A 230,686-nucleotide genomic window follows, 5' to 3' on the forward strand; every position below is an offset into this window, starting at 1 on the left:
TTATATAAATTACTCTTAACACCTTTCAAGTTTTTATAATTACACGTCGCAGCTAGATAGCTCTGAATAGAAACTGATGAAACATATTCATTTAAATACAACGATTCTAAACTCTTATTCTTTTCAAAAAGTTCTTCCCTTTGTAAAGTCGCATCTTTAGCCGATATTTTTCTTAATTTTAAAAGAGGTGAAAAGTCGCCTAAAATACCGCCTTCTTCCCAAGTAACTTTTAACCAAGGGGGGTTACCCAAAATAAGGTCAAAACCACCATTGTCGACAAAAAGATCAGCAAACTCCAATTCCCAATGGAAAAACTTATAACATGTTGCAAGCTCATCAACTTTACGCAAACGGGGAAACACACCATACAAAAAGTCCTTATTGACTACCCCACCACGGCTGGTCGAGAACAGATCTTGTGTTTGTTGACTGCCTTCGGAGAACATCGCCATTTGGCCTGAACTTTCCTCGGTGACTACAGTTTCTGTCACTGTGTAGCCTTCCAGCACCTGCTCGATTTCACCCAGGTATTCCGCACGGCTTGGTAGATCATTGGCGTTGTCGATTGGCCAAAACCACAGCGCACACCAGTAATCCATCACCATTTTTAAGCGCGGGTAAACGGCTGAACCTGACTGCTGTGATTGGCTCAGTAACTTATCTTTATCGTTGGTACTTGAACGCTGCGCTGAGCGCGCGGAGTTTGGCCAAATTTGCAGGTTATCGGTGGTGATATTGCGCTCTTTTCGCCGCTGCTCAACATGAGCTTGCCATAGCTCATCAATTTTTTGGCAGATACGTTTTAGCTGATCTTTTTCTTCCATGCTAAACGAGCGAACAAAGGTTTTGCGCCATGCATTGATGGTGGTAATTTCTGTTGGCTTAAGCGCTTTTACCACTTTATCACTGTAGTTAGCCATACCGTTATCGGGCAGCAGGTAGTGATAAACCTCATGCGGACTGCGCGCTTCATTATGGCCTAAACGTTTTGGTTCACGGTTTAACCAGCTTGGGTCTTTGGCTTTTTTGTAAGTGAGGTCGCCAGTCGAAAACACCTGGCGGCGTGCGCCAATTAATGAGTTACCATTGTAAAGCTGGTAACCAAACCAAGGCACAAAGGCTTCATCGCTAATGGCGTTAAGCCACAGCGAGACTTCCGCCAGCTCGACGGCGACGGGGTTTAAATCAACGCCGTAAACGTTGTTATCGGCGATGTACATTTTTACCCGTTGCAGCTCTCGGGTGTATTGCTCTTGCGGTATACGGGTATCTTCTGCCAGTTGTTTTAACTCAAGGTACTTTTCAGCCAGCTGATTTATCGCTTCGTTCAAGAACGCCGCGCTGCCCATGGCTGGCTCACACACTTTGATGGTGAGGATTTTATCGGCCTGTTCCGCAACGGTTGCGAGGGGTTCGAGCTGCTCTTTATATAGCTCTTTCAGTGCATATTTCACCAATGACTGAGTGAGTACTTCTGGGGTGTAGTACGAGGCCGATTTTTCACGATCTCGCCCCGCCATGCGGTAAATAAAGCTGCCTTTCGGGTGGCTGAGTAAGGTGCCATCTTTGCGAAATACCTTTTCATCGTCTTGGTATTCGGCCAACTGCTCGGCACTGACAAAGTAGCCTGTTTCCAGCTCATTGAGCTCTTCCCCAGCTTTTTTCACTTCATACAAGTCAGTTTGAGCAAAGAAGCCACGGTAGGAAAGCAAGGCTTCATACACGGCGCCCAACTGGTTAATCCCCAACTGCGCGTAAGAGATGCGGCCACGACGCTTGCCTTTGCCTTTTCCTGGGCGGCTTAACGACATTAATTTGATCACGCGCTGTAAGGTTTCGTTACGAAATACCACACGCGCCAAATACGGCATACGCGCGTCATCAAATAAGTGACTTTCAAGTTTGCGGATGGCAAAACTTTTCTGAATATCATCAAATAAGCTGCTCTCGCTATCGCTCTGTTTGCTGTTGCCAGCAAAGCCTTTGGCCACGAGACGAAATAGCATTTGCAAGCTGTCGTGAATATAGCGACCATTGCGCGATTCTTCGGTAGAGAGATCCACCATTTCCAAATCGCGTAGTGCTTCTAAACTATACCCTTTGAGGTAGACATCGGAGTTTGTCGGTGCGTATTTTAGCTCTGGCCTTGCTTCGATATAGAACAAAAACAGCATGCGATACATGTACCGTAAGCATTCAAGGCTTAGTTGGCTGGCATCAATGTTGTTTTTGCCGTCGTAGGTAAACCCTTTTTCTATCAGCTGTTTTGCGGCTTCATCCCCCAACAGCTCGATGGATTCACGCAGCGCGTACTTGAGATCTTCGGATACTGAAAACGCATGCTTGTGTGAGCTTTCATCTAAATTATCCAGTAGGTTCTGACCTTGCTGTGGGCAGATGGAGTCTTTATGCAAAAGAGCAGCCATCGCTTTGAGAGTATCGCTCTCTTTACGACCAAGGATCTCTTCTAAATCAAAACGTAACAAACGGTTTTGCGCCCATTTGGTACGATCTAGCAACAAGCATTGGCGATTGCCCAATAACAGCAACCAGCGAGGTGGCTCCGGGGCGCTAAAGATTTTTTTCGAGATTAAGTCCTGCCAACTCAGCTCATCACTTTGCTGTGTTTTTAATAGAACCTTACGCTGCTCTGGTTCGAGTGCTTCTAACTGTTGTGATAACAGGGGCAATGACAGTGGGTCAGCGCAGTCGTCCATGGATGGGTCATGGGCTTCGAGGATCCATAACAGAGGCAAACCTTGATGGTCTTGATAAGCCGACAAAACCGGTAGCTGACCGTTTTCTAGCAACACTTGTGTTGGTTTTATCTCAAACCCGAGCGCATGCAAGATGGGGCTCCAACGCGCACGCTGATTGCTAAGGCGTTTGTTGACGTCTTTAACACTGAGATGCTGATTTAACTCGCGAAAGTACTCACCGCTATAACTTGCCAGCTGAGTGTGAGGTGCACGATAGCCACGCTGCGGTTTACCACCTTGCTCTTTTTCTGCACGTTCAATTTCGCGGGCTTGGTTTTCTTTTTCTAACCACTGTTCTAATACACCACGAATATCACCGATAAACACTTCGCTCAGATAATGGTGTGAGTAAAAGTCGTTTTCGTTGTAAATACCAACCAATGCCATGGTTATAGCCCTTCCGATCCGGTTAATACTGCCACCAGTTGAATGTATGGTGAGGTTTCTGTGGTCATGGTGTCCTCGATCCAGCGTAAATATTCATCGAAGATCTGTTCAATTTCCCGTTGACGCTGTGCTTTTTTGTCATTAACGATTTTTCCTGCTTGCTTGCTATCGCCAAAGTCCAGCTCCAATTGCTTCATTTGCTTATCGCGTAACTTATCGAGTTTTTCCATCTGCTGATTGAGCTTTTGATTTAACTCGGCTTCTTTTTCATTACGAAGTTGTAGCAAGTATGGGCGTACTGCATCGATCGCTTGGCTTAAAAGCGCTTCTTGGCGCTCGTGGCTGCGTTCACCGCCTTTGTTAGACAGCACTTGCTGGTGGAATGGGTAACGCTGAATAAAGTCTTCAAAGCGCTCAATGCCCGTGAGTTCACCGTCCTCAAAACTGACCACCAACCATGGGTTGACTACCGGGTGTGATTTACGGTTCGGAAACAAGCCAGAAAGCACAAAGTGATCTTCATAGCTTTCGAAAAGTGCAGGCATGCGCAGCACTGGCGCTTGGTGACGACCAAACGCGCCCATCATTTTATCGCCCAGCCACTGTGAAACCGGGTTTATCGGCCAGAGATATTGGATTTTCGGCCAAGCCGTTTGCTCACTGCGACAACGTATAATTTCCTGGTTAATCACATCAAGCCGGTTACTCAAATAGAGGGTATGGTTGTTCTCTTCTTTGGGCTGTATTTCCGTAGGTAAGAATTTAAAACGCTGACGCAGGTCTTTAGGGGCAAATAACGAAACAACACCTTTGTTGTCCACTTCGTATTTGAGCTTTTGTCCCTGCTGGTTAAGATACTTCAGCGCGTGCTCACAGTAATCGACATCGTCTTTAAACAAGGAAACAGCTTGGGCCGTATCATCGCCTTCTTGCGCATTGGACACGTCGTTTGCGAAGCCTGCAAACAGGTCTTCTTCTTGCTGCTCACTATTTTGGCTGTAGAAGTTGTCAATCCAGTCCGCAGGGTCAAAGCTGATGTCATCGCTCATCATCTGATCAGCAATTTGCGCTTCTTCTTCTTCTTGAGAATACGCACGAGTAAACTCCGAACTATCACCAATGTTTTTCTGTGCCTGATCATCTTTATTGATCAGCACTTCCAGTACGCGGGTATCTCCGCTAATTCGGGGATTGTCGCTTTGCGTTAGCAGGTAGCGGATTTCTGGCTGGTGTTTCTGTCCATAGCGATCGATACGGCCATTACGCTGCTGGAAAACCATCAACGACCAAGGCACATCAAAGTGGACCATTTTGTGGCTGAGGTGATGTAAGTTGATACCTTCTGATGCCACATCAGAACAGACTAATAGGCGCAATTTCGAGTTTTCTTTACCAAACTCTTCCACGACGCTCATGATATCCGTGTCTGACATGCCACCATGTAACTGGGCAATAGCTCCCTCAGCTAAACCAAAATCTTGCTGCAGATTTTGATACAAAAACTCTAGCGTTTTGATGCTTTCGGTAAAGATCACTAAGCGGTCATCGGTTTGGCTTTTCTTCCACTGAAGATCTTTTTGCATCGTCGTAAGTAACTGTTGGTACTTGCTAAAACTGGTTTTATCGACGTTGCGCAAAGCGGATGCGAGATGTTCAAGCTCATTAATGTCTTCTTGATAATCGACATCACTAGTGTTCTTAAGCTTCTGTTCTAATTTTTTTATGCGGTTTTCAACCGTAGACAAACAAGCCATTGGGCTGGAAAACAGTGCCTTTTCAAGCGTTACTTTAAATAGTTTGGTGCCTTTGTTATCCGACTCTAAGCTGCGCAGCGACATCTCGACTAAGCGACGATAAACCTCTTCTTCTTGTGCGCTGGCTTTGGCATAGACTCGGTCAATGTGCCGTTCTGGAAACTCACCCACCATTTGGTCTTTGACGTCTTTCTTAAAACGGCGCACCACTAGATTTTTGTCTTTAAAATCGTCGTAACTGTAATCACTAGGGTTGGCAATGGCGGTTGCGTCCAGCATGTTCATCAAGCTAGCGAAACTTTCAGCCTTGCCATCGTGTGGTGTTGCAGAAAGCATCACTAAGGTATCGCTACGACGAGCCAGTAATTTGGCTAACTTACTGCGCTGCGAGTGTGAACCACGTTCTGCTACGTTGTGCGCTTCATCAATGACTATGATGTCCCAGTATGCACTTTCTAGGTAATGGCGATACTCGACATCTTGCTTGAGCGTATCTATCGAGATAATGGCTTTATCGTAGTAGTAAAACGGGTTGTGATTAGTGGGGATGCGATTGCGTACCTGCTGAATCCCGGTTGAATCAAGACGTGTTAATGGAATAGAAAAACGGCTCCAAAATTCTTTTTGGAACTGCGTCAACATTGATTTCACCGCTAAGACAAGAATACGCTTACCTTTACCACGACGAATAAGCTCTGACACTAAAATGCCAGCTTCAAGGGTCTTACCCAAACCCACGGCATCAGCAATCAAGATACGTTGACGAGGCTGCTTTAACACCATTTTGATCGGGTCGAGCTGGAAAGGTAATGGGTCCATCGCCGCTTTGTGACCAAGATGTACTTTCTCATCTGTTGGCACCCGTTGGCGCAGCATACTTTCGATGTATAACTTGGAAGCGCTATAGCCCGAGGAGTCATCCTCTACCAATAGGGTATTTTTGGGGTCTAGTATTTCAATTTTGTTTTCCAAACTCGTCAAGAATCGCCCTTCTCGACCGCGTACTAACTCGGAAATCCCTTCACAGGTTATCAGCAGACCACCATCTGAACTGCTGTCGACTTTTTGAATTACCCATTCAGCATCGCGTATCACAATGCGCATGCCGGGAGCATAATTGACTTGTTGGTTTGCCATTGGTGTTCTCTTTTTGGCCTAGCGCTAACTAATTGAAACTATGATATGAAATTTTAAGAATTCGCTCTATGACTTAGCGCTTGTTAATGAATCTATCGGTTAAAAATAGAACGATTAGGTTCTAATTTTCATCGTACTCGCTCAGTTTTCGAAACTCCGACAAATACTTGAAAGGAAAAGGCCTAACTGTCGCCAGTTTATTGCGAATAAAATAGCTTTTAGTCAGTTCCAAACAGACTTGCTTTAACTGTTCCGGACCTTCGAGATACCTAAGATGATTGAAGTGGCCTCGACTGAACTTGAAACCACCCTTTTCACTGCCAACAAAATAGGCGGAGTGCTCTGCATCGTAAAAGTGCCCAGTTAAGGCTTCGAGGTACTCATTGTGTTCTCCTTTTAACGAGTAATTGAGCATGACTCCGGTTTCCTCAAAATAGCCATCAACAAGCGCTTGCTCGGCATTGGAGCGATAACCGATATTGACGCTTTTAAGATCTTCTTTATAAAACTCTTGCTGTAGCGGGTGTATTTCCAACATGGATAGGAGTTTGTCACGGATGGGATCATGCAAGTAGGCAGAATTTGAGAGAAACTGCTCGATGAATTGACGACTTATGCCTTGTTGGTTACTTCTTTTTAAGTGTTCAAGCACTTCAAATAGTTTCGTGGCATGCGGAATCGCGGCAATTTCTTCATGAACAATGGTACAGACTTGAGGGACAGGCTGCGCCATGTCGATTACATAGTTTAATGTTTCAAAATAGCGCTGTTTTTCAGGTAACTCGATGCCCAACTCATCAAAATAAAATTCATCCTGTTGTTCATAACCAAATATTCCATCTTTACATTTCAGAATGTGGTATATCGGTCCTTGACCGCCACGCTTTGGCTCCTCTCTCTCAACAAACCAATAGTGCCCCTGTAACTCTTGAATAAGAAACTGACGCTGTAGACACTCTTGTTTAATGGCGATTTCTTTCACTAAAGCATCAATAATCGGGCTCAGCTCGTTCCCTTTAGCTTTGGGCCGTAAAGAAGTAATCGTCGAATTGTAGACACTTTGTGTAACTCGATCTGACGAATAAAACCCTAACTTGGGATCGGACAGGCCCGCTTTTTGATACTCTTCGGCACTGTCTACTACCACAAGTAACGGCTTTTTCACATTGATATCAGCGTGTTCAATAAACTCAACGTGTACCGGCCATCGCTGAAGTTTCAGCTTCTCGAAACCTTCCTCTTTCAATGCGGCATTCACAATTTGTAGGCCACCTGCATCATCAAGCACTTGATAGATACGCTGATACACTTTTTCCACATCGCGTTTTTTGTAATGCTCACGCCAACTGGCATTAATAGGTTTTAATTGCAGCGATAAGCAACCTGAGAAATGCTGGTTGATCAGTTTAACGAACTGATAAATGGCACCAGTTTTGGTTTTTTGCAGCGATATCGGCTCTTGACCTGAGATATCAATAGCATTGGTCGTAAACTTTCCTTTTCCTGGACTATGCTCGATAAGTTTGCCCTTAGGATTGCGTCGCAATAGCCCACTTTGTATATCAAACTCAAATTTGGACTGTCTTTCAATGACACCCTCTGGCTTATAGGCGGCTTCTATCGGCGAAAATGTTGTTCCATCAATGGAAATGAATAAAGAGTTGAAGCGCACACTCTCTTTAAGATCAAACTTCAAACATTTGTATACGGTATGCTCAAAAAACTTATCTGACTCGACAAAAAGAAATGTCTCACCAAGTCCGGAAAAAAACTGGCTCGGCGCCACTTTACCTAGTGCACGCACAAAAAGGCGCCCTAACAAAAGTGGTTCACAATCTTCAAACTTTACACGTTCAAAGGCGATATCTGGCGATGTTGGTTTGGCTTTATCTTCGTTGTCTCGCAACACCCAGTAATAGCCAGAGTGTTTGATAAGCGCTTTTGGTGTCGATGCCTGATCTACTAAACTCAGTTGCTGCGCATAACCTGCATCACCTTTACTCTTGTCTAGTGACGCTTTGTAAATAACGTACCTTTGGCTTAACACATCAAAATTAAAGGTTAGGTCAATGAGAGTGGTTAAACTTTGGCTCATCTGCTTCACTCCGCAAACTGGTTCAATAATTCAAGTAATTGGATCATGGGAGGGACGCTATTTGTACCCGACTCACTGTCAATGATCCCCGGAATTTCAATGACATCTGCTAAATCTGGATTAGCATGCACAACGATTTTTTGATGATTACTCAAGTATTTGCGCGAACTTATCCCTTCGGCACCACTCCAAATGGTGTTGATGTACAAAGCTTGCACGCATTTATTTGTAAACTCAGCGGGAGGATTTACCCTAATTTGTTCCAACTTGGCTTGGCATTTATCCAAAGTGTTGTCGTGCTCCAAACAACCCAGTTCTAAATCCCAGTGTTTGACGTCAACCATCAGAACTCGATTACCAAGCTCAATATACCCATCGAACCACTCCACACATCCTTTTGGCATAGGCTGAATTTCGTAGCCAAACGCCTTCAAGATTGATCTAACCGCTTCTTCGCCAAGCGCTCCCATATAGAGATCAAACATAGCCGGCGCTAATACAAACTGAGCGCTGCAAAATGTGGTTGCAAAACCGTTCTCTTTAAAATGCTCTGAAACGAATGGATTCTTCATAAGCAAATGAAGACGTGCTGACTGCTCAGAGACTACGCGCAAACCAGACACATCCGCTGGGTTAATGAAAATTTCAGTAATTCCTCTAGCTTCAGAGTAATCGATTTGGTACTGATACTGGCCCAGCGGGGCCTGAACATCGATATAGTAGCGAACCTCTTCACCTGCTGGTGGCAGCAGCATGGTTGGTTTTTTCAACATCCAAGTCCGCAATCGCTCGTACTGACCGATCGCGTCTTCATTCTGGTGTTCATACACACTGGTCACTAGTCTCTGAATATGCGCGTAATTTCGAGAAGCTCTTGGGTGATAGGCTATGCGTTGCTTTTCATTCTCCTGGACTTTGTAGCGCTGCTTGATATCCGTTATTAATGCACGGTACTCGTGAGAAAGATACGAAAGGTTGCGGCTGTCTTTAGCCAATGTTTCCACAAAGTCAGTAACTGCATCATACATGATGGTGATTTCACCCTGCTTCCACTCGGTGCGACACATTCGACCCAATGCTTGTTCGATGAAACGATAAACAGCATAACGGTAATCTTCGCTTCCTTTATAGGTGCGAATTAGTGAGCCTACGGAAAAGCTGTTCACATTGGGAGCAATAAGGGACTTGAGTTTTGTTTTGACCTCGTTAGCTACCACAATGCCTTTTTCGTGAAGCATTAAGGCATCGTGAATGTTCTTTTTGATAGCAAGATCTCGCTCTTTCTCCATCAAATCATCACCAATCCTACTCCCAATTAGGCTCATTGGTTGTTCTAAGTAAATTGAATCTATATCCGTTTTGTTTTGAAATGGTGAAACACCCTCTGGGCCAACGTAAATTAGGGAATGGTTATTGTTGATGGAATAGGAAGGTGATAGCCCAGCTCCTGTTGCCTGATAGTTGGTAATCACCACAACTTTTCTTGAGCTGCTCTCTAAGAGATCCAATATGGCTTGGAACTGCTCATTCCTGAACGAAGCGGCATTGATGTTTTCAAAGATAGTGACATTGTACTTTTGCCCAACGCTAGCCATGAAATCCATGAATTCACTGTTTTTATAGCTTTTATTGAGCATACAAAAATGGTATCGATTAGTGGGATGTTTAGAAAACTGCAAGATTGAATCTATCAGTTTGTTCGCTCTCTTAACCGCAAAGCTAAGATTCTTAGCACTTACGTTGAGCAGCTTGCACAACTCAATTTCGAGTGCCGCTGGATAAAGCCTGTTGCCTTTGAACTCTTGATAGAGCACCTCCACACCACCCCAGTCTACACGCTCAGAAATTCCTTTCACCTTGATGTAAACCTGATTTTCAACGTATCTTCGTTTCTCACAATACTCTGCCTGTATCGCCGCTTTTTGCGCAGGATTCAGCAGGATCAACCGCTCTCCTAGAACATTGCTCAAGTACTCTAGATCAAAATTGTGAATAGCCGTCTGGCTAGTTGCGGTTGCACTTATGCCGAGAACTTTTGCTCCACCAAGAACCCAATGAGCGAGCAATCCTGTTGATGTCAAAGCTAAATCAAACGTTGCCGCCTTAGCCGTATTATCTGTATCGCTATATTTCGCAATGTTGGCGATTTCAAAGCCACTATCATGGAAACTGTACGCTTTGTGTGCGTTTTGGACTTTAAAACTTAGTCGCGCAGAGATTAAAGACATGATGCTTGGTGCGAGTTCTACTAATCCCAAGTTATTGAGAATTTTTTCTACTAGGTTTTCTGTGGTATAGACTCTTGGGTCGTCCAGTTTCTCTAAGTTCATTTTTAACTTAAGAATGGCACTTAACATGCCATTACAGAATGTTCTGACAAGCTGGGCACCATTATTAACAAACTGTATCGCACTCTCAGCACCATCAGGACCAATCTCGTGACTGCCTAACGTATGGTCTATTTGTGATTTTAATTCTTCGTGTTTAAAGTTGATGGCATGGATCGACATCCTGTCTGAGAGAAGCGTGAATATACGGTGTTGATTTTCACTCCCCCTCTGAACTGTTTCTGCCGTGATGAACGGACGATATTGCACATGCCACTTACCTTTGTAATCTGCGAGTGAGTTACGAAAACGGTCAAAACATTTATCCACCCCATCAAACTCAGACGAACCATGAATTTTGAAGCTGTCAAAACTTGAATAGAATTTACGTGTCAGGGCAATGATGTCGTAGTCAGAGACTGTATTGATTAAGTGGGTGAGAAACTCACTTTGCTGACGATCGAACTCGTCTAGGATCAACAATGAGTTATCAAGAAAATCACTAATTCTGTATGTCTTCTCAATATCATGCCAAGGGTAAAGCAACTTTGACGTAGTCAAAAACAACACCTGTGTTTGACCTTGAACAATCCTTCTTGCGGAAAAGATTCGATGGAGGATGGAATCCAAAACAGGGTTATTGATTTCTTTGTTCTTGAAATAGCTCCGCAACAAATTAAACGCATGGCCGTACTCAGTGCGCAATTCTTCATCGAATACCGTCGTGTTATTGATACTTTTAGCTTGCTGCAGTAATGCAGCTTTGTCCAATATCGCCTTTATCTCTTTTTTTTGTGGGAGCTCAAGAGCTTCAAATATGAAGGGCCAATCTTCACTTGATAGTTCAGCGATCGAGGTATCCTGCGCGGGAATAAGAATGACATTGCGCTTATACAGTGCTTTTTGTGATTCATTAAGCAGAGGATGGCCATCGATTCGGTCAAGTAGAGCCTGATAAGCCTCTTTAACATTCACTCTTAAATTCGTCGAATAAATAAGAGTTTTCTTTGAGTCAGCAATCAAGTGCTCAAGTTGAAGCCCAGTAGCCTGATATGTTTTTCCAAGGCCTGTTTGTGCATCAATGATGGCTAAAAAGCCTTCCTTGGACTGACAAACACTCGGCCCTGCCATATCTAGATATGTTTCAAGTAGTGCACTCATGCTGTTCTCCCGAACAAAACCCACCAATAAAACAGCCAACCGACCAATAACTTGACGATAAAACATACAAGAAATACTATGACGTCATTAGCGACAGGTAAATACTGAATACATGAACATGTCGAATAACTAGACAGGAATCTAACAATGAGTGCGTGGCCAATTCGATGGGATCTGCTGTTTCGATACCGAATGATTGAGATTATTGCTTTGTGGGAAGGGCGTTTGACCACCAACCATCTGATCCAGAGCTTTGGTATCGGGCGTCAACAAGCGTCCAAAGATATCAATACTTATCTTGTAGAGATTGCACCTGGCAACTTGGTTTACGACAAGTACCTCAAAGGCTATAAACCCAGTGATAGTTTTAGCCCTAAACTCACCTCCGGCCATGCCGATGAATACCTTCATATTCTTTCTCGTAGTGAAGATATGGCTGTAACGTTTGCCGACCTCAACATGGGATTCGAGAACACTACAATGATTCGCCCGGTGACACGCAATATATCACCAGAAATTTTGCGCCCATTAGTGCAAGCAATCCGAGAGAAAAAACGTGTCGACATATGCTACACATCACTCAAAGATGGTGAGCCATCTGAGCGTATTATTTCCCCGCATACTCTTGTTTGCACACCATTACGCTGGCACGTTCGCGCTTATTGTGAACAAGCTGGTGGCTATCGTGATTTTGTCTTAAGCCGTATACAAGGTATTCCCGATATCAACAATAATGCGACGCATGGTAAAGATGACGATGAGCTTTGGAATACCAAACTGAACGTGGAGTTAAGCCCCGATCTACGCCTAAATGAGAAACAACGCGCGGTAATAGAAAAAGATTATGCGATGAATGACGGTGTTCTGCGAATTGCCACCAATGCATCACTCGTACGCTATGTGCTTGATACCTATAACATTGATATTCACACACAAAAATCCAACCCTCAAGGGCAGCAGATTACCCTAAAGAACCGGGATGAGCTCTTTGACCTCATCATTACAATCAACTGAACATTAACTTAATAACGAAGCCCATTCATCCAGCAAAATACAAAACCAAACACAAACAACTTTACTCATCGAAAAAACTGCTTATATTCAATGAATTGCCTTATATATTAGTTCTAACATAACGAGAATAATGATGAGTAAAAATGTCGCACTTTTAGTTGCTGAGGCCCCTTGGTTTTCCTTTAAAAGTAACCACGACCAAGCAAGTTGCCTGCCTTTCTTCGAAGGCGTAAAAAGGTTGGTTAACGATGGTACAGACAAACCACAGTTGAACATTTATAACTGCCATTATTACGACAACAACTCTCTCAACTACGCTCTTAAACAGCTTGTTGATACACGAGAAGATATCCAGATTTTGTATGTTGGTGGCCATGGAGATGGTAAGCGTATCGCAGATGCCACTATTACTAAAACGACCAAGCTTATCCGAGCGCATGGCAAAAAGATTAAGGGGCTTATCATCAGCTCATGTATGGCTGGTTCGACCGATAAACTGGCAATAGCAACCGAAGGTGCCTTTTCAGTTGGCGAGAAGACCATCAGTTGGGTTAATGGCCCAAATTGGGTTATCTCATACAAGCATGCAGTTGACTGGTTCCCATCTGCGCTGGTTGAAACCTCGGTTATCAAAGCGTTTACATCGCACTATCACCAAGAAGGTAAGCTCAATTCAAAAGCGGATATTCTCGATTGCTTCGCTGAAGCGTTCGCACCTTTTGATCTTAACAAAGAGTTTGCGACCGACAAACATGACAATCGCGTAAGTTTGGGAGAAACACTTCGTGTGTGGGTTCGACCGCAAGGGTCTAGTTATCCAAGCGATGTAACTAAAGAGCTTCTTGAACGGCTTCGCAGTTCAGAATCAGTGATTTGATAACCTTAGTTATCGTCAAAATCGTAGGATTCTCGTCCCGATTTTGGGTATAACACATGGGATTATTAATCCCTTCCCAGTTATAGGGCGGTCTTTTGCTTACTACAAAACCAAATAGGAACCCACATGCCAATTACTCGAAGAAGCACACCACAACAATCGCTTACAATGAAACAAGTTGCTAAGCTTATCCTAGTCATCCATGGCAATTCACCTGACTATCAAGATGCATGCAGATCTCAAGGTGATCCGAAGTTCAAATTGCAAGAAACGGTCATTCAGCAAATTGTGGGTATGCCGTTGTCTGACCAAAATAGAAAACACATTGTTCGAGAACTCAATATCCTCGGTTGGGAAGTCGCGATTAATTCACGCTATTGGCTTATCTTTAGTGTTAGAAATCTTCATCATTGGCATGACGCAGGCACACTCGTTAACCATTCTCTATTAGAGACACTCCTTTCGAACCCGGAACCTCATCCTCTAGGGCAGACTTGTGGAATGGATGTTACGCCAAATGAAGTCGCCAAATTTAATGGCTATAGTGAAACAGACATTATTGATGAACTGGCGCAAAATCGTTATCACCGTTTATCAGATGAACAAATTGATGAGTTCGAAGCCACAGGTGATGCATCTATACTCGGTATTGAAGATGATGAACAGCTACCAATAGATACCTTCTCTTTTTGGCAGTATGTCGATTTCTATCTTGCAAAGAAGGCGTTAAACAGATTTGCGCCCCTTATTCGCTAACTTGTCCGAAGCCCCTAGTCAGGGGCTTTAAGGTCGATAACCATGAGCTTAACTACGGAATACAGACTCACTCCTCTAACAACACTGACAAACCAAATTTATCAATTACTTGAAAGACAAAATTGCACTGCATTGAGAAAAATAGAACAGTCTATATTGATAGATTTTCAGTTAGATTTGTACCACCTTGGAAAGCTGACTATCACCATTGACAATGGCGCTTCATCCCCAGAGACTGCCGTAAACACACGATACTGCCGTCGCCGAGTCTTATTATTCAGAAGGCGGCTCACCGATGTCGCCAACACCCCCGTACTTAGAAATAGGCTAAACATCGTAGAGATCGACTGGTTGCTTTCTCGTCTTATTAGAGCATTAAATGAGTTGACCGATGAACTCGAAAACTGTCAATGCTGACAGGTGAAAGACAACAATATTTACTTTGTTGGTGAATTAATGCCTGATAACCTCAGTTCATCTCCAGCAAAACAAGCACCTATAAAATTCCTCGCGACAAGGAGTGATTATGCCCGAACGTGATGCCAAAGGCCGCTTTGTAAAAGGTAATCGCGGTAATCCCAACCCAGTATGCCGATTTGCACATGGTAATCTCGCTGCTGCCAAACACTTGGGATACGCAGACAATTACATTCTGAGAAAGTTGTCTCTCTACTGCAAGCTCTCTGAAGAGTTCTACCAACAGCACCCTGAAGGCTCTGCACAAGAGCATGACAACTACGTTCGTGACAACTGGACTAGTGTGATACCAAACAGTTGGCAAGTGTACCGAAACAAACCGGATGAGAAGTGATGCACAGAGGCCGTTTGTGTCTCGCTGGTGGCTGAGCAGTATTCAATTACGATTAGGGAAAGGAAGTCAGTATGGACTCAACCGATTTCTTGGATTACTTGAAAAAAATTTTACATGAGTACCACCGGATGGATACTCAAGATGAACAAAGTAAAAACGAGCGTAAACAATACCTTAATGGATTGATGCATGGTGCTAGGTTGCTCGGTGTAAGCTATGAAGAGCTTGAAAGTGTTACCGACGGTGAGTTGCGGGAGTACCTGGATTTTCTTGCAGCCACAGACAGAGAGGCGTTACTCGCAGTACCTGCCTATATCCGCCTAAAGTTGCACATTTGATGAGACAAATCGCCAAGTGAATGCAGTAAATTAAACGTTCACTACCTCTTTGTTGGCCGAAAAGCTCCTGAAAATGGCCGATTTTTTGCAAACAAAGAAAGGCGATGGCTCCTAGTCAATTCTTGAAACGCAACGGTCAATGTGCGCAATTCTCATTAAGCCTCTGAATAGAAAGTAAATAAAACATGATCAGTAAAAGTGATCAGCACTTGTGATCACTTCTACTGATCACTTTTACTGATCACTTTTCATTTTTAATCGGCTGGTACCGTAGTCATTGGCGAACCCTTCTCGACTTTGTTTGCTATTCACTTTGGCGAGGTAAGACAAACGGTAAATTGCATCCCTTTTCACTCGCCCGTCGCTCTGACGACTGACTAGGTAATAACAATTCTCCGGTATATATAAATGACCACCTTCTGATACCGTCCCCCACCACTGTGTAAGCAGACTAAGCAGTTTATCTGGATATTGTATTTGAGAGCCGTTTAGCAAGAGAGCAACGTGATAGTGCTGAACTGAAGCTTGGTTCCGCTCTCGACACCACGCGTAGCCTAGACGCACCATTTTATATCTCTTCTTGACTCGATATCGAACGTGATTGAGAAACATCGACATCACCTGATTGTCTGTTGAGTGGCCGTAACTGGGGAGATGCAAATCAAATCGTACTACCAAGACTTTCCGATGATGACCCCGCATGATCTCGAGTTGTTCTATCATCTTGCCCATTTGATGAGTGAAGATTGGCTTACCTTCCCCTGCATTAACATGGTACACACTATCTATGTACCGATAGTATGGTGAAGTTGACTGGTTTTTTCTCATACGAGGATTCTTGATAAAGGTCTTAAGAATAGCGGGAGATAATATGAAATACCCAGTTCCTCTTACTTTACCTTCTATACCGAACCCCAAGCCCCATAAGGGATGGTCGATGCAATAAGGTCTAAATTTAGCGTAACAAAACTGGGTATTAACACTTCAAAAGTGGGCAGAATGACGCAAACAGCGTCATTTTGCGTCAAATTGACTCTCAAACCATGCTTTCACCTTATCGGAATCCCAACCGTAAGATCTCCCCTGAAACTGTAATGGTTTCGGGAAGCGCCCCTCTTTCCACCATCGGTTAATTGTCGATACCGAGCGATTGGTCATTGCACATACTTGCTTAGTAGTTAATATCTCGCGGCTTATATTCATAACTACCCCCGCTTGCGGTAAGCAGGTTGACTAAGACGTTCATCTCGCTCAGTCACTCGCTTTTCAATCCACGCATGTACTTCAGACTCCAACCAACCAACGGCGGAACCACCTAGACTCACACTAGGAGGAAACTCTCCCACCGATATACGCTCATAAATAGTCGAACGTGATAAGCCAGTAATAGCCATGACTTCTTTTAGACGAATAATCTTCATTCACTGATTTCCTTTTTCGTTGTTCTCAGGACGGAATGAGATTAATCCGGAAGGGATTGGAATGGTGCGCATTAGGCAAACATGCGCGCGCATCTGAACTAGATGCGCGCGAAGTGGTGCTCGAATGTTACTTCTTATTTACGCAGAATCGCTTTGTCGAAGTCCATCATTTGCTTCCATCTGCGCACGGTACTCGGATCTGGTTCGAACATACCAAGGGATATTCCCTCAGATGCAAAATGAGCAGAAAGTATTTCATGCAAGTTCATATTCTTGTCTAAACAACTAGGACCGAGCTTAGAGTGAGTAGCGATCACAGCACCTAATACCGCCATCATTTTTTGAGAAGGCCGAGCTGTTGGCTCTTGTACTTGTTGCTGCATTTTTTGCAATCCATATAATGTCTTTTGCTCAATAGGAACGCCTTTTTGATATGCATCTAATATTTTTTTTACATCCTTATAGCTAATAACAATATTCTTAGCACTCACTGTCACAGGAAAACCTAATATCGTTATTTGTGCTTTATCTATTGGTCTCTCTTGATACCAACAATCATCGATATACGGAACAACTTCAATATCAATTTCCTCCAGGGAGGATAATAGCCTAATAGCATCGTCAACGCTTTCGATTTGCCAAAAGCCCATTAAATATCCCTCGACACCTGCCTCCCCCTCAGAATAGGGTTCGAACTCAGTGACATTAAGCTGCGATGCAGAGCTGGAAAGATAGTCATCAATGTTTGATAGCCTAGGGCGGGTCAATGGAGAGTGCTGACGAGACAAGTCGGATTGAGACACTCCCGAAGTACAGTAGACTTCAGCACTTTCTAGTATTTTTTTATTCCCAGTTAAGATTGAAAACGACTTTTGTGGTTTAACATCATCAACTAGCACACATGGACGGACCAAAGCACATCTTACAGCCTCTTCAAAAAAACGAACCGGGACGTCAAATTGTTCAGCGGCCATATCCAATGAAAAATATGGAAGCGGGAACAATTTTATCTCTCTTCCCTCGCTAAGAATAGAATGCTTTCTTTTATTCACGACCTTATTCCTCCCTAATATAAAGTCGGGAATTAATCTACCTCATTCGACAACACAAGAAAAATAAAAATCACATCATCTCATTAACGTATTAACGTATTAACGTATTAACGTATTAACGTATTAACGTATTAACGTATTAACGTATTAACGTATTATAAGAGGAATTCTCCTTTGCATATATAATCTTATCTGACATTCACCATTCTCAAATAGTCATTACCTGTAACGCTGTAACTTCCATAACTCGATTTGTCGATATGTTCACTCCACCAGCTCATTAATCTACGACGTGAATCCAAGTAATCAGTGCGGTTGTAAGCTTTGCGTATTTGATTTTTGTCTGTGTGAGCAAGGGCTGCTTCAATAACATCTGCATCAAAGCCCTGTTCATTAAGTGTTGTACTGGCCAAAGCTCGAAGACCGTGAGCTGTCGTCCTATCTTTAAACCCCATTCGCCCTAGTGCTTTATTTGCAGTTTCTGAATCGGTTGGAACTTTCGGGTTACGGCTCGAAGGAAATATATAGTCTCGATGACCACTAATCGGTTTAATCGCTTCAAGAATTGCCAAAGTTTGCGTCGTAAGTGGAACTACATGTTCACGGTTCATTTTCATGCGCTCTTTCGGGATAATCCATAGCTGTTTTGCCATGTCTATTTCTTCCCAGCGAGCGCCTGACGCTTCATTAGGGCGAACCATGGTATGAAGCTGCCATTCAATCAAAAAGCGCGTTACATGTTGAATATTGGCTGTTGCTACCGTACGAATAAGCTCATGTATCTCATGAGGCTGTAGCGCTTTCATGTGCACTACTTTGTGCTTCTTGAACACATCACGGATACCAGATAATGGATTAGAATGAATCACTCCGCTGTTTACAGCATAATTCATGATCTCATTCATTAATTGCGCAGTACGTTTAACCGTTTCAAGTAGACCCTGTGACTCAGTTGGCCGTAAAGCAGCGATAGCAATTGGCGCCGTGATCTTACTTACTGGAATAGTGCCAAGCTTTGGAAAAGCGTAGAGTTCGAGCTTGCGCCAGTTCCCATTGAGAGTCTTCTCTTTTATCTGCCCTTCTTTCGTAGCCTTCCACTGCTCAGCAACAAACTTGAACGTCGCATTTTGCTCAACAATAACTTTGGCTTTTTGCTCTTCTTTGGCCAACTGAGGATCAATACCATCCGCAAGCATCTTTCTGGCCTCTAGCGCTTTCTCTCGCGCTTCTGCCAAAGACATGTCTGGATAAGTACCAAAGGAAAGATAAGTGATGTTGTCCTGGCCAGGTCGTTTATAACGAAACTGCCAAGAACGTGAATTGCTTGTACGCACACAGAAGTAGAGATTGCCACCATCAGATAAGCGGTAGAGCTTATCTTTGGGCTTTGCCGTTTGGACTTGCCTAGCCGTGAGATTATTCGCCATTTTGATCCCTCAAGTAATACCTGAACAAAGCTCAATTTTCGAAAAATCTAGGTATTACTTTTGGTAGATAACTGCTTAACTTACATAAAGTTAAAGATCGAATTGATAGAAAAAATGACAATAAAGTAATACCTGATTTAGTGCTCAAAAGTAATACTAGCATCAAGTAGGAATAGTGGGTATTACTTTAGGTATTACGAAAAGCAAGCGCTTTTATGACACATTATGAAACGTCACTGAATCGTAACTAATTGATTTTTATAATCTTCAGATAAGAAAAAAGACGTCCTAGGACGTCTTTTTTCAAGAATGTGGCGGTGAGTGAGAGATTCGAACTCTCGGTACGTTGCCGTACACACACTTTCCAGGCGTGCTCCTTCAGCCACTCGGACAACTCACCGAATCAAATTTTGTGTGGCAACTCGTGCCAACGAGGCGCTAATTTAATGATTATCTTGGGATTGGTCAAGCCCAGTTTTAAAAAAAAGCGCCATGAAGAGTTTAGTTGGCTAGTAATTGGCTAAATCGAACAATCTACCAGCAATTATGCTTGCTGACGGTAACCAGGGACCTTAAACCAACGGCGACACATATCTAGGAAGTAGCCGTACAGAACGCCCATACCGCAAGAGATAATCGCATTGCTGGTCACTGCCGTGATGATCTGCTCTGTCGATGCGCCTACCGCAAGCAAAATACCGGCGTAGACTGGCGATTGAAAAAGCACATATGCGATTAAATCGGATACGTTTTTCATCAATCCGCTGGTCGATACTCGCGCACCTTGGCGAAGAACCCAATCACGAAACACACCATAAGGCCACGCGATTGCGATGTTCACCGGAATTGACAACGTTCTTGATGCCAGAGATTGCTGGAAAGTCATCCCAGAAATCAGGATCTCGATAATCATCCCTGTAATAAAACAAAAAACCACCATAGCAAAAGTATCAGCTGCCGCATGGCGGATACAAAATGGCGCACGAGATTTCATTTCATTCCTCTATAAAACAATTAACTGCAAATTTAGCAAAATAACGACATCATGAACTAACAATCAAACCAGCATGCAGTTCATCGCGCTATTAGAGCAAATAATTTGTAGTTTTTGGCTCCGTTTTTAGAGTTGAGTTGTAAATTAATGACCAGTTTTAGTTCAAAATGTAGTTTAATCCGCCAGAAATGAATAAAGCCGCTTTTACAGCGGCTTTATATTGTAATTTAACTACATTAACTGGATGAGCTAGGGGTACTGACCAAGTAAAACGGTGATTTGGTTGACGGCATCTTGCTCTGGCGGAATGTCCTGCTCTAAGGACGCTTGAATGTGATCAAGTGTTGTCAAAAGCAGTTCGTTGTCACTTGCAGACAGCTGTTCTTTGATGCGTTGTAACGCTCTATTGGCTTGCTTTAAGTCAACGTTTTCAAGGGCGATGTGAAAACCTAGGAGCAATGATTCTAAAGAATCGTCTGCTGCCACAGGCTCTTCGTAATGTTGTCCAAGCGCTTCTGGACGAAATTGGTAAAGCAGCTTGGCATGTTGAAATAACGCATCATCCAACTCTGACTCAACAATCGGTTTGGCGATGATATGATCCGCCCCTACTCCCAGCATTCTTTCTCTGGTTTCTTTAAACACGTCTGCTGTACAGCCAAAGATCAAGCTACGTTTGCTTTTTGAGTCCATCGCTCGTATCGCGGTAATCGCTTCTATCCCATCCATGACGGGCATATGGTTATCCATCAGAATCAAATCAAATGCCTGCTCAGAGATGCGCGCAATGGCTTGTTCTCCATTTTCAACTTTCTCACAGCTAAAGCCTTTGTGACGTAAGAATGTCTCAATAATAATGGCATTGGTACGGTTGTCTTCGACGATCAGAGCGTGCAACCCTTGGTAGTTGAGCTTGTACCTCGGTTCATTACTCATGACACTGGGCGAGGTAGTGTCAAGCTGTAACTCGACGGTAAAGCAAGTACCAAGCCCAACCTGACTGGACACTTCGATATATCCCTTCATTTTTTCAGCAATTTGTTTAACGATGGCAAGTCCAAGCCCTGTCCCACCAAAGCGTCTTGTGGTGGTTGACTCTGCCTGTTCAAACGGTCTAAAGATACGTTTCTGTGCGCTTTCAGGGATACCAATGCCTGTATCTTTGACTTTCACGCTGAGATAATTTACGTCCTCACGTTGGTGCTCTTCTAAATAGACCTCGACTAAGCCACGGTCGGTGAATTTCACAGCGTTGTTCAGCAAATTAAACAAGACCTGACGCAACCTTGCTTTATCTGCGTTGTACCAACGACCATTCGGAACCTTCGAGTACACTTTAAATTGCAGCCCTTTTTCAGCACACAACGTAAAGTAAACACTGTTGATGCTGCCAATAATGGAATCAAACGGGAATGGGTTGTTATCGAATTCCATGTGTCCTTGCTCGATCTTGGAGTAATCAAGTATTTCATTGAGCAAGGTCATCATATGATCACCGGAATCGTACAAGGTTTTTAGGTGTTTGCGCTGTTCTTCATTGAGGGGCGTTTTCAGTAGAATCTGAGCCGTGCCTAGCACGCCATTCATTGGCGTACGAATTTCATGAGACAAGGTTGCAAGAAAAGCCGTTTTAGCGTTCGTTGATGCTTGCGCTTTGACTTTTTCCGCTTCGAGATAAATGGTTTTTTCATTGATCGTTTCAATAAGATGCTTTATTTCATCTTCACTTTCATAGTGAATGTCGATAATGCCCCCCGTTTTTGAAACATCAATTTTTTTCGCGATGGCAACGATCGGCGTGATCACGTATCGATTGAGCAAGTAGTAGCCTGCCAAAACGCAAATAAGAAGAAATGGCAAGATGCCAGCCTCAACTCGCATCACTTGCTGAAAAACCTCATCCGACACCAATAGTTTGGCATTGAGTACCCTAAGCTCCCAGTTGATCTCTGAGATGTTTATTTCACTGATATAGCGTCCACGCTGCAGTGTGTAAGCATGCTCTAAAAGCAATCTATCGGCAGAATCTGAGATGGAAACACCCAGTTGATACTCTTCGGTATAATTTTTTAGCAACTCAAACAAGCTTTCCAAAGAGATGTCTACCGTGGCTACGCCTGCAAACTCACCATCGATAAAATAGGGTTGCGAGGCGGTGATCATCTGCACTTGGGTATAGGCGTCGGTATAGACGTTAGACCAAACAATGCTGTTTGCGGTCAAGTGGCTCACCGAGCGGTACCAACTCTCTTTGTGGTATCCAATAGATTCTGGGTTGTTGTATGAATGGATGCGTTCTACCTCCCCGTTTTCACCTTTATTGAAGAACAGGCTGGTGTAACGCAGCTTGCCATCTTTTTGCTCCGGATGTGGCCATACGCCACCGCTGGCAATCACTGCATCACTGGTGGAGAGCACGCGCGCGATAAGCTGTGGCTGCAACGTTTCGTTTGATTGGCTTTGTGCAATACCGACTAAACTGTTTAGGACACCAATCGAACGGTTAAAAGGAGACTTAATTTGCGATGCGAGCAACTCGGCTCGAAGATCGAGGTTTTTTTGAACGCTGTCTCGCACTGGTGGTTCAACCACCCAGTAGGTGATGCTGCCCAAGGTAGCAATAAAGAAACACAAGTAAAGACTCAGTGCATAAATGCTTTTTTTCCGCAATGACGAGCGTATTTTCATAATCGTTCAGTACTTTCCCAGTTGTCTCACGTAAGTGTATATCCATTTTTCAACGAAATGCATATCAAACATGCTCGTTGTATTACGTGTTGCGCGCGATAGCCATTGTTCACTTTGTTCCAACTACCATAGCATGCTTTAACGGCCTGTTATCCTTTTGTCTCAACGTTTTGCTTGGTAAGATGTTCTTCCACGCGCTTTCAATGAATCAAACGGTATTCTATTTTGACTTTACAAAACATTATTTCTCTTCCTGAGCTCGAAGGAAAACTCCTCAATTTGGCCAACACACAAGGCTTTGTGACCGCGATGGCAGCCGCGCCAAATGTACTGACTCCTAACGAATGGCTGCCTTTTCTATGGGGTGGTGAAGAGACAGCGCCATTTACCGATGGCGAACAGCTCGAAAGTTATATTGATGCTATCGTCAATCTTTGGAATGAAACTCGCCCAGCTCTCCTAGAAGGAGCATGGCAATGGCCGAAAGAGTGTGCACTAGATGAGGCGGAAATTGTGAATGAATCCACTCGTGATTTTTGCGAAGGATTGCTCCAAGGTTGGCAGTTAGCGCGAGACGATTGGGAAACACTGATGCCTGAACACAGCGAAGAAAATAGCCTGCTAGGCGGTGTACTGCTTTCCCTTACTATGCTCTACGATCCAGAAACGACAATCGCGACGCTAAGTGAGCAAGGCTTTAGCGGGCTAGAACAGTTTGAAGAGATTTACAACGCGGTGCCTATGATGCTCTGCGGTCTGACTCAACGTGGCGTGATGTTGGCGGACGAGCAGTAAGTCACTTCGCGCTCGAAAACATAATGAACCCTGCCATAAGCAGGGTTCTTTTTTACCCAAACAAATTTTTCGGGCTCAAAGGGTGCGTGCTCTCTTCTCACATGGTTCAAAGCGAGATTAGTTTGCTTTTATTTTGTTCCATGCGAACGAATGAATACGTTCGTCGGCAATATAGAATAATTTGCTTCCTGCTGGAATCGTGCGCTCTAAATGAGGGTTAAGTTCGATACCAGTGCCAACATCAATGGCTATCAAGGTTGCTTCATACTGACGTTTTAAAAAAGTGAATAAGGCATCAACGCTGGTATCCGGTTGATCTTTGGGATACTGCACTGAATACTGTGTCATGCCGCGAGTTGAAGCTAATAACTCTTGGTGTAAAGCACTTGAGCCAGGATCCACGGCGGCTTTTGCGAGCATTTCAGCACCAACAGCCGGAATGCATTCGGCTTTCGGGCAATGTTGACTGAGCAGACGTCCCAAAGCTTCATCTTTGAAATAAGCCAGCAAATGCGCCTCGGGGTTCAAGTTTGCGCAATACAATGCGGCTGATAGCGTAATGTCGTCTTGCTGGTTGTCAACGATGATACAACTTGCCTCAGCGACATTCGCATTCGACATCTCTTGCGCATCGGTATAACTGGTGACTTTGACAAAACTAATCTCTCCCGGTAGTGGGTTTTCAATGTCTGAACGTGAGCAAAGCACGATTGGACGCTTGCCAATTTCTTCGTGTTGTAACATGCGAATTAAGTGAATAGTCCTTTGACCATTCCAACCAAGCAACAATATGTGATTACTCACACGAACTCTCCTTTTTCCTAATACACCAGCTCGCCAATAGTCAATGAGCGAGCTTGCCAGCCTACCTAGCAAAGCGGCAAACAAGCTAAGGCCTCCAGGAATGACGATAAGTACAACGATCCATCGTCCCATCGAACTGTGGGGCGATAAATCGCCATAGCCCACGGTGGAGGCCGTGACCATCAAGTAGTAAACAAACGTTGTAAAATCTTCAGTTAACGCGTTTTCACCGGCCCATTTAAAAAGCGCCCAACAAAGCCCTACGTAACAAAGTAGCAAGATAAAAAGGTTTCGGTTACTCAAACTAAACACGTGCGCTTGAAACCATTTTTTGACGAGAAACCAAACCGACATAAAGAAACACCGTTATTCATCCGATTTAGGAATATAAGCTCATTCATTGATACAAAAAAACCAGCCATGGTGGCTGGTTGGAAATTTTGTGACTAATCCAACAGAATTAGGCGTTACCTTTCACTTGCATGTTCAATTTTTCAGCAAAATCTAACATTCTGTTCAATGGAATCAATGATTTAATGCGAAGTTCTTCATCCACAAAGATTTCATGCTCTTCACCGCCTTCACGCAGCGCGGTTTCAATTGCTTTCAAGCCATTCATGGCCATCCAAGGGCAATGCGCACAGCTGCGACATGTCGCACCCGCACCTGCAGTTGGTGCTTCAATCAGCTCTTTTTCCGGAACCAATTGCTGCATTTTGAAGAAAATGCCTTTGTCCGTTGCAACAATCATTTTCTGCTGTGGTAACTCTTTTGCCGCTTTGATCAACTGACTTGTTGACCCTACCGCATCTGCGAGCTCAACAACGCTTGCTGGAGATTCCGGATGAACGAGGATAGCGGCATCTGGATACACGGCTTTCATTTTGCGTAACGCATCGGCAGAAAACTCATCGTGGACAACGCACTCCCCTTGCCAAAGCAACATGTCTGCGCCAGTTTTGTTGGCAATGTAAGAACCAAGGTGGCGATCTGGCCCCCAAATGATCGGCTTGTCTTCAGCATCCAAATGCTCAACGATTTCCAGTGCAATGCTTGAAGTTACTACCCAATCCGCTCTTGCTTTCACTGCCGCAGAAGTGTTGGCATACACCACCACTGTGTGGTCTGGGTGAGCATCACAAAATTCGGTAAATTTATCTGCGGGGCAACCTAAGTCAAGCGAACACTCCGCTTTCAAGGTTGGCATTAGAATGCGTTTTTCTGGCGTCAGAATTTTTGCCGACTCCCCCATAAAACGTACACCCGCAATGATCAACGTGCTCGCAGGGTGGCGATTACCAAACTTAGCCATTTCAAGAGAGTCACCAACAAAACCGCCAGTCTCTTCTGCCAGCGCTTGGATCTCTGGATCGGTATAGTAGTGGGCGATCAAAACAGCGTCTTTCTCTTTCAAAAGCTGTTTGATGCTCGCAATATAAGTAGCTTTTTCTTCTTGGCTTAGTGGAACGGGCTTAGGAGGAAAAGGGTAAACGGTATCAATTTTATCTAGTATGTGGCTCATTGCTCTTGCTCTACGCAACTTCCTTTAATCCGAGTATTTTAACCTTAAGAGTACTCAAGATGCAAAAGGCTCAATCGTGCTGAAGAAGCCATTGAGTTTGTGATGAGATAAAAAAGGAGCTAAACGCTCCTCTTAAGTTACAGTTTTGATTTTGCCACTTTGGCAGAGGCACTCTCTGGGTGCTCATCTATCGCTTGCTGATAATACTTTTTCGCTTGCTCGAGATTGTTGTTACGTGCAGCAATGTCGCCCAATTTGACTAACGCATCGGCACGCTTATTTGAATCCTTATAGGAGACCACACCAGCAAAACTTTCCGTGGCTTCTTTATCTTGCTTTTGTGCAAAATAGAGCTGGCCTAACCAATAGTGCGAGTTGGGTGCAAAATTGGATTCTGGAAAATCTTTCTGAAACTGTTTAAACGCAGCAATCGCTCCGGCATAATCTCGCTTTTTCAAAATGAGGTCGACAGCATTTTGGTAAGCCGTTTGCTCATCGACATTTGCGCTAAATACACCTTGCTCGCCCCCTCCTTCAAGATCGACTGTTTGGGCTGGTACACCAACTGTCTTGATTTCACTACGTACTCTATCAAGCTCGATGAAGAGCTCACGCTGCCTCTCTAGCATTTGTTTCATATCGTAGTTATTTCGTTCTAGTTGACCACGTAACTCTGCAATCTCTTGAGACATTTGGTCAATTTGCTGTTGCATTTGCAACTGCATACGATTGCGGTTTTGCAGTAGACGTTCAAGACGCTGAACTTCCGTTTCCGGAACAGAGGAAGACGTAGCGGTCGCTACAGAAGTGTTGGTTGAATTGCTGTTGAGATCGGATACTGGAGCTGGTGCAGCGAACGCTAGGTTCGCTGCACTTGCCAGTAACGTAAGCGTAACAGCTCGCTTAGTGTTACTGAACATGAGGCTATTCCTCAATTAGTAGACTAGAACTGCGCGACGGTTTTTCGCGTAAACTTCTTCAGTCTGGCCTAGTAGTAGAGGCTTCTCTTCACCGTAGCTAACGATAGCGATTTGATCTGCCTGTACACCTAGCGCTTGTAGGTATTTAGAAACGGCTTGAGCACGACGCTCACCTAGTGCGATGTTGTATTCCGGAGTACCACGCTCATCAGCATGACCTTCGATAGTCACTTTTAGGTTAACATTTTTGCTCAGGTAAGCAGCGTGAGCCGCTAGCATCTCTTCGTAATCGCTAGAGATAGTTGCATTATCGAACGCAAAGTAAATTGTCTGAGTTTCACGAAGAGCTTGCTCTTTCAGTTCTTGCTCAGAAAGTTGACCGTTTTGATCGATTGGCGTCACAACTGTTGTATCAGTTGTATTTGCAGAACCAGATGTGGTTTGGTTTGTTTCAGTACTTGAGCCTGCGTTAGACGCAGCGTCATCACTAGAGCTACAAGCGGTAACAGCCATCACTGGTAGTGCGATTAGAAGCCCTTTAAGAACCTTGTTAAGTTGCATCTTATTTTCCTTTGTTAATCAAACTTAGTTGCTACAAAAACGGAGACCATGCGGGTGCTCTTACACGCCCATTTGTTGCCGGTAATCTAGCTTTAAAGCGGCCATCGATAGAAACCATCGAAAGCACATTTTTCTTGTCATATATGGAGCTATAGATAACCATACCTCCATTCGGAGCGATACTTGGGGACTCGTCCAACAACGTTTTAGTCAATATCTGAACAGCACCAGTCTCGAGATCTTGCTTAGCCAGATTGAAACCTGAATCGCTCCGATTGACCATAATCAAGAATCGCCCATCAGGCGTTATCTGCCCACCTAGGTTTTGGCTGCCCTGCCAAGTAAGACGGCTAGTCGACCCGTCGCTCAAATTTACTCTATATATCTGAGGTTTACCACCCCGATCCGATGTAAAGATGAGTGATTTACCATCAGGATGCCAAAATGGCTCCGTATTATTTGATCTATCGCTCGTTATTTGTGTCAACTTGCGCGTTTTTAGATCAAGCGTGTAAATCTGTAGCGAGCCTGTTTTAGATAATACAATGGCAAGTTGACTGCCATCTGGAGAAAATCTTGGTGCGCCGTTGTGTCGAGGAAATGAGGTCAGTTTCTCATGTTCACCGGTATAAATGTTCAGTACAAATATTTCTGCCTGGCCATTTTGGAAACTCACATACGCAAGCTGGCGACCATCTGGTGACCACGCAGGTGACATCAAAGGCTGCTTAGAACGCAGCACTAAGCGCTCGTTAAAGCCGTCGTAGTCTGATATGCGTAACTGATAAGGGAACTTGTCTTGGTCGTTAACCACGACATACGCGATTCGAGTTAAAAATGCACCGCGCTCTCCCGTTAACTGTTCGTAGATAAGATCAGAAATACGATGCGCATACTCACGCATACGCGATTCTGCAATTGTCGCGACTTTATTAAACAAGACATGGTCTTTAGAAAGTACTAACTGTCCATCTTCCAGCGCTCGACTCTGACCACGAGTAAGCTGTCCACGGACCACATCAACTAACTGATAGTTGATGACATACTCACCTTTCTCATTTTGTGTCACGGAACCCGTTAGCAAGGTATCCACACCTAAGTTAGTCCAGGCATCAAAGTTGATTTCTGATTCGTTATAAGGTGTTTGTGGCATCTTGCTAGTAGGAACTGGGCTGAACTTACCACTGCGTTGAAGATCCGACGCAACAACAGACGAAATATCAACAGGCAGTGCTTTGGTTCCTTGCCATTTAAAAGGAACAATCGCAATTGGCCTTGCTGAATCGATACCATCGGTGATGATCAATTCCAAAGCCGCATTGGCTACATTCGTGACACTGCTGAGCAGCACTAATATTCCCATCAAAAGGCGTTTTTTCACGTCTTAGTCCTTTTATTCGAAATCAACGGTTAAATTGATGTTGCGTAGCTCTTGTCTCACTGCATCATCCGCTGGCATAGGGAAAGTTCCAACCTGTAAAATAGCACTTTTGGCCGCATTACAAACTCGGGTATCCCCTTCCAAAATACTTACTGAATTGACAATTCCATCGACACCCGTTGGTATCAATTTAATGTTTACCCTACACGACTTTCCCAACAGATATTCATCCTTGATCAAGCGTTGCTGTATCAGTTGCGTGTATATAGCACCGTATCGGTTTTTCTCATCGGCGACGTGCTGATTTCTCGCTGCACTATTTTGGCTAGATTCCGTTTCTAACCCAGCAAAAATATCATTTAATGCCGCTTCTTTTTCTTTACGCTCACGCTCAATACGCTCTAAACGTTCTTTTTCCTTACGCGCTTTATCTGCGGCCTCTTTGGCGGCTTTTTCCTTCGCTATGCGCTCTTGCTCTGCCTTAGCGGCGGCTTCTTTTTCACGGCGAGCTTTTTCTTCTGCTTCTTTTGCCGCTTTTTCCTTCGCGATGCGTTCTTGTTCCGCTTTCGCGATGGCCGCTTCTTTGGCTAAACGTTCTTGTTCTGCTTTTTTAATCGCTTCTTCTTTTGTTTTTCGCTCTGCTTCCAGCTTCGCTACACGCTCTTTTTCTTTTCGGGCATTTTCTTCTGCCACTCTCTTCTCTTGTTCTTTTTGTTTGCGAATCTCTTCAGCTTCCCTTGCGGCTTTCGCTTCTCGAGCTTGTTGCTCCTTTAACTTGCGCAACTGATCTTCTTCCGCTTTGCGGTTTTTTTCCAATTGTTCAGCTTCACGACGCAGTTTATCAAGTCGTTCTTGCTCTTTCCTTTCAGCGGACTCACGCTGTTGGCGAATTTGGTTGGCTTGCTGCTTCACTAAGTTGGGATCAATCACCACCGCTTGAACCATTTGCCCACTTTGCTGTGGTTTCGACATGGTGAAGTCGGTTCCCCAAAGAAGCGCGATAACCAAAATGACGTGCAAAGCTACCGATACTGCTATCGGGAGTATGTAGTCATTTTTCTTGTTCTTCTTTTCTCTCATCATGGAGTTTATTTACTTAATACCCGTAAGTAGACCGACTTTCTCAATGCCTGCTTTGCTTAACTCGTCGAGCAGTAGAACAATTTCAGCGTAAGGCGTTGCTGCATCACCACCCACTGCTACGGGAGAATTTGGCTTCAGTGAAAGTTCTGCTTTGACACGTACAATCACATCTTCAATAGAAAGACCACGTTGCACTTCATCGTTATTCACGCTCAGACCTAGGTTACCTTCGCTGTCAACCTCAATGATAATAAAGCTACTATCACTATCACCAGCCAGATCGGACATGGTTTTGGCATTACTGGTTTTCGGCAGTTCAACATCGACGCCCTGAGAAACAAAGGGAGCCGTCGCCATAAAGATGATCAACAGCACCAACATAACGTCGATATATGGCACGACGTTAATCTCTGCGGTCATCTTGCGTTTTTTTGGTTGGTACCCTGCCATTACTGACTACCTGCCATCGCTTGACGGTGCAGAATGCTATGGAACTCTTCCGAAAACGTTGAGTAGCTGTGTTCCAACTTGCCCACTTTGCTGGCAAATCGGTTGTAAGCCATAACAGCTGGAATCGCTGCAAATAGACCCATTGCTGTCGCAATCAGTGCTTCTGCGATGCCCGGAGCCACCATTGATAATGTCGCTTGCTTCACTTCGCCCAGCGCGACGAAAGCATGCATGATACCCCACACCGTACCAAAAAGACCGATATATGGCGTAATGGAACCCACGGTAGCAAGGAATGGTAAACTCGTTTCCAGTTCATCAACTTCACGAGACACCGCGACTCGCATGGCACGACCTGTTCCTTCCATCACGAAATCTGGCGATGTTGGGTTGGTTTTACGCAGCCTTGCAAACTCGGTAAAACCCGCATAGAAAATTTCTTCAGCACCAGAAAGATCATCTTTACGTGCTTTCACTTGCTGATAAAGCTGAGAAAGATCGATGCCTGACCAGAATTTATCCTCAAATGCTTCTGCGTCTTTTGCCGCTTTAGAGAGGACTTTGCTGCGCTTAATGATCATTGCCCAAGAGACCACTGACATACCAAGCAAAGTCAACATCACCAGTTTTACCAGTAGGCTTGCTTGTAAAAACAGATCAAGAATAGAAATATCAGCAGTCACTATTTGTCAGCTCCGAAATAATAGAAGTGGGAATTGCAATTGGCTTCATTTTTACATTGTCGATACATGCTACCTTAACGGTTGCTGTACACAATAACTTGCCCTCATCATTGACTAATTCCTGACAGAAAAGCAGCGAAGCGCGTTTAATTTCGCCAACTTTAGTCAATATGGTGAGGTGTTGGTCAAGGCGAGCACCCTGAATAAAATTGATATCCATGTGTCGGACAACAAAGCCAATGTTTTGTTCCAGCAACCGGTTTTGCGAAATCCCTACCGAACGTAACAACTCTGTTCTCGCTCGCTCAAAAAACTTCAGATAATTGGAGTGATAGACCACCCCACCTGCATCGGTGTCTTCGTAATAAACCGTAACTGGCCAAGTAAAAGGCTGACGTATTCCGTTCAAAATTCTACCAATTCATTCGTGTTTAAAGGCAATTACTATAACGTAAGCGGCACAAATTGGTACCGCAGTTCAGACTTTTTTTGAGTTGCGTGGGGAAAATAAAAAGCCAGGCAAGATGCCTGGCTCAATTATTCACCTTTTCGGTTACAAAATGTATAAAGCAGTGAGAAACAGCAATATAGATAAAGAGAAGTATGGGCTAAACAGAAGTTGCCACACCCATTTTCTCGGTTTAAATCCAACGCCGTAAACCATGCTGGAGCAAACCGCCCAGATTAGAGCAGGACCTTTTATCGCATTGAAGCCACCTATCGCAGTCGCGTAGGCTTCTGGGTCCCACATCACTAATCCCACGTGCATAAAACCAAGCAACAACGCAATCACTTTCAATAGTGTTTTGTCTAGCGGTTCATGCAACAAAGCGATTCGCGCGTCCAAGCTACTCACTGTCTTTATCCATCATTTCACTGTGCTCTAACCAAAGAGCGTTGATGATACCGAATGCACACGCAAGTAGCACACCTAGAATCCATGCGAAATACCACATAGTTTTTACTCCTTAGTAAGCAGAAACGTCGTTGTCTTCGATGTGTTTCTTATCTAGACGGCCGAACATTTTGTAGTAAGTCCAAGTTGTGTAAGCAAGAATCACAGGTACCATAACGGCAGCAACCGCCGTCATCAGGCCAAGTGTTAGCTCACTTGCTGTTGAGTCCCACATGGTCAAGCTGTGCGCAGGAACAAGGCTTGAAGGCATCACAAATGGGAACATTGCAAAGCCCGCTGTCAAAATCACACCAGCATTTGCCAAGCTTGAGAATAGGAAAGCAAACCCACCACGCTCAAAACGAGAGGCAATCACCGCTAGTAATGGCATGAACACGCCCAATACTGGTGCTGCCCATAGTGCAGGATGAGCTTCAAAATTCGCCATCCAAGCACCCGCTTGTTGCACGACTTCTTTATTCAGCGGGTTGGAGTCTGCGAATGTATCGATGGTGCTCGTAATCACGTAGCCTTCGATTGATTGAACCCAGAAACCACCAATCACGAACAATGCCACCACTACAAGACCTGCAATTTGTGCCACGTTACGTGCACGAGTATGCAGCGCTTCTGTTGTCTTCATTTGTAACCAAGTTGCGCCTTGGAGAACAAACAACATTAAGCTGAGAACACCGCAAAGCAATGCAAATGGATTCAATAGTGCAAAGAATGAACCTTTGTACTCTGACATCAGCAGGTTGTTTAGTTCAAATGGTACGCCTTGTAGTAAGTTACCAAAAGCAACGCCGAAGATCACTGGCGGCACTGCGCCACTAAAACAGATCGCGCCATCCCATGCACTACGCCATTTTGGGTTTTCGACTTTAGAACGGTAGTCTAAACCTAGTGGGCGTAGCCAAAGTGCCGCTAACGTGACATACATCGCGAGGTAGAAGCCTGAGAACGACGTTGCGTAGACTAACGGCCATGCCGCAAACAGAGCACCACCAGCAGTGATAAGCCAAACTTGGTTACCATCCCAGTGTGGCGCGATGGTGTTGATCATCACGCGGCGCTCTGTGTCGTTTTTGCCGATAACCGGTACGAGCGCACCCACACCCATATCGAAACCGTCGGTGACGGCGAAACCAACCAGTAGAACACCGATCAGAACCCACCAAATCAGTCGTAAGATTTCATAATCAAACATTTTCTGTCTCCTTGCCTTACGCTTCTACTTGGCGATTAACTTTGTCTTCTATCGACTCGCCATTTTGTTCGAAGTGGTAACGGCCTGTTTTAAGGCTACTTGGTCCTTTGCGAGCAAATTTCAGCATCAGGTAAACTTCCGCGATCAAGAACACGGTGTACAGAGCGATGATAGCGAATAGAGAGGTCCACAACTCGCCGATTGTCAGTGCAGATGCCGCAACGTGGGTTGGAAGGATTTCACCCACCGCCCATGGCTGACGACCATACTCAGCAACAAACCAGCCAGCTTCGATAGCGATCCAAGGAAGCGGGATGCTAAATAGAGCTGCTTTAAGTACCCATGGTTTCTGCTCGATTTTCTGGCGACATGTTTGAACAAATGCAGCACCAAACACGAACAGCATGATGAAGCCACAGCCCACCATGATACGGAACGACCAGAATAGCGGCCATACGGTTGGGATGGAGTCATCCGCAGCGGCTTGAATTTGCTCTTCCGTTGCATCAGTTACTTTGTCGGTATAACGCTTAAGCAGCAAGCCGTAACCAAGGTCACCTTTTACTTCATCAAACGCCGCTTTATTCGCTTCAGAGCGATCGCCAGCACGAAGTTTTTCTAGCAATTCGTAGGCATACATACCATTACGGATACGATCAACGTGCTGATCACGTAGATCACGAAGACCCGTTACTTGCTCGTCAAAAGAGCGCGTCGCAATGATACCCATAACGTAAGGGATCTTGATCGCGTAGTCGGTGTGCATGGTTTCTTGGTTCGGTAAACCAAACAGAGTAAACGCTGCTGGTGCAGGCTCTGTGTGCCATTCCGCTTCTACCGCTGCAAGTTTTACTTTTTGTACTTCACCCAGCTCGTAACCTGATTCGTCACCAAGAACGATAACGGACAGGATCGATGCCATACCGAACGAAGCCGCGATAGCGAATGAACGACGTGCAAATGCGATGTCACGGCCTTTCAGTAGATAGTATGAGCTAATACCCAGGATAAACATGGCCCCCGTGGTATAACCAGACGCAACGGTGTGAACAAATTTCACCTGAGCAACAGGGTTAAGCACCACTTCGGCAAAGCTCACCATTTCCATACGCATGGTTTCGAAGTTGAACTCTGCGCCCACTGGGTTTTGCATCCAGCCATTCGCCACAAGGATCCAAAGTGCTGAGAAATTGGAACCTAATGCCACTAACCAAGTAACCGCTAAGTGTTGACGTTTAGATAATCTTTCCCATCCGAAGAAGAACAGACCTACGAAGGTGGACTCTAAGAAGAATGCGACGAGTGCCTCGATGGCAAGTGGGGCACCAAAAATGTCACCTACATAGTGAGAATAGTAAGACCAGTTTGTTCCAAACTGGAATTCCATGGTTAGGCCGGTGGCCACACCAAGAGCAAAGTTAATACCGAAAAGCTTACCCCAGAACTTGGTCATGTCCTTGTAGATTTGCTTGTCGGTCATTACGTACAACGATTCCATGATGGCTAAAAGGAAAGCCATACCAAGAGTCAAAGGTACAAATAGGAAGTGATACATCGCTGTCAGTGCAAACTGCAACCGCGACAGATCAACTACGTCAATCATGGTAACTCCTATGTGTCGGCTGAATGACACTCTCTACATTTTACATTTCATCATCAAGAGTTGAACCTTCTTGATTAATGTTGAATTAAACCAACATATTGTTGCAAAAATGTACCGTATTGGTTAGTTAATTGTTAAGCTACAGCTAATATAGCTGCGGCTAATACTACTGCTAAAAAGGTAGCGTTACAAAAGTTTTATAAACGCAAAGCGCTTTGATTTGAATCAAGAAACACTCGGCATCTCTGCCTAAAAAACAATCAACTTGATCTAAATCAAGCGAATACGAGATAGTTTGTTAAGTCGAGGTAATCAGAAGGAAATGCACACCTCATTATGGCTACGAGATGTTTACAATGCGCGATTTTGCATTACCTATTTAGAGGTAGTTGGATTTTCTTTATTGTGACATTGGTCACAATAAAGAAAAGGCTAGGAAATTTCATACCTAGCCTTGCAAACTTACTTTTCAATTCCGAAATGAAGATACGCCCGATCGGTTGCGATTCGCCCCCGAGGCGTGCGTTGTAAATAACCTTGCTGAATCAAATATGGCTCTAACACATCTTCAATCGTGTCTTTCTCTTCACCGATCGCAGCTGCCATGTTATCTAAGCCAACCGGACCACCGCCAAATTTCTCCATGATGGCCAACAGCAACTTGCGGTCCATGTAATCAAAACCTTTCGAGTCCACATCGAGCATGTTGAGCGCTTTGTCTGCGGTGTCTGCACAGATGTGACCATTGCCTTTTACTTCAGCAAAATCGCGCACTCGGCGCAACAAGCGATTGGCAATACGCGGTGTACCACGCGCACGACGCGCCACCTCTAATGCCCCTTCCGCTTCCATGGAAAGCCCCAAGCAGTCAGCACTGCGTTGCACGATATTCTGCAGATCAGGAATTTTGTAATACTCCAAACGCTGGGTAATACCAAAACGATCACGCAGAGGGGAAGTCAGTGAGCCAGCACGAGTGGTCGCACCAATTAATGTAAAGGGCGGCAAATCGATTTTGATAGAACGTGCAGCAGGGCCTTCACCAATCATAATGTCCAATTGGTAATCTTCCATGGCTGGATACAGCACTTCTTCCACCATCGGGCTGAGTCGGTGTATCTCATCGATGAAGAGTACATCGTTTTCTTCAAGATTGGTCAGCAAGGCCGCCAAATCCCCCGCTTTTTCCAACACCGGTCCTGATGTGGTGCGAATGTTTACGCCCATCTCGTTTGCAACAATGTTCGCTAAGGTGGTTTTACCCAAACCTGGAGGGCCAAAAATCAATAAATGGTCGAGCGCTTCGTTACGCAATTGCGCTGCTTTAATAAAAATTTCCATTTGATCACGCACGTGATCTTGGCCTTGGTAATCGGCCAGTTTCTTTGGTCGTATCGCGCGGTCAATCACATCTTCATCACGAAAAGCGGGATTGTTCGGCGCAATTAAGCGATCGGCTTCAATCATATCAATACCTATTTTGCGCGATTAGACCATGGACTTGAGCGCTTCACGGATCAGCTGTTCGCTGGTCATATCCGGTTTAGCAATCTGCGACACTACTTTTGATGCCTGTACAGGCTTATATCCCAACGCCAAGAGCGCGCTGACCGCTTCTTCTTCTGCGCTGTTACTGCTTGTACTGCCTGAATCGATTGGCGCTGCATCGGTAAATGGCGTGAACAGATCACCAGCGCTCCAGCCTTTCAAACGATCTTTCATCTCAACTACAAGACGTTCTGCGGTCTTCTTACCAACACCCGGCAATTTGACCAACGTGGAAATGTCTTCTCTTTCTACCGACGCCACAAATTGGCTTGCTGTCATGCCCGATAAAATGGCCAAACCCAGTTTTGGTCCCACCCCGTTGGCTTTGATGACTTCTCTAAACAGCGCTCGTTCTTTAACGGTATTGAAGCCATAAAGCAGCTGAGCATCTTCACGCACCACAAAATGAGTATAGATAATGGCTTCTTCCCCGATATTCGGAAGCTCATAGAAACAACTCATTGGCATCTGAACTTCATAGCCAATGCCATTAACTTCAATCAACAATTCAGGGGGTTGTTTTTCCAGCAGAATGCCGCGAAGACGTCCGATCACGTTCAATACTCTTTAGAAATGAATTTGCGACAGGATAATAAAGAACTGGATAGACATCCAGTTCTTTATCTCATAAAACGGACACAAGACTAACGATAACGGCCTCGTTTAGCACTGGTCGCCTGCCCGGCTAAGGCAATGAGGGTTTTATTGGTATTGGCGTGACAAATGGCAACACCTAACGCATCGGCCGCGTCCGCCTGGGGTTTAGCGGGTAACTTGAGCATATGTTGCACCATGTGTTGCACCTGTGCTTTATCAGCCCCACCCGTGCCTACCACGGCTTGCTTAATCAAACGAGCTGCGTATTCGTAAACTGGCAAATCGTGATTCACGGCAGAAACGATCGCCGCACCACGCGCTTGGCCAAGTTTGAGTGCTGAGTCGGCATTTTTCGCCATGAAGACCTGTTCGATGGCAAACGCATCCGGCTGAAACTGAGTAATAATCTCCGTTACACCCGCATAAATTTGCTTTAAACGACCAGGTAAATCTTTTTCTGATGTACGAATACAACCACTGCCAAGATATTGCAGGTGTCGGCCATTTTGGCGAATCACACCATAGCCAGTAACGCGAGAGCCTGGGTCAATTCCTAGAATAATCGACATGACACTTCCTATCTGTTCCTTAAACAAAAACTCCCGCGTTTGCGGGAGTTTTTTAACGCTTATTGCTTATTCTGCGCTTTTTTCTTTTGCAACCGTCACGGCAATCGCAAGCTCTTCAAGTGCTGCTGGGTTAGCCACACTTGGTGCATCTGTCATCAGACACGCGGCTGCCGTTGTTTTCGGGAACGCGATAACGTCACGAATGTTCTCGGTACCACACAGTAGCATGACAAGGCGGTCTAGACCGAATGCAAGACCTGCGTGCGGAGGCGTACCGAATTTCAGTGCGTCCAATAGGAAGCCAAATTTCAGTTTTTGCTCGTCAGCATCGATACCAAGAATATCGAATACCGCTGCCTGCATTTCTGCGTTGTGAATACGTACAGAACCACCGCCCACTTCGTAGCCGTTGAGAACCATGTCGTACGCATTTGAAATCGCTGGCGCTGGGTTTGCTTTGAGCTCTTCAGCGGTCAGACCTAGAGGCGATGTGAATGGGTGGTGCATCGCGTGTAAGTTGCCTTCGTCGTCTTCTTCGAACATTGGGAAGTCAACAACCCACAGTGGAGCCCAAGAACCTTCTTTGGTTAGGCCAAGGTCTTTACCCAGTTTTAGACGAAGTGCGCCCAGCGCTTCAGAAACAACATTTGCGCGATCCGCACCAAATAGGATGATGTCACCCGATTCTGCTTGAGTGCGCTCTAGAATACCGTTGATTACGTCTTCGCTTAGGAATTTCGCGACTGGAGATTGGATACCTTCCATGCCAGCTGCACGGTCGTTAACCTTCATCCATGCTAGGCCTTTAGCACCGTAGATGCTTACAAAGGCAGTGTACTCATCGATTTGCTTACGAGTAAGCTCAGCACCACCAGGCACACGGATAACGGCCACACGACCTTTCTCATCGTTAGCAGGGCCAGAGAACACTTTGAAATCAACGTCTTTAACAAGGTCAGCAACGTCTACTAGCTCTAGTGGGTTACGTAGATCTGGTTTGTCAGAGCCGAAACGACGAATCGCTTCGCTAAACGGCATAACTGGGAATTCACCTAGGTCAACGTTCAGTAACTCTAGCCACATTTCGCGAACCATTTTTTCCGTCACTGCACGTACTTGATCAGACGTCATGAATGACGTTTCGATATCGATCTGCGTGAATTCTGGCTGACGGTCTGCACGTAGGTCTTCGTCACGGAAACACTTAACGATTTGGTAGTAACGGTCAAAGCCAGACATCATAAGCAGCTGTTTGAACAGCTGTGGAGATTGAGGAAGTGCGTAGAAGCTGCCTTTGTGAACACGGCTTGGTACTAGGTAGTCACGCGCGCCTTCTGGTGTCGCTTTGGTTAGTACTGGCGTTTCAATGTCTAGGAAACCGTTGTCATCGAGGAAACGACGAACAAAGCTAGACGCTTTTGCACGTAGCTTGATGCGGTCGCTCATTTCTGGACGACGTAAGTCTAGGTAGCGGTACTTCAGGCGTTGCTCTTCCGAGTTCTTCTGGTTGAAGTCGAGAGGCAGCACGTCAGAACGGTTGATGATTTCAAGACCTTTAGCCAAGATCTCTACTTCACCCGTTGCCATTTCTTTATTCACTTGGCTTTCAGGACGAGTGCGAACTTCACCCGTTAGCTTGATACAGAATTCATTCCGCAGTTGGCTTGCCACTGCATACGCATCAGCCATATCTGGATCAACAACTACCTGAACGATACCTTCACGATCTCGCATATCAATAAAAATAAGACCGCCTAAATCACGACGACGGTTAACCCAGCCGCAAAGTTCTACAGTTTGTCCTGCAAGGGACTTGTTCAGGTGACCACAGTAATGGGTACGCATAATGAAATTCCCAATCTCTCTAAAATTGTTAACTACTCTCTGTCGGTCATTTTCTCAACAGAGCAAAGGTCCATTTATACGCTGAATGTCGGTGAAAATCGACTAGTCAGAATACAATTTATTGCGTTTTATCATGCATTGATGCTTTTTGATACAGCAACTGCTCAAAAGCACATCAAATGTGAAAAATTGGTCGGGATTATAACGCGAAACTACCGATTTCAGCAAAACTCTCGTACAGTGAGGCTAGGAATAAATGCAGCGAGAAACCATGAACACGCTTCCTCTTCGATTGGGTCTGACCATGTGGTCACACAATCAGTGGCAACAAGACTTTTATGGCTCGGGGACCAAACCCGCAGAACGGCTGGAAAAGTACGCACAGGTCTTTCACACTGTCGAAGGCAACACGACCTTCTACGCAACGCCAAATACACCAACCGTACTCAACTGGCGCGCGGCCACGCATGACGATTTTCGTTTCACCTTTAAGTTGCCAAAGCAGATTACCCACCAGCAGATGCTTAAAGGCTCTCAGGGTTTGTTACGCGAGTTTTTGAGTGTCATGGAACCGCTGCACCCGCGTATTGGTCAATGGACAATCCAACTTCCCGCGGCTTTTTCACCAGAGCATTTACCGCTGCTACAACGTTTCTGCTCTTACTTTCCCGAAGGGTTTCCGCTGGGAATCGAAGTGCGTCATTTGGCTTTTTTTGCGAAAGGAGAGGATGAGAAACGCTTGAATCAATGGTTAATGGAAACAAAGATTGATCGCATCATCATGGATAGCCGTCCGGTTTTCGCTGCTCCAGCAACAACCGAGGCCGTTATCGATGCGCACCAGAAAAAACCAAAGGTGCCCGTTCACGCCATCGCGACGGCTGAGCATCCAATGATTCGCTTTATTGGTCATCCCGATCTAGAGAGCAACCTGCCCTTCTTTTCCCCTTGGCTCAGCAAATTACCCCTTTGGATTGCCGAGGGTAAGCAACCGTATTTGATGATCCACACACCAGATAACGTAGAAGGCCCCCAGTTAGCCAAACGACTTTACCAACAATTACAGCAACAAGTGAAACTGCCCAATCTGTCTGATTTTCCTGCCAATAGTGGCAATAGCCAAATACAGATGTTCTAAGCCGTGTCTTGCAATGCATGACAGCTTGAGGAAATTCCCCTAAAATACGCGCCTTTTTACCGCCTATGTGAAAATAGGCAGCTTGTTAGCAGAGAATGGTTATGAACCCAAAAAGCAATCCAGATACTATTTTTTCGGCTCCAATCGATAAAATTGGGGATTTCACCTTCGATGAACGCGTGGCGGAAGTCTTTCCAGACATGATTCAACGTTCGGTTCCGGGTTACAGCAACATCATTTCTGCTATTGGTATGTTGGCCGAACGTTTTGTCAAACCTCACAGTAATGTGTATGACTTGGGTTGCTCACTGGGCGCAGCCACACTCTCAATGCGTCGCCACATCAAACAAGAAGGCTGTCAGATCATTGCGGTCGATAATTCTAAAGCGATGGTCGAGCGCTGTAAGCTTCACGTCAATGCCTACCGCAGCGATACACCCGTGAACGTGATTGAAGCCGATATCCGCAACATAGATATCGAAAATGCTTCCGTGGTGGTTCTCAACTTTACTTTGCAGTTCTTATCACCGGAAGATCGTTACGCATTGCTGGAAAAAATCTACGCAGGTTTGCGTCCTGGCGGTATTTTGATCCTTTCCGAAAAGTACGTTTTTGAAGATCAAGTTTCTAATGAGCTGTTGATTGACCTTCACCATGACTTCAAACGAGCAAATGGGTACAGTGAACTAGAAATCAGCCAAAAACGCAGTGCCATTGAAAACGTGATGCGTCCAGATTCGAAGAAACAACACAAAGAGCGCTTCGCGCAAATTGGATTCAGCAGCTACGATGTTTGGTTCCAATGCTTTAACTTTGGATCGATGTTTGCGATTAAGTAGCGAGAAGCGAGAAGCGAGAAGCGAGAAGCGAGAAGCGAGAAGCGAGAAGCGAGAAGCGAGAAGCGAGAAGCGAGAAGCGAGAAGCGAGAAGCGAGAAGCGAGAAAGTCTTAACGTTTCGCATTTAGTGTCAATTTTTAATTTATTACTCAGTGAAAAACGATGTTTAATTTTGCTAATTTTTACCAGTTAATCGCTCAAGACACTCGTCTTCAGCCATGGCTAAACGTTCTACCTCAACAGCTAACAGATTGGCAAAATGCTGAGCATGGTGATTTCCCTCGCTGGTTAAAAGCACTCAATAAGATCCCAAAAGGCGCACCCGATCAGATAGACATTAAGCACTCTGTCACCATTAGCAATGACACCCCGTTCCATCAAGGCGAGTTGAAGAAGCTTGAAAGCTTGCTGCGTACTTTCCACCCTTGGCGCAAAGGCCCTTATACCGTTCACGGCATTCATATTGACACCGAATGGCGCAGTGACTGGAAATGGGACCGTGTTCTGCCTCATATTTCACCATTGAAAAATCGCAGCGTGCTGGATGTTGGCTGTGGCAATGGTTATCACATGTGGCGCATGTTGGGTGAAGGCGCACGTCTGTGCGTGGGTATTGATCCATCACACCTGTTTTTAATTCAGTTTGAAGCGATCCGTAAGTTAATGGGTGGCGATCAACGTGCACACCTGCTGCCATTGGGTATTGAACAGCTACCAAAACTTGAAGCGTTCGATACCGTTTTCAGCATGGGGGTGTTGTATCACCGTCGCTCTCCGCTTGATCACTTAATTCAACTGAAAGATCAGCTTGTCTCAGGCGGTGAATTGATTCTGGAAACCTTGGTGATTGAAGGGGATGAAACCGCCGTTTTGGTTCCCAAGGAGCGCTACGCTCAAATGCGCAATGTGTATTTCTTCCCTTCGGCTCGCGCTTTAAAAGTGTGGTTAGAATTGGTTGGCTTTGAAGACGTGCGCATCGTGGACGAAAACGTCACCTCTGTCGACGAGCAACGCACCACCAATTGGATGACTCACAATTCACTGCCTGATTATCTCGATCAGAATGACCCGAGCAAAACGGTGGAAGGTTATCCAGCACCTCGCCGCGCAATTTTGGTGGCGAAAAAGCCATAATTGACACGGTTTTGACTCAATAATTTGAGTATCACTAAACCCTAACAAGAGGATGCTTCACGCATCCTTTTTTATACGCTACACTCCTCTTTACAATAACTTATTCCCCTAATTCACTTTTTAAGGCATTCAATGTTTATAAGATTGACGCCAGTACTCGCTCTCGTTTTGTTATCTGGCTGTACTTTAACCAATGGTGAGCAATATCATCAGAAAACCCTGACCGCCCTCCAAGACTCTGAGGCTCGTATTACGAATAAGATAGAGAATCTCACTCTGCAATCCTCAAACCAAGTCGATTACATCGAGAGCCTTGAGACTCAAATTACCGAGTTACAAAAACAAGTTGAACATCTTCAATTGACTCAACAGCAAAGTTTGGCGTCGTCTGAAGAGAAAAAACCAGAACCTAAAGTCATTGCCGCGCCACCTGCACCAGCCAAAAATCAAATCATTCTTGGTGCGATAGAGAAAGTGACTATCGACTCTATTAATCAGTCATTTGATGCCCGTGTCGACACTGGTGCTACCACATCATCACTCAATGCCGTGGACATCGAAATGTTCGAGCGCAATGGTAAAGATTGGGTTCGCTTCCACCTCTCAGATCCCGAACAACCTGCTACAGAACAAAACTGGATTGAAGCCCCCGTTATTCGCTATGTGAAGATTCGTCAATCGACCAATGACGATACTGAACGACGCGCGGTGGTTGAACTGTGGGTCAAAGTAGGCGCAATCAAAGAGAAAGCACAATTTACATTGGCAGATCGCTCACAAATGAGTCATCCCGTTCTTCTAGGGCGTGAGTTTATTCGCGATATTGCTCTTGTAGACGTCAGTCGCAGTTACATTCAAACCGGACAAAAGAAAAAATAGGTAGGCTATGACTTCCCGAGTTCCTTTTTATCTCTCTATCATCCTGCTGATTGTCGCAGGAATAACACTCAGCGTGTTTCGCCATCAAACCTATGGCGTGCCATGGACGCCCGGCGAAAGCCGCCAGATCTGGGATATTGAAGCGCGTATCGAGTTCAATGCCAGTGGTCAAGAGGTCAAAGCCTCGTTGGCTGCGCCTCATACGCAAAATGGTTTTACGTTGATCAACGAAACGGCATCCTCTCCGGGTTATGGTGTTTCATACGTCAATACGGCTTCGGGCCGCCGCGCCGAGTGGTCGATCCGTCAGGCGAGTGGCCCACAAACGATTTACTACAAAACGCAGTTTCTCGTCGACCCACAGGCAAAAGTGACTGTACAACCGCCCACTGAGCCGATCAACAAACCGACCTATTCCAATCCGGAACAAACCGCCGCACAAGCTCTGATTGACCGCGCGATGGCTCGCTCATCTGATAACATCACGTTCACGCGCGAGTTGATCAAGACACTCAACGATCCCGAAAGCCAAAACGCAGCGCTACTGCTTAACAACGCTGACCGTGCCACCACTATTTACAAACTTCTGTCGACTGCCGATGTTCAAAGCAAGCTGGTTGGCGTGATTTCTTTGGAAGATGGCCGTCGTCGCCAAACGATTGAATCGATGATTCAAGTGTGGGATGGGCAATCTTGGGTTCTATTCTCGCCAAACTCTGAGCAACACGCTGACCAAGGCAACTTGCTGGTATGGGATGATTCTAACGTATCGCTGTTAGATTTGGTCGGTGGTCAAAATAGCCAAGTGCATTTCTCGATGATTGCGCAAGACATTTCACCGCAAGCGGCAACCAACAACAAAGTGGAAGCCGATGGCCTACTGAACCTCTCAATTCACAGCTTACCTCTCGAAGAACAAGCGATGTTTAAGACCATTATGTTGGTGCCGATTGGCGCACTCATTGTGGTGTTCTTGCGCGTCATCATTGGTTTGAAAACATCCGGCACCTTTATGCCCGTACTGATTGCCGTGGCGTTTGTACAGACGCAACTGGTGACGGGGATTGTCGGTTTCTTATTGATTGTGGGTACGGGTTTGATCATTCGTAGCTACCTCTCCAAACTGAACTTGCTGTTGGTTGCGCGGATATCTGCGGTCATTATTACCGTTATTCTGATTATTTCCATATTCACCGTTGTGGCATTCAAAATTGGTTTAACTGAAGGCCTTTCTATCACCTTCTTCCCGATGATCATCTTGTCATGGACCATCGAACGTATGTCCATCTTGTGGGAAGAAGAAGGCGCGAAAGAGGTGGTACTGCAAGGCGGTGGTTCACTGTTTACCGCAGTATTGGTTTACCTTGGCATGACTAACCCATACATCCAGCACCTGACCTTCAACTTTATTGGTCTGCAGCTTGTTGTACTGGCAGCGATTCTATTACTGGGTACTTACACCGGTTACCGCATCACCGAGTTGCGTCGCTTCAAACCACTGGCAGAGGATTAATCTATGTTCTCCTTTTTGTCTAAGTACACATCGCCGATGAAGCTGCGACGCAAAGGGATCATGGGAATGAATAAGCGTAATCACGCTTATATTGGTCGCTATAATGACCGTTCCAAATACCCTTTGGTGGATGACAAGCTCAAAACCAAGATCATCGCGCAACGAGCGGGCTGTACAGTGCCACAGTTGATTGGCGTGATCAGCAATCAGGCCGATGTGAAACGCATTCACGAAATGGTCAAAGATTGGCCCGGGTTTGTGATCAAACCCGCTCGTGGTAGTGGCGGTAAAGGCATTCTTGTGGTGACCTCGCACAAAGAGGGCGTTTACACCAAACCTTCGGGTTCCACCATCAACAAAGAAGAGATTGAACGTCATATTTCTAATGCGCTGGCGGGGCTATTCTCTCTTGGTGGTAAGAACGATGTCGCCGTGGTTGAGAACTTAATTAAGTTTGATAACTGCTTTGACGGCTTCAGCTTCGAAGGGGTGCCCGATGTGCGGATCATCGTATTCAAAGGCTACCCTGTGATGGCGATGATGCGTTGCTCAACGGCCGCGTCTGATGGAAAAGCCAACTTGCACCAAGGTGCGGTTGGGGTAGGTATTGATATTGCGACGGGGAAAGCGATTCGTGCCGTGCAGTTCAACCAACCTGTCACTCACCATCCAGATACAGGAAAAGATCTTGCCACTTTGCAAGTGCCTCATTGGCAACGTTTGTTGACCTTGGCAGCCAGTGCGTGGGAAATGACCGGACTGGGTTATCTCGGTACCGATATGGTGTTGGATAAAGAAGAAGGACCAATGGTATTGGAACTCAACGCTCGCCCTGGTCTAGCGATTCAAATTGCCAACGGTGCAGGGCTTTTACCACGCTTACACCATATTGAGAACTTGGGCGCACCACTGGTCTATCCCTCAGCGGAAGAGCGCGTCGCGTATTCAATGCGTCAATTTGGCGCAAAACAAGATTTTGATAGCAGCGCAAGCTAGATCAATTCTTGCGTCACTTATACGATACACGCCCGCGATGATTGCGGGCGTTTTCTTGTTGGCCATTTGAGCGCAGTGGCGTATTTTTATCCTAAAACGTCGACAACGACACTCTTAACAACGGTTAAACCACTGGCATAGTTTCCTTCTCCGCACAAACCAAACCCGCATAGTGCGCTTTAATCGCATCGGCGATTTTCTCCGCAATCATGATAGTTGGCGCGTTGGTGTTTGCGCCAATCAAGGTCGGCATAATGGAGGCATCCACCACTCTTAGCCCCGCCAAGCCATGAACTCTGAGCTGATGATCAACCACGGCCAGCGGATCACTTGCCACGCCCATTTTGCACGTGCCAACCGGATGATATTGTGTATCGGCTCGGTTGCGGATGTCCTGCTCTATCGCTTTGTCATCCGAGGCATCAACGGGATAAAAGCTCTCCCCTCGAATGTCATCAAACGCCGAGCTCTCCAACATTTGCTGCTGTTTTTTCCAGCCTTTGATCATGATTTCCATATCTTCTGGATGCGTAAAAAACGCCGGGTCAATGCGGGGCACATCGTAAGGGTTGGCGCTGTTCAGTTTGACGCGGCCAACACTTTTTGGGCGTAATAAAGTCACATGGCTACTAAAGCCGTGGCTTGCATGAATTTTCCGCGCATGATCGTCCACTACAGCCACGACAAAAACAAACTCCAGATCGGGGATCTCTACGCTGTCATCAGAGCATAAGAAGCCGATCCCCTCAGCAAAATTGCTGCTCATTTTACCCGTCCGTTGCGTGATCCATTGTGGTAATGCTTTGGTCAATTCCGACGCCATACGAAGTGAGACACCAAAGGTATCGCGCTTGGCACTGCAACGATAGGTATGAACTAAGTCAATGTGGTCTTGCAAGTTCTCCCCCACCCCGGGCAATGAGTGAACTTGCTGAATACCATATGGCTGTAAATCCTTCTTCGCCCCGACGCCCGAAAGCAAAAGCAGTTGTGGAGAGCCAAACGCGCCAGCAGATAAAATCACTTCTCGCTTACAGCGGATCTGAAACGTGTGGCCTTTTTGGCCATATTCGACGCCAACAGCTCTCTTGCCGTCAAAGAGAATTTTATGGGTGGTCGCTTGAGTTAACACCGTTAAATTTGGCCTGTCCAAATGAGGAGTAAGATACGCTTTGGCGGCACTGCACCTTTCACCATTGATTTGTGTTACTTGAGTGGCCATCGCTCCCAACTGCTGCGCGCCATTGATGTCGGGATTGCGTGGAACGCCTATCGACTCGCAAGCGGCTAAATAACGTTCCAACACGTCACTCGGTGAGCGTAAATTAGTGACATTCAAAGGGCCACCTTGGCCATGAAATTCATCACGATGAATCTCGTTGTTCTCCGCTTTTTTGAAATAGGGTAAGCAGTCGTCATAACTCCAACCGACGTTTCCCAAACTCGCCCATAAGTCGTAGTCGTATCGATGCCCTCTGGCGTACATCATGGCATTGATAGAACTGGAACCGCCTAACGTTTTGCCCCGCGGTTGATACCCTTTTCTACCATTCAAACCTGCTTGTGGGATGGTTTCAAACCCCCAATTGTTTATTTTGGTGGGCATCATCGCCACCATGCCAACAGGTGTATGAATGAGAGGGCTGCTATCTTTGCCCCCCGCTTCCAGCAAACAGACGGTGACGTCAGGATCTTCCGTCAATCGAGACGCCAACACACAACCGGCAGAGCCGCCACCGACAACAATAAAATCATATTCCTTCATGCTCTCTCCTCTACCTCGACTGGGTATTTCTGTTTTAAGACGTTTTCAACGCCATCAGTACGGTTGAAGCTGTTTTAAAAATCACTCTTTGAGTGTGGGATCGGGTTTGCCAGCAAACACGCGCACCACCAGTTTTTGCACCCAATTGCCATAGGGTGGCGCAAACAACTGAATCGGAAACCAATCACGCATTTTCAAGACGGTGCGTGCGTGGCTAAGTTCACGAAAGCCCTCTTCGCCATGGTAGTTGCCGATGCCGGAATTGCCGATGCCGCCAAACGGCACAGAATGGTTGAGCACATGCCAGCCCCAACCATTGATGGTGACACCGCCACTGTGGGTTTGAGTGAGCAAGGTTTCACGTTGTTTTGGATGATGGCTGAACAAGTAACACGCTAGAGGCCTTGGCCGTTGGTTGATATAGTCGATGACCTCTTCGATGGCCTGAAAGGTGTGAACCGGTAATAGAGGCCCAAAGATCTCTTCTTGGCAGATACGCATATCTGGCGTCAGGTTGGTCGCAATATACAGCGGCGTTTTTCGCCCTTCTCCAGGTTCAAGACATTGGGTAATCGTCGCTCCTTTGCTTCGCGCATCCTCAAGCAAGCTATGGAATCGCTGGTACTGCGCGTCATCGACTAGCGCGGTGTAATCTTGATTGGCCTTGATATCACCGTACATACTTTGATGGGCAGATTTCAACGCATCAACAAAGGCTTCTTGCTTACCTTCAGGCACAAACGCGTAATCGGGAGCGATACAGATTTGCCCAGAGTTGAACCCTTTACCATGCGCAATTCGCTGCGCTGCTTTTGCTATCTCATAATCATCAAACACCACCACTGGCGACTTGCCCCCCAGCTCTAACGTTACCGGCGTGAGATTGGCGGCAGCGTTTGCCATGATGATCTTTCCGCTCGCAGGGGACCCAGTAAACACCAAATGATCAAAAGGTAAATGTGAAATGTCCATCGCTTCTGGATGCGTACCTTCTACGATACGAACTAGATTTGTTGGGTAGATCTCGGCAAGCATGCGACGGAGCTGTCGCGTGGTTTGCGGGCAATTGGGTGGCATCTTGATCATACAGCGATTGCCTGCGGCTAACGCCGTGATCATCGGGCCTATCGAGAGATACAACGGGAAATTCCAAGGGCAGATAATACCTACCACGCCTTTCGGCTGATAACGAACCTCCAGTTGATTGCCTTTAAACAACCACTCTGTCGCTCTTCGGCTGGGCTTCATCCACCCCTTTAAATGTTTGAGTACATGGTTGATATCAAGAATTGGCGCAAGCACATCCGCCATGATGGACTCGGTATGACTTCGACCTCCAAAATCTTGACTCATTGCTTCTGCCAGTACGTCTTGATACCGAGAAAGTTGTTTTTTTAGCGCCAGTAATCGATGTTTTCTCACCAAGTAGCTCGCGCTAGGCTCTGCTTGATAAGCCGTTTGTAATTCGGAAAACCACGTTGCAAGTTCGCTTGCTGTGGCGTCATGGGTTGCCATCACTCCTTGATCGCGATGTACGTCCCTATCTTGCCTAGCCAGTACATTCATGTTTCTCTCCCACGGTGCAATGCAAATGATTACAACATTTTGATAACATGACGCACAGGTTACAAAAAGACAAAAAACGGTGATATTCGGACAAAATTATCTTAAGGTGACTGAATCGCACCTCAGTCCGCGCTAGGATGACGTTGAAATGGAGAGGGACAATGAAATACGTTGCCGTTTATGAACCGGATGCTCAAGCTTGTGGCATTTTAGATCTGCAGCTACTCAACCGCTATTTGGAATCAAAAGTCAGCATTGACTCACTGCTGCTCGGCAGTGGTCTCAGCGTTTCGCAACTCTATACTCCGGACACGCACATCACACTCGCACAAAAATTGGCGATTTTTAGCAATGCCTTAGCCCATTCAGAAGAGGGCGGATTAGGTCTACGCGTCGGTCAGCAAGCCCGATTTAGTGATTTTGGCGTGCTGGGTTACGCGATATTTAGCAGCAATACGCTCTTCGACGCGATGATGATTGGTTTTAAGTACCTGCGATTGGCCGGCCCTGTGCTCAAAAAGACCATGGGTATCGAAGGCCATACCGGCTATTTTCGCGCCGAACAATTGATTGATTTGCAATCTCTTTTGCCGTTTTGTTGTGAATATTGGTTTGCTGCAATACACAGCTTATGCGAAGAAGTGATGCAAAAGCCCTTCCCTTCCACGATTATCCGATTCCCCTATCCCGAACCGGAATACAGTGAACTCTATCGGCAAATATTTCACTGCCAAATCGAGTTTAACAGCCCACGTTTAGAGTGGCAGTTTGATGCTAGGAGTTTGCAAGAGCCTCTTCCCGCGGCCAATACCGCCACACTGCAACTGTGCCTTAAATCGTGCGACGAAATGTTGGAGAAAGTAAGCGGCAAAGCAAGCCTCAAGGAAAAAATCACCCAAATGTTTGTGGAAAGACCAGGGTATTATCCGTCTATTGAAACCTTGTCCGCCGAACTTGGCATGTCCTCAAGAACCCTTCGCCGTCGCTTGAAAACAGAAGAGAGTAGCTACCAACAAATCTTAGATCATGTGCGCTTCCATTTTGCCCGCCACTACCTTGCTTCCACGAAAATGAGCATTGAAGAGATTTCAGAGCGTGTTGGTTTTTCCGATAGCGCCAATTTCCGTCACGCATTTCGCAAATGGAGCGGCGCGTCACCGAAGCAATTTCGTCAGCAAGCGCTGACTCGCCCTGAGCTTCATCAACAATAAAAAAACGCCCGCGATGATCATCGCGGGCGTTTGGTTTTATCGCTATTGAGTTTACGCTTCAAACTCTTCGATCATCTGTTGCGCTTCACTCTTCGGTTTCTGCTCTTGGCCAAAGCCACGCAAACCGACGACATGCACGTGTTCGTGATCTTTAAACACTTTACGCACCAGTTTATAAGTGGTGCCTTTCTCTGGGCTGATGTTCTCTGGCGCAGCGATAAGAAGTTGCATATCGAGGCGATCACAGAGCTCAAACAGTGTTGAGATCGATTTCGCATCCAGACGCGCCGCCTCATCAAGGAATAGCAAACGACACGGTACGATGTCTTTACTACGCAGACGACGTGACTCTTCTTCCCAGCTTTGCACCACCATCAAGAGAATAGATTGGCCAGTACCAATCGCTTCACCAGTAGACAGTGCACCCGATTCCGCTTGTAGCCAACCATCAGAGCCACGGTTTACTTCAATGCTCAATTCAAGGTAGTTGCGGTAATCCAGCAGTTCTTCACCCAAAACTTGTGGTGAACGCTGCCCCATATCAATGTGCGGGTTAACGCGCTGGAACAGTTTCGCCATCGCTTCAGAGAAGGTGTAACGTGCCGTTTCAAACAGATCTTTATGCTGTTCTTGCTGCGTGGCGAGACCATTCAGTAACACTTCATGGCTTTCGCGCACTTTCACATTGAGTCGAACTCCCTTCACCTGGCCAAACGAGATATTGGACAAACCTTGGTTCAACATGCGAATACGGTTCTGTTCACGTTGGATGGTTTTCTTAATGATGCTCGCCACCGACTCAGAACTGATGGCCAAGCGGTTTTCACGCATGGTCAACTCTTCAGTCAGACGAGCCAGTTCCACTTCCATCTCTTCAATCGCTTCGACCGGATCATCGGTATGGATGATGTCTTGGCGAATACGCTCACGTAAGTGCTGGTAAACCGCAATGTAGAACAAGACTTTGCGTTCAGGACGCGCGTTATCTTCAGATAGTCGCAGTGCATCACGCAGATCATCATTGTTGGCAACCGCAAGACGCAGTGCACCCAGTGATTTATCCGACATGGAACGCAGTTCACCCGCCGACAAGTAAGCCAGCTCACGCTTGTGTAGGCGGCGCTCTACGTCATTTTCACGTGCTAAACGCAGTACTGAGCACCAGCCTGCTTTCGCTGCAACGACAAACGTACGCAGTTCAACGTACTCTTTTTGCACCTTCTTCAAGCGCTTGGCGAGTTCTTTCATGCCCAGCTCTGTTGAAGTAAGGGTACGTTCGTACTCGCTCTTACGGCTGCGTGAGGTGTGCAAACGCTCGTGAAGCTCATCACGACGACGAATCGCGCGCTCCAACGCCCCTTCATCGGCACTGACACCAAACTCTGCCAGCTCTTGCTTAAATTCTTGAACCGTTTCCAACTTCGCTTGGTATGAACTCTTTAGAGAGGCCAACACTTGGTTGTATTGGTTCATCTGATCTTGCTGCTGCCTGAGCTCATCACGGTAACGGCTACGTGCACGTTCCGCTTCCACCAATTTCGCTTTTAGCTGTTCACTCAGCTCGCTGCTCTTGCTAAGCAGATCAACCGAATCGGCGTAAGCAAAATAGTGGCGACGTTCAACCAAATCCGACAAGGCGAAGATTTGCTTCTTCAACGCTTGCAATTGGCTATCTGCACTTTGATATTGCGCTTCCAGTGCATCGAACTGCTCAGGATCAGCGTCAAGCACCGCTAATTGGCTTTCTAACTGCTCAACCGCTTTGGCGTGTGCGTTTAAGAACTGCTTCGCATCGGCCAACTGAGCAATTTTCTCTTCCAGTTCCGCGAAGCGCTCTCCGATGGTGTCATCGCTGATCACCGCCATCATCGGTGCCAATTTATCCAGCATGGTAAGCGCTTGCTTACTGTTTTGGATTTGGCTGCGCATCTGCTGCTCTTTCGCTTCCAACTCAGCCAGAGTACGCGTCAGTTGGTTGCGCTTATCGCGCGCAATCACAAGTGCTTGCTCAGGATCCGCAGCAAAGGCCACTTGGATGTGCTCAGCCACAAACTGGTTAAACACTTGGAATAAACGCTGCATTTTCTGCGCGTCAAATGCCGCTTTCGCGTGCTTTTCAACGACTTCTTCGCGCTCGCTACGCAGCAGCTCTAGACGTTGTTCACGTGCTGCGCGACCAAACAGCGGGATCACAGGGAAGCGAGAGTAACGCATTTGACGATCGTTCAAACGCACGCACACTGCGCCCTCTAGCTCTTCCGCTTTGATTGAGCTGTCATCAAAGGCATCCACATCGCCTTCAATGATGTAAAGATCCTCAGGGCAGTCATCGAGTTCCACCAGCTTTTCTTCGATGCCCGACAAATCGGACACCACAATCGCATGACGTGCAGGGCCGTACATCGCACTGAAGTAAGGCGCATCGTCAATGGTGATGTCGTCATAGATCTCAGAAAGCAAGACACCGCCTAGCGTATCCGCTAAACCTTTCAAACGTGGGTCATTAGAACCACCAGGAGAGGCCAGACGTTCAATTTCACTTTCCAGTTGGCTGCGACGCTCTGCCAGCTTGTCTTTGGCTTGAGAAAGCTGTTTCTCTTGCTCAAGAACTTGCTGCATTTGTGACATCACCGATTGGCTATCCGCCAGCTCTGCGCCACTTTGCTCACGCAGTTTTTCGAGTGCATCATTGGCCGCAATCCATTTTGGCGCGATCGCCTGAAGCTGCGTGATGTCACTTTGTAAATCTTGCTCCTGACGGCGCTGCTCGCTACGCAATTCGCGATTCTCTTCCAACGCAATCTCAAGAGAGTCAAGTTGGGCATGATGACGTTCACGCTCTTGCTCAAACATCACTTCATCATCAAGCGTAACTTGGTGTGCTTTTTGGTATTCCGCGACCAAGGCTTGCGCTTGGTTTTGCTGATTCAAGCTACGTTCTAAGTCACGATGCTGCGCGCGCCATTGGTTTTCGTTTTGCACCACTTGCTGAGCGGAGCGGGCTTGTTGAATGGCCGCTTTCGCATGGCGAGAAGCCTCTGCACGTTCAACTTGACCAGCAATGCTGTGCACCAATTTCAGCGCATTTTCAAACTGCTGTGCGGCCGCGGAGGACATGTCCAGTTTGTGCTTTAGCGCCAATAAGGCTTGAGTCTGTTCCGCTTCGCTTTGGGTTAACTGCGCCACCAAGGCTTGCGCAGATTCAGCGGTTAACGTGCTGTCAGACAAAAGCACTTTGGCTTTTTCTAGCGCTTGAACTGCCTGTTGATATTGAAGCGCGCGAGTTTGCTGCACATCCAACGCCTGTTGGTAATCGGCCAACTGCGTTTTCAAGCTGTCTACTTCGTTTTCTGCGACGGTAGACTGCTCTTCGGCCATTAAGACGCGCTCTTGCGCTTCTTCCACGACCATGGATTGCTCTTCAAGACGCTCATTCAGCTCTTCAAGATCTTCTTGGTAACGCTCGATTTTCTCTTGCTGACGCAAAGCATTTTGCACCAACTGCAAATGGTCAGAAGCGCCTTGGTAGTCTTGCTCCAATGCCGATTCTGATTCAATCAGCATTTCCAACTCTTGCTGAACTTGGTTCAGTAAGCGGTTTTGCTCAATCAGTGTCTCGCGCGAGCTAAAGAGTTCAGAGCGTAGTGACAAACTTTGCTCTAACTTCTTGTGACGCTCATTGGCGTGACGCATATAGTCTGCCGCCACATAATTGGTGGATTCCGTGATCAAATGCTTGAAAAGATCGCGGTCAGCTTGCGTCGTTTTGATCGCTTCCAGCGTCATACGGTTTTCACGCAATGCCGATTCCATATCTTGGAACGCTTTCTTAACCCCACCATTTTGTGGCAACAGGTAGTCACGCAGCGAACGAGTAATCGCACTCGAAATACCGCCATACAATGAAGCTTCAATCAGGCGGTAGAACTTCGAACGGTCGCTCGAGTTGCGTAATTTCTTCGGAATAACGCCAAACTCAAACATCTGTGCATGGTAATCGACAATCGAAGAGAAGCTCTTAAACTGAACGCCCTCATACTGAGCAACGCTCTCTTTCACTTCGTTGATTTGACGAACGCGCGCCTGAGTGGCCGAGACGGATTCAATCAGCACATCCGTTGGCTTCACATGACTTGGCAAGCCTTGAATCACAAACGGCTTGATGTCCACTTTTTTGTCACGGCCCGCCACTTGCTGTAGCTTCACCGCAAACAGTAAGCGTTGATTGCGTGAGTTCACCACATCCAATGCCGCGTAACAGGCACCCGGTTGTAGCTTACCGTAAAGCCCTTTATCGCGAGAGGCTTGGCTGCTGCCCGCTTCGGTTGTGTTACGGAAATGCAGCAAACTTTGGTCTGGAATCAACGCGGTAATGAACGCCGCCATCGTGGTTGATTTACCTGCACCATTGCCCCCTGACAGGGTGGTGACCAATCCATCAATATCAAAGGTACGAGCGAAAAAGCCGTTCCAGTTGACCATGGTCAGCGATTGATATTTACCTCTTTCAATCATGCTTCACCTTCTAATTCAGCTTGCTCGTTATAATCCTGTTCTTCTTCGTCAGCCAGTAGGCTTGCCTGAGTCGGCTCTTGAGTGTGAACCACCGCTTCACCATCGCGGATCAAACGCAATTGCGCTTCGCGAATATCATCTCCCGCGCGCACATCCGCACCAAAACGGAACACCGCTTCACTGATGCTGAATTTGCCGCTGTCTCCCACATTGATGATCATGCCTAAACGGCGTAAACGTCTTAATGAGGTGCGTACTTTTTCGAACAACTTTTCACGGTCGAGATCAGACCCCGATGCTCGGTTGGTCACCAATTTCATCAGTTTCTTTTCATCGGTCAGTGCGATCAGCTCTTCATACAACTCTTGATTGGTAAAGATACCCTCATGTGCCAAACGCTCTGGGCTCAAGTAAAGGAAACAGAGCACCTTACCCACCAACATGTCCAGCTCAGAGAGCACACTGCGGGCAATCAATGAGGTTGAACGCGGACGAAGGTAAAAGAAACCTTCTGGCGCTTTCACCAATTCGGTATTGTAACGTTGATAAAAAGCCGACAGCTCAACTTCGTAATCCGATAGCAGTGCGTGGTTATCTAAATCTTCACTCGAGATGTGACGACCTGCACGCAGCATGCTATCCAATGCTGGAAACAGCGGGTTGCAAATCGCTTTGGCCAGATTTTCTGGCATGTATTCATTAATATCGGTCGATGACATTTGCTTGTACCTTTGCGCCGTAGTCGTTAATTGCCTGCCAATCTGGCTGAATCGCTTGGTAATCCGATTCGGAATAACCCATGCGCACCGCTTGGTCGATAACGATACGAGCTAAATCGAAATGATGAGTGCGAGGGTGCTGCGCGAGATAATCTTTGAGAACGATGCCGAGATCGATCGGCTTGCCGTTATCTTTATGTAGGCGCAACATCTCGCCGATACGCTCGGCAAGCTCATCATTGACTTGTTGAAACTCTTCATATTCCACTTCAAGTGGCACTTGTCCGGTCACTTCGTCGTCACGCAGCACTAAGGCTTCATCACGCAAATCGCTCAAACGCTCAGCATCTGCGTAAGTGAGATACCATGGCATGTCGAAGTAATCTTTGACCGATTGGCGTAGACGAGTACTGAAGATTCGGTTTTTATCCATATCAATCGCGGTACGGATAAATTTGTGAACATGGCGGTCGTAACCGATCCACAGATCGATGGCTTGTTGACCCCAGCTGGTGATGCGATCGAGCTTCATCTGCAACCCAAACAGAGTTTCTTCGATAAACTCGAGTTCTTCATCCCCATAGACCAACTCTTGAATATCCAAGATCTGAGTTTGCAACTCATCCCCTGCCGCTTGCAGCGTATCTTGCAGCTCTTTGAGCGTGTTCGAGGTTTCTGAAAGCAGTGACTCACAGTTGTTGATCGCTTCACGCCAATCTTTGTTCAGCAGATCGGCAATTTGCTGTTTAACCGATTGTTGTTGCTCATCCATCACGCGTTGGTTGAGATCGATTTGATCAAAAATCTCACCCACAGAATATTTCAGCACCGCATAGACATTTTTTTTCCAATGCCCTGCCGTCCCGCCTTGCTTGGCTGCTTCAATGGCTTTCGCCATTTCGCCAGCCACCATGGAGAGCTGAATCGATAATCTAAGCTTGGAGAATTCTCGATGACGGACATAGTAGTCGGTAATGCCGATCGCCAACGGCGAAAGACGGTAGATACTGGCACCTTCCGTCATTTCGCTGGTAAAGCGGCTGATCAGGCGCTGCTTAACCAACTCATTGATGGCGTTGTTGGCGCGAAACGCTGAGGCTTCACCCGTTTCTTCAAACAGTCGAGTGACGATAGTAAACGCATCATGCAGCTCACCTTCACCCAACTCTTCATCAAACCTTTCGTTACTTAATACAGCGATGGCGATGAGAAACGCCAATCGCTCGGTGGTCAGGTTCAATGAGAAATCGTGCTGCTTAACCCAACTAACCAATTCATCGATTGGTTGCTCTGCAGCATTGAGAGTTGTCTCACTCATTGTTATTCCTGTTTATCTTTCTTCTTAGCCCACACATGAATGTATCGGCCCAGCGAGAGGTAAGGCTCTTGGCGACACAGACGTCGTTCCAACTCGAGCACATCCTCGTACTGGTAATCACCCATATTCTGTCTGTTCCCTATATAATCACTGAAACAGCGAATACCGGATTTTCCATAAATTTCAAAACCTGCGTCTTCAATCCACTGATAAACAGATTGAGGTTCTAGGCCTTTTTGCGGTTGCAGCTTAAAGCGTTTGCGATGAGGCATACCCTCAAGAATATGTGGGATATTGCCACAGACCACATTCTTATAAACCAAGCCATGGTGGTTGTAGAACATAATAGACGCGGCGCCACCCGGTGCGACTTGTTCTAATACCGTTTCCAACGCGGATTTTGGATCCGCCAACCATTCCATCACAGCATGAAACATCACCACATCGACGGGCTCTGCTAGGTGCTCACCAATCTTCTGCACCGGAGAATGGATCAGCCGATACTGCTCAAGCAAGCCATTTTTTGCAATATCCTGCTCTGCTAATTGCAGCATTTCAGAAGATAGATCACATAAGGCAATGCGATGTCCGAGTTTGGCAAGCTTTTGTGACATTTGTGCCAACCCGCCCCCCGCATCCAATACGGTTAGAGGCGGTTTGGCCTCGTCAAAGGTGGCTAACAATTGTTGAAGATCTTCCCAAACAATCACTTGGCGAATCTCGCCTTTGTCTGACCCGTAAATATTTTTTGCAAATTTGTGGGCAATATCGTCGAAATTACGGTCTTGGTTCACAGCAGCTTGAGTTATCATATCTAATCGTGCTGCTATTCTGTCATAAGGAAAGCAGATATAAAGAGGCATTCTCTTATTTTTATTATCAAGTGATGTTTTTTCGGACTATTTCTGTATGTTTGAGCTGAAAAAAGTGCTCTCGGCACTGTTAATGCCTTTGCCAGCACTACTTTTAATAGGCTTAGCTGGTCTGATGCTGATTATGTTTAGCACCAGACAAAAAACGGGGTGTTTCATCATATTATTCTCCTTTTTGGGGATATTCTTGGTTTCTTTCCAACCCGTTGCCAGCAAGTTATTAATGCCATTAGAAAGGCAATACTCTGTATTTCTACCCGAAGTACAAACCGTCGATTACGTCATGGTATTGGGCAATGGCCATGTGGTGGATGATCAAATCCCCCCTACGTCTGAGTTAAGCCGTACTTCGTTGATGCGTTTGACGGAAGGGATTCGTATTTTAAAGATGTATCCGGGCTCAAAATTGATTCTGTCTGGCTATGCGGGCGGCTCAGAAACCAGCCATGCGCGCATGATGGCGAATGTGGCTTTGGCTCTGGGTGTCGCGAAATCAGACATTATTCTTCTTGAAGATGCCAAAGATACTTGGGAAGAAGCGAGACAAGCAGCGGCGTTTGTGCGTCAGAAACAGCTGGTTTTGGTTACTTCTGCCAGCCACATGGCACGTGCAATGAAAGAGTTTCATGACGCTGGCATAACGCCGTTACCCGCGCCAACAAACTACCTTGCGCAAAAAAACATCTCTCAAGCTTGGGATAGATATGCCCCTAAAGCCATCTACCTTGAGCAAACAGAGCGCTACTGGCACGAAACCCTTGGGCAGCTATGGCAAGGCATGCGAGATTTGCTTCTTACTGACGAACAAATCATGGCAGAGAATCGGGCATCAAAATGATGCTTCATGAGCTGCAAAAAACAAAAAAAGAGCTTACTCAGCTCTTTTTTGTTTGTTAATTTTGGCTTTCTAAACAACGCCTAGTCGCCAGCAAACATGTAACCTTCACCGTGTACGGTCACAAAAATTTGTGGGTTCTTAGGATCAAACTCCATTTTAGCTCGCATACGACGAATCAAAACATCGATTGTTCTGTCGTTTGGCGCATCAACGCGATGGCTGATCATGTTGAGAATGCGCTCACGACTTAATACCTGATTTGGGTAAGAAGACAGTGCCACCAGCAGCTCATATTCTGCCTTGGTCAACTTCACTGGCTCACCATTATGACTCAACGCTCGACGATGAATATCGAAGGTCCAATCACCAAAACGGACAATATGGTCTTCGTTTTCTGCGTCTTGGTGTTTTGAGCCACCACTGCGCGTAAGCGAAATTCGCCACAACAAGTTTTTCACTCGAACCAGCAGTTCACGTAACTCAAATGGTTTGGTGACGTAGTCGTCTGCCCCCATCTCCAAACCAACAATTTTATCTATGCTATCCGTGCGTCCGGTTACCAGAATAATGCCAATGTCCGATTGGCTGCGTAGTTCACGGGTCAGCATCAAGCCATCTTCGCCTGGTAAGTTAATGTCTAACATCACCAAATCAACGCAGCTATTTTGCAAAATATGGCGCATCTCAGCACCACTTTCCGCTTCACTTACTGTGTAACCTTCTTTTTGAAAATAACCCGCAAGTTTACTGCGAGTCACTACATCATCTTCTACGACTAATACGTGATAGCTCATTTACACCACTTCATGTCATTTCTGTCTACACGGGCAGACATTCTATTCATAACTAGTAACATTTCTAGTCATACTTCGTTTGAAATGCAAGTATCTTGATTTTTATTGATTCAAAACAAGCTTAATATCAAGCTATTAATAAGCATAATTATCTTTATATTTTTCTTAACAATAGGCGTTATTGCTATTCATTTTTTTTGGTTACACTTATAGGAGATTGATTTAGGAGCGATAAATGATGCAAGAGATAAAAGCCTTTAATGAAAAACGTGCGGAAATATATTGGTGGCTTTCCAGCTTGTTTGCCAAAGAACTGACACAGAAAGAGCTCGATAAATATCAAAGCATGGAAATTAGAGCGTTTTTAACTGGATTGGCTGAGAACGATTCGCTACGTCCATCGATTGATGACTTTGTCGATGCCCTCAATCGTCTGGTTGACCGTCAAGATGCACAACTGGAATTATCCGCGGATTTTTGTGACCTGTTTTTGAAAACCGCAAAACACGGTGCGCTTCCATACGCATCAATTTATCTCACAAAAGATGGCCTGCTTAATGGTGATCCGGCACAAAAAATGGACGCTTGGCTTCAAAAACATGGCGTACAGGTCAATCAACAATTGAATGAACCTGCCGATCACTTGGCCATCATGCTCGATTTTCTTGGCAACCTCATCATTCGCTCCAATGAACTTGAACAAGAGCGTCACATGGAAGAAGCGTTTGTCGAACAAAACGACTTTCTCCAAGAAATGTTACTCTCTTGGCTTCCAAGCTTTGCTGTTCGTGCAAAGGAATGTGATGAATTTGGTTTCTATTCCAGTGCGATAAAACTACTTGTCGCATTTTGTAAGCTGGACAGCGACTATTTAGTTGGATAATAATTACGCCCTTATCAATAGAGCAAACACTCGGTTACACTTTAACCACTAAAGTGTGAACGCGGATACAGATTTCGCGGTTCGATTAGGTTGCCAGCTTTGCCGTCACAGTCTAAAATTGAGACCGCAATCGATAAAACATGATTTTAATGCAAACCGCTGAAACACAGCGGTTTTTGTGTTTTTTTAAGCTAAGCTGCTGCTTTTCTAGTGTGTCTTCTTTTAAGGCGAAATCGGAGAAAGGTAGCAAACCGTGTTGCCACGAATGTACTTCATTTCAACTGGCAACCTAGGACAGGACAATACCTATGGCCACAATAAAAGATGTCGCACGTCTCGCTGGCGTATCAACTACAACGGTTTCTCACGTAATCAATAAAACCCGATTCGTGGCTGAAGCCACTCAAGAAAAAGTCATGAAAGCGGTTGACGAGCTCAACTACGCACCGAGCGCAGTGGCTCGTAGCTTAAAGTGCAACACCACCCGCACTATTGGTATGCTGGTTACGCAATCTACCAACTTGTTCTTTTCTGAAGTGATTGATGGTGTAGAAAGCTACTGCTACCGTCAAGGCTACACACTAATTCTTTGTAATACTGGCGGTATCTACGAGAAGCAACGTGATTACATTCGCATGCTTGCCGAAAAACGCGTAGATGGCATTTTGGTGATGTGTTCAGACCTCACCGAAGAGCTGCGCGAAATGCTTGATAAGCATGCAGATATTCCTAAAGTAATTATGGATTGGGGCCCAATCAGCTCACAAGCCGATAAAATCATCGATAACTCAGAAGAAGGTGGCTACTTGGCCACTAAGTACCTGATTGACAACGGCCATACAAAAATCGCCTGTTTGAGCGGCCACTTTGAAAAAGCCGCGTGCCAAGAGCGCATCCAAGGCTTTAAACGTGCGATGAAGGAAGCCAATATCACAGTCAACGAAGATTGGATCCTTGAAGGGAACTTCGAATGCGACACGGCAGTGATGGCAGCTGACAAGATCGCGTCGTGGCAAGATCGCCCAACGGCAGTCTTCTGCTTCAACGATACCATGGCACTGGGTTTGATGAGCCGTCTTCAACAACTAGGGCGTCGTATTCCAGAAGACATCTCTGTGATCGGCTACGACAATATCGAGTTGGCAGAATACTTCTCGCCACCATTGACAACAATCCACCAGCCAAAACGTCGTGTCGGTAAAAATGCATTTGAGATCCTTCTCGAGCGTATTAAGGATAAAGAGCACGATAAGCGTATATTTGAAATGCACCCAGAGCTCGTTATTCGCGACACAGTTAAAAAAATCAATTAGTTAACACTAATATTCTAAAGCATCCAAGTCTGGGTGCTTTTTTTTATTCTTAGTAAGTGATTTGTTAAGTCAAATTCTGTTCAGTTCTTAAAATCGAGCACTCATTCACTTAACTGCAGCTATTACTTGAAGCAATGTCACACTTTTAATCTCAAAATGTGATGTTACTCCAATAGAAATCGTATTCTTTAAGTGTCACGCACAGGGCAAACCATCTGAAAAGGTGGGACGCAAAGCCTCCGGCCTAAACCATTCATAATTTGGTAGGTAGCGGGGTTACCGATGGCAAAAATGCATAACAACAAGTTTACCCATTAATGACATTGTATTTGCATTGGTTTGCTAATCTCTCGGACCTGATTTGGTGGCGTAATTGTAATTACACCGAGATAACACATCATGGATAAACCGATACTCAAAGATTCAATGAAGCTTTTTGAGCAACTTGGTGCGATAAAGTCTCGCTCTATGTTTGGCGGGTTCGGCCTTTTTGCAGATGAGACGATGTTTGCGCTCGTTGTCAAAGACCAGCTTCATATTCGCGCGGATCAAAAATCGACATTACTTTTCGAAAAGAAAGGACTAAAACCATACGTTTATACCAAGCGTGGGTTTCCAGTTGTCACTAAGTACTACGCGATCTCTGATTCGCTTTGGCAAGACCAAAATGCGCTTCTGTCCGTAGCGAAACAGGCACTAAAGAGTGCAAATAGTGACAAGCAGCAACAAGCAACTGCAAAACCGGATAGACTTAAAGACCTCCCTAACCTACGTTTAGCCACCGAACGAATGTTGAAGAAGGCAGGTATTGAAACCGTAGAACAGTTGGAATCGCAGGGCGCTGCTCGCGCGTATCAAGCGATTAAAAACACACACACGGGCTCAGTCAGCTTAGAGCTGTTGTGGGCACTTGAGGGCGCAATTAAAGGGACGCATTGGAGCGTTATCCCTCAACAACGACGTGATGAGTTAGTGAATAACTTGTCTTCATAGTAAGACAAAGTGACTATTGAGTTATAGACTAGAAACCACACCCCTACAGGTGTGGTTTTTTCGTATGGCACGAAATTATTTCTTTTTCACTCGGGTCTGATTACAACGCTATCTGGAGAATCTATCAATGAACAAAAAACTCGTATTCGGACTGTTGCTTATCACCACTATCATCTTATTGGGTGTTAACTTTAGCCAATACCTCACCTTAGAAAACGCTAAGGCGCAGCAAGTCGCTTTAACTCACTTTATTGAAGATAACTTCTGGTTATCCGCCATCAGCTATTTCATCCTTTACGTCGCTTTGACTGCTTTTTCTGTACCAGGGGCGACCGTCGTCACACTGCTTGGCGCTGCTCTCTTTGGTTTTTGGTTTAGCCTACTTCTGGTTTCCTTTGCCAGTACCATAGGGGCCACCATCGCATTTCTAAGCAGTCGTTACCTATTGAAAGAATGGGTCCAGAAGCGATTTGGAGACAAACTGAACTCGGTGAATCAAGGTGTTGAGAAAGATGGCGCGTTTTACCTATTTTCACTTCGCCTGATACCGATATTCCCATTTTTCTTAATTAACTTATTAATGGGGTTAACCCCTATCTCTATCAGTCGTTACTACGTCACTAGCCAAATTGGCATGTTGCCCGGCACGGCGGTTTACCTCAATGCTGGGACTCAGTTGGCAGAGATCAATACCTTATCTGGTATTTTGTCACCGGCTGTCATCGCCTCTTTTGCTTTACTTGGTGTATTTCCAATCGCTGTTAAGTGGTTGATGAGCAAGTTTCGTCCACAGTTCACGTCTCAGTAGAATGCCATTATGAGAGTGTTTACGGCTAATACACCGATAGAAGCGCATATTGTTTGTCAGTTGCTACTTAATGAGCAAATACTGTGTGAAGTACGTGGTGAAGGTTTATTTGGTCTTAAAGGGGAGCTTCCAGCCACAGACGACACCAATCCTTATGTATGGCTGTTGGAACCAAATAAGCTGGCGTTTGCGAAAACAGTCGTGGAGAGTTACCAAAGCCAATGTACATCTGTTGCCAATTGGCAGTGTAAGCACTGTGGCGAGGAAATTGAAGGGCAATTTGGCGCTTGTTGGTATTGTGGTTCTACACTCGAATAAGTATAGGATTTCGATAGAAAGTGAGATGGTAATAGAGAGGAGCTTGGCACTCCTCTCACTCATGTTAGATTTGACGTTGGATAAACTCTATCGAGTGCTGGTTAAACTCTTCTGACTTTTCTACGTTACAAACATGACCACAATCTTTAATTTCACGCAGCTCACTTCGCCTATGTGCAGCAACCATCTCTTTGACGGGCTTAATAAACATATAGTCCCTATCCCCCATCAAATAGAGCGTCGGAATGGGTAGTTCTCGCTCTTTGAAGTAGCGCATCAAAGGGTTGACTTCCGAAGCGAGAATAAACCATCGTTTGAACTCTTTTTGACAGAGCTTCTTTGCTTCTCTAATAAACAAATGCCGCGATTCTTGTTGATTTCTTTGTGGCATAACAATGTAGGCAAACAGTTTGTAAAGCCACATGTAGGGTAAGATGTGCTTACCTATATTCCCTAAGGAAACCAATACTCTAGAACGAGCATCCAAACGCGTAACGGCACCACCTAATACCATAGACTTCACTCTTTCACTCGCCATCTCCGCTAAATTGCGAACGATAATTGTCCCCAAGGACATGCCCACAAAGTGGGCAGAATGAATTTTTAAATGGTCCAATACCTTAACAATATCTTTTGTCACTTCGCCAAATGTGTAGCGGTTGCTCATCAGCTCTTTTAACAGTTGATTTGATTTACCATGACCTCTCAGGTCAACGAGCAATAAGTTAAAGTGTTGCTTGTATGCCTTTATTTGCTTAAACCAAATCGAAGAACTGCCACCAGCCCCATGCACGAATACCACCCATTCTTGACTGGTAGGATGAAGGTAGGTTTTATGAAACAGTAACGTTTGAGCCATATTGACACGCCAATAAAAAGTTAGCTTAAAGTCTAGAACAAGATTTTCCGCGGTTGAATAAAGCCATCACATGTCGGTATCTTGAACCTTGGTATCGAGAAGCAAGAATCCTACCATATAACGCTTCTATTTCTATTTGTGTTCCGTTAAAAAACGTAAAAAGGCACCATATTCGGTGCCTTTCCATTCATATTTCAGAACTTTTACTCTATTTTAGAGCAGATAGATACAACTCTATGTACTCTCGCGCGGCTGTGTTCCAGCAAAAATCTTGTTCCATCGCGTATAGCTGAACTCGTCGAAGCTCTGTTAGGTTCTGTGCATACAGCAACAACGCTCTTTGCATGGTAATCAACAATGCTTGAGCGGTAGGCTCATAGAACACAAATCCTGTTGCACTCTGCGCATCAACATCGTAATCGCTCACACTGTCTTTTAATCCACCGACACCACGCACGATAGGCAAGGAGCCATACGCCATGCTATAGATTTGATTTAAGCCACAAGGTTCAAACTCAGATGGCATAAGGAAAAAGTCTGAGGCAGCTTCCACCAAATGAGCCAATTGATTGTTGTAAGCTTCGACAAAAACAAATTTGTCACCAAATTGCGCAGCAACGTCACGCAATTGAGCGGCTAAAAGCGGATCTCCCGTTCCAACTAGAACCAGTTGAACGTCGTGTTTTAAAAAGTCAGAGAGGATTGGCAGAAGGTAGTGAACACCCTTTTGATGGGTTAGTCGGCAGACCATACCAAACATAGCAACATCTTTGACCGGCAAACCAATTTGCTCTTGAAGGGCACGTTTACAACCGTTTTTCCCACGAACCATACTTTGCTTGGTGGCTTTATAGTTTATTGGCAAGTAGGTATCGGTGTCAGGATGCCAAGCTGAGTAGTCGCAACCATTGAGAATGCCTACGAGATCATCCGCTCGCGTTTGAAACTCCCATGCCATGCCATGGCTACCTAACTCAGTTTTCAGCTCTTCTGCATAAGTTGGGCTAACGGCATTAATTTTATCCGCATTCATCACGCCCGCTTTTAGCATGGTAATGTGAGTACTGCTGACTGCCGCATCAGGAACGTGACGACAATGAAACTCTGGAAGGCACTGTACCTCCTCGTAGTTAAACACACCTTTAAAGACCGCATTATGGATCGACAAAATGCTCTTTGTTTGTGCAAAAAACGGATCCTGACCGTAACGGTGCTTAAGCAAAAATGGGACGAAGCCTGTATGCCAATCATTGGCATGAACAATATCCGGTTGAAAACCTATCTTTGCCAGCATGTCTAAACATGCGGCGCTGAAAAACGCAAAACGCTCACCGTTATCGGTGTAAGCTTGATTGTTTTCAGCGTACATCGACGGACGATCAAAATAGTGAGCGCACGCAATGAGATAGACAGGCGTGTCGCCCAAGACACGCTTTTTTACTTGATAATGAGTATGAGGCCAAGATTCTAAGTGTGTGTCCAAGATGATTTCATCATCACTCAATCCAGGAATCATGGTATAAGCCGGAATGGCAATTCTTGCATCTTGGTTGAGATTGACGAGAGCTTCAGGCAGTGCCTTGGCCACATCGGCCAAGCCACCACTTTTGATCAAACCTTCAACTTCAGACGCTACAAACAGAATCGACAAAGCGTTAGTAGCCAACTCTTGCTCCTTTTGGAATTACAACGATACCCTCTTCAGAAACATGGTAGAGTTTCTTATCTTCTTGCAGGTTGACACCAATTTGTGTGCCTGGTGCTATATCTACGTCTTTATCCACTATTACACGACGAAGAACACAACCATCACCTACTTTAACGTCACCAAGCAGAATCGACTCACTGATATCACAAGCCGATGCAATGTTGCTACGATATCCCAATACTGACTTTTCAATACGCGAACCACGGACATAACTGCCATTACAAACCAAACTATCAATAATTTGTACACGACCGTTATCAGAGTCTGTAAACGTTGCAGGAGGCAACGGTGGTTGATAAGTATGCAGCGGCCATTTGCGGTTGTATAACGAGAAAGGCGCGTCTTTCTTCAGCAGATCCATATGAGCTTGCCAGTACGCATCAATGGTACCGACATCACGCCAATAGACTTGCTCTTTTTCCCCAGAAATTCGGTTTTGGCTAAAGTCGTACACGAATACGTCACCACGCGGGAACATTTTTGGAATAATGTCCTTACCGAAATCGTGAGATGAATTTTCATTGTCCGCGTCTTCAATCAACTCAGCGAACAACACATCCGCTTCAAAGATATAGTTACCCATTGAAACCAAGGCAAAGTCTGGATCACCTGGAATCGATTTTGGCGCTTTAGGCTTTTCCTCAAAACCCACCATACGTCCCTCTGCGTCCACTTCGATAACGCCAAACTGAGAAGCCTCAGATAATGGCATTCTAAGCGCCGATACAGTGAGCGCCGCTTCCTTCTCTTTGTGGAACTGAAGCATCTGCTTGATATCCATCTTATAGATGTGATCCGAACCAAAAATACACACTTGCTCAGGCTCAGATAGCTCCATAAAACGTAGATTTTGATAGATTGCGTCCGCAGTGCCTTCGTACCAACGTTTGCCAGTGCGCATCTGTGCTGGAATAGGGTCTATGAATCGATCAGTAATACCACTGATATTCCACCCTTTCTTCATATGATGGAACAGAGATTGAGATTTAAACTGAGTTAACACGTAGATACGCATCAAGTCTGCGTTCACAAAGTTATTTAACGCGAAGTCGATTAAGCGGTAACTACCGCCGAAAGGCACCGCGGGTTTACTACGAGATTCCGTCAAAGGACGTAGCCTTGAACCTTCACCGCCAGCAAGAATCATTCCCAAAACACCAGCCATTCGTTGTTCTCCATTTCGTTATAGCTAGGAAACTCAGTCATTAGAATCAATGGGGGATGACTGAGCATAATTTAACCACCCGTACCAAGCCTTGAATTGTTTAAGCCGAATCATTTTTGATCAAGGCATTACATTAATATTGCACGAGTTTCGTATAAGTTATCTCACTTCCTACAAAAAACAATTTCAAATAAGGTATTGTGTGCTGCGTGCATTTGTTACTTTAGCAACTCGTTATCTAAGTCACACTCGAACAGGTGTTTATTTACATATCCTGATCAGCAGCGTTACACATTTCCGACACTCGCAATCTCTAGTAGATATGAACAGAATAAGTCAGGCATATGATACTGACATGACAGAAAAACCGGAGTGTTAAATTATCGCTCTCATCAACCTCTGAGTCTCTTGTACTTGGTCATAAAAAAAGCAGCCTTCAAGGCTGCTTTTCAATTAAGGAGATCGTCTACTTTGCGTTCTTACGTTTATCCGTCACTTCCCATTTACCATCGACATAAAGCGCAGTCCAACCTGTCGGTTTTCCATCGACTTCAGTGCGTACATAGTTTTCTTTGGTTTTACGGCTAAAACGAACAACTGCTTCAACCCCATCAGGGTCTTGTGCCGGTGCTTCTGCGAGGTGTTTGTATTTCTCTGGCAAGCGCTCAGTAAATCGAGCGAGTTCAGAAACCAACGGCACGCGCGTTTCTCTTGATTTCGGGAAATTACTCGCGGCAAGGAATAAGCCGGCAGCACCATCACGAAGAACGAAGTACGCATCTGAATTGCTGCATGGCAGTTCAGGGAAGTGAACTGGATCTTCTTTTGGTGGTGCGACTTCACCGTTTTTCAGAATCTTACGCGTATTCTTACAAGACTCACTGGTGCAATCCATATACTTGCCGAAACGGCCATTCTTCAGCACCATGTCCGAGCCACATTTATCACACTCGACAACAGGACCGTCATAACCTTTCACTTTGAACTCGCCATGCTCGACTAAGTAACCTTCACAGTTTGGATTGTTACCACATACGTGCATCTTGCGTTTATCATCGATCAGGTATGCATCCATCGCGGTTTCACAGATAGGACAACGTTTCTTTGCTCGTAGTGCCGCTGTTTCCACGTCTTCTTCAAGCACGTTGATGATGCCATCTTCGTCCCCTAAGTTAATCGTAGTTTTGCAGCGCTCTTTCACTGGCAACGCGTAACCAGAACAGCCAAGGAAAACCCCAGTAGACGCAGTACGAATGCCCATTGGACGTGAACAGGTCGGACATTGAATATCCGTCATCACGATATGATTGAGCTTCATACCGCCATGTTCTTCGTCTTCTTCAGCGCGCCCGAGATCGGTGGTGAAGTCTGCAAAGAACTGATTGAGAACCTCTTTCCAGTTCACATCGCCCTCGGCGATTTTATCCAGTTTCTCTTCCATGCGAGCAGTGAAATCATAGTTCATCAGATCGTTGAAACTGTTATCTAGGCGGTCAGTCACGATCTCGCCCATTTTTTCTGCATAGAAACGGCGCTGTTCGACCTTCACATAACCACGATCTTGGATCGTAGAAATGATGGAAGCGTATGTGGATGGACGGCCAATACCACGCTTCTCAAGCTCTTTAACCAAGGCGGCTTCGGTAAAACGCGCAGGCGGCTTAGTAAAGTGTTGTTTTGGCTCTAGAGACTCTAGGCTTAGCTTATCACCCACTTGAACCGCTGGAAGGATCGTATCTTCATTTTTGCCCAGTGGACGCTGTACGCGAGTCCAACCATCAAACTTCAGAATGCGGCCTTTGGCTTTGAGCGTATACTCTGCCGCTTTAACGCTCACTGTCGTTGAGTCGTACTCTGCTTCGGTCATTTGACAGGCAACAAACTGATTCCAAATTAGGGCATACAGCTTGTGTGCATCGGCATCCACACCCTCTAGAGCATCTGATTTGATATTGACATCAGAAGGACGAATCGCTTCGTGAGCTTCTTGAGCGCCCTGCTTGCTACCGTAAACCAACGGTTCAGAAGGTAAATAACGCGCACCAAACTCATCATTGATGTAACCACGTACCGTATCTACGGCTTCTTGGCTTAAGTTGGTCGAATCTGTACGCATGTAAGTAATATAACCTGCTTCATACAGACGCTGGGCCAACATCATGGTTTTCTTAACGCCGTAACCTAAACGCGTACTGGCAGCTTGCTGTAGCGTTGAGGTAATGAATGGTGCTGAAGGTTTGCTCTTAGTTGGGCGGTCTTCACGCTTACAAACTTCAAACTGTGCTTTTTGCAGAACCGCCAGTGCTGCGTTGGTTTCCGCTTCATTGACTGGACGGAAAGCATCACCCGACTTTTGTGCCACCAAAAGCTTGAATGGCATGGTTTCTTGCGTCAGCGTGTTGGCGTGAATGTCCCAAAACTCTTCTGGAACAAACGCTTTAATTTCACGTTCACGTTCTACCAGCAATTTCACTGCAACAGACTGTACGCGGCCGGCAGACAAGCCGCGAGCGACTTTCTTCCACAATAATGGGGAAACCATAAAGCCAACCACGCGGTCCATAAAACGGCGTGCTTGCTGGGCATTAACACCATCCATGTTCAAGTGGCCAGGCTTTTTGAAGGCCTGCTGGATAGCATTCTTAGTAATTTCGTTAAAGACAACTCGTTTATAGCGCGCTTCATCACCACCGATGATCTCACGAAGATGCCACGCAATAGCTTCCCCTTCGCGGTCCAAATCGGTTGCGAGATAAACAAAGTCAGCATCTTTGGCGAGTTTCTGTAACTCACTAACGACCTTCTCTTTGCCAGGCAGAATTTGATAGTTTGCCGCCCAATCATGATATGGGTCGATACCCATTTTTTTGATCAGTGCGTTACGATCTTTCTCTTCTTTAATACGAGCTTTTTCTTCTACGCTCATACCCTTGGTGGAAATGGCTGCCGCTTTTTCACCTGTACTTTGACCTGCTGTAGGCAAGTCACGAACATGGCCGACACTCGACTTAACAATAAAGTCTTTTCCAAGATATTTATTGATCGTTTTAGCCTTAGCTGGCGACTCCACTATAACGAGCGATTTACCCATATTGACTCTAACGTCCTTTAAAAATGATCACATTACTCTTATTTACGGGATAAAAGTAATCGGTACATTGTACTATTTCATTGCTTCTTTTTTTACTATTGTGCGAGATGAAAAGAAGATCAACTGCTTTTTTACATTTCGAATTCGTTTGGTCGACAATTCATCGCTCAACATTAAATAACGGCTTTTGCTTCTATCGACAAAAATGCGGAAACTGTAGACCGACGTATACTAAGCAACGGAGGAATTTTGTTGCTAATAAAAACCTAATTTTTCTGTTGCGCGTCACAAAACGTTTTATGATCGACATCAATCAAAACGATGCTATCCACTTCTTGCGAAAAATTGAGATTGAAATCAACTTCTAAAACCCTAGACTAGTTTTGATAAAACATAGTACAGGTCTAATACAATGAGCGATAAAAAATCGATTTCTCAATTCGAATTGTTGTTAATTGCTAACCACATCATCCAAGAACATGACGACTATATTGAAGGGATGAGAGCAACCAGTGTTGAAGAGAAAGACGATGTCCTTGTCTTCAAAGGCGAGTATTTCCTTGATCAAAATGGTCTACCAACCACAAATACAACCGCTGTTTTCAACATGTTCAAATATCTTGCACACCATCTATCAAAAGAGTTCACGCTCGAAAAATAACCCGCTGAAAACAAGCAAAAAGCCTTGGATGAAACCAAGGCTTTATTATTTGCGTATCTCGCCATTTTTTAAGCAAACTGGCTTAACTGAGCCAGTTTTTCAAAGTAATCTGGGAATGTTTTCGAGGTACATTTAGGATCGTTGATTGTCACTGCCGTGTCGCTCAGTGCCACCAATGAAAAGCACATCGCTACACGGTGATCATCATAGGTGTCAATTGCAGCATGTTTAAGCTGTTTTGGTGGCTTCACAATCAAGTAATCGTCACCTTCCTCAACCTCCGCGCCCACTTTCCGTAGCTCTGTTGCCATTGCGGTTAAACGGTCGGTTTCTTTCACACGCCAGTTGTAGACATTGCGAATGGCCGTTGTTCCCTCAGCAAACAAAGCTGTTGTCGCGATCGTCATCGCAGCATCGGGAATATGATTGTAATCCATATCGATGCCTTTTAGCTGACCTACGCGGGAAATGACGTAATCTTCTCCCCACTCAATTTCGGCACCCATTTTCTCAAGAGCATCAGCGAAATGGATGTCTCCCTGAATGCTATTTTTGCCGATTCCCGTTACCTTGATCTCGCCACCTTTAATTGCGGCAGCAGCTAAAAAATAAGACGCTGACGAGGCATCACCTTCCACCAAGAATTGGCCTGGCGATACATAGTTTTGACCGGCTGGAATAACAAACTCTTGGTAGGCATTGTTGACCACATCCACACCAAATTGCTTCATGATGTGCAGTGTAATGTCGATGTAAGGTTTTGAAACGAGTTCACCGACAATATGAATTTTCACTTCACCTTGTGCTAACGGTGCCGCCATTAAAAATGCTGTTAAGAACTGGCTAGAAATAGAGCCGTCAATATTTACAGTTCCCGCCTGCAAGCCTGTTGCGTTGATTTTCAACGGTGGGTAGTTTTCGTTTTCAAGATACTCGATTTGAGCACCCGCTTCTCTTAAGGCATCCACTAAATGCCCAATAGGGCGCTCTTTCATTCGCGGTTCGCCCGTCAGTACAAACTCCCCTTTGCCCAAACAAAGCGCTGCGGCAAGTGGGCGCATCGCTGTACCGGCGTTGCCTAAAAACAGCTCCTGAGCCTCAGTCGCTGTAAACGGACGGCCTAAGCCTTCCACAACACAAACGGTTTTGTCGTCAGAGAGCTCATAATGCACGCCAAGCTTCGTTAGCGCATTCAGCATATGACGGATATCATCACTGTCTAACAAGTTAGTGAGTCGCGTTGTGCCTTGAGCAAGGGCAGCCAATAACAGGGCGCGGTTAGAAACACTTTTTGAACCAGGCAGGTTCACTTCACCATTGACTTTTTTAATCGGTTGTAACGTAAGGCTTTCCATTAATTGAGTTAATCCTTGAGTCCCGTTTTCCTTAAGGTGGGGACTTCAACTTATTCTTCGTGACTTCAGACTAACGAAAAAGAACCGATAAAACCAGTGTAAATGAGTGAATAATTACTCAAATCTAAAGTGCTAAATCAACCCTAACTCCATCATCAAAATAAAGTATCCGAATCTTATCCGCACGGTTGAATAACATACTCTTATCAACGTCCTGAATAACATTAATCAACTGCCCTTTTTCCGTCTTAATCAACAGTTCAACCAGTTGATATTCAATGCGGTATTCACTTTGACCTTGGTTTTGTACGATGACAGCGCCCGCTACTGCGCCAATGGCTGTTGCAACCTCTTTCCCAGTTCCTCCTCCAAACTGATTTCCAACTAAACCACCTATCGTGGCACCGAGTAATGTTTTCCACCCTTCGGCTTGAGAGCGCATAATCTCCTGTTGAGAAATGTATCGAACCGATTCCACTTCGCCATAAATGACTTTATTCACTGGCTTTGCTACATTCCTCTCATAGTTTGCGTGCACTAGAAACGGCATAAGCAGCAGGCAATACAACCATTTTTTCATAAACATCTCCTCAAACCGGACTATAGATATTCTCACATGGCGATCTATCTGACAGAACTTGATAGTAAAAGTTTAGACTTTCCTCCTGCAGAAAAGGCATTGGCCGATCCAAATGGCTTGTTGGCCTTTGGTGGAGACCTCACACCAGAAAGACTGATCGCGGCATATCACCATGGTATTTTTCCGTGGTACGGGCCAGGAGAACCCATTTTGTGGTGGAGTCCATCTACGCGAGCCGTTTTTGATCCAAATACCTTCTTACCCGCAAAAAGCCTTAAAAAGTTCCAGAGAAAGGCTCAATACCACGTCAGCATTAATCATGCGACGCCAGAAGTCATTAAGCTATGTGGCAACACAAGACCAGCGGAAGAAACTTGGTTAAATGATGAGATGCAAGCGGCCTACATCTCATTAGCTTTGCAAGGTGTCTGTCACTCGGTTGAGGTTTGGCAAGATCAAAGACTCATTGGCGGTTTCTATGGCCTTAGCATAGGAGAATTGTTTTGTGGCGAATCGATGTTTAGCCTCGAAACCAACGCATCTAAAATTGCATTATGGTATTTTTGCCGTCATTTCAGCGAGCATGGTGGCAAGCTGATCGATTGCCAGGTGATGAATTCTCATCTGCATTCATTGGGGGCTTTTACGTTGCCGAGAGAGGAATTTCTCCAACGACTGCTATGCTTAAAACAACAGAGAGTAACGTCGGGTTGTTTCTCACCCCAATGGTTGAAGAGGCACAATGCATGAGTTCAGATATCCATCAGATCAAAATAGGGCTCACAGACAATCATCCTTGCAGTTATTTGCCCGAGAGAAAAGAACGAGTCGCCGTAGCACTTGAGGCGGATATGCACACGGCTGACAATTATGAAGTTCTGCTAGCCAATGGATTTCGTCGCAGTGGCAACACCATCTACAAACCTCACTGCGACAGCTGTCAATCGTGCTTGCCGATCCGCATTTCCGTGCCTGACTTTGAGTTATCCAAAAGTCAAAAAAGGCTATTGGCCAAAGCACGAAAACTGAGTTGGAGCATAAAAAACAAAATGGATGAAGACTGGTTTGAACTCTATAGTCGCTACATTATTGTGCGCCATCCCAACGGCACCATGTACCCCCCAAAAAAGGCAGACTTTGACCACTTTTCAAGAAACCAGTGGCTCACAACGCAATTTTTACATATTTACCAAGATAATGAACTGATTGCGGTTGCTGTCACTGATGTGATGAGCCACTGTGCCAGTGCGTTTTATACGTTTTTTGCCCCTGAACACTCGCTATCTCTAGGAACATTGGCGGTTTTGTTCCAAATTGAATACTGTCAGCAAGAACGTAAACAGTGGCTTTATCTTGGTTATCAGATTAACGAATGTCCAGCGATGAACTATAAAGTTCGATTTCAATGCCACCAAAAACTAGTAAATCAGCGTTGGCAAGGGTAGAATACGGCCCAACTTTACTTTTTTATATTTTATCGGCCTAAGAATGCCCGTTAAAATTCGCCAAGTTTCTAAGAGGATTAAATGGCTAAAGAAGACGTAATTGAGATGCAAGGTACTGTCCTTGATACTCTACCAAACACTATGTTCCGCGTTGAGCTTGAAAATGGCCACGTTGTAACAGCGCACATTTCAGGCAAAATGCGCAAAAATTACATCCGTATCCTAACGGGTGACAAAGTAACTGTAGAGATGACTCCATACGACCTATCGAAAGGCCGCATCGTCTTCCGTGCTCGTTAATCTCTGATTATCGCAGTAATGCAAAAAACGGAGCTATCGCTCCGTTTTTTGTTACGTGAAAATGGTATTTGTCATAGTAAAGCGAGCCGAAGCTCGCTTTATCTAACTTGTGAAACTGACTTAATGAACAGCTTCTTCACGGGCAGTTAGGTACTCAAATTTCAAATCGTCTTTCTCTAAGGTCACCTTCACTGTGCCACCATCGATGAGTGAGCCAAACAACAACTCGTTGGCCAATGGTTTTTTCAGTTTATCTTGAATAACGCGGCTCATCGGACGGGCTCCCATCGCTTTATCGTACCCTCTATCCGCTAACCAATGACGAGCATCTTCAGAGACTTCTAGAGAGACCCCTCTCGCATCCAACTGGACTTGCAACTCAACGATAAACTTATCAACCACCTGATGAATAATTGCTACATCAAGGCTATTGAACCAAATGATGTTATCTAGACGGTTACGGAATTCTGGCGTGAAGACTTTCTTGATTTCACCCATCGCATCTGGGCTGTGATCTTGTTGGATCAAACCAATGGATTTCTTCTCAGTTTCTGCCACACCCGCATTCGTCGTCATCACCAAAATCACATTACGAAAGTCCGCTTTGCGACCGTTGTTATCGGTAAGCGTGCCATTATCCATCACCTGCAACAATAGGTTGAAGATATCTGGATGCGCTTTTTCGATTTCATCTAGCAGCACAACGGCATGAGGATGTTTGATCACCGCATCCGTGAGCAAACCACCTTGATCGTAGCCAACATAACCTGGAGGCGCACCAATCAAACGGCTCACTGAATGTCTCTCACCATACTCAGACATATCAAAGCGTAATAGCTCAATCCCAAGTAGCTTCGACAGCTGAACAGTGACCTCAGTTTTACCAACACCAGTTGGGCCAGCAAACAAGAAAGACCCAACCGGTTTATTTTCGGCACCTAAACCTGCACGGCTTAATTTGATCGCTTCACACAACACGTCAATAGCAGCGTCTTGCCCGAACACCAACATCTTCATCTTATCATCCAGACTCTTGAGGATATCTTTGTCTGAAGAGGAGACTGATTTTTCAGGAATGCGAGCCATCTTAGCAACCATCGCCTCAATGTCGGCAACACCAACTGTCTTTTTACGTCGACTTGCTGGCGTCAATCGGCTACGAGCGCCAGCTTCATCAATGACATCAATCGCTTTATCAGGCAGATGACGCTCGTTGATGTATTTGGCTGATAATTCTACAGCGGCACGTAGCGCTTTGTTGGTGTAACGAACATCGTGGTGTGCTTCATACTTAGACTTCAAACCCATCAAAATTTTGGTCGTGTCATCTAAAGAAGGTTCCACAACGTCAATTTTTTGGAAGCGGCGAGACAACGCGCGCTCTTTATCGAAAATGTTGCTGTACTCTTGATAAGTAGTGGAACCAATACAACGCAGCTTGCCACCACTCAATAAGGGTTTGATCAAGTTAGCGGCATCAACTTGTCCACCCGATGCTGCACCAGCACCGATAATGGTGTGGATCTCATCGATAAACAGAATCGCGTCTTTCTCACGTTCAAGTTGCTTCAAGATGGTCTTAAAACGTTTCTCAAAATCACCACGGTACTTAGTACCAGCTAGCAAAGAGCCAATATCCAGAGAATAAATAACACTATCTTTAATTACATCTGGTACAGAACCTTCAACAATACGCCACGCGAGTCCTTCTGCAATCGCGGTTTTACCCACACCAGCTTCGCCAACCAGAAGGGGATTGTTTTTACGACGGCGGCAAAGCACTTGAATCGTGCGCTCCAATTCTTTATCACGGCCAATCAGAGGATCTATATGTCCATCTTTCGCCACTTGATTTAAGTTAGTTGCGAAACTTTCTAGACGCTCATCAGAGCTATTTTCGTCACTATTTGCATCACTGCCAAAAGACTCAGAAGAAGACGAAGAATCATCACTCGCACCAGCCGCTTTGGTGATACCGTGGGAAATGAAGTTAACAATATCCAAACGAGAGATATCATTTTTCTTGAGTAGATACGCCGCATGCGATTCTTGCTCACTGAAAATGGCAACTAAAACGTTAGCGCCCGTGACTTCGCTGCGACCGGAAGATTGAACGTGAAATACGGCACGTTGTAACACACGTTGAAAGCTCAATGTAGGCTGAGTCTCACGAGTTTCGTCATTGTCCGGAATAAGTGGTGTTGTTTGGTCTATGAACACATCAAGTTCATAGCGCAAAGCATTTAAGTCAGCTTTGCATGCCAGAAGAGCTTCCTTCGCAGCATTGTTTTCCAACAATGCAAGCAGGAGGTGTTCGACAGTCATGAACTCATGTCGTTTGTCACGAGCACGAGCAAAGGCGCCGTTTAGGCTCGACTCTAATTCTTTATTAAGCATAAGTACCTCCTGTGAGAACAACTTGGTTGCTCGAGCAAGTCTTATCTTTACGCTTGCTCCATCGTACAAAGTAGCGGATGTTCATTCTCCCTTGAATACATCGTAACCTGCGCTACCTTCGTTTCAGCAATCTCTGCACTATACGTGCCACAAATTGCCTTCCCCTCATAGTGAACCTGAAGCATGATTTGGGTTGCTTTATCTAAATCATGCGAGAAAAATCGCTCAAGAACCTCAATCACAAAATCCATCGGGGTGTAATCATCGTTATTTAACACCACGTTATATTTCTTGGGCGGCTGAATTTGGGTAATTTCTTTCTCCAGTAAATCTGAATCTGGAGTGATCCATTCAAAATTTTTACTCATGGCTTCTTTTTAAACACTTGGGACTATTAACAAAGAGTCAGATACCTGCAAACACTTTACCATAAGCACAGAGCTCGGTGTAGTCAGTTAGCCTTCGCGAGTCATTTCCCTTACTTAGAGACTAATTCACGCCACAGCAGGCTGCAAATAAAAAGTCAAACCGAGAACCCTCTAAGTGATTGTTTGCCGATTAAACCACCAATCGTTAACTCATTAATTCATGCCGCTGATTAAATCAATAAAGAAACTTTTGCAAAAATGTTAATTACAAAAGTGATCTGTTTGCGATTATGTTGTTATTAATACATTTTTACTATTGACTAGCAAAAATCATTGACTACATTGGTTGTTGTTGATGCATTTTTCTTCACTTAGTGCTTCGCTTCGCAAAATGCGAAACTTGCAATAAAAGTTTAGCTGCCAAAAATCCATCACACTAAATTCTTACATTTAGCTTAAAAGCAAATTGCCAACAGTCATTACGACGTCGATTGGCTGACAACATCAGTAACAAAATGCATGAGGGATGTATAGCATGGCTACAGGTACAGTTAAGTGGTTCAATAACGCCAAGGGATTTGGGTTCATTTGTTCAGATCAAGAAGAGGGTGACATCTTTGCTCACTACTCTACGATTCAAATGGACGGTTATCGTACTCTGAAAGCAGGCCAACAAGTTTCGTATGAAATCGAGAAGGGCCCGAAAGGGTGTCACGCTAGCAGTGTCGTTCCACTAGAAGTACACGCAACGAAGTAAGACTGGTATTGCTAGAATTTTCACTTTTAAGCAACGCTTTAGCTCTTATAAAAAACCCGCCAATTGGCGGGTTTTGTGTTTTCTAACTTGGGTTAGCCTTCGATGACGTGATTGAGCGTTTCGCTCGGACGCATCAACGCCGACGTTTTTGCATCGTCAAATAGGTAGTAGCCGCCTAGATCACCTGGGGCACCTTGCGCACCATTTAACTCAGTGACAATCACTGCCTCTTGCTCCGCAAGTGCTTTTGCAATAGGAGCAAATTCAGCCGCCAGTTCAGCGTCCGCGATTTGCTCTGCCAACGCTTTCGCCCAGTAAGCAGCCAAGTAGTAATGGCTACCACGGTTGTCCAACTCACCGACTTTACGTGAAGGTGACTTGTTTGTATCTAAAAACTCACCTGTCGCTGCATCTAAGGCATCCGCCAAAACTTTGGCTTTGGCATTGCCTGTCACCACGCTTAGGTGCTCCAACGAAGCAGCCAGCGCTAAAAACTCACCTAAAGAGTCCCAACGAAGATGGTTTTCTTTTTGAACTTGCTGTACGTGCTTCGGCGCAGAACCGCCAGCTCCGGTTTCAAATAGGCCGCCACCGTTCATCAGTGGAACGATAGAGAGCATTTTTGCCGATGTACCTAATTCTAGAATTGGGAACAAATCGGTTAAGTAGTCACGTAGTACGTTACCAGTCACAGAAATGGTGTCTTGACCTGCTTTGATACGCTCTAGTGAGAACTTACATGCATCAATTGGAGACAAGATTTTAATTTCGAGACCATTTGTATCGTAACTAGGTAGGTAGGCATTTACTTTCTTAATAAGCTCGGCGTCGTGAGCTCGGTTTTCGTCCAACCAGAATACCGCAGGAGCACCACTTGCTCTTGCGCGCGTGACAGCCAGTTTGACCCAGTCTTGAATTGGAGCGTCTTTAACTTGGCACATACGGAAGATATCACCTTCTTCGACGGCTTGTTCAAGCAGCACAGTGCCGTCTGTTGTAACGACTTTAACAGTGCCCGCAGCATCGAGGATAAAGGTCTTATCGTGTGAGCCGTACTCTTCCGCTTTTTGTGCCATCAAACCAACGTTTGGTACACTACCCATTGTTGTCGGGTCAAATGCACCATGCTCTTTACAGAAATCGATAACCGCTTGATAGACGCCAGCATAGCAACGATCTGGAATCAATGCTTTGGTGTCTTTCTGCTTGCCATCAGGACCCCACATTTGGCCAGAGGCACGCAGCATTGCAGGCATAGATGCATCAACAATCACATCACTCGGTACATGCAGGTTAGTAATACCACGGTCAGAGTCGACCATTGCTAACGCTGGTTGTGATTCGTAAACCGCAGCAATTGCAGCTTCAATCTCTTCTTTTTGTGCTTGTGGCAAGGCAGCAATTTTCGCGTATACATCACCAAGTCCGTTGTTTACATCCACACCCAACTTAGCGAAAAGATCACCGTATTTTACAAAAACGTCTTTATAGTAAACTTTGACCGCATGACCAAAAATGACAGGATCTGACACCTTCATCATGGTTGCCTTCATATGCAGTGATAGCAGAACATCTTGTTGCTTAGCTTCTGCAATTTCTTTCTCGAAAAACGCAACAAGTGCCTTTTTGTTTAGAACGGCAGAGTCGATGATCTCTTTATCTTGCAGTGCAAATGCTTTCTTTAGGACTTTCTTAGAACCATCTTCAGCAACAAATTCAATTTGCACATTTGTTGCACCGTTTACTGTCACGGACTTTTCACTGCCGAAGAAATCTTTTTCCGTCATGCTTGAGACGTGAGACTTCGAGTCTGAGCGCCAAGCTCCCATTGAATGCGGGTTTTTCTTTGCATAGTTCTTCACTGACAGCGGCGCACGACGATCCGAGTTACCTTCACGAAGTACAGGGTTTACCGCACTGCCTTTAATCTTGTCATAAGTAGCCTTAATCGCTTCTTCTTCATAAGTGCTCGGCTCTTCTGGGTAATTTGGCAGATCATAGCCTTTGTCTTGAAGCTCTTTAATCGCTGCTTTCAACTGAGGAATTGAGGCTGAAATATTTGGCAGCTTGATGATGTTCGCTTCTGGCGTCTGAGCCAGCTCACCAAGTTCTGCAAGCGCATCGCCAATACGTTGTTCTTCTTTTAGGTGCTCTGGGAAGTTGGCAATAATACGCCCAGCTAGAGAAATGTCGCGAGTTTCAACATTAATACCTGATGATGCGGTAAAAGACTGAATAATTGGCAACAAGGAATAGGTTGCTAACGCTGGTGCTTCATCAGTAATGGTGTAAATAATGGTAGGTTTTTCTGTAGGCATGAAATTTCCCTATTTTTTAACACCTCAGCAAGCTGAGATGAGTGGTAATGACGCGCTTTGCACTTTCACTGAGTGTCAGTATCTCCCCTAGCGCAAACCGCCGCTTGGCACTCTTTGTTTTACGTTTTGAGTCAGTTGCTCTAAATCCATGAGTGCACGTTTATAATTAAACAAATTGCGCGAAATAGTCTATTATTCTGTGCGCTATTGTTAGTATAAGGCGCGCAGATCATATCCGATTCCGTCGAAAGTTAAAACTTATACACACACTTCATTTACATTTTTGCAAGGTACTTAACATGTCATTCCGTTCTAGCAGCACTTCTCCACGCTCGAACAAGCAAACAGCGACCAAGCGATTTAAACAAAACGCCAAATTCCAATCCGCTGATGCTTTAAAAGCAAATAGTGCCAAGCGAAAAAGCAGCGCACAGGTTAAAAAACCTCTAGCGCTAGCAGAACGTAAAGTGATCATATTCAACAAGCCATACGACACGCTAAGTCAGTTTACCGATGGGGAAGGTCGAAAGACGCTAGCAGACTATATCAAGATTAAAGGCATTTATGCGGCAGGACGACTCGATCGTGATAGTGAAGGGCTAATGGTGCTTACCAATGACGGAATTCTTCAAGCTAAACTCACTCAGCCAAAATCCAAATCGCCTAAAACCTATTGGGTACAAGTGGAAGGTGCTCCGACCGAAGAACAGCTCGAACCCCTTCGCCGTGGTGTTGAGCTGAAAGATGGACTAACGTTGCCTGCTAAAGTTGAGATTATCCAAGATCCTCAGTTGTGGGAAAGAAATCCCCCTGTCCGATTTCGTGCTGCAATCCCCACCACTTGGCTAGCCATTACGATTATTGAAGGAAGAAATCGTCAAGTGCGACGCATGACGGCACACATAGGCTTTCCCACCCTAAGGCTGGTACGTTACTCAATGGCAGGGCTTACGCTCGGCAATCTTCAACCTGGTGAATGGAAAGAAGTGTCGCTATGAAAAGGGTCGCGCTATTCCGACTGATATCGTGAAAAAGCAACTACTCTTGGTCAACCATCCACTTGCGAAAGGCTTTACGTTCCTCTGTCGTCGCTTGAGTATACCAGTGCTGCAGCTGTTGAAGCGAACTGGCTTCCTGAGCGCTGCTGGCCACTTCGCCTAAAGCAACTGGTGATTTGGCGGGCGTCGCTTCCACTGTAGCCAAGACCGAATCAAAAACGATCCCTCTTTCCTTATTGTGCTTAGCGATAAGACTATCGATATCATAGTAAGGCATGAAACCATCGTGACCTTGTAGCTTTTCCTGAACGTAAGCCACTTCGTTCCCATCCTTACTTTCTATGCGCCATTTAGGTGAAGATTGAAACTCTCGATTAGCTTGCTCATAACTAAACACGCTCGGTGGATATAGCTTAATATCCTCATTGAGTTTCTCGATGGTAATCACAAAAGGTGGAGAATCGAAGACCTTTTTGTTACTTCCTCGCCCAAGCTCATCCGCATAACGGACAACTAATTGAACAGTGTCGCTGTCCAAGCTTGTTGGTTTAAGAGGTTCTTCTACCGCGACTCCATTGGTAAAAAGAATTTTCACGCCCGCTGCTGGTGTTATCTGCGCAGCATGAATGTTCATCGATACCAGTAACCCGGCTATCGCCATTATTCTTAGCATAAGGATCTCCGAATGATTGCCAAAAAAAACACCCTCATGCGAGGGTGTTTAGTATAAGGTTATCCAATTGGATTAGAACTTAGCTTTAACGCCAAATGCGAAGCCAGTCTCAGAGTCTTTCTTGTCGTCGCCACCAACTTCAGCGTATAGCTCAGCACCAGGTGCTAGAGGGTAACCAGCGTTTACGTACCAGCTTGTTACATCGCTGTTTGCTGCGTCAGTATCAGCGAAGTTAACACCTGCCGCTAGCTTAACAACTTGTAGGTTGTAAGTTGCTGCAAGAGCGATGTTGCTGCCATCTACGTTGTCGTTTTCAGTCGCGTAGTATGCTGCAGCTAGGCCTAGGTTTTCTACGCCGTTGTAACGTGCTTGTAGAGACCATAGAGTTTGGTCAACTAGAGCAGCGTTTTTGCTTGCGATTTCAGCAGAACCGATGAACGCAGTGAAGTCGAAGTCTTGAACACCACGGTAACCAAACTTAGCATCGATTAGACGAGAATCTGTGTTCAGTTTGTCTGAGTTACGGAACTGACGAAGTGCTGCAGACGCGTAGAAATCAGCAGAGTCGAAATCGTAACGCATTGTCTCTTCACCACAGAACTCGTCTGTGCCATTGAAGAACGCGTTTAGACCGAATACGTAGTCTGAACCGATACCGCCGTCGTCAAGTACTGAACATAGACGACCAACTTTGAAAGTGTGCGCGCCAGCGTATGCTGCAACGTATGCATCGCCGTTGTTAGAACCAGTGTCTTGGAATTCCCAGAAACCACCGAATTGAACTTGATCGTTTACTGCGTAACGTACGTCGAAGCTTACGTCAGCATCATGAATTTGTTGCTTAAGTTCAGCATCTTTGTCTTTAGACTGAACGTAACGAACTTCGATGTCGCCGCCCATAGTTACAGACACTGCGTCTTTCTTGTAAAGTTCAAAACCTGCGTTTGCAGAACCTGCAAATGCCATAACTGCTAGAGCTACTAGAGTCTTTTTCATAATAATCCACTGCCTTTTCTTAGTTTGGGAGTTCCTTGCCCGGTTCCCTTTTGTTTTTTTGATACCGATTTACCTCTCAGAGGAGACAAGTCAGTACCTGTAAATTTCGTTTGTAAGATTGCAAAAGATTATTCTGCCTGTCAAATTTCCTAAAAATTCAACATAAAAAAATATAAATCAAACAAAAAACAACGACTTACATGCTTTACATTCAATTTTTCGAGTAACTTCTAAGCAAGGGAGCATCAAATAACGCCAAACCAGCAAACAAAAAAAACAGCACAAACAACCACTTTTATGCATCAATAAAATTAAAAATAGAATATAACACTACATAAGTACCACCCATGGCGTTTTATATTTTTTATTAAATGAATTAATTCTCGCTTTATGAAGGTTCAGTTTTTTTTTGTGAACGAGATCTAGATTTAAATCAAAAGGATCCAATTTCGTGAGATACACCTCGGTTAGCGATGTGTGCTAAAATCCATGGGTCTGAACACAGGTCACAGTATGCTAACCAGTAAAATTCAAAATTCCATTCGCACCAGTTATCAAAATTTGCACAATCAGCTTGAAAACTTTATACCTCGTCGCGCGCAAAACTTTCTCGTTGCAGAAATGGCCAAAACACTTTGTGGTAGCTATCACAAAAAAAATCGTATCCTCGTGGCTGAAGCGGGAACTGGAATCGGTAAATCTCTTTCGTACTTGATGGCAGCAATTCCAGTTGCTGTGTTCAATAACCGCAAAGTAGTTATCTCTACGGCAACCGTCGCGCTTCAAGAACAATTGATGAATAAAGACCTGCCTTTATATCGACGCATTTCAGACATTAATTTCTCTTTTGTTTTAGCGAAAGGTCGGCAGCGGTACTGCTGTGCTGAGAAACTGGCTAGTGCTAGTGGTGTTGACGGTGGTCAACTCGCCATGTTCGAGACTAAGCCTAAAAAGAAAGACATAGAGCTGTTAACCACTATGTATCAGAGCTTAGTTAAGGGGAAATGGGATGGGGACAGAGACAGTTGGCCAAAACCGATTGATGACAACCTTTGGCAACTGATTGTCAGTGACAAGCATAGCTGCAACAACAATCTGCCCATTCACCGTCACTGCCCTTTTCAAAAAGCGCGTTCTGAACTCGACAAGCACGATGTCATTATCGCAAACCATAGTTTGGTCATGGCAGATGCAGACTTAGGTGGCGGTGTTATCCTCTCTGAGCCGGAAAATACCATTTATGTCTTTGATGAAGCGCACCACCTTCCTCACGTTGCTCGAGATCATGCCTCTGCCGCATCTAGCCTTAAAGGCGCGGCAGCTTGGTTAGAACGTTTAAATCAAAACAGCAGCAAATTTGCAGGGCTAGCGGATGAGAAGCGCGTTAGCCGCTTTCGCCATGATCTCCAAGATTCAATTCAGATCTTAATTCCAGCGTTGCTACAGCTATCTAAGCAGTTCGACCCTGCACACTTTGTTGATGGCATTCATCGTTTTGAACATGGCCAATTACCAGCATGGCTTGAAGAGCAATCTAAAGAACTTAAGACGTTTAGCCAGAAAGCCCATCAAGCTGTTGCAAAAATCGCAGATCTTGTGGCGGAACGTGTTAAAGATGGCGAACTATCAGCAAAAATCGCAGAGCCTGCGCTTGCAGAGCTCGGTTTCTACATACAAAGAACTGAAAACTTGGCACAAGTTTGGCGCTTAATGGCCGAGCCTATCCGAGAAAAAGGCGCACCACTAGCACGTTGGTTACAAAAACACCCTGAGCGCGAAGGTGATGTCATCGTCAGCGTTTCACCGTTGGAAGTTGGTTGGCAACTGGACCAACAGATCTGGAGCCGCTGCGTTGGTGCACTTTTGGTCTCAGCAACGATGAGAGCATTAAACTCATTTCAGTATTTTTGTCATCAGGCAGGGATCGATATGCGAGAAGAGTCTGGCGTACAGTTTCTCGCGCTTGCGTCTCCTTTCGATTATCAAAATCAGGCTGAGCTGATTATTCCAACACTTAAGTACGAACCACAAGCGCCTCAATTTACGGAATATCTTATCGATATTTTGCCTAAGTATTTAAAAGACAAACAAGCGAACTTAGTTTTATTCTCTTCTTATTGGCAAATGAACCAAGTTGGCGATGCATTAGCAACAGAGTTCGTTAAAAGAGGCTGGGCATTACAGCGACAAGGCGAAAGTTCTCGAGTCGAAATTCTAAAAAAACATAAAAACCTCGTAGCAAAAGGGGAAACGAGCATCCTTTTTGGCACAGGCAGCTTTTCAGAAGGATTAGATTTGCCTGGCGAGCTGCTTGAGAACCTAGTGATAACCAAGATTCCGTTCGCGGTACCAACCTCACCTGTCGAACAAGCGCACTCGGAGTACATAGAATCCAAAGGCGGCAATCCGTTTATGCAGATCACCGTCCCAGAAGCGAGTAAGAAGATGATTCAATCTGTTGGACGTTTACTGCGTAAAGAACGAGATTCTGGTACAGTCACCATCCTCGATAAACGGCTCATTTCAAAGCGCTATGGGAAGGCGATTCTCGACTCTTTACCGCCGTTTAAACGTATTGTCGAAAGATAACGCTTTTTGCTGCTTCACCGATTTAAATAAAAAGAAGAACTAATACCCTATGGAACTATTCGAACCAACCATGCTTGTGATACTCGCATTGGTTGCTTTCATCGCTGGATTTATTGATGCCGTCGCTGGTGGTGGCGGAATGCTCACTGTGCCTGCTCTCCTTTCATTGGGCTTGCCACCCCATATTGCCCTAGGTACCAATAAACTGGCGGCAACTTTTGCCTCTTCCACGGCGGCGTTTACTTATTATAAGAAGCAACTCTTTAAGCCTGAGTGTTGGCTACGAGCATTTGCTGCTACTTTAATAGGTGCAACCTTGGGAACGTTGTTGGTTGATGCCATTTCAACCGAATGGCTTGAGAAAATTCTGCCACTGATTATCTTAGCCGCGGCCATTTACACCATCTGGCACAAAGCGCCTGACGCTTCACACAACAGCACCACACCCAAACCGTGCCCAATGCTCCACAAAAAGCAGTATATTCAAGGGGCGACTCTGGGTTTTTACGATGGTGTCGCAGGTCCAGGCACTGGTGCGTTTTGGACTGTCAGCTCCATGGCTTTGTATAAACTGAATATTCTGCTAGCTTCAGGCCTCGCAAAGGCGATGAACTTCACCAGTAACCTTACTTCTTTAGTGATGTTTGCCCTGCTCGGTCACATCAATTGGGGACTGGGGCTAATTATGGGAATATGCCTGATGGCGGGGGCCTTTGTCGGCGCTCACTCCGCAATTCGCTTTGGCGCAAAGTTTATTCGTCCCGTTTTTGTTAGTGTAGTGAGCATTCTCGCGATAAAGCTCGCCTATGAAGCATGGTTTGTGACCTTATGAAGCTCAATGAAGTTGGACTGAAACTCGAGGAACTTGCGATGCAAGCGGCTCAACTGGACCGCCAGCGGGGTGAACATCATACCCCTTTGTTTGATGAGCGTTTGTTCGCCTGTCGTTCTCGCCTTTTAGTCCCTTGCGTCAAAGAGACCAAAGCAACACTCGATGCGCTGCTGCGTGAACAAAAAGAGCAGCGCCTGACCACCCAACGGGCAGCCTATTTGACCGAACAATTGGTATCTCAGCTTGCGGCCATTCAGCGTGAACTCTCAACCACCACCATTCGGAAAAACGAAATTAAACACGCCAGTCACTACCGCAAGCCCATTAACGTGCTTTACCAAGAACTTGCACAGCATCAGGAATGGACGCGTCGATTAAAAGAGATGGTGCTTGAGAAACAACGCGAGCTTGAAGCAGCTCCCGCTTTCCTGCGCACTCAAGCGCAGCAAGCGCTACTCACCACGGAACAACGTCTAGCACGCTGTCAGGCCGCTCTGCTTAAAATAGAAAATCAGATCACATTTAGAGAGAAGAACCAGTAATGAACGATTTGTCGCCTCCTCCTTTAGACCAAGCTCCTGATGACATTAAACTGGCGGTCGATCTGATCTATCTTTTGGAAAGCAATGAAGTCGATGCCGAAGTGGCGCTCGCTGCACTCAAAATCGTTCAACAAGATTTAGAAGCAAAACTAAACAGGAAGGCTTAGAGCCTTCCTGTTTCGTTAGCAGCGTTCCACGCGGCTCGTGAGTATTACACCTTAAACTGCCCCATTAAGCGTTGCTGCTGTTGCGAGAGCGTTTCTATCATTTCTCCCGCTGATTGAGACTCTCCGGCTTGAGACAAAATCTGGCCACTGAGGTCACGGATGTTAGAAACACTTTGGTTTACCTCGGCCGACACCGCCTTTTGCTCTTCCGCCGCTTTCACTATTTGACTGTTCATATCGTTAATCGCCGCAATAGCGTCAAAGACACTTTGCAATTGCACCACCGCATTTTGCACTTCAGCTGCCGTGTGTTGGGCAAAAACATTCCCTTGGTTTATCGCCTCCACCACGGCTGTGGTGCCGTTTTGTACCTGGCTGATCACAGTGCGGATTTCCGCGACCGAATCTTGTGTACGGCTCGCTAGCTTGCGCACCTCATCCGCCACGACAGCAAAACCTCTGCCCTGCTCCCCAGCACGCGCGGCTTCTATCGCCGCATTGAGTGCCAACAAATTAGTCTGCTCAGAAATGCCTTCGATCACCGCAAGAATGTCCGTAATATTGCCGTTGTTCTTAGCCAAATCTTCCACTACGGGCACCGCTTGGGTCATTTGTTCTACCAGCTTCAGCATCTCTTGCTCAGAACGCTCTATCACCTCTCGGCCACTCTTTGCCGCATGGCTAGCACGATTGGCGGCATCCACTGCGACCTCTGCATTTTGCACCACAAGGCTCGCGGTTTGAGTCATCTCTTCTGCGGCCGTAGCCACCATGTCCACCTCGCGGAACTGAGATTCACTGCTCATGCGAGTCTCCATCGCGGCACGCTTTGCACCAAGCGTTTGCTCAGCCAATTGCTGCGAGGTGTTAGCGACCTCACCAATGGTGCGTTGTAACTTATCTAAAAAAGCATTGAAACTCGAAGCAAGTTGACCCATTTCATCTTGGCTTTTGACTGACAAACGTTGGGTCAAATCGCCTTCGCCAGATTCAATATCTTGCAAACTTTCAACGACGGTCTTTATCGGTTTCACTAATCTTGCAGCGGCAATTGCGATAGTGAACAAGCCAACCAAAACAAATATGGCCCCCACTAATAACTCAAATTTGATACCTTCTGACACTTTCTCACTGATCACTTGATCAAGCGCTTCAACATCTTCTAACACCGCCGCTCTCGGCATTTCGAAAATCACGCCCCAAGTTTGATTGGCCACCGTCATTGGCGCAAACACCAATAACCACTCGCCATCTTTGCTCCAAGAAACGCTCTCACCACCACCGTACAACCAATCCGTTAACATGTTGGCTGAAATGTTCGTACTGGAAAAAGAACTGCCTACCTCTTTTGCGCTATCATCACTGGCGATCAACGTGCCATCTAAGCTGACAATACTGATGTTGCCTTGCCCTTCAAACAAGCTGCGATCTGAATCTTGTGCAATCTGAATGAGTGAATCTAACCGTACGTCTATGCCCATGAAACCAATGGGATCACTGTCTACCAATATCGGCACCGATAGCGATGTGGTGAGGAACGAACCTCCATCTTGTTCTGTTTTGCGCGGGGAGGTAATACACGCTTGCGCCGAATTGAGCGGACAGGCAAAACGTTCACTGTTTTGATCCGATTTTAACGTTGCTTCCGAAAGAACATTGGCAATGACGTTTTCGCCATTATTGGCCGTAACCCAGTAAGGCGCAAATTGTCCACGTTCGTTCGAGCCGACATATTCTGCACTCACGTAGTTTGAGTCTTCTCCATCAAGCATGTTCGGCTTGAAGACCAAGTACGCCCCTTGCATGGTTTTGAAATTGAGGACCGATTTGCGAACCATTTCATCCAAGGCGGTACGCAGTACTTCACTCTCACCAAAATTTTCTTCACTGTTGGTTTTGTAGAAGAGCGCGTTCGCCGACAACATTTCCGCTCGATAGAGAGATTCGTTAAGAAACTCAACCACTTCAGTCGCATTAAGCAATGCCCTTGTTTTAACCAGTTGCTCAGACTTGCTGGTGACGGAGGCGGTACTTTGCTGTTTTAGCGTTTGCTGGTTGGTCATCGCGTTGTAAACAGAAAAACCAACCAAAGAAAGAGAGGTGACTAACAAGCAGAAACCCGACAGCAGGGTAATTTTCCACTGAACAGAGAGAGTTCGCATACTACATCCTTATTCGCAAACAAACGTGGCTTAACTTTTGATTTATTTGCTTTCCATTAAAGCATAATTTATCTCGATATCAATTAGATTTGTTACAAATTTGTAGCACATCATTGTACCATTTGTGTGAGCGATTGCAGCGATTCGTTTTCTCTTCTTGAAGTCACAAAATGGGATGGTAACATCGTCTAAAACGCATCAATCAGGAAAGAAAATGAAAATCGTCAGCTTCAACATCAATGGGTTACGAGCTCGCCTTCATCAACTTCAAGCACTAATCGATAAGCATCAACCCGATGTGATCGGCCTACAAGAAATCAAAGTTCACGACGAAGCCTTTCCCATCGAAGACGTCGAAGCAATGGGCTATAAAGTCTACTTTCATGGCCAAAAAGCGCATTACGGCGTGGCTCTGCTGTGTAAGCAAGAGCCTATCGAGATCCAAAAAGGGTTCCCAACCGACAACGACGAACATCAGAAGCGCATGATCATCGGGACTTTTCTTGATGAGAAGGGTGAAAAAGTGACGGTGTTGAACGGCTATTTTCCGCAAGGGGACAACATCGCGCACGAAACCAAGTACCCTTATAAACGCCAGTTTTACAAAGATTTGATGGGATATCTAACCACTCACAGAGACAACGGTGAGCAAGTGGTTGTGATGGGCGATATCAATATTAGCCCAATCGATGCCGACATCGGTATTGGTGAAGTGAACCGTAAACGCTGGTTAAAAACGGGCAAATGTTCGTTCCAGCCTGAGGAGCGTGAGTGGTTACAAACCTTACTGGATTGGGGCTTAGAAGATACGTTCCGCAAACTGCACCCAAGTGTGGATGATAAGTTCTCGTGGTTTGACTACCGTTCAAAAGGCTTTGACGATAATCGTGGTCTACGCATTGATGTGATTCTTGCTACACCATCGTTAGCGGCCCAGTGCCGAGAATCCGATATCGATTACGAGCTACGCGGCATTGAAAAACCTTCAGATCACGCGCCTATTTGGGCAACCTTTGAGTAACCCGTATTCGTTCATCGACATAAAGCAATCGACTTAAAATCATAGAGGAGCTAAGGCTCCTCTATGATTTTCACTTCTGGCTAATTCGACGGCCAAGCGGTTACACCATCGACTGGCACAAAGCGCGCTGCAAATTCCTCTTTGCAGTACCCCGTATCAGTTGAGACGAAATAGTTTAGTGGCATCGCAGGATGATTGTGAGTAATCACTTGCTGCTTCGCTTTATCACTGAAGGTGAACCCCCACATATCAAGATACGCCCGCATATCTCGCTCGGTAATGTAGCTCAACGCGACCAGTAGCCAATCATTGTTACTGATCGCATTGATTTCATCCAACGAATACTGGCTAAAACCGATTGACTCTTTCCTCGCCTCCCACAACTCAGCACTGCCTTTCAAACGATTGAACTCACGCTCAATTAAGTGCAAGCGGCCCAACAAGTGCCAGCCGTCTTCTAAGATGCCTTGTGGCTGCTGAGCTGCCATCATCATCTGAATGTAAACGCGCGCCCCCCAACTCCAACCGGTTTGATTTTGTGCGGCCATAAAGGCATTGGGATCCACCTGCTGACGGCTCTGCTGCAATAACGTGTACTGCGCTTTAAAGTCTAACTCTTGGCAAGACGGTTCCTTGTCCGTCTCTTTGAAAAACTGCGATTTGCTGTAGTAGGAATAATAGTTAGTAGTGGAATGCCCTTCCCAACCGGCAAAACGAAAACGGCCTTTTTCTAACCCATGACCAAGCTCATGCAAATCGCCATGGCCCACTGGGCTAAATGCCCAATACGCATCGTACGGATTGCCAGAGCAACCAGACCCACAAGTGGCTTGATCGGCATTCATGTGTTTCACCATATCGATGGTTTCTACCTGCCAACCTTTGTTTTCACCGTAGGTTTGCACTTGCTCAAATACCGTAATACCCGGGCCTTTAAAGCCTGCTAACGCATGCGGGAAATTGTGCATGTATCGCTCTGTCGCCTGCGCCATGGCAGCAGCACTTCCCGCCCACTCTGTTGCTGAGATCGACTGCAGCATTTTGTCGCGTTTTGAATGCACTTCAAATCCCGGTGTGATCAGCTCTGCCCAATCAAATTGGTCTTGATTCAGTTGCGCGGCAAACGGTTCATTATCCTCAGCACTTCGCCAAACGGGGTGTTGCGCCACATTGGTGAACAGCAATTCAACGGGGAGATCGTTGGTATCAAAATGGACTTGAATCGGCCCGCCGTAAGGAGAGGTTAAACGGATCGTCTCATCTCTCTTAATCTCATAAGTGGTAGAGGTGAGATGTTTAGGCCGGCTATACCCCTCTTTTGAAAACTCGTGGGTTGCCCCACTGCGAAGTGAGTTAATCGCAATCGACACCTTCACCGCGCTGTTATCACGGCGCGTGATTTGGAACGTTTCGCCAGGCAAGGCGTACACGCCTGCAGAGCGGAAGTTGCGTTTCGATTCCAACTGAACCGTTTTGCTGATCCGCGCGATCTCAGCACCAAATTCACTGCGGCTAAAATTACCCATATTCGGCTGTTTTGGGTTGATCGAGCGAGAATGATATTGGACATAATCGGCAAAATAGGATTTTAAGAACTCAAGCGATGCTGTGGTCGATTTATCCATCGGAAACACCACATCCTGGCGATAACGATCCGCCAGCAGCACCATCAGTTTCTCGTATTGGTAATCTGCGGTTTTAAACAGATCGACTTGGCGTCGATCCAAAGACAATAAATGGTTGCGAATAGAGTTTGCCGCAGGATAGAACTCACTGCCCATGTTGGCGCTTTCTGGACATGATTTGTCATCGCACTGCTTAAGATCCACCGTGAAACTGTCATTGGCCAAACGGGTGAGCAACGCTTGTTGGGCGGCAATTTCTTGGGGAACTGAGCCCTTCAGCGATAAGGCATTCCATTGGCTAATACCCAATTTTCGCCAATAGTTATCACCGACATAACTGACATGGAAAAGCTCAAACAACGCGTTACCTAGCTCTGTCATGCCACCATCCCAATGCAAATAAAGGATGGGAATACCGTCAGCCTGCGCTTTCTCAACGGCACTTTTGACAGTCGCCACTGAATCCCCACTGTTCATATGCTGGGATAAAATCAGCAAATCAGGCTTTGCCGCGACACACGCCAGCAGCTTTTCGCCATCACACTGGTTGGCTTCGTTAAAGCTAACCGCTTCGCCATATCGTTTACTTAACCAATTTCTTGTTGCTTGCTCATCGGGGAAATAATGCGATTGATCCATCTGCGCGATCACCACGTTCGTCCTTTGCTTCAATGAGCCACCATTTAGCCAGACCAACAGGTTATCCAGCCAAATCTCCATATCACTGTTTACGGATGTCAGGAAACGTTGAGCCGTGCGAAAAGGATTGCTCCCTAAGACGGCATAGCGCTGATCATTGGTTCTAAAGCCAGCGACACCAATGGTTAACACTTGGTCTTTATACCCATCAGCCATCGCTTTGTTTGTCTGTAAAACCGCTTGGTTAAAGCCGTAGGTAGACTGAAGAATGGCCGCATCGTGGGTAGGGTCCCAATGAAGAGAGGACGTGTTCGCCGCTAATTGCTGCCACAATGCATCGCTGCGTTGTTGAGTCTGCGCAACATAACGCTGATTGGCTTGAATAAATTCATTTGGATCAGACACCAGCAAGGCATTTCCGCTTTCAAGCGCCCGTTCTACATCCGTTTTGACTTGCTCTGTTGAGCCACCCGCACCACTGTCCCCGCCACAAGCGGTGATAGTTAGTGTCAGAAGAGTGCAATAAAAAATACTTTTCATTTTATAAATAATTGTTTTTGTTTACTTAATTGTAGTTCACCACAGCATAACGGCAACCAACACACTCTATTTGATTATTTATTTTGAACTAACCTATCAAAACGGCACCCCAAAAGGTGCCGTTCTAGATAAGCAAAACGCGGGGGTTAACTGAGTGGCCTGAGATAGGCAAGGAAACGTTTCTCAGCATTTTTGAATACCCAAAGGATCAAGAACGTCAGCGACATGTAGAACAAGCCTGCGGTTAGAAACGATTCAAACGGTGCGTAGTAACGCGAGTTGACCAATCGAGCTGCACCCGTGAGATCGAGAATGGTCACAATCCCCGCCACCGCACTGCCATGCAGCATAAAAATCACTTCATTACTGTATGCTGGTAATGCACGACGCAACGCACTAGGTAGCACAATGCGGCGATAGGCCATCCAATGGCTCATACCATAGGCCTTTGCGGCTTCGACTTCCCCTTTTGGCAAACCGTTGATCGCGCCACGAATAATTTCGGCGGTATACGCTGAGGTGTTCAAAACAAACGCCACCAAGGCACAGAACCAAGCATTTTCCCAAAGTGTATCTTTCACGGGGAAAAACTGGTCCATCCCGTAGTAAATCAAATAGAGTTGAACCAACAGAGGTGTGCCACGGAAAAAATAGATGTAACCCCAAGCCGGCAAGCTCACCAAGTAGTTACGACTGTTTCTCCCGATGGCAAGCGGAATAGCAACGCCTAAACCAATCACTAGCGAAAGTGCCACCAACCAAGCGGTTGTCCAAAGGCCTTCGAGATAGATAGGAAAGTTTTCTACGATTAATGAAAAGTCCATCGTCACCTACCTCGTATGAATACTGAACTTACGCTCTAGGACTTTCAAACAGCCCGTAGAAACGCTGGTAAAGAAGAGGAAAATCAATGCCACTGCCATATAAAAAGTAAATGGCATTTTGGTTGAGCCTGCGGCGAGTGAGCCTACACGCACCATGTCTTCCAAACCAATAATGGACACCAGTGCGGTGGTTTTTAGCAGCACCAACCAGTTATTACCAAAGCCGGGTAGCGCATGGCGAATCATTTGTGGCAGCAGTATGCGGCGAAATGCCAATGCCGAGCTCATCCCGTACGCTTTTGCCGCTTCAAGCTCGCCCTTATCGACCGCCATGATGGCGCCGCGGAAGGTTTCCGCCATGTACGCGCCGAAGATAAAGCCTATGGTCAGAACACCGGCAATAAAAGGGCTCACGTCTACATAGTCAGGAAGGTAGGAGACCCATTCATGCGTGGGGTCGCTTGATGTAAACCACTCGTTGAGCCATTCATTGACGGCATAGAGAGAGTTGTTAAGAAAAATCTGGCCACCGAAGAAAATCAGCATCATCAAGACAAGATCAGGAATCCCTCTGATGATGGTGGTGTAAAGTGTGGCGATAGCACGCGCCCAACGATAAGGTGCCATTTTGGCAAGCGCGCCCAACATGCCAAGTAACATGGCGAGCACAAGGGAAAGTAATGCTACTTCGATGGTCAACACGGCCCCTTTAAAGATAGAGGCTTCATATCCTTGTAAATCCAGCATAGGTCAGTTCCTAATCCCTAGAATCTAGAATCCTAATTGCCGGGTACATCCAGGAACGAACCGGCAATTAGGGCGAGAGTTCAGCGGTGATTAGTCGCCGTATACGTCATACTTGAAGTATTTCGCCGCGATTTGCTGATAAACACCTTTTTCACGTAGTGACAGAATCGCAGCATCCAGTTGTTTAGTCAGTTCTTTATCTTGCTTACGAACCGCAATACCAAAGCCTTCACCAAACCACTTTGGATCCGTTAGTGATGGGCCAACAAACTCGTAGCCTTCACCACCCGCTTTGTTCAGCACGCCCTCTTCCAATGCCGAAGCATCACCCAATACTGCGGCAATACGGCCATTGGCGAGGTCTAGATACGCTTCATCGAACGAACCGTAACGTACAATATCAACGTTCTTGCCATAGTTATCGGTTAGGTATTTGTCGTGCGTGGTTGCGCGTTGAACACCGATTTTTACGCCGCTCAGTTTGTCAAAGTCCAAGCCTGCGTCTTTCTTAGCGATGAATTTGTTTGGAATGAGCGCGTATTTACCAGTGAAATCGACTTTTTGCTTACGCTCTTCTGTAATCGACATCGCTGCGATAATCGCATCGTATTTGCGAGCCAATAGTGACGGGATAATGCCGTCCCAATCTTGCGCGACGATCTTACATTGCACTTTCATCTCTTCACACAAGGCATTCGCCATATCGACGTCAAAGCCTTTTAGGGAACCATCGGCTTCTGTCCAGCTAAATGGAGGGTACGCCCCTTCAATGCCAAAGCGAACCGTTTTCCATTCCTTCGCCTGAGCGATGCCCGACACAGCGGTTGCGGCCAATGTTGCTGCAAGTAACCACTTTTTCATATCCATACTCCTGTGATTGTTTTTGTATTGCGATGTTGTGTTTCGTTTTTAGGTTCTAGGTTCTAGGTTCTAGGTTCTAGGTTCTAGGTTCTAGGTTCTAGGTTCTAGTACGATAGAAGCCCATCACCCTTTTAATAAATCGATGAAATAAACTGCTTTAAACGCTCTGACTCTGGATTGGTGAACAGTTTTGACGGTGCGCCTTGTTCTTCAACCAATCCTTGATGTAGGAACATGACATGATTTGACACATCACGAGCAAACGCCATTTCATGAGTTACCACTAACATGGTGCGGCCTTCATCAGCCAGATCTCGCATTACCCCCAACACTTCACCAACCAACTCTGGGTCGAGCGCCGATGTCGGTTCGTCAAACAGCATCACTTCAGGGTCAACGGCAAGGGCGCGAGCAATCGCAGCACGTTGCTGCTGACCACCAGACAAGTGACCTGGGTAGTAATCTTTGCGCTCATACAAGCCGACTTTTTTCAGCAGGACTTCTGCTTTTTCGATCGCCTCGGCTTTAGGTACACCCAGTACATGAACGGGCGCTTCAATCACATTTTGTAGCACCGTCATGTGAGACCAGAGGTTAAAGCCCTGAAAAACCATCGCCAAGCGCGAACGGATGCGCTGGACTTGCTTTTCATTGGCAGGAATCGCCTCTCCCGCACGGTTGTTTTTCATCTGGATTAATTCGCCATTAACCCAAATTTCACCTGCGGTGGGCGTTTCTAGTAAGTTGATGCATCTAAGGAAGGTACTCTTACCGGAGCCGGAAGAGCCAATGATGGAAATAACGTCCCCTTTATGTGCAGCAAGTGAAATGCCTTTTAGCACTTCATTCTGACCAAACGTTTTGTGCAGTTGTTTGATATCCAGCGCTGGTACTTCATGCATGCGCTTGTACTCCCTGTGTTTTTTGTCACTGCCAAGGCACTCCGGCCCCTTTAATGGATACAAACTAGCATCCTATCAATTGAGTTGCAACAAATTATTAACCTGCATTTTTGGCATAGTTAAAAACGAAAAGTAGATTTATATTCACAATTTAGCAATATATTCTTTTAACAATGCATAGCGGGCATAAAAAAAGCCTCCATGGGGAGGCTATTTAAGATTGATGAATGTCACGTCATTACAATTTATTTACATCAACGAGCTAGCGATGTGAATGACGCGGTTTGTGACAAATAAGAACTCAGTTCCTTATCACTTGGCGGAATAACAAACGCTACGATATCTTCGCTTTCATATTGACGTAAAAGATTTTGTAGCTGCTTCTCACTCAACTCATCGATGTCAAATAGTTCTGTCTTTAGAGATTCTGGCATAACTGCCGACAAATCCTCGAAGCCCAAATCTGGAACTATTATTTCGCCGCTAACTGATTCACCAACAACCACATGCTCTAAGGTCTTTAGTGAGGATCCAGAACCAGAAGACTGCGTATACTTAGCGCGAATCAACAATCTACCAGATGAGGCAACGCCACTTGTCACTATCACTCCTTTGGATGATGCATTAGTGACAACAGGCGCAATATCAGAAACGGTAAGCGTATTCGGCAACCCGATATCAAGCGCAGATGAAAAAGCGCCGTTCAACTTAAGCGACCAGTTTTCAGCCATACCACTAGCTGAATAATGCCAATTTTGCTCGTTGGATGTGATATCAAAAGGTTGGACAGTTGAAACAGCGGGTTCGGTCCAAAAGTTAACATGATTGTTTTTGGCTACGTATATTTTTAGCGAGTCCAAGCGAGAGTTACCCGTTAAACCATCACTCCATGTCACCGTTGTGTCAAGAGGCTCTAACATTACCTGCGCCTGATTTGTGTTTAGATTGGTTGCGAATCCATAGCCATTTAATGTTCCCGTTAGAAAGCTCTTAACAAGAACAGGTTCATTCGTGTTTGTCGTGACATTTTTTATGTTAGAAGAAACAATTCCTGAATCAAACTGGGACGAAAGATACTGAAAACCATTCGCGCCATTCGGCAGGTTAGAAGTAAATACTGCAACATCAGCTGAAACTGTCGCTAACTCTTTTCCGTATTTATAACAGCCAACATTACCTTGGTTTCGTTCAATTTGAATTAACTGATTTTCTAGGAATTGCTTCTGAATCGACATAACAGAATAAAACGGTTTTGAATCAGAAGGTGAATCGATAATAGAAACAAATCCCCCATCTTCGAGCTTATGTTTATCAATTTTCAGTACACCCGATTCATTCGGCACGAGTTTTAGATTGTTATCTATCGCCCCATTAGCTTTATGAGCGACCACACGGACATCACTCGCCAACTTAGCATACGTCAACTCAGTCGGCGTAGTGCTCGTATCTTTGGACAAAACAGTACATCCGCTAGGAACTGACAGTTGCTTACCAACTTTTTGAATAAATTGTAAAGAGACATAGTCCGTTGGCGAAGGCGCTGGAGTTGGAGCACTCCCACCATCACTACTGCTACTACCACAACCCATTAATCCAGCAGAAATCATGGCCACCAGCGGCATCATTTTAAATTTTGTCATTCTCTCATCCTGATACGGCAACATTTCGCCAAATAAAAATCACTGACGGCTTTCTTGCAAAAATAGCGCCAACTTGTGTTATTCCCTACTCACTATCCGCTCAATAATGCTCACCAAGACGCATATCCGTTAAAATTTATCTAAAAATAGCCCCGCTCTGAAAGCAAATTACACATAAAAACCAAGGACTTTTCTCATACTGGCTACTTTCTGTAGTTTTCTTTCACATCTTTTCTTAAAGTGATCTAAATCAATCATCCTAAAGGGTTAACTTGCTAGACTCGGCGGTAAAGTTGAGGCTGATCCCAGTCATCAAAAATAGTAAAACTTAGCCATACTTAGGCACGTAGCCTTCGTGCGACAATAGAGCAAACACCTAGCGATGGCTATTGTTAGGACAAAACCGCAGGAAGCGGAACACTAGAATTCAGAAAGAATTACTAACTTTTATAAATATATGAGGAATCTATGTCAGACGCAGTGAATAAAGTGCATTCTGATTCAGATATTGAAACGAAGAGCTACAGTGAGCTTCATCGCCCAGCATCTGAATTTGCCAGCCGCTCAGACTACCTAGACCACGAACTGCAAATCATGAAACCACGCCGTTTCGGTTTGAACCTTCCTGGTCGTGACTTCCGTTTTGAACTTGAGGACCTTGTTCCTGCGCTTGCTGGTACTATCGGTATTATTGCGATGTACTCTGCAGTAATGATGTCTTGGGCAGACGGTTTAACTCAAGCTTGGGACCACGTTAACTTAGGTAAAGAATTTGCTATCGAAGTGGCGCGTGTGGAAATGTTGTTCCCTGCGTTATTCTTCTGTGTTATCGCTTCTGGCTTTGTGAACCCACGAGCCAACTTAGCGGGTAACCACGGTCCAATGATCCCTCTTATCGGCGCGATTGCTCTCGCTGGTGCTCACCCTCTTGCATTGGCACTTCTACTTGGCGTGTTTGGTCTACTACTGAGCTACTTTAAAGGTGGTTCTAAACTGGTGAACCTCACCTCCGAAGGTACGGCAGGTGGCTTGTTGATCTTCCTCGGCTTTACTGGGACGATGAGCCAAATTACTTCCATTCAAGAATGGGCCGTTGGCTTGCAATCTGCCGACGTGGCTGCTGGCAGCCTAGGCTACATTGGTTTGGTTGTGCTTGGCATTAACATCGTTATTTACGCACTGCTTGCTAAACTGAACCTGCGTTGGTTGGCAATCCCAGTGTGTGCGTTTACCGGCTTGGTGATTGCACTTGCACTTGGTGCGGGCTTCGATCTTAAGTTCGAAACGGAAATGGGCCTACCTAACCTGAACCCAGTTTACTGGTGGGGCAGCACTGAGACAGGTTGGCAACTTGGCCTACCAACACTGCAGCACTTTATCGCCTCTCTACCATTTGCGATTCTAGCGGTAGCAATGTGGTCGCCAGATTTCCTTGGCCACCGTATTTTCCAAGAATTGAACTATCCTAAGAAGACTGAAAAAGTATTGATGGATGTCGATGACACGATGACCATGTGTTCTATCCGTCAAATGGTGGGTACTGCGCTTGGTGGTGGTAACATCACATCATCTTGGGGTACCTACATGATCCCAGCTGCGATTGCGAAGCGTCCAATCCCTGGCGGTGCGATTATCCTAGGCTGTTTGGTGATGACGATTGCGGTTCTTGGTTTCCCAATGGACGTTGCGGTATGGCCACCAGTAATGCGCTGTGCGCTGCTAGTGGGTGTATTCCTACCGCTACTTGAAGCGGGTATGCAGATGGTTCGTAGCACAAAAGATTCACAAGCAGCGGGTATCTGTATCTTCGGTTCTGCGGTTGTGAACCCTGTACTTGCATGGGCACTGACTATGCTACTAGATAATAATGGCCTAATCGGCGACAAAGAGCGTGCATCTAAACTGTCTTTTGTCGATAAAGTAGTGATTCCGGGTGGTGTTCTTATTATCTGTCTAGTTGCTATGCTTGCTGTAGGTATGCTAGAAAGCCAATACGGCATCAAAGCTTGGCTATAAGCTTTCAAAAAAAGTGTGGGTGGTGCTGGTCACCACCCAAATTTTTTTGAATTTAACTGGCTTTTATTGATTTAGTTTAAGGTTTGCAAAAAAATTTTAGTATACCCTAGAGGCAAGTTGATAAGGCAAGACGTGTAACTCAGTGACAATATGTATCATTTTATGAACAGTTCGCAAATCGATACATATTGTTATTCATAAGAGTGTACTGCTCCTCTTTAATATGAGGATGGCTGGCTCAACAGCCACAACAGTACGTGTTTTTTCTACTAAAAAGGTAGGTATGTCATGGCAGAGCAATTTGCTAAAGCTTGGGAAGGTTTTGCAGCAGGTGACTGGCAAAACGAAGTAAACGTTCGTGATTTCATTCAAAAGAACTACACTCCGTACGAAGGCGACGAATCTTTCCTAGTTTCTGAAGGTACTGAAGCGACTAACAAGCTTTGGGCTAAGGTAATGGAAGGTATCAAAGTTGAAAACTCAACTCACGCTCCAGTTGATTTCGATACTGACCTAATCTCTACCATCACTGCTCACGATGCAGGCTACATTGAAAAAGATCTAGAGACTATCGTTGGTCTACAAACTGACGCACCTCTAAAACGCGCTATCATCCCTAACGGTGGTATCCGCATGGTTGAAGGTTCTTGTAAAGTTTACGGTCGTGAACTAGACCCTCAAATCTCTAAAATCTACACTGAATACCGCAAAACACACAACGCTGGCGTATTCGATATCTACACTCCAGATATCCTAGCTTGTCGTAAGTCTGGTGTTCTAACTGGTCTTCCAGATGCTTACGGCCGTGGTCGTATCATCGGTGACTACCGCCGTGTTGCACTTTACGGTATCGACTTCCTAATGAAGGACAAACTGGCTCAATTCAAGTCTCTACAAGCGCGTTTTGAGAACGGTGAAGATCTTCAAATGACGATGCAACTTCGTGAAGAAATTGCTGAGCAACACCGCGCTCTAGGTCAAATGAAAGTGATGGCAGCGAAATACGGTTACGATATTTCTCGCCCAGCTGAAACTGCACAAGAAGCTATCCAGTGGACTTACTTCGGCTACCTAGCGGCTGTTAAGTCTCAAAACGGTGCTGCAATGTCTCTAGGCCGTACTTCTACGTTCCTAGACGTGTACATCGAGCGTGATATCGCTGCAGGTAAGATCACTGAAGTTGAAGCTCAGGAAATGATCGACCACTTCGTAATGAAACTACGTATGGTTCGTTTCCTACGTACTCCTGAGTACGATGATCTATTCTCTGGCGACCCAATCTGGGCAACAGAATCTATGGGTGGTATGGGTCTTGACGGTCGTACGCTAGTAACGCGTTCAAACTTCCGTTTCCTAAACTCTCTATACACTATGGGTCCTTCTCCAGAGCCAAACATCACTGTACTTTGGTCTGAGCAACTACCTGAAGGCTTCAAGAAGTTCTGTGCGAAAGTCTCTATCGATACTTCTTCAATCCAGTACGAAAACGACGACCTAATGCGTCCAGACATGAACTCTGACGACTACGCGATCGCATGTTGTGTATCTCCAATGGTTGTTGGTAAGCAAATGCAGTTCTTCGGCGCTCGTGCAAACCTTGCAAAAACGATGCTTTACGCAATCAACGGTGGTGTTGATGAGAAGCTGAAAATGCAAGTTGGTCCAGTAATGCCTAAGATCACTTCAGAAGTCCTAAGCTTCGACGAAGTGTGGAGCAGCCTAGACCACTTCATGGATTGGCTAGCGAAGCAGTACGTTGCTGCACTAAACGCAATCCACTTCATGCACGACAAGTACAGCTACGAAGCAGCGCTAATGGCACTGCACGATCGTGACGTTTACCGCACAATGGCTTGTGGTATCGCTGGTCTATCTATCGCAGCTGACTCACTATCTGCAATCAAGTACGCGAAAGTGAAACCAATTCGTGACGAAGATGGCGTAGCAATCGACTTCGAAATCGAAGGCGACTACCCTAAATTCGGTAACAACGATGCTCGCGTAGATGATATCGCTTGTGAACTTGTTGAAGTGTTCATGAACAAGATCCGTAAGCTGAAGACATACCGTGACGCGGTTCCTACTCAGTCTATCCTAACTATCACTTCTAACGTGGTATACGGTAAGAAGACAGGTAACACGCCAGACGGTCGTCGCGCAGGTGCTCCATTTGCACCAGGTGCAAACCCAATGCACGGTCGTGATGAGAAAGGTGCGGTAGCGTCGCTAACTTCAGTAGGTAAACTACCGTTTGCACACGCTAAAGATGGTATCTCTTACACCTTCTCTATCGTACCTAATGCTCTAGGTAAGGATGAGAACTCACAACGTGCTAACCTTGCAGGCTTGATGGATGGTTACTTCCACCACGAAGCGGGCATCGAAGGCGGTCAACACTTGAACGTAAACGTTCTAAACCGTGACACGCTTCTAGACGCAGTTAAGCACCCAGAGAAGTACCCACAGCTGACTATCCGTGTATCTGGATACGCAGTTCGCTTTAACTCTCTAACTGCAGAACAGCAGCAAGACGTTATCGCGCGTACTTTCACTGAATCTCTATAATCTAGAGCTCAGTTAGAAAAAACCGGCACTCAGTTGCCGGTTTTTTTATTTGTCCTAGCATGCCATGGGTTAATGAATGGCCACGTTGCCATTAATCAGCTGCTGAGCATATTCGATGGTTTTGGCTAAACTGCTCTTTAACGTCTCGAGTTGTTGCTCTGTAGGTTCACTCCCTTCTTTCATCGCCATTTCAATCTCCATCGACACCACTTTCAGCTCGTTCGCACCCAAACTTGCGGCAACGCCTTTCAGACTATGTACAATTCGCTGTGCGCTCTCTCTGTCGGTTTGCATGGCTTCAAGAAAGTGGCGATGCTCATTAGAGTGATCTTGCACAAACACTTTCAATAACAGCAATACTGACTCTTTATCGCCAGAGAGTGAATCCATCATCAGATCCACGTTAATGGGCAACAAGGATGCGGGTTCCTTAGCCAGAGATTCCGTGTGACTTTGTGCTAAAGGTTCCCTTTCTGCTGGCAAAGGCGTCGTTTGTGCCAAATCTGCCATGGGTAACAAAGAGTCCGTTCGAGACGCTGAATCTGTGTTGTTCTCTCGTTTCGCACTCGCTGCTATTTTGTTGCCGTTCTCTTCTGTCTGTTTAGACCCAAGCAGTAACCCCAATAGCCCAAGAAAACCAAGCAAGCTGCTGATCACCACCATCGCCATTGCTCGATAAACTAACCGATGGTATTGCTCTTCAAGCCAAGATTGCTGGTTGTAAACTTCATGATTGCTTATTTGGTGAACCAAATGATTTATTTCTGCATTTCTCCCCAACACGATGGCGGTTTGAGCAAGCAGCTTCTGAAAAGGCACTCTTTGTTCATCAGGTAAGGAGGCTGAAGTCAGTACCAAATCATCAATATCTTTGAACACAGCGGCGATACGTATCGAACTGCTTAAAGTGGCTTCTGATACGTAGGAACCGAGCAAAGCAAATAGTAGTAAACCTTCGTTTCTCGCGTATTGATTGCGTTGATCACGAATCTCTGAAACCAACGCCGACAACTCACTTTCAATCTCGAGCATGGCGTTAACACTGTCGAGATAACGATCGGTGGAATGAAGAAACTGGGAAATGTCTGGCGCAAACAGGGAATCAACGTAGTTGGCTTGCAGTTGAATTCGAAGGGCATAAATGAGTTGTATATCCAGTGAGATTTCGTCTTGCCGTTGAATACGCTGCTCTCGATCGTAAGTAAATGATGCATGAACTTCTTCAATTTTATTGCCAATTTCTTCAATTGCATCGACGACCGTGCGCATATTGGTCACTTGAATAAAAATGAAAGAAACAGCGCACAACCAGGCTATGAAAATGCCTAATGAGTAACGAAATGCCCGCGAGCGGCTCAACCAAACCATGTTTCATCCTTGTTCAGAAAAACTCATTCCTTTTTAAGCTTATAACACTAACAGCTAACATGTTGTGAGGGCACAAAAAAAGAGAGCATTCGCTCTCTTTTTTTGAATGGTATGGATTAACGATTACGCGTCAGTTGGTCACGCAAGTTTGGTGGTGTGCCCTTAATCGTCAAAGTGTCGGTTTCTGGATCGTAGAAAATGCGCTCACCCAACAGCAAGCTGTCGAAGCTCACGTTAAGACCACCACCCGCGCCAACATATTTGGTCAACTTACGTACTAAACCTCGGTCGGCAGGAAAGCTCTCTTCCAAACCGTAACCTTGCTCTTGAGTGAACTCTAAGAAGCTTGCACCAGATGGGCTTGGCGGTAACTCACCAGAAAGTTCGCGAATTTCCACTTCTTCACCCGCTTTGATCTGGCCGTTACAGTACTCATAGACCTGCTTTTTGTACTCGTTGACTTCTTGTTTTTCCAACTTGGCATCGGTACAGAAGTCATCGAGTGCTTGCATCAATACTTGGTTTTGCTGCTTGCTGTCTAGGCCCACTTCCGCTTGCAAGAAATCGAGGAAAAAATCCGCCACTTTGCGGCCAACTCGACCCTTAATGTAAGAGAGGTAACGGTTGGACTCTTTATCTGCTTCGTACACCGATAAATCAATACGCGCGGCGATATCCATCTTATTGATATCCAAATAATCGGTCGCACTGATATCAAGACCTTCGGTGACTTTCAAGCTCATGTTGAGCGGAAGGATACCAACGAAGAGATAGTTTGTTGCCAAGCTTTGGTACTCAGCAAAGACCAAAATACCTTCATCAGCAAATGGGTATTTCGCCAACTCTTCTTTCAGTCTTACTGCACATTTTTGTGAGAAGTCGTAAAAATTCAGCTCACCGCGCTGCAATTCATTGAGCCAAATCTGAAATTCGCTGTCAGATTGAAAGCTACCAAAGCCTTTTCCAGCTTTAGAATGGAACACTCGGTGCAGCTCAGCGACCAGATTTTCTGTAGAAGAATCATTGACCAGGGACTCAGAACGGTAGTTAACCATTAGCTCATCCTGATCATTTTTACTAAGCTGATGCAGAATAACGTTTGAAAGATGCAGGCTCATAGTATTTTATCTTGCTTCAAGGTTTTAGTTGCGAGGCATTGTAGGTTATCATAGGCCGCTTTTACTATCATTATTAGAGTTTTTATGCCGATTACATCGAAATACACCGACGAACAAGTGGAATCCATTCTGACCGAGATTGGGGCTGTTCTAGACAAACATGGCGCAACACCTGAGCTTTCATTAATGATTGCAGGAAACATCGCAACAAACGTTTTGAATCAACAAGTTGCTGCTTCGCAACGCAAACTCATTGCTGAAAAATTTGCACAAGCACTGATCTCTTCTTTAAAAGAACCAAAAACTCATTAATAACGGATAACAGAATCAGACATGGTTGACAGCGGAAACTCTTACGGCGAGCGCGTATCCAGATTAGTTGGGTGGGGGCACTGGTTCGCGTTTTTCAACATCATTGCTGCGATGTTGATCGGTACGCGTTACATCACTCAGTCCCCTTGGCCAGAAACCTTATTGGGGCAGTTTTACTTGCTTGTCTCTTGGGTTGGGCATTTTGGCTTTTTGGTGTTTGCCTTATACCTGCTGATTCTGTTTCCTCTGACTTTTGTCCTACCCTCACAAAGGCTGTTCCGGCTCACTTCCGTGGTCTTTGCTACTGCGGGTTTGACGATATTACTCATCGATACACAAGCCTACCAAAGCATTAACTTGCACTTGACTCCTGTGGTATGGGAACTGCTGTTTAGCGATGAGAAATCGGCGATAAGCACCGATTTACAACACCTATTTATCGTGCTTCCGTTGATTTTCTTCCTCCAACTCGGTCTCTCTGAATGGGTGTGGAAAAAACAACGTAAGCTCGCGCACAAACACATTGGCCGTCCGATCGCCACGGTCTATTTTGTTTGTTTTATCGTTAGTCATCTGATTTACATGTGGTCAGATGCGTATTTCTACAATCCGGTAACCAGTCAACGCGCCAATTTCCCACTCTCCTACCCAATGACAGCGAAGAGCTTTATGGAGAGACACGGCCTATTAGATAGAGACGAGTATTTAAAACGTCTTGAGGCCAATGAGAAAAGTGTTGAGCTGGTTCGTTATCCTTTAGAACAGCTGACGTTCAACCGTCGTGGTAATAATTTGAATGTCTTGATGGTCAGTGTCAGCAATTTGCGCCGCGATCGCTTGTCTGCTGAACAAATGCCAAATATGTTTGAGTTTGCCTCTAAAAACCAGTGGTTTACCAACCACTACAGCTCAAGTAACGATGGCTACGGTATTTTTGGCCTCTTCTATGGCCTACCGACCAGCTATGCAAGCAGCATTAAGGCGCAAGGCACCGTACCGATCTTCTTAAAAGTCCTCCAAGATCAGGGCTATCAGTTCGGTTTGTTCAGTGGCAATGGCTTTAACGAGCCCTTGTATAGTGAAGTTATCTTCCGTAATCAGAATTTGGCCACACAGCTCGAAGCAGAGAAAAACGCAGAACAAACGGTGACCTATTCAGATGCACAAGCTGTAGACGCGTGGAATGCGTGGCTATCAGACCAAGCTAAATCGCCTTGGTTCAGTTACATCGAAGTCACAGAGCTGGATGATATTGAAGCCGCTTCACTGCCAAGCTCGGCCAACGCAAGCGATAAGTTTAAGCAAGCTTACGATGAGGCGGTGCTAAAAGCCGACAATACGCTACAACGTATTTTTGCAGTCCTAGATGAGCAGCAGTTAAGCGATAACACTGTGGTGATCATCACCTCAAACCATGGTAGTGAGTTTAACGAAACCAAAACCAACAGCTGGGGAGCGAACAGCAATTACAGTCGCTACCAGTTGCAAGTGCCTATGGTCATCCATTGGCCAGGAAAACTGCCTGCACAATTTAGCCAAAGCACCAGTCATTTGGATCTCTCCGTGACCCTACTTCAAGATCTGATGGGGGTCGCGTCGAATCCGGCTGATTTCAGCTCTGGCCGCAATCTGTTTGATGAAAGTAGACGCCGCTGGATTCTCGCTGGCGATACCCGCGAAATCGCGTTGATCACGCCAAATCAAACCACGGTGATCGATAAGTTTGGCAATTTCAAATTGTATGATGAGCACTACCAAAGAGTTCGCGATGACAGTCCGAAGCTGCCTGTTTTAATGCAGGGGCTGACCGAACTGCAGCGTTTCTACGCGAAAAGTAACTAAACAAAGGGCCACTCAAAACGAGTGGCCTTTTTTATATCCTCAGGTTGGTGACCTGTCATTTTGCAACCTATGGGTAACTTTCGTGAATATTCTGTCAATTTCTTATCAATCAATTTGCACCGACATGAAATTAGGCGCAGACTTTTCCGTCGAATTCCATCGAATATGAGGCGCTCATGAGACGAGCAGAAAAACAATTTGCGGTGATTGGCTTAGGCCGTTTTGGTCTTGCGGTGTGTCAGGAACTCACGGATTCCGGCGCTCAGGTATTGGCGATCGATGTCAACGAAGAACGCGTCAAGTTAGCTGCAAGCTTCGTTAGTCAAGCTCTGGTGGCGAACTGCACTCATGAAGAGACGATGGCTGAGTTGAAATTAAATGACTACGACATGGTGATGGTCGCGATTGGAGCGGATATGAACGCCAGCATTTTGGCCACTCTGATTGCCAAAGAAGCGGGCGTCAAATCCGTGTGGGTCAAAGCTAACGACAAGTTCCAAGCTCGAGTTTTGCAAAAAATCGGCGCAGACCACATCATCATGCCGGAACGCGATATGGGGATCCGCGTGGCGAGGAAGATGCTCGATAAACGTGTTCTCGAATTTCACCCACTTGGCAGTGGTTTGGCCATGACCGAATTTGTGGTTGGTTCACGCTTAATGGGCAAAACCCTTGGCGAACTGGCTTTGTGTAAAGTCTTCGGCGTGCAGGTACTTGGGTTTAAACGTGGTCCCGAACTGGTCAAAGCCCCAGAGTTAGATGTCGAACTCGAAATTGGTGACATGATCATTTTGGTTGGCCCACAAGATGCGTTGGCAAACAAACTTAGCTCACTATGAATCCTTTTTCTTCTAACAACGGCTTGTTTTACCTTGCCGATAAAGCATCGAAACAGAGCAAAGGGAATGAGCCTCGCATCATTCTGCTTAGTTTTTTGGCCGTGCTATTACCCTCCGCAATCCTGCTGACATTGCCCGTTTTTTCTGTCTCGGGCTTGTCGATAACCGATGCGCTTTTTACCGCAACATCCGCCATTAGTGTGACTGGACTTGGTGTGGTGGATACCGGTGAACACTTCACCTTAGCAGGAAAAATCTTGCTGATGCTGCTGATGCAAATCGGTGGTTTGGGACAAATGACGCTTTCAGCTGTCCTACTTTATATGTTTGGTGTAAAGCTGAGTCTTCGCCAGCAAGCGTTAGCCAAAGAGGCGCTCGGCCAAGACAGGCAGGTGAACTTGCGCCGTTTAGTGAAGAAAATCGTTATTTTCGCCTGTGTGGCAGAGTTGATCGGTTTTGTGTTGTTGGCGTTTCGTTGGGTGCCGGAAATGGGCTGGCAAAGCGGGCTGTTTTATGCCCTTTTCCACGCTATTTCTGCATTTAACAATGCAGGCTTTGCGCTCTTTTCTGACAGTATGATGAGCTTCGTTGACGATCCCTTGGTGATATTCACCCTCGCTGCACTGTTTATTTTCGGTGGCTTGGGGTTCACTGTGGTGGGGGATGTGTGGATGAACTGGCGACGCGGTTTTCACTTCCTGCATTTGCACACCAAAATCATGTTAGTCGCCACCCCTGCACTGCTCATGATTGGTACGCTGTTGTTCTTCGTCTTAGAGCAACACAATGCCAATACGATGGGCGAGTTAAGTGTTTCTGGGCAGTGGCTTGCCGCCTTTTTCCAATCCGCCAGCGCGCGAACAGCCGGATTCAACAGTGTCGACCTCGCCCAGTTCACGCAACCGGCGCTGCTGATCATGATCATCTTGATGCTGATTGGTGCGGGCTCCACCTCGACTGGCGGAGGGATCAAAGTCTCCACCTTCGCTGTCGCGTTTATGGCGACCTGGGCGTTTTTGCGTCAGAAAAAACATGTGGTGATGTTTAAGCGCACCGTAAACTGGCCAACCGTGACCAAATCTCTCGCGATCATTGTGGTCAGCGGCGCGATCCTTACCACGGCGATGTTCTTACTCATGATCACCGAGCAAGCTCAGTTTGACAAAGTGATGTTTGAAACCATCTCTGCGTTTGCCACGGTCGGTTTAACGGCAGGCTTAACCGCTGAGCTATCAGAACCAGGCAAGTACATCATGATTGTGGTGATGATCATTGGTCGAATTGGGCCACTAACGTTGGCTTACATGCTGGCAAGGCCGGAACCCACCCTGATCAAATACCCGGAAGATTCCGTATTGACGGGCTAGCAAAGCACGCACAACATCTCATTTTAGAAACGGCGTTTCGAAAAATGACTAGCGTTTACTTTCGCGAGCAGTAAAATCGTCGCAAACCAGTAAAACTGGTTTGTGACTTTTATTTTCTTTTTGGGGGTAATCACCGTGTTTGTCGGTAAAACAACAGAGCTCACCTTTGCATCTTGTCTCTCTTCAAATCTCAAGCAAATCATTGCGCAGGTGTTGGCTAAACTGGCTGAGCCCATTGCAGATGGGCGTCATGAGTTAGACGGCGACAACGCGTTCTTTCTGGTCATGAGTGACCATACTCAGCCGCTCGCGTTAAGAAAATCAGAATGCCACCAGCGCTACCTCGACGTACAAATTCTGTTAAGCGGGAAAGAGACGTTCGGCTACAGCTTACAGCCTTTCGCTTCCATTGAAGAAGATCACCTTGCCGAACGTGATTTGGCGTTCAGCCGCCAGGTTATTGATGAGCGCTTTGTTACATTAAGTGCAAATGAATTTATTGTGTTCTACCCTGGGCAACCTCATCGACCACTTATCGCGGTAGAAGGAGATGGCGAAAAGGTGAGAAAAGCCGTTATAAAGGTCGACATGTCCCAATATTAAAGAGTTCCAGCCTTGCGGCCTCCCCTTTCACTCAGGACATTACGTGCTCAAACGCGATGTTCTGAGAACTTATACTTGCTCCAACTCATCGCAAAGCCCAAAATGAAGCCGTTAATCCCAAGATAAAAGGAGATGGTTTTGCGCCTAATCGTTCTGCTATTGAGCCTGTTTGTGCTGCCTTCCTGCACCTCTGTCGATCGTCACCAGCAAGCAGAAAAGACCATCACTCACCATTTTGGCTATCAAACTGATTCCCGTTTGTCGACCTATCTCAACCATCACCCCCAAGATAGAGAATCCCTCACTGCTTTTTTCCCACTCGAAAGAGGGCATGATGCACTGCTTGCTCGCTTAGCCCTTATCGAAGCGGCAGACAAAACGCTCGATTTGCAATACTACATTTTTCGCGGTGATGAAACGGGCCAATTGATCACTTGGCGGCTCTTTGAAGCCGCAGAGAGAGGCGTGCGTGTGCGCGTGCTACTCGATGATATGCAAAAGCACAATGATCAAGGGCTGGCGCAATTAAGCGCCCATCGCAACATTGAAATACGTTTATTCAACCCACACCAGTACCGCAACGCCCGTGGTCTTGCGATGGCCAGCGATTTTTCCCGCCTCAATCGACGCATGCACAACAAATCACTCACCGCCGACAGCGTACTGACCATTGTTGGTGGCCGTAATGTGGGTAATGAGTATTTTTCATTCCATTCACCAGTAGAGTTTGGCGACTTTGACTTGATGCTTTACGGCAATAGTGTTCAGCAAACCGCTGACCAATTTGATCTCTATTGGAATAGCCTTCATGCCATTCCCATTGAATGGATTGTGCCAAATAGTGCAGCCATCACTCAGCAAGAGGTGGCCCAGTGGCTAGTCGATAGCCAACTCGAAGCGCAATTCACCGATGGGCAATATGACTTTACGCGTCTTGCGCTTTATCAACAGTTCACAAACAAAACGCTGCCATGGTATTGGGGAAAAGGACAAGTTTGGTACGACTTGCCCGACAAAGTTGAAAGCCAAAGCCACCAGTTGGCCGAAAACTTGGTTTCTCTGCTGAAAAACGTCGAGCACTCACTGGTACTGATTTCCCCTTATTTTGTACCGACAGAGCAAGGCACTCAAGCCTTGGTTGCGGCTGCTCAGAGAGGCGTTGATATCACCATTGTGACGAATAGCCTTGCTTCTAACGATGTGTTCGCGGTGCACGGTTGGTATGCTAAATATCGTCAGCAGTTGGTCGAAGGGGGCATCAAACTTTGGGAGACCAAAGCCAGTGCAAGAATTGATAGTAAGTGGTCGCTTACAGGAAGTAGTCGCTCAAGTTTGCACGCGAAGGTGATGCTGATTGATCACAAAATGTTATTTGCGGGTTCCATGAACTGGGATCCACGATCGGCACTGCTCAACACCGAGATGGCTGCCGTGATTGAACACCCCGACTATGTGCAAGCATCAGAAAGCAAACTGCCGCAGGATCTTAAGCAAAGCGCTTACCAAGTGATGATGCACCAAGGAAAAATCGCATGGTTTGATCACGTAAGCCAAACTTGGCTGAACACCGAACCCGAAGCCTCCATTTGGCGACGCTTCGGTGCGTGGTTTGCAGGGGTATTGCCGATTGAGGAACAGCTATAACGACGATGAGAACGAAACGTCCATAGCCGCTTGTATCAACTGCAAATGCAGTGGCACCAGCGCTTCATGATCCGTGCGATATCCACCACCCACCACCGCGGCAACCGGGATCGCATTGGCTTTGGCCTGCCCAAAGAGAAAAGCGTCACGTTGATACAAAGCGTCGGTGGAGACGTTGAGATATCCCAGCTCATCTTCATGATGAATGTCGACACCGGCATCGTAGATAATGAGATCCGGTTGATGGAGACGTATTGCCATCGGAACCACCTCTTTAAACGCCGCAAGAAACGCCTCATCACCACACTCTCTTGGCAAACCAATATCGAGATCAGAGTCCGGCTTACGGGCAGGAAAGTTCTTATCACAATGGAAAGAAAGCGTCACAATGTCGTCGCGCTGTTGGCATAAAGTTGCGGTTCCATCGCCATGATGCACATCACTATCGATGATCAACACTTTGTCGACGCTGGCGTGTTCCAACGCTTTGTGTGCAGCCATCACGAGATCGTTGAACAAGCAAAAACCACTGCCATAGTCGAAATGGGCATGGTGATAGCCGCCACTAAGATGAATCGCAACGCCATGTTGTAAGGCTTTTTCCGCTGTCAGCACAGTTCCTGCGGTTGAGGTTAACGTGCGTTCAATCAGTTGTTCACTCCAAGGAAAACCAATTCTGCGCATTTTCGCCGCAGGCAATAGACCCGTCGTCAGCAGATCCACATATTCTTGTTGGTGAACTTGCTTGATGGCTTCAATCGATAACGCTTCTGGCTGATAAAAAGCAAATGCCTGCTGCCACTCGAGATGCTGTTGCTGATATCGACACACCGCTTGATAGAGATGGTGATATTTCATGATCGGGTAACGATGCCCCTCTGGCAGGGGCAACTGAGAGTAGATTGGGTGATAGATCAGAGGGATGCTCATCATGGGGTTTAAGCCGACTTGTTGGTTCTTTTTTGGGTCGCGGTTGACGCCGTTTTCTTGCTGCTACTGGCGCGTCTCTTGCGCTTAAACGCTGGGCGCTCCACTGGTGGCAGTTGACGAAGCGAGCTCGGTACGGGTGATGTTTTGACCTGCTGCATTAATTCCGAAATACGCTGTTGTAAGGCGGCCATAAATGGCTGGTAGGCTTGGTTGCGTTCAGCCATGCCTTGCAATTGGTGCTCCCAGTGAGCCGTCATATCCGGATAAGTTGATTCTTGTGGCAACGCATGGATCAACCCTCTCCCTGCTGGAGTACTAAGAATGGCTTTGCCTTGTCGAGAGAGTAACTGACGTTTAAACAGAGTGTCGAGTATGCCCGCTCTGGTCGCTTCCGTACCTAATCCGTCGGTCTCTCTTAAGATTTTTTTCAGTTCTTTATCACTGACGTAACGTGCAATTCCCGTCATCGCCTGCAATAAGGTCGCTTCGGTAAAGTGCTTTGGCGGCTCGGTTTTACAGTCTTTAATTACCCCTTCTCGGCAGGTGAGCACCGTGCCTTTCGCAAGAGGTGGTACAGTATCCGCGCCGTCCTCTTCTTTTTCTGTTGCTCCCGTGAGTGCTTTCCAACCGGCAAATGTCAATTGGCGACCTTTCGCAATAAAGACACCACCAGCAATCTCAAACACCAGTTTGGCTTCAGCGTATGTGGCTGCGGGATAGAACTGCATCAAATACTGTCTGGCGATCAATTGATAGATCTTCATTTCGTAGCCAGACAGCGCGTTAACACTGGCTTGTTTCGGCGTGGGGATAATCGCATGGTGGGCTTCGACTTTGCTGTCGTTCCACGCTTTCGATTTTAAAGAAAGATCAGCGCCACTCACCGCATCGGACAGCTCTTTCGCATTATTGGCAATGGCTTGGCTGACACTGGCGGCTTGCACATAATGTTCTTTAGGCAGATAGCGGTTATCCGAGCGTGGGTAGGTGATCAGTTTGTGCTTTTCGTACAGTGACTGACACGTATCCAGCACCTGTTGTGCACTCATACCATAGCGTTTAGCCGCATCAATTTGCAGCGCCGACAGCGAATAAGGCAAAGGCGGGGCTTGCTTGGTCTGCTTATGTTCTGATTCCGTCACGGTAGCGGGTTGATTAGCAATACGACTGGCAACGTTTTCCACCAGTTTACGACTCAAGACTCGCCCTTCTTCGTCTTGCCAAGGCTGGCAAGCGTCGCTCGGTTTCCAACGTGCTTTGATGTCAAACGGTTCACTGCCATTCTGATAAGGGATCAGCGCGTGAAGAGTGAAGAAATCACGCGGAACGAAATTCTCGATTTCCTCATCACGGCGCACCACCAGCCCCAATACCGGCGTTTGTACTCGTCCGACAGACAGCACACCTTGATAGCCTGCTTTTTGCCCCAGCAAAGTGTAAGCGCGTGACATATTCATGCCATAAAGCCAATCAGCCCGTGAGCGTGCCAGTGCAGAAACCGACAGTGGGATGAAATCACGATTGCTGCGCAGACTATTCAACGCACGCTTAACCGCAGGCAGGTTTAGATCGCTGATCAACAGTCGCTGGGTTTGTGCTTTTTTGGTTTGGCTCAGTTTGCAGTAATCCAGCACTTCATCCACCAGCAATTGCCCTTCTCTGTCAGGGTCGCCTGCATGGATCACTTCACTTGCTTCTTTTAGCAGCTTGCGAATCACGGTCAATTGTTTACTGGCCGATGGACGTGGGCGCAGTTGCCATTGCTCAGGGATGATGGGCAAATCCGCCATATTCCATTTTTTATAACGTTCGTCGTAAGCGTCTGGCTCAACTTGCTCCAGCAAATGTCCAATACACCACGTCACGATGTCACCATTGCCACAGCGAATAAAGCCTTGTTCTTTCTTTTGAGGATTGGGCAATGCGGCAGCAATCGCGCGGCCTAAGCTGGGTTTTTCAGCGATAAACAGACGGGTCATAACAAATTTTTCGAGCTCAACAAACAAAGGGCCACATTAGCGGATGTGGCCCTTAAAAATCAACAAAAACTGTATGTATAGACAGTTATAGATACTCAACAAATTTAGCCAGATCACGCTCTGGCACTTTCATCGCGGAACATTCTGCGCTGCCCAAGTAGAGGAAGCCCACAATGGCATCGTCTCCCTGTAAGCCAAACGCTTGTCTCACTTCCGTATCGAACATCCATTCACCCGAACGCCAAAAACCTTGGAATCCTTGAGCCACAGCCGCCATTTGCATTGCTTGCACCGCACAACCCGCGGAAAGATGCTGTTCAAATGCCGGGACTTTTTCACTCTCGGTCACTTTCGCAATCACGGTGATGACCATCGGCGCACGAAATGGGGCATTTTTCACTTTTTCCACCACCGATTCTTCACTGCCTTTGGCCTGTGCCGCCTTCACTAGGATGTCTGACAGCTTATGCAGGCCAGAGCCTTGCGCGATGACAAAGCGCCAAGGCGTCAGCGCGCCGTGATCTGGGGCTCTTAATCCCGCACGAATGATATTTTCAAGTGCTTTGCCTTCTGGGGCTGGAGCGGCCAATTTACCAATAGAGCGACGATTAAGTAGAAGATCGAGAGCGTCCATCCAAGAATCCTTATAGTGGTATCGATTTGCGTTTACACTTTAGCATAGTTCACTACGCCATATAACCGCCTGTTTATTGTGGAAATTCACGATTTACGCAAGAACTGCTCAAACAAAAATACCGCGAATCACTTCGCGGCATTTTTTATGTTCAAACCTTCACCGATTAAAGTTTTGTCGCAAGCGTGACCCCTTGCTTAATCGCGCGAACCGCATCCAGTTCTCCTGCGTAATCGGCCCCACCAATCACATGCAGTTTATCGCCAAGCTCATGCCATTTGTCTTCAAATGGGCGAACCGATTCTTGCCCTGCACAAATGATGATGGTGTCGGCATCAAGCAACTGCTTCTTGCCATTGACGGTAATTTCCAATCCTTCAGGCTTGATACTGTCGTAGCTCACGCCCCCGAGCAAATTCACGCCACGTTTTTCCAATGTGCGCTTGTGAATCCAACCTGTGGTTTTTCCCGGACCTTTGCCTACCGCGCCTTTACGACGTTGCAGCAACCACACCGTTTTGTCACTCATCGCATCCGGGAATGGGTACAAGCCACCCGGTTGCGTCATTTCTTTATCGATGCCCCACTCTTGTAGCCAGTCGTCTAGGTTGTGCTGAGCGGGTTCTGTGACCATGCTCGCGACATCGACACCAATTCCCCCAGCACCGACAATCGCTATCTTGTTGCCGACTGGGGTTTTCTCTCGGATCAATGTTTGATAATCGATCACTTTACTGCTCTCGGTTAAGCCGTCGATATTCACTTTGCGCGGTTCAACCCCTGTGGCAAGCACCACTTCATCGTACTCTTTGAGCAGCTCTAACGTGGCGTCGGTATCGAGGCGTAAGTTCACCCCTGTTTCGTCAATCATATTGGCGAAGTAGCGAATGGTTTCACGAAATTCTTCTTTGCCAGGGATCTGCATCGCGAGGCGGAACTGACCACCAATACGATCATTTCGTTCAATCAAATCAACACTATGACCACGTTGCGCCAAGGTGGTTGAACACGCTAACCCAGCAGGACCTGCGCCCACCACCGCAATGCGTTTTTTCTCACTCGCAGGCGTCACCACCAACTCGGTTTCATGACACGCCAGTGGGTTAACCAAACAGCTGGCTCGTTTGCCCTTGAATACGTTGTCCAAACACGCCTGATTACAGCCAATACAGGTATTGATAAGGTGAGATTTCGCTTGCTCAGCTTTGGCAATGAAATTCGGATCAGCGAGGAAAGGTCGCGCCATCGACACCATGTCCGCTTGACCAGAAGCGAGAATGCGCTCTGCTTCTTCTGGGGTGTTGATTCGGTTGCAGGTCACAATCGGCACAGAGACATGCGGCTTCACTTTCTCAGTAACCCAAGTGAAGGCGCCACGAGGCACTTGCGTTGCGATTGTCGGCACTCGCGCTTCATGCCAGCCGATGCCAGTGTTAATGATCGTCACCCCTGCATCTTCGAGCGCTTTGGCGAGCATAATCACATCTTCAAACGTGCTGCCTTGCTCCACCAAGTCCAACATAGAAAGGCGGAAAATAATGATGAAGTCACTGCCTACCGCTTTGCGTACCGCTTTGACGATTTCCACAGCAAAGCGCGTGCGTTTTTTGTAGGTACCGCCCCACTCGTCATAACGCATATTGGTACGCTTACACAGGAATTGGTTGATCAGGTAACCTTCGGAACCCATGATCTCTACCCCATCGTATCCTGCCAGTTGCGCGAGACCTGCACTGTTGGCGAACGCTTCGATGGTTTTGCGAATCTGCCTTGGGCTCATTTCGCTGGGTGCGAACTTCGCGATAGGCGCTTTGATGCCAGAGGCGCTTTGCGCAAAAGGATGCATCGCATAGCGGCCAGCATGCAGGATCTGCAGCGCGATTTTCCCGCCATGTTTGTGCACGGCTTCCGTCACCACTTTATGCGCTTGAGCGTGTTTGGGTTTACTAAATTCCGCACTCAGCGGGTGCAGACGACCGCGTAAATTCGGTGAAAAACCGCCCGTCACAATCAGACCGACGCCACCTTTGGCACGCTCTTCGTAAAACGCAGCGAGTTTTTGTAAGCCTTCCTTATGCTCCTCAAGGCCTGTATGCATCGAACCCATGAGCACTCGATTTCGCAGTTGAGTGAATCCGAGATCCAAAGGCTGTAACAAATGTGGGTACATGGCAGACATGACAAACTTCCATTTTTATTATCGTGGTCAGACCAGAGTATGAGCTCTTATCTAAAAAATCAAACATGCGTTTACATTTTTGTAACACCGATCAATCTTAAGTGAGCTATGCCATTTGGATTATTTGCGTGTTAAGCTTTGATAACTGTTATCTTTTGCATGACTTATTGATGGCGTTGGCGCCAGTTTGGCGATCATATCGATCTTTCATGTGAATGGTTGAGGCATCTCGTTACGGAGAAACAATGAAATCATTATTCAAACTCATCGGTTTGGTTTTTAAAGGAATATGGAAAGCCATTACCTTTGTGCGTCTCGCACTCACCAACCTGATTTTTCTACTGTCTGTTGCGCTTGTTTACTTTATCTATTTCTACGGCCATGACACTCAGCCTCAGGTTGAGCAGCCTTCCGCATTGGTGCTGAACCTATCCGGTCCTATCGTCGAGCAAAGCCTCTACATCAATCCGATGGATTCTTTTGCAGGTTCACTGTTTGGGGAAGAGATTCCTAAAGAGAATGTGTTGTTTGATGTCGTGGACACCATTCGCTACGCCAAAGACGACGAGAAGATCACTGGTTTGGTGTTGTCGTTACGCGATATGCCTGAGACCAACCTCACCAAGCTGCGTTACATCGCCAAAGCACTCAATGAGTTTAAGGCCTCTGGTAAGCCCATTTATGCCATTGGCTCATTTTACAATCAGAGCCAATATTATCTCGCCAGCTACGCAGATAAGATCTACCTTGCCCCCGATGGCGGGGTAATGCTGAAAGGCTATAGCGCTTTTAATCTCTATTACAAAACGCTTCTCGAAAAGCTCGATGTGACAACGCATGTTTTCCGTGTTGGCACTTATAAATCTGCGATTGAGCCGTTTGTGCGTGATGATATGTCACCAGCCGCTAAGGAATCTGCGACACGTTGGTTAACGCAACTGTGGGGAGCCTATGTAGACGATGTGGCGAACAACCGTAAGATTGATCCAAAAACACTCAATCCTTCGATGGAGGAGTTTCTGTCTCAGTTGAAATCCGTCAACGGTGATCTTGCGGCCCTTTCCATCAAACTGGGTTTGGTCGATGAGCTCGCAACTCGCCAACAACTGAGAACACAACTAGCCGAGAAGTTTGGCGCGAGCGGGGATGACAGCTACAAAGCCATCAGCTACTACGACTACCGAGCAACCATGCGCGATAACTTTGATGTGAATGCCGATGATGTTGCCGTTGTCGTCGCCAGCGGCACCATCATGGATGGTCAACAACCGCGTGGCACAGTGGGCGGCGACACCGTTGCCGGATTACTACGTCAAGCTCGTAATGATGACAAAGTAAAAGCAGTGGTATTGCGTGTGGATAGCCCCGGAGGCAGCGCATTCGCTTCGGAAGTGATTCGTAACGAAGTTCAGGCGTTAAAAGACGCTGGCAAGCCAATTGTGGTGTCCATGTCTAGCCTAGCTGCATCCGGCGGATATTGGATCTCAATGAGCGCGGATAAGATTATTGCTCAACCGACCACGCTCACTGGCTCGATTGGTATTTTTAGCGTCATTACTACCTTTGAAAAAGGCTTCAATAAACTCGGTGTCTACACCGATGGTGTTGGTACATCGCCATTCTCTGGTGAAGGCATCTCGACAGGCCTTTCAAAAGGGGCATCACAAGCGTTCCAGATGGGCATTGAACACGGTTACCAACGTTTTATCAGCCTAGTCGGTGATAATCGCGATCTGTCATTGGATGCGGTGGATAAAGTGGCTCAAGGCCGAGTGTGGACCGGCTACGACGCGCTGCAACACGGACTGGTTGATCAAATCGGCGATTTCGATGACGCCGTGGCTGAAGCGGCAAAAATGGCTCAGCTAGAGAACTACAACCTCTACTGGGTCGAAGAGCCACTCTCACCGACAGAGCAGTTTATCCAAGAGTTTATGAAGCAAGTGAAAATCTCTATGGGTGTCGATATTCAAAGCATCCTGCCACCGAGCTTACAGCCTGTCGCCCAACAAATGGAACAGCACGCTTCGCTGTTGCAAAATTTTAACGATCCGAAAGGCTACTACGCCTTCTGTTTGAACTGCGAAGTGCAGTAGAAGTAAGAAGTGAGAGGCATCTGTGTAGCAGATGCCTCTTTTTCTTGGCCAAGTTTTCGCTATAATCGCCGCTCTGTTCCCCTACACCTAAGTGATCACTCACTATGACAAGAAAACACATCTATATTGCCTACACTGGCGGTACTATCGGCATGAAGAAGTCTGATCATGGCTACATTCCTGTCGCTGGTTTCATGGAAAAGCAGTTAGCAAACATGCCGGAATTCCATCGTCCAGAAATGCCGCAATACACCATTCACGAATACGAACCATTGATGGACTCTTCAGATATGACCCCTGAAGATTGGCAACACATTGCCAACGACATTCGTGACAACTATGACAAATACGATGGTTTCGTGATCCTACACGGCACCGACACCATGGCGTATACCGCTTCGGCGCTCTCCTTCATGTTGGAAAACCTTGGTAAGCCAGTCATTGTCACAGGCTCTCAAATTCCCTTGGCGGAACTGCGCTCTGACGGTCAAGCAAATCTGCTTAACGCGCTGCATATTGCGGCCAATTACCCGGTTAACGAAGTCACTTTGTTCTTCAACAATCAGTTAATGCGTGGCAACCGCAGTGTGAAATCGCACGCAGATGGCTTTAATGCGTTTACATCGCCAAACTTACCGCCACTGCTTGAAGCGGGGATCAACATCCAGATCAGCAACAGCATCAAAGTCGGCGCGCAACCAGAAGGCGAGTTCAAAGTTCATAACATCACCCCGCAACCCATCGGTGTGATCACCATGTACCCAGGCATCTCACACGAAGTGATTCGCAACACCTTACTGCAGCCAGTGAATGCGATGATTCTGTTGACCTTTGGTGTGGGCAACGCGCCACAAAATCCAGAGCTATTAGCCCATCTTAAAGAAGCGTCTGAACGCGGCGTGATTGTGGTCAACTTAACGCAATGTTTAGCGGGTAAAGTGAATATGGGTGGCTATGCAACTGGCTGTGCCCTCGCAGAAGCAGGCGTGATCAGCGGTTACGATATGACGCCTGAAGCAGCCTTAGCAAAACTTCACTACCTATTGAGTCAAAATCTGTCTTATGAAGAAGTGAAAGCACAAATGCAGCAAGTGCTGCGTGGTGAAATGAGCTTATAAAGCAAAAACCTAGAACCTGGATCTATTCTAGGTTCTAGGTTCTAGGTTCTAGGTTCTAGGTTCTAGGTTCTAGGTTCTATAACGACTAATCTCGATTTGGATTAACGCGGACAATATCTTCCTGACCCGATTGAAACTGTTTCTTCAACTCCGCCTTTGACTTGAAACAAATCTCTCCACCCGCGGCCACCGACATGTGTTCTGCCTCAGTATTGTGCTTAGATTGATACAACATCACAGCTTGCATACAGGAATCTCGCTGTGTTTGTGAAAGTGGTGTACCCTCTGGCCAACGTCCTGTTTCTACTGCATACGTCAGACGTTGGTAAACTTCTGGTGTCATTGCGCTGAGTAGCTGCTCTGTGTTCATAACATACCTTTACACTAACATTTTGTTCACAGAACATATCTGGATACTAAACTGAGTCAAGAAACAGTAAATAAATTGTTGTAATGGATCACAAGCAAACCACCATGAGAAAGAAAACTTGGCTACTCGCCCTAAGCATGCCGCTGTTCCTCGGTGGTTGCTTAGAAGGCAACAAAACCACAGAAGAGCTATGCCAATCGCAACCAGGGCTACGCTGTGAAAAACTGAATATGGATGACGGGCAGTGCCGCGTTGCACGCACGGATCTTATTTGGCATCGCTTTGAGGTACTGAAAAACCCATCCGACAACAACAAGATTAAGGAATACAAGCTAACCGCCGAGTATCGCAAGTGCTTGGAGTTGGCTTCGCAAATTACGCCCATCGATCAAAGTGCGTTAAAACAAAAACGTTTTAATGCGCTGATGCATAGCATTTCTGAACTTGAACGTATTGTGCAAGAGCTCAGTTCTTCAAGTGAACCTGAAAGCCTCTATTTTCTTTGGAGTCAGACAGGCAACACCAACGCACGTCGTCAGTTTTTACAAATGGAAGGCACCCCAGCGCTAGAAACCGCAGAAATGCAATACGCCTTGGCAACGTTTTATACCACACGTGATCAAACGAAAACGATCCTACTGCTTAATCATTCTTTAGAACTGACCAAAGATGGAAAAGTAAACAAAGATGCATTGAAATCTTTGGCAAGCACGTATCAGGGATTAGGCCAAATGAAACATGCTTATCTTTGGGCGATGATAGCTAAAGAGTTTGATGTGCCCTTAGCTACAGAGCGAGAAATGCAACTGATGTTTGGTTTTCCCCCTGAAGAATATAAACGATTAGACTCTATTGCAGAACAGGCCGCATCGGCGCTCAAAAAAGGCCAATATCGCGCTATGATGATCCCGAATGACTTGTAGCCTGATGCCTCTAGCCGCCATAGGCTTATAATGATGCTTTAGTTCAGCTCTTCGCTCTAAGAGTGGCGCAATCAAACAAAAACCTTCCCAATGGAAGGTTTTTGTCTTTTGGCGATTCAAAGCCATTTTGATTTTTTCAGTATAATAGCGCGACACAATATGACTGAAAGCGGAGAACAGCGTTCGGTGTAATTTTACTCATTAGTTTCAATTTTGTTGAAAATTAACGACACCGAGTTGACACAAAAACGTTCTCCGGTTGTTTTTGGTCCATCAGGAAAAACATGCCCCAAGTGACTATCACATCGAGCACAACGTATCTCTGTGCGCGTCATTCCGTGACTAAAGTCATCTAAATACTGCACTGCTGCCTCATTAATCGGCGCATCGAAGCTCGGCCAACCGCATCCAGAATCGTACTTGTTACTGGAAGAAAAAAGCACCTGACCACAGCAAGTGCATGCATATTCCCCACTCTCTTTATTGTGCAGTAACTTGCCACTAAAAGGCGGTTCGGTTCCTTGCTCACGACACACATGATATTCCTGTTCAGACAGCTGCTCACGCCATTGCTGGTCTGACTTGAGCACAACTTTACTTTCTTTTGTCACGTCACTAATTTCCCTTTTTCTTATTAATATTGACGACTTTTTGTGCAAAAAACTTGCGGAGCATCATGGTTGTAGCACATACTTTCTCACCATTATGTCCTATGTTTTAAAATTGCTTAGAGCACCTGCTCTTGAGTTATTTTACGCCAACTGGCGAGTAGAATAACCGGTTCAAAGTTTAAAAAACGAGCATTTGCAAAGAATTGTTAAAAAAAGCGTCGCTTTTTTTTGACTTTAAACAAGTTAAGTCCGATTATCACTTGCAGATGTTTACTGGATTCTGTAATTTTACTACCAGTTATCTTTAATCAGAAATTAAGTTGTGGAGCAACTATAATGACTATCAAAGTAGGTATTAACGGTTTTGGCCGTATCGGTCGTTTCGTATTCCGTGCAGCGCAAGAGCGCAACGACATCGAAGTTGTAGGTATTAACGACCTTATCGACGTAGATTACATGGCATACATGCTGAAGTATGACTCAACTCACGGCCGTTTCAACGGTACTGTTGAAGTTGAAGGTGGTAACCTGATCGTTAACGGTAAAACTGTACGTGTAACTGCTGAGCGTAACCCAGAAGATCTAAAATGGGATGCAATCGGTGTTGACGTAGTAGCTGAAGCAACTGGTCTATTCCTAGACGACGCAACAGCTCGTAAACACATCACAGCTGGTGCTAAGAAAGTTGTTCTAACTGGTCCTTCAAAAGACGCAACTCCAATGTTCGTAATGGGCGTTAACCACGCTTCTTACGCTGGTCAAGACATCGTTTCTAACGCTTCTTGTACTACTAACTGTCTAGCGCCTATCGCTAAAGTTCTTAACGACAAGTTCGGTATCGAATCTGGTCTTATGACTACAGTTCACGCGACTACAGCAACTCAAAAAACTGTAGACGGTCCTTCTGCTAAAGACTGGCGCGGTGGTCGTGGTGCTTCTCAGAACATCATCCCATCTTCAACTGGTGCAGCTAAAGCAGTAGGCGTTGTTCTTCCAGAACTAAACGGCAAACTAACTGGTATGGCTTTCCGCGTACCAACTGCTAACGTTTCTGTAGTTGACCTAACTGTTAACCTTAAGAACGGCGCATCTTACGAAGCTATCTGTGCAGCAATGAAAGAAGCTTCTGAAGGCGAACTAAAAGGCGTTCTAGGTTACACTGAAGATGCAGTAGTTTCTCAAGACTTCATCGGTGAAGTTCAAACTTCTGTATTCGATGCTAAAGCTGGTATCGCTCTAACTGATAACTTCGTTAAAGTTGTATCTTGGTACGACAACGAAATCGGTTACTCAAACAAAGTTCTAGACCTAATTGCTCACATCTCTAAGTAATTTCTACTTAGTAAAATAAGCACTTAGCGAAGAATTTCGTTAGACAAAAAGGCGACCTTAGGTCGCCTTTTTAGTATCACGGATTTGAGGTTAGCAATGGAGCTTTAGACTCTCTGCAGTGTCTGACTTCACGGTCCGTTTCTACAACGAATCTTATGAAACTGATTGTTAAGGAAATTCAGATGGATCTTAATTCACTTCCGGCGCTGACTGTCCTGTCTGATTGCGTCACCATTGTTGAAAAAGACAATGTCAAAATTGTTCGTGTGATTCACGAGAAAGCAGCCGCAGGGATCTCTTTGTTTGGCGGCCATGTCGTCTCCTACCAACCAGCGGGTCAAGCTGACGTCATTTGGATGAGTGACAAGGCAGTATTTGATGGTAAAACTGCGCTGCGCGGCGGCATTCCGGTTTGTTGGCCTTGGTTTGGCCGTATTGCAGCACCTGCGCACGGCTTTGCTCGCACTTCAGAGTGGGAACTGGTTGAACATCGAGAAAACGACAACGGTGTGATCGTTGAGCTTGCCTTGTTCCCGACAGAAGAATCGCACAATATCTGGCCTCATATGTTTGATGTTCGCCTAGTCGTCGAGATCGGCGATGAGCTAAAAGTCACGCTAAACACACTTAATATTGATGATGAAGCGTTTACTTTCTCGGGTGCTCTGCATACCTATTTGAACGTCGGTGATATTGAACAAACTCAAACCATGGGCATGGGATCTGAGTACATTGACAGTTTGAAAGCGGGCGAAGTCTGCCATGGTGGTGAAGTTTTACAATTGACCGATACGATCGATCGTGTCTACACACAACCTGAGAAAGAGATTGTGGTTAAAGACCCAGTCATTGAACGTACTCTGTGCATTGAAAACCAAGGTCACAATAGCGCCGTGCTTTGGAACCCTTGGGCTCAAGGTGCCGCTGGCATGGCAGACATGAGCGATGACGGCTACAAAACCATGCTGTGTGTAGAATCCACGCTGCATGCAAACAGTATTACTCAAGGCAAAACGCTCAACCCTGGCGAAAGGCACCGATTAATCACTGTGCTTTCTGCACGTTAAACTGACCACCATTCAAAACGCAGTGACAAACGCTCACTGCGTTGGTTATACCATCACCGCAAATGATTAATTACTTAATAAACATCAATTAATTTTATCAATTTTCAGCTATTATACCTTTCATTATTACAATCTAATCTTTCAAACATACATCGTATAGAGGCTGCTGATATCAGCAGATATAATAGTGCTAGAAAAATATAGAAACCAAAGCGTAGGTTTCCAACTGAAGTTGGTCATCACCTTATGTTTACTCATCGCCTTTGGCGGCACCGCCACTCTTGTTTATCGTAATGCATCAGAAGTATTGCTCGAAAATACACTTCGCGAGCACCAATCAAAGGTCGAATCCATGGCTGCCACAATCGCTGGCCAATTTGATGCTTATTTACATACGGCCAAAGTACTGGAATCGACGTTTCGAAATGGTTACTTGGCTGGTGTCTACGTTGAAGACTATCAGGTGGATTTCAACGGAAAGTCACTACGCGATATGACGCAATATGGTGAAAGCCTCATCAACGATACCAAGCTCGTTGACAGCTTTACCCGTGATACGGGTGCTGTAGCGACCCTATTTGCGCCAATTGACAACGATTTCATTCGTGTCTCAACTTCATTGAAAAACCCTGCTGGACAACGTGTCGTAGGTACCTCTTTAGGCTACAACCACCCCGCCTATCAGAAACTTCGCTCGGGACAGCCCTATTACGCACAAGTGAAGTTGTTTGGTGAAAGCTACATTACCTATTACTCGCCCATTCTTGACGCACAGAACAAGGTCACTGGTGTTTCTTTTATCGGCTTACCCGTTCAAAAAGCCACGGAAGATCTCTTCAGTGCATTGAATCAGGTGAAATGGGGGGACACAGGTTACACCATCGTCGTCGATAGCGATGAGAGTAATTTGGGCAAATATTTGCTGCATCCAACCCGCACGCAAGACGACCCATCCATCATCGATACTGCAGATTACGACGGTAACAAGCCTTATGTCGCCATTTTTGAAAACAAAAGTGGCTTGATTCGCTACCGCCATGAGTATCAAGGAACCGTTGGGGAGAAATACCTTGTCTATACTGAAATCCCTGGCTGGAACTGGAAACTTCTTGGCGGCACCTTCATTTTGGAAGTGACGCAAGGAAGTCAAACCTTGCTTAAGCTGATTATCGCGATTGCCACCGCCGTAGCCGCTGCTACGTTTGCGATCCTGACGTTTGCCATCAATCGTAATCTTCACCCTTTGACGACCTTAAATGCTCTGATGGCAAGGCTTGCCAAAGGTGAGGTTAGCATTCAAATTGCCAGCTCGGGTCAGCCTTCAAAAAATGAGATCACCAACCTCACCAACGGCGTCGCCAACATGGCCAATCAGCTCAACATGCTGGTCGGTGAAATCCGTCAAACAGCTGAAACCGTGTATGTCGCGTCACACAGTGTTTCTGAAGATGCAGGCAACAACCTCACTCAGGCAGATCGCCAACAACAGCAGGTAGAACAAGTGGTGACGGCCATTGAAGAGATGGCCACCTCCGCTCAGTCGGTCGCTCAACAAGTGGAGAACATTGCGGATAACGTTCGCAGTGCGAATGAGGATAGTCAATCTGGATTGAGCCTAGTGGAAGGTGTCTGTATTGATGTGGCAGAACTGAATGATCAACTTGATCGCTCTGCCCATGCCATCAAACAAGTCAACACCGACAGCGAAAGCATTCAAACCGTAACGAAAATGATCGATGAAATTGCGGAGCAGACCAACTTACTGGCACTGAATGCCGCCATCGAAGCAGCGCGAGCCGGCGAGCAAGGTCGTGGCTTTGCTGTGGTTGCTGATGAAGTAAGAACGCTTGCTCACCGAACCCAAACTTCCGTCAAGGATGTGGTTCAGATTATCGAGAAACTTAAAGCTTCCACGGGTAATGCGGTGGGACTGATGAGCCAAAGCCAGCAAAGTGCTAATCAAGTGCTTGATAAGGCGCAAGAAGCAGGTAGCGCTCTAGAAGCCATTGCGAGCCAAGTTCACGCCATTGCGGCGCAAGCTGAAGCCATTGCCGCCACCTCAGAGCAACAAGCTCAAGTGTCACAAGAAATTGCGGCCAATGCACACTCGATCAGCGATCTTAACCGACAGAGCCGAGCCACCAGCGCGCAAACGTCTGAAAGTGCTGAAGAGCTGCAAAAACAGGCGAATTCACTTAAATCGCAAGTCGACTTTTTCCATTAATTCGAAGAGCGAGCAAGAACAAAGGGCGAGTTTTCGCCCTTTGTTGTCTTTGATTCTGAGTGTTAATTACATTTCCAGCATTTCCCTTTTACCCAAGTGTCAAACCATGTGGTGTTGCTCGTTCCAGCCGATTCCGCCCATCTCGTCACCTCGGGGTAAGCCATGGTGCTTAATCGGACTTTGGTACGGACTAGCGAAATTCCAACACTATCGAGAAGGTATCTACTTCATTTTCAAGTAAAAAGTATTTATCATACGCCAAACCTAAAACCCAGTTTTCGGAAAGTGTATAGCCGACTGAACCACCTATATACATATCAAAACCGTCGATGTCTGTGTTTATTCGATTGTCTTGATACGTACTTTCAATCTCTGCGCTCCAAAAAAGCCCACCCATATTAATCTTGCTATGCCAAGCATCGCTTTGCCAAAATTTGTACTCTACTTCTAAGCCGACACCGCTGGCCAAAATGGGCGAGACACTCGCCACACTTTGATGGTACTCCTGTGGCGAAGTGGTCGCGCCACGTAGCGTTGCACTCCCCTCTCCCATATCCACATAGCGTAGCATCGCTGACCACTTTTCATCTAACTGATACCCCAAGCCAATCGAACGGTAGAAGCCCTTATCATCGGTTGAGACCACATCCTCCATACTAATGGGGCTACGCTCATCGGCGTGGCTAATACCCATTTGCGCATCGAGATACCAGGCCGCTTGAGAGTTAAAACTCAGCGCAGCCAGCAGCGCCAACCAGCCTTTTTTGCCAACACGACGCAACGCACCAGCGAGAGTGAGTAACATTAATGCCATACCGCCTAACGGGCCTCCTGAACTGTTTGATACATCGACATCTTTCACTAGTTTCACCGTCACTGTGACCTTGCCTGTATCTTGCAGACCTTGGCTGTCTTGAATGACATAGGTCAGAACATCCGTACCTTCAAAGCCCAAGGTCGGCGTGTAGGTAACCGTTTGATCAGCGTTTTTCACCACTTGTCCATGCTGAGCTTGAATTGACACTAACGTCAGCGCGTCATTGTCAACATCACTGTCATTGGACAGGACATTAATCGTGACTGGCGTACGGTCGTTGGTTTCAACCACATCATCCTCTGCACGCGGATTTTGATTGTTGAGTACGTTGACGGTGACTTTCGCAGTCCCCGTGCCGCCATTACCGTCTGTCACGCTATAGGTAATGGTCGCCACACCGAAAAACTGTGACTGAGTGGTGTAACTCAACTGATTGTTCACCACGCTGACACTGCCAATATCCACCGAAGCGCTGCTTAAGGTTAAGCTGTCACCATCAGCGTCCGTATCGTTACTCAGCACATCAATGACCACGCTGCCATTGCGCGTAACTACAGCAGTATCGTCGCTTGCTTGTGGCAGCGCATTGCTGCTGGCGCGAGCGGCAACGCCACCTGGGTCAACCACGCTGCCGTTTGCCATGCCGTCATCATCGTTCGGTCCACCGTCTTGGATGGTAAGTTGCACACACCAATGGCCTTCAGTTAAACCCGGTGTCCATACGCTGTCTCCCGGAGGCGGACAGTAGCCCGCTTCACCCGAAGTAGACGCAATCGAGTTGTCAGCATCTTCAACAAAATCGACCCAACCCACATCGGCTCGGAATTTACGATAAACGGCATTCGCCGGAACAGGCAGGCGCTGCGGCATAACCAGTTGATAGCTCTGACCGGGTTGTGGCAAGTTGGTCGCCACAAAGTCAAAAATACCGCCAATGTTGTCCGCCTCGTTGTCGACCGTCAGCTCATTATCCAGCAAGCGTGCTCCACCTGTCAGGTTTTCCACTATGGTGACACCTTTGCGCAAACAAACGCCAGGTTGACCTTCAATGAGGAAACTGTCGTTCTCTGCTACTGTTTGCTGGATCACGTTGCAGTCGGAGATGGCATCCAGATAATCAGGAATACCGTCACCGTCGCTGTCGCTGTGGCCTTCTTGGTCATCCGGAATCAAGTCGCCATCACTGTCTTCACTGCCAAGCACCGCCAGTGCTTCAACCACTTCCAGATAGACAACGTGGGTGACTGAAAGCGGTGGTGTGCCATTGTCAGTGACCGTCAATTGCAGAGTGTAAATGGCTGAACTGAGCGTCTGCGGCGAGAAAGTCAGTGTGTCGCTGTTTGTCTGGCCTGCAATCGCTTGATTGAGCGCGTCGTTGCTACTACTCCATGCAAAGGTGTGGGTATCAGACGCGTTGGCATCGGTCACACTGCTGGTAATGGTCACCAACTCCGTGCCATTTTCAATTTTGCTACGCTGCTCCCCTGCCTGTGACACATTGACCGTGACTTTAGGTGCCACGTTCTCTTCAAAAATCGTCAAGGTATAACGACGTTTACTGCCAAGGTTGAGCGTGTTGTCCAAGTCGATCACTAAGGTTTCTGCACTTTCACTCTGTCCATCATTCAGGATGTCAAACGAAAGCTTGCCTTCGGTTCCGCTGGCAATCACCACTTCACCCGAGGCGAGAGTATGGTCACTGCTGTCCGTGCTCCCCGATACCGTGTAAGGCACCACCACTGGGTAACTCGGCGCAGGGCCGTTGAGGTATACCGACACGGCGTGGCTAGTGCCTTCCGTGGTTTGTGCATCTTTGGAAATGCTGATAAGCGGATGCACAATCACGCTCTGACTCGCCTCGGCCACGTTACCTTGCGAGTCTTGGGTGCGCCAGTACACCGTATTGGCCCCAGGACGGAAGAAGGTATTGTTGTCGGCCAAAGAGACCGGTAATGGTTTACCCGTACGGTCTTCAGCAATCGCGGTCCCCAAGGCCACTTTGGTAAAGAGTGAGGTCGCATTCACTTCCACATCAGCTGGTGCGGTAATGGTTGGCGCGTCCAACTTCGCGCTGTTAATGGTCACGGTCGCTTTCGCAGTTGCTTTACCGCCGTTACCATCTTTGACACCATACTGCACTGTCACAGTCCCAATCGCGCTCGTCACCAGCTGGATTTGGCTGCCGACCATCGTTGCGCTTCCTGAGGTCGGTGTTACCCAATCCAGTTGCAACGTATCTGGGTCAACATCACTATCATTGCTCAGCACATCAAGCAGATAGATACCATCGTTGCTTTCAGTAAAGACAAAGGTGTCGTTGACCGCCACTGGCGCATCGTTAACGTTAATAACCGTGAGGTTAAACGCTGCGAGAGACGCACTGAGTTCACCGTCAGAGACAGTGATAACGATATTCTCCGTAGTACCAACATGTTCGTTGGCTGGGGTACCACTGAGCACACCGGTTGCCGTGTTAAAGCTCGCCCAAGTTGGTTTGTTGCTGATAGAGAAGCTCAAACTGCTACTGTCCACATCCCCTGCCTGCGGCGCAAAGCGGTACGTGCTGTCTTCGTTGACCGTAAGCGCAGGAGTACCACTGATGCTTGGTGCGTCGTTGACGTTATTCACCACAATACTGAAGGTATTGAGTGTGGCGGTGGCCGAACCATCAGAAACCGTGATAACAATCCCCGCATAGGTGCCAACATCATCATTCGATGGCGTACCACTAAGCGTACCTGTCGCTGCATCGAAGCTCACCCAAGCAGGTTTATTCGTGATGCTGAAGGTGAAGGCTTGGCTGTCGACATCCGACACTTGCGGTGTGAACAGATAAGCGCTGTCTTCATTCACTTGCGTTGCTGGTGAACCGGAAATAACCGGGGCATCGTTCACGTTGTTCACGGTAATCGCAAACGCTGGCAACGAGGCCGACACGCTACCATCGGACACGCTGATCACAATACCCGCATGCGTCCCCACATCACTGTTACTTGGCGTGCCAGAGAGTGCTCCTGTGGCCGTGTCAAATGTCGCCCAAGATGGTTTGTTAGCAATCGAATAGGTCAGAGTATCGGCAGGGTCATTATCCGATGCCTGAGGCACAAACTGATACGCGCTATCTTCATCCACTTGCGTCGCTGGGCTACCGCTAATCACTGGCGCATCATTGACGTTACTCAACGTAATGGTCACCAACGCCGCTTCCGAGGTGAGTTCACCGTCACTGACGCTGTAAGTGAAACTGTCCTGACCAAAGAAGTTGCTGTTACCCGTATAAACCGCTTGGTTGCCCGTGATGGTCACACTACCGTTGAGTGGCGCGGTGGCGACTTGATAGCTCAGCGATGAACCTTCTATATCACTACCATTTAAGGTGATGGTGAGCGGTGTTTCTTCCGCTCCCGTAGTGCTGACATCGGTAGCAGTTGGTGTATCGTTGACTGCATTGACGGTCAGATCGACACGCACTTCCGTTGAGTCCAGATCACCGTCGTTGACCTTGAACAAGAAGAAGTCGGAGCCATTGAAGTTCGCTTCTGGTGTGTAACGCCAACTGTTGTTGTTCAACGGTTCTAGCACACCATGGCTAACTGGTTCCGTGATAACGTACTGCAAAGTGTCATCATCGTTATCAATGTCTGAGCCGACCAGCGTGATCACCAAACTGTTGTCTTCATCCAATGTTTGTGACTGTGCTTGCGCCATTGGTGCATCGTTGACTGGTGTGACCGTCATGGTCACTGTCGCAACGTTAGAGACTGCGCCTGCGACGTCTGCCACTGTGTAGGTGAAGCTGTCTTCGCCAAAGTAGTTTTCTTCAGGGCGATAGATAATCGCTCCTGACGCGGTCACGCTGACACTACCATGAGCTGGCTGATCGACCACGTTGACGCTGGTGAGATCAAAACTGTCTCCCGTATCGACATCGCTGTCGTTACCCAATACGTTGACTTCAAACGAGCCCTCTTCCAGTAGCTGCGCACTGTTATCAACAGCTACGGGGGCATCATTGACTGGCATAATATTGAGCGTGATGGTTGCCGACTCTGAGACCGCCTGGCTACTGTCGGTTAACGTGTAGGTAAAGCGATGCTGACCATTAACGTTTGCTGCTGGCACAATGTTCAAGGTGCCATCTGCGTTGACACTCACTGTAGCGAAACTATATACCCCCTCGCCTTGACCAAGATCTTGCAAGGTAATACTGCTCGCGGTGAATGCTCCATCTTCGATGTCACTGTCGTTACTTAAAACATCGAGTGTCGAGGTGACATCTTCATCAAAGGTAAGCGTGTCTGCCGACGCCACAGGTGCGTCATTGACGGAACCGATATTCACGCTGACCGTTGCCGCAAGCGAAACGCTGCCTTCACTATCGGCGATAGTGTAAGTAAAGCTGTCGCTGCCATTTTCATTCGCATTCGGCGTGTAAACAAAAGTGCCTGCGGTTTGATCAACGGTCACTTGTCCTTTTTGAGGCAAGCTCACCAATGCCAAATCACCCGTTGGGATGCCATCTTCCACATCCGTCGTTTGGCTACGCACACTGAGCGCCGCGCTGGCGGTATCTTCATCGGTAGTGATGGTCAATGCTTTCGCCACTGGCGCATCATTGATAGCACTGATAGTGACGGTCACTGTCGCTTCTTGTGACTCCTGTAACAGGGCATCTTTCACTGTATAGGTAAAGGTGTCCGTGCCTGTCTCATTGCTGTTTGGCGTATAGGTAACAACGCCGTTGCTGATCGACACCTGACCTTTACTTGGTTGCGTTTTCACCGTCGCAGAAGAAGCGACCATGTCATCATTAATATCGGAATCGTTGGCTAACAGATCAAATTGTTTCGCCGTATCTTCCTCCGTCGAGAAGCTGTCATCAACCACCGTTGGTGCGACATCGTAGCGTTTAGTCACGGTATCCGTCACTGCATCAGAGGCATTGCCTGCAGCATCGGTGACCACCACGCTGACTGTCAACGTCCCCTCTTGCAAACTTGTGACGTCAATGCCCGTGACTTGCATCGTTTCAGAGGTGATGGTTTGACTCGCTCCGTCAATGGTCGTGGTACCGTCGCTCACGCTGTAAGTGAACATCGCGTTCACTTCAGCTGCTGCGAAGGTAAAGCTCATCGCCTGTTCGTTGGTTTTGTTAATGCTCTCCTGATCAATACTGATGTTATGTCCAGTCGGGATCGCCGTATCCACTGAGATCACCAACTGAGTCGCTGCCGTATTGAGATTGCCAGCCGCATCGCTAAATTTCTCTGCGGCAACATCAATGGTTGCATCCTCAGTGCTCTTTTCTGCTGGTGTAAATGTGGCCGTGTAGCTGGTGCCACTGCCCGAAAAGTTAGAAAGCGTTCCGCCGGCAACGGTCACATCGGCTGCGGTAAAATCAGTTTCTGATTCACTCAAGGTAAAGGTGAGTGTTGCGGTTTCACCCGCTTTCAGCGCTGATTTGTCGCTGCTAATGCCAATGCTTGGCAGCGCGTTATCTAACGTAATCGTGGTGCTCGCTGCACTTGAGGTGTTGCCCGCCGCATCACTTTGGCTAGCCGTGACCGTCAGGGCGCCGTTGTTAAACGTGCTGACGTCAAACTCGCTGCCGCTGATCATCCAGTTGCCCGAGTTGTCCGCGGTGACCGTACGGTTCAGGCTGCTGGCCCCATCGTCAATGGTGACCGTGACGCTGTTGCCCGTTTCCGCGCCCGAGCCTGCAATCAGCACGTCATTGTCTTCCGCGGCGTTCACCTTACCATCGCCTTCAATCGGCGTGGTGATGGACGGGGCACTCGGCGCGCTGTTGTCTAACGTGATGGTGGTGCTGGCCGCACTTGAGGTGTTGCCCGCCGCATCACTTTGGCTAGCCGTGACCGTCAAGGTGCCGTTGTTAAACGCACTGACGTCAAACTCGCTGCCGCTGATCGTCCAGTTGCCCGAGTTGTCCGCGGTGACCGTACGGCTCAGACTGTTCGCCCCGTCGTGAATGGTGACCGTGACGCTGTTGCCCGCTTCCGCGCCCGTGCCTGCAATCAGCACGTCGTTGTCTTCCGCGGCGTTCACCTTACCATCGCCTTCAATCGGCGTGGTGATGGTGGGCGTTGGTACTGAGGTATCCAACGTAATCGCCAAACTTGCGCTATCAGCGGTATTGCCAGCTGTGTCCGTTGCGCGCGCTGTGATGGTGTGGTCACCTGCGGTCAGTGCTGAGCTTGCAGTAATGCTCCAGACGCCACCGCTGACAACAGCGCTGCCGATGGTGCCATCGACATTGGAAACGAGAGTAACGGTGTCACCAGTGGTACCTGTTCCTGTAAAGGTTGGCGTTGTGTCATTTGTCAGGTTATCGGTATTCGAAGTACCTGTATCACTGCTCGCCGCGAGATCTGGTGTGCTTGGCGCGGTAGGGGTTGTATTATCGATCGTTACGCTTAAAGAACTAGAGCTATTACTTACGTTCGTGCTCGCATCCGTGGCGGTCGCAAAAATCGAATGTGATAACCCTGCTGTCAACGGATCCGTCGTAATTTGCCAATTACCACCCGTTGCTGTGCCAGTACCAATGACCGTTGTGCCTCCCCCTACCTGATTACTATATAATTTAACCGTCGCCCCACTTTCAGCAGTACCACTAAAGGTTGGCGTTGTGTCATTGGTAATGTTGTCGGTATTCGATGCACCTGTATCAGAGGCAGCATCAAGATCCGGTGTTGACGGCGCGTCCGGTGCCACGTTATCCACCACGGTAATGGTGAAGGACTCTTGGAAAGTGGTGGTACCATCATCGCTTTGCACGCAAATGCTGTAACTTCCAGGCGTCAGTGCCGTTTTACTTTGCAAGGTACTACCTGTGAATTGGAAACTGTCGTTGCCCGTGCTGGCACTACAGGTCCCATTTGCACTGCTGCTTGCAGCAACCAAGCTGTAGGTGTGAGAGTCTGCACTGTCCACATCGGTGGTACTGGCGGTCGCAACTGTAGCAGCGCTTCCTGTTACTGACTGGTTCACCGAAGTCGCTGAAAGCGAAATATCCGTTGGTGCGTCATTTTGCGCCGTTATGTTGACCACGGCCTGATTGGTGCCAGTGCTGTTGGCCGTTCCATCATTAAACGTAAAGTCCAACGTGACGCTGGCAGTAGGATCTTCTGAGCTGTTCTGGTAATAAATCGCCTGCAATACTGAATCAACAATCGCTGATGTTGCGTTGCTATTAAAGCGCAAAACAAGCGTTCCGTTTGAATTAGTGGTCACCGTACCCACAGTCGTATCATTGTACGTAAAGCTGCTACCTTGAGCGAGCGCACCGAGCAGCCCACCATTAGTAAAGATGTCTTGGCTATTCGCACCGCCGTTTCGTGCAATGGTTAGCGTGGCGTCGTTGTAGTTACCCAAGCCGCTATTGAGTGCATCTAGCTCGGTATCTGCAACAGTCGCGTTGTTATCAATAGCAACGGCACTGCCATTTTCGGTAAAGGTATTACCGCCATTGAGGCCACTAAACGTTGGTGCGTCATTCGGTGTAATAAAAGTGATTAAGGTATCGCTACCGCTGTCTGCAACCGTGAAATCTAAAGAAGCCGCTGGGCTATTTGAGAGTGAGATCGCCACTTCAACGCTAGAGAAATCGGTACCATTGGTATCGATTTGCAGAATATTGCTGCCACTAAAACGCACATTACTCTTTCTGAGGCCGGTCACACCAGTTAGCGTGATAGTATCGCCCACGCTCAAATCCGTAATGGTGTCGCCTGAGAGATTTGACGCACTGCCGACAAAATTATCATTGCCAGCATTGCCTGTCATTGAATCTGTACCACCACCCGGTCTGATGGTATCCGCCGCGCTGCCACCGACAAAAGTATCGGCACCATTAAAGTCGGTTGCGGAGATAACCAAGGCATCGCCGCTCAGGGCGCTGGCATTCAGGCTGATATTACCCACAATCGCACTGCCACTGGCGTTTGTTACGGTTACGGGATTACCGTTTGAATCAAAATTATCGGTCAGCGTTATTGTGAAGTTATTGTTGGTGCCAATAGCGAGGTTTTCTATTTCAGATACGCTAGTGGTTGAAAAGTCGAAGGTACCGCCATCCATTAATTTGAGCGTTTCTGAGCCGCTGGATCCGCTAATTACTGTGCTAAAGTCACTGATGTTGGCCGCATCGATAGCCACGGTTGCACCACTGGCTAAGCTCAGCGTACCGATATTAAGGAACGAACCAGCAGAGAGATCGGCTCCTGTTGATGCAAGCACGGTATCTCCCACACCCGAATCACCGGTCAGCGTTCCTGAGTAGCCACTACCCTGAACATTAAACGTGACAGCATCCGTACTTGAATCTGCGGTGACACTGGTCGTCGCATTACTGATTGTCACAGTCCGAGTGTTATTGCTTGCATCACCCAGACTATAATTCTCAACGTCAAACAAGGTGGTGATATCACCATCTCCAGTGATGGAAATCGTTTCACTTCCCGTCGCGGTCACTGTGCCAGAAAACGCTTGGTTCTGAGCGGCGGTCATGGTCACGCTTGCACTACTTGCTAGAGTTAAATTGTTAACGCTATTTACCGTACCACCAGCGATATTCGCTCCGTTTGAAAGTGAGAGCGTATCAGCCACACTACTTTCACCAGAAAGTGTGCCCGTCAGGGTCAGAGAGCCAGCGTCAAATGTGATTGCATCGGTTCCCGAGGTTGCAGAAACCGATGCACCTCCAGTAGCAAGAGTAATAGTTCTGGTGTTAGTTGTTTCATCCCCAACAACAAAACTTTCCACATTGGCTAAGGTCGTGAAATTGCCATCACCTGTAATCGTTATTGTCTCTGACCCAGCCGCTGTGATCGTTCCTCCAAACTTTGAAGGCTGATTGGCTTTCATGGTCACAGAAGCATTGTCCGCCAAAGTCAGGTTTTCAAAATTAACTATCGTGGCACCAGAGATATCAGCACCACTGGAGAGACTCAGTGTATCTATACCACTTGCAGGGTTTAACGCACCAGTAAGAGTTAAGCTGCCGGCAACAATGGTGTCATTGCCGCTACTACCGGTAATATTTTGACTACCACTGGATAAGGTGACGGTATTCGCCGCGCCTAACACATAGGTTTCAATACTGCTTGCCGCAGTAAAACCATCGGTTACGGTCGAAATAGTGATCTGTTCTGTGCCTGCACCACTGATCGCACTGAAACTATCGTGCTGCGCTTCTGTCATCGTGACCGATGCGCCGCTGTCTAATGAAAGGGTTTCGAATGTGCTTACCGTAGCACCTGCAATATTCGCCCCATTTGCCAACTCTAAGGTATCGCTATTACTGCTGCCGGTTAATGTGCCAGAAGCAATTACTGCACCAGTCTTAACCGTAATAGCACTACTGCCACCCGTCACATTTTGTGCTGCATCACCAAGTGTAAAAGTCAGCGCGGCATTAAGTACATAAGTTTCGATGTCGGCATCACCCGACAGCACACCATCACCGTCTGCACTGCTAATGGTAAATTGGTTGGTTCCGGTTCCATTGATGGTGGTAAAGCTCTCATGCTGCGCTTCCGTTAAGGTGAGCGAGCCATCGTTATCTGGCGTCAACGTTTCAAAGTTGGTTAGAGAGGTGAGAGTCGACAGATCGGTGCCAGTGACGACAAAGAGCGTATCCGTGCCTGCACCGCCGTCTGCGGTAGAGCCAGCAGCGTGTGCACTATTCGATATCGTCAGTGTCTCATCGTCGCTGCTAAAGGTAATGGCAGGCGATAAGTTGGTGCCGTTTGTGGTATTAAAGCCAGCCGCACTTGAGGAGGCAGCGGTGACATTGCTGACGCTAATCGTAGCGGTACGGCTGACACTGCTGCTTGTACCATCACTAATCACCACAGTCACGGTTCTGGCCGTTTGATTTGGCGTGCTGGACGTATTGTTGTAGGTAATGGCTTGAAGGAAAGTAGCGACTTGCGCAGTGGTGGCGGTGGCTCCCGAGATGCTGATGGTATCTTGCAAGGTAATGTCTGACGCCCCCGAGATACCATCGAGTGCATTTTGCGCCGCCGCAGTCACATTCAATCCTTCCGCCGCACCGTCTTGGTCATTGGTCAAGGTCACTGTGATGGTTTTAATGGTATCGCTGTCTGCGTCGGTCACGGCTGCATTGGGCGTAATACTAACCGCGCCACCACCTTCGGAGAATGATACACTGCTATTATCACTAGCTGAGGTCGAATCTAGATCAACCACTGGCGCAGCATTGGCCGTTGAAAAGTTAAAGGTGGTGTCATCACTAATGCCCGCAAAACTATTACCCGCAATGTCATCAACCGCTGAAGTATCAATTCGAATCGCATAAGTTCGGTTGCCAGTCAGATTGCTGGTTGGGTTTAAGTAAATCTTATCGCCACTAATCCCGATACGCCCGGCGCTGGGTGAAGTTGTTGTTCCATCACTTTCCGTTGCTACGTTAAAGACTTCAAAATCGCTGCTGTCTGTCACGTTGCGAATGGTGATATTCCCACTACCAAGCGCAATATTTTCGTCGAAATCGATTACGATATTGTTACTGGATGAAACACCTGTGGCGTTGTCATTTGGTGTTGAATTACTGCCGTCAAAAACGGGCGGGGTTGAGTCGGCTGCAGTTGGAGATTCAAAGTCTATCGTATCAATAATGACGAAAGTCACCGCTGAACTTTGCCCTGAAGTGGTAAACCTTACCTCGTCAATGTCGCCCCATTGACTATCAAACGTCAGCACACCATCGTTATAGCTGGCATTTTTAGCAAAAGTAACAGAGCCACTACTATCAGACTGGGTAAAATCTATTGTGTCAGATACAACACTACTGCCATCCTTGTAGCCTGTAATCGTTACAACATGATTAAGGGTCGATGTCACTGTGAATGAATCTGTAATCGAGCCAGCTTCCATTGATACCAGCTTAAACTCATCACCACCCTGAGATTTAAAGCGAAAATCAATATCTCCCACAGGGGCATTTATAGAGCCGCTATCTGCTAAGTGATACAACAGCGCATTATCTGTGTTCGCACCATCAGTGATACCAAAACGATCACGTCCATCGACAGAGTCATTATATCTGGCCATTTTCCCGGAGCTGGGGGCAGAGCGAGAATAAGTGACACTGTCAAAAGTAACTGGGTTGGATAGTAAGGCGGCACCACCATTTTGAAAGTTTACATCATTGGGCGCCACTGCCACTGCCTCAGCAGGGACTAAAGCCACCACGGTGAATCCAATAGCGACCATAGATTGAGTAACTTTATTTAGTTTCACGTCCCAGCTCCAACATTTTCAGTTTCAGTTTTATTTCTTTTCAAGAACACAAATAAAAAGGAAGCGCAACAACCTTTGCCTTTCATTTATTAAACAATCAATTCAATTTGTAGGCGAATCGATCACTCATCAACAACAAGAAACCTGATGTTCCTAGTTCCCGAAAAACCAGATGCAGGATACCCACTGGCAACCTAATTCTGCTACTACACCAATACCCCATTCTGCGCTCAAAACCCTGCTCAGTACAGGCAGAAGCCACAAGATAAAACTCGCCATTTGAGTGCCAGGGGTGGGGTCACCCCTAGAAAACGCAGCTCACTTAGCTACGAGGCGGATAAATCCCATCCGTACTGATGGCATAGGTCATAACCGAGCTCGGTTGGTTAATAAAGAAATATTGACCTGCTCCCGTATTACCCGTGATCACATCTGGAGCTGGAACGTCTGAAGCATCGAAACCAACCTGAACAGCTCCACTTGCCATCGTTGTATTCGCCGTTGTGGAATAGGCTTTTTGTATCGGATCCACATTAAACCCGCTCGGGATGCCACCGGTTGCCCAGTAGGCATTTTCTGCATCGTTGGTGTCCCCTGTTCCATTAAAGGCATTAACCTTGGCTTGCCCTGTTATGACTGCTCCGGGTTTCGCAGTTGCCACCGCCAGATGATTGTGCTTTGGCATCTCAGCAAGTGACAATACGTGAGTCTCATTGCCATACCGTGTACCCAATGGCCTTGGCGTTAATCCTGGCCCATTGCCATTGCCCACCGCAACCCGACCACGTAGGTCAGGTATCCCAAAGGTAACCCGTCCATCTCCCCCATAAAATGTACTTAACAAAGAGAACAATGCGGTGTTTGATTGGACGGTTTCATTCTGGCCGTAACAAAACACAAAACCACGTGGTGCAAAGTTAAACCCATATAGCTCAACTTCTCCTAAAAAAGCTTCTGTACTCATCGTCATTCCTTTGGTTCAAGTTAAAAGAATACCCGCTTGCAGCCCCACCATCTGGGCAAAACGGTACCCGTCAAAAACACCTTCGGGGCAGGCAACCACATCAATTCTCACGGCTTCATCCATCAATGCGACCACCAGCCCCTGATCTATTGAAACGCACAAAATTGTCCCTGCCGGAACGCCATAAGTTGGCATGTCGCTCGGGCTCACTTGTAACAGCTGGCAGGTCATCTGAGCCACTTGAATCCGTGCCCCCCCCCAATAAGGGTTCGCAGCTCGGCATAAATCAACAATCTGCCCGGCATTTTGTTGACACCAATTTATTCGGAGTTGCTCTTCACTCATCGTTAGAACTGTTGGGGCGGGACTATATGTTGCACCTGTTAGCTCAGGTAGGCTTTTGTCTGATTGCTCCAACATCGAGGAGAGTTCGATAACTGTATATGAAAGAACTTCTATCGTTTTGTTATACAATCGACCTGTTGTTTCATATGGCAAAATTTCGACATCGACGTGAAGAACTAAATCATTTCCCGGATAGCTCGTTATCCTGATGGGTATCGTTGAAGCCCCCTGGCGTATCTGCTCAAATAGAATCAGATCTAGATTCGATAAATAACAATCAGAGAGATGCAGTTGAAACATTGATAAATGGCGCGGTATATCAGTTGACCCATCAAGTTGATACTGATAGGTCAATACGTACTGGCTATCCCATGCAGCCAGCATTGAAAAAAGTTTATCCATCTCTAAACTAGCCGCTGCGTACCATTTCACCCCTCTCTGTTTCAGGTGTTCACTCAACTGTGGTGAAATATTCTCTGATACAAAAAATACGCCGGCCAAAAGACCTTTCGCATGGAGTCGCTCAATCATCGGCGTAATCATTGGAGAGGATGTGATAAAGGTCGCTTTTTGCATACTGTTCACCTATGCCACCGTCGGTAAGAAGCCGGGCGTACCACACAACTTATAGTAAAACTTCAGTTTGTCGCCTCCTTTAACTAACAGGTCATCAGGCTCAGCAGCTTTTGGCCTGAAATCCACGCATACCGACATTTCTGGCCGAGGATGGGTGATACCCGAATCGTACTGATCAACGTTCTCTTGCCCAAACACCCCCAGCTTCACACTGAGCAATAAAATGCGATTGTGTATGTCTGGAATATTTCTCGGAATTTGTACCTGACCGGCTTCAAGTAAACGAAAACCGGAGCCCAATTGCATTTCATTAAATTGATTTAATATTTCACGATTTATTTTAAAAATTTCACCTAGTTCAATGCGCTCAGACCGAATGTCGTCTTGAATAAAGCGAGAATGACTGAAATTGCAGTCTTGCCATTGCTCGACAAACTCTCGTTGAGGGTTAGCTAAAGCCGCCTCTACCGTAATTTGTTCAGGTAACAATAATGCCTGTTCTGAAAGAAACTGCCTTAAATGCAGTAAAAAATGTAAATGCCCTTCACGGGTCAGACCGTGATGTATTGCTTCAATAATTAGAATGTCGATTGGGTGATCAGGGTGGTATTCCATCACATCCATACAAAGGACTTGGTGAACATGCTCTGCAATCCCCATTAGCTCAATCAAACGATTTAACACCTTTACTGCACCAGGCTGGATATCAATCAGTGTTATCTTCAACAAAGGGCCATGAGGATTTGTGGATTGGTAATAACAAATAAGGGGGAGCAACAAGGGCGCAAAAGGACCACATGCTGGATAAACAATATGAAGGTTCTCTTGATTGGTAAAAGCAGAAGACTGCAGTGCTTGATCAAGTCCGCGAAGAAATGCCTTCACCCGATAGATATCTTTCACGGTATGGATCGCATCCTTCACCGCCATCACTAATCCAGTGGCATTAATATAAGAAGAACCCAACTCTTGTTCTGTCAGGTCGGACTGTTGGAAAACAGTAACAAGCTTATCCGCGAGATCACCAAAAAGAGCTACCCAATTTTCGTGAGCAGTTTCCGGCTGATGAATCAATGCCTCCATCAAACTCACACAGGCTTGTCGCAATGCGTCTGTCTGAGACAACCCTGCCGATTGCTGATCTATCTCTAACTGTTGTCTCAACAATCGATTGAACAACTGTTCCAGTATCGGATCAACAACAGCCACCTCCGGACGCGGTGCGTGATTAGTCGGCTTGGACATATGTTCTCTGCAACTCACAATATAAACTCCCTAGAAAAGAACGCCACTCCCCATTCGCAAACAGCACCACGACATGACAGTGTTTGATGCTTTGGCCAATCTTGCTCACAAATACCGATAAATATGCACTTACATGCACACAATGTTAGTTCATGAATTTTTAGAGGCAATTCATTTTTGATATGAATCATTTTTTATTAATACATCTGCAAAGCCGATCACATTGGGAGAAATATCACACAAAATATTAGATCCCAGAGCAGAAGATCTAACGTAGTCAGGGCACCCTCATCGGTTGCACGTAAATGCCTGAAATTTGGCTTTACATCCCCCAATCACTTATCAGCAAAAAACTTCTAGCCATCTTTGCCGACAAACAGCGTTGTTGATAAAATCAGCTTAAGTCAGCGATGCTAAGTGCCCAGAAGTTAGCTTCTGAAGCACTGAGTTAATCAGTCATCTCTTCGTGAGTATCCACATCAAACAGCTAGGTGCAGTTGGCGAGGCGTTTAGCGTATTTCTATGTCATGCTTTTTCACTTTCCATACACCTTAGCCAAATACTTTGAGCGTTGACTGATACAGATGCAGTCTGGGGATATCAACGGAACATCCAATCGCTTGAAAATCGAGTCCATAAAACCACGCAGTGCAAGAGAAGCCCCCCTTTAACATCATAAAAGAGCAGACCCTAGGGATTGGAAATGCTTCAACTGATTTAGGCAACAACGCCCTAAGATACTTAACAAAAAACCTGCCTTGCTCGTGGAGAAGCAAGGCAGGTAACAACCTTACCCAAGCCGATAAACAACACCAGCGGGTAGAGCAAGTGGTTGCTGCGTTCGAAGAAATGGCAACACTGGCACCAGCGGTTACACTGCAAAGTCGAAAGCGCTCCGCTAACCAGGACAATCAGCCCGGACTTACCACGCTACTCGCGAGCTAAACCAACGAAGTAGAGAAACCTGTGCTCAAACCTCGCGAAATGCCGAAGAAGTTCAAACTCAAGCAAACGCCTTGAAACAGCAAGTGGATTTCTTTTATTGATCGTTTGAACTAAAAAAACACCTAGCTCGATATTTCGCCCTAGGTGCTTTTTACTACCCACTCTTTTAATCGCAGTTCGTCTTTAATTACATTTCCAGCATTTCCCTTTTACCCAAGTGTCAAACCATGTGGTGTTGCTCGTTCCAGCCGATTCCGCCCATCTCGTCACCTCGGGGTAAGCCATGGTGCTGTCTATATGTTCGTAAGGGTGCTTCCATTCAGAAGGAATAGATATTGCCCAAGGTAAACCTTCTGCCGTCAAATAGAACTCGCCTGCCTGCGCATCTGTGGCGTCTACCCCTTGGCCAAACGAGTTGGTATTGGCAAGATCGCTACTTGGATAATTCATCAAATGCACTTCTCGACCACGTTGAGCCGCACGGAAAATGAAGGGGTTCAATGTGTGACTCTCGAGTGGCGGCAAAGCATTGTTGAAAACCACGGACACGCTGTAATCGATTAAAGGTCTGTCATCTCCCTGCTCAGTGTTGTAGAAATCACTACTACCGTTAGCGGGCAACAACGTACTGATGCTGTCGAGCACCACTAAAACAAGCTCACCCGTGTGGCCAGTTTCCGCAACAAGGTTTGAGCTGACCTCATCAATCATTCGACTCATACTCGTCACGTCAGACACCTCGACGCCACCAATCGACAGAGCAAAACGATTATCTATGGATGCCCCTCTTGCCACGGCTTGGCCATGAAAATCAATGCGAGTGATCTGATTATTGGCATTGGTGTAAAGCTCATAAGCGTAGTGGGAGACGAAATCATTTAAGTCATAATCCCCTGCAAATGGCCACATGTCTTCAAACGCCAATGTGTACCAACCAGAGGTCGGTGTACGAGCGTAGAAGGCGATACTGGGGTCATTCGGTGCATAGTCATTTGCATCCGCCACACCATCGCCATCTGAATCGCCTATTTCAGGCCATTCGATTTCAGTGATATCACTGATTAAGCCGTTGGCATCTTCGGCTTGCACTTGCACTTTCCAACGCTCACCATTGTTGGTTTGAGAGGCGGGTACGCTCGCACCAGTATGGTTATTTTTCCCCGCAAATTCATCGTCGACAAAGAAACCCTGCCCAACATCAACAAACCAACGATAGTTGTAACTGACTGAATCACCGTCAGGGTCGGCTGGTGTAGGGCCAATAATCGACACTACGAGATCATCATTGGTTGAAAGCCCTTGGCTACGACTTAGCTCAGGAACAGACGGCGGTGTATTACTCGTCACCAAATAGGTCACCGTCATTAAGCTGTAATCCAAAGTCGTTAGCCAACCTCCGTTGTTCATATCGATATCCAAAAAGACATTCACTAGACCATCATTCAGCGAGGCAATCGGCAGAGCAAACTCTGTAATAGACCATGTATTGTTGGTTCCCTGTAAAAATCCCGGATTCAGTTGAACACCATCGACCGACACACCATCATACTCACCATTTTCACCACGAAAGGCTTCTGAATCGACATCGTACGCATAGATGGTCAGTTTCGCTTCGAGAATCTGAGCGCCATCAGGGATCGTTATTGTGTGCTGCCAGCCATAATCTTGATTGGCATTGCTATAAATACCAAAACCGTATGCCCCCGGAGAGCTGTAGTGAGGTGAACTACTGTTTTCATCGACCGTTTGAGTGATAGTGACAGAACCATCGCCATTGACGACTTGCGTATTGTTCGTGGCTGTAGCCCAAGCAGATGAACTTAGCAAACCGAGGAAAATGGCAGAAAGACTAAAATGAGTAGTGGATGTCATGGTCGTTCTCCTAATCCGAGTCCAGCGCGATATCGCAGCCAACAGTAATTTCATCGACAATCGCAGCAACATCTGTGTGAGACACACATTCAACCTCACGGACATTCGACACCGCTTTGATTGCTTGCCAATGTCCAGCCAAGTCAATACGAGAAGTCAGTTCCCCTGACACTCCAGTGAGCCCAGTAAACATCGCAACCGAGTCTTCTACATCGTCAACCACGCTAAACAAACGCACCACATGTTGGCCTCGAATCGCCACCGCTTCACCCTGCTGAAAAGTGTAGTTACTCACGATTTTAATGGTCAGTTGACGATTCTCGCTACTGCGCCACTCAAACCCTGTCGGTGGTTTTATGTCGGAAAACTGAGTCTGCACAACGGGCGTAGAAGGTGTACTGGAACTACCGCCCTCTCCACCACCGCATCCAGCCAACAGCCCTAAACTGACCGCCCCCCACGTCACCGCTTTTGTTAAGTCATTCATCTTCGTTCTCCCTCTACGCTGTGGGAACATAAAGCGAAAGACATGCCACAAGTTAATTACTTGATTAACAACACTTTTTAATGCGTGCAATAACAAAAGAGAACCTTTTCTTAGATTCATTCTCAAATTAAGAAGCGCAGAACACACCATTGTTTGTCATCGCTCTAAATTAGAGTCAAACTAACTTGCCACCGCGAGAAAACCATGTACAAAACCCATAACAACAAAATAATTAAGGTGATGTATGTTTACGTTCAGTTTTCCTATAAAAATCAAATCATTCAATGCCAAAAAATTGCTTCTATTAGGTTTAACTCTAATACTCTCCGGTTGCGCATCAAAAGAGCTGCTGCAGGCACAACCGGCCATGGTTCAAAGTCAAGCGGAGAACCTGTTACCTCAACGAACCGACAAGGCCGATCTCTACTTTGTTGGCTTTGCGGCCGACTCGAGCATTGGCGTGTTTCGTAAAGAAGTGACGTATTCACAGCAACTCTTTGACGACAAATTTGGCACTGAAGGCCGTTCTGTTGCTTTGATTAACAGTTCACAAACTTCCGACCAATTACCGATGGCAACGGCTGAAAACTTAGACGCAACATTAAAAGCGGTAGGAAAAATCATCGATCCTGAGCAGGATGTGGTGTTTTTGTTTTTAACTGGACATGGCGCATATTCGCAAGGTGTTGTCACTGACTACTGGCCACATCACCAGGGCTTAATCGAACCGAAAATGCTTAAAGAATCACTGAATCAAGCTGGCATTAAATGGAAAGTCGTTGTGGTTTCAGCTTGTTTCTCAGGTCAGTTTGCCGATGAACTTGCGGATCTATACACTTTGGTGATCACCGCAAGTAACCCAAATCAACCTTCATTTGGCTGTACAAGCGGTGCGGACTTTACGTACTTCGGTGAGGCATTTTTCAAGGACCAACTGACACAAACAACGAATTTTGAAGAAGCGTTTCTGTTAGCAAAAGCCGCCATAACCGAACGAGAAAACAACATGGGTTTTGATAACTCCTACCCTACAATGCGAACCACAAAGCGTATCAGCGACAAACTGAATGCGTTATTTTCCCAACCGTAACGTCAAAGGCCAGTTTTACCCTGGCCTTTTTAAACAACAAGATAGTGTCATCAACCATTTTTGGTACCACATCAACATCCTTTGACAACCCTAATTGCAAACCGGCTTCAACTGACTAATATGAACCTGCATGATTACCATTCCTCCAATGGGAGTAGAAAATGAAAACATCTTGGATTCCAGTCGCCCTTTCTGGGCTTGCCTTAACGGGCTGTTTTTCTGATAAAAGCGACACGACTACGGCTGTTACTCAACCGCTAAATGTAACCGCAGCAGACGCCATCTATTTCGGCGGTGAGATCTTAACGATGGCGGGCGATAAACCAGAATACGTTGAAGCTGTCGCCACATTGAACGACAAAATCATTTACGTGGGTACAAAAGAAGGCGCGATGGAACATAAGTTTGGGCAAACCCAACTTATCGACCTCAAAGGCAAAACCATGTTGCCCGGTTTTGTTGACCCACACAGCCACGTTTATGGTGTTGGCTTGCAGGCGATGGTTGCCAACGTCCTGCCGCCACCTGATGGTGGTGCAAACACGGTTGCCAAGATCATTGAGATCCTAAAAGCCTCCGAGCAAGATGAAACCAAAAAGTTTTTCATCGAGAAAACCGGGTGGATTCTTGGCTTTGGTTACGACGATTCGTTGCTAGATTACTATCCCACCAAAGCCGACTTGGACCAAGTAAGTACAGACAAACCCGTTTTGATCATTCACACCTCAGGACACCTTAGCGTCGCCAATAGCAAAGCGCTCGAAATGGTCGGAATTACGGCCAAAAGTAAAAATCCCGAAGGTGGGGTAATACGTCGTATGCCTGATAGCCAAGAGCCCAATGGTGTGCTCGAAGAAAATGCGCACTTTGCCACCCTCTTCCGCTTGACCATGCTCATCGACCAAGAACTGCAAGACATGATGCTTTCAGCCTCACAAAAAATGTACGCACAATATGGCTACACCACCGCGCAAGAGGGACGAGCAACAAAAGAAGGCTATGAAGCACTGAAACGAGCCTCGAAACGAGGAGAATTGTTGATTGATGTTGTCGCGTATGCTGATATGGCCACCAGCAGTGATTTCATGACGTCAGAGTACAACTCACCTCAATATACGAGTCACTTCCGAATTGGCGGTGTCAAACTTAACTTCGATGGCTCACCTCAAGGGAAAACCGCGTGGTTAACCCAGCCGTACTTTCATCCACCTCATGGACAAAAGAAAGATTACACAGGTTATCCAACCTTTACCGATCAACAAGCTTTCCAATATGTGGAAACCGCGTTTAAAAATGGCTGGCAAGTACTCACTCACAGCAATGGTGACGCCGCGATTGAGCAGTTTATTGACGCCGTTACTGCGGCCAATGAAAAACTCGGCAAACAAGACCGACGCCCAGTGCTGATTCATGGCCAAACCATTCGTGAAGACCAAATCCAGCGCCTCGCAGAGCAAGGTATTTTCCCCTCCCTCTTCCCAATGCATACCTTCTATTGGGGAGATTGGCACCGTGATTCAGTGCTTGGCCATCCTCGGGCCGATTTTATTTCACCGACCAAAGCCGTACGTGATGCAGGATTGATGTTTAGTACACATCATGACGCTCCCGTTGCCCTGCCAGATGCGTTTCGGGTACTTGATGCAACGGTCAACCGTACCACCCGCACGAATAAAGTGCTCGGTCCCGATCAGCGTGTTGATGCCTACACCGCATTAAGAGCGATGACCATTTGGCCTGCGTACCAACATTTTGAAGAAGCGATGAAAGGCAGTATCGAAGTGGGGAAAAACGCCGATTTCATTCTGCTAGATAAGAATCCTCTCAAAGTGGAGAGTGCGACGTTGAAAGACTTACAAGTCCAACAAACCATCAGCCGTGGACAAGTGGTCTTCACCAATACGGCACGCTAAGGCAATTTCGCCCTCTAATTTCTCTATTGCAGAAAGTTGGGGGGCGAAAAATAAGAGCGAGGGACTAGGGACTAGCAAACCAGGAAACTAGAAAACTAGAAAACTAGAAAACTAGAAAACTAGAAAACTAGAAAACTAGCAAACTAGCAAACTAGCAAAAACTTCCCAGAAATCGGATGAGACAAAAAAGCAAAAAGCCGCCCTAAAGGCGGCTTTTTTCATGGGTGGGACCCCAGCCACATCCCGGCACACAAGTCATTCGCTGCGGCTGCTTCCTTCCGGACCTGACCGAGTTCACGAACTATTGTTGCGAGAGGACCAGGGCCCCATAGATTCGTTTGTTAGGCATTTCGCTTAACGTGGGGCAGATTATTAAGCATCCCCTCTGAGATTGCAACCCCAATTCCACAATATTCAAGCGTTAAGGGAGCAACTGCTTAACTCTTGTTCAGAAAAGCCATTTCCAGATAGAGACCTCACGAGTACCCCATTTGTTTCTGTTCATGCTTGCTTTGATACATATCGACATCGGCCAAATGTAACGCACGTTGAAGACTCATGGTTTTATCACGCTTCGCTGACAAACCAATCGAAGATCGGATGATGAGAGGTTGCCCTGTGATGCCACTCTCTAGCGTAATCTGACTAAATCGTTCAAAAGCCGATTCCACTTCTTGCTGTGACACTTTACCAATGAGGATGAACTCATCCCCTCCCACTCGAAACCCTTTTCCACGCCAATGACTTTTTATTTCCAATGCAATGGCTTTTAACACCAAATCACCACAATGGTGGCCGAAGGTGTCGTTTATCGGTTTGAAGTTGTTGACATCGATATACAAAATGGCGAGATCGCCCGAAATACCGTTACCATATTTACGTTGCAACGAGCGGCGATTACCTAACCCTGTCAAGTTATCCGTGTTAGACAAACGATGAAGATAGAAAGAGAGAGCAAAAGCCAGAACTAACACCACCGCAAACAGTTTTTGGGTTTGCGCAGCAAGCCTCTGTTCCATTTCCAATGAACTTCGCCAATCTGGCCTTATATCGTAACGTTCAACAATGCTATTTAGATCCAGCATTTCTATCGCTCGGCTAAAATAGGGAGCAAGGAGTTGACCTTTTGGTGTTCGCGCCAGTCCTATCGATATTTTCGACATATCAAACACACCTATCGCATCATCTTGTGTAATGGCCAGATCCTGTTCATTACGCAGTAGGTAGTTGAGAGTGGCGGTGTCCATCGTCACGTAATCTACTTTATCGTTGATCAATGCTTCTAACATTGAATCTTGATCGGGAAAGCGCTGTAGCTCTTTCAAAGGCAGCATTTTGGTTAACAGCGAATCAAAGTAATCATCCTTAACCACCCCCACCCTCTCAGCAATTAACTGAGAAACATGGCTGTATACATTTGGTTTATACCCCAACCTTTTGACGATGACCGATTGGGGAGAGTAGTGTGGGCTGGTGTAATAGGTGAAGTGCGCTCTCGATGAAGTCATTGCTAATGGTGCCAAAATATCAAATTCTTGTTGAGCAAACCCTTGCAACATGCTGCCCCACCGCTCATTTTCGTGACTGACAATCTGACAGTTTAACGCCAGAATGTCGCAGCTCTGTCGCAAAACATCGGCGGTGATGCCCGATATTTCACCATTAGGTTGGTAGATAACGTAAGGAAAAATCGGCTCCAACTTGATGTGCAGTGGTTCTGTAGCATCGAAATTCGCTCGTTCCATCGCAGCCTGAAGCGCTTGCTTGCGAATATTAAACTGATACTGCGTTATCCCTTCACGCAAATGTTTTTGCATCTGCTCGCTATGAATAAAATCAGCAAACTCTGCCAATGCCTGCAAGTGGCTCCCTTTGGCACTGACAATCGAAACGGGTTTGATTGAAATTTGATCGTTCAACAGATGCGCATCAACGCCTTTGAGCAACATTGGCTTGAGCTGATTAATTGCATCGACAACACCATCGACTTCACCCTGTTGAAGCAGGGAAAACGCTTCCTCATGCCCCTGATAGGCAACAAGTTCAACAGAGGGAAAGTTGGCAACAATCAACTCACCATAGATGGTATCTTTTGGCACTCCAACCTTCTTTATTTCTTTCAAAGAGCTGGCATTGAATGAGTAAAGATAGGTGTATTCAATATTGGTGGGGTAAGAATAGCTAAAACGTTGTTCTCGTTCAGCCGTAAAAGTGACATTGGCTGCAAAGTCCGTCTCTCCAGTTGCCACCGAGTTTAAAATGGCATCAAAGCTAGGCATGTTGACATAGGTTACGCGGAGGGAGAAGTGCTCTGCAATGGCGTCAAAAAGGACACGGCTCACCACATCATCCGCTTCTGTCGCAACGGTAATGTCGGCATTTTTTGCCCAACTACTGAAGGAGATCCAACACAATACGCCGGAAAGCAGCCAACCAATTATTCTTATCATGTTACTAACTTACGATGAGGTTATGCACGCGCGTTCAACTATGTATTGGGAACCTTATCTCAACTTATCACTGCGTGCATAAATATTTTTGATGATATGCAATATCGGTCACCATTCCAGATAACTTAATAGCAAGCATGGCACTAGATCATTAGAACTTTATACGTGCAGAAAAAAAGCAGCGTCTTATTTCACCAATAAGAGGCTGCATTAACGATGTACGTCCTAGACAGATCCAATGGATCTAATCTTGTTCTTTCATCTCTTCTTCCGCATTTAAAATATAATCCGTCATCCAGGCGGTACCCAGCAAACAGATCCAAACTACAAATACGGAATTAGGTACGTCGATCGTTGGCGTCACAACCAGCGCTGCGAACCCGACTGTTGGTAATGTCCAGCAAAGGAGCTTGTTCCACGAGAACGATTTTAAAGTATTGAGACTCTCCATACAGGCGATGATCCCGGTAATGCACAGCGCAACCAACACGGCATAAGGTAAGCCTGCAATCCAAAGAGGAATCAACAGCAATAACGGCCACCAACTGTGCTTGCTAGAAGGACGCCAATGATTGGCTGCCCACCAAATCACCGTTACAGAAAGTACCTGCACTACCGTTACCCATGGTGAGCCACTTAACTTCCCTCCCATTTGGGTGACCATAATGCCGACCATCAAGGTGAATACGATTGAACCGGCCGTTAGCAAAACGCCTAAGCTGCTTCTTCTGGAAAAAATAACCATCAGCAATGGGAACAAAACCCACACACAGACAGAGAGAGCAATGGGTTGAAGGGGTAACGTTAAACCGTAACTGGTCATGGCGGCCAACAAAAAGAGACCTGCGATACCTCCTTGAGGCAAAATCCACAATGCTGGGATCACTAACGCTAATACTGGGATGTCCCCTGCGCTCACGCTGATCGCCTTGGCACAAACTACCGCCAAAAGGCTTGTGATTGTGAACTGAAGAATCGAAAATATCATAGCGCCTCCTTTTACTCCTACCTCTGTTGGTAGCCAGGCTCAGCGCAACACAGAAACTGAAAACAGAGTCGTACGCTAAGTGGGTTCATTTCTAGAACACCTCGCTGACCAATCCCTTATAAACAACGAACGAGGACAATTTGAGTATGGACCAATTTTTTCCACAGATCTTTGCTGTAATTCAACAAATTCCCTTTGGTAAAGTGACTACGTACGGAGAAATTGCACGTATGGCTGGATTTCCGGGCTACGCGCGGCATGTCGGTAAAGCATTAGGAAACTTACCAGAAGGTACGAAACTGCCTTGGCACCGAGTGATCAACAGTCAAGGCAAAATTTCGTTGCAGGGCTCTGATCTCCATCGTCAACGCCAATTGTTACTGGCTGAACAGGTTGAAGTCAGTGAGCTAGGAAAAGTAAGCTTAAAAAAATACCGGTGGCAACCTTAAGTCACCACCGGTATTAAAACTCGATTGTCGTGCTGTGAGCACCTCGTGGTACTTAACGAACGCCCACGACCATGATTTCAACATCATGGGTATTGGCATCATCGGTCACAACTGGCGTAATCGTATCACTGATAAAACGTAAACGACCATTCACTTCAATGCGTGCACGAACATTGTAACGATGGTTTGCAATAATTTTCTTGCTGTCATAAGCCAAATCGAACGAGAGCGGCACTTGCTTACCATTAGTAATAAACTTGTGTTTTGCAATAACCGTTGCAGGGGCATCTGCCAACGAGACATCTTCCAAAACAAGCGTCACTGTTGCGTCATCTGGAAGAGCAATGCGCTCACGATAAAAAACTGTCCCTTTGATGGTTTTAATGCCTTGGTCTTTGACAAGTGGTTCAGAACTTTGACAACCTGCCAACAACGCACCCAAAAACACTGACATCATCAATAAGATTATTTTTTTCATAGAGCCTCACTCATTATTAAATTCGCCAAGATTATAAATGCCTCACTCAATCCTGTCTTGTGGATCAAATGTTTATTGACAATAGTTTGACTAAGTTAAAAATATTCACACCAACGAATTGCGTTATACTCAACGCACTTGACTTCCAATCCCTTTCACGATGATTGCACTGAGGAAAAACAACCATGAGTAAACCTCTAAACGAGTTATTAAGCTTATTACAGTTGGAAAAGCTGGAAGAAAGGCTGTTCAGGGGACAAAGTGAAAATCTCGGGTTACCTCAAGTCTATGGTGGGCAAGTGCTTGGTCAAGCACTCTCTGCCGCTCGTTACACCGTATCAGAAGATCGTACTGTACATTCGTTCCACAGTTATTTCCTTTATCCAGGCGATCCCGAGAAAGCGATTATTTACGATGTAGAAAACCTGCGTGATGGTAAAAGTTTCAGTACTCGTCGAGTAAAAGCGATACAAAATGGTCGCCCCATTTTTTATCTCACTGCTTCTTATCATGGTGAAGCGCCGGGATTTGAACACCAAAATACGATGCCTGATGTTCCTGGACCAGAAAATTTTGCTTCTGAATCAGAACTCGCAAGCCACATTGCTGAATTTTTACCGCCAAAGCTTCGCCAAACTTTCTGTGGTGAAAAACCGATTGAAACTCGTCCGGTGACCGTGATCAATCCGCTCAAACCGAAAAAAGCGGAAGCAAAACAGTATCTGTGGATCCGCGCCAATGGTGAGATGCCAGACAGCCAGCTGATTCACCAATATTTGCTCGCCTACGCTTCAGACTGGGGATTTCTCGTCACGGCCTTACATCCGCATGAAGTGTCGCTGATGACACCAAATTTCCAAGTGGCCACCATTGATCATTCGATCTGGTTCCATCGCCCATTCAAAATGGATGAATGGCTACTCTACTCAATCGAAAGCCCTACCGCATCAAACACTCGTGGTTTAGTTCGTGGTGAAATCTATAACCAACAGGGACATCTTGTTGCCACTGCGGTGCAAGAAGGGGTAATGCGTTTTATCAATCGATAAAGCACATTAGTGGAAGCTGGGTCAAAAACATCACTGGTGCGGGGGCAACCATACCACTGTAATCTCGACGCCGGAACCACTTGGCATGCTCAGGCTAATGACCAAGTGGTAGCGCGGTGGTGTATTTGAGTGGTTCCATCGCAAATGTCGAGGTGACGTTGGATATCCCTTCAACGCTATTGACTAACTTCTTATAAAAAGTATCGAAGTTTTTCATATCTTTAACCAACACTTTCATCATGTAGTCGTACTCACCCGCCATGCGATAGAACTCCATCACTTCCGGAAAATCGTTTACCGTCGCAACGAAACGGTCATACCACGCATAAGAGTGATCACAGGTTTTAATTTGCACAAATGCGATAAATGAGAGATCCAATTTCTCTGCATTCAGCAACGCCACTCTCTTTTCAATGAAGCCTTCATCTTCTAAACGCTTTAGACGCTTCCAGCAAGGTGTCGTGGTGAGATTCACTTGCTCAGCCAAGTCACTCAAGGACAAGGTGCCATCCTGCTGCAATAGCGAAAGTAGCTTTAGATCAACTTTATCCAGCATACAATTATCAATCCGCTCAATTATAGAAAAATTTTCTACAATATAGAGACAGCACCACATAAAAAGCAAAGCTTTTCTCTGCAAAGGTAGGTACTTTGTTACCGTCAATAAGAATTAAGAGAGGCCCCCATGTGTACGGACCACAACTGGATTAATAACGCGATTCGCAAGATTGAAGCTGACTTCCAACGCTCTGCTGATACCCACTTATTTAAGCTTGATCTTCCGTCTCTCGAAGGCATTGATATTTATCTAAAAGACGAAAGCACCCATCCAACTGGTTCGTTAAAACATCGCTTAGCGCGTTCGTTGTTTCTCTACGCAATTTGTAATGGCTGGATTGGTCCGGAAACCACCGTCATTGAATCCTCTTCCGGCAGTACTGCCGTTTCAGAGGCATACTTCGCACGCTTACTGGGCTTACCTTTTATCGCGGTAATGCCGAAATGCACCGCAAGAAAGAAAATCGAGCAAATCGAGTTTTATGGCGGTAAAGCCCATTTGGTGGATCGCTCCGATCAAATTTACGCAGAATCTCACCGCTTAGCCAAAGAGTTAAATGGTCACTATATGGATCAGTTCACGTACGCGGAGCGCGCAACGGACTGGCGTGGCAACAACAACATCGCTAACTCTATCTTCAGCCAAATGACGCTCGAAGAGCACCCAGAACCAAGCTGGATCGTGATGAGCCCGGGCACAGGCGGCACTTCGGCTACCATCGGTCGCTTTATCCGTTACCAAAAGCTGGACACCAAGCTGTGCGTGGTTGACCCAGAAAACTCGGTGTTCTTTGACTACTTCCAAAACGGTGATAACACGATAACCGGTAATACGGGAAGTAAGATCGAGGGCATCGGTCGTCCACGTGTTGAACCAAGCTTTATCGCTGGCGTTGTGGATGAAATGCGAAAAATCCCTGATGCTGCTTCTGTTGCGTGTACCCACTGGGTATCTAAGCTGATTGGCCGTAAAGTTGGCGCCTCAACGGGCACAAACCTGTATGGAGTATTGCAATTGGCATGCGAAATGAAACAGCGTGGCGAGCGTGGCTCTATCGTGACCCTACTGTGTGACAGCGGAGATCGCTACTTAGACACCTACTTTAATGAAGAGTGGGTTAAAACCAACATTGGTGACATTCAACCCTACTTAGAGCAGCTTGAAATCATTGAGCGCGATGGCTGCGTTGCGCCCATCTGCTGCCCTGCGTAACGCAGAGAATTCAGCAACTGGCGATAAAAATGCCCACGTGATTCCGTGGGCATTTTGTTTTAAACAGTGCGACGAGTTGAGCTTAGCGAGGCATTCGCATTCGTTATTTCTTCTGTTTTGCCTCAAAAGCCGCCAATTGCTCTGGCGTGGCTTCAGGTTGATGATTGGTTTTCCACTCTTCGTAAGTCATACCGTAAACACGCTCACGAGCATCATCTAAATCAAGATCTAGCCCTAAAACATCCGCTTCGGCTTTGTACCATTTGCTAAAGCAGTTACGACAAAAGCCAGCCAAAATCATCAAATCAATATTTTGCACCTCTTTGTTGGCATCAAGGTGAGCCAGCAAACGGCGAAATGCAGCAGCATCGAGTTTGTCTTGCTGCTCTTGAGTCAACTCTTGGTATTTAAACTGTGTCACTTTACTTTCCTTTATTCTCATTTTTCCGTCTTAATCACGGGCGGATGACCAGCATAGTACAAAATCCACTAATAAAACCAAGCTCTTCGCCGAGGAATTGTGTACTATCTCGGCCAACACTCTCTTATGCATCTTATTGAATTACTCTTAGGTGGCGAACAATTATGAAAAAAATTATGCTGGCGTGTTCAACATTATTACTTTCCCAACCGGTTTTCGCGGAGAAAATGGGCGAGTTGCCGAACTACTTTTACCTTGGTGCAGGCACCATCGCTTTTGACGTTTCTGCTTACGGCGACAACAGTGGCAGCGAGCTTTCAACCCCAAACTTTACGATCGGCTTTGGTAAAAACTTCAATGAACATGTTGCTGTGGAAGGTCTGTTTCGCTATACGCAAAATGAAGTCACCAACAGCACGGCAGGAACCAGCCTTAACCTAGACTATTATCAAGCGGGCGTTTCCGCTCTGCTCTCTACAGGCAACTTAGGGGATTCCCCGATTTCACTTTTCGGTCGCTTGTCGGGGTTGATCACCCAAGCAAACATGTATGACGTGACCAACAACACCGTGAAAATCTCTGAAGAAGCGGGAATGATTTTCAACGTCGGGGGCGGATTAGGCTGGGATATGGGGCAAAATTTCTGGCTGAAAGCCGAATATGTCTATAGCTTTGCTGACGCAGGCTTCGACGATTTTTACGATAAGTATTCTGGTTTCCAACTCTCTATCGGTAAGCAGTTCTAGCATCGTAGCACTCTATACCAGCCGAGATAAAAGAGCCGAGGTTTTTGTTCCTCGGCTCTTTGGGTATTGGGGATTGGTCTAACCGTGACTCACTCGGCCTTTGGTATCATGGCTGAGGGCTTGATTGAGTTCCGCTTCCACATGCCCTGGCGCTTCTGTGTATCGAGATATCAAGCGATACATCGCAGGGATAACGAACAAGGTGACTAGAGTGGCAAAACCCATACCGAAGAAAATAACGGTACCAACGGCCACGCGGCTTTCGTAGCCCGCCCCATCCGACAGGATAAGTGGAATCGCGCCCGCTAGGGTCGTGAAGGCGGTCATTAAAATCGGGCGCAACCGTCGTGCCGAGGCATCAATAATGGCTTGTTCAAACTCAAAACCACGGTCACGCAGTTGGTTAGCAAACTCCACAATCAAGATACCGTTTTTGGTCACCATACCGATCAGCATGATCATGCCAATCTGACTGTAGATATTCATGCCTTGCTGCATGATGAGCAAGCCTAAGAAACCACCAAACACCCCCATCGGCACGGTAAACATCACCACCAGAGGGTTAATGAAGCTTTCAAACTGCGCAGCAAGAACGAGGTAGGCCACCAGCAAGGCCAACGCAAACACAATGGCAACGCTAGACTGGTTTTCTTTGAAGTCCTTCGATTCACCAGAGTAGCTGATGGTAATGTCGCCCGGCAGCGTCTCGATCGCTTGCTGATCAAGAAAATCCAACGCATCACCCAACGTGTAACCATCCGATAAGTTGGCGGTGATCGTAATCGCCTTTTGCTTGTTGTAGTGCGATAAGCGAATCGACGATGCAATTTCTTCAACGTTGGTCACTGTATCTAAGGTAACCAGATCGCCACTTTTTGTGCGCAGGTAGATTTGGCTCAGATCTGCTGCGTTATTAAAGCGATTTTCATCACCACGAAGATAAACATCGTACTCTTCACCACGTTCCACGAAAGTGGTTTCTTTACGCCCACCCAACATGATTTCTAAGGTATCGGAAATCTCTTTGATGCTGATGCCCAGTTCTGCGGCACGACGTTTGTCCACCGACACCACCAGTTCCGGCGTTTTCTCAGAATAGTTGATCTCCGCTCCTTCCATAATTGGGGATTCTTCCGCCTTGTTCTTCAGTACCTCGGCCCAATCGCGCAGTTCGTTGTAATCCGAGCCGCCAAGCACAAACTGCACAGGCTCACTCGAACCACCACGGAATCCGGGCATAAACGGGAAAACACGGACATCCGGAATGCCCGCCAGCGCCTTACGCACTTCGCCTAATGCTTGTTGCGCTGTCACTGAACGTTCATTCCAATCATCCAAGATCATAATCACGAATCCGGTTTGGTCACCCGCTTGGCCCCCAAACGCCGGCGACTGGATGCTGAATGATTTGAGGAACCCTTGCCCTAACAGCGGCATTAAACGCTCTTCCACTAAGTCCATATTGGCAGACATGCGGTTATAACTGGTGGCATCGGCGCCACGGACAAAAGCAAAAATGACCCCTCGGTCTTCTTGTGGTGTTAATTGTGCTGGCACTTGATTCATTAGCGCGTAGCTGCCGCCCATACAGGCAAGGATGATCACGGGCGCAAGCCATCGCCATGCGAGGGCTCGCTTTAGCAACGCGCGATAACCGGACTCTAACTTGCCGAACAACACGTCCACGACGTCATTGAAGCGGTTTTTCTTAACATTGGCTTTGAGAATTTTGCTGCCTAAGACGGGGGTGAGCGTCAGCGCAATCAATGATGAAAAAATCACGGACATCGCCAGCAACACCGAGAACTCGGTAAAGAGCAAGCCCACCATGCCATCCATGAAGGAGATCGGCAAAAACACCATCACCAACACTAAGGTGGTGGCAATAACCGCAAAACCCACCTCTCGCGTGCCTTTATAGGCCGCAAGCAAAGGTGATTCACCTTTCTCGATATGATGGAAAATGTTCTCAACGACAACAATCGCATCGTCGACCACCAAACCGATAGAGAGGATCAAGGCCATTAAGGTGATGAGGTTAATCGAGAAACCAAAGTAGTACGCGGCAATAAAAGAGGAAATCAGCGACACAGGCACGGTCACCGCGGGGATCAAGGTGGCGCGAGCTTGACCGATGAAGATATACAGCACGAGGATCACGAGCCCGCCAGTGATGAATAGAGTGCTATAAACTTCAGAAATAGAGCGTTCAATAAACACGGTTGAATCGTAGTCGATAGCGAGACGTGTCCCTTCTGGCAAAAACTTCTGCACTTTATCGACTTCTTCATGTACTCTTTTTGCAACCTCAAGCGGGTTGGCGTCCGACTGAGGGACAATCCCCATGCTGACGTTGACTACCCCGTCACTTTTAAACGTCGAGTTCTCATTCTCAGCACCAATAAAGACATCCGCCACGTCTTTGAGATAAATCGGCGTGTTGTCACTGGCACGCTTGACCACCAGATATTGGAAGTCTTCTACTGAGTTATAGCTGCGCGCGGTACGAACAGACATCACCGTTTGATCGTTGCGCACTTGCCCCCCCGGACTTTCAAGGTTCTCACTGCGTAGCGCGGCGGTAATGTCCGTGGCGGTCACACCTCGTCCGGCCATCAGCTCAGGACTTAGCTTCACGTACATAACTTTGTACAAGCCACCCGAGATATCAACGGAACTCACTCCGGTGATAAGACTAAAGCGATCCATGAGTACACGCTCGATGTAATCGGTGAGCTGAGTACGATCCATCTCTGACGAGCTGAGGTTGATGTAAACGGATGCCTCACCGCTACCGTTGTTTTTAAACACGATAGGATCGTCGGCTTCCTCGGGTAGCGAACGCTGCGCACGCGCAACCGCATCACGAACATCACTCACTCCAGTATTGAGGTCATAACCCAGTTCAAAGGTAATGGTGATACGAGACATGCTGTTACGCGTGGTCGACGAAATCTCATCAATACCACTGATGCCTGAAAGTTGATCTTCAAGCACTGAGGTGATCTGGCTTTCGATGATCGTTGCCGACGCCCCATCGTAACGTGTACTAATGGAGACAACTGGGCTTTCGATGTCCGGCATCTCGCGCACTGCCAATTTACTGAACGAGACAAAACCAAACACACACAACAACAAACTCAATACCAGCGCAGCAACTGGCCTTTTCACCGAAACATCAGAGAGTAACATTATTGCTCATCCTTCTTCGCTACGGTCTTTTGCCCTGCCGCTGCGCCGCCAATTTCTTTGACTAACACACCATCACGCATGTTCACGATACCTTGCACGACGATTTTATCTCCGATGTTGACACCCGACTCGATCACCACTTGGTTCTCTACTCGCGCACCAAGCAGAACTTCTGTGCGTTTCGCTTTGTTGTCGCTGCCGATGACATAGACGTAACGTTTGGTCCCGGAATACTCTAATGCCTGCACCGGAATGATCGGCGCTTCAATCGCCGGGAACGCTAAGGCGGTATTGAGTAACATCCCTGGTTTCAGCTGATTTTCCGGATTTTCAAATTGAATGCGCACGCGCAGGTTCAACGTTTCAGCGTTAATCCGTGAGTCAATACCCACCACCTTGCCAGTGAACACTTGTTTACCCCAAGCGCTGGATGTTGCTGTCACAGGCATACCTATCGACAACATCGACAGATAACGTTCCGGAATTCTCAGATCCAGCTGCATCAATGAGAGATCGTCGAGCGTCAGTAATTCCGTGCCTGAGTTCACCAACTTGCCGCGGCTAAAATCGACGAAACCCACCGTTCCGGCAAAAGGCGCGGTGATATGAAGATCATTCAAGTTGGCATTGGCCGCGGTCAAACGCGCTTGTGCTATCTCGACACTGGCTTTTTGCGCGTCAATTTCTGTTTGCGTAATCGCATTACGGCTGACCAGTCGCTCAAACTCTTTCAGCTTTCTCTGCTCATCTTTCAAATAAGCTTTTGCTTCAGATACGGCCGCTAAGGCTTTATCGTCCTCAAGCTTCACCAGCAGTTGCCCTTTAGTGACATTCTGGTTGGCTTTCACTTGAATGCTTTCGACTTTGCCGGACACTTCGGACGCAATCACCACTGACTGCACCGCTTCCAATTTGCCGACCAGCGCTAAAGATTGGCTAATTTGGTGTGTTTGCACTTCTTCTGCAACCACAGTAACAGCAGATGGCCCTCTTGGAGCAGCATGGGATAGAGAGGAAGTCCCCATAAGAGCCAGAGTAATAAATGAGATAAGAATGCGTTTTTTCATGTTCCGTCAATCAATAAAGCCATAGTTGAGATTATCAGTGTATCAGCTCTAGCGTACTGTAACGTCAAGTTGTGTAAATAATGGTGAGAAGTGAAGGATTTAGCGGCCTAAGTTGTCACCAAAATGTGTACTTTCTGGCATCTTTGCCCAAAAAGGCAGCATTCAGCATGGAAAGCACAGAAAAAGGCTTTACACACTGAACTGGTTTGCTATGATGCGCTCCGCACTTGAGCGATGCGTTGGGAAAACACCGCTTAAGCCTAATCCAGATGAGGTTAGGAAAACACCCTGGAGGGGTTCCCGAGTGGCCAAAGGGAGCAGACTGTAAATCTGCCGGCTCCGCCTTCGATGGTTCGAATCCGTCCCCCTCCACCATATTTCTTCTTGTGATTATCCTCTGGATTAATTGTGAGAAACACTTGGATAGTGTGTTGGGAAAACACGTTCTAAGTATAAAAACTTCTTGTGATTATCCTTTGGATTAATTGTGAGAAACACTTGGATAGTGTGTTGGGAAAACACGTTCTAAGTATAAAAATACCCTGGAGGGGTTCCCGAGTGGCCAAAGGGAGCAGACTGTAAATCTGCCGGCTCCGCCTTCGATGGTTCGAATCCGTCCCCCTCCACCATTTTCTTTCTTGTAAAAATTCCTCAGAAAAAACGCTCTCAACGGCGTTCAGCTCATCTAAAATTATTTCTTATTTTGCATTTCTTCATTTGATACATCCGTTCATCGGCTAATTTGACTCTTGTTGACAGGCTACCTTCTGTAAACTCGGAAAAGCCATATGAAAACTTGATTGCCCGCTTGAGACACATACTCTTCAACGCACCAAGTACCAAAGAGATCCTGTTGGGCTTTAACAACAAGATGAACTCATCACCACCGACACGAAACGCATACTCATCATCTTCCGTTGATTTGGTGAGCAGCTGAGAGAACTGGATGATCAGTTCATCACCCGCTTCATGTCCTTGCGTGTCATTGACTATTTTCAAATCATTCAAGTCGATATAAACCAAAGCCAGTTGCTCTTGGCTAAATCGATCCAAATATCGTCGATTGTAGAGCCCGGTTAATGCATCACGATGGATTTCATGATCTTTCGCTTTTATCAGGCGATCAATACCAATTGCGATACAAGAAACAGCAACCAACATGCCTCCTTGTTCAATAATGTTGTCTAAGACGGCATGATATTGGCTCCAACGTACCAAAAATTCGATTTCCGTAAGCACATCATACAAAGCAGCCAGCATCAGCACGTTGAGACCAAGCGGAATGAGACGTTTCGATTGAAGCGAAGAACTGAGAACAAGGCGAACATAAACTAAGACGCAGAGGTACGCGGATTCTGTCAGCACATCCACATGGTCTGTGACACCAAAAAAAGGGAAAAAAGGGAGTAAATTAAGAGCACAGAAACAGAACACTGCAAAAGATAGCGCGCTTTTGGAACGACTCCATTTCGTCATTATCATTATGCTTTATTCCCCGCTCGTGGCTTTCAGTTAAAGCATAGACCAAAGCAATAAAAACGAAAAAAGAGCCAAAGCGCTAGCTTGGCTCCTTTTAATCAAGTGGGCACAAGAGTGTCGTTTACTTACTTGCGATTATCTTGCGTACCGTTTCCAAATCTTCAGGCGTATCAACCCCTGCTGGCGGCGCTTCTTTCGCCAAAGCAACGTGAATTTTTTCACCGTACCAAAGCACTCGGAGCTGCTCTAGACATTCAATACGTTCAAGCGTGCTGGGCTGCCAGTTTACATAGGTATTGATGAACCCCGCTCGATACGCGTAGATACCGATATGTCTCATCAGTGGGTTTACGGTCAGTACTTCCCCACGCGCAAATGCATCGCGATCCCAAGGAATTGTAGCTCGGCTAAAATAGAGTGCGTAGCCTTGTTGATCAGTGACCACTTTAACCGCATTCGGGTTAAAGACTTCCTCTTCTGCAGTAATCGCCACGCCCAGCGTTGCCATTGGTGCGCAGCTTCCCGCAAGATTATCCGCAACTTGACGGATAATGGCTGGGGGGATCAAAGGCTCGTCACCTTGCACGTTGACCACGATATGATCATCGGCGATACCCATCAGCTTCACTACTTCAGCTAAGCGTTCCGTTCCTGATTCGTGATTTGGAGAAGTCATACAGAATTTGCCACCAAAATGGGTAACGGCCTCTGCGACACGTTGATCATCCGTGGCAATGATAACATCATCCGCACCTGCTTGAAGTGCTTGCTCATAAACCCATTGAATCATTGGTTTACCACCAATATCAGCCAAAGGTTTACCTGGTAAGCGCGTTGATTGATAACGAGCTGGAATAACGACAGTAAAAGGCATTAGCGACCCTCATCCATCCCCATACTGCGAGCTTCTGGCTCAAGCAGAACAGGAATGCCTTCTTTAATTGGGTAAGCAAGGCGATCAAGTTTGCAAATCAGTTCTTGATTCTCTTTATCAAACGTTAGCTTACCTTTGCACACTGGGCACGCGACGATCTCAAGCAGTCGATGATCCATATTCTTTTACTACCTCTGTAATTCTTTCTAAGATTTTTTGCTCATCTTCACTTCTGAAATGAGCAGATACAGGCAAATACCACCAGTTTTCTTTGGCGAAGCGGCGACATTTAACGGCATCTTTTTCTGTCATTATGACGTTTTTCCCTTGATTAGCTAGCTTTGCCAAAGCATCAAGTTCAAAGTCTTGGTGATCAGCGAACCCTTGTGTGGCAATCAAATCTGCACCGAGTTTTTCGAGCGTCGCGAAAAAACGCGGAGGATGACCAATGCCAGCAAACGCCACCAACTCAACCAGCTCTTTCACCGCAACTTTCTCACCCGTACTCAAATTAACAGCCAAATCAGGCTCCAGCGTCATCGGGAGCTCGTTGTCGTTCGCTTCTCCACCATTAGTGATAACAAAATCGACCGTTTGCAAGCGAGAAACTGGCTCACGCAACGGCCCTAAAGGGATGAGCTGTTGACTGCCAAAACGTCGATGTCCATCGACCACCACCAGTTCGATATCTCTTTGCAACGCATAATGCTGCAATCCATCATCGGTAATGATGATATTCGCGCCTTTCTCAACCAAACACTTCACTGCATTAGCTCGAACAGGATCAACAGCAACAAGTGCCCCCGTTCGCTCAAAAATCAATTTAGGTTCATCACCACAATGCGCCGTCGACGTTTCATGAACGACATCCAATGGGTAACTCGGTGCTTTGGCTCCATAGCCTCGCGAAACAACACCAGGGGTGAACCCCTGTGCTTGCAACTTTTCCACTAGCCAAATCACAACGGGGGTTTTGCCATTCCCGCCAGCAGTGATGTTTCCGACCACCACAACAGGCACTGGTGCCTGATACACTGTTTTTTTCCCACTTTGGTAAGCGCGTCGCTTGTGACGACTGATCAAACCAAACAACAGTGAAAGCGGCCACAAAAGTGGCCACATGAAATACTTCAACGGATGGTTATCGAACCAGATTTTCTCAATCACTAACCTTCACCAAACTGAATGCGATGTAATTGCGCGTAAACGCCATTTTTTTCGATCAACTCAGTATGAGAGCCTCGCTCAACAACCGAACCTTCATCAATCACTAAAATCTGATCAGCTTTTTCGATGGTCGATAAGCGGTGAGCAATCACTAACACCGTCTTGTTCTTTTGCAACTCATCTAGGGCCGATTGAATGGCTCGCTCAGACTCCGTATCCAACGCAGACGTTGCTTCATCCAGAATAAGAACGGGGGCATCGCGCAACAAGGCACGCGCTATTGCAATACGTTGACGCTGACCACCCGACAAGCTCGCGCCATTTTCGCCAACCATGGTATCCAATCCATTTTCCATCTTCGAAATGAACTCCATCGCATGCGCAAGCTCTGCCGCTCGTTCAATGTCTTCTCGGCTGTATTTGTCACCCGCAGCATAAGCAATATTGTTGGCAATGGTATCGTTAAACAAATGCACATTTTGCGACACCAGCGCAAACTGGGTACGCAGATTTTTCAGTTCGTAGTCACGAATATCCACACCATCCAACTGAATTTCGCCGGAATCCACATCATAGAAACGCGTGAACAAACTAGCGATGGTGCTTTTGCCTGAGCCAGAACGTCCAACTAATGCCACCGTCTTACCGACAGGCATATCAAAGGAGACATTAGATAAGGCGGGTTTTTCTGCACCTTCGTAGGTAAAGGTGACATCCTTCACCGTAACAGCACCTTCGGCTCTTTCAAGCTTGTGAGTCCCTGTGTTTTTCTCTGGCTCTAGGTCGACCAAAGCAAACAAAGTCTGCGCCGCAGCCATACCACGCTGGAACTGAGAGGTAACGTTGGTTAGCGCTTTTAATGGGCGCATTAAACCAAACATCGCGGAGAAAACCACGGTAAAGGTACCTGGGGTCAACTGCTCTTTGATTGAGTCGACGCTCGCTAGATAGAGCACGGTGACAAGCGCGATAGAGGCAATCATTTGAATGATAGGGTTTGCAGCAGCTTGCGCTGTCACCAGTTTCATCGTTTGCTGACGCATCTGATTGCTCACGGTGTCAAATCTCGATTTTTCGATCTCTTGTCCACCGTAGCTCAACACCACTTTGTGCCCTTTCAGCATCTGTTCCGCCGAACTGGTCACAATACCCATCGTGGTTTGCATATTTTTTGAGATTTTTCTGAAGCGTTTGGAGACGACACCAATCGCCCAAGCAACGACAGGCGCAACCAGTAACAGGACTAATGATAGTTGCCAGCTGTTATAGAACATCAACACCAACAGACCCACAATGCTCGCACCTTCACGAACCATACTCACTAAGGCTTGAGTCGTTGCGGCCGATACTTGTTCGGAGTCATAAGTAATACGTGAGAGCAAACTACCCGACTTTTCTTTATCGAAATAGGAAACAGGCATCTGCATGTAATGATTAAACACCATGCGACGTATTTTCATCACCACATTGCCAGACACCCAGTTCAAGCAATAGCTGGAAATAAAACCACTCACGCCTCGGATAAACATCATCGCGAACACTAAAAAAGGCAGGATTCGTAAAAAGTCCGATTCTGCGGTGCCAAAACCTTCATCAAGTAAAGGTTTGAGCAGGGAAATCATGTAAGTATCTGAGGCGGCAGTGACGATCAAAGCCACAATAGCGACAGCAAGCCCCGACTTATAGACGCGAATAAAAGTCCACAAGCGCTTAAAAGTACACCAAGTCGACTCATCAGTATTAATTGACATAAATTAATGATTCTTTTCTTTAAGTTGGTCTTTATTCTACTTGGTTACGCAGCATCTGCCTATACCAAGCAGTGAAACTGTCTTTTCGCATCGAAGATACGTGCCAACGACCATTGTCTATCACCAGCGTGACTTGACCCTCTTCGCCCGTATCTAACCACTGAGTCCCATTGTCCAAGTAGGTATCAACCACCTCAGGTTTCGGCATATTCCATTGATTTCCTTTTGCTACCGATGCAATAGCAAGCTGAGCATTGACACTGGCGACAAAAATGGGCACTGAGGATGTATGACTACCATGATGCGGCACTAACACCACGTCACTGGCGAGCTTTTGAGGCTCTCTTACTAATATCCATTCAGCCAGAGCGTCAATATCGCCTGTCATCAAAAATGAAAACTGATTTTTCCGATCCCACATGCGAACAACACATGAATGCGGGTTATACGCGCGTTTCACCTGCCTTGGTGGCCAAAGCACTTCAAAGTATAAACTTTGCCAATCAAATGACACACCACGTACACATGGCGATTCACTATCCATATCACTGCTCATCATCCATTTGGGTTGCATTGCGACTTCAAGATAATCTGCCCCGCCCGCATGATCGTTATCTTGATGACTGATGATCATGCCATCGAGAGCATGGATTCCTCTTTTCACTAAAATTGGTTCAATGACCTGCTCTGCAATACTCCCTTCTTGCCATGCTTTACCTGTGTCATAAACGATCGCTTTACCCTGTTTTTCTATCAATACTGAGAGACCGTGTCCGACATCCAATACGTCAATACGAGTACTTTGGCCGCCATAGCGAAACACGCTGATGATCAAAACAGAGCCAATACAAACTAAAATGCTCGACCTGCGAACGGCATGACGAAAGACGAGGAGAAGCGCAAGTAAACCTAGCAGCACCACGGTTTGTCCCGAGACGTGCCACCATCCAAACTCAGCATAAGGCAAACTTAGCGTTAAAGGCTGCAGGGCCAGGTCAGTGACTTTCCAAAACATTCCCGCTAACTCTTCAACATTCAACGCCGTAAAAGCGAGAGATGCAAACATAAGAGGTACAACCACAACGGTGAACCAAGGAATAAAAACCAAGTTATAAGCAAGAGCGGTGAGACTAAAGCCACCAAAAAAATAGGCGGTGATCGGTGACAGTAAAATGATCAGCAAACATTGGGGCAACAGAAGACGCTTAATTTTCCCCCACAGTGAATCGGCAGTGGTAATTGATGTGATGGTGAGAAAAACGCAAACCACCGCAAGAAAGGAAAGCCACAAACTGGCAGATGATGCGGCAAAAGGAGTGAGTAACAAGCATATTGCCAGTACCGCTAGCAACAATGTCCAACGGCTGATCGTCAGTGAGAAGAAGTGCAGTGTCATCGCCACTGTGCAAAAAGTCACAGCCCGTTGAGTAGGGATGGTGAAACCCGCCAACCATGCGTAGCTCCAACTCAAACCTAACGCGACCATCATGGGCAGCCAAACAAGAGTAAGCCGTCCAAAACGCAACCAATGCCCGAGCCAGTAACCGATACCAAAAGCCATACCAATGTGCAGCCCTGAGATAGAAAGTAGATGTATCAAACCACTTTGCTTGAGTTGCTGCCATTGCTCGTCGGTAATGTCGTCGCGAAGACCAAAGCTTAAGCCAAGTAAATAACCGGTATGATCGCTACGAACCAGTAGCTGCTGAGCTTTTTCGATCAGCGCTTGTCGCCCTCCCTTCACGGAAACCAAACGCCAAGAGCGAGAATCATCAATAGTTGCCCGTCCAACGATACCTTGGCTGACAGCAAAACGTTCGGCATCAAACCCTGCTTCATTGAGTAACCCATAGACTCGTTTTAGAGTCACATGCGCTACGATTTGATCCCCCTGCCCAAGAGGAATGGGTGAGATCAAACGCACTTTAGGTCGCAGGGTCCACACTAAATGACTATTATTTATTGCTGTGATGCTAACAACACCTTCATAACCGTGACTTATTTGCTTAAAAGGGCTGTCAACGGCGCCATTTATGGTAATATTCTCCCCTGCCTGAAATAGGGTCTTTACTTGCCATTGCATAAGGTTACCAGCCGAAATGGCAATCAAAAGTGCGATGGTCACCCCCAGCAAGTAACGACACGTTTTACGCACAATAATGATAAAGATGGCAACAACAATTAGCATTAACCAAGGCCAGGAAGGCATAAGCGGCCAGTAGCTTGCCGAAATAAGGGTTGCTGAAAAAGAAGCCAATAACCAATTGTTACCTAAGAGAGTCATGTTGTCCCATGCCTAGAAAGCTAATTAAACGCTTTATGCCTGACCATGAAGTAATCAAACGCCAAAAAGCGCTGAAAGTGTTCGGCAATGTTTTATACAACCCTAATCTATGGTGTTTGAATCGTCGCTCCGCTGCGGGTGCGTTTGCCGTTGGTTTGTTTATGGCGTTTGTCCCTCTGCCGAGCCAGATGATCATGTCGGCTGGGCTAGCCATTTTTCTTGGCGTAAATTTGCCACTGTCTGTCGCTCTCGTGTGGGTAAGTAACCCAGTCACCATGCCCGTGCTGTTCTACTTTGCGTATAAGCTCGGCGCCTTTGTGATGAACGTGCCTCCGCAGCCATTTCACTTTGAGCTCTCTTGGGATTTCATTCTCGACCAAATGAGCACCATTGGTCCTCCATTTTTATTGGGTTGCGCCATTTGTGGTGTTGTCTCTGCCATCGTCGGCTACTTTGGCATACGAGGCTTGTGGCGTTATTCCGTTGTGAGAAGTTGGCAAAAGCGTCAAACAAGATAACGATCTTCACCCTCCATTGCAGAGAGTCAGTGTGGTTTTCCGATAGAAATGCCACTTCCATTGCAACGTCGGGTAATCAAAGTTTGATTTATCTCGTGGACCACCAAAAAACACCAAGGTTGCCAATCGCTAACCGGACACCTAAAACAAAAGGACCATTCTGGTCCTTTTGTTTATCTATCATTCTGTTGTCGGCTATTTGCTGCTCAGTACAGCGGCAGGTTTAAGCTTTGCCGCTCTTGCTGCGGGGTACCAAGTGGCAACAATACTCAGAACAATGGCCGTGCCAGACACCAATAACACATCATCTAAACGCAGTTGAGAAGGCAAAAAATCGACAAAGTAAATGTCACCGGATAAAAACTGATGACCAATGACTCGCTCAAGGCCCTTAATGAGAGTGGTAAGATTCAGCGCCACTAAGACACCGACAACACTGCCTAACACACTGCCAAGCACGCCAGAAAACACCCCTTGCCAGACAAAAATGCGCTTAATCAAACCATCGCCAGCCCCCATGGTGCGTAAAATGGCAATTTCGCTCGCACGATCTTTCACCGCCATCATCAAGGTGGAAACAATGTTAAAGCACGCCACCCCAATCACTAGCACCATGACTAAGTACATGATGGTTCTGACGAGTTGAATGTCTCGATACAAAAAACCAAACTGCTGTTGCCAGCTACGAAGGTAGACATAAACGTCAATCTGTCGTCCTACTTCTCGCACAATTGCTTGTGCATTAAGCACATCATTGGTTTTCAACGCAATGCCAGTGACACCTTCACCCAGATGATTGTATTGCTGTGCATCCGCCATCGGTAGCAACACCAAATTGTGATCAATTTGACCATTGAGTGTCAGCATACCCGTCACCTTGACTCGAACGCGTTTAGGCGCTTGAACTTTAGTGCTTTCACCGGTTTGAGGAATCAATAAGGTGACATAATCGCCAACGTTCACACCCAACTCGTTTGCCACGCCTCGCCCGACAATGACCTGATTTTGCCCCGGTAAAAACTGACTCCACGCTTGCTGGTCAATAAATTGAGACATGGTCGAGACCGCTTGTTCAAAATCCGGCTCGACACCTCTCACTTCCACCGCTTTGAGCTTGTTGCCCCGCTCAACCAAACCGGTAAATTTGACATAAGGAGCCGCAGCCACCACTTTGGGGTTGGCCACCGCTTGAGTCATCACCGATTGCCAATTTTCCACCGGTGCACGGACGCCTTCCAGCTCCGCGTGTGGAATGACTGACAGCACGCGAGATTGCAACTCGCGCTCAAAGCCATTCATTGCCGAAAGACCAATAATGATCACCGCCACGCCCACCGCAATACCGATGGTCGAGGAGAGAGAAATAAACGACACCATTTTGTTACGTTGTTTGGCTTGGCTGAAGCGACGGCCAATCAACAGTGCCAAAGATGAAAACATCGACCCGTCTCCTAACGATTGTCCGACGCAAGCACACCATCTTGCATATAAAGGATTCTATCCATTTTTGCCGCGAGCTCGTTATCGTGTGTCACCACTAAAAACGCTGTGCCGGATTCTCGATTGAGCTCGCGCATCAAATCGTAAATCTGCAACGCGGTTTTGTGGTCCAAATTGCCCGTAGGCTCATCCGCCAGCACTAATGCAGGCTTATTGACCAATGCCCGCGCAATTGCGACACGTTGGCGCTCACCCCCAGACAACTCTGACGGACGATGATGCATACGATGTTGCAAACCCACTTTTTCCAGTAATGCCTCGGCGGCTAACTTCGCTTGCTTCGGACTTTTCCCACCAATCAGTAACGGCATCGCCACATTTTCCACTGCAGTAAAATCCGCCAATAGATGGTGAAACTGATAGATAAAACCGAGATGCTGATTGCGCACTTGTGCTTGTTTATTACCGCTTAACGCAGACAACTGATAATCAAGAAACGCGACCTCACCATGAGTGGCATCATCAAGCGCACCTAAAATATGCAGCAGAGTACTTTTGCCTGACCCCGATGTACCAACAATCGCGACCAACTCGCCTTGCTCTAGCTCGAAATCAACCCCTTTGAGGACTTCCGTTTCAAACTCCCCTTCTCGATAGATTTTGCTAACTTGGTGACATTGTAAAAGCTTATTCATATCTGAGGGCCTCAGCAGGTTTAACAGAAGATGCACGGTAAGAAGGGTAAAGCGTCGCCAACAGGCTCAATAAAACGGCTAACACAACCACAGCGACAATTTGAAATGGTTGAATCAGCACAGGCAAACTACCACCAAAGGTGAACAAGGCAACACCTGCGGTTTCGAGAATAGTATTGAGATTTTGCGATAAGAGCACGCCAGCGGCTCCACCGAAGAGCGAACCAATTATACCGCTGCTGGCACCTTGCACCATAAAGATGGCCATGATACCAAAGCTGTTCATGCCCTGAGTTTTTAAGATCGCGACTTCAGATTGTTTCTCCATCACCACCATGATCAACGCTGAAATGATATTAAAGGCCGCCACAGCGACAATGAGTCCAAGCATCAAGCCCATCATGTTCTTTTCCATTTTTACCGCTTGGAAAAGCTCTCCACGTTGCGCTCGCCAATCGCTCCATTGCCAACCATCAGGCAGTGGCGTATTGGCCGCCTCGGTCACTTGGAAAGGATCATCAAAATAGAGTCGCCAGCCAGAAATGGTCTTTGACGGAAGACGCAATAAACGCCCCGCGTCTTCAATGTGCGTCACCATCAACTGGCCATCGATATCCGAACCGGTATTAAACATCCCTGCAACGGTAAAATTTCGTTGGCTTGGAATGCGGCCTAATGGCGTAAACTGACTGGCACTGGTCACCATCAAACGGACTTTGTCGCCCATCGAAACATTTAATGATCGTGCTAAAGAGTGGCCGAGAAATACTTGATACTTGCCTGCTTCCAATTGGCTTAAGCGGCCGGCAATGAGGTGGTTTTCAATCGGATCGTCTGCCGAAGGCTCAATACCGATCAAATAACCCACAGAAAGTTGTGAAGGGCTTTGAATCACCGCTTCACTACGCACCAAAGGAGTGGGTTGATAGCGAGGAGACAAGGCACGCACAAAGTCAGGCGGCGTGGTGTGTGGCGTTTTTCCGTCATCCATCGACACCACCGCTTGCGGTAACACACCCAAAATGCGCTCTTTCAATTGCGCCTCAAAGCCGTTCATCACCGATAACACCGTGACCAATGACATCACGCCAACCGTGATGCCAGCGGTCGACATATAGGAGACAAATCGGCTAAACCTGTCACCGGAGCGTCCGCGCAGGTATCTCAATCCAATAAATATAGAGACAGGATGAAACATTCTAAAAACCGTCAATAAGTTCAGCGGGCTAATGTAACCAGAAAACTGGCACGAATATAGCTAAAATATTTCATATGTCTGAGATTTAACAGCAAATTTGCCCATTTACGTGTTACAGAACGTATAGGGCACTCGGTTTAAAAAACGAATTTGCGAAAATCACGGTGTGCGAAATAACATCGCTTGCCAAGCGTCGCCAGTTGGCGATAATCAGTAGCTTATCGATTCTTACCAAGAATCTCATCGGCCAAAGGAATAACAGCATGACAGAACAAGAGTTTTTTACCGTAAATTCAACGTTGACGATCAACGTTGAGCTGTTACCTGAAGGCTATCACTTACCGTCACCTGAAGCATTTGAAGCGGAAATTCCAGCACCATTTATCGTTGCCAGTGAATTCAGCCAACTGGACCAACTCGCTGAAAGCGCGCGACTTGAACTGAAAAATAGCGATCTCAAAAACGTCATCAACCTGCTGGATGCGCAAAATTCGAAACTCAATTTGCTGTTGAGCTTTATGTTATCGCAGCAAGACCAAGAAAACCTTCGCTTCAAAACCACCCGTTTTGGTGCCAGTCAGGTTTCGTTTTTGTCCGCCGACATTATGGCGATTGGTCGCTCCACACGCGTGAAACTGTTCTTAGAAAGCCCCGCTGCGGCTATTTATTGCTACGCGCAAGTCGCCAGTTGCGAAGCTAAAGATCAACACCATGAAGTAACAATGAAGTACGTATTGCTTCGCGATTCAGACCAAGACTTATTAATCAAAGCGGCCTTACACCAACAACAACGTCTATTGCGTCAACGTTCGCTAGAAAGAGATACCAAATAACATTCGATTATGACTTATCAACCGATTTTACAAGTCTCCACGCCCAAAGGGGCGGGAGACAAAAAATACTTGGGCCAGTTGCCTGGCGCCTCACTGGCCCTTTCTGTGGCCGAACTGGCAAATACCCATGCCAACCACACGGTTCTCATTGTTCCAGATCCTCAAACTGCGCTGAAGTTGCAAAGCGAGATCGAGCAGTTTTACACCGCTCACGTGACGATTTTCCCCGATTGGGAAACGCTGCCATACGATAACTTCTCTCCTCATCAAGAGATCATTTCCGATCGTATCGCCACGTTATATCAGCTTCCCTCTCAGACCGATGGCATTACCATTGTGCCGGTGAGCACGCTACTGCAACGTCAATCTCCACGCGATTTTCTGCTGCAACATACTTTGATGGTCAATGTTGGTGATCGCTACTCGCTCGAAAAACTGCGCCTACAACTTGATAACTCTGGCTACCGTCATGTTGATCAAGTATTTGGCCCAGGGGAATACGCTAGCCGCGGTTCGATTCTTGATCTCTTTCCTATGGGCAGTCGTGACCCCTACCGTATCGATTTCTTTGATGATGAAATCGACACCATTCGCACGTTCGACCCTGAGAATCAACGTTCAATTGAAGAGATCCAACAGATCCGCCTATTGCCTGCGCACGAGTTCCCAACTACCGAGGCGGCAATAGAAGAGTTTCGTATCCGCTGGCGCAGCCAATTTGATGCCCGTCGCGAGCCAGAATCGGTCTATATGCAGGTGAGCAAAGGCGTTTGGCCTGCGGGGATTGAATACTGGCAACCCCTTTTCTTTGAACAAACGGAAACGCTGTTTGACTACATCAATCGTGATTCACAACTGCTGGTGTTGGGGGATATCGAACCCACCATCGATCATTTCCTAAAGGATGTGGATTACCGGTACGATCAGAAAAAAGTCGACCCGCTGCGCCCACTGCTGAAACCAGAGCAACTTTGGCTTAAAAAAGATGAACTGTATGCGCATCTGAAAAATTTTGGCCAAACCTGGCTGTGCGTTGACGCCATCGACGAAAAAGCCGGGCGTTCTAACCAGCCATTGAGCCCACTGCCGACTCTCGCGGTGCAACAGCAAAATAAAGAGCCTTTGGCGCAGTTACGTCAGTTTAGCGAAAGTTTCTCAGGCAAAATCATCTTTTCCGTTGAATCGGAAGGCCGTCGCGAAGCGCTCAGTGAGTTGCTACAGGGCGTTAAGCTCAAGCCACACGCTTGTGCCTCACTCAGTGAAGCCCTTGCACATAACCATAAATTCACTTTGGTCATTGGCGCCAGTGAGCACGGTTTTATTCACAACACGCTGAACTTCGCCTTTATTTGTGAAAGCGATTTACTTGGTGATCGTGTTATCCAACGTCGCAAAAAAGATAAGCGCAACGTCAACAGCGATACCGTGATTCGTCATCTGGCGGAGCTGAAACCTGGGCAACCTGTGGTACACATCGACCACGGTATTGGCCGTTACATTGGTTTGGAAACGCTTGAGGCGGGCGGCATCAAAGCTGAATACGTGATGCTTGAGTACCAAAACGAGGCCAAACTTTACGTACCTGTGGCGGCATTGAACTTGATCAGCCGATACTCTGGTGGTGCAGAAGAGAGCGCGCCGATTCACAAACTGGGCAGCGATGCTTGGACCAGAGCGCGTCGCAAAGCCGCTGAAAAAGTGCGAGATGTTGCCGCTGAGCTTTTGGACGTTTATGCCAAACGTGAACTCAAACCGGGTTACAAATTTGTTTTGGATCGTGGCCAATACGCGACCTTCAAATCGGGTTTCCCATTTGAAGAGACCGATGACCAATCGATGGCCATCAACGCGGTGCTGTCTGACATGTGTCAAGCCAAAGCTATGGACCGCTTAGTGTGTGGTGATGTAGGTTTTGGTAAAACCGAAGTGGCGATGCGCGCTGCGTTTGTTGCCACCGATAACGACAAACAAGTAGCAGTTTTGGTCCCGACCACCCTGCTTGCTCAGCAGCATTTCGAAAACTTCCGCGACCGTTTTGCCAACCTGCCGATTCGTGTCGAAGTACTGTCGCGTTTTAAGTCGGCAAAAGAACAAAAGCAGATCATGGAAGATGTGGCCAACGGCAAGGTCGATATCTTAGTGGGCACGCACAAACTGCTTTCTTCCGACCTAAAGTTCAGTGATCTTGGATTGTTGATCGTCGATGAAGAACATCGCTTTGGTGTGCGCCAAAAAGAGAAAGTGAAGGCAATGAGAGCCGATGTCGACATTCTCACCCTCACGGCCACCCCAATTCCGCGAACGCTCAACATGGCGATGAGTGGCATGCGCGATTTGTCGATTATTGCCACCCCACCTGCTCGCCGTTTAGCCATCAAAACATTTGTCCGCGAAAGTGACGATGCCGTGGTCCGCGAAGCGATTCTGCGTGAAATCATGCGTGGTGGACAAGTGTACTTCTTACACAACCAAGTCGAAACCATTGAGAAAGTTGCAGAGGACCTGACTAAATTGGTGCCAGAGGCACGCGTCACCATCGCTCACGGTCAAATGAGAGAACGCGAGTTGGAGCGTGTGATGAACGATTTCTACCATCAGCGCTTTAACTTATTGGTGTGTACCACCATCATCGAGACGGGTATTGATGTGCCAACCGCCAACACCATCATCATGGATCGCGCAGACAATCTCGGGCTTGCTCAGTTACACCAACTCCGTGGGCGTGTGGGTCGCTCGCACCACCAAGCGTATGCATACTTGCTCACGCCACACCCGAAATCCATGACCAAAGATGCCATTAAACGCTTGGATGCCATCGCTTCTTTGGAAGATCTGGGTGCCGGTTTCACCCTCGCCACGCACGATTTAGAAATTCGCGGTGCGGGTGAACTGCTCGGTGATGAGCAAAGTGGTCAAATTCAATCGATTGGTTTTACGCTGTATATGGAAATGCTTGAGCAAGCCGTGCAAGCATTGAAAGAAGGCAAAGAACCTGCGCTGGATGATCTACTTCGCGAGCAAACTGAGGTGGAAATTCGTATCCCAGCCTTGCTGCCAGACGATTATATTCCAGACGTCAACACACGTTTGTCGATGTATAAACGCGTCGCCAGTGTGGCCGATTTAGAAGAGCTAAACGAAGTCAAAGTCGAGCTCATCGACCGATTCGGCTTACTACCGGAGGCGGCGAAAAATCTTCTTGCTGTCGCGGAGCTCAAACTGAGTGCCCACCGAATCAAGGCGAAGAAGATCGAGGCTCACGACAAAGGTGGATTTATCGAGTTTTATCCACACGCTGACATAAACCCAGCGTATTTGGTTAGACTACTGCAATCTCAGCCGAAAAAATTTGCAATGGAAGGTCCAACTAAGTTTAAGTTTAGCGTACCATTGACGGACAGACGCCAACGTATTCAGTTTATCCAAGATTTGCTGAATGAGTTTAACCAGAATTTATTACCAGTGAGCTAGTTATTCCATGAGATTTCTCATTCCTCTGTTACTACTCTGTGTTTCAATGCCTTCTTGGGCACAGAGACAATTTGATGTTGAAGTGATCATCTTTAAACGCGCCGTAGATGCAGAGCAAACTAATGAGTCCTGGCCGAATCAATTACCAGAGATCACCATGACTTACGCCGGCGATTTTCAGGATGCCCAGTTCCGCCAAAGTAAAGGGGTTTCGATGCTTCCTTACTCTAGCTATGAGCTTCTAACGCAGAAAGAAGCACTAGAGAAACACGCGGGATTCCAAGTGTTGCTGCACAAGGCATGGCGACAAGGTGACCAAGGTAAAGGCGCTGCTCCCATTTTCCATATTCGTGGTGGTAAGGACTATTCAAAAGAATACAACCCAGATGGTTCTGAAAAACTCACTGCGACAGAAACACCAGTGGACGGCGTGACTGAAGTAAGTATCGACAATCCACTTTACGAGCTAGATGGCACACTGCAAGTTTACGTTCAACACTACCTGTTTGCGGAAACGACGCTGGATCTCAAAGCACCAAGCGTGCGGGAGATTACGCTTGAAGCGACACAGCTCGATCAACACTCGGAACAACTTGGCCAAGTTGATGGTAATGTTCAGTTGGGTAACTTAACTGAAGTCACTCCAACGGTGACGGTCGAGCAGTTCTTAAAGAGCTATCGAATGGATCAAAAACGTCGTATGCGTAGTGGTGAAACTCACTACCTCGACCACCCACTGCTTGGAATAGTGATTCAAGTGCGTCGCGTAGAATAACCTCTACTCGCCCTTTGCTCATAAGCCCTCGACTGTGTCGGGGGCTTTGTTTTTCTCAACCAATTCACAAAGTCATCATTTATACTTTACTCAAATGCCTATAACGGAACTGCCATGAGTCCCGATTTCCATATCGTAACCCAACGAGTGATCTTACGTTTAATCGAAGCCGAGCGTGCGAGTGAGTTGGCGAAGTTAATTCGTCGTTCAACCTCTCTCCATCAATGGATCGATTGGTGTCACCCGAATTACAGCGAAAAAGAAGCGCAAAGCTTTCTTCTCATGACCCGATTGAACTGGGTGAAAGCTGACGCGTATGGGTTTGGCATATTTCTCAAAGACAGTGACGAGCTGGTTGGCATGGTGGCCATCAATGAGCTTTACCACACCTTCAACATGGCCAGTCTCGGTTATTGGATCGCCGACGATCATCAGCGCCAAGGGCTAGCCAAAGAAGCCATGTGGGCGCTGGCGGAGTTTTGCTTTGCCAAACTCAAACTAACCCGATTGGAAATTGTGTGCGCAATTGATAACCAAGCTAGCCAGAAACTGATTGAATCTTGCCATGCCAAACAAGAGACCATCGCCCGTAATCGCTTTGTTTTCCACGACAAACCACAAGATGGTGTGGTCTATTCATTGATTCCCCAAGATATGCATTAATACCGACACGAATGGGAGAAATATCAGCCATTAAAAAGGAGCTCGTTGGCTCCTTTTGGGTCAGTTCGTCACTTCGTATTTCAATTAGTGAAGTTTCAAGTTTGGACGTAATACGCGGTTGATTCGGCCAACCAACATCATCAAACCCGTTTTGAAAATACCGTGTAGCGCCATTTGATGCATGCGGTACAGCGAAATATACACAACGCGCGCGATACGGCCTTCTACCATCATTGAGCCTTTGGTCAGGTTGCCCATCAAGCTCCCCACGGTAGAGAAGCGGCTGAGTGAAACCAATGAACCATGATCTTTATACACGTAATCTTTCAGCTCACGGCCATTGAGTTTGGCGATGATGTTGCTAAACGCATGACTCGCCATTTGGTGTGCAGCTTGCGCACGTGGCGGCACAAACTTGCCATCCGCTTGAGTACACTGAGCCAAATCACCGATCACGAAAATATCGTCATCGCGCGTGGTTTGCAGCGTATTTTTCACCACGAGCTGGTTAATGCGGTTGGTTTCCAAGCCCGCAATGTCTTTCATGAAATCAGGCGCTTTAATACCCGCCGCCCAAACCATGATTTGCGCAGGGATCTTCTCGCCATCTTTGGTGGTCAAGCCATCCGCTTCGGCTTTTGTCACCATAGTTGCGGTACGAACATTCACCCCTAGCTTCACCAATTCACTGTGAGCGGCGGAGGAAATGCGCGGTGGCAATGCAGGAAGAATTCGTTCGCCCGCTTCAACAAGGTTGACGTTCAGTTTGCTGGAATCGAGATCGCCAAAACCGTAAGTGCGCAGTTCTTTAATGGCATTGTGCAATTCTGCAGAAAGCTCAACGCCCGTCGCGCCAGCACCAACAATCGCGATGTCGACGGTGCCATGGCCATTTTTGGCGTGCAGCTTTAGGAATTCGTTGTTCATTTCATGACGGAAACGGTGCGCCTGCTCTGGACTATCAAGGAAGATACAGTGCTCACGTACACCTGGGGTGTTGAAGTCATTTGATGTTGAGCCAATCGCGAGAACCAAGAGATCGTATTCGAGCTCACGGCTTGGCATCAATAGCTCACCGTGCTCGTCTTTTAATTCACTTAGAATCACAACCTTACGTTCACGGTCAATGTTCTCTAGGCTGCCCATTTGGAAATCGAAACAGTGGTTTTTGGCATGAGCACGGTAGCTTAGTGCATCAACCCCCTCATCCAGAGAGCCTGTCGCCACTTCATGCAGCAATGGCTTCCATAAATGGCTCGCCTTGCGATCCACTAAGGTGATTTGAGCGCGTTTTTTACGACCTAACGTGCGACCTAATTTGGTTGCCAACTCTAGGCCACCTGCACCGCCACCTACAACGATAATTCGTGTCACAGTGATAATCCTCTACAAAATAATAAAAAGGGTCCTGCACGACGGGTCATTCGGTGTTATCACCAGCAACGCGTCCTACAGAGAAATCTTGCGCTTGTGAACGTAAAGTTCAGGGTTATCAAAGGGCATTTAAACGTTTGGATAAAAGCGTATTGGAGATCGCCTCGACAATACGAATTGGGCAAGTTTTTTTACTCGCTCTCAATTTTTTTTGATATTTATCAAATTATTTTATAGTGGTTCATTATATAGCGCGAAATCACAACCGCAACAAAAATCCTTACTGCCCATACGGAATGGTGATGTTTTCTACTGCTCTCACCTCAAAATAAAGCATCGACATCGCATGGCGCTTTTGTAGCCCCTATAACAGATAAAGAAAAAGCACCTATCGCTAGGTGCTTGTGTGTCGGATTTAGAGGTTCAAATGAGGCGATAAAAGCGCTCAGTTGTTTTCTTTAAATGCTTTCATCTTCTGCAAGTGCTGAGATATCTTTTTGAATTTATGGGTTTCTTTGTCATCCCAAACCACTTCGTAGTAATTCTCAAGTGCTTGTGCTGTTTTACTGTTGTCGTGGATTTCATCATCACGTGACAAAATCACTAAACAGCGCCCTTTGTTCTTCATACGAAACTGTTCGACACATTTGGTTGCAATATCTTCATACTCTTCCGGACGGTCAATGCGGCCTGCCATGTTGTTTTCTGGATGAAGATTAGGGTTAAAAATGACTTGCTTGATACCGCAAAGAAAACCGATGCGCTCTGACCAAAAACCGCCGAGACCAACGCCACAAATAATCGGTTCAGGATCGTTTGATTGTTCAATCGCTTTATGAACTTCTTTTAACAAGTGCTGCATATCGTGTTTCGGATGAAGCGTGCTGTAGTTAATGAAACGCACGTCTGGATCGATAAACTGCAGTTGCAATACTTTTTCGTGGTTACCTGGGCTTGTTGAGTCGAAACCGTGAAGGTAGATAATCATGTGTACCTCTCCCTAACTATTCTTGGTACTTATCCCAAGTGACTTCAAGATACCTTCGCAAACAGCAACACAGTGTGGGCAACGGGCGATAACACGCAGCGCAAACAGTGCATCTTGGAGTGACTTGATTAATGCTTTCAATCTACCACGAATTACAAGGGTTTAAAGTGCGAACTTGTCTCAACCGTGCAAACAGTGATCCTCATGGCATAATGAGTGAAGCATTTGTTTGGCAGTGAGCAAATATTCATCATCACCCCAGATTTTGTGTGCAAGTAGATACCACAACATGGCCATCATAGTCGTTCTTGGTTGCCATGCTTTAACCCCCTCAATCCACACCTCAACCTCGTCAATCTCGCGAAGTTGGCAGTAACGGCAGACCATTTCAAACCAATCTTCACCGGATAGCTGAATCGTCAGGGTTAAATCCAAGCGAGGATCCGCCAATGCCGCATATTCCCAATCGATCACTTTTACACCGTCCGGCCCTTTCACCATGTTGTATCCACCTAAATCGAAATGACAAAGGGCAACGGGAAGTGGAGTGACCGATGGCGCACTGCGCCACTGTTGGTAAAGGTTTTCATATTCGCTGCCCAGATACTTCCCTTCCAATTGCATCCAATAGTGATCCACTCGAGCGGTATAACTAAACGGTGCTAAAGGTAGGGTGTGGGCATCAAACTGATGAATTTTGATCGCGGTTTTAAGTAAGGTGTCGGGCGCAACACCATCACGCATCGTCTCACCTTCTAGCCATTCCACTAAGACGCCATGCTCATTGACCAGCACAGGTTTAGGGCCGAGCTTTAAATCGGCAATGGCATTGAGAATTTGGTATTCACTGTAGCGAGAGATAGAAAAGGCCTGACAAACTTTGCTTGCCGGCCTCCAAACGTAAGATTTGCCTGCGTGATCGTTGATTTTCCAACATCGGTTGGTTAAACCGCCAGTCACCGTTTGTACCTGCATGGGTGCGGGTACAAAAAAGTCACCTACCGCGTTTAAACTCGGATCCAGTTGTTTTGCCTGTTGCCAAGAAAACCATGCCATAGGTGACCTCACATTGTTTATAGACCTAACAAGCTCTTAGACTGCTGCTTACGGATTTCAGTTTCATCTGCCCACTCAATTAAACCGGTTTCCAGATCCATCAAGCGCATGGTCATTTTGTAGTATACGTCTTTGTCGCTACCGTCGTTTTTCACGATGCTCGACAAGTTGCCGTATAGCATGTATTGAGCGCCGACCATTTTACCAAACTGAATCGCGGTAGATTGGTTCACAAGCTCATCATTGTTTTGGAAGTTCAGTTGTTCACGAACCGCTTCTACGCGATCCATGTCGACAAAACGGAACTTACCTGAGTTAAGCATTTTGGTTGAAATGGTGTCGGTGATGGATTCCGTATCAATATGCTCACTGGTTTTGTTTTTAATGCGTTCCACAAACACAATTGGGCGACTGTCGCGCGTAATCGCCGCCACAGAGCCAGACATCATCATGCTATCCACCATTTGACCTGCGATGGTTTGTAAGTCTGTCGAACCAAAGTCGATGGTGGTGGTTTCAGTAGCTTGCGCATCACCATAAGAAACTCGGTTAGAACAACCACCCATTAAAACAGCTAAGCCTAGTAAGGCGACAACACCTTTATTCATTTTTAGTCCTCACATTTTTTATTCATTTGCTGCACGGATTTGCAAGCGATACTGAGTTCCATTCGGATTTACGGTGACTTCCGAAAGGGTAATAGATTCAAAGCCACGAACAATGGCTTGGCGCCATGGGCCTGGCTTGGTGTTCACTTCCAATCCATTGTCGTCATACCAAGCAAAACGATAGAGGATATTTTGATCCCCTTTGAAATCGCTGGTTAAACGAACGACTGCACGAGCTCTGTCATCCACCTTTGTGGTTGCAATGTCATCCACCAGCAATCTGCCACCAAGTACATTGTCATGGAAGAAGACGTGCTGCGTTTCACCGTCGACTCGCATGCCTGCCGTATTCTCTGCACAGCCTGCTAATCCAAGCAAAACCAGTGCCGAAATTAACCAAGTTCTCATTACAGCCTCCCTAATTGTTTATGCCAAACGGTTTGGTTGTTTCCCTGACGAGAGATCCACACCAAGGTTGTTTGTTTATCCGCGACAGTGAACAAATAATCTTTGTCACCCGATGTCAGCGTTTGTTCCCCAGAACGTAACACGGTTGTCATGACATTCACTTTCGCTGGCAATGTTTGCCAACTGCGCGTGTCTGGTTGCTCAGTCAACGCATTCCAAACGTTGAACAGTAAATTGCCTACGTCATCACCTTGCGCCGCCTCTTTGCGCAGTTGGTCTTTAGCAACAACACGTAAAGCTTGGCGAATCACCATCGATGGCAGGCGTTCACTTAAGTCATACTTCGCCATCTGGTCGACATCCACCAAAAGATGACTCTCCAGAGCTTTTTGATTTAAACGTAGTGGTGCAAAACGCTCACTGTTTTGGCTTGGATAATAAGGCAGCGCGAGAGAATACAGTGCTCCAACACCTCGACTGTCATAAACAGGTAAATCTATCCGCCAGCCTTGTAGCGCTTCAACAACGCCTTGTTCTTCAATAACAATCACGCGGCCTTGTCCACCCTCCAACGTGTCGTTGTGCTTACCATAGTGTTTTTCTAACTTGGCCAAATCTTCACGCATGCCCAGCTTTTTCGCCACCAGCATGGTTCTTTCAATCACCGCAGGGTTATTGGGACTCACCGCCAAGGCTCTGCGGTAGTCAACATAAGCACCATTGAGATCTTTTGAGGCTTCATACAAAAGACCCGAGAGGAAAAACAGATAACCATTTTGCACCGATTGTAAGGTTTTTCCTGCATCAGGGTAGTTCGCCAGCACACTGCCTAAATTGGTCGACATGCCATTTTTTTGCATATCACGCTCAGCCGACTGGAGATCATCTTCACGTACTTTACGCGCGGCTTCCTGAACTTGATTGGCACGACGCATTTCAACCAATGCGCCTTCCAAACTATTCTGCTGGAGGTAGTTCAAACCAAGATACAAATGAAGAAAGCCCAGCTCATAATCCGCTGGCGTATAGTTGTTCAGGTTGTCGTTAACGGCGAGCGAACCAATACTGGTCGCAGTTTGTGACAAGGAAATTTTGGCTAAGTCTTGCCATTCACGTACCGCCACATCGCTCGCTTCTAAGGCTGTTTTACTCTCAGGATAATCCTCAGAAAGAAACGCCACTCGGCCCCTTTCCATATTGTCGAGAATATTACCTGCCATCCCTTCCGTTTGCGCTTCTATGGCTTGTGAATAATGGCCACTTTTTACCGCCTGATAAACAGCACGGTTTTGTTGACTGTAGTGGCTGAAAAGATTACCGGCAGACATATTCGCACACCCTGTCATCAGCAGGGTAAAAACCAGTACACCAACTCGTTTCCGGTATTGCTTCACTGGTCACTCCAAAAAAGTGTTCAATACAAAAACGGCCAGTCCATAACTGGCCGCGCATCTGTCATTTAGCCCAATAGCATTGGACCCAGTGGCTTACCGCCCACTAAATGCATATGGATATGGTAAACCTCTTGGCCACCATGGGCATTGCAGTTGACGATCAAGCGATAACCATCTTCTGCAATACCTTCTTCCTTTGCGAGTTGTTTTGCAACAGTGAACATGCGGCCCATCATCGCTTCGTCATCGACTTCAACATCATTCACTGTTGGAATCAGTTTATTTGGAATAATCAGGATGTGCTTAGGGGCGCGTGGGTTAATGTCACGAAACGCCGTAACCAGTTCGTCTTGAAATAGAATTTGAGCAGGGATTTCCTTGCGAATGATTTTGCTAAAGATAGTTTCTTCGGCCATGTGTACTCCATAACGTCTCAGTTTAACCGCACCAGTATGCGCCAACGTTCACTTCTTCTCAATAAAAAACAGTGTTCAAGTAACATTATCAACAGAACATCCTGCTATAAACTCTTTTTTGTCGCCCTCGCCACAAAATGCTCATCACGATCTCAATACAATGATGTCAATTTTGTTAGTTTTTTGAGACGGCTTCCGTTTCTTTTTTTGTTACACGTGGGAGAGGGCTTAAATTATGCATGGCTCAGTCATTAAAAGGATGTATGCAGGCTTCGCGCTGATCATCGTCTTGTTCGTTGTTACAATCACCATCATGACCAATGGCATGAATCAGATTCATTCCAACTTTGAGACCGTTTCGACAAGCTCATTGCCTCTGGTTTCATTGTCGAATCAAACCAGCGTTGAACTCTTATCCGCCGATAAATCCTTTAAAGATTTTCTCACTACACAAAACCAAGAGCGCATGATGCAGATGCGTGAAGAGTTTAGCAAGTCTCAGACCGAGTTTAACCAGACACTCAGCCGTTTAGAAAATGCCAGCAAGGCATACCCAGCACTCGCAGAGTCGTTAGTTCAGTTGAAAGAAATTGAAAGCAGCTATTTTGCCGAAGCCAATGAAGCGATGAACAACTACGAAGCAATGTTCACCGCTCAAGCAGAAGTGCAAAAATCGTCACGTCGTTTCCAAAAACTGCACTCTGAGCTGAGCGTTGGCATGAAAGAGTACGTCGATGACCAATCCAGCATATCTGTCAAAGTGATGGCAAAGAGCTATTTCGTCAAACTCAAAGATGCCGAAGTAATCACCTCAGATGCACTGGCGAGTTCAGATCTAGAGTTTGTAAAAAATGCCGTCAACAAAAACAAGAAAGCGGTCACTCATCTGAATTACGCATACCGTGGTCTCACTACCCAACTGCCATCACTAAAAGATGTGTTTAATGCTTCTGTCGAGAAGTTTACGCAAGACGTGGGTCAAAAAGGGGGCGTACTGGATCAACACGCCAGTTACCTTGAAGCCAAAGATGCCTTGTATGGCAACATTGCCAACCTTGCCATCAAAGTTGACTCAGCAATGCGTTTGTTGGAAACCTTCACTACAACGGCAACCGACAATCTCAATACCTCTTTGGTGGAAGCGGGTGAAGTGTACGACCAAGGCTTACTCAAAGCGATTGTGATTGGCATTGCGGTGACCATTTTCGCAGCAGCTGTGGGTTATCATATTGCCCACAGTGTACGCGAGCCGTTAACGCGCATTCTTTCCACCCTTGAAGGCCTTGCTGACGGTGATATGACCCAGCGTATCGATATTCGTTACAACAACGAGTTCAGTCGAGTGAGTGGACACATCAATACGTTAGCCGACAGTTTGCATAATATCTTGGTTAAGCTTAATGATGCGGCAGAAAACCTAACCGACACCGCAGCAAACAATGAGCGCACATCTGGCGATGCACAACATCAACTCAACGTTCAACGCGAGCAGACCGCCAGCGTGGCGACAGCGATGACCGAAATGAGCCACTCCGTTCAAGAAGTGGCCCAGAGCGCACAAGGCTCACTAGAAATGGTGCAAAAAGTGGAAACGGCATCTGAATCTGGCCGTACCATCATGAGCAGCAATATCTCGACCATCAATCAGCTCGAAGCTCGTCTTAACGAATCTGTTTGCGCCGTTTCTGAACTGCAACGAATGAGTGGTCAAATTGGTTCGATACTCGATGTTATTCGCAGTATCGCAGAGCAAACCAACCTACTTGCGCTCAACGCAGCGATCGAAGCGGCTCGCGCTGGTGAGCAAGGACGGGGTTTTGCTGTGGTTGCTGACGAAGTCCGTGTTTTGGCTTCTAAAACGACACAATCAACCACCGAAATCGAATCGATGATCAGCAACTTGCAATCGAGTTCACAATCCGCAAACAGTGTCATTCAAAGCTGTATGAAGGATATGGAAATGTCGGTTGAGCAGGCGTCAAAAGCCAACGGTGCAATGGAAGAAATTCAAGCACTGATTATCGAGATCAGTCAAATGAGCACGCATATCTCTCAAGCAGCTGCAGAGCAGAGTGAAACCTCTACTGCTATCGCTCGTAGTTTGGAAGACATCAATAACATTGCCGACCGCAGTTATCATGCGATGGCAGAAATCGCTTCTACCAGCGAGAACTTATCTAGCTTAGCAAGTCAGCAAACCGAGCTTGTTCACCGCTTCAAGTTGTAAGGTTCAACAGAAAACGGTCACTAGGCCTATAAAGTCATCGGATAAGGGCAACTTTTGACAAAGTTGCCCTTGTTTTTTATGCGCTGTGTCTACATATGAAGATCAGGCGCTTGCACTCTCTTTCACATCCTCATTTTTTGCAAGCCGTACTGAGAAGGAAATGTTATGGCTGTACACGTTGGTATCATTGATCAGGACCCTGTCAGACTGGTGACTCCTCTCCTCGATCTGCGTACCGTCAGCACTCATATCGTGTTTATCGGTGATGAGTCTCAACGCGATATGTATCAAAGACTTCATTCTGTGCTTGCTCAGCGTGATATCACTTCCGAACTGTTTGTCATCCCCTCTGTCGTCGATACTCGTTTGATCAAACAATCTATTCAGGCCTTAGCTGAAGATCTCAAAAGCCGTGGGGAAGATGTCAAACTGAACGCCAGCTGTGGCTTGCGTCATCGCCTTCTTTCTGTTTATGAGGTATTCCGCACTTACCATTGGCCAATTTTTGTGGTTGAACCAAACAGCGACAAACTGTGCTGGCTCTATCCTGATGGCCGTGAAGACACTCAAGTACAAGATCGCATTACCGTTGCTGATTATCTCACTATCTTTGGTGCGCGCGGTGAGTTCAATGAGGTCGAACTGCCACCTCAACTTGACCAAAAATTGCATGAACTCGGCGAGCGTTGGGCCAGTCACGCTTTGGAATTAGGCCCTGGTTTGGCGACTTTAAACTATCTCGCCACGACATGCCGCAAAGAGCAAAAGCTGGATGTAGAGTTATCTGAAAAGCAGCAAGGCTATCGCGAGCTGAATATGCTGCTGGCAGATTTGGTGGAAGCGCAGATCGCCACTTACGAAAACGGCATTCTTACCTTTGCCAATGAAGACGCTCGTCGTTTCTCCAATGGCGAATGGTTAGAGACACTGGTTCACAGCACCGTCAAACAGATCCAAGATGATATGCCCACCATTCAAGACCACTCGCTCAATGTTCAGGTCTATCGTCAACTTGGCGAGCGCGAAGTGCGTAATGAGCTTGATGTCGCCTCTGTCGTTAACAATAAACTGCACATCATTGAATGTAAGACGAAGGGCATGCGTGATGACGGCGACGATACGCTTTATAAGCTTGAATCACTGCGTGATCTACTCGGTGGCCTACAAGCAAGAGCCATGTTGGTAAGCTTCCGTCCACTGCGTCACAACGATATTACCCGTGCAGAGGATCTTGGCTTAGCGCTGATCGGCCCAGATGAATTGAAAGATTTGAAAAAGCATCTCACAGAGTGGTTTGCACAAGCGGGTGGTAGCGACGGGATCTAATTCCCGTCTTGCTTGAAGGGGCTTAAAAGACCAATTGCTTTTTCAACCGACAAACAAAAACCCCGAAGCGATCGCCTCGGGGTTTCTTTATTCAATCAGTGTAATGTGATTACAGCATTTTACGCGCAGACTCGACAACCACTTTGATAGAGCGAGCTTCCGTCTCTTTTAGCGTCGCGTGATCTGGGATCTCTTTTTGTGTACGGTTGATGATTACACCCGCAACACAACCCGCGCGTAGGCCAGAGCTTGCACACATGGTCAACAACGTCGCTGATTCCATTTCAAAGTTCAGTACGCCCATCTCCTGCCACTCTTTCATTGAGCCTTGGAAACGGCTCACTACGCGCCCAGTAAAGGTATCGTAACGCTCTTGACCTGGGTAGAAGGTATCACTTGACGCAGTAACACCGGTGTGAACTGTTGCACCACTTTCTAATGCAGCCGCTTTCATTGCCGTTGCCACGTCAAAGTCAGCTACTGCAGGGAACTCCATTGGCGCAAAGTGCAAGCTCGCACCATCAAGACGAACAGAACCTGTCGTGACGATCATGTCACCCACGTTAACATGCGGCTGGATCGCACCCGTGGTACCAACACGTAGGAAAGTACGCACACCCAGTTGAGCCAACTCTTCAACCGCAATAGAAGTAGAAGGACCGCCGATACCCGTTGAACAAACAACCACTGGTTTGCCATCTAGCTCTGCACGGTACAAGGTGTACTCACGATGGCTAGCTAGAAATACTGGGTTTTCCATTTCTTCAGCAATTTTTTGTACACGCGCAGGATCACCTGGGATGATCGCTAGCGTTGCACCGTTAAGATCTGCTTCAGTAACACCTAAGTGGAAAACAGCTTGAGACATAAGTCACTCCTTATTGCGGCTTACTTGAAAATAAGCTCAGATAAATTTGTAGGGGTCTAAAAATGCACTTTACTCAACCTCCTCACAACTTGGAGTGATCACCATCACAATAGGTAAATGTAACAAATATTTATTACTTGGAAAAACCGGTTTGCATCACACTTTAAATGCAATCAAGAGCTTAATTGCATAAGGTGTCACAACAAAAAGCCCGCATCGTAAATACAGGCTTTATAGATTCACACTGTCTAGTATTCATTTGAGGAACGGAATCGTAACAATCGCAATGCGTTTAGTGTGACCAATGCCGTTGCGCCACTGTCCGCTAATACCGCCACCCATAGCCCGGTGATGCCAAGCAAGCTGGTGACAAGAAACACCCCTTTTAGACCCAATGACAAGGCGACATTTTGACGGATGATGCTCATTGTTGCGCGTGAGAGCTCTATCATGCTTGGCAACTCAACCAAGCGATTATGCGTAAGCGCAGCATCCGCCGTTTCAAGGGCGACGTCGGTTCCTCCGCCCATGGCGATACCAATACTCGCCGCTTTCATGGCAGGCGCATCGTTGATGCCATCTCCAACCATGGCAACGGTTTTGCTTGCGGCAAACTGCTCCACATAGTGCACTTTGTCTGCTGGCAATAAGCTCGCTTGGTAATCAATGCCAATCTGCTGAGCGATGGCTTGAGCACTGCGAGGGTTATCACCTGTCAACATCACCGCAGAAACGCCCAGTTTACCTAGCGCAACCACCGCTTTAGCTGCGTCTTTGCGCAATGTGTCTTGCCATGCGATGAGCCCGATGGCTTCACTATCATGACGCACAATCACCACGGTTTTCCCTTGCCCTTCTAAGCGGACAATTTCTCTTTCTAATTGCAAGGAGAGTGGAAATTGGGCTCGTGAAGGGGCCACCAGCTCCACGCTTTTACCATCGACGAAACCGGAAACGCCCGCCCCGACTTGAGCCATTTTGTCCGTTGCTTCCGCAATGGCGTAACCCAAACTCTCGGTGTGATTAATCAGCGCAACCGCTAAAGGGTGACTCGAACCCACTTCCACCGCTGCGCTCAAACTCAACAAGGTTTCATCGTCATAGAGGAATGACACCACATCTGTCACTTGCGGTTTGCCTTGTGTAAGTGTGCCGGTTTTATCAAAGGCAACCGCTTCGACTTTACCAAGCTGTTCTAACGCCGCGCCACCTTTGATCAAGGCGCCACGTTTGGCTGCCGCAGCAAGGCCAGAAGTAATTGCTGCCGGCGTTGAGATCACCAAAGCACAAGGACAAGCAATCAGTAGCAAAGCCAAACCGCGATACACCCACGTTTCCCAAGGCTGGGCGAAGAACATTGGCGGTACGACGATCACGGCCAACGACACCAACATCATTAATGGTGTGTACCAACGGCTGAATTTGTCTAAGAAACGCTCCAGTGGTGCTTTGCGCGATTCCGCCTCTTCGATGAGATGCAAAATACGATCTATCGCATTTTCACCTTGTTTTGAGGTGACTTCGATGCGCACGACTTTATCGACAGCCACCACACCCGCCATCAGCTTCGCGCCAGAGGTATGCTCTGCGGGCACCGATTCTCCCGTCAACGCACTTTCATCAAAACTGGCCGTTGGCGTAAGAAGCAAGCCATCCGCAGGCAAACGAGAACCGGGCGCAATTTCAACCACATCACCTGGCATCAACTCACTTGCCGCCACTTCTACTCGTTGACCATCGACAATTTTAATGCTGTTTTCCGGCACTAAGGCCATTAACGCTTGAACGCCACTTCTTGCTCTTGAGGCAGCGTACGCTTCCAATTTCTCACCAATTAAAAACAGCAGTAAAACCATGGCCGCTTCCACGCTTTCACCAAGATAAAGCGCACCAATGGCCGCCACGCTCATCAGCGTCTCAATGGCGAAAGGGGTTCCGCTGCGAGCAAGGCGCACGGCTTTTTTCGCCACAGGGTATAAACCCGCTAAACAGGTTAGAACAAATAAGCCATTACTTAACGCTTCGGAAACCGTCGCCAATAGAGCGGCGATAGCCATAGAAAAGGCTATGGCTAAAATGTGCCAGTTGGCGTAAACAAAACCGAGCCAACCTTGAGGTTGAGGCGCCGCAGTTGCCTTCGCTGCCGATGAACCAACGAGCGTAATTGGAAAACCTGTTTTTGCCGCGACTTGTTCAATCTCTGCCATTAATGACGCAGAAGCGAAATCCACCACCAACTTCTCGGTGGCAAACAACACTTTCGCCTGCTGAACTCCGGCCACACCCAAGACGGCTTTTTCCAATTTCTGAGCGCAAGACGGGCAATCCATACCGGAGATGAGCCAACTTTGTCGCTCCGACGCGCTTTGAGCTAAGGGTGCCTCTCGCCGCTCACTCTCTTCATTCGGATCTGAGCTTGAGCACGCATCTGAGCTGCAGCAACTGTCTGCTACCGATGAAATTGCGGTCATTTTGCTAGCGGCTAAGCTCGGGCTGCAGCACGATACCGCAGTAGGTTTGGCAATGATTTTATTTGACTGACAAGCAGTATGTTTTGAGCACATAACATTTTCCTTATTGGTGAGTACAGCGTAAGCATAAACCTTAGAGTCAGCTCCAAGGTCAAGCGTTATTTCACTCGGCAAGGAATCGGCTATAAAAGTAAGCCCTCGTTAGAGGGCTCATCATAAGGAGGAAGGTTAAACCGGATGCTTGAAGCAATCATCGAGACTTTGGCCAATCGCTTTTAACACATCGCGACGGGTGATCACCCCGACCAATTTTTTGTTGTCGACCACCGGGTACATTTTCGGTTTGCCGACTTTCATCATGTCGGCCAGTTCGATGATCGACATATCAGACGAAACCGATAACACATCACTGTGCATGCACTCACCAACGGTATACGAATCTTGGCAGTGATAACTGGCTTTCACCAGTTTATCCAGCAAGTCTTGCTCTGAAAGGAAACCTATCACTTCTTCTTTTTCATTGATCACCGGACCACCCATGACCACGCTTTTCATGACTTTGTTCAATGCGGCACTTAAAGACATGTCAACTGTGAAGGTGACGGCTTGTAGGGTCATGTAATCTTTTACTTTGAGTGAATTCATCGCGTGCTCCTTGGCGGTGTCATTTTGCCCTTTCTTTAAGTGTCGTCTAATTTCTTGTTTTTACTAAATTGGAATCAGCAATTTTATCTATTGTCCCTACCAATCAAGCGATTCTGATCACCCGTTTCAAAAATAAGACACTGAATTACGTCTCCGTTGCCCCCAACTTTACGTTATTAAGCTATATGTTAATTAACATGGTAGGAGTCGTCTGCATGGTAGAACAATCTATTTTCTCTCGAGTTATCGCTAATAACCCATCGGTTGTGCATCACATTTTTGAGGCGCTACCTGAACCTACTTTTTTGATTAATGCCGAGGGTTACTATATCGAAGCATGGGGCGGTACCGACAGTAAGCGACACCATGACCCAGCCAATCTCATCGGCTTGAATCAATACCAGGTGTTGCCGAGCGATAAAGCCAGGTGGTTCTCCGACGTGATTCAACAGGTCATCCAATCGCAAAGGCCTCAAGAGTTGGAATATGAGCTCCATCCAAAAGATCTTAGTTGTTTTGACGGTGTCGAAGGGCCGACTGAGTTGCAATTTTTCAGCGCATTCGTCATTCCTCTCTTGGGCGAAAACAAAGTCCTTTGGACAGTGCGCAACATCACTGAATACAAAACAGCCCTGCAACGATTAGAGTCTCAACAACTCGAACTGGAACGCCTCTCATGCCTCGACCACCTCACTCAACTCTTCAATCGTTACGCGCTAGAGATCCATCTTCCCCATGCCCTATCAAAGGCTGCCCAGTCTGGCCACAGTGCCGCGCTGTTTATGGTTGATATTGATTGTTTTAAAGATCTCAACGACACCTTTGGCCATTTAACTGGCGACAAAGCGTTGAGAATGGTTGCCATGACACTCAAACAGTGGAGTGGTGAGCAGGGTATCGGCTTTCGTTATGGCGGCGATGAATTCCTTATATTTATCCAAGACATCTCAAAACAAGCATGCGAAGAGAAAGCAAGCGCGTTGCAAGCGTCCATCGCTCGGTTAGCCATTGCCAATCCACATTCGCAAGTATCCAAGATTCTCACCGTCACCATCGGCATTCAGTTTTACCCCAGCCTAACGAGCGACAGCCAAGATCTCGAACAGTTTATTTCCAAAGCGGATAAAGCGCTGTTTAACGCCAAAAACACCCAACGTGGCACCGTTCACTTTCTCTCTCATTAATCGCTGGGATCTTCCGTGCAAAAAAAGAGAGCCATTTGTTTGGCTCTCTTTGGGTCACGCGTCTATTGGGGTAGTCACGTTGCGTTAAATCATTGACCTGATTTCAGGCAAATCAGTCTTTCAGTACTTTTACGGTGTAACGGCCATCTTTTTGGCGGTATAGGCCGTGGATGTCGGTCTCGAAGCCTGGGTAATGCGCGCCGATTTCACACAACATTTCCAAGAAATCCAGTACTGGACGAGAGCTTTCTGTCACCACTTCACCTGGTAGCACTAGAGGCACACCTGGAGGGTAAGGAAGGATCATGTTGGCACTGACACGGCCCACCATATCATTCAGCAAGATCTCTTCGGTTTGACCACGAAGCTCTTGTTGCCAAGCTGCGTGTGGCGTGACTTTCATCTCTGGTAGCACATCGAACGCTTTGTACATCAATTCTGGTAGACGGTACTTACGAGTCAGATCGTGAATGCCTTGTGCCAGCTCTTGAATACGCATGCCTTCGTAGAACGCTGGATCTTCACGGTACAGCGCAGGCAGCATGGTGCGAATCGTTAGGTTCAGATCGTAACCACGTTTGAACTCAGTCAAACCACGTAGCAATTGCATTGCTTTTGATTTATCGATACCAATTGAGAACAAGAACAACAAGTTGTAAGGGCCTGTTTTCTCTACCACAATGCCACGTTCATCAAGGTATTTCGCCACCAATGAAGCAGGAATACCACTGGTTTCCAATTCACCATCTTTGCTCATTCCAGGAGTCAGCAAGGTGATTTTGATTGGGTCAAGATACATGTGGTCATCGTCCATGTTCTTGAAGCCATGCCAGTCTTGGTTAGGGTCAAGTTTCCAGCATTCGGTTGTCTCAATATTCTCTGGTTGCCAAACATCGAAGAACCAACCGTCACTTTCACCTTTTAAGCGTTTGATCTCTTTACGGAAACGAATCGCACGATCGATTGAATCTTGCATCAACTTACGACCCGTGTTGCCACGCATCATTGCCGCCGCGGTTTCTGTTGATGCCACAATGCCGTATTGAGGCGAGGTGGAGGTGTGCATCATAAAGGCTTCGTTGAACGACTCACGGTCAAATTCACCTTTTACGTGAATCATTGACGCTTGCGAGAACGCCGCCAACAGTTTGTGAGTGGACTGTGTTTCGTAGAACACTTTGCCTGGCATCGCTTCGCCACTCATGCCGCATTTGCCTTCGTAAATACGGTTGAAGTTAGTGTAAGGCACCCACGCACTATCAAAGTGGATGTGTTTACAGTCGAGAGACTCTTTGATGAATTGTGTGTTGTACAACAAACCATCGTAAGTTGAGTTGGTGATTACTGCATAGCTTGGCGCGCTCGCACCTGGTGTTTTAGCGACTTTCTCAGCAATCACTTCACGGCTGAATTCACTTTGTGGAATACCACCAAGAATGCCGTAAGCGTTACGGGTTGGACGGAAGTAAATGGGTGTTACGTCCGTCATCATCATTAGGTGAGTCAATGATTTATGACAGTTACGGTCAACCAATACCGTGCTGCCCGCTGGCGCTGAGAACATACCGACAATTTTGTTTGATGTCGAAGTACCGTTCGTCACGATGTACGATGCGTCAGCGTTGAACGTACGCGCAATGTACTCTTCCGCTTCTTTGTGTGGACCTGAATGGTCAAGCAGTGAGCCTAGCTCTGGCATCGAAATCGACACGTCCGCTTTGAAAGTATTTGGACCGTAGAAATCGTAGAAAATGCTGCCGACTGGGCTTTTTTGAAAAGCCGTACCACCCATGTGACCTGGAGTACAGAAGGTGTATTTGCCTTCTTCCACGTATTTAAACAGCGCTTTGGTGAATGGCGGTGTAATTGCGTCTTTGTATTCTTGTGTCGCTTGGTTGATCTTGATGGCGATGTCGTCCGCCATGCCCAATGCGTATTCAAAGAAATGCACGTTTAGGCGTAGATCGGTAAGCGAAATATCCAGCGTTGATTGCTCGTTAGCAAACGCGTGTACTGGCAGTTTTTCGTTGATTTGGCTAATACGCTCACAAAGCTCAAGCGAGTATTTATCCCAGTCAAACAGCACACCACAAATGCGTGGGTTCATTTCGATCATCTTGATCAAATCTTTGTCATCCACTGGATAAACAACTTCATAACCGGCTTTTTCAAGTGCTGCATGCAATTGACGAACTGGCTCTTCTTTAAAGAACACACCCATGTGGTTCAAGATAGCGAAAATATTCATTTGGACATCTCCAAGACGAAAAAGGGCGCTCTCTGTGATTAGTCACAGTGAGTAAGACGAGCGCCGTGATGAAATTAGGAAGCGCTGGCGTGGCAGTCCGCCAGCGGAATCAATCAGTGTTGAGCCGAAGCTTCTTCAGGATGGGCAGCCATGTATTGTGCCAAGCCTGTTTTCTTGCTGTAGAACATCAAGATGATGAGAGACATGATGAAGGTTGCGGTGAGAGTTGAACCTTCTGCACCTGCTAGGGCAACCATACAGAACAAGCTAGCAATGCCCGAGAACAACATCACGAATGTATTGCGAGTTGTCATACCTTCGAAGCGAATCAAGTTAATGCTTGAGTAGAAGTAAGGCAGCATGGTGAGTAGTACTGCGTCAGTGGTTAATTGGTTAAACATGTCTGAAGCGTGCGCGGTTTCTGAACTAAAGAACATCAGTACCAACATCAACATCGTCATCATGCTAGACGCGATAACCAAACCTTTCTTAGGCACGCCGTTTTTGTCGGTTTCGCCAAACACTTTAGGGAAGTTACCGTCGTTTGCGGCACGTTTACCCGCTTCGCTCACCAACATCATCCAAGAACCAAGAGAGGTGAAACACGCCAACGCAGTAAACGCAGAAACAAATGGCGCAGTCCAGCTACCGAACAGTTCAGTGGTCGCCAACGCAAATGGTGCACCTGATGCAGCCACTTCAGAAGCTGGGAACATACCGCTGATCATTTGAGTAGACAGCACGTAAATCACACCAGCAATCGCAGTACCTAGCATAGTCGCAAGTGGTACTGTGCGTTTTGGGTTCTCAACCATACCTGATGATACCGCCGCAGATTCCACACCCACGAAAGACCATAGACAGATAAGTACCGCAGTGATGATCGCATGGCCATCGCTACCTGCAGAAACGTTCCAGTTTTGGCTGTAAATAGCGCTGTCGAAGTGCGTCCAACCAAAGAGCGCTGTACCTAATACAGGAACCAAAATCAGTACCAAACCGACGGTACAGAGTCGGCTTACCCAGCTACCACCGAGCAAGTTAACCAGCGTGAACACCCAAACAGAAGCAATGGTCGCAAGGCCTGCTGGAATCGGGTCATTCAGTACTGGGAAGAAAACCGATAGGTAAGAAACACCGGTAATGGCAATGGCTAAGTTACCAATCCAGTTCGCGTGGTAGTAAAGCACGCCCGTTTGGAAACCAAACACCGGTGACACCTCACCTGCATACGCAATAGGGCCACCCTCTTGAGGGTTTTTGGTTGCCAAACGAGCAAACACGAATGCCAGGCTCAATGCGCCAACAATACAAATCGCCCAACTAAAAATAGAGATAGAACCTACACTCGCCAGTGTAGAAGGAAGTAAGGCAATACCACTGCCCATCATGTTACCAGCCACGACACCTGTACAGGCAATTAGGCCGATTTTCTTAGCATTAGATGACATAACATCTCCAACTCGATTCAACTTAAGTTACAAAACTCAAACGAATAAATAACCGCAACGCGAAGCAACCTTGTCGCTGCTCTTTTGATGTTATTAACGCGATAGAGAGAAAACTTTCTCCGTGACCCCGTTAATGTTCGAAGTGGAGATTACGCCCAAAGCAGATAAAAAAAATAAACTTACGATTATCAATAAAATGATGAGACAAAAATGAGTTTCTTGATATCAAGGTGATAAACACCCAATACATAAATCAACGTTTTCAGATAGTTAAGAAAAAACCTAAAAACATAAACTCATAGCAATAAAATTATCAACCTGCTCTTTCATTAGCTATCAAGTCAATCAACTTGCCATTGAGGGGAAAGTTGATAATGCGTTGATATCGAATTTATCCAAGCCGAAATGCGAGGAAGCGAGGAAGCTAGGAAGCGAGGAAGCTAGGAAGCTAGGAAGCTAGGAAGCTAGGAAGCTAGGAAGCTAGGAAGCTAGGAAGCTAGGAAAAGAGTAAAAGAGTAAAAGAGTAAAAGAGTAAGAGAGTAAGAGAGTAAGAGAGTAAGAGAGTAAGAGAGTAAGAGAGTAGACGATGGAACAAGACGTGCAACTCACAATGAGGTTCACACACAAAGAAGGGAAAGATAAGAAAATGAACCGCTCTCAGACACAGCGACGTCTGAGAGCAAAGGTGAAAGGCAAACCCAAACTGGGTCGCTACATTAAACGCACCACCGAAGGATGCACTGAGCGATACATGGCGTAATCAATCGATTTTAGATTCGATTGAAATACCAGCCTCTCACACAACAAATAGGTTTCTAGTGATGTGTCCATATAAAAAGCTTCGCTGTAACCATCACTGGCACCATCAAGATCACCACGCAGTTCAGCGTGTTTTCCTTGCAGTACATAAGAGAGCACCGACTCACGCAATTGCTGCGCTTTGGCTAAATACCGCTCAGCCGAGGGCAGATCTTCATCCACTGTCGCTTGCAGCGCTAACGCTTCGTAAATTCTAGGTTGAACCACTGCGTCCAGTGCTTCACTGGCGCTTTGCAATTTGCTGCTCAGCAATAAAATGCGTTCTTGGTTTAGCGTCGGCATGTCCGACAAGGCTTGCTGAACATGGTAAGCAATCAAGAGCTCCGCCTGAACATAATGATTGTTCGGCTCTAAGTTAAGCACCTGTTCAAGCAAATCAATCCCCTTTTGTACCTGCTGCTGATCAGAGAGATTGAGGTAGTGATTCGCTCGCACATACAAGGCCAACGCCGCTGGCTGCTGAGGAAAATCCACCAGCAAGATTTGCGCTTGTTGCTCTGCGTTTGGCAAACGTAACGCCTGCATAATATCGACTTCCGCTCGGTGCAAAACCGACGAAAGATGCGATGTATCCAACGGGTATTGGCGGCTAAACAACACCGCGCCCGAGGAGTTGTTTTTTAACTCCAGTTCAATAAAGGCGTGACCTTCTTTATCGCTCACTCGAACCATGATCGATTTACCGGGCAAAATGCCAGACGTAAACGCGGTTTTACTCAACATCACGCGATAGTCGGTCACTTGAGTGATGTCGGCCATCAGCTTCTGTGCAATACCATCGGCCAGATCGTGGCTTAACGCTTGGGCGTGATAGTCATCTTGAAACATGAATTCAATCAGATGAGTATCCACGACTTGCGTAATGCGCACTTGTGATTGTTTGATGGTAAAAAAGCCCATCGCAATGATCACCAAACCAATCCACAGCGCATTGAATGCGTTCACACGCCAACGAGAGATATTGGGTCGATTCGGCTTTTTCTGTTGCTGACTTTGGCACATGGCGCGTGTGAGTGGCCCTGCTGGAAAAACCATTTCATTTGCGCTGGGGGCTTCGGCTGCTAGCACCGCGGTCAATGGCTCGGTCATTGCCGGCTCCAACAACTCAACCTCGGCAGGTTCTGCCTGACGCAACAAATAAGGATTGGCCGTTAAACGCTCAACATTGGCCACCAGCTTGTAACCGCGCTTTGGTACGGTCACCACATAGCTGAGATTTTCTTCTCGCCCATCGCGCAGTAATTTGCGGAGCTCAAAAATGGATTGCGTTACCACTTGATCGGTAACAATGGCCCCATCCCAAACGTGCTGGATCAGTTCCTCGCGCCCAAACACTTCTCCAACGTGTTCAGCAAGGAAATGCAGTAAATTTATTAGACGTGGCTCGACGGAGACTTCCCTATCTTGTCGATACAGCTTGTTCTCATCAATGCACAAAACCCAGTCATTGATTTGAAAATAGATTCCAATCATAGAACGCTCTTTGTATCAGGCAGATAGCATTGGATACAGAGAGGCTCTCTCACCCAATGAGGGCGAGATTATAAGCCCGATACGCCTGTTCACCTAAGAATGATAGCCGCGAAAAACGTAAACTAAGTTTCGCGGTTTAATCAGGCGAAAAAGCGACGTAGCGCAAAGACGATAAATAGATGGGTAGATGCTTAATAAGAAAAATTTAACAAAATAACCATCGTTACCCACGGTTAAACTAAACTGGCGTTCCTTTCTCAATTGATGATGAGTGAGACGTATCAAATTTAAAGCAGTCTTTACCGGCTTTTTTAGCGAGATAGAGCGCCTCATCGGCTCGACGGAATACTCTTTTATAATCTTCACAACCTAGATAGGCACAACCACAGCTAAACGTCACCGGTGCATCTAAACCACAATCCAACGATTTAACGTCTTGCTGTAGCTCATTAATTTTTCTCACCAAATCGTTTTTCTCTTGTGTATAAAACGCAATAAGAAACTCCTCGCCTCCCCAACGACATGCAACGCCATCTTGACCAACCTTAGTTTGTATTTGTCTTGCCACCTTTTGCAGAACATCGTCACCTTTATCATGACCATAGGTGTCATTGATCAACTTGAAATTATCAATATCCAAAACCACTATCCAACGTACATCATCAGAATTGATGATCTTCTCTTCTAGATAGTAACGATTGGGAAGTTGAGTCAGTGCATCGGTCACCGACAAATGCTGCAACTTTGAGTTGGAAAGCTTCAATAACGTCATCACTCGACGGCGGCCAGAATCGTAAAAATAGGATATTGCCGAGAGTAAGAAGTAAATCGTCGTTAAATGCATCAACCTGTAAGTTTCGGCAGTTCCCAAAACCCATCCCGTTGAATTAATGTTGCAAATATACAAAATAACGAAAAAATTGACTGCGGCAACAATGGAGCCAACTCGATAACCCAACACAAATATCGCAAAAACAGGCACAACCAACGTAAATGCAATCGCCAATATTTCATTGTTGTGCCCGTTAGTGTTTGCGATATATAGCAAGCTAGACATAACCACTATCATCACCGAAAGCCACTTCGATGCCATGGCATTTTTGTTCTCTTTTAGTAACCAAACGCCGATGAAATTTACGCACGCCGAAAAACTTCCTAGCACAAGCATGAATGAAGAAGCTTTCATCAGGGTGTTGTGAACAAGAAAAAATAGAAAGCTAGCGCAAAGCAACAGATGAGTAATCAGTACAAAAGAGCTTTCTCTAAATTCTTCATGCTCTCGATTCAAAGCAAGCCACGTTTCTACTTTTTCAATAACCACTTTTCACATTCCGTTTCAAACACATTTGGCGACCACAAGCCATGCACCAATTCTATATAACAAGACACTTTCAAACCATATAATTGATACTTCTATGTACAAGCAGTGTGACAACAGAATCTAAACCTCTCCTTGTGATTACGTGCCTAGGTTATTGCTATATCATTTATAGCTCCAGAAGTACGCTTGCCACAGAGAAATAGATCATCACCCCAATCGCATCGGCAATGGTCGTGATCAATGGCGCGCTTGCAGAAGCGGGATCGAATCGAAGTTTGCTGAGCAAAAACGGCAGCAACATGCCCACAACAGAGCCAACAATCACCACAATCTGCATGGTGATCGCCACCACAAGAGCGATGTGATAGCCCCCTCTCACAAAGCCCAGCAGTGACACCGCGCCAGCCATGGTGATACCAAGAAGAGCGGCGATGCAAAGCTCTTTACTGAGCATTTTCGCCCAATCTTTCGCCATCACTTCTCCTGTCGCGAGCGCACGTATCATTAAAGTGGCCGATTGCGAACCCGCATTACCGCCACTGTCGATAAGTAAGGGTAAGAAAAACACGAGTGCCACATGGCTTTGGATGATCTCCTCAAAATAAGCAATCCCAGCGCCTGAAAAAACATTGCCGAAAACGAGCAGCACCAACCAGAAAACACGCTTGCGATACATCATCAAAATAGACGCATCTTTTAAGTTAGTGTGAGTATCGATGTGAGCAGCGTGACCGCCACAAACGCCTTGTGCGTTCGCGTTATCGATTTTTTGTGTCTGTAATAGAGTCATGGTTATCTCTCCTGAGTATCGCTCAGGACAAAGAAACCCACGCAGCCACCTCCGCCCTTTCATTGGACGAAAAGTTGTACGCATGACATGTCGTCGCTTATTGCTCTAGATGCGACAAAGCACTTAAGGCAAATCAATAAGCGTATCGTTCCTGCGGCAAACGGCCGAAGGCATATATCAATAAAGAGATGGTATTAACGAGGAAAAGCAGTATTCGCTTATGCCAATGGGTATCGACTACCCAGCACAAGCTAACAGTGTAGATTGGCAGGCTAGCAGAAAACCGTTGGCATTTTCGAAGGCTCGAAAAAACCATTTTGTGATATTCGACTACTCGACGAGTCCATAGGTTTCTGTTGTACCTCAATAAATGAAAAGGAAACGATGAGTGCTGCCCATCGCGCTGTAAAAACGAGCGGCATGCTATTTTTTGGACGCGGTAAAGTCAAGATGAGCCGGTCACTTTGACACCATCGTGACATTACTAACAAAGCCCGGACAATCCAAATGAAGGGAAAAAATGACCAAAACGAAAAAGCCCCAGCACCATGAGATGCTAAGGCCAATTTTAGTTGACCACTACAATAATATTTAAACTTGCACTTATAAAACTTGATTCCATTTGTCATCCTCCGTGTACTGTGCTTTTTTTAAAAAAAACTTGAACATCAAAAAAATAAAGAGGTACAGCACTTGCTACCAGAATTGTGTCGCTACTACCTATTGGTAAGTATGGTACGCATCAATATAGCTATACCCTTCCTACTTGAAGCTGCAGCGGTGTTGGCTGCATTCGTTCACCCTAATCACATAGCGTATCTATGCTCATGGGGATTCACTCACTTGCCGCCTACCTGCAACTCCAAGTTGTTTGGGTATATACAGTTGATTTTTTAAAATATAAAACCACCCAAACAGTTTTTATGAAAAGAGCCTTGTTATAGGTATAAGGCTCTTCCAAAATATTGTTATTTCATGTTTGCAGAAACAAGATCAACACCAATCCGTGATTCATATTGTATTTGAATATTCTGGTAACGAGATGCGAACTCTGGTCGAAGTTTAGCCACCAACTCAAACATTTTGTTCTTAACTTCTAGTAACTGGGTTTCTCTATTAGTCACTAAAAATTGAACCTTTTTGGCTTTATTTCCTTCAATGAGCTTTGTATCGTGGTGAATAACAACACCTTGCTCGATAATTGGTCCATCTCCCCCTCTTTCGTAGACACCCAGAGCAAGACGTGTATCTCCATCACTAACAAAAATAACATCCGACTGGTGTGCGTCTTTGAGTTTATCAGCCAATTTATCGGTATAGTCACTTAACTTAATGAAGCGCATTGGTCTATGTGGCGTCATACTTTTTGCCACTCCACCTGTCTTCTGGTTAGGAACCGTATTACAACTAGGAGCAATACAAAGATAGTATGAGCCTTCTACTGTATCCTTTAGCACAACACCAGTTGATATATAGTTGGGCAACTCTTTTTCAACACTAAGTTGCTCATTTAGGGCATGGACGACAGAACAGCGAAAATCAGTATCATTTGCACCAACTTCATGCCGCAAATTTTTTCCAGCGACCTCGACTCCTCTTTTAAGATATTCAGCATGTGCTTGCTTTGCTCGTGCATCCCCACCAATTGGACTAACATAATCTGGAAGCTCACTAGCAATATCCTCAGCGGCATCTGAAACGAAATCAAGAAGCTCTGACTCGGACTGAATCTTATCAACGACATCACTCAACAAGCTTTCGAGCAACACTTTAGCTGAATTTTTTCGCTCGACTGAACTGACTCGAAGAAGTCCCCATAAAGCAGCTATTTGTTCAACTGTTCCTCTAGCTAGCACTTTCTCCATCGATAAGTTGGCATCTTCAATCTGATTTTGTAACTCAGATATTACTACGCGGTAGAAGCTCGGATACCAATCAATTAAAGCGGTCTCGATAAGATCCCATACTTCTATTGGTGTTGTATCCCTACTAACATTGTCCTCTCCCGCAACCTCCTTGCTACACAGCACAACAAAAACATCACCAGCTTGTATCCACAAACTAGAAGTGCCATGAACTTTCAAGTTCGTTGTCTGAGTAGCATTCAGGTTGTGTCGTTTGAGTACGCGTTCAAGCATCCACTCAACATGTTCTTTCGATGGTTGAGCAAAGCCCTTTTCGTCGCACGATCCGACGAGTTCAGTGTGTAGTGTTTCGATATCATGGTTATCACACAAATAAGCGGCATCTATCGAACGTTCAGCAATACTTTCCCATTCAGACAGCCAGTCCTCGCTATTGAGCTCCCACTCTCGGATCAAATCGGCATCTGTGACAAATGTATCAAACTCGTCCATGTGGGAGCCTCTTAGAGACGTTGCAATCTCAAACCAGACATTGGGTAATGGTTCTGCGGTATAGACCACCACTACGTTCATATGTTTGCTTGCACTCAACTCATTTATAAGCTGGAGTGATTTTCTTGCACGCTCTCTCTCAGGACCAATTTTGGTAAGATGATAATCGAGCATAATGAGATCACTTTTTCGGATCTTATTCTTATCTAGATTTTCAGTATCATCTTCGACGTCGCAAAGTAGTTGCTTACAATGAAAAAACTCTACGAATTTCTTGGATCTATCGGACTCTAAATACGCATTTTCAAATTGACCAACTAAGTGGAGTATATCTGTAAGCTTTGTTTTTGCAATTTCCACTTCATCTACTGGCGCTGAAAGTGGCTTTAGTCCTTGAACTAAAGCCATATATTTTTCTGCCACACCTTCATAAGGTAAATATTCATCGTCAATAAGCAAAACCGACTTAATAGCATTATCACGAAACGCCTTAACGATTTTAGTTTTATAGTTTCTAGGCATTATCTGATTTCCATTCCACGAAATTGAATTACAAAGTTAGCGCCATCTGAGATAAGTTTCTCTTCTGCTTTTTCTCCATACCAGATTTTATGACGAGCCACTGCCAAGTTTTGCTTCGATAAATAAAGGCCTACTCCATTACCGCTAGGTCTTTTGCTGTAAAACAGTTGGAATAGGTTATCGACTTCATCTTGATCAACAGCTGGTCCACTATTGGCGATGATCACAAGATCATTGACAACATCGACCCTTATAACCCTTTCATATTGAGATAAACCAACCCAATAAAGCGCATTATTTATTAAGTTTACAAAGACAGGGATTATACGAGATTGAACGTCAACTATATTCATACGTTTAAAGGAATCACTGAATTCTAAGTAAATGTTCTGTTGCTCAAATTGATCACCAAAAAATTTCATAACGTTTCTAATGATATCTTTTCCAGAGATATCATCCCTAGGTTGATACCCTGAAAGCTTTAACGGCGAGAGGAAACGTAAGTAATCTGTAAACTGCCTGTGTGCCCTCATCGCGTTTTTAAAGCCCAACTCATTTTTGGCACTGCTACTCATGGAGTTTAGAGAACGAGTTACAGCTCTATCTTGAGCTGCTAGCTCGTGCGCAAGAATTTCAAAACTAACACCTAACTGAGCCAATGCGCGAATTTGGTTAACTTCTTTTTCTGCCTCTACACGCTCTTCTTCAGCTAACGAAAATGCAGACTCAAGATCAACGCCTTGCTCTAGCTTGCTAATTGCTTGTAAAAAGCCCTCATACTTAGTAGCGACATCATCAGATAAATCCCTATAGATTTTATCGAGAGCGTTTAACTCAAGTTCAATATTGCTTGAATGATCTATTGCATCGAGTATTGGTAAAGCTCTCGTAGAATATTGCTCTTTGTCAGTTCTAGCTTGCCTTCTCCATTCCTGAACCAAACGTTCTGTGGTTTTCTCTATCGCAGAAAAATACCTGTTTACTTGTTTGTTTAAAGCGGATTCACTAGCATTATATTTGTTTTGAGCACTTTCGATGGGGTCTCTATGCTGACTCATCACTTCAATTTTATTGAGGCTCTCTCGACACGTTTGCAACAACTCTCCTAACTCGCCAAATAGATCTCTATAGCTTCGATACTTAGCTTCTAAAGACTCACTAATGCGGGTAGGTTTAGTTGGCGTTTTTAACTCAGGTCTCAACTCATCAAGCCGATTAACTTTTGCTACTAGTTCGTCAAGATGGTGCAACGATAACTTTATTCCCTCTTCAAGTTCACGGTGAATGTTTCTCGCAGATTCAACATATAAGTTCAACTTAGGTAAGTTGGAGCTCATTGTCTCAGTGAAAACTTCTCTGGAAATTCGAGAAGATGCATTCCTCGCCTTCGTTCGGTTCTTTTTATCTTTTGCTAACTGTTCTAGTAAAATCTGACGTTCATCGGATTTTGTGCCGAAATATTTATCAGCTAACTGCAACAAAAGAGACTTAACCACAGCCTTTAATTCTCGAGCTGCTTGGTTTATGACAAAACCTTCCCTACCTGCTTTGTCTTTTAATCGTTGGTTTGCTTTTTGATCTAATGAAATTTGACCAAATAATCTGCGAGCTGACCAGTAGTACCTACCAGCATTCTTTGCGCGATTCTCCTCAATCTCAAAGAAGTCATTATCAACCCTGCCGTAGGGTAGAACACGGAGCCCATCTCTAAAAATCATAAATCCAGAGTATCTATTCGCTTGTAATTTTAAATACTCGTGATGTTCTTTCTCATGGGTAGATTTCGACAACTCTAACTCAAAGGTTCCTAATTTGAAGCCAAAAGCCCCCGACTTGATATACTCTTCCATCCCTGATGATCGGCAAGGTATGACAACATTTTCATACTCTTTTCCAAAAGCTATGACTTTTCCTCTAAACCACCCTTTTTCATCTACTCTCCCGACAACTTGATGCTCTAATGACTCAAATTCCTGAACACCAAAAATTTCACCTCCATCAAGAATCCCTCCCGATTCGACGGCGATAGTCCCATCCCGCTCAAATGGGATGATTGAATAGTTAAATTCTTCTCTTAGCCAACATATTTGCCCTTCAGCTACTTCATCAATAGGGAAAGTGGACTCTCTATTTGCATCCTTATAAGGATCAACAAATGCTCTCAGGGTATCAACAACATCTTCCTTAATTGCTTTATACTCTTCAGAGTCACGACTTAGGTTTCCTCTGTTAGTCAATAACGAAAGATCTCTATTTAGATCAATTAGAAATAGAGCTGTACCGTGCTCACCCTCACCATTCTCAGCTGTTTTCTGCAACAACGACTTCCACGAGCTCAAGCAGTCATCATTAAATTCATAATTCTGACACAAAGAACGTATCTTACTCTCGGTAGATACAAACTCATCAGAGTCCCTGGGGTTATGACGTAGTTTAAATGCACTTACTTCATCCTCAGTAAAACGCTCCCACATTCTACGAAGTCTCTTTTCGTCTTCTGTCGCGGGGTCAAGTGCGAGGTTATCCAACATATCGCTCTGGAAACCCTCAAACACTGTAGGAAGCTGCTCCAAGTCGTTAAACTCTTGCATCGGAACTCGAATGTCATGCAAACCTAAATAGGTGTTTTCAAATAAACGCCAATCTATTAAGCCAGCAGAATAAGGAGTATCTGACTTCTTTGTCACTATAAGCGTCACAGGAGATAAAAATGCAGTCGATAGACGCCCTATCCCTTTCTCTCCTTGAGTATATCTTGGTGCTAACCCAAACCTATCATGAGGGGGAAGTTGCTCTTTCTTTGCCTTTGATGCTGTGCCAATAGTAAGCCAGCTACTAGTCAGTTGGTCAAAAGTCATACCGCAACCATTATCAATGATTGCTCCACATTTGATGTCACCATCAAAGAGGTGCAACGCTACATCGCGAGAATAAGCATCATACGAGTTTTTCCAAAGCTCACTGATTGCAGTTGGAGCATCAGCGATTTGCCCTTTACCTAAATGATCAATGGTCCGAGCTTGAGCCCTGAATGAGACAGATTTTCTGGTTAGTTTTTCGCTCATATCAAATGGTTACATATAAAAAAAGTGCCTATCATTGTAGGCACTTTTTTTAGTTCAATCCATTAATAATAGAGGATATCAGAGCTTGACCGAGAACTGTGGGGACGGCGTTACCAATTTGCTTCGCTTGGTCTGTCGTACTACCAGTAAATATATAGTCATCCGGAAAAGTTTGGAACCTTGCCGCATGCCTTAATGTAAAACCATGATTCTTCCACGGATGGATAAACCGACCCTTCGAAGGGTTATTACATCCAGTAGTCATCGTGTTTGAAGGTAAATGTATCAAAACCCTGCCATAAACATCCTTATGACCAGCATACCCATTTGCATGACAACGCTTATGAAACTCTTCAGGGATATCCATTCGACCGCCGTTCAGAGGTGTAGCAGCAAATTGTCTAGCCATTTTATCTTGAGGCTGCATATGGACATTGCAGGGGTCATCTTTCGAGACTGGCTCACCAAACTCCAAATTCCCCAAAAGCTCTCTAGCTTCATCATCCTCTAATATGGTTTTCTTTCTAAAGTATTCATCGATATATCGTTCGATTAACTCAGGAGTCAGAGGCTCGAACACTGCTGATGCAGTCCTCCAAGCTGGAGCACCTTCCCTCAAGAACTCTCGGGATGTCTTTGAAAAATGCGTAGGTGCTGGGGGGAAGTTAATATCTTGTCGGTCAACATCGTTGCGAACTCCTAAGATAAAAGCACGCTTACGGTTCTGAGGAACACCATAATCTTTAGCGTTCAAAGTGTCACAAAACAGTAGTTCATAACCATTGTCTTGAGCTAGTTGCTGGAAACTTTCTAAGTAATGAGCATGCTTTTTCCAAAACAAACCCGATACGTTTTCCACCAAAAACACCATAGGCTGAAATTCTTCTACGAAATCATAGTACCGTAATAGAAGTTGGTTTCTTGGATCGTCAACACCTGCATCATTAATTCTATGACTGGAGAAACCTTGACAAGGAGGACCTCCAAGCATTAACTGCAGCTCTCCCTTTTGTATCCCTAGTTCATGCCTTAGTATACCGGGATCAATAGCAAGGATATCTCCGGTAATCAGCCTTGTTTGTTGACCTAGCCTATCTATAATATTGGCTTTATAAGTACGAGCTGCTGAAGCATCTAGTTCAATTGCAGCCAGTACATCAAGTCCTGCTTGATGAGCAGCTAAACTAAACCCGCCAGCTCCAGCAAACAAATCAATAACGCTCATATATCTACAACCTGTAACTGCTCAACTCGCGCATTCTACCTTCTCAATTATATAAAGCGAGTAAAACAAGCCTAACCAGTCATAGTTTTAGTTGTCAATACCACCTCATTCATACTTAGCCAGACAATTCTGACTCTTCTTAGTAGATTATGAGCTCGCTTTATATCCATTCCTAGACCAAAAACTGCAAAAACGAAAAAGCCCCAGCACCATGAGATGCTGAGGCCTTAGAATAAATGGCACGCCCTGTAGGATTCGAACCTACGACCACATCCTTAGAAGGGACGTGCTCTATCCAGCTGAGCTAAGGGCGCGCTACAGGGACAGGATTATACGAGTTCATTTCGGTAAATCAACGGGTTTTCTTAACAAACTGAATCAAATGGCTAAAAAAAGGGCGTCCACATTAAATATGCTTAAAAACGACCCAAAGCAAACGTTTGCGTATAGATATTTATTTGATCATTTGCGACAATACGCGCCAAGTTTTTGCCATTCGTATTCTTAAGGAAAGTCATGACTGCTCAAAATATCGATGGAACTCTCATTTCCCAAACTGTTCGATCCGAAGTCGCTGCTCGCGTAAAAGCTCGTGTAGCTGCGGGATTACGTGCGCCTGGCTTAGCCGTTGTGTTGGTTGGCGAAGATCCAGCGTCTCAAGTTTACGTTGGCAGCAAGCGTCGCGCGTGTGAAGAAGTGGGCTTTGTCTCTAAATCGTTTGATCTTCCCGCTTCAACTTCAGAAGAAGAACTGTTGGCGCTGATCGATGAACTCAATAATGATGCTGAAATCGATGGTATTCTGGTGCAACTTCCTCTTCCTGCGGGCATTGACAGCACGCACGTGCTAGAAAGCATTCATCCAGAGAAAGATGTGGATGGTTTCCATCCGTACAACGTTGGCCGCTTAGCGCAACGCATCCCAAAACTACGCTCATGCACGCCAAAAGGCATCATTACGCTGCTTGAGCGTTACAACATCGCACTGCGTGGTAAGCATGCGGTGATCGTGGGTGCATCAAACATTGTTGGCCGCCCAATGACACTCGAGCTTCTGCTGGCAGGTTGTACCACGACCACCTGTCACCGCTTCACGAAAGATCTTGAAGGCCATGTTCGCCAAGCTGATGTGCTCGTGGTTGCGGTCGGTAAGCCAAATTTCATTCCTGGTGAATGGGTCAAAGAAGGCGCGATCGTGGTCGATGTCGGCATCAACCGCCTTGAATCGGGTAAGCTGATTGGTGATGTGGAGTATAACAAGGCTCGTGAACGCGCCAGCTTCATTACTCCAGTGCCCGGTGGTGTTGGCCCAATGACGGTGGCCAGCCTCATCGAAAACACCATGCTTGCTTGCGAGCAATACCACACCAAATAAGTCTTTTTCGGCGGGTAAAATCTTGGCCTGCCGAGACTCAAACTGGTTAAAACAGGCGGTTCCTGTTAGACTTTGCCGCCTGTTTCATCTCCCCCTTTTTGAGGTCTTCATGGCGTATCAATGCCCCTTGTGTCACCTTGCGTTAGAGCAAGCAGAGCGCACGTTCAAATGTTCCAACAATCATCAATTTGACCTGGCCAAAGAAGGTTACGTTAACTTGATGCCTGCCCATCACAAACGTTCGAAAGATCCCGGTGACAACAAAGAGATGATGCAGGCTCGCCGCCGCTTCCTCGAAGGCAACCATTACGACCCAATGCGTCAAAAAGTGGCGCAACTTTGCCGCCAATACCTGCAAGGTACGCCGCACCGCCTGCTCGATATTGGTTGTGGTGAAGGTTACTACACCGATGAAGTCGCCAAAACCTTGGTCGCACAGCACCCAGAAGCCAAAACATTTGGTTTGGACATTTCCAAAATCGCCGTTCGTTTCGCGGCAAAACGCTACCCTAACGTTAAGTTTTGTGTCGCTTCCAGCCATCGACTCCCCTTTGCAGACGAAGCGTTGGACGGCATCCTCCGCATTTACGCCCCATGCAAAGCCGAAGAGCTGGCGCGATGCGTTAGCGACAATGGCGTTGTGATCACCGTAACGCCTGCTGGCCGCCACTTGCTGCAACTGAAAGAGAAGATTTACGCCGAGCTCAAACTGCATAGCGAAGAGCCAGAGCAAATGGATGGATTTGCGCTAGAGCACCAAGAAAAGCTCAATTACGTAATGGACTTAGCAGGCCAAGATGCGTTTGACTTACTGCAAATGACCCCCTTTGCTTGGAAAGCCAGCGATGCCCTTCGCGACGAGCTAAAGTCCGCTACACTGTTCCAGTGTGAGGCCGATTTCATGTTGCGCGTTTACCGCAAAACAGCAAAATAGCCAGACAAAACAATAAAGAGAATTATTCTCATTATTATTGAAGTTCTAGACCGCCTCCATTACACTCTGCGACGTTTTTAATGGAGGCAGTATTATGCGATCAACTATTTCTCTTCTTCTGGCGTCAATGATGCTGAGCGGCTGTGCTAACCAAGCGCTCACAAGCGCCCCACTAAGCTTCTACGACTATCAGCTTTACTCGCCAGAAGGTACTGCTCTTTCACTGCAACAATTGCCTCCATCGGTTCGAGATGCCGATGTCATTTTAATTGGTGAATGGCACACGCACGCGGGTGTTCATCGCTTCCAAACCGACCTACTTAAAACGCTCAGCGCGCAACACCGCGTCGCTCTGTCTATGGAACAGTTTACCCGCGATAAACAAACCATCGTGAACCAATATTTGGCGGGTGAGATTGGTGAACAAGTGCTTATTCAACAAGGCAATGCGTGGCCAAACTACGAAAGTGATTACCGACCTTTGATTGAACTGGCCAAATCCAAACAGATGGATGTGATTGCCGCGAACGCACCGAAAAGCACGGTACGTTGCATTGGCCGCCAAGGTTTGGCTTACCTCGATAAGCTAACCCAAGAGGAGCGTGGCTATTTGGCGAGTGAAATCAACACCGGTGAAAGCGAATACAAAAGCAAGTTCATGGCGTCGATGCACCACGGCAAACCAGAGCAAACCGAGAAACAGTTTGCTGCTCAAGTAACTTGGGATGAAACCATGGCAGAATCGATCGTCAACTACCGCCAGCAACACCCCAACACGCAAGTTATCCATGTCGCAGGAAAATTTCATATTGAGCAGGGCTTAGGCACCGCTCACTCGATTCTGCGTCGTGATCCCTCCTTAAAGGTGGTGGTGATCTCTCCGGTATCAAGCGTCGATGAGCAAGGCAGCGATTACCAACTACTGGTACTGGAACCGCCGGTACGTTATGTGCAAAAAAGCAATCAAATGAAGGCGTTTCAGGATTTAAAAAAACGTAATGACGATCTGATCTGCAAATAGCCTGATTCTTTTCAACTCCCATCTCAATTAGGCCTGTTTTTTGCTTGATTAAAAAAGCGGCAAAACAGGCTTTTTTTGCACAAGTTTTCTCCAACGCCGCCGATAGAGTATTTAGGATTCGCTTAGGAGATGGTTATGAATCCAGTCGGTTCAAGACCTGTCGAAGCATACGCTTCCGCGCAGAAACAGACAGATAACCCAAATGCGGCAAAGGAAAGTGCCCCTGCTCCGCTGCAGGTAGAACAAAACAAAGTGACGCTTTCTGAAGAAGGAAAAGCGCTGCTTTCTGCACTCCAAGAGCTCGATAAAGAGAGCCAAAAAGTCGAAGCGGAAAACAAAACCGTGGGCGACAAAGTGGAATCCTTCACCTACGGCGCATTAGGCATGGACCATCCCGACAAGATAAAAGAGGAAGATGATGGCTCCTATTCCGCAGGACAATATCTTTCTGCCGCTGCCACTGTCGGTGGTTTGTTGATGATTTTGGTGTAATTTTTACACTTATCCTCTCTACTGGGGGTTGAACATTGTCGGGAGCCTGCGCATTTTTCGCCACGACAAATTTCATTGGTTGAAGCATGTAAAACAAATCGCTATTTATATATCGATTCTTTGCTGGATGCAGAGGTGAAATTCACTGAAGTGAAACAGCAAGGATTGGTTTTAGCAAAAAACGATAGCGCGTTGCCGCTATCCCCAAATCGCTTTAGCCCATGAATTTCAACTCCCTTACTCAAAAGCTCACTTCGGTGAGCTTTTTCTTTTGCTCAATCAGACGTAATCATTGCTCGATCAAGTTTGTCACAACACTTTCTTTTTACTGATTTTTTCACTTTCATGAAGTTTTTGTGTCTGCCGCAAAAGTGTCACAAAGCAGTGTTGTAATGGCGCCGCTTTTATAAATAAGGGATAGACAATGAAGCACCTGATCAAACCCGTTGTTGCCGTTGTAGCAACTTCTACGCTCTCTTTTAATGCACTTTCTGCAGAAATTAAAAACGTCATTTTGATGATTGGTGATGGCATGGGGCCACAACAAGTTGGCCTATTGGAAACCTACGCCAACAACGCGCCAAATTCCATCTACCAAGGCAAAACCACCGCACTCTACACACTCGCTCAAGAAGGCGTTATCGGCTCATCGCTAACGCATCCAGAAGATGCGATTGTGGTAGATTCGGCCTGCTCTGCCACCATGCTGGCGACTGGCATCATGACAGGTTCAGAAGTGATCGGCATCGATTCCCAAGGGAACAGCGTCGAAACCGTACTCGAAAAAGCCAAACGTATGGGTAAAGCCACAGGCATTATTTCCGACACTCGCATGACGCACGCTACTCCTGCTGCCTTTGCCGCCCACCAGCCTCATCGCTCTTTGGAAAATGAAATTGCCGCCGACATGCTTGCCACCGATGTCGATGTGCTGCTGTCGGGCGGTTTGCGTCATTGGATTCCAAAGTCGGCAAACGACAAAGGTGAAACCTATCAACAGTTACAAGCCCTAACTCAAGGTGACGTTGCATTAAAATCAAAACGCAAAGACGAACGCAACTTGCTGACGGAAGCGCAACAAGCGGGTTACTCTCTGGCATTCAATAAAACCATGCTAGAGCAAGCGCAAGGGACGAAACTGTTGGGTCTTTTTGCCAACTCCGCCATGTACGATGGCATCACCTACAGCCAAACCAAAGGTGACGCAGAGCGCAAAGAACCAACACTGGCAGAAATGACCAGCAAAGCATTAGACATCCTAGCCAAGGACAAAGACGGTTTCTTCTTGATGGTTGAAGGCGGACAAATCGACTGGGCTGGTCACAGTAACGATGCAGGTTCAATGCTGCATGAAATGATCAAGTTTGATGAAGCGATTAATACGGTTTACCAATGGGCTAAAGATCGTGATGACACTTTGATTATTGTCACGGCGGACCACGAAACTGGCTCTTTTGGCTTTAGCTACTCAGGCTATAATCTGCCGAAACCAGAGAAACGCCGAGGAAAAGCATTCGAAAATCGTGATTACGCGCCGAACTTTAACTTTGGTGCTTTCGATATTCTCGATGGTTTGTACAACCAAAAAACCAGCTACTATGGCATGCTTAGTGCGTTTGAAAAGTTGGATAAAAATCAGCAAACCGCGGCAAAACTAGCAGAAATCATCAATAAAAATAGTGATTTTTCGATTACCGCAGGCCAAGCTGAAAACATCCTGAAGAACAAACCCAATCCATATCGTTTGGCCAACCACAGCTATCTTGCTGAGGAAACCGTGCCAGCCATTAACGACTTTGATGCGTTTTTCCCATACAACGACAGAACCAACCTGATCGCTCGTGAGCAAGCGACTAAGCAAAATATCGTCTGGGGGACAGGTACACACACCCATACTCCAGTGAATGTTTTTGCTTGGGGACCTGCAGAAACCATTCTCCCTGTGTCACGCATTTTGCACCACTCTGACTTGGGCGAGTTCATTAAAAATCAGGTGAAATAAGCTCGGTTGATGAGCAGGTAAAGCCTTTGATTCAAATAAGAAAGTGCCAGATGGCGCTTTCTTATTTTGTTTTGCGCGCTAATAAAGCAATTTTTCCAGAGGTTGACGGCATACCAATTAGTCGCCAGTATGTAACGCTTTTCAACCCTAACGGTGCCCTTCCCGCTATGTGTGAAATTTTTGCTAAGCAGCCCAAAGAAAATTACCAAACCATTACACGCTCGATCCGAATAGACGGACACGCCACCAGCGTCAAACTGGAAGCCAGTTACTGGGATATTTTACAAGAGATTGCTGACGCTCAGCAGCTAACCGTGCCGAAGTTCATCAGTACCGTCTATCGCGAAGCACTTGAGCACAATGGTGAAGTCTCAAACTTTGCCTCGCTACTGCGTTGCGCCTGCTTGATGTATGCTCGCCAACCCACTAACGTCATCGAAGTGGCGCGCCAAGAGCTCGTAAATAGACAAATTTAAATGTAATACTCACGTACTACCAAAGGTTGGTTTCTCAACATTATTCTGTCGCCTCGCAATGAGGAACCACCATGACCAAAATGATTCACAGCATGATCCGTGTCAGCGATCTCGACAGATCGATCGCTTTCTACCGTGATGCCCTAGAGCTCGAGCTCAAAGACCAATTTGTTTTCGATACTTTCACTCTGACTTACCTCGCCAACAAAACCACCGGCTTCGAGCTTGAGTTGACTTACAATCACGGCATGAGTGATCCCTACACACATGGGACAGGCTACGGCCACCTTGCAGTGTGCGTTGAAGACATCGAACTCGCTCATAAACGCCTACGCGATTTAGGGATAGCAGCCAGTGATGTGAAAGCGATGGATCACAACCAAAAACACCTTGCGACCTTCTTCTTTATTACCGACCCAGACGGATACAAAATCGAGTTTTTGCAGCGCCAAGGCCGCTACCAATAAAGCCAATAAGCAAAAAGGCACGTTCTCGTGCCTTTTTGTCTCTGCATCCTAGCCACTACTTAGCCTAGCCAGTGCTTAGTAATCTGGATTCTCAATGACGTGGTCTTCCCAATCTTTCACATCAATTTCATAAACCACTTTGTTACGAATGCTCTGCCCTGCTGCATGCATGGCTGACTTAGAGCCGGTAATAAGAGGATGCCACTCCGGCAAAGGTTGGTTTTCTGAAAGTCGGCGATAAGCACAGGTGCGCGGTAGCCAATGGAACTCTGCGATTTTATCCTGAGTCAGCTTTAGGCAGTTTTCACCTGAAGAAAAACGATTTGGGTAATCTTTGCATGAACAGGTTTTACTGTTGAGCCAGCTACAAGCCACATTGGTGTAAAAGACTTCATCGGTCTCTTCGTCCATTAATTTGTGCAAACAGCATTTTCCGCAACCATCGCAAAGTGACTCCCACTCTTGCTCTGTCATCTCTTGCAAAGTTTTTGATTGCCAAAATGGTGTGCTCATAGGACTTCTTCTTACTTTCTACTGCGGGAGCCGTTTTATACTCTTGCGGGCCTCAAAGTGCAAGGGTAAAAATTGTCCATTCAGTTCAGCGGAAATTTCTGCTACTATCGCGCCCCTTAATTTTTGACAGGTAACTAAGATGGATTGCAGACTCGGTTGTGGCGCTTGCTGCATCGCCCCAAGTATCTCTTCCGCCATTCCAGGAATGCCAAACGGTAAACCTGCCGGTGTACGCTGCATTCAACTCAACGAACACAATCTTTGTAAGCTATTTGGCCAGCCGGAGCGCCCAAAAGTTTGTCATGAATTCAAACCGTGCCCTGTGGTTTGCGGCGAAACCAATCAACAAGCGCTCGACAATATTACCGAGTTAGAGCAGCTTACTTAACCTCCTTATCTGCTTGGTTGAACGCTTTTTCTTTCCTCTACCTGCACGCCTTTTCGATAGATGAGCTGAGCAATCTCCTCTCAAAATGGTGAAACATTTCTTAGCTCTAAGAAAACACAGCCCCAAGTAGAATTTCGCGACACAATATCACGACACTTTCTAGCAAGGTGCTGATTGTCAGCTATTTTTATTCCAATACTCCCCCTCTCAATAGGACATTGTATGAATAAATATCTGGCGGAATTATTTGGCACCTTTTGGCTGGTGCTTGGTGGATGTGGCAGTGCCGTGTTGGCGGCCGCCTTTCCGGACGTTGGGATTGGCCTGCTAGGCGTATCCCTCGCGTTCGGTTTGACGGTGCTCACCATGGCTTTTGCCATCGGCCATATTTCCGGCTGTCACTTGAACCCTGCCGTCACCATTGGCTTATGGGCTGGCGGACGATTTGAAGCCAAAGAAATTGTTCCTTATATCCTTGCCCAAGTGATCGGTGGCGTCATTGCCGGTGGCGTGCTTTATAGCATCGCCTCTGGTCAAATGGGCTTCGATGCGGCGAACTCGGGTTTTGCCTCTAACGGTTATGGTGAGCATTCTCCCGGTGGCTATTCGCTGACTTCTGCGCTAGTGAGCGAAGTCGTGATGACCATGATGTTTTTGCTGGTGATTCTTGGCGCAACAGATCAGCGTGCACCTCAAGGTTTTGCGCCCATCGCTATCGGTTTATGCCTCACGCTTATCCACCTCATCAGCATTCCGGTGACCAACACATCGGTCAACCCAGCCCGAAGCACTGGTGTTGCTCTCTATGTTGGCGACTGGGCCACCGCGCAACTTTGGCTATTCTGGGTCGCGCCGATTCTAGGCGCACTACTGGGGGCGATGGCCTACAAGTTAATTTCCGGGTCTAACAAAGCCTAATCACAACGAGCCGCCGATTCGAGCGGCTCTTTTTCTATTGCGCATCTATATTTTATAAAACACATCACAACTTTGTGACTTGGTCACAAATGGTCACAGAGCAATTCATTGGGCTGAGTTATAGTTCCACTATTCACTCTCTGCCGTGCAACTCTATGACTTCACCTGCCTCATATCGGATTATTCTTGTTGAAGACGACTTGGAACTCGCTGAGTTGATCAAAGATTTTCTACAAAATTATGAATTTCAGATTGATATCGTTTCGGATGGTTTTCACGCCGTGGATAAAATCTTGTCAAACCAACCTGATTTAGTGATTCTCGATGTTATGTTGCCTGGGCAAAGCGGCATGGAAGTGTGTAAAGCGATACGCAGTAAGTACCATGGCATGATTTTGATGCAAACTGCCCTAGATGACGACATTGACCAAGTCATGGGATTAGAACTGGGTGCAGACGACTACATCGTGAAGCAAGTAAAGCCAAGATTACTGCTGTCGCGCATTCGTGCGTTGCTGCGTAGACACGAGCGTTTAACGGCAGAAAGCAACAAGGATGATTTGCAACTCGGTCCTTTGGTGATTAATTTGCAACACCGCAGTGTCACATTGCATCAGCAAACGCTCAAACTGACCACCTCTGAATTTGAACTGCTGCTGCTTTTGGCCAGACACGTTGGCCAAGTGGTATCACGCGATGACATCGCACAGCACATTCGCGGCTTTGAATATGACGGATTAGATCGCTCCATCGACCGAAGAATTTCTCGCCTGCGCCGCACCCTCAATGATGACCCTAACGAGCCAACTTTAATCAAGACCATTCGCGGCGTTGGTTATCAACTGTGTGCCTCTTCTTGGGAGGCTTCACTATGATTCGCGCATTTGCCATTTTATGGTTGGCGGTATTTCTTCCAACCACACTGCTCGTCATTCCGAGTGGCATTAACCCTGTTTTGACTCTCAACGAGCAGTTTTCTGAAGACTTCTATAAACCTCTCTATCGCGTCAGTTTTGAATCGTTGTCAAAGAGACTGTTACAACAGCCGCAGTCCGAATGGCAACAAACGATTTCCCACTACGCACAGGATTTTGCTTATCCTTTGAAACTCCTTCCTCTCGCTGATTACCAAACCGACAACAAACTCTATTCGTCACTCGAAAGTGGCGAGTTGACCTTTGTCTTTGGTGATCCAATGGCATTATTGCAACGAGTGGGACACAGTGACCAAATCATTTACATTGCCCTTAACGAGTCCCACGAAATCGCAGCACTCAATCAAGCCAAGGGCACACTGTCACTCGCCGTAGAAGATCTGCTCCAAATACCCAAAGAACAATGGCAATCCTATCTTGCAGACGTTAACACTAAGCTCCCGATTAAGATCAACCTGATGACAGATGAACAGCTGAGTGACGTTGCCATACAAGCGACTTCAGACAGCCCAAACAACATTGTCAGTTACATCAATCAAAATGGCGAGCTAGAACTACTGGCTTTAGTTGAACAAGGATTGTGGTTGCACGTTAAAGATAACTTGTCTCAAACGATACAAATGAAACTAAGCACCACGATTGTTCTCACATTCTTCCTACTGATTTCTCTTGCTTTGATTTTGTGGGTCTACCCTCTTTGGCGTGATTTAACTCGGCTGGTGGCAACCGCCACCGAATTTGGCCAAGGCAAACTGTCACAACGGGCGCGAGCTTCCAAGCTCTCGGTGGTTTCTCAACTCAGTGGCTCCTTCAACAACATGGCCGACAATATCGAGAGTCTCATTGCTCGGCAGCGTGAGCTGACCAACGCCGTCGCACACGATTTACGTACGCCATTGTATCGGCTGCGCTTTGCGATTGAGATGCTGGAAGATCCTCACACCAGCGACGCGCAAAAAGAGAAATATCAACGCGCACTGCACACAAGCATTGATGATCTCGACCATCTCATCAACCAAAACTTACTGCTCTCTCGCTACAATCGGATTGCCGATATCACCCACTTTTCGCCATGCTGCTTTGCTAGGGAGCTGCTCAACGAAATCGATGATTTCAAACTCCAGCATCCCGATCTCGATATCCAGTTTTACTGTTCGCCAGAGTTAAAACAGCATCGCATGTTCATCGACAACAAAGGACTGATGCGCGCGGTGAAAAACCTTCTTACCAATGCAAGCCGATTTGCTCAAAGTACCATTATTGTCTCGTTTAAATACAGTGGCAGCGCATTTCACATTACGGTGGAAGACGATGGTCAAGGTGTGCCCAATGAACACGCAGAACGCATTTTTGAGCCTTTCACTCAGCTTGATAACCAAGAACGAAGCAGCGAAAAAGGCCACGGGTTAGGATTGGCGATCGTTAAACAAATCATGCTTTGGCACAAAGGTAACGCGAAAGTGGTGTCATCGACTTTGGGTGGTGCTGCGTTTGAACTGCAATGGCCTGAGCTGCATCCGAATACTGCCGAGTCGGAATTGTGACCAAAATGGACACAATTCGTCCATAAAACACCAACGATTTATCAATGTGGTGAATGCTAATTTGGAATGGCTTTCAAACGTCATTCACAAGGAATTAGCATGCAAGTTTCCCCAACACACGCGGCAATACTACTTAGTGCAATTGCCGCACTCGCCTCTTCATATAGCTTGGCAGAGTCGGACCCATTTGATCCCGGATTCAGCGGCACCATCAGTATTAATATTGGATTTGGCCAAAGCCAATCACAAAACAACACTCATGAAGATAATGAAATCACCGCCGATCTCACCAACCAAGGCAAAAAGCTATCACAAGCGTCTCCATTTTTTCTTGGCCGATTGCAATACAGCTTTGGCGACACGTTACTCTTTCTTGGCAATAGTGAAGAACAGATAGCAGAAGCGCAATTTCAAGCTGAATTAGGCGTTGCACATCGGTTCAACAACGCCATGATCCTCACTGCCGCACTCTTTGGGAATGTCCCTAGCATGGAAGAAGTCTGGCGTGACCCTTATCTTACTGGTCAAAAAAGGCAAACAACGGAGCAAACGGTCGGTGGCGTGAGATTCGCGATGGACATCACCAGCCCTTTGCCAATCAGTTTGAAATACGCTGTCGCCAGCAGCGAAGTTGAATACGACGACATCGGCCTCTCACAAGGGTTAACCCCTGAAGCTCGTTCACAATTAAAGCGTGCCAGCGACTATCAACGCTTTGGCGCAGAGATCTCCTTTCCTTTGAGCCAGTCGTTTGTACTGTCCCCTGCGTTTTACTACACGCTGCGCGACGCCGATGGCGATGCCAAAAGCAATCAGTTATTGACAGCACAGATGTCATTTCTTGTCGCCCAAGGCAGACACAGTGTGATCACAACACTGAGAAACAGCTCTGCCAGTTTTGATGCAGACAACCCCGTTTTTTCTCGCAAGCAAGATTACGAGAGCTTTGGCTTTTTCTCCGTCTACAGCTATGCCGATCTTTGGGGCTGGCGAAATACCCAACTGAACGTTATGGCGGGTTATCAAGAGTCGGATTCCGATATCGATTTTTACGACAGTGAAGAGGCCTTTCTCTCCACTGGCATTAGCTACAGTTTCTGATCCGGAGGATTTAAGATGTGTAACTTACTCAAAATCGTCTTAATAGCCACACTGTTGTTCCTCGCTGGGTGCGATGTTGATGATGCCGCCGATGCTAACAAGTACACTAAACCAACAGTCAACGCAGGTTCCGACCAATACCATACGTTGCCCATCGACACCATTACCCTACATGGTTCTGCCAAAAGTTGGCCGAAACTGGTGTTCTCTATCAAGACTAAGCAATGGCGACAAATTTCGGGTCCACAGAGCCTAACCATTTTAAATGCTGACAGCTTTACGGCCACACTGCTCAATCCGACCGTTGCAGGAACGTACATCTTTGAACTTTACGCCAAAGACAGTGGTGATCGCACCAATACGGACCAAGTTAAGATTGTGCTGCGTGAGCCTCAACCGGTGGTCGCAGCGCGAAACTCATTAAGCTATGAAGACGACTACCAGCAACTTTGGCAAAGCGTAGCGACAAACTATCCGCACTACGCTCAAATTCAAGATGAGTGGCAGCAACTTTATCAACCCTATTTGATCAAAGCGGCACAGGCGCAAAACGAAGAGCAATGGCGTTCATTAGTCGAAGCCATGTTCACCGAACTAAGCGGATCAAGGCTAACCGCCATACAAGCCCCATCGGCAGAGCAATGGAGAGCGAGTCCAACAAGGGACCTCGTGGTTCACGGCCGTCAAGACAATGGCATCGGCTTACTTGAGATAGGCGCTCGACATGAGCAAGGCGCACGCCATGATATAGATGCGCTGCATGAGATAGGTGCGCTGCATGACGTTTCGCTGGCCGATTTCACAAAGCAGCTCGACGATGCACTTGTGCAGCTTAAGGAGGTTAGCGAGATACGCTTGGAAATAAGAACGCCAAATGCACTTGGCGAACAGGCACTTTTTACCCTTTTGGAAAAACTCACCACACGCGTGGCTTTGCTGTGCATCAACCCAAACAAGCAGCCATCTTCGTGTGTTTCACTGCCTGCAAATAGTGACCTCGATGGAATTGTGTTGTTTACCAACCCAACGTGCGAACAGACCACTTGTAGGATATTGAGTGAGTATCTCAGCTACCTACACAGCGGCGAACAGCACTTCTACTACACACCATCACCCGTGCTCGACTCACATTGGCGATTGGTCATGGAGCCCGAATCTTAACCCGTTCATCAAAGAAAAAGACGCAATGAAAAAGCGATGCTGTGACAGCATCGCTTTGGTGTTAGTTGAGTTTGTGTCGGCCCAATAACGAATGGGAGAGCGTCGTGCCATCCACCAGCTCAAGCTCCCCACCGACGGGAACACCATGAGCAATTCGACTGGCGTCCACTGTATGCGCTCGACAGAGTTCAGCGATGTAGTGCGCGGTCGCTTCACCTTCCACGGTAGGGTTGGTCGCTAAGATCACTTCTTTGATATCACCGCGACGCAGACGATAATCGAGGACATCAAGGCCAATATCACTAGGTCCAATACCATCAAGCGGTGATAGGTGCCCCATCAACACAAAGTAACGACCAGAAAATTGCCCTGTGGCTTCCACCGCAGCGATATCGGCAGGGCTTTCGACCACACACAATAATCCGTTTTCTTGGCGTTTTGGGTTGTTGCAGATATGACAAACGTCTTCTTCGGTAAAAGTACGGCACTCGTTACAGTGACCAATTTCCGTCATGGCATGACTTAATGCATCCGCAAGCTGCAGGCCGCCTTTTCTATCTCGCTGTAACAAATGAAAGGCCATACGCTGTGCTGACTTGGGGCCAACCCCAGGCAAACAACGTAAGGCCTCCATCAATTGTTCCAGCATATGGCTGGTACGCATAGTTAACCTTTTCGATTAAAACGGCATTTTCATGCCTGGTGGTAGTTGCATACCGCCAGTGATTGCTGCCATTTTCTCTTTTTGAGTTTCTTCAACTCGGCGTGCTGCATCGTTAAATGCTGCTGCGATCAAGTCTTCAAGCATCTCTTTGTCATCTTCCATCAAGCTTTCATCGATGTTGACACGACGTACGCTGTGGCTACCAGTGATGGTGACTTTCACCAAGCCTGCGCCTGATTCGCCGACCACTTCCATATTTGCGATTTCTTCTTGAAGCTTTTGCATGCGTTCTTGCATTTGTTGGGCTTGCTTCATTAGGTTGCCCATACCGCCTTTACCAAACATGTTTTTCTCTCTGGTTGAATGAGGTGTTTCACTATGGATGGGGTCGTTTGTCGAACATTTCAACCCCGCGAATAAATTCAGACAGGGCGAACACTGTCTCTGTCCAGTTCTGCACTGAATCGGCGCAGTATAAACTGAACATGGGTGTCATTTTCCAGGCTAGTGAAAGCCTGCTGTAATTTTTGCTGATAAAGCCTTTCGCGTAACTCTAGAGGAGTCTCACCTTGCTCTCCGACTTCCACAGAGAGATGGCAAGTTTCGCCCAGCGTTTCGTTGAGCGCAGAAAGCAGCTCTTTTTGCGCTTTATCGGTATTTAAATGTTGTTGATGGCTACGCAGCGTCAAAGCGATGGTTGAACCATCTTTGTTAAACGCCGAGTTGAGCGCTAACTGTTCCACCAATTTTGCCGTTTCGAGCTGGGTGATCAATTTCGCCCACTCACTCTGCTCGAGCGATTCTGCAACGAGTTTTTCAGCCATTTCTGGCGTTTTTTCGTGCTCAAGTGCGCGTTTAATTTCCGTCGGTGTCAGCTCTTTGTTCTTAGATTGCACCACAGGCTGACTCGGACGCCATTGATAGGGTTCATCCTCTTTTACTTCAGGCTCTGACGATACAAGGCTTTGACGTGGCGACACCTGCGCTGCAGTTGCCTGCTTTTGCGCGACTCGATCGAGGACCGACTCTTTCTCAGCAGATGCCGCTTTAGACTTTTTTGAGCCACCATTTTGTGCCAACCCTTGACGTTGAGAACGCAGTTGATGGCGCAAACCAGTCAAGCCACCAGGAGCTGGATTTGCCCTTTCAGGCGCCTGCTGCGGCGCAGGTTGAGGCTCAGGCTGCAATGCGGCTGCATCCTCATAGCCATAACCCATTGGCGGCATGTCATCCATAGGTGGATAATCGGCATAATCCATCGGTGGCGCATCATATTGAGGTGGCATCTCTGTCTGAACAGGCTGAGGGGCCACAGAACTTGGGGCATTCATCGATGAAGCGAGACGCGATGGCGCGTGACTGACCGCTTGAGGACGTTCTGCGGGAGCAACCCGTTCAGAGCTTGGCTTTGCGCTCATCGCCGGGGCCGTTTGGGCTGGCGACGTACTCACTTGAGGAGCGGCACTTTGAGCTGCCGGCGCTGATGCTAAATTCGCACCTTGCGCAGAAATGATGTTCGCTTGCGACACATCCGCAGGACGAAATGCCATCATACGCAACACAATCATTTCCATCCCGATACGCCCATTTGGCGCCAAAGAGAGGTCATCACGCCCTTTTAAGGCGATCTGATAAAACAGCTGAACATCTTGTGGCGACAGTGCACGACTAAGCAGTTCAATTTTTTCTGCATCAGGCTGCGCTTTGTCCAGACTTGAAGGCAACAGCTGGTACATGGCAATGCGATGCAGCTGAGTCGCTAATTGTTGCAACAAACCATCCCACTCCGCACCATTTTGCGCGAGCTGCTGGATCTTATCCATCGCCACTTGTGGCTGCTTGCTGCTGATAGCTTCTAAGAGATGGATCGCTTGGTCGGTGTCAATGGTGCCTAACATATGGCTGACCAGATCGGTTTCAATCTGACCATTACCTAACGCAATTGCTTGATCGGTTAAGCTTAGGGCGTCACGCATACTGCCATCGGCAGCATGCGCGATCATACCAAGCGCACGTGCTTGAGCGGTGACACCTTCTTTCGCCAAAATAAAATCGAGCTGTTGATGGATAGCATCAACCGTGATCGGCTTAAGGTGGAACTGCAAACAACGAGACAAAATCGTCACAGGAAGTTTCTGTGGATCCGTCGTTGCCAATAGGAATTTCACATACTCTGGCGGCTCTTCTAAGGTTTTGAGTAACGCATTAAAAGAGTGACGCGAGAGCATGTGCACTTCGTCGATCAAGTAAACCTTGAAACGACCGCGCGCTGGTTTGTATTGAACGTTGTCTAACAGTTCACGAGTGTCTTCAACTTTAGTACGCGATGCGGCGTCAATCTCCAGTAGATCAACGAAGCGCCCTTCTTCAATCTCTCGGCAGGTATCACATTGTCCACAAGGCGCTGAGGTGATGCCCGTTTCGCAGTTGAGAGCTTTGGCAAACAAGCGACCAATCGAGGTTTTACCCACACCTCGTGTGCCACTGAACAAGTAAGCATGGTGCAGACGATTGTGCTCAAGAGCATTTTCTAGGGCAGTCAGCACATGGCCTTGCCCCACCACTTCTTTAAATTGACGCGGACGCCATTTTCGCGCTAAAGCTAAATAACTCATTGACTTAATTAGTGTCCTTCGAATTCACAGATGCTGTAAACGTTAAGGCCAAGACCTTCCAAACGCTTGTCGCCACCAATTTCAGGTAGATTGATAACAAACGCGGCATGCTCAACCACACCGCCAAGCTGACGAATCAGTTTGGTTGTCGCTTCAATGGTGCCGCCTGTCGCAAGCAAGTCATCAACCACTAAAACTTTGTCACCTTCAACGATCGCATCCGTATGGATTTCCAGTGTATCAACACCGTACTCAAGTTCGTATGATTGTGCGATGGTGTTGCGAGGCAGTTTACCCGGCTTACGTACAGGCACAAAGCCCACACCTAATTGCAACGCAAGCGGTGCACCAAATAGGAAACCACGCGCTTCAGTACCCACCACTTTGGTGAACCCCATGTCTTTGTACTTATCAACCAACAATTGGATGGTTGCCTGGTACGCCTGAGCGTCTTCTAGAAGGCTGGTCACATCGCGAAACAGGATACCTGGTTTCGGGTAATCAGGGATGCTTTTAATACTGGCTTGGATCTGTGCAATGGTGTTTGTAGTCATAATATCGATTTACTTAGATTGGCTCATCGCCCTCTCTTTTTGTCACGCTATTATGAGGGCTTAGAACAGGTGGTACTCATCGTTACAGGGCTGACGTCGAACATTCTCTGTAACGCTAAAAACAAAATGCCCACTCGAAGAGTGGGCGCACTTTTCTTCCCAATTCTAGTCAGTTTCCCGTCGCGCGGCAACCGAGTCGCTCACAGGGAGGCGGACAAAAATGCCAAGCAAAACGATTAAACCAAACATTAGTGCAATCTTTAGCCACATGAGTGGTGCAATCCAAATAGAAACAGAGAAGCTCAGCAGAATAAACAAGATAGCACGCTGTTTAACGCGACGCGTCACAGCACGATTTTGTTGCCAATTGTCCAGTACCGGACCAAAGGTTTTGTGGCTGTGTAACCAATGATGAAATCGCGGGCTGGAACGTAAAAAACAGGCGCTCGCGAGCAGAATAAAAGGCGTGGTTGGAAGCAGAGGAAGGATAATGCCTGCAATACCAAGGCATAAACTGAGTCCACCAACTATATTGAGAAATAAACGTCGAATACGGATGGTGAACTCCCGATATTAATGCTTAGAAACCCGCGTAACCGTTTAGTACACGAATCCAGGTTAATGTCGCAGGTAAAGTTGGAATTAAAAGAACTGCGATAAAACCAAGAAAATAAAACAGATTATAGGGCTCTTTAAAATCTTTGTCTGCCATGATGCTTCTACTCTTGTGCTGATAACTTTCTTTACGTTTTCTACCCCAAAAGAGTTAACCAATGGTTAAGAAAATGGTTCATTATTGTTTTCGCCGACAATATACCGCAAAGACACTTCGCTAAACACCAAGCAAAAGTAGGGATAATTGATAAATTAGCGGATAACACATCAACACCGCTGACTAAACGTTGTTTTTCTATAGATGCATCAATTCATAAAAAAACACAGCTTTAAGAAACTGTGTTTTTGCTGTTATGTGTTATTAAGCTAACACACCTACTCAAAGTTTGCGCTCACATCGCTAACTCACTTTACTTCCTCGAGTAATAGTTAGGCTGAAGCTCGCTGATCCCAAGCAGCCGATAGAGAGTTGACTTCCCGAACCTATCTGCAAATCTCGAGTGATAAAATTCTTTAAGCTGTGATTACCCAAGCGATTTCCCGCCGAGATATGTTGATTAACTAATCCAGTCGACCATTGGCTGTCTAGACCTGCAGGTAATATTTCCACACTGCCGTCAACCAAGTCAGCAACACCAAATAAAGCATTCACAGGGCAAGCACAGTCCGAATAACGAATACCTCTCTCGAGGATCTCGGCAATATCCTTAAGATCCGCACTGAAACTTTTCAAATTTCTCAAATAATCATCGAACAAAGCTCTTATCAGCAGTGTAGTCGCAACCCCCTGCTTTTCTACCGAAGCGGAATCCACCAAGTAAAAAGCAAACTGCCCGTTCATCAACCAACGGTAATCAAACACCAACGGCATCATATCGATAGATTGCAAAAGCTTGTAACAGACCTTCCAATCACCTTGAGAGGTATCCTTTTCAGGCAACAAGGCGTGAAGCAAGTCACGTGCAGCATTTGGATTGTCTTCCAGATAGTTAAGGTGCCAATGCAGTTCTTGTTCATCAGGCAACTCACCACCACCATCAACTCGGAACCACTGACTAGAAAAGTCTCGCTGATCGGCGATATGATTCATCGAGTCTTCCAAGGTACTCTCAATGGCATCAGCCAAATGCTGATAGTTACCAATGGGTTTGGGAAGAAAATCTTTGATGCCAAATCGCAATGCCTTAGCGACATCTGACATCTCTCCGGTGGCAGAAACAACAATCATCGGCAGAGAGGGATACTCAAGGCTCACCTCTTCCACAAACTCGATACCGCTTAGCACTGGCATCGACAAATCGCATAAAACAATATCAGGGTCGTGTTCACGTAGCTGCTGGAGCCCTTGCAAACCATTTTCTGATTCTACGACTCTGTATCCTTGGTTTTCGAGATAGGCACTGGTAATACGACGAAAGATCGGATCATCATCAACCAATAGTACTAGCTTTGGTTGTACCGCATCCCTTGCCGAGGTCATTGCCGTTTGACTGTGAGTCTTATACATAGCTTCACCTCACACACTCAGTCAAAGTGGTTATCAATGTTATTCTTATTGTTATTTAATGGAAGCAGGGTCATTACTTCCGTTGTAATACCCATGCAGTCTCTGTCATAAAAAGTAGCTGCAAAAAACCATTTATACAAATATTCCACCCTATATCAGCTTTTGCTACTAGATATTGAGTAAGTACAAATCGCGGTTCCAGTTGACTTCAAGCAAACTTTGATCGCAAAGTTAGCGTTAAATTAGGCCTATTTGGTAAATAGATGTGTCAGAAAATATGAAATTAGACGATCTCAACCTGTTTAGACTCGTTGTTGAAAATGGGAGCTACACCGCAACTTCACGTAAAACGATGATTCCGGTCGCCACCATTACCAGACGCATACAAGCTTTAGAAGAAGCCGTAAACTTACGTCTTCTCAATCGCCATGCACGCAAGTTGTCGCTCACTGAAGCTGGAGAGCGCTTTTTCCGTGAATGTGCGCCTTTATTACAAAGACTAACCAACACCGCAGAGGAAATTACCGACGAATGCCGCGGTGCTTCGGGAAAAATCAAGATTTCAACGCCCTACAATCTCACCAAGCGCATGATGATGCCGATGCTCAACGGTTTTATGAGCAAATATCCCGACATCAATATTGAGCTCACCACTGAAAGTAATGCTGATCGACTTGATCCCACCGAATGGGACGTCATTTTCCGTGTAGGACCACAAAGAGATTCAAGCCTTATCGCGCGTAAAATTGGTTCGGTAAAAGATATTTTGGTGGCTAGCCCTGAGTATGTAAACGCTCACCCTATGCCAACTCATGCTGAAGATCTGCACGACCACTTCCTGCTCAAAGGCCACCCGCTGTTAAAGTGGACATTAATCAACAGCAAAGGCGAAACCGTGGTTAACGTTGATCGTGGTCGCTTTCAAGCCAATGCACTGAATGTGGTACGTAGCGCATGTTCAGAGGGGCTAGGCATCACGCTCATGCCAGATGTGATGATAAAAGAGTACATCGCTGATGGCAGCCTAGTGCGTATTCTGCCTGACTGGAGCGCAAACCCGCGCGATATTTATATGCTCTACAATCACAAAGATCACTTACCCGAAAAAGTGCGTTTGTTTATCGACTACGTGATTGCTTATAACATTCACTAGAAAAAAGTGTCTCAAACAAAAAACCAGAACTAACGTTCTGGTTTTTTCATTTTCTTTTTATTTTGCCCAAAGGCAAACTTTACTCAAGCGCTATGCACCTTCGTTATGCAACTCTAGATTCGCTAAATCTAGCTGAATTTCGCGTTGTACTTTTGCATCGTCGTTACGCATCGAATCTAGGAAATCAAGGTACTGCTGATCAATATCACCCGTCACGTACTCGCCATTAAAGACGGAGGTATCGAACTTGATGATATCGGGGTTTCCTAAGCCTACCGCATCCACTAAATCTTCCAGTTTTTGGAAAATCAGCGCGTCAGCACCAATCAGCTTACAGATTGTCTCGTTATCTCGTCCATGCGCAATAAGCTCAGTTGCGCTTGGCATATCAATGCCGTAAACGTTCGGGAAACGCACCTCTGGTGCAGCAGAAACAATAAACACTTTCTTCGCGCCTGAGTCTCTCGCCATTTCGATAATTTGCTCAGAAGTGGTGCCACGTACAATTGAGTCGTCGACTAACAGTACATTCTTATCTTTGAATTCAGAGCGAATGGCATTGAGCTTGCGACGTACCGATTTTTTACGCAATTGCTGGCCCGGCATGATAAAGGTACGGCCGACATAGCGGTTTTTAACAAACCCTTGGCGGTACGGCTTATCAATCGCTTGTGCAATTTGCAGTGCGATATCACAAGAGGTCTCTGGAATGGGAATGACAACGTCAATATCAAGATCGGCGTACTCTTCTTTAATGCGCTCACCCAACTTTTTACCCATTTCGACTCGCGCACTATAGACAGAAATTTTGTCGATAAACGAATCAGGACGCGCAAAGTAAACGAACTCAAAAATGCACGGGTTGAGTTTTGGATTGTCAGCGCACTGCTTGGTAAAGAGTTCACCGTCAAAAGTCGCGTAAATCGCTTCACCTGGCGCAACGT

General features: G+C 46.4%; 180 protein-coding genes, 4 tRNA genes, 1 other RNA gene, 2 pseudogenes and 1 riboswitch (1 of these 188 cut by a window edge). Of the genes and pseudogenes, 74 read left to right on the top strand and 113 right to left on the bottom strand.

The window, feature by feature from the left end:
• From FC652_RS10360 to FC652_RS10375, 4 genes and pseudogenes are all read right to left on the bottom strand, one after another.
• Positions 1-3,146 (bottom strand): annotated as a pseudogene (locus tag FC652_RS10360) (class I SAM-dependent DNA methyltransferase); the annotation flags it as partial.
• A gap of 2 nt (positions 3,147-3,148) precedes the next feature.
• Positions 3,149-6,037: a DEAD/DEAH box helicase gene (locus FC652_RS10365; protein ID WP_255199157.1), complete on the bottom strand. Its 2,889-nt coding sequence runs from the start codon at positions 6,035-6,037 to the stop codon at positions 3,149-3,151.
• A gap of 121 nt (positions 6,038-6,158) precedes the next feature.
• Positions 6,159-8,132 (bottom strand): hypothetical protein, encoded by a 1,974-nt coding sequence (locus FC652_RS10370; protein ID WP_176298500.1) that lies wholly within the window; start codon positions 8,130-8,132, stop codon positions 6,159-6,161.
• Between the two features lie 5 nt (positions 8,133-8,137).
• Positions 8,138-11,620 carry a hypothetical protein gene (locus FC652_RS10375; protein ID WP_176298501.1) on the bottom strand — a complete coding sequence of 1,161 codons (3,483 nt, stop codon included), beginning with the start codon at positions 11,618-11,620 and terminating at the stop codon, positions 8,138-8,140.
• Between the two features lie 147 nt (positions 11,621-11,767).
• On the opposite strand from FC652_RS10375, the gene FC652_RS10380 reads away from it, so the two are divergent.
• From FC652_RS10380 to FC652_RS10400, 5 genes are all read left to right on the top strand, one after another.
• Complete coding sequence (locus FC652_RS10380; protein WP_176298502.1) at positions 11,768-12,634, top strand: YafY family protein; 867 nt, start codon at positions 11,768-11,770, stop codon at positions 12,632-12,634.
• Between the two features lie 133 nt (positions 12,635-12,767).
• Positions 12,768-13,511 carry a hypothetical protein gene (locus tag FC652_RS10385; RefSeq protein ID WP_176298503.1) on the top strand — a complete coding sequence of 248 codons (744 nt, stop codon included), beginning with the start codon at positions 12,768-12,770 and terminating at the stop codon, positions 13,509-13,511.
• Between the two features lie 126 nt (positions 13,512-13,637).
• Positions 13,638-14,267, top strand: coding sequence for a hypothetical protein (locus FC652_RS10390; protein WP_176298504.1), 630 nt, complete (start codon positions 13,638-13,640; stop codon positions 14,265-14,267).
• A 526-nt stretch (positions 14,268-14,793) separates the two neighbouring features.
• Positions 14,794-15,078, top strand: coding sequence for a hypothetical protein (locus tag FC652_RS10395; protein ID WP_176298505.1), 285 nt, complete (start codon positions 14,794-14,796; stop codon positions 15,076-15,078).
• Between the two features lie 71 nt (positions 15,079-15,149).
• Entirely contained in the window at positions 15,150-15,416 is a 267-nt protein-coding gene (locus tag FC652_RS10400) for a hypothetical protein (RefSeq protein WP_176298506.1), read from the top strand.
• Positions 15,417-15,650: 234 nt separating this feature from the next.
• Here the strand turns inward: FC652_RS10400 and FC652_RS10405 are convergent, their stop codons facing one another.
• The 8 genes from FC652_RS10405 to FC652_RS10440 form a co-directional block, all read right to left on the bottom strand.
• A complete protein-coding gene (locus FC652_RS10405; protein WP_176298507.1) occupies positions 15,651-16,244 on the bottom strand; it encodes an inovirus-type Gp2 protein in 594 nt (197 codons plus the stop codon).
• Positions 16,245-16,430: 186 nt separating this feature from the next.
• Positions 16,431-16,619, bottom strand: coding sequence for an AlpA family transcriptional regulator (locus tag FC652_RS10410; protein ID WP_101957197.1), 189 nt, complete (start codon positions 16,617-16,619; stop codon positions 16,431-16,433).
• A 2-nt stretch (positions 16,620-16,621) separates the two neighbouring features.
• On the bottom strand, positions 16,622-16,837 hold the full coding sequence (locus FC652_RS10415; RefSeq protein WP_101957198.1) for an AlpA family transcriptional regulator: 216 nt from the start codon (positions 16,835-16,837) through the stop codon (positions 16,622-16,624).
• Positions 16,838-16,971: 134 nt separating this feature from the next.
• Positions 16,972-17,889, bottom strand: a complete 918-nt coding sequence (locus FC652_RS10420; RefSeq protein ID WP_176298508.1) for a hypothetical protein — start codon at positions 17,887-17,889, stop codon at positions 16,972-16,974.
• 188 nt (positions 17,890-18,077) lie between these two features.
• A complete protein-coding gene (locus tag FC652_RS10425; RefSeq protein WP_176298509.1) occupies positions 18,078-19,316 on the bottom strand; it encodes a tyrosine-type recombinase/integrase in 1,239 nt (412 codons plus the stop codon).
• Between the two features lie 312 nt (positions 19,317-19,628).
• Positions 19,629-19,716, bottom strand: a tRNA-Ser gene (locus FC652_RS10430).
• A gap of 144 nt (positions 19,717-19,860) precedes the next feature.
• Complete coding sequence (locus FC652_RS10435; RefSeq protein ID WP_176298510.1) at positions 19,861-20,310, bottom strand: L-alanine exporter AlaE; 450 nt, start codon at positions 20,308-20,310, stop codon at positions 19,861-19,863.
• A 249-nt stretch (positions 20,311-20,559) separates the two neighbouring features.
• Complete coding sequence (locus FC652_RS10440) at positions 20,560-22,998, bottom strand: hybrid sensor histidine kinase/response regulator (RefSeq protein WP_176298511.1); 2,439 nt, start codon at positions 22,996-22,998, stop codon at positions 20,560-20,562.
• Between the two features lie 225 nt (positions 22,999-23,223).
• Between FC652_RS10440 and FC652_RS10445 the strand changes: the two genes are divergently transcribed.
• Positions 23,224-23,793: a UPF0149 family protein gene (locus FC652_RS10445; protein WP_176298512.1), complete on the top strand. Its 570-nt coding sequence runs from the start codon at positions 23,224-23,226 to the stop codon at positions 23,791-23,793.
• A 117-nt stretch (positions 23,794-23,910) separates the two neighbouring features.
• Here FC652_RS10445 and FC652_RS10450 read toward each other — a convergent pair whose 3' ends face one another.
• From FC652_RS10450 to aspS, 17 genes are all read right to left on the bottom strand, one after another.
• The gene (locus FC652_RS10450; protein ID WP_176298513.1) at positions 23,911-24,951 is read right to left on the bottom strand and encodes an ion channel; all 1,041 of its coding nucleotides are present in this window, start codon (positions 24,949-24,951) and stop codon (positions 23,911-23,913) included.
• Between the two features lie 106 nt (positions 24,952-25,057).
• Positions 25,058-26,119, bottom strand: a complete 1,062-nt coding sequence (gene nadA, locus FC652_RS10455; RefSeq protein WP_176298514.1) for a quinolinate synthase NadA — start codon at positions 26,117-26,119, stop codon at positions 25,058-25,060.
• Positions 26,120-26,256: 137 nt separating this feature from the next.
• On the bottom strand, positions 26,257-27,039 hold the full coding sequence (gene ybgF / locus FC652_RS10460) for a tol-pal system protein YbgF (protein WP_176298515.1): 783 nt from the start codon (positions 27,037-27,039) through the stop codon (positions 26,257-26,259).
• 15 nt (positions 27,040-27,054) lie between these two features.
• Positions 27,055-27,600, bottom strand: coding sequence for a peptidoglycan-associated lipoprotein Pal (pal, locus tag FC652_RS10465; protein ID WP_176298516.1), 546 nt, complete (start codon positions 27,598-27,600; stop codon positions 27,055-27,057).
• A gap of 31 nt (positions 27,601-27,631) precedes the next feature.
• Positions 27,632-28,981, bottom strand: a complete 1,350-nt coding sequence (gene tolB / locus FC652_RS10470) for a Tol-Pal system beta propeller repeat protein TolB (RefSeq protein ID WP_176298517.1) — start codon at positions 28,979-28,981, stop codon at positions 27,632-27,634.
• 12 nt (positions 28,982-28,993) lie between these two features.
• Positions 28,994-30,061, bottom strand: coding sequence for a cell envelope integrity protein TolA (gene tolA, locus FC652_RS10475; protein ID WP_176298729.1), 1,068 nt, complete (start codon positions 30,059-30,061; stop codon positions 28,994-28,996).
• Between the two features lie 12 nt (positions 30,062-30,073).
• Entirely contained in the window at positions 30,074-30,514 is a 441-nt protein-coding gene (locus tag FC652_RS10480; RefSeq protein WP_176298518.1) for an ExbD/TolR family protein, read from the bottom strand.
• Entirely contained in the window at positions 30,514-31,197 is a 684-nt protein-coding gene (gene tolQ, locus FC652_RS10485) for a protein TolQ (protein WP_176298519.1), read from the bottom strand. The genes FC652_RS10480 and tolQ overlap by 1 nt, the downstream gene beginning before the upstream one ends.
• A complete protein-coding gene (ybgC, locus tag FC652_RS10490) occupies positions 31,187-31,606 on the bottom strand; it encodes a tol-pal system-associated acyl-CoA thioesterase (RefSeq protein ID WP_176298520.1) in 420 nt (139 codons plus the stop codon). The genes tolQ and ybgC overlap by 11 nt, the downstream gene beginning before the upstream one ends.
• Positions 31,607-31,750: 144 nt before the next feature.
• On the bottom strand, positions 31,751-32,053 hold the full coding sequence (gene ybgE / locus FC652_RS10495; RefSeq protein ID WP_176298521.1) for a cyd operon protein YbgE: 303 nt from the start codon (positions 32,051-32,053) through the stop codon (positions 31,751-31,753).
• Complete coding sequence (gene cydX, locus FC652_RS10500) at positions 32,046-32,153, bottom strand: cytochrome bd-I oxidase subunit CydX (RefSeq protein WP_000270284.1); 108 nt, start codon at positions 32,151-32,153, stop codon at positions 32,046-32,048. Before cydX ends, ybgE begins: the two co-directional genes overlap by 8 nt.
• Positions 32,154-32,165: 12 nt before the next feature.
• The gene (cydB, locus tag FC652_RS10505) at positions 32,166-33,302 is read right to left on the bottom strand and encodes a cytochrome d ubiquinol oxidase subunit II (protein WP_176298522.1); all 1,137 of its coding nucleotides are present in this window, start codon (positions 33,300-33,302) and stop codon (positions 32,166-32,168) included.
• Positions 33,303-33,318: 16 nt separating this feature from the next.
• Complete coding sequence (gene cydA, locus FC652_RS10510) at positions 33,319-34,905, bottom strand: cytochrome ubiquinol oxidase subunit I (RefSeq protein ID WP_176298523.1); 1,587 nt, start codon at positions 34,903-34,905, stop codon at positions 33,319-33,321.
• Positions 34,906-35,367: 462 nt separating this feature from the next.
• Positions 35,368-36,372 (bottom strand): Holliday junction branch migration DNA helicase RuvB, encoded by a 1,005-nt coding sequence (gene ruvB / locus FC652_RS10515; protein ID WP_176298524.1) that lies wholly within the window; start codon positions 36,370-36,372, stop codon positions 35,368-35,370.
• A gap of 21 nt (positions 36,373-36,393) precedes the next feature.
• Positions 36,394-37,008 carry a Holliday junction branch migration protein RuvA gene (gene ruvA, locus FC652_RS10520; protein ID WP_176298525.1) on the bottom strand — a complete coding sequence of 205 codons (615 nt, stop codon included), beginning with the start codon at positions 37,006-37,008 and terminating at the stop codon, positions 36,394-36,396.
• Positions 37,009-37,097: 89 nt separating this feature from the next.
• Positions 37,098-37,619 (bottom strand): crossover junction endodeoxyribonuclease RuvC, encoded by a 522-nt coding sequence (gene ruvC, locus FC652_RS10525; RefSeq protein ID WP_011080036.1) that lies wholly within the window; start codon positions 37,617-37,619, stop codon positions 37,098-37,100.
• 66 nt (positions 37,620-37,685) lie between these two features.
• Positions 37,686-39,464 (bottom strand): aspartate--tRNA ligase, encoded by a 1,779-nt coding sequence (aspS, locus tag FC652_RS10530; RefSeq protein ID WP_176298526.1) that lies wholly within the window; start codon positions 39,462-39,464, stop codon positions 37,686-37,688.
• A gap of 271 nt (positions 39,465-39,735) precedes the next feature.
• On the opposite strand from aspS, the gene FC652_RS10535 reads away from it, so the two are divergent.
• From FC652_RS10535 to FC652_RS10560, 6 genes are all read left to right on the top strand, one after another.
• Entirely contained in the window at positions 39,736-40,602 is an 867-nt protein-coding gene (locus FC652_RS10535; protein ID WP_176298730.1) for a DUF72 domain-containing protein, read from the top strand.
• 101 nt (positions 40,603-40,703) lie between these two features.
• Positions 40,704-41,441, top strand: a complete 738-nt coding sequence (gene cmoA / locus FC652_RS10540) for a carboxy-S-adenosyl-L-methionine synthase CmoA (RefSeq protein ID WP_026050621.1) — start codon at positions 40,704-40,706, stop codon at positions 41,439-41,441.
• Between the two features lie 160 nt (positions 41,442-41,601).
• On the top strand, positions 41,602-42,573 hold the full coding sequence (cmoB, locus tag FC652_RS10545) for a tRNA 5-methoxyuridine(34)/uridine 5-oxyacetic acid(34) synthase CmoB (protein ID WP_176298527.1): 972 nt from the start codon (positions 41,602-41,604) through the stop codon (positions 42,571-42,573).
• Between the two features lie 132 nt (positions 42,574-42,705).
• Positions 42,706-43,452: an ATP-dependent zinc protease gene (locus tag FC652_RS10550; RefSeq protein WP_101957205.1), complete on the top strand. Its 747-nt coding sequence runs from the start codon at positions 42,706-42,708 to the stop codon at positions 43,450-43,452.
• Positions 43,453-43,459: 7 nt separating this feature from the next.
• On the top strand, positions 43,460-44,965 hold the full coding sequence (locus FC652_RS10555; RefSeq protein ID WP_176298528.1) for an inactive transglutaminase family protein: 1,506 nt from the start codon (positions 43,460-43,462) through the stop codon (positions 44,963-44,965).
• Positions 44,966-44,968: 3 nt separating this feature from the next.
• Positions 44,969-45,961, top strand: a complete 993-nt coding sequence (locus tag FC652_RS10560; RefSeq protein ID WP_011080029.1) for an alpha-L-glutamate ligase-like protein — start codon at positions 44,969-44,971, stop codon at positions 45,959-45,961.
• A gap of 124 nt (positions 45,962-46,085) precedes the next feature.
• Here FC652_RS10560 and FC652_RS10565 read toward each other — a convergent pair whose 3' ends face one another.
• The gene (locus tag FC652_RS10565) at positions 46,086-47,726 is read right to left on the bottom strand and encodes a GMC family oxidoreductase (RefSeq protein ID WP_045620520.1); all 1,641 of its coding nucleotides are present in this window, start codon (positions 47,724-47,726) and stop codon (positions 46,086-46,088) included.
• A gap of 81 nt (positions 47,727-47,807) precedes the next feature.
• On the bottom strand, positions 47,808-49,292 hold the full coding sequence (locus FC652_RS10570; protein ID WP_101957207.1) for a coniferyl aldehyde dehydrogenase: 1,485 nt from the start codon (positions 49,290-49,292) through the stop codon (positions 47,808-47,810).
• A 161-nt stretch (positions 49,293-49,453) separates the two neighbouring features.
• On the opposite strand from FC652_RS10570, the gene FC652_RS10575 reads away from it, so the two are divergent.
• Positions 49,454-50,503 (top strand): AraC family transcriptional regulator, encoded by a 1,050-nt coding sequence (locus FC652_RS10575; protein WP_013571411.1) that lies wholly within the window; start codon positions 49,454-49,456, stop codon positions 50,501-50,503.
• Positions 50,504-50,554: 51 nt separating this feature from the next.
• Here the strand turns inward: FC652_RS10575 and mukB are convergent, their stop codons facing one another.
• The 4 genes from mukB to cmoM are packed head-to-tail and all read right to left on the bottom strand — an operon-like array spanning position 50,555 to position 57,867.
• The gene (gene mukB / locus FC652_RS10580; RefSeq protein WP_176298529.1) at positions 50,555-55,018 is read right to left on the bottom strand and encodes a chromosome partition protein MukB; all 4,464 of its coding nucleotides are present in this window, start codon (positions 55,016-55,018) and stop codon (positions 50,555-50,557) included.
• Complete coding sequence (gene mukE / locus FC652_RS10585) at positions 55,015-55,737, bottom strand: chromosome partition protein MukE (protein WP_011080023.1); 723 nt, start codon at positions 55,735-55,737, stop codon at positions 55,015-55,017. The genes mukB and mukE overlap by 4 nt, the downstream gene beginning before the upstream one ends.
• Entirely contained in the window at positions 55,718-57,055 is a 1,338-nt protein-coding gene (mukF, locus tag FC652_RS10590; RefSeq protein ID WP_011150799.1) for a chromosome partition protein MukF, read from the bottom strand. Before mukF ends, mukE begins: the two co-directional genes overlap by 20 nt.
• Before the next feature lie 2 nt (positions 57,056-57,057).
• Positions 57,058-57,867: a tRNA uridine 5-oxyacetic acid(34) methyltransferase CmoM gene (gene cmoM / locus FC652_RS10595; protein WP_237286525.1), complete on the bottom strand. Its 810-nt coding sequence runs from the start codon at positions 57,865-57,867 to the stop codon at positions 57,058-57,060.
• A 97-nt stretch (positions 57,868-57,964) separates the two neighbouring features.
• Here cmoM and elyC point away from each other — a divergent pair, with 97 nt between their 5' ends.
• The gene (gene elyC, locus FC652_RS10600) at positions 57,965-58,765 is read left to right on the top strand and encodes an envelope biogenesis factor ElyC (protein ID WP_176298531.1); all 801 of its coding nucleotides are present in this window, start codon (positions 57,965-57,967) and stop codon (positions 58,763-58,765) included.
• Between the two features lie 80 nt (positions 58,766-58,845).
• Here the strand turns inward: elyC and torR are convergent, their stop codons facing one another.
• Positions 58,846-59,559, bottom strand: coding sequence for a two-component system response regulator TorR (torR, locus tag FC652_RS10605; RefSeq protein WP_013571408.1), 714 nt, complete (start codon positions 59,557-59,559; stop codon positions 58,846-58,848).
• Between the two features lie 235 nt (positions 59,560-59,794).
• On the opposite strand from torR, the gene torD reads away from it, so the two are divergent.
• The 5 genes from torD to FC652_RS10630 all read left to right on the top strand — a co-directional run bounded on the left by torD (position 59,795) and on the right by FC652_RS10630 (position 63,874).
• A complete protein-coding gene (torD, locus tag FC652_RS10610) occupies positions 59,795-60,442 on the top strand; it encodes a molecular chaperone TorD (protein ID WP_176298532.1) in 648 nt (215 codons plus the stop codon).
• Between the two features lie 308 nt (positions 60,443-60,750).
• Positions 60,751-61,755 carry an HTH-type transcriptional repressor PurR gene (gene purR, locus FC652_RS10615; RefSeq protein WP_176298533.1) on the top strand — a complete coding sequence of 335 codons (1,005 nt, stop codon included), beginning with the start codon at positions 60,751-60,753 and terminating at the stop codon, positions 61,753-61,755.
• Between the two features lie 195 nt (positions 61,756-61,950).
• Positions 61,951-62,039: riboswitch (cyclic di-GMP riboswitch) on the top strand.
• Between the two features lie 115 nt (positions 62,040-62,154).
• Positions 62,155-62,748: a TfoX/Sxy family DNA transformation protein gene (locus FC652_RS10620; RefSeq protein ID WP_176298534.1), complete on the top strand. Its 594-nt coding sequence runs from the start codon at positions 62,155-62,157 to the stop codon at positions 62,746-62,748.
• A gap of 127 nt (positions 62,749-62,875) precedes the next feature.
• Complete coding sequence (locus tag FC652_RS10625) at positions 62,876-63,556, top strand: TVP38/TMEM64 family protein (protein ID WP_176298535.1); 681 nt, start codon at positions 62,876-62,878, stop codon at positions 63,554-63,556.
• Between the two features lie 9 nt (positions 63,557-63,565).
• Positions 63,566-63,874 (top strand): DUF2007 domain-containing protein, encoded by a 309-nt coding sequence (locus tag FC652_RS10630; RefSeq protein WP_176298536.1) that lies wholly within the window; start codon positions 63,566-63,568, stop codon positions 63,872-63,874.
• Between the two features lie 64 nt (positions 63,875-63,938).
• On the opposite strand, the gene FC652_RS10635 is transcribed toward FC652_RS10630, so the two are convergent.
• From FC652_RS10635 to topA, 4 genes are all read right to left on the bottom strand, one after another.
• The gene (locus FC652_RS10635) at positions 63,939-64,733 is read right to left on the bottom strand and encodes an alpha/beta fold hydrolase (protein WP_176298537.1); all 795 of its coding nucleotides are present in this window, start codon (positions 64,731-64,733) and stop codon (positions 63,939-63,941) included.
• A gap of 208 nt (positions 64,734-64,941) precedes the next feature.
• The gene (gene glgA / locus FC652_RS10640; protein ID WP_176298538.1) at positions 64,942-66,399 is read right to left on the bottom strand and encodes a glycogen synthase GlgA; all 1,458 of its coding nucleotides are present in this window, start codon (positions 66,397-66,399) and stop codon (positions 64,942-64,944) included.
• Entirely contained in the window at positions 66,389-67,606 is a 1,218-nt protein-coding gene (gene glgC / locus FC652_RS10645; protein WP_176298539.1) for a glucose-1-phosphate adenylyltransferase, read from the bottom strand. Before glgC ends, glgA begins: the two co-directional genes overlap by 11 nt.
• Before the next feature lie 466 nt (positions 67,607-68,072).
• Positions 68,073-70,697 (bottom strand): type I DNA topoisomerase, encoded by a 2,625-nt coding sequence (gene topA / locus FC652_RS10650; RefSeq protein WP_176298540.1) that lies wholly within the window; start codon positions 70,695-70,697, stop codon positions 68,073-68,075.
• Positions 70,698-71,109: 412 nt separating this feature from the next.
• Between topA and FC652_RS10655 the strand changes: the two genes are divergently transcribed.
• Positions 71,110-71,358 carry a YciN family protein gene (locus FC652_RS10655; protein WP_176298541.1) on the top strand — a complete coding sequence of 83 codons (249 nt, stop codon included), beginning with the start codon at positions 71,110-71,112 and terminating at the stop codon, positions 71,356-71,358.
• A gap of 68 nt (positions 71,359-71,426) precedes the next feature.
• Here the strand turns inward: FC652_RS10655 and aroA are convergent, their stop codons facing one another.
• On the bottom strand, positions 71,427-72,713 hold the full coding sequence (gene aroA, locus FC652_RS10660) for a 3-phosphoshikimate 1-carboxyvinyltransferase (RefSeq protein WP_176298542.1): 1,287 nt from the start codon (positions 72,711-72,713) through the stop codon (positions 71,427-71,429).
• 124 nt (positions 72,714-72,837) lie between these two features.
• Positions 72,838-73,293: a glycine zipper 2TM domain-containing protein gene (locus tag FC652_RS10665; RefSeq protein ID WP_176298543.1), complete on the bottom strand. Its 456-nt coding sequence runs from the start codon at positions 73,291-73,293 to the stop codon at positions 72,838-72,840.
• A 36-nt stretch (positions 73,294-73,329) separates the two neighbouring features.
• Between FC652_RS10665 and aat the strand changes: the two genes are divergently transcribed.
• The 3 genes from aat to infA all read left to right on the top strand — a co-directional run bounded on the left by aat (position 73,330) and on the right by infA (position 75,038).
• Positions 73,330-74,043 carry a leucyl/phenylalanyl-tRNA--protein transferase gene (aat, locus tag FC652_RS10670; protein WP_176298544.1) on the top strand — a complete coding sequence of 238 codons (714 nt, stop codon included), beginning with the start codon at positions 73,330-73,332 and terminating at the stop codon, positions 74,041-74,043.
• Complete coding sequence (locus tag FC652_RS10675; protein ID WP_176298545.1) at positions 74,040-74,738, top strand: arginyltransferase; 699 nt, start codon at positions 74,040-74,042, stop codon at positions 74,736-74,738. The genes aat and FC652_RS10675 overlap by 4 nt, the downstream gene beginning before the upstream one ends.
• 81 nt (positions 74,739-74,819) lie before the next feature.
• The gene (gene infA, locus FC652_RS10680) at positions 74,820-75,038 is read left to right on the top strand and encodes a translation initiation factor IF-1 (RefSeq protein ID WP_001040192.1); all 219 of its coding nucleotides are present in this window, start codon (positions 74,820-74,822) and stop codon (positions 75,036-75,038) included.
• Between the two features lie 120 nt (positions 75,039-75,158).
• On the opposite strand, the gene clpA is transcribed toward infA, so the two are convergent.
• Positions 75,159-77,435, bottom strand: coding sequence for an ATP-dependent Clp protease ATP-binding subunit ClpA (gene clpA, locus FC652_RS10685; protein WP_176298546.1), 2,277 nt, complete (start codon positions 77,433-77,435; stop codon positions 75,159-75,161).
• Positions 77,436-77,482: 47 nt separating this feature from the next.
• The gene (gene clpS, locus FC652_RS10690) at positions 77,483-77,803 is read right to left on the bottom strand and encodes an ATP-dependent Clp protease adapter ClpS (protein WP_176298547.1); all 321 of its coding nucleotides are present in this window, start codon (positions 77,801-77,803) and stop codon (positions 77,483-77,485) included.
• A gap of 535 nt (positions 77,804-78,338) precedes the next feature.
• On the opposite strand from clpS, the gene cspD reads away from it, so the two are divergent.
• Positions 78,339-78,560, top strand: a complete 222-nt coding sequence (gene cspD / locus FC652_RS10695) for a cold shock domain-containing protein CspD (protein WP_176298548.1) — start codon at positions 78,339-78,341, stop codon at positions 78,558-78,560.
• Between the two features lie 92 nt (positions 78,561-78,652).
• Here the strand turns inward: cspD and FC652_RS10700 are convergent, their stop codons facing one another.
• Positions 78,653-80,878: an NADP-dependent isocitrate dehydrogenase gene (locus tag FC652_RS10700; RefSeq protein WP_176298549.1), complete on the bottom strand. Its 2,226-nt coding sequence runs from the start codon at positions 80,876-80,878 to the stop codon at positions 78,653-78,655.
• A gap of 299 nt (positions 80,879-81,177) precedes the next feature.
• Between FC652_RS10700 and FC652_RS10705 the strand changes: the two genes are divergently transcribed.
• Positions 81,178-81,876, top strand: a complete 699-nt coding sequence (locus FC652_RS10705) for an rRNA large subunit pseudouridine synthase E (protein WP_176298550.1) — start codon at positions 81,178-81,180, stop codon at positions 81,874-81,876.
• A 40-nt stretch (positions 81,877-81,916) separates the two neighbouring features.
• Here the strand turns inward: FC652_RS10705 and FC652_RS10710 are convergent, their stop codons facing one another.
• On the bottom strand, positions 81,917-82,549 hold the full coding sequence (locus FC652_RS10710) for a DUF2057 domain-containing protein (protein ID WP_176298551.1): 633 nt from the start codon (positions 82,547-82,549) through the stop codon (positions 81,917-81,919).
• Positions 82,550-82,621: 72 nt separating this feature from the next.
• Entirely contained in the window at positions 82,622-83,545 is a 924-nt protein-coding gene (locus tag FC652_RS10715) for a porin (protein WP_176298552.1), read from the bottom strand.
• 513 nt (positions 83,546-84,058) lie between these two features.
• On the opposite strand from FC652_RS10715, the gene dinG reads away from it, so the two are divergent.
• The 4 genes from dinG to rsmS are packed head-to-tail and all read left to right on the top strand — an operon-like array spanning position 84,059 to position 87,675.
• A complete protein-coding gene (dinG, locus tag FC652_RS10720; RefSeq protein WP_176298553.1) occupies positions 84,059-86,134 on the top strand; it encodes an ATP-dependent DNA helicase DinG in 2,076 nt (691 codons plus the stop codon).
• 49 nt (positions 86,135-86,183) lie between these two features.
• Positions 86,184-86,966, top strand: coding sequence for a TSUP family transporter (locus FC652_RS10725; RefSeq protein ID WP_176298554.1), 783 nt, complete (start codon positions 86,184-86,186; stop codon positions 86,964-86,966).
• A complete protein-coding gene (locus tag FC652_RS10730) occupies positions 86,963-87,508 on the top strand; it encodes a primosomal replication protein (protein WP_176298555.1) in 546 nt (181 codons plus the stop codon). The genes FC652_RS10725 and FC652_RS10730 overlap by 4 nt, the downstream gene beginning before the upstream one ends.
• The gene (rsmS, locus tag FC652_RS10735; protein ID WP_176298556.1) at positions 87,508-87,675 is read left to right on the top strand and encodes a pleiotropic regulatory protein RsmS; all 168 of its coding nucleotides are present in this window, start codon (positions 87,508-87,510) and stop codon (positions 87,673-87,675) included. Before FC652_RS10730 ends, rsmS begins: the two co-directional genes overlap by 1 nt.
• A 44-nt stretch (positions 87,676-87,719) precedes the next feature.
• On the opposite strand, the gene FC652_RS10740 is transcribed toward rsmS, so the two are convergent.
• Entirely contained in the window at positions 87,720-89,837 is a 2,118-nt protein-coding gene (locus FC652_RS10740) for a methyl-accepting chemotaxis protein (RefSeq protein ID WP_176298557.1), read from the bottom strand.
• A gap of 214 nt (positions 89,838-90,051) precedes the next feature.
• On the opposite strand from FC652_RS10740, the gene xthA reads away from it, so the two are divergent.
• On the top strand, positions 90,052-90,858 hold the full coding sequence (xthA, locus tag FC652_RS10745; RefSeq protein WP_176298558.1) for an exodeoxyribonuclease III: 807 nt from the start codon (positions 90,052-90,054) through the stop codon (positions 90,856-90,858).
• An 80-nt stretch (positions 90,859-90,938) separates the two neighbouring features.
• Here the strand turns inward: xthA and FC652_RS10750 are convergent, their stop codons facing one another.
• The 6 genes from FC652_RS10750 to FC652_RS10775 all read right to left on the bottom strand — a co-directional run bounded on the left by FC652_RS10750 (position 90,939) and on the right by FC652_RS10775 (position 98,636).
• A complete protein-coding gene (locus tag FC652_RS10750; protein ID WP_176298559.1) occupies positions 90,939-93,662 on the bottom strand; it encodes an ImpA family metalloprotease in 2,724 nt (907 codons plus the stop codon).
• Between the two features lie 146 nt (positions 93,663-93,808).
• Positions 93,809-94,486 carry an ABC transporter permease gene (locus FC652_RS10755; RefSeq protein ID WP_176298560.1) on the bottom strand — a complete coding sequence of 226 codons (678 nt, stop codon included), beginning with the start codon at positions 94,484-94,486 and terminating at the stop codon, positions 93,809-93,811.
• Between the two features lie 6 nt (positions 94,487-94,492).
• Entirely contained in the window at positions 94,493-95,233 is a 741-nt protein-coding gene (locus FC652_RS10760) for an ABC transporter permease (RefSeq protein ID WP_176298561.1), read from the bottom strand.
• Between the two features lie 90 nt (positions 95,234-95,323).
• Entirely contained in the window at positions 95,324-96,094 is a 771-nt protein-coding gene (locus FC652_RS10765) for an ABC transporter substrate-binding protein (protein WP_303396466.1), read from the bottom strand.
• A gap of 131 nt (positions 96,095-96,225) precedes the next feature.
• Positions 96,226-96,996 (bottom strand): ABC transporter ATP-binding protein, encoded by a 771-nt coding sequence (locus FC652_RS10770; RefSeq protein WP_176298563.1) that lies wholly within the window; start codon positions 96,994-96,996, stop codon positions 96,226-96,228.
• 254 nt (positions 96,997-97,250) lie between these two features.
• Positions 97,251-98,636 carry a hypothetical protein gene (locus tag FC652_RS10775; protein WP_176298564.1) on the bottom strand — a complete coding sequence of 462 codons (1,386 nt, stop codon included), beginning with the start codon at positions 98,634-98,636 and terminating at the stop codon, positions 97,251-97,253.
• 468 nt (positions 98,637-99,104) lie between these two features.
• Here FC652_RS10775 and FC652_RS10780 point away from each other — a divergent pair, with 468 nt between their 5' ends.
• Positions 99,105-100,652, top strand: a complete 1,548-nt coding sequence (locus tag FC652_RS10780) for a DUF3360 family protein (protein WP_176298565.1) — start codon at positions 99,105-99,107, stop codon at positions 100,650-100,652.
• Between the two features lie 288 nt (positions 100,653-100,940).
• Entirely contained in the window at positions 100,941-103,217 is a 2,277-nt protein-coding gene (gene pflB / locus FC652_RS10785; RefSeq protein WP_176298566.1) for a formate C-acetyltransferase, read from the top strand.
• A 69-nt stretch (positions 103,218-103,286) separates the two neighbouring features.
• On the opposite strand, the gene FC652_RS10790 is transcribed toward pflB, so the two are convergent.
• Together FC652_RS10790 and yejK are read right to left on the bottom strand one after the other, a co-directional pair.
• Complete coding sequence (locus tag FC652_RS10790; RefSeq protein WP_176298567.1) at positions 103,287-104,585, bottom strand: Hpt domain-containing protein; 1,299 nt, start codon at positions 104,583-104,585, stop codon at positions 103,287-103,289.
• 116 nt (positions 104,586-104,701) lie between these two features.
• Entirely contained in the window at positions 104,702-105,703 is a 1,002-nt protein-coding gene (gene yejK, locus FC652_RS10795; RefSeq protein WP_176298568.1) for a nucleoid-associated protein YejK, read from the bottom strand.
• A gap of 84 nt (positions 105,704-105,787) precedes the next feature.
• Between yejK and FC652_RS10800 the strand changes: the two genes are divergently transcribed.
• The 6 genes from FC652_RS10800 (at position 105,788) to FC652_RS10825 (ending at position 112,310) form a co-directional block, all read left to right on the top strand.
• On the top strand, positions 105,788-106,015 hold the full coding sequence (locus FC652_RS10800) for a YejL family protein (RefSeq protein WP_176298569.1): 228 nt from the start codon (positions 105,788-105,790) through the stop codon (positions 106,013-106,015).
• A 21-nt stretch (positions 106,016-106,036) separates the two neighbouring features.
• Positions 106,037-107,857 carry a DUF3413 domain-containing protein gene (locus tag FC652_RS10805; RefSeq protein WP_176298570.1) on the top strand — a complete coding sequence of 607 codons (1,821 nt, stop codon included), beginning with the start codon at positions 106,037-106,039 and terminating at the stop codon, positions 107,855-107,857.
• A 176-nt stretch (positions 107,858-108,033) separates the two neighbouring features.
• Entirely contained in the window at positions 108,034-108,696 is a 663-nt protein-coding gene (locus FC652_RS10810; protein ID WP_176298571.1) for a TrkA family potassium uptake protein, read from the top strand.
• Complete coding sequence (locus FC652_RS10815) at positions 108,693-110,063, top strand: TrkH family potassium uptake protein (RefSeq protein ID WP_255199158.1); 1,371 nt, start codon at positions 108,693-108,695, stop codon at positions 110,061-110,063. The genes FC652_RS10810 and FC652_RS10815 overlap by 4 nt, the downstream gene beginning before the upstream one ends.
• Positions 110,064-110,198: 135 nt before the next feature.
• A complete protein-coding gene (locus tag FC652_RS10820; protein WP_176298572.1) occupies positions 110,199-110,666 on the top strand; it encodes a YhcH/YjgK/YiaL family protein in 468 nt (155 codons plus the stop codon).
• A 132-nt stretch (positions 110,667-110,798) separates the two neighbouring features.
• A complete protein-coding gene (locus FC652_RS10825; RefSeq protein ID WP_176298573.1) occupies positions 110,799-112,310 on the top strand; it encodes a phospholipase D family protein in 1,512 nt (503 codons plus the stop codon).
• On the opposite strand, the gene FC652_RS10830 is transcribed toward FC652_RS10825, so the two are convergent.
• The 4 genes from FC652_RS10830 to FC652_RS10845 all read right to left on the bottom strand — a co-directional run bounded on the left by FC652_RS10830 (position 112,305) and on the right by FC652_RS10845 (position 118,032).
• Positions 112,305-113,243, bottom strand: coding sequence for a histone deacetylase (locus tag FC652_RS10830; protein WP_176298574.1), 939 nt, complete (start codon positions 113,241-113,243; stop codon positions 112,305-112,307). The two genes, FC652_RS10825 and FC652_RS10830, sit on opposite strands and share 6 nt — an antisense overlap.
• A gap of 5 nt (positions 113,244-113,248) precedes the next feature.
• On the bottom strand, positions 113,249-115,219 hold the full coding sequence (locus FC652_RS10835) for a DNA topoisomerase III (RefSeq protein WP_176298575.1): 1,971 nt from the start codon (positions 115,217-115,219) through the stop codon (positions 113,249-113,251).
• Between the two features lie 85 nt (positions 115,220-115,304).
• Positions 115,305-115,853 (bottom strand): NAD(P)H nitroreductase, encoded by a 549-nt coding sequence (locus FC652_RS10840; protein ID WP_017790715.1) that lies wholly within the window; start codon positions 115,851-115,853, stop codon positions 115,305-115,307.
• 166 nt (positions 115,854-116,019) lie between these two features.
• Positions 116,020-118,032 carry an NADPH-dependent 2,4-dienoyl-CoA reductase gene (locus FC652_RS10845; protein WP_176298576.1) on the bottom strand — a complete coding sequence of 671 codons (2,013 nt, stop codon included), beginning with the start codon at positions 118,030-118,032 and terminating at the stop codon, positions 116,020-116,022.
• Positions 118,033-118,277: 245 nt separating this feature from the next.
• Between FC652_RS10845 and sppA the strand changes: the two genes are divergently transcribed.
• Together sppA and ansA are read left to right on the top strand one after the other, a co-directional pair.
• The gene (gene sppA / locus FC652_RS10850) at positions 118,278-120,128 is read left to right on the top strand and encodes a signal peptide peptidase SppA (RefSeq protein WP_176298577.1); all 1,851 of its coding nucleotides are present in this window, start codon (positions 118,278-118,280) and stop codon (positions 120,126-120,128) included.
• Positions 120,129-120,232: 104 nt separating this feature from the next.
• Positions 120,233-121,246, top strand: coding sequence for an asparaginase (gene ansA / locus FC652_RS10855; protein ID WP_017428836.1), 1,014 nt, complete (start codon positions 120,233-120,235; stop codon positions 121,244-121,246).
• Between the two features lie 85 nt (positions 121,247-121,331).
• Here ansA and FC652_RS10860 read toward each other — a convergent pair whose 3' ends face one another.
• Positions 121,332-121,616 (bottom strand): YeaC family protein, encoded by a 285-nt coding sequence (locus FC652_RS10860; RefSeq protein ID WP_176298578.1) that lies wholly within the window; start codon positions 121,614-121,616, stop codon positions 121,332-121,334.
• Between the two features lie 104 nt (positions 121,617-121,720).
• Between FC652_RS10860 and FC652_RS10865 the strand changes: the two genes are divergently transcribed.
• The gene (locus FC652_RS10865; RefSeq protein WP_176298579.1) at positions 121,721-122,539 is read left to right on the top strand and encodes a DUF2989 domain-containing protein; all 819 of its coding nucleotides are present in this window, start codon (positions 121,721-121,723) and stop codon (positions 122,537-122,539) included.
• A 194-nt stretch (positions 122,540-122,733) separates the two neighbouring features.
• Here FC652_RS10865 and msrB read toward each other — a convergent pair whose 3' ends face one another.
• Positions 122,734-123,150, bottom strand: coding sequence for a peptide-methionine (R)-S-oxide reductase MsrB (msrB, locus tag FC652_RS10870; protein WP_176298580.1), 417 nt, complete (start codon positions 123,148-123,150; stop codon positions 122,734-122,736).
• Between the two features lie 336 nt (positions 123,151-123,486).
• Here msrB and gap point away from each other — a divergent pair, with 336 nt between their 5' ends.
• The 3 genes from gap to FC652_RS10885 all read left to right on the top strand — a co-directional run bounded on the left by gap (position 123,487) and on the right by FC652_RS10885 (position 127,773).
• Positions 123,487-124,482: a type I glyceraldehyde-3-phosphate dehydrogenase gene (gene gap / locus FC652_RS10875; protein ID WP_086467326.1), complete on the top strand. Its 996-nt coding sequence runs from the start codon at positions 123,487-123,489 to the stop codon at positions 124,480-124,482.
• Positions 124,483-124,664: 182 nt separating this feature from the next.
• Entirely contained in the window at positions 124,665-125,549 is an 885-nt protein-coding gene (locus FC652_RS10880; protein ID WP_176298581.1) for a D-hexose-6-phosphate mutarotase, read from the top strand.
• A 187-nt stretch (positions 125,550-125,736) separates the two neighbouring features.
• Entirely contained in the window at positions 125,737-127,773 is a 2,037-nt protein-coding gene (locus FC652_RS10885; protein WP_176298582.1) for a methyl-accepting chemotaxis protein, read from the top strand.
• A gap of 190 nt (positions 127,774-127,963) precedes the next feature.
• Here the strand turns inward: FC652_RS10885 and FC652_RS10890 are convergent, their stop codons facing one another.
• The 7 genes and pseudogenes from FC652_RS10890 to FC652_RS10915 form a co-directional block, all read right to left on the bottom strand.
• Positions 127,964-139,876 carry an Ig-like domain-containing protein gene (locus FC652_RS10890; protein ID WP_176298583.1) on the bottom strand — a complete coding sequence of 3,971 codons (11,913 nt, stop codon included), beginning with the start codon at positions 139,874-139,876 and terminating at the stop codon, positions 127,964-127,966.
• 322 nt (positions 139,877-140,198) lie between these two features.
• Complete coding sequence (locus FC652_RS10895) at positions 140,199-140,840, bottom strand: phage tail protein (RefSeq protein ID WP_176298584.1); 642 nt, start codon at positions 140,838-140,840, stop codon at positions 140,199-140,201.
• 15 nt (positions 140,841-140,855) lie between these two features.
• Positions 140,856-141,761, bottom strand: coding sequence for a hypothetical protein (locus FC652_RS10900; protein ID WP_176298585.1), 906 nt, complete (start codon positions 141,759-141,761; stop codon positions 140,856-140,858).
• A 9-nt stretch (positions 141,762-141,770) separates the two neighbouring features.
• Positions 141,771-143,006, bottom strand: a complete 1,236-nt coding sequence (locus tag FC652_RS10905) for a hypothetical protein (protein WP_176298586.1) — start codon at positions 143,004-143,006, stop codon at positions 141,771-141,773.
• 512 nt (positions 143,007-143,518) lie between these two features.
• Positions 143,519-143,658: pseudogene (locus FC652_RS20565) on the bottom strand (IS5/IS1182 family transposase); the annotation flags it as partial.
• Positions 143,659-144,134: 476 nt separating this feature from the next.
• On the bottom strand, positions 144,135-145,823 hold the full coding sequence (locus FC652_RS10910; RefSeq protein ID WP_176298587.1) for an LruC domain-containing protein: 1,689 nt from the start codon (positions 145,821-145,823) through the stop codon (positions 144,135-144,137).
• 10 nt (positions 145,824-145,833) lie between these two features.
• Positions 145,834-146,310, bottom strand: a complete 477-nt coding sequence (locus FC652_RS10915) for a hypothetical protein (RefSeq protein ID WP_176298588.1) — start codon at positions 146,308-146,310, stop codon at positions 145,834-145,836.
• 367 nt (positions 146,311-146,677) lie between these two features.
• Here FC652_RS10915 and FC652_RS10920 point away from each other — a divergent pair, with 367 nt between their 5' ends.
• Both FC652_RS10920 and FC652_RS10925 read left to right on the top strand, forming a co-directional pair.
• Positions 146,678-147,400 (top strand): C13 family peptidase, encoded by a 723-nt coding sequence (locus FC652_RS10920; protein ID WP_237286494.1) that lies wholly within the window; start codon positions 146,678-146,680, stop codon positions 147,398-147,400.
• Positions 147,401-147,561: 161 nt separating this feature from the next.
• Complete coding sequence (locus FC652_RS10925; RefSeq protein WP_176298590.1) at positions 147,562-149,313, top strand: amidohydrolase; 1,752 nt, start codon at positions 147,562-147,564, stop codon at positions 149,311-149,313.
• A gap of 227 nt (positions 149,314-149,540) precedes the next feature.
• Here the strand turns inward: FC652_RS10925 and ffs are convergent.
• The 3 genes from ffs to FC652_RS10940 all read right to left on the bottom strand — a co-directional run bounded on the left by ffs (position 149,541) and on the right by FC652_RS10940 (position 152,751).
• An RNA gene (gene ffs / locus FC652_RS10930) (signal recognition particle sRNA small type) lies at positions 149,541-149,637 on the bottom strand.
• 152 nt (positions 149,638-149,789) lie between these two features.
• A complete protein-coding gene (locus FC652_RS10935) occupies positions 149,790-151,763 on the bottom strand; it encodes a GGDEF domain-containing protein (RefSeq protein WP_176298591.1) in 1,974 nt (657 codons plus the stop codon).
• Between the two features lie 244 nt (positions 151,764-152,007).
• Entirely contained in the window at positions 152,008-152,751 is a 744-nt protein-coding gene (locus FC652_RS10940; RefSeq protein ID WP_176298592.1) for a hypothetical protein, read from the bottom strand.
• A 146-nt stretch (positions 152,752-152,897) separates the two neighbouring features.
• Here FC652_RS10940 and FC652_RS10945 point away from each other — a divergent pair, with 146 nt between their 5' ends.
• Positions 152,898-153,200 carry an MGMT family protein gene (locus FC652_RS10945; protein ID WP_176298593.1) on the top strand — a complete coding sequence of 101 codons (303 nt, stop codon included), beginning with the start codon at positions 152,898-152,900 and terminating at the stop codon, positions 153,198-153,200.
• A gap of 52 nt (positions 153,201-153,252) precedes the next feature.
• On the opposite strand, the gene FC652_RS10950 is transcribed toward FC652_RS10945, so the two are convergent.
• On the bottom strand, positions 153,253-153,678 hold the full coding sequence (locus FC652_RS10950; RefSeq protein ID WP_176298594.1) for a YbaY family lipoprotein: 426 nt from the start codon (positions 153,676-153,678) through the stop codon (positions 153,253-153,255).
• A gap of 185 nt (positions 153,679-153,863) precedes the next feature.
• On the opposite strand from FC652_RS10950, the gene tesB reads away from it, so the two are divergent.
• Positions 153,864-154,727 (top strand): acyl-CoA thioesterase II, encoded by an 864-nt coding sequence (gene tesB, locus FC652_RS10955; protein ID WP_176298595.1) that lies wholly within the window; start codon positions 153,864-153,866, stop codon positions 154,725-154,727.
• Positions 154,728-154,821: 94 nt separating this feature from the next.
• On the opposite strand, the gene FC652_RS10960 is transcribed toward tesB, so the two are convergent.
• Positions 154,822-155,283: an Lrp/AsnC family transcriptional regulator gene (locus tag FC652_RS10960; protein ID WP_176298596.1), complete on the bottom strand. Its 462-nt coding sequence runs from the start codon at positions 155,281-155,283 to the stop codon at positions 154,822-154,824.
• 129 nt (positions 155,284-155,412) lie between these two features.
• Between FC652_RS10960 and FC652_RS10965 the strand changes: the two genes are divergently transcribed.
• Positions 155,413-156,498: a PLP-dependent cysteine synthase family protein gene (locus FC652_RS10965; protein WP_011149862.1), complete on the top strand. Its 1,086-nt coding sequence runs from the start codon at positions 155,413-155,415 to the stop codon at positions 156,496-156,498.
• A 103-nt stretch (positions 156,499-156,601) separates the two neighbouring features.
• On the opposite strand, the gene FC652_RS10970 is transcribed toward FC652_RS10965, so the two are convergent.
• Positions 156,602-156,919: a DUF1244 domain-containing protein gene (locus tag FC652_RS10970; protein WP_026050255.1), complete on the bottom strand. Its 318-nt coding sequence runs from the start codon at positions 156,917-156,919 to the stop codon at positions 156,602-156,604.
• Between the two features lie 164 nt (positions 156,920-157,083).
• Here FC652_RS10970 and FC652_RS10975 point away from each other — a divergent pair, with 164 nt between their 5' ends.
• The gene (locus FC652_RS10975) at positions 157,084-157,665 is read left to right on the top strand and encodes a porin family protein (RefSeq protein WP_038939474.1); all 582 of its coding nucleotides are present in this window, start codon (positions 157,084-157,086) and stop codon (positions 157,663-157,665) included.
• Positions 157,666-157,743: 78 nt separating this feature from the next.
• Here FC652_RS10975 and vexH read toward each other — a convergent pair whose 3' ends face one another.
• A complete protein-coding gene (vexH, locus tag FC652_RS10980) occupies positions 157,744-160,857 on the bottom strand; it encodes a vibriobactin export RND transporter permease subunit VexH (protein WP_011149859.1) in 3,114 nt (1,037 codons plus the stop codon).
• Positions 160,857-161,924, bottom strand: coding sequence for an efflux RND transporter periplasmic adaptor subunit (locus FC652_RS10985; RefSeq protein WP_060532156.1), 1,068 nt, complete (start codon positions 161,922-161,924; stop codon positions 160,857-160,859). The genes vexH and FC652_RS10985 overlap by 1 nt, the downstream gene beginning before the upstream one ends.
• A 290-nt stretch (positions 161,925-162,214) precedes the next feature.
• On the opposite strand from FC652_RS10985, the gene FC652_RS10990 reads away from it, so the two are divergent.
• Both FC652_RS10990 and FC652_RS10995 read left to right on the top strand, forming a co-directional pair.
• Positions 162,215-162,299 (top strand) — tRNA-Tyr (locus FC652_RS10990).
• 169 nt (positions 162,300-162,468) lie between these two features.
• A tRNA-Tyr gene (locus tag FC652_RS10995) sits at positions 162,469-162,553 on the top strand.
• A gap of 52 nt (positions 162,554-162,605) precedes the next feature.
• Here the strand turns inward: FC652_RS10995 and FC652_RS11000 are convergent.
• The 6 genes from FC652_RS11000 to FC652_RS11025 all read right to left on the bottom strand — a co-directional run bounded on the left by FC652_RS11000 (position 162,606) and on the right by FC652_RS11025 (position 169,479).
• On the bottom strand, positions 162,606-163,406 hold the full coding sequence (locus FC652_RS11000; protein WP_176298597.1) for a diguanylate cyclase: 801 nt from the start codon (positions 163,404-163,406) through the stop codon (positions 162,606-162,608).
• A gap of 118 nt (positions 163,407-163,524) precedes the next feature.
• A complete protein-coding gene (kdsB, locus tag FC652_RS11005; RefSeq protein ID WP_176298598.1) occupies positions 163,525-164,277 on the bottom strand; it encodes a 3-deoxy-manno-octulosonate cytidylyltransferase in 753 nt (250 codons plus the stop codon).
• Complete coding sequence (locus FC652_RS11010; RefSeq protein ID WP_011079973.1) at positions 164,277-164,456, bottom strand: Trm112 family protein; 180 nt, start codon at positions 164,454-164,456, stop codon at positions 164,277-164,279. The genes kdsB and FC652_RS11010 overlap by 1 nt, the downstream gene beginning before the upstream one ends.
• Positions 164,437-165,444 (bottom strand): tetraacyldisaccharide 4'-kinase, encoded by a 1,008-nt coding sequence (gene lpxK / locus FC652_RS11015; RefSeq protein WP_176298599.1) that lies wholly within the window; start codon positions 165,442-165,444, stop codon positions 164,437-164,439. The genes FC652_RS11010 and lpxK overlap by 20 nt, the downstream gene beginning before the upstream one ends.
• Positions 165,444-167,195, bottom strand: a complete 1,752-nt coding sequence (gene msbA / locus FC652_RS11020; RefSeq protein ID WP_176298600.1) for a lipid A ABC transporter ATP-binding protein/permease MsbA — start codon at positions 167,193-167,195, stop codon at positions 165,444-165,446. Before msbA ends, lpxK begins: the two co-directional genes overlap by 1 nt.
• A 31-nt stretch (positions 167,196-167,226) precedes the next feature.
• Positions 167,227-169,479, bottom strand: coding sequence for a DNA internalization-related competence protein ComEC/Rec2 (locus tag FC652_RS11025; protein ID WP_176298601.1), 2,253 nt, complete (start codon positions 169,477-169,479; stop codon positions 167,227-167,229).
• Positions 169,480-169,487: 8 nt separating this feature from the next.
• On the opposite strand from FC652_RS11025, the gene FC652_RS11030 reads away from it, so the two are divergent.
• Positions 169,488-169,997 (top strand): DUF2062 domain-containing protein, encoded by a 510-nt coding sequence (locus FC652_RS11030; RefSeq protein WP_011079969.1) that lies wholly within the window; start codon positions 169,488-169,490, stop codon positions 169,995-169,997.
• 195 nt (positions 169,998-170,192) lie between these two features.
• Here the strand turns inward: FC652_RS11030 and lolE are convergent, their stop codons facing one another.
• The 3 genes from lolE to lolC are packed head-to-tail and all read right to left on the bottom strand — an operon-like array spanning position 170,193 to position 173,330.
• A complete protein-coding gene (lolE, locus tag FC652_RS11035) occupies positions 170,193-171,437 on the bottom strand; it encodes a lipoprotein-releasing ABC transporter permease subunit LolE (RefSeq protein ID WP_039469650.1) in 1,245 nt (414 codons plus the stop codon).
• 11 nt (positions 171,438-171,448) lie between these two features.
• Complete coding sequence (gene lolD / locus FC652_RS11040) at positions 171,449-172,132, bottom strand: lipoprotein-releasing ABC transporter ATP-binding protein LolD (RefSeq protein WP_011079967.1); 684 nt, start codon at positions 172,130-172,132, stop codon at positions 171,449-171,451.
• Positions 172,125-173,330, bottom strand: a complete 1,206-nt coding sequence (lolC, locus tag FC652_RS11045; RefSeq protein ID WP_045596677.1) for a lipoprotein-releasing ABC transporter permease subunit LolC — start codon at positions 173,328-173,330, stop codon at positions 172,125-172,127. Before lolC ends, lolD begins: the two co-directional genes overlap by 8 nt.
• A 263-nt stretch (positions 173,331-173,593) precedes the next feature.
• On the opposite strand from lolC, the gene FC652_RS11050 reads away from it, so the two are divergent.
• The 4 genes from FC652_RS11050 to FC652_RS11065 all read left to right on the top strand — a co-directional run bounded on the left by FC652_RS11050 (position 173,594) and on the right by FC652_RS11065 (position 179,072).
• Positions 173,594-174,163, top strand: coding sequence for a PilZ domain-containing protein (locus tag FC652_RS11050; protein WP_176298602.1), 570 nt, complete (start codon positions 173,594-173,596; stop codon positions 174,161-174,163).
• Positions 174,164-174,172: 9 nt separating this feature from the next.
• Entirely contained in the window at positions 174,173-177,634 is a 3,462-nt protein-coding gene (gene mfd / locus FC652_RS11055; protein WP_130194928.1) for a transcription-repair coupling factor, read from the top strand.
• Between the two features lie 7 nt (positions 177,635-177,641).
• A complete protein-coding gene (locus FC652_RS11060) occupies positions 177,642-178,409 on the top strand; it encodes a peptidoglycan binding protein CsiV (protein WP_176298603.1) in 768 nt (255 codons plus the stop codon).
• Between the two features lie 114 nt (positions 178,410-178,523).
• Positions 178,524-179,072, top strand: coding sequence for a GNAT family N-acetyltransferase (locus tag FC652_RS11065; RefSeq protein WP_011150842.1), 549 nt, complete (start codon positions 178,524-178,526; stop codon positions 179,070-179,072).
• An 84-nt stretch (positions 179,073-179,156) separates the two neighbouring features.
• On the opposite strand, the gene FC652_RS11070 is transcribed toward FC652_RS11065, so the two are convergent.
• The 7 genes from FC652_RS11070 to hinT form a co-directional block, all read right to left on the bottom strand.
• A complete protein-coding gene (locus tag FC652_RS11070) occupies positions 179,157-180,446 on the bottom strand; it encodes an NAD(P)/FAD-dependent oxidoreductase (RefSeq protein WP_176298604.1) in 1,290 nt (429 codons plus the stop codon).
• Between the two features lie 445 nt (positions 180,447-180,891).
• Positions 180,892-181,434, bottom strand: coding sequence for an alpha/beta hydrolase YcfP (ycfP, locus tag FC652_RS11075; RefSeq protein WP_038939822.1), 543 nt, complete (start codon positions 181,432-181,434; stop codon positions 180,892-180,894).
• Positions 181,435-181,614: 180 nt separating this feature from the next.
• Positions 181,615-182,490: a thiamine kinase gene (gene thiK / locus FC652_RS11080; RefSeq protein ID WP_011079959.1), complete on the bottom strand. Its 876-nt coding sequence runs from the start codon at positions 182,488-182,490 to the stop codon at positions 181,615-181,617.
• Between the two features lie 17 nt (positions 182,491-182,507).
• Positions 182,508-183,098 (bottom strand): penicillin-binding protein activator LpoB, encoded by a 591-nt coding sequence (gene lpoB, locus FC652_RS11085; RefSeq protein ID WP_176298605.1) that lies wholly within the window; start codon positions 183,096-183,098, stop codon positions 182,508-182,510.
• 18 nt (positions 183,099-183,116) lie between these two features.
• Positions 183,117-183,506, bottom strand: a complete 390-nt coding sequence (locus FC652_RS11090) for a YcfL family protein (RefSeq protein WP_176298606.1) — start codon at positions 183,504-183,506, stop codon at positions 183,117-183,119.
• Entirely contained in the window at positions 183,506-184,852 is a 1,347-nt protein-coding gene (locus FC652_RS11095; RefSeq protein WP_176298732.1) for a COG3014 family protein, read from the bottom strand. The genes FC652_RS11090 and FC652_RS11095 overlap by 1 nt, the downstream gene beginning before the upstream one ends.
• 113 nt (positions 184,853-184,965) lie before the next feature.
• On the bottom strand, positions 184,966-185,316 hold the full coding sequence (gene hinT / locus FC652_RS11100) for a purine nucleoside phosphoramidase (RefSeq protein ID WP_176298607.1): 351 nt from the start codon (positions 185,314-185,316) through the stop codon (positions 184,966-184,968).
• 235 nt (positions 185,317-185,551) lie between these two features.
• On the opposite strand from hinT, the gene FC652_RS11105 reads away from it, so the two are divergent.
• A complete protein-coding gene (locus FC652_RS11105) occupies positions 185,552-187,543 on the top strand; it encodes a methyl-accepting chemotaxis protein (protein WP_176298608.1) in 1,992 nt (663 codons plus the stop codon).
• 165 nt (positions 187,544-187,708) lie between these two features.
• Positions 187,709-188,869: a DUF1887 family protein gene (locus FC652_RS11110; RefSeq protein ID WP_011079953.1), complete on the top strand. Its 1,161-nt coding sequence runs from the start codon at positions 187,709-187,711 to the stop codon at positions 188,867-188,869.
• A 109-nt stretch (positions 188,870-188,978) separates the two neighbouring features.
• On the opposite strand, the gene udp is transcribed toward FC652_RS11110, so the two are convergent.
• The 3 genes from udp to FC652_RS11125 form a co-directional block, all read right to left on the bottom strand.
• Positions 188,979-189,737, bottom strand: a complete 759-nt coding sequence (udp, locus tag FC652_RS11115) for a uridine phosphorylase (protein ID WP_011150849.1) — start codon at positions 189,735-189,737, stop codon at positions 188,979-188,981.
• Positions 189,738-189,985: 248 nt separating this feature from the next.
• Positions 189,986-192,301 carry a zinc/cadmium/mercury/lead-transporting ATPase gene (locus FC652_RS11120; protein ID WP_176298609.1) on the bottom strand — a complete coding sequence of 772 codons (2,316 nt, stop codon included), beginning with the start codon at positions 192,299-192,301 and terminating at the stop codon, positions 189,986-189,988.
• A 135-nt stretch (positions 192,302-192,436) separates the two neighbouring features.
• Positions 192,437-192,853 carry a CBS domain-containing protein gene (locus tag FC652_RS11125; RefSeq protein WP_011079950.1) on the bottom strand — a complete coding sequence of 139 codons (417 nt, stop codon included), beginning with the start codon at positions 192,851-192,853 and terminating at the stop codon, positions 192,437-192,439.
• Between the two features lie 197 nt (positions 192,854-193,050).
• Between FC652_RS11125 and FC652_RS11130 the strand changes: the two genes are divergently transcribed.
• Complete coding sequence (locus FC652_RS11130; RefSeq protein WP_176298610.1) at positions 193,051-194,037, top strand: sensor domain-containing diguanylate cyclase; 987 nt, start codon at positions 193,051-193,053, stop codon at positions 194,035-194,037.
• Between the two features lie 112 nt (positions 194,038-194,149).
• On the opposite strand, the gene FC652_RS11135 is transcribed toward FC652_RS11130, so the two are convergent.
• From FC652_RS11135 to FC652_RS11175, 9 genes are all read right to left on the bottom strand, one after another.
• Positions 194,150-196,285: a lysine decarboxylase CadA gene (locus tag FC652_RS11135; protein WP_011079948.1), complete on the bottom strand. Its 2,136-nt coding sequence runs from the start codon at positions 196,283-196,285 to the stop codon at positions 194,150-194,152.
• A 113-nt stretch (positions 196,286-196,398) separates the two neighbouring features.
• Positions 196,399-197,736: a cadaverine/lysine antiporter gene (cadB, locus tag FC652_RS11140; protein ID WP_017422040.1), complete on the bottom strand. Its 1,338-nt coding sequence runs from the start codon at positions 197,734-197,736 to the stop codon at positions 196,399-196,401.
• 711 nt (positions 197,737-198,447) lie between these two features.
• Positions 198,448-200,028, bottom strand: coding sequence for a lysine decarboxylation/transport transcriptional activator CadC (gene cadC, locus FC652_RS11145; protein ID WP_176298611.1), 1,581 nt, complete (start codon positions 200,026-200,028; stop codon positions 198,448-198,450).
• Positions 200,029-200,266: 238 nt separating this feature from the next.
• Positions 200,267-201,349: a GGDEF domain-containing protein gene (locus FC652_RS11150; RefSeq protein WP_176298612.1), complete on the bottom strand. Its 1,083-nt coding sequence runs from the start codon at positions 201,347-201,349 to the stop codon at positions 200,267-200,269.
• A gap of 166 nt (positions 201,350-201,515) precedes the next feature.
• On the bottom strand, positions 201,516-202,139 hold the full coding sequence (locus FC652_RS11155) for a magnesium transporter (RefSeq protein ID WP_176298613.1): 624 nt from the start codon (positions 202,137-202,139) through the stop codon (positions 201,516-201,518).
• Positions 202,140-203,107: 968 nt separating this feature from the next.
• On the bottom strand, positions 203,108-205,018 hold the full coding sequence (locus FC652_RS11160; protein ID WP_176298614.1) for a response regulator receiver domain: 1,911 nt from the start codon (positions 205,016-205,018) through the stop codon (positions 203,108-203,110).
• Positions 205,018-208,083, bottom strand: coding sequence for an ATP-binding protein (locus FC652_RS11165; RefSeq protein WP_176298615.1), 3,066 nt, complete (start codon positions 208,081-208,083; stop codon positions 205,018-205,020). Before FC652_RS11165 ends, FC652_RS11160 begins: the two co-directional genes overlap by 1 nt.
• 49 nt (positions 208,084-208,132) lie before the next feature.
• The gene (locus FC652_RS11170) at positions 208,133-209,308 is read right to left on the bottom strand and encodes a DNA cytosine methyltransferase (protein ID WP_176298616.1); all 1,176 of its coding nucleotides are present in this window, start codon (positions 209,306-209,308) and stop codon (positions 208,133-208,135) included.
• Between the two features lie 237 nt (positions 209,309-209,545).
• Positions 209,546-209,622 (bottom strand) — tRNA-Arg (locus tag FC652_RS11175).
• 202 nt (positions 209,623-209,824) lie between these two features.
• Here FC652_RS11175 and folD point away from each other — a divergent pair.
• The 7 genes from folD (at position 209,825) to FC652_RS11210 (ending at position 216,074) form a co-directional block, all read left to right on the top strand.
• Positions 209,825-210,682 (top strand): bifunctional methylenetetrahydrofolate dehydrogenase/methenyltetrahydrofolate cyclohydrolase FolD, encoded by an 858-nt coding sequence (folD, locus tag FC652_RS11180; protein ID WP_011079917.1) that lies wholly within the window; start codon positions 209,825-209,827, stop codon positions 210,680-210,682.
• 109 nt (positions 210,683-210,791) lie between these two features.
• Positions 210,792-211,616 (top strand): 23S rRNA (guanine(745)-N(1))-methyltransferase, encoded by an 825-nt coding sequence (gene rlmA, locus FC652_RS11185; protein WP_176298617.1) that lies wholly within the window; start codon positions 210,792-210,794, stop codon positions 211,614-211,616.
• Between the two features lie 94 nt (positions 211,617-211,710).
• Positions 211,711-212,637 carry a ChaN family lipoprotein gene (locus FC652_RS11190; RefSeq protein ID WP_176298618.1) on the top strand — a complete coding sequence of 309 codons (927 nt, stop codon included), beginning with the start codon at positions 211,711-211,713 and terminating at the stop codon, positions 212,635-212,637.
• A 135-nt stretch (positions 212,638-212,772) separates the two neighbouring features.
• Entirely contained in the window at positions 212,773-213,129 is a 357-nt protein-coding gene (locus FC652_RS11195; protein WP_176298619.1) for a hypothetical protein, read from the top strand.
• Positions 213,130-213,553: 424 nt separating this feature from the next.
• Positions 213,554-215,131, top strand: coding sequence for an alkaline phosphatase (locus tag FC652_RS11200; protein WP_176298620.1), 1,578 nt, complete (start codon positions 213,554-213,556; stop codon positions 215,129-215,131).
• Between the two features lie 167 nt (positions 215,132-215,298).
• Positions 215,299-215,607 (top strand): ribbon-helix-helix domain-containing protein, encoded by a 309-nt coding sequence (locus tag FC652_RS11205; protein WP_011079912.1) that lies wholly within the window; start codon positions 215,299-215,301, stop codon positions 215,605-215,607.
• Between the two features lie 71 nt (positions 215,608-215,678).
• On the top strand, positions 215,679-216,074 hold the full coding sequence (locus FC652_RS11210; protein ID WP_176298621.1) for a VOC family protein: 396 nt from the start codon (positions 215,679-215,681) through the stop codon (positions 216,072-216,074).
• Positions 216,075-216,149: 75 nt separating this feature from the next.
• Here the strand turns inward: FC652_RS11210 and FC652_RS11215 are convergent, their stop codons facing one another.
• Positions 216,150-216,587 carry a YcgN family cysteine cluster protein gene (locus FC652_RS11215; protein WP_176298622.1) on the bottom strand — a complete coding sequence of 146 codons (438 nt, stop codon included), beginning with the start codon at positions 216,585-216,587 and terminating at the stop codon, positions 216,150-216,152.
• 139 nt (positions 216,588-216,726) lie between these two features.
• Between FC652_RS11215 and FC652_RS11220 the strand changes: the two genes are divergently transcribed.
• The 6 genes from FC652_RS11220 to FC652_RS11245 all read left to right on the top strand — a co-directional run bounded on the left by FC652_RS11220 (position 216,727) and on the right by FC652_RS11245 (position 222,634).
• Positions 216,727-216,975 (top strand): YkgJ family cysteine cluster protein, encoded by a 249-nt coding sequence (locus tag FC652_RS11220; RefSeq protein WP_176298623.1) that lies wholly within the window; start codon positions 216,727-216,729, stop codon positions 216,973-216,975.
• A gap of 222 nt (positions 216,976-217,197) precedes the next feature.
• Positions 217,198-217,893 (top strand): aquaporin Z, encoded by a 696-nt coding sequence (aqpZ, locus tag FC652_RS11225; protein ID WP_176298624.1) that lies wholly within the window; start codon positions 217,198-217,200, stop codon positions 217,891-217,893.
• Positions 217,894-218,048: 155 nt separating this feature from the next.
• A complete protein-coding gene (locus FC652_RS11230; RefSeq protein ID WP_176298625.1) occupies positions 218,049-218,768 on the top strand; it encodes a response regulator transcription factor in 720 nt (239 codons plus the stop codon).
• Positions 218,765-220,372, top strand: coding sequence for an ATP-binding protein (locus FC652_RS11235; RefSeq protein ID WP_176298626.1), 1,608 nt, complete (start codon positions 218,765-218,767; stop codon positions 220,370-220,372). Before FC652_RS11230 ends, FC652_RS11235 begins: the two co-directional genes overlap by 4 nt.
• Positions 220,373-220,438: 66 nt before the next feature.
• Positions 220,439-221,473 (top strand): DUF2860 family protein, encoded by a 1,035-nt coding sequence (locus FC652_RS11240; RefSeq protein WP_176298627.1) that lies wholly within the window; start codon positions 220,439-220,441, stop codon positions 221,471-221,473.
• 15 nt (positions 221,474-221,488) lie between these two features.
• Complete coding sequence (locus FC652_RS11245) at positions 221,489-222,634, top strand: hypothetical protein (protein ID WP_176298628.1); 1,146 nt, start codon at positions 221,489-221,491, stop codon at positions 222,632-222,634.
• 61 nt (positions 222,635-222,695) lie between these two features.
• On the opposite strand, the gene recR is transcribed toward FC652_RS11245, so the two are convergent.
• From recR to FC652_RS11275, 6 genes are all read right to left on the bottom strand, one after another.
• Complete coding sequence (gene recR / locus FC652_RS11250; RefSeq protein WP_176298629.1) at positions 222,696-223,298, bottom strand: recombination mediator RecR; 603 nt, start codon at positions 223,296-223,298, stop codon at positions 222,696-222,698.
• Positions 223,299-223,313: 15 nt separating this feature from the next.
• The gene (locus FC652_RS11255; RefSeq protein WP_011150874.1) at positions 223,314-223,643 is read right to left on the bottom strand and encodes a YbaB/EbfC family nucleoid-associated protein; all 330 of its coding nucleotides are present in this window, start codon (positions 223,641-223,643) and stop codon (positions 223,314-223,316) included.
• Between the two features lie 77 nt (positions 223,644-223,720).
• Positions 223,721-225,913: a DNA polymerase III subunit gamma/tau gene (dnaX, locus tag FC652_RS11260; protein ID WP_176298630.1), complete on the bottom strand. Its 2,193-nt coding sequence runs from the start codon at positions 225,911-225,913 to the stop codon at positions 223,721-223,723.
• Positions 225,914-225,921: 8 nt separating this feature from the next.
• Positions 225,922-226,467: an adenine phosphoribosyltransferase gene (apt, locus tag FC652_RS11265; RefSeq protein ID WP_011079898.1), complete on the bottom strand. Its 546-nt coding sequence runs from the start codon at positions 226,465-226,467 to the stop codon at positions 225,922-225,924.
• 165 nt (positions 226,468-226,632) lie between these two features.
• Positions 226,633-227,025, bottom strand: coding sequence for a YbaN family protein (locus tag FC652_RS11270; protein WP_336886307.1), 393 nt, complete (start codon positions 227,023-227,025; stop codon positions 226,633-226,635).
• A gap of 457 nt (positions 227,026-227,482) precedes the next feature.
• A complete protein-coding gene (locus tag FC652_RS11275; RefSeq protein ID WP_176298631.1) occupies positions 227,483-228,589 on the bottom strand; it encodes a response regulator in 1,107 nt (368 codons plus the stop codon).
• Between the two features lie 277 nt (positions 228,590-228,866).
• Between FC652_RS11275 and FC652_RS11280 the strand changes: the two genes are divergently transcribed.
• Positions 228,867-229,742, top strand: coding sequence for a LysR family transcriptional regulator (locus tag FC652_RS11280; RefSeq protein WP_176298734.1), 876 nt, complete (start codon positions 228,867-228,869; stop codon positions 229,740-229,742).
• A gap of 90 nt (positions 229,743-229,832) precedes the next feature.
• Here FC652_RS11280 and purF read toward each other — a convergent pair whose 3' ends face one another.
• A protein-coding gene (purF, locus tag FC652_RS11285; RefSeq protein WP_176298632.1) for an amidophosphoribosyltransferase crosses the window boundary here: on the bottom strand, positions 229,833-230,686 show its 3' portion. The gene runs 661 nt beyond the window's last position; the window shows 854 of its 1,515 coding nt (coding positions 662-1,515); its start codon lies off the right edge, out of view; its stop codon occupies positions 229,833-229,835.

It is taken from the genome of Vibrio sp. 05-20-BW147 (assembly GCF_013369385.1).
GTDB classification, from domain to species: domain Bacteria; phylum Pseudomonadota; class Gammaproteobacteria; order Enterobacterales; family Vibrionaceae; genus Vibrio; species Vibrio floridensis.

What these genes read in the sequence shown, in the direction of transcription:
- nadA (WP_176298514.1), bottom strand. Translation starts at nt 26,119, where the DNA reads ATGAGCCACATACTAGATAAAATTGATACCGTTTACCCTTTTCCTCCT.
- FC652_RS10780 (WP_176298565.1), top strand. Translation starts at nt 99,105, where the DNA reads ATGTCAGACGCAGTGAATAAAGTGCATTCTGATTCAGATATTGAAACG.
- FC652_RS10910 (WP_176298587.1), bottom strand. Translation starts at nt 145,823, where the DNA reads ATGACATCCACTACTCATTTTAGTCTTTCTGCCATTTTCCTCGGTTTG.
- rsmS (WP_176298556.1), top strand. Translation starts at nt 87,508, where the DNA reads ATGAACGATTTGTCGCCTCCTCCTTTAGACCAAGCTCCTGATGACATT.
- FC652_RS10565 (WP_045620520.1), bottom strand. Translation starts at nt 47,726, where the DNA reads ATGAAGGAATATGATTTTATTGTTGTCGGTGGCGGCTCTGCCGGTTGT.
- torD (WP_176298532.1), top strand. Translation starts at nt 59,795, where the DNA reads ATGATGCAAGAGATAAAAGCCTTTAATGAAAAACGTGCGGAAATATAT.
- FC652_RS11125 (WP_011079950.1), bottom strand. Translation starts at nt 192,853, where the DNA reads ATGAATTCACTCAAAGTAAAAGATTACATGACCCTACAAGCCGTCACC.
- FC652_RS11190 (WP_176298618.1), top strand. Translation starts at nt 211,711, where the DNA reads ATGCGATCAACTATTTCTCTTCTTCTGGCGTCAATGATGCTGAGCGGC.
- FC652_RS10800 (WP_176298569.1), top strand. Translation starts at nt 105,788, where the DNA reads ATGCCGATTACATCGAAATACACCGACGAACAAGTGGAATCCATTCTG.
- sppA (WP_176298577.1), top strand. Translation starts at nt 118,278, where the DNA reads ATGAAATCATTATTCAAACTCATCGGTTTGGTTTTTAAAGGAATATGG.
- FC652_RS10375 (WP_176298501.1), bottom strand. Translation starts at nt 11,620, where the DNA reads ATGAGTGCACTACTTGAAACATATCTAGATATGGCAGGGCCGAGTGTT.
- FC652_RS11155 (WP_176298613.1), bottom strand. Translation starts at nt 202,139, where the DNA reads ATGACTCTATTACAGACACAAAAAATCGATAACGCGAACGCACAAGGC.
- FC652_RS11200 (WP_176298620.1), top strand. Translation starts at nt 213,554, where the DNA reads ATGAAGCACCTGATCAAACCCGTTGTTGCCGTTGTAGCAACTTCTACG.
- FC652_RS10440 (WP_176298511.1), bottom strand. Translation starts at nt 22,998, where the DNA reads ATGAAAATACGCTCGTCATTGCGGAAAAAAAGCATTTATGCACTGAGT.
- FC652_RS10865 (WP_176298579.1), top strand. Translation starts at nt 121,721, where the DNA reads ATGAGAAAGAAAACTTGGCTACTCGCCCTAAGCATGCCGCTGTTCCTC.
- cspD (WP_176298548.1), top strand. Translation starts at nt 78,339, where the DNA reads ATGGCTACAGGTACAGTTAAGTGGTTCAATAACGCCAAGGGATTTGGG.
- FC652_RS10400 (WP_176298506.1), top strand. Translation starts at nt 15,150, where the DNA reads ATGGACTCAACCGATTTCTTGGATTACTTGAAAAAAATTTTACATGAG.
- dnaX (WP_176298630.1), bottom strand. Translation starts at nt 225,913, where the DNA reads ATGAGTTATTTAGCTTTAGCGCGAAAATGGCGTCCGCGTCAATTTAAA.
- thiK (WP_011079959.1), bottom strand. Translation starts at nt 182,490, where the DNA reads ATGGCATGGTTTTCTTGGCAACAGGCAAAACAACTGGATCCGAGTTTA.
- lolE (WP_039469650.1), bottom strand. Translation starts at nt 171,437, where the DNA reads ATGTTTTCATCTTTGGCACTGTTGATTGGCCGTCGCTTCAGCCAAGCC.
- FC652_RS10710 (WP_176298551.1), bottom strand. Translation starts at nt 82,549, where the DNA reads ATGCTAAGAATAATGGCGATAGCCGGGTTACTGGTATCGATGAACATT.
- FC652_RS11065 (WP_011150842.1), top strand. Translation starts at nt 178,524, where the DNA reads ATGAGTCCCGATTTCCATATCGTAACCCAACGAGTGATCTTACGTTTA.
- FC652_RS10555 (WP_176298528.1), top strand. Translation starts at nt 43,460, where the DNA reads ATGACTTCCCGAGTTCCTTTTTATCTCTCTATCATCCTGCTGATTGTC.
- FC652_RS10365 (WP_255199157.1), bottom strand. Translation starts at nt 6,037, where the DNA reads ATGGCAAACCAACAAGTCAATTATGCTCCCGGCATGCGCATTGTGATA.
- FC652_RS10740 (WP_176298557.1), bottom strand. Translation starts at nt 89,837, where the DNA reads ATGCGAACTCTCTCTGTTCAGTGGAAAATTACCCTGCTGTCGGGTTTC.
- FC652_RS10675 (WP_176298545.1), top strand. Translation starts at nt 74,040, where the DNA reads ATGAGTTCAGATATCCATCAGATCAAAATAGGGCTCACAGACAATCAT.
- tolA (WP_176298729.1), bottom strand. Translation starts at nt 30,061, where the DNA reads ATGAGAGAAAAGAAGAACAAGAAAAATGACTACATACTCCCGATAGCA.
- folD (WP_011079917.1), top strand. Translation starts at nt 209,825, where the DNA reads ATGACTGCTCAAAATATCGATGGAACTCTCATTTCCCAAACTGTTCGA.
- FC652_RS11135 (WP_011079948.1), bottom strand. Translation starts at nt 196,285, where the DNA reads ATGAATATTTTCGCTATCTTGAACCACATGGGTGTGTTCTTTAAAGAA.
- FC652_RS10535 (WP_176298730.1), top strand. Translation starts at nt 39,736, where the DNA reads ATGAACACGCTTCCTCTTCGATTGGGTCTGACCATGTGGTCACACAAT.
- yejK (WP_176298568.1), bottom strand. Translation starts at nt 105,703, where the DNA reads ATGAGCCTGCATCTTTCAAACGTTATTCTGCATCAGCTTAGTAAAAAT.
- FC652_RS10810 (WP_176298571.1), top strand. Translation starts at nt 108,034, where the DNA reads ATGAGACGAGCAGAAAAACAATTTGCGGTGATTGGCTTAGGCCGTTTT.
- FC652_RS10415 (WP_101957198.1), bottom strand. Translation starts at nt 16,837, where the DNA reads ATGAAGATTATTCGTCTAAAAGAAGTCATGGCTATTACTGGCTTATCA.
- cadB (WP_017422040.1), bottom strand. Translation starts at nt 197,736, where the DNA reads ATGTCATCTAATGCTAAGAAAATCGGCCTAATTGCCTGTACAGGTGTC.
- FC652_RS10435 (WP_176298510.1), bottom strand. Translation starts at nt 20,310, where the DNA reads ATGAAATCTCGTGCGCCATTTTGTATCCGCCATGCGGCAGCTGATACT.
- ycfP (WP_038939822.1), bottom strand. Translation starts at nt 181,434, where the DNA reads ATGATTATCTACCTTCACGGTTTCGACTCAACAAGCCCAGGTAACCAC.
- FC652_RS11160 (WP_176298614.1), bottom strand. Translation starts at nt 205,018, where the DNA reads ATGCCTAGAAACTATAAAACTAAAATCGTTAAGGCGTTTCGTGATAAT.
- FC652_RS11000 (WP_176298597.1), bottom strand. Translation starts at nt 163,406, where the DNA reads ATGATAATGACGAAATGGAGTCGTTCCAAAAGCGCGCTATCTTTTGCA.
- ruvC (WP_011080036.1), bottom strand. Translation starts at nt 37,619, where the DNA reads ATGTCGATTATTCTAGGAATTGACCCAGGCTCTCGCGTTACTGGCTAT.
- lolC (WP_045596677.1), bottom strand. Translation starts at nt 173,330, where the DNA reads ATGTTTCATCCTGTCTCTATATTTATTGGATTGAGATACCTGCGCGGA.
- FC652_RS10655 (WP_176298541.1), top strand. Translation starts at nt 71,110, where the DNA reads ATGAGCGATAAAAAATCGATTTCTCAATTCGAATTGTTGTTAATTGCT.
- FC652_RS10830 (WP_176298574.1), bottom strand. Translation starts at nt 113,243, where the DNA reads ATGATGAGCATCCCTCTGATCTATCACCCAATCTACTCTCAGTTGCCC.
- FC652_RS11090 (WP_176298606.1), bottom strand. Translation starts at nt 183,506, where the DNA reads ATGAGAACTTGGTTAATTTCGGCACTGGTTTTGCTTGGATTAGCAGGC.
- FC652_RS10840 (WP_017790715.1), bottom strand. Translation starts at nt 115,853, where the DNA reads ATGGACGCTCTCGATCTTCTACTTAATCGTCGCTCTATTGGTAAATTG.
- pflB (WP_176298566.1), top strand. Translation starts at nt 100,941, where the DNA reads ATGGCAGAGCAATTTGCTAAAGCTTGGGAAGGTTTTGCAGCAGGTGAC.
- FC652_RS10935 (WP_176298591.1), bottom strand. Translation starts at nt 151,763, where the DNA reads ATGATAAGAATAATTGGTTGGCTGCTTTCCGGCGTATTGTGTTGGATC.
- FC652_RS10900 (WP_176298585.1), bottom strand. Translation starts at nt 141,761, where the DNA reads ATGCAAAAAGCGACCTTTATCACATCCTCTCCAATGATTACGCCGATG.
- FC652_RS10625 (WP_176298535.1), top strand. Translation starts at nt 62,876, where the DNA reads ATGAACAAAAAACTCGTATTCGGACTGTTGCTTATCACCACTATCATC.
- FC652_RS10880 (WP_176298581.1), top strand. Translation starts at nt 124,665, where the DNA reads ATGGATCTTAATTCACTTCCGGCGCTGACTGTCCTGTCTGATTGCGTC.
- mfd (WP_130194928.1), top strand. Translation starts at nt 174,173, where the DNA reads ATGACTTATCAACCGATTTTACAAGTCTCCACGCCCAAAGGGGCGGGA.
- FC652_RS10790 (WP_176298567.1), bottom strand. Translation starts at nt 104,585, where the DNA reads ATGGTTTGGTTGAGCCGCTCGCGGGCATTTCGTTACTCATTAGGCATT.
- tesB (WP_176298595.1), top strand. Translation starts at nt 153,864, where the DNA reads ATGAGTAAACCTCTAAACGAGTTATTAAGCTTATTACAGTTGGAAAAG.
- gap (WP_086467326.1), top strand. Translation starts at nt 123,487, where the DNA reads ATGACTATCAAAGTAGGTATTAACGGTTTTGGCCGTATCGGTCGTTTC.
- FC652_RS10825 (WP_176298573.1), top strand. Translation starts at nt 110,799, where the DNA reads ATGGTTTTGCGCCTAATCGTTCTGCTATTGAGCCTGTTTGTGCTGCCT.
- dinG (WP_176298553.1), top strand. Translation starts at nt 84,059, where the DNA reads ATGCTAACCAGTAAAATTCAAAATTCCATTCGCACCAGTTATCAAAAT.
- FC652_RS10860 (WP_176298578.1), bottom strand. Translation starts at nt 121,616, where the DNA reads ATGAACACAGAGCAGCTACTCAGCGCAATGACACCAGAAGTTTACCAA.
- aspS (WP_176298526.1), bottom strand. Translation starts at nt 39,464, where the DNA reads ATGCGTACCCATTACTGTGGTCACCTGAACAAGTCCCTTGCAGGACAA.
- FC652_RS11195 (WP_176298619.1), top strand. Translation starts at nt 212,773, where the DNA reads ATGAATCCAGTCGGTTCAAGACCTGTCGAAGCATACGCTTCCGCGCAG.
- FC652_RS10815 (WP_255199158.1), top strand. Translation starts at nt 108,693, where the DNA reads ATGAATCCTTTTTCTTCTAACAACGGCTTGTTTTACCTTGCCGATAAA.
- FC652_RS10410 (WP_101957197.1), bottom strand. Translation starts at nt 16,619, where the DNA reads ATGAATATAAGCCGCGAGATATTAACTACTAAGCAAGTATGTGCAATG.
- vexH (WP_011149859.1), bottom strand. Translation starts at nt 160,857, where the DNA reads ATGTTACTCTCTGATGTTTCGGTGAAAAGGCCAGTTGCTGCGCTGGTA.
- FC652_RS10985 (WP_060532156.1), bottom strand. Translation starts at nt 161,924, where the DNA reads ATGAAAAAACGCATTCTTATCTCATTTATTACTCTGGCTCTTATGGGG.
- clpA (WP_176298546.1), bottom strand. Translation starts at nt 77,435, where the DNA reads ATGCTTAATAAAGAATTAGAGTCGAGCCTAAACGGCGCCTTTGCTCGT.
- FC652_RS10370 (WP_176298500.1), bottom strand. Translation starts at nt 8,132, where the DNA reads ATGAGCCAAAGTTTAACCACTCTCATTGACCTAACCTTTAATTTTGAT.
- pal (WP_176298516.1), bottom strand. Translation starts at nt 27,600, where the DNA reads ATGCAACTTAACAAGGTTCTTAAAGGGCTTCTAATCGCACTACCAGTG.
- FC652_RS11165 (WP_176298615.1), bottom strand. Translation starts at nt 208,083, where the DNA reads ATGAGCGAAAAACTAACCAGAAAATCTGTCTCATTCAGGGCTCAAGCT.
- FC652_RS10450 (WP_176298513.1), bottom strand. Translation starts at nt 24,951, where the DNA reads ATGTCGGTTTGGTTTCTCGTCAAAAAATGGTTTCAAGCGCACGTGTTT.
- FC652_RS11215 (WP_176298622.1), bottom strand. Translation starts at nt 216,587, where the DNA reads ATGAGCACACCATTTTGGCAATCAAAAACTTTGCAAGAGATGACAGAG.
- FC652_RS10405 (WP_176298507.1), bottom strand. Translation starts at nt 16,244, where the DNA reads ATGAGAAAAAACCAGTCAACTTCACCATACTATCGGTACATAGATAGT.
- FC652_RS10760 (WP_176298561.1), bottom strand. Translation starts at nt 95,233, where the DNA reads ATGCTGGATTTACAAGGATATGAAGCCTCTATCTTTAAAGGGGCCGTG.
- FC652_RS11010 (WP_011079973.1), bottom strand. Translation starts at nt 164,456, where the DNA reads ATGGATCATCGACTGCTTGAGATCGTCGCGTGCCCAGTGTGCAAAGGT.
- FC652_RS10965 (WP_011149862.1), top strand. Translation starts at nt 155,413, where the DNA reads ATGTGTACGGACCACAACTGGATTAATAACGCGATTCGCAAGATTGAA.
- ruvB (WP_176298524.1), bottom strand. Translation starts at nt 36,372, where the DNA reads ATGATTGAAGCCGATCGCTTAATTGCGCCGAACAATCCCGCTTTTCGT.
- FC652_RS10775 (WP_176298564.1), bottom strand. Translation starts at nt 98,636, where the DNA reads ATGACAAAATTTAAAATGATGCCGCTGGTGGCCATGATTTCTGCTGGA.
- topA (WP_176298540.1), bottom strand. Translation starts at nt 70,697, where the DNA reads ATGGGTAAATCGCTCGTTATAGTGGAGTCGCCAGCTAAGGCTAAAACG.
- FC652_RS11240 (WP_176298627.1), top strand. Translation starts at nt 220,439, where the DNA reads ATGGCTTTCAAACGTCATTCACAAGGAATTAGCATGCAAGTTTCCCCA.
- ansA (WP_017428836.1), top strand. Translation starts at nt 120,233, where the DNA reads ATGACAAGAAAACACATCTATATTGCCTACACTGGCGGTACTATCGGC.
- FC652_RS11130 (WP_176298610.1), top strand. Translation starts at nt 193,051, where the DNA reads ATGGTAGGAGTCGTCTGCATGGTAGAACAATCTATTTTCTCTCGAGTT.
- FC652_RS11120 (WP_176298609.1), bottom strand. Translation starts at nt 192,301, where the DNA reads ATGTGCTCAAAACATACTGCTTGTCAGTCAAATAAAATCATTGCCAAA.
- FC652_RS10390 (WP_176298504.1), top strand. Translation starts at nt 13,638, where the DNA reads ATGCCAATTACTCGAAGAAGCACACCACAACAATCGCTTACAATGAAA.
- FC652_RS11050 (WP_176298602.1), top strand. Translation starts at nt 173,594, where the DNA reads ATGACAGAACAAGAGTTTTTTACCGTAAATTCAACGTTGACGATCAAC.
- FC652_RS10765 (WP_303396466.1), bottom strand. Translation starts at nt 96,094, where the DNA reads ATGAAAAAGTGGTTACTTGCAGCAACATTGGCCGCAACCGCTGTGTCG.
- FC652_RS10805 (WP_176298570.1), top strand. Translation starts at nt 106,037, where the DNA reads ATGGTTGACAGCGGAAACTCTTACGGCGAGCGCGTATCCAGATTAGTT.
- FC652_RS11275 (WP_176298631.1), bottom strand. Translation starts at nt 228,589, where the DNA reads ATGTATAAGACTCACAGTCAAACGGCAATGACCTCGGCAAGGGATGCG.
- cmoB (WP_176298527.1), top strand. Translation starts at nt 41,602, where the DNA reads ATGTTTAATTTTGCTAATTTTTACCAGTTAATCGCTCAAGACACTCGT.
- hinT (WP_176298607.1), bottom strand. Translation starts at nt 185,316, where the DNA reads ATGGCCGAAGAAACTATCTTTAGCAAAATCATTCGCAAGGAAATCCCT.
- FC652_RS10975 (WP_038939474.1), top strand. Translation starts at nt 157,084, where the DNA reads ATGAAAAAAATTATGCTGGCGTGTTCAACATTATTACTTTCCCAACCG.
- FC652_RS10835 (WP_176298575.1), bottom strand. Translation starts at nt 115,219, where the DNA reads ATGACCCGTCTGTTTATCGCTGAAAAACCCAGCTTAGGCCGCGCGATT.
- FC652_RS11255 (WP_011150874.1), bottom strand. Translation starts at nt 223,643, where the DNA reads ATGTTTGGTAAAGGCGGTATGGGCAACCTAATGAAGCAAGCCCAACAA.
- FC652_RS10755 (WP_176298560.1), bottom strand. Translation starts at nt 94,486, where the DNA reads ATGGACTTTTCATTAATCGTAGAAAACTTTCCTATCTATCTCGAAGGC.
- FC652_RS10770 (WP_176298563.1), bottom strand. Translation starts at nt 96,996, where the DNA reads ATGCATGAAGTACCAGCGCTGGATATCAAACAACTGCACAAAACGTTT.
- FC652_RS10705 (WP_176298550.1), top strand. Translation starts at nt 81,178, where the DNA reads ATGTCATTCCGTTCTAGCAGCACTTCTCCACGCTCGAACAAGCAAACA.
- mukE (WP_011080023.1), bottom strand. Translation starts at nt 55,737, where the DNA reads ATGTCATCGACCGATATTAATGAATACATGCCAGAAAATCTGGCCAAA.
- FC652_RS10630 (WP_176298536.1), top strand. Translation starts at nt 63,566, where the DNA reads ATGAGAGTGTTTACGGCTAATACACCGATAGAAGCGCATATTGTTTGT.
- FC652_RS11170 (WP_176298616.1), bottom strand. Translation starts at nt 209,308, where the DNA reads ATGAGCGTTATTGATTTGTTTGCTGGAGCTGGCGGGTTTAGTTTAGCT.
- ybgF (WP_176298515.1), bottom strand. Translation starts at nt 27,039, where the DNA reads ATGTTCAGTAACACTAAGCGAGCTGTTACGCTTACGTTACTGGCAAGT.
- cydA (WP_176298523.1), bottom strand. Translation starts at nt 34,905, where the DNA reads ATGATTGACGTAGTTGATCTGTCGCGGTTGCAGTTTGCACTGACAGCG.
- FC652_RS10845 (WP_176298576.1), bottom strand. Translation starts at nt 118,032, where the DNA reads ATGTCTGCCATGTACCCACATTTGTTACAGCCTTTGGATCTCGGATTC.
- FC652_RS10395 (WP_176298505.1), top strand. Translation starts at nt 14,794, where the DNA reads ATGCCCGAACGTGATGCCAAAGGCCGCTTTGTAAAAGGTAATCGCGGT.
- FC652_RS10665 (WP_176298543.1), bottom strand. Translation starts at nt 73,293, where the DNA reads ATGAAAAAATGGTTGTATTGCCTGCTGCTTATGCCGTTTCTAGTGCAC.
- aqpZ (WP_176298624.1), top strand. Translation starts at nt 217,198, where the DNA reads ATGAATAAATATCTGGCGGAATTATTTGGCACCTTTTGGCTGGTGCTT.
- udp (WP_011150849.1), bottom strand. Translation starts at nt 189,737, where the DNA reads ATGTCTCAAGCTGTTTTCCACTTAGGTGTTACTGAAGCAGATCTTAAC.
- cadC (WP_176298611.1), bottom strand. Translation starts at nt 200,028, where the DNA reads ATGATTGGAATCTATTTTCAAATCAATGACTGGGTTTTGTGCATTGAT.
- FC652_RS11030 (WP_011079969.1), top strand. Translation starts at nt 169,488, where the DNA reads ATGCCTAGAAAGCTAATTAAACGCTTTATGCCTGACCATGAAGTAATC.
- FC652_RS10425 (WP_176298509.1), bottom strand. Translation starts at nt 19,316, where the DNA reads ATGGCGAATAATCTCACGGCTAGGCAAGTCCAAACGGCAAAGCCCAAA.
- FC652_RS10635 (WP_176298537.1), bottom strand. Translation starts at nt 64,733, where the DNA reads ATGGCTCAAACGTTACTGTTTCATAAAACCTACCTTCATCCTACCAGT.
- FC652_RS11230 (WP_176298625.1), top strand. Translation starts at nt 218,049, where the DNA reads ATGACTTCACCTGCCTCATATCGGATTATTCTTGTTGAAGACGACTTG.
- xthA (WP_176298558.1), top strand. Translation starts at nt 90,052, where the DNA reads ATGAAAATCGTCAGCTTCAACATCAATGGGTTACGAGCTCGCCTTCAT.
- recR (WP_176298629.1), bottom strand. Translation starts at nt 223,298, where the DNA reads ATGCGTACCAGCCATATGCTGGAACAATTGATGGAGGCCTTACGTTGT.
- FC652_RS11280 (WP_176298734.1), top strand. Translation starts at nt 228,867, where the DNA reads ATGAAATTAGACGATCTCAACCTGTTTAGACTCGTTGTTGAAAATGGG.
- purR (WP_176298533.1), top strand. Translation starts at nt 60,751, where the DNA reads ATGGCCACAATAAAAGATGTCGCACGTCTCGCTGGCGTATCAACTACA.
- glgC (WP_176298539.1), bottom strand. Translation starts at nt 67,606, where the DNA reads ATGGCTGGTGTTTTGGGAATGATTCTTGCTGGCGGTGAAGGTTCAAGG.
- elyC (WP_176298531.1), top strand. Translation starts at nt 57,965, where the DNA reads ATGTTTGAGCTGAAAAAAGTGCTCTCGGCACTGTTAATGCCTTTGCCA.
- FC652_RS10920 (WP_237286494.1), top strand. Translation starts at nt 146,678, where the DNA reads ATGGTTCAAAGTCAAGCGGAGAACCTGTTACCTCAACGAACCGACAAG.
- cydB (WP_176298522.1), bottom strand. Translation starts at nt 33,302, where the DNA reads ATGTTTGATTATGAAATCTTACGACTGATTTGGTGGGTTCTGATCGGT.
- mukF (WP_011150799.1), bottom strand. Translation starts at nt 57,055, where the DNA reads ATGAGTGAGACAACTCTCAATGCTGCAGAGCAACCAATCGATGAATTG.
- infA (WP_001040192.1), top strand. Translation starts at nt 74,820, where the DNA reads ATGGCTAAAGAAGACGTAATTGAGATGCAAGGTACTGTCCTTGATACT.
- FC652_RS10915 (WP_176298588.1), bottom strand. Translation starts at nt 146,310, where the DNA reads ATGAATGACTTAACAAAAGCGGTGACGTGGGGGGCGGTCAGTTTAGGG.
- aat (WP_176298544.1), top strand. Translation starts at nt 73,330, where the DNA reads ATGGCGATCTATCTGACAGAACTTGATAGTAAAAGTTTAGACTTTCCT.
- FC652_RS11210 (WP_176298621.1), top strand. Translation starts at nt 215,679, where the DNA reads ATGACCAAAATGATTCACAGCATGATCCGTGTCAGCGATCTCGACAGA.
- kdsB (WP_176298598.1), bottom strand. Translation starts at nt 164,277, where the DNA reads ATGCCTTTTACTGTCGTTATTCCAGCTCGTTATCAATCAACGCGCTTA.
- lolD (WP_011079967.1), bottom strand. Translation starts at nt 172,132, where the DNA reads ATGAATAAGCTTTTACAATGTCACCAAGTTAGCAAAATCTATCGAGAA.
- FC652_RS11245 (WP_176298628.1), top strand. Translation starts at nt 221,489, where the DNA reads ATGTGTAACTTACTCAAAATCGTCTTAATAGCCACACTGTTGTTCCTC.
- FC652_RS11110 (WP_011079953.1), top strand. Translation starts at nt 187,709, where the DNA reads ATGGCTGTACACGTTGGTATCATTGATCAGGACCCTGTCAGACTGGTG.
- FC652_RS11235 (WP_176298626.1), top strand. Translation starts at nt 218,765, where the DNA reads ATGATTCGCGCATTTGCCATTTTATGGTTGGCGGTATTTCTTCCAACC.
- FC652_RS11025 (WP_176298601.1), bottom strand. Translation starts at nt 169,479, where the DNA reads ATGACTCTCTTAGGTAACAATTGGTTATTGGCTTCTTTTTCAGCAACC.
- msbA (WP_176298600.1), bottom strand. Translation starts at nt 167,195, where the DNA reads ATGTCAATTAATACTGATGAGTCGACTTGGTGTACTTTTAAGCGCTTG.
- FC652_RS11105 (WP_176298608.1), top strand. Translation starts at nt 185,552, where the DNA reads ATGCATGGCTCAGTCATTAAAAGGATGTATGCAGGCTTCGCGCTGATC.
- FC652_RS10940 (WP_176298592.1), bottom strand. Translation starts at nt 152,751, where the DNA reads ATGATATTTTCGATTCTTCAGTTCACAATCACAAGCCTTTTGGCGGTA.
- FC652_RS10945 (WP_176298593.1), top strand. Translation starts at nt 152,898, where the DNA reads ATGGACCAATTTTTTCCACAGATCTTTGCTGTAATTCAACAAATTCCC.
- FC652_RS10905 (WP_176298586.1), bottom strand. Translation starts at nt 143,006, where the DNA reads ATGTCCAAGCCGACTAATCACGCACCGCGTCCGGAGGTGGCTGTTGTT.
- FC652_RS10715 (WP_176298552.1), bottom strand. Translation starts at nt 83,545, where the DNA reads ATGAAAAAGACTCTAGTAGCTCTAGCAGTTATGGCATTTGCAGGTTCT.
- FC652_RS10725 (WP_176298554.1), top strand. Translation starts at nt 86,184, where the DNA reads ATGGAACTATTCGAACCAACCATGCTTGTGATACTCGCATTGGTTGCT.
- cmoM (WP_237286525.1), bottom strand. Translation starts at nt 57,867, where the DNA reads ATGATAACTCAAGCTGCTGTGAACCAAGACCGTAATTTCGACGATATT.
- FC652_RS10700 (WP_176298549.1), bottom strand. Translation starts at nt 80,878, where the DNA reads ATGCCTACAGAAAAACCTACCATTATTTACACCATTACTGATGAAGCA.
- FC652_RS10560 (WP_011080029.1), top strand. Translation starts at nt 44,969, where the DNA reads ATGTTCTCCTTTTTGTCTAAGTACACATCGCCGATGAAGCTGCGACGC.
- FC652_RS11095 (WP_176298732.1), bottom strand. Translation starts at nt 184,852, where the DNA reads ATGACAGGGTGTGCGAATATGTCTGCCGGTAATCTTTTCAGCCACTAC.
- FC652_RS10570 (WP_101957207.1), bottom strand. Translation starts at nt 49,292, where the DNA reads ATGAATGTACTGGCTAGGCAAGATAGGGACGTACATCGCGATCAAGGA.
- FC652_RS10620 (WP_176298534.1), top strand. Translation starts at nt 62,155, where the DNA reads ATGGATAAACCGATACTCAAAGATTCAATGAAGCTTTTTGAGCAACTT.
- apt (WP_011079898.1), bottom strand. Translation starts at nt 226,467, where the DNA reads ATGACTACAAACACCATTGCACAGATCCAAGCCAGTATTAAAAGCATC.
- mukB (WP_176298529.1), bottom strand. Translation starts at nt 55,018, where the DNA reads ATGATTGAAAGAGGTAAATATCAATCGCTGACCATGGTCAACTGGAAC.
- aroA (WP_176298542.1), bottom strand. Translation starts at nt 72,713, where the DNA reads ATGGAAAGCCTTACGTTACAACCGATTAAAAAAGTCAATGGTGAAGTG.
- FC652_RS10480 (WP_176298518.1), bottom strand. Translation starts at nt 30,514, where the DNA reads ATGGCAGGGTACCAACCAAAAAAACGCAAGATGACCGCAGAGATTAAC.
- FC652_RS10385 (WP_176298503.1), top strand. Translation starts at nt 12,768, where the DNA reads ATGAGTAAAAATGTCGCACTTTTAGTTGCTGAGGCCCCTTGGTTTTCC.
- torR (WP_013571408.1), bottom strand. Translation starts at nt 59,559, where the DNA reads ATGAGCTATCACGTATTAGTCGTAGAAGATGATGTAGTGACTCGCAGT.
- FC652_RS10925 (WP_176298590.1), top strand. Translation starts at nt 147,562, where the DNA reads ATGAAAACATCTTGGATTCCAGTCGCCCTTTCTGGGCTTGCCTTAACG.
- FC652_RS10550 (WP_101957205.1), top strand. Translation starts at nt 42,706, where the DNA reads ATGTTTATAAGATTGACGCCAGTACTCGCTCTCGTTTTGTTATCTGGC.
- FC652_RS10750 (WP_176298559.1), bottom strand. Translation starts at nt 93,662, where the DNA reads ATGAAAAGTATTTTTTATTGCACTCTTCTGACACTAACTATCACCGCT.
- FC652_RS10950 (WP_176298594.1), bottom strand. Translation starts at nt 153,678, where the DNA reads ATGAAAAAAATAATCTTATTGATGATGTCAGTGTTTTTGGGTGCGTTG.
- FC652_RS11205 (WP_011079912.1), top strand. Translation starts at nt 215,299, where the DNA reads ATGTGTGAAATTTTTGCTAAGCAGCCCAAAGAAAATTACCAAACCATT.
- FC652_RS11220 (WP_176298623.1), top strand. Translation starts at nt 216,727, where the DNA reads ATGGATTGCAGACTCGGTTGTGGCGCTTGCTGCATCGCCCCAAGTATC.
- cydX (WP_000270284.1), bottom strand. Translation starts at nt 32,153, where the DNA reads ATGTGGTATTTCGCATGGATTCTAGGTGTGCTACTTGCGTGTGCATTC.
- FC652_RS10380 (WP_176298502.1), top strand. Translation starts at nt 11,768, where the DNA reads ATGAGTGCGTGGCCAATTCGATGGGATCTGCTGTTTCGATACCGAATG.
- clpS (WP_176298547.1), bottom strand. Translation starts at nt 77,803, where the DNA reads ATGAGTAAAAATTTTGAATGGATCACTCCAGATTCAGATTTACTGGAG.
- FC652_RS10730 (WP_176298555.1), top strand. Translation starts at nt 86,963, where the DNA reads ATGAAGCTCAATGAAGTTGGACTGAAACTCGAGGAACTTGCGATGCAA.
- rlmA (WP_176298617.1), top strand. Translation starts at nt 210,792, where the DNA reads ATGGCGTATCAATGCCCCTTGTGTCACCTTGCGTTAGAGCAAGCAGAG.
- lpoB (WP_176298605.1), bottom strand. Translation starts at nt 183,098, where the DNA reads ATGAATAAAGGTGTTGTCGCCTTACTAGGCTTAGCTGTTTTAATGGGT.
- FC652_RS11060 (WP_176298603.1), top strand. Translation starts at nt 177,642, where the DNA reads ATGAGATTTCTCATTCCTCTGTTACTACTCTGTGTTTCAATGCCTTCT.
- FC652_RS10575 (WP_013571411.1), top strand. Translation starts at nt 49,454, where the DNA reads ATGAAATACGTTGCCGTTTATGAACCGGATGCTCAAGCTTGTGGCATT.
- FC652_RS10960 (WP_176298596.1), bottom strand. Translation starts at nt 155,283, where the DNA reads ATGCTGGATAAAGTTGATCTAAAGCTACTTTCGCTATTGCAGCAGGAT.
- cmoA (WP_026050621.1), top strand. Translation starts at nt 40,704, where the DNA reads ATGAACCCAAAAAGCAATCCAGATACTATTTTTTCGGCTCCAATCGAT.
- FC652_RS10895 (WP_176298584.1), bottom strand. Translation starts at nt 140,840, where the DNA reads ATGAGTACAGAAGCTTTTTTAGGAGAAGTTGAGCTATATGGGTTTAAC.